This is a genomic window from Klebsiella sp. RHBSTW-00215 (assembly GCF_014103785.1).
GTDB lineage: Bacteria > Pseudomonadota > Gammaproteobacteria > Enterobacterales > Enterobacteriaceae > Klebsiella.
In genome coordinates, this window is the sequence record NZ_JABXQS010000001.1 from 4,929,123 (window position 1) to 5,159,808 (window position 230,686).

Genomic DNA, 230,686 nt, shown 5'->3' on the forward strand with positions numbered 1-230,686 from the left:
CAGCACTGATTGCGCGCGTACAGCAGGCATAATCTTTGGCCCGGTCTGGGCTGCCGGGCTTTTTTATCAAGACAGAGTTAGGGTCGCCCGATGTCTGGCCGACTCCAGACCCAGTTCGATCAACTCCATAATATGGATAGCCTGGCCCGCCGGGACCGGGTTGTCGCCGCTCCCGTTAAGAGCATCGCGAATCGCCGCATAGTAAGCCGGATAATTGCCCGGCAGCGTTAACCACGACTCTTCGCTCCGCTCTTCACCTTCCACTCGCGTCAGTAAACCATCGCGCATATCGTATCCCCAGTCTTCCTGTGGCAAACGATCGCCGCCCTTCAACCGCTCTTCCTGCGGATCGAGGCCGTATTTCACATAGCTCCCACGCGAACCGTGAATGATATAGCGCGCCGTTTCCGCCGCAGCCAGCAGCGTACCGTGCAGCACTACACGACGCTGCGGGTAGGCCAGAACAGCATGGAAATAGTCGGTGGACTGCGAGCCCGGGCGTAATTGCGCCAGATCGACATTCATACTAACGGGAAGGCCAAACAGGTTGACCACCTGATCAAGAAGATGTGGACCCAGATCGTACCAGATGCCGCTGCCCGGACCGCCTTGCTCGCGCCAGCGATTGCGTACCTGCGGCCGGTAGCGGTCAAAATGGGATTCGAAATAACCTACCTCGCCGAGCAGACCTTCGTTAATCAGCGCTTTAACGGTAAGAAAATCGCTGTCCCAGCGGCGATTGTGAAACACCGATAGCAAGCGTCCTTCTCTTTTCGCAACCGCATCCAGCTCGCGAGCTTGTGACAACGTCACGGTAAAGGGCTTATCAACGACCACATGCTTACCCGCCTCCAGCGCAGCCTTCGCCAGCGGGAAATGGGTATCGTTTGGCGTCGGGATCACAATCAGATCGAGGGTTGGGTCACTAAAGAGTTGTCCCGGTTCGGAAACCACCTTTACTACGGGCCAATCGGCAAGCACTTTGCTTTCGTCGCTGCTGGATACCGCCGCCAGCGTCATTCCCGGCGTGCCGCTAATTAATGGCGCATGAAAGGTTTTGCTCGCATAACCGTAACCGATTAATCCAACCCGGATAGCGTCACTCATCTTGCAACTCCTTTAATGAGAAATAACGTCGTTATACTCACTATAGGTCTCAGGCCATTATTTATGGGAATAATTGATCGTTTTTACGCCAGTTGCGCAACTGAAGCCAGGTAACGCTTGCGTTGCTTCAGTCATTTAGTAACATTTCAGCCTGGTTTGATTATTTGCTTTAGAGTTATGGAAAACGTTTTTAATCGTATTGTTGAACTTATTGGCTGGATTGTTTTGGGCGTTTCGGCCCTGCTTTTAGTTATCGCCCATCATATTGATAACTACCAGTCTCCACCGTCTATTGATGTTGTTCAGACGAAGCCGCTGTCTAAATAAACAGTGACCCGCTTCGCAACTGTGCAACCGGTTTCAGAAACCGGTTGCACAGTTGCACATGCTTTCATTACACTCACCTTATCATTCGATAAGGAGTTTCTTCATGGCCGGATTTCCGCAACACTTTTTATGGGGCGCCGCTACCGCAGCTTATCAGGTTGAAGGCGGACACGATGCCGATGGCAAAGGCCCTTCTATTTGGGATATTTATTCCCACCTCCCGGGCACCACTTTTCAGGGCACAACCGGTGATATCGCCGTCGATCATTACCATCGCTTTCGCGAAGACGTCGCTCTCATGGCGGAAATGGGCTTACAGAGCTATCGCTTCTCTATTTCATGGCCTCGCCTGCTGCCCAACGGCCGCGGTGAAGTTAACGAAGCGGGTATTCAATTTTATAGCGATCTGATTGATGAACTGCTGGCGCATAATATTGAACCGATGATAACCCTCTATCACTGGGATTTGCCGCAGGCATTGCAGGATGAAGGCGGCTGGGAAGCGCGCAGCACGGCAGAGGCTTTCGCTGAGTATGCCCGTCTCTGTTACGAACGTTTTGGCTCCCGCGTGAAACTGTGGGCCACCTTTAACGAAACCATCGTCTTTATCGGCCACGGCTACATTAACGGCCTCCACCCACCCGCCGTCCGTGATCCGGCGCGCGCCATTCAGGCCTGTCATCACGTCTTTATTGCCCATGCGCTGGCTATCAAAGCTTTTCGTGAAATGGGCGTTGAAGGCGAGATTGGCTTCGTTAACGTCCTGCAACCTCACACCTCGCTAACCGACAGCGAAGAAGATAAGCGTGCGACCGAGATGGCAGACGCTATCCACACCCACTGGCTTTACGATCCGGTCTTAAAAGGCTGCTACCCCGAAGCGCTGCTGCAACAAACCCAAGCGCTCTGGGGCGTCCCGGCGTTTGCGGCTGGCGACGATGCCCTGCTGCGAGAGAACCGTTGTGACTTTATCGGCCTTAACTACTATCGCCGTGAAACCGTATCGGCGCAGCCTCCTGAAGAGCCGACCGGCGGCGAGCCTGGGGTTGATGGGCTCTTTTACTTCGTGCGCAACCCGCAAAGCACCTATACCGAATGGGGCTGGGAGATTTGGCCGCAGGGGTTAACCGACGGTATCATGATGGTTAAAGAGCGCTATGGTGATATTCCGATTTATATTACTGAGAACGGACTGGGCGCAATAGACCCGATTATTGATGGCGAGGTCGTTGACGATCCGCGCATTGACTATCTCAGCAGCCATATTAATGCGCTGGAAAATGCGCTGGCGCTCGGTGCTGACGTGCGCGGCTACTACCCCTGGTCCTTTATCGACCTTTTAAGCTGGCTTAACGGCTATAAAAAGCAGTACGGGTTCGTCTATGTCGATCACCAGCAAAACCTGGCGCGTAAACGAAAAAAGAGTTTTTTCTGGTACCAAAACGTTATTGCCAGCCGAGGCGAACAGCGTTAATCTTCTCTCCCAGGCGCCTTCCGGCGCCTGATTCAGTTCTGGAATATTCTTAAATTTTCTTTGTATTACGCCGGGAACGCCGTCTGTTCTTGTCATAAGTATTTACAACCGAAATAATTCCTTACAGCCTGAGAAAGTAAAGGCTTGTTGGTTGAGAACAGGTTTACTGAAAGCTGGTAATATTCGACTTATTTATTCCGATTATAAAATGGATACGCAAATGACCGTTCAGGACTACTTATTAAAATTCCGTAAAATCAGTTCGCTGGAAAGTCTGGAAAAACTTTTTGACCACCTTAACTATTCCCTGACCGATAACGAAGAGATCGTCAACATGTATCGCGCTGCCGACCATCGCCGGGCGGAGCTGGTTTCCGGCGGTAAATTGTTCAACATCGGCGAAGTCCCTAAGTCCGTCTGGCGCTACGTGCAATAAAGACTGTAATCATTCACGCCAGTTGCTTATACTTCCAGCCCTGCTTTTATTTATATACCCTAAATAATTCGAGTTGCTTAAAGGCGGCAAGGGAGTAAGTCCCCAGGAGCATAGATAACTATGTGACTGGGGTGAGCGAGCGTAGCCAACACATAAGCAACTTGAAGTATAACGGGTATGACTGGCTTTGAATTCGGGAGTAATAATGTCCTCTGACTCTGTGGAACGTATTGGCGGATGGCTTCTGGCGCCGTTGGCATGGCTGCTGGTTGCTCTACTTAGCGCCTCATTGTCGCTACTTCTTTTTACTCATGCCCTGATGTCTTCCCAGACTTATACATTGCTGAGTAATATGAGTCCTGAGCACCTTGCCCTGTGGATTGCGTCCTTAGCGTTCTCGATTGCTATGTGGTACTACACGCTTTGGCTGACCATCGCCTTTTTCAAGCGGCGCAAAGGTGTACCAAAACATTACATTATCTGGCTATTGATAACGCTACTGTTGGCGATAAAAGCCTTTGCCTTTTCTCCGATTTCGGACGTCCTGGCACTGCGCCAGCTGCTGTTCCCTCTTCTCGCGGCTGCGCTGCTGGCGCCTTACTTCAGGCGTTCTGAGCGGGTTAAACGAACCTTTGTGAATCCGTAATAACCACACAGTTAACCTGTTGTCGCGTGTATCGATTTATTCGATAATAGACGGCTTTTTCTATTTCAGGTCGAATAATGGCTGATTATTTACTGCTCTTTGTGGGTACTGTCCTCGTTAACAACTTCGTGCTGGTGAAGTTCCTTGGATTGTGCCCGTTTATGGGGGTTTCCAAAAAACTGGAAGCCGCTATGGGGATGGGGCTCGCCACCACCTTTGTGATGACGCTGGCCTCCATTTGCGCCTGGCTAATTGATACCTGGATCCTCATCCCGCTGAACCTGGTCTACCTGCGCACGCTGGCCTTTATCCTGGTCATCGCTGTTGTCGTGCAATTCACCGAGATGGTGGTGCGTAAGACCAGTCCGGCGTTGTATCGCCTGTTAGGTATTTTCTTACCGCTGATCACCACCAACTGCGCGGTGCTCGGCGTGGCGCTGCTGAACATTAACCTTGGGCATAACTTCCTGCAGTCGGCACTGTACGGCTTTGCTGCCGCAGTTGGCTTTTCACTGGTTATGGTCCTTTTCGCCTCCATTCGCGAGCGTCTGGTGGTTGCGGATGTCCCCGCGCCGTTTCGCGGTAACGCCATTGCGTTAGTCACCGCAGGTTTAATGTCGCTGGCATTTATGGGCTTTAGTGGTTTGGTGAAGTTGTAATGAACGCTGTCTGGATAGCCGTTGTCGCCATCAGCCTGCTTGGGCTGATTTTCGGCTTAATTCTGGGCTACGCCTCCCGCCGCTTTGAGGTGGAAGATGACCCGGTAGTTGAAAAAATTGACGCCCTGCTCCCGCAGAGCCAGTGTGGCCAGTGTGGCTACCCCGGTTGTCGTCCCTATGCGGAAGCAGTGGGCACGCAAGGTGAGAAAATCAACTGCTGCGCCCCTGGCGGCGAAGCGGTGATGCTCAAAATTGCCGCGCTGTTGAACGTCGACCCGCAGCCCACTGACGGCGATGTGCAAGAGCTGGAGCCGGTACGGATGCTGGCGGTGATCGATGAAGCAAATTGCATCGGCTGCACGAAATGCATCCAGGCCTGCCCTGTCGATGCCATCGTCGGTGCCACCCGTGCCATGCATACGGTGATGAGCGACCTCTGTACCGGCTGTAATCTTTGCGTCGCGCCATGTCCGACACAATGTATTGAACTGCGTCCGGTCGCCGCGACGACTGAAACCTGGAAATGGGATCTTCAAACCATTCCGGTACGCATTATTCCTGTGGAACAACATGTTTAAGTTATTTTCCGCTTTTCGAAAAGACAAAGTCTGGGATTTCAACGGCGGTATTCATCCGCCGGAAATGAAAACCCAGTCCAACGGTACCCCGCTGCGACAGGTCCCACTGCCGCAGCGGTTGGTTATTCCGCTGAAGCAGCATATTGGCGCCGAAGGGGAGTTGTGCGTTCAGCCGGGCGATCGCGTCCTGCGCGGCCAGCCGTTGACGCGCGGCTGGGGCAGAATGCTGCCGGTTCACGCGCCGACCTCCGGCACCGTAACGGCCATCGCTCCGCACTCCACCGCTCATCCGTCCGCACTGGCGGAAATGAGCGTCATTATTGATGCCGACGGTGAAGACCGCTGGATTGAGCGCGACGGCTGGAACGACTACCAGAATAAATCGCGTGAAGACCTCATTGAGCGCATTCACCAGTTTGGCGTAGCCGGACTGGGCGGTGCCGGTTTCCCGACCGGGACGAAATTGCGCGGCGGCGGCGACAAAATCGACACCTTAATCATTAACGCTGCCGAGTGTGAACCCTATATTACCGCCGACGATCGCCTGATGCAGGATTGCGCAGCACAGATCGTTGACGGTATTCGTATCCTTGCCCATATCCTGCAACCGAGCCAGGTGCTGATCGGCATCGAAGATAATAAACCGCAGGCAATTTCAATGCTGCGCGCGGTATTAGCCGATACCCACGGTATTGCGCTGCGTGTGATCCCAACGAAATATCCGTCTGGCGGCGCTAAGCAACTGACGCAAATCCTGACCGGGAAACAGGTTCCCCACGGCGGACGTTCATCTGATATCGGCGTTTTGATGCAAAACGTGGGTACCGCCTATGCGGTAAAACGCGCGGTGATCGACGGCGAGCCGTTGACAGAGCGTGTGGTCACGCTAACCGGTGAAGCAGTTTCGCGTCCGGGTAACGTCTGGGCGCGACTGGGTACCCCGGTCAGCCATCTGCTTAAAGACGCCGGTTTCTGCCCGAGCGCTGAGCCAATGGTGATTATGGGCGGCCCGCTAATGGGCTTCACCCTGCCGTGGCTTGATGTGCCGGTGGTAAAAATCACCAACTGTCTGCTGGCCCCGTCGGCAACGGAAATGGGCGAGCCGGAAGAGGAAAAAGGCTGCATTCGCTGTAGCGCCTGCGCCGACGCCTGTCCTGCCGATCTGCTGCCACAACAGTTGTACTGGTTTAGTAAAGGTCAGCAGCACGACAAAGCAACCGGTCACAACCTCGCAGATTGTATCGAATGTGGTGCCTGCGCCTGGGTTTGCCCGAGTAACATCCCACTGGTGCAGTATTTCCGTCAGGAAAAAGCCGAGATCTACGCAATTGCCCAAGAAGAGAAGCGTGCCGTGGAAGCAAAAGCGCGCTTCGAAGCACGTCAGACTCGCCTGGAGCGGGATAAGGCCGCGCGTCAGGAGCGTCATAAACAAGCTGCGGTACAACCGGCGGTGCAAGATCAGGATGCCATTAACGCCGCCCTGGCACGCGTTCGTGAAAAACAACGTGATGCCGCACAGCCGATTATCGTGCTGGCTGGCGCCAAACCGGATAATAGCGAGGCTATCGCCGCTCGCGAAGCTCGCAAGGCCGAGGCGCGCGCCCGAAAAGCTGAACAGAATAGCGCTGCGGTTGAATCCGCCGTTGAGCAACCAGCCGCCGCCGATCCACGTAAAGCCGCCGTCGAAGCCGCTATCGCACGTGCTAAAGCCCGCAAAGCTGAACAGCAGGCAGTTCCGGATGAGCCTGTCGTCGCAGAGCAGCCAACAACCACAGCCGTTGACCCACGCAAAGCAGCGGTTGAAGCCGCTATCGCCCGTGCTAAGGCCCGCAAAGCTGAACAGCAGGCGGTTCCGGCTGAGCCTGTCGTCGCAGAGCAGCCAACAGCCGCAGCGGTTGACCCACGCAAAGCTGCGGTTGAGGCCGCTATCGCCCGCGCCAAAGCCCGCAAAGCTGAACAGCAGGCAGTTCCGGCTGAGCCTGTCGTCGCAGAGCAGCCAACAGCCGCAGCGGTTGACCCACGCAAAGCTGCGGTTGAGGCCGCTATCGCCCGCGCTAAGGCCCGCAAAGCCGAACAACAACAAGCAGTTCCCCCGTCGGCAGCCAATGACGATGCCCGTAAAGCGGCCGTCGCTGAAGCAATCGCCCGCGTTCAGGCCCGGAAAGCATCCCGGCAGGCAGTTAACGAGGATTAAATGGTTTTCAGAATCGCAAGTTCCCCTTATACCCACAACCAGCGCCAGACCTCGCGGATTATGCTGCTGGTGCTGCTCGCCGCCGTTCCCGGCATTGTGGTTCAAACCTGGTTTTTCGGCTGGGGCACCGTGCTGCAAATTATTCTTGCATCCTTGACGGCATGGGGAGCGGAAGCCGCCATCCTTAAGCTGCGTAAACAAAATATTCCCGCGATCCTCGCCGATAACTCGGCGCTACTGACCGGTCTGCTGCTGGCCGTCAGCATTCCGCCATTTGCCCCGTGGTGGATGGTCGTGCTGGGCACCGCTTTCGCGGTGATTATCGCCAAACAGCTGTACGGTGGTTTGGGGCATAACCCTTTTAACCCGGCGATGATTGGCTACGTGGTGCTGCTTATCTCCTTCCCGGTGCAGATGACCTCCTGGCTTCCACCGCATGAGATTGCGGCTAACGTCCCTGGATTTAGCGATGCGCTGCGGGTGATTTTTACCGGCCAAACCGCGGCTGGCGGCGATATGAACAGCCTGCGCATAGGGATCGACGGTATCAGCCAGGCAACGCCGCTGGACACGTTCAAAACGTCACTGCATGCCGGCCATGGAGTGAACGAGATCCTGCAATACCCTATCTACGGTGGCGCACTGGCTGGTCTCGGCTGGCAGTGGGTTAACATAGCTTATCTGGCGGGCGGTCTGTTCCTGTTGTGGCAAAAAGCCATTCGCTGGCATATCCCGGTCAGTTTCCTGCTGAGCCTGGCCGTTTGCGCCGCTTTGGGATGGATATTCTCACCAGAGAGCCTCGCCTCGCCGCAGATCCATCTGCTGTCCGGCGCGACGATGCTCGGCGCATTCTTTATTCTGACCGACCCGGTGACCGCCTCCACCACCAACCGCGGACGCCTGATCTTCGGCGCGCTGGCGGGCCTGCTGGTCTGGCTGATTCGCAGCTTCGGTGGCTATCCGGATGGCGTCGCCTTTGCCGTCCTGCTGGCAAATATTACCGTTCCACTGATCGACTATTACACGCGTCCGCGCGCGTATGGCCACCGCTGAGGACCCGAACATGTTACAAAGCATGCGCAAACACGGCATTACGCTGGCACTCTTTGCTGCGGGCTCCACCGGACTGACGGCGGCCATCAATGAGCTAACCAAAAGTACCATTGAGGACCAGGCCGCCCTGCAGCAAAAAGCCCTATTCGACCAGGTTATGCCGGCCAATCTTTATAACAATGATTTGCTGAAAAGCTGTTATCTGGTTACCGCGCCAGAGTTGGGCAAAGGTCAGCATAAAGTGTGGATTGCTGAAAACAACGAGCAGCCGATTGCCGCAGTGATGGAAGCTACCGCGCCGGACGGTTATTCCGGGGTCATTCAGCTACTAGTCGCCGCCGATTTTAAAGGTACCGTGCTGGGTACCCGCGTCACAGAGCACCACGAGACGCCAGGCCTGGGCGATAAAATTGAGCTCAGAATTTCTGACTGGATCACCCTCTTTGCCGGTAAAGTTATTCACGGGCAAAGCGATAGTCACTGGGCCGTGAAAAAAGACGGTGGTGATTTCGATCAGTTTACCGGGGCCACGATTACCCCGCGAGCTGTGGTTAACGCCGTTAAGCGTGCGGGTTTATACGCACAAACGCTGCCTGCGCAGATTCCCACATTCACCGCCTGTGGAGACTAGACCATGAGCGAAGTAAAAGACGTTATTGTTCAGGGGTTGTGGAAAAACAACTCCGCACTGGTTCAACTGCTGGGGATGTGTCCCCTGCTGGCCGTGACCTCTACCGCCACCAACGCCCTGGGACTTGGGCTGGCGACGACCCTGGTGCTCACGCTGACCAACCTGACGATTTCCAGCCTGCGCCGCTGGACGCCTGCGGAGATCCGTATTCCGATTTACGTGATGATCATTGCCTCGGTAGTGAGCGTCGTGCAGATGCTGATCAACGCCTACGCCTTTGGCCTGTATCAGTCGCTGGGGATCTTTATCCCGCTTATCGTGACCAACTGTATCGTCGTTGGACGTGCGGAAGCCTTTGCCGCCCGAAAAGGCCCGGCGCTGTCGGCGTTGGATGGGTTTTCCATCGGCATGGGCGCAACATGCGCCATGTTTGTCCTCGGCTCGATGCGCGAAATTATCGGTAACGGTACCTTATTTGACGGTGCAGATAGCCTGCTGGGTAGCTGGGCTAAAGTGCTGCGCATCGAAGTATTTCATACTGATACACCGTTTCTGCTGGCGATGCTGCCGCCGGGCGCATTTATTGGCCTTGGGATGATGCTGGCGCTAAAATACCTCATCGATGAACGTAGCAAACAGCGCAAAGCAAAAGCGGCAGAAGCCGAAATTATTGTGCCGTCTGATGTGACGGGAAAGGCTTAGGATGAATAAAAGTAAACGCCTGGAGATCCTCACCAGGCTCAGGGATAACGACCCGCACCCTACCACGGAGCTGAACTTCAATTCTCCGTTCGAATTATTAATCGCCGTGTTGCTCTCAGCACAGGCTACCGACGTCAGCGTCAACAAAGCGACGGCAAAGCTTTATCCAGTAGCCAACACGCCAGCCGCGATGCTGGAGCTGGGCGTTGACGGCGTTAAGTCGTATATCAAAACAATCGGTTTGTTTAACAGCAAAGCGGAAAACGTCATTAAAACCTGTCGGCTACTGCTTGAACTGCATAACGGCGAAGTACCGGAAGACCGAGCAGCGCTGGAAGCTCTGCCCGGCGTTGGGCGTAAAACCGCCAACGTCGTGCTTAATACCGCCTTTGGCTGGCCGACAATCGCCGTTGATACGCATATCTTCCGCGTTTGCAATCGGACACAATTTGCCCCCGGTAAAAACGTTGAACAAGTCGAAGAAAAGTTGTTGAAGGTGGTTCCTGCCGAATTCAAAGTAGACTGTCACCACTGGTTTATTCTGCACGGTCGCTACACCTGCATCGCTCGCAAACCGCGCTGCGGTTCTTGCCTGATCGAAGACCTTTGCGAGTTCAAAGAGAAGGTCTATCCTTAACGAAATTCAGGGCCATAACCCAACCTGTGGTTATAGCCCTGTTTAATCACTCATTTCCCCGTCATTAACGCCATAGTTTCGCCTATGTACTGGCTGATTATTCGGCGATATAACCATCAGCCAGGTTATTCATTTTTTTCAGAGTCAAAATTTCTATACATTTGTGATCCAGATCACTTACCAATGCTTTTGTTAATTTACTGTTAATGTATTAATGCGTAAATCTGCTTATTCAAATACCCTTCCCTTAAATGCCAACACAATACCCCATCAATTTTTAGGATTATGGGCTATATGACTGGATGCAAGCGTTAACAGCAGAACATATTGCCATTATGCGATAAATTTCGGTTCCCAGCAGATAAAAACGCTTTCATTGGTCAAACGATGAAATTTAACTCTGCATAACATTTGAATAGGCGGTGTATTATAACGCACAGGATATGTGTAACAGATTATTGCAAAGCTATTGCCTGAAGGGGCAGGATAGTGAACATTACCTGCCGTTTTCCCTCCAGAATAACTATAAAGGCGGCGGTCTTCTAAGATTGCGCCCCGAACACCCCCCGTTAATATGGGATGTAAAAAAAGAGGTATTTGTGTCTACTGCAAACAATAAACCAACAGAAAGCGTCAGTTTGAACGCTTTCAAACAACCACGCGCGTTCTATCTCATCTTCTCTATTGAGTTATGGGAGCGTTTTGGTTTCTACGGCCTACAAGGGATCATGGCCGTTTACCTGGTAAAACAGCTGGGTATGTCAGAAGCGGACTCTATCACTCTGTTCTCCTCCTTTAGCGCCCTGGTATACGGTCTGGTGGCTATCGGCGGCTGGTTGGGCGACAAAGTACTGGGCACTAAACGCGTCATTATGCTCGGTGCCATCGTTCTGGCTATCGGTTACGCTCTCGTCGCCTGGTCCGGGCACGATGCTTCTATCGTTTATATGGGTATGGCGACTATCGCCGTCGGTAACGGCCTGTTTAAAGCCAACCCGTCCTCCCTGCTCTCTACCTGCTATGACAAGAACGACCCACGTCTGGACGGTGCATTTACCATGTACTATATGTCCGTCAATATCGGTTCCTTCTTCTCTATGCTGGCCACGCCATGGCTGGCGGCAAAATTTGGCTGGAGCGTGGCGTTCGCGCTGAGTTTCGTAGGCCTGGTGATCACCATCATCAACTTTGCTTTCTGCCAGCGTTGGGTGAAACAGTACGGCTCTAAACCTGACTTCGAACCGGTAAATGTTGGCAAACTGCTGGCGACTATCGTCGGTGTAGTGGTTCTGGTAGCGATCGCCACTTGGCTGCTGCACAACCAGGGTATTGCACGTATGGCGCTGGGCGTCGTCGCTCTGGGTATCATCTTTATCTTCGCTAAAGAAGCCTTTGCAATGCAGGGTGCCGCGCGGCGTAAAATGGTGGTGGCATTCATTCTGATGCTGCAGGCAATTATCTTCTTCGTCCTGTATAGCCAGATGCCAACTTCTCTGAACTTCTTTGCGATTCGTAACGTTGAACACTCGCTGCTGGGCATCGCGTTCGAGCCTGAACAGTATCAGGCGCTGAACCCATTCTGGATCATTATCGGTAGTCCGATTCTGGCCGCTATTTATAACAAAATGGGCGATACCTTACCGATGCCGATGAAGTTCGCTATTGGTATGGTTCTGTGCTCTGGCGCGTTCCTCGTGCTGCCGCTGGGCGCTAAGTTCGCCAGCGATGCTGGTATCGTTAACGTCAGCTGGCTGGTTATCAGCTACGGCCTGCAGAGTATTGGTGAACTGATGATTTCCGGTCTCGGCCTGGCCATGGTTGCACAGCTGGTTCCACAGCGTCTGATGGGCTTCATCATGGGTAGTTGGTTCCTGACAACCGCTGGCGCTAACCTCATCGGCGGCTATGTCGCGAATATGATGGCAGTACCAGAAAACGTGACTGACCCGCTGATGTCTCTGGAAGTGTACGGTCGCGTGTTCCTGCATATTGGTGTAGCAACCGGCGTTATCGCTATCCTGATGCTGCTGACGGCACCGAAGCTGAACCGCATGACCCTGGATGACGACAAAACAGCGAAAGCCAGCGATACCGCTACTGCTTAAGCTATCCGGGAAAACCCAAAAATTTAAACCGCTAACGCTCTGTTAGCGGTTTTTTTTTACCCCTGAGCGGACTAACATACAGAAAACCGTAGCCACGAGGAGATATCGATGAAACTGTTCTACAAATCCGGCGCTTGTTCTCTTGCTTCGCATATCGCGCTGCGCGAAAGCGGGCTGGATTTCACCTTGCAGGGCGTTGACGTCATGAAAAAACGCCTCGAAAACGGGGATGATTATCTGCAGATCAACCCGAAGGGGCAGGTTCCGGCGCTGCTGCTGGATGATGATGTGCTGCTGACTGAAGGCGTGGCTATCATGCAATATATCGCGGATCGCGTGCCTGACCGCCAGCTACTGGCCCCGGTGGGTTCCATTGCCCGTTATCAGACGCTGGAATGGTTAAACTATGTGGCGACAGAGCTGCATAAGGGCTTTACCCCGCTATTCCGCCCGGATACGCCGGAGGATTTCAAACCCATCGCTCGCGCGCAGCTAGATAAAAAAATGCAGTATGTTGATGAGTGCCTGCAGGATAAAGAGTGGCTTAACGGGCACCGCTTCAGCATCGCCGACGGCTATCTGTTCACCGTGCTTCGCTGGGCGTATGCCGTGAAGCTGGATATGGAAGGTTATAGCAACATTTCGGCCTGGATGAAGCATGTTGCCGCGCGCCCTGCCGTCGCCGCGGCGTTGGAAGCCGAAGGCCTGAAGTAAGGCAAATACTTGCCCGACGCTCGTCGGGCAAGCTCTTCAGGCTTAAAGCTGCGTGGCGCTAAAGTAATGCTCCGGCTGAGCGATACGATCCTGCGCCGCCACCACCTGAAGTTCATACTCCTGCATATTTTTTGTCGCCAGCATGATTTCATAGACTGCCGCGGTAACATGCTCCAGCGCATCGCGCAGATTAGCCACTTGCAGCAGTTTAACCAGCAGCAGACCGCTGGTGACATCGCCTACGCCCACCGGCTGGCGCATGCCAAAATCCACCAACGGACGGCTGATGTGCCATGCTTCATCTGCAGTGACCAGCAGCATTTCAAAACGATCCATGCTCAAACCAGCACGCGAGAGGTGCTTGACCAGCACCACTTCCGGCCCCTGAACAATCAGCTCGCGCGCGGCAGCAACCGCTTCGCTGACGTTAGCCACTGGATGCCCGCAAAGGATCTCCAGTTCAACCAGGTTTGGCGCAATAATATCGCTCGCCGGTAGCGCATAACGCACGTGAAACTCCGCTACGCCAGGTGCTACGATACACCCCTTTTCAGGATGTCCCATGACCGGGTCGCAAAAATACTTTGCTGCCGGATTGGCAGCTTTGACCTGACGCACAATACCGAGAATGTGCTCGCCCTGTTCGGCAGACCCCAGATAACCGCTCAGCACAGCGTCACAGCGCTGCAGTTGGTTAATATCGGCGATACCCTGAACAATTTCCGTTAGGTGCGCTGGCGGCATCACGCATCCGGTCCATTTTCCGTACTGAGTATGGTTGGAGAATTGGACGGTATTAAGCGGCCAGACGTTAACGCCAAGACGACGCATCGGAAATTCAGCGGCGCTATTGCCGGCATGGCCAAACACAACGTGAGACTGGATGGCGAGGATATTCTTCATCTTGATTACCTGACAGCAAAAAATAAGGGGCGTGGTTTCCCACGCCCCTGCCTTTACGCAATTACTTCCAGCAGACCAGACAGTAATTTTTCTTACCGCGGCGCAGCAAGGTGTAGCGACCAAACAAAATATCACTGTCCTGGAAGAAATATTCCGGGTCAGACTGTTTTTCACCGTTGATAGTTACCGCATTTGAGGCGATGGTTTTACGCGCCTGACCACGAGACGGCTGCAGGTCAGAATCCACCAGCGCCTGCATCAGGTCAGCACCTTTTTCCATTTCGATCATCGGCACGCCATCCTGCGCCAGCTGTTCGAAATCAGCTTCGCTCAGGTCACTCAAATTACCGTTAAACAGGCTTTCAGTGATGCGTTTTGCCGCCACCAGACCTTCTTCACCGTGAACCAAACGCGTGACAAGCTCAGCCAGCACATACTGGGCACGAGGCGCTTTACCGCTATTTTTGTCTTCTTCTTCAAGGGCATTGATCTCGGCAATGTCCATAAAGGTGAAGAACTTCAGGAAGCGATAAACGTCTGCATCCGCAGTGTTGATCCAGAACTGGTAGAACTTGTACGGACTGGTTTTCTTCGGATCCAGCCATACTGCACCACCCTCGGTTTTACCGAATTTAGTGCCGTCAGCTTTGGTGATCAGCGGAACGGTCAGACCGAAAACCTGGTTCTGGTGCAGACGGCGGGTCAGGTCGATACCAGAGGTAATGTTACCCCACTGGTCGGAACCGCCGATCTGCAGCGCCACGCCGTGCAGTTCGTTCAGGCAGGCAAAATCATAACCCTGCAGCAGGTTGTAGGAGAACTCGGTAAAAGAGATACCCTGATCGTCACGGTTCAAACGCTGCTTGACCGCTTCTTTGTTGATCATCTGATTAACAGAGAAGTGCTTGCCGATATCACGCAGGAAAGTCAGCACGTTCATGCCGCCAAACCAGTCGTAGTTATTCGCGGCAATGGCGGAGTTATCGCCACAATCAAAATCGAGGAAAGGCGCGACCTGTTTGCGGATTTTATCGACCCACTCCTGCACGGTGTCTGCGGTGTTCAGTTTACGCTCGGCGGCTTTAAAGCTCGGGTCGCCAATCAGACCCGTTGCACCACCAACCAGCGCAACAGGCTTGTGGCCTGCCTGCTGAAAGCGTTTCAGGCATAACAATGGAACAAGATGCCCCAAGTGCAAGCTGTCGGCGGTTGGGTCGAAGCCGCAATAGAGCGCGATCGGGCCTTGCGCCAGTCGCTCTGCTAACGCTTCCTCGTCCGTCACCTGGGCTACCAGCCCCCGCTCTTGCAATTGTTTAATCAAGTTACTGCTTGCCATCAAATTCTCCATGTATAAAACGACTGCACCTTTGCCGGTACACGACTTTTCGCCAGACGCGAAAAGTACATAGAATAAAGCGCCGGGCCACGTAGCACCAGCGCTTAACACAACATTTTGCGTCCTTTATGGCGCCAGGCGGTCGATTTGCCAGCTGCTGTTTTGTCGTTGGTAGAGAAAACGGTCGTGCAGGCGATGTTCACCACCCTGCCAGAACTCCATCTGCTCAATGCTGACGCGGAATCCACCCCAGAAGCTCGGCAACGGCACTTCGCCCTGCTGGAACTTTTGCTTCAGTTCAAGGAATTTGCTCTCGAGGATACCGCGAGCCGAAATGCGGCTAGATTGCTGTGACACCCAGGCACCAATCTGGCTATCGCGTGGCCGGCTGTGGAAATACTTCACCACTTCCAGCGTCGAGAGACGCTCAGCTTTGCCAATAACCATCACCTGGCGCTCCAGCATGTGCCATGGAAAAAGCAGGCTGATACGGGGATTTTTTTCAATCTGGTGCGCTTTGCGGCTGCCAAGGTTGGTGTAGAACACCAGACCTCGTTCATCGTAATGCTTCAGCAAAACGATGCGCTGGTAAGGCTGCAAGTTTTCATCAACGGTCGCGACAACCATTGCCGTAGGATCGGCAAGTTTCGCGTCACAAGCCTGACGCAACCAACGTTCAAATAGCGCCAAAGGTTCGGCGGGAAGGTCGTGGCGACGCAGGCCACCACGGATATACTCACGGCGCAGATGCGCGATTTGCTGCAATTCGTCGTTATCAGACATGGCAATCGAGAAAGTAGTCAAAGGGTGGCGTCATTGTGCGCCCCCAGGACTGAAATCTCAACGTTTGGCGGCCTGTAGCTGGCAGTTTTCCAGCACAACGCTGTCGCGTTTATAGACGGTTGCGCTATCGCCTTTAGACCAGAAAACGTAAACGCCATCGGTATAGCGAGCGCCGGATGCTGATAACCCCTGCGGCAAATTCAACTGCTGGTTATCGTAAATAAAGCTGACCTGCTGGCGGGTGTTATTCAGATGGACGGTCAACGGCTTCTGGTCACATTGATACTCCAGCGTATCCGTATTCATCCGCTCGACAAACTGGTTGTAGTAGCTACAGCCCGCGAGCATAAAAGGTACAGCAAGGATAAGAATTTTTTTCATCAGTTTGCCTTCGACTTTCCCGGTCCAGGAGAGCATTACGCCCTCCTTCAACGATATCCAGTTTACAAATAAATACCGGCGGGTGATTTCAGTTAACTCCGATTCTGCGGTGGATTTGCCGGAAAAATAGCGCCCAGCACAGAGGCTTGCGAAGCACCGGTCACGGAAGGCAGGTTTCCCGGTAATCCGGCGAGGGTGCGCCATGCCAGCCACGCGAAAGCTAATGCCTCCATATCATCGCCGCTGATCCCCGCCTCATCGGTGGTCGACACTTCGGTTCCCGGCAGCAGCGCCGCCAGACGCGCCATCAACAGCGGGTTACGCGCTCCGCCACCGCATACCAACAGGCGCTCACAACCGCCGCTGAGCAGCACCTGTTCACTGATGCTCACGGCGGTCAGTTCCGTCAGCGTAGTCTGCACATCCTGAGCACGCAGTCCCGGATACCGCGCTAAATGCTGCGCCAGCCAGCCGTAGTTAAAGTATTCACGCCCGGTACTCTTCGGTGCGGGCAACGCAAACCACGGATCGCTTAACATGTCCTGCAGCAGCGGCAGCAAAACTCTACCCTCGCTGGCCCATTGCGCGTCTTTATCATAGGGCTTGCCGCACTGACGCCAAATCCAGGCATCCATGAGCATATTGCCAGGGCCTGTATCGTAGCCGCGTACCGGTTGTCCCGGCACCAGCAAAGAGAGGTTGGCGATGCCGCCAATGTTGAGAATCATGCGTCGCTCAACCGGGTGCGCCAGCAACGCATGGTGGAATGCAGGAACCAACGGCGCCCCCTGCCCGCCAAGCGCCATATCGCGGCGGCGAAAATCCCCTACCACCGTCACCCCGGTGTGCGCGGCAATCTGGTTATTATCACCAATTTGCATAGTATGCGGCGCATCACCGCCAGGCTCATGCCACACCGTCTGACCGTGACAGCCAATGGCGATGATTTCCGATGCCTGCAAATTCTCCTGACGCATCAGCGCCAGAACCGCATCGGCAAACAGCCGCCCGAGGCGCGTATCAAGCCGACCCAGTTGCGACAGCGTCAACTGCTGTCCCTGACAGATAGCCAGAATCTCTTCTTTAATAGCAATGGGGATGGGATACGTCAGGCTGGCCTGCTGAGCGACCAGGTTTTCATTAATTGCTGCGAGAACAACATCAACACCATCAAGACTGGTGCCGGACATTACGCCGATAAAGCGACCTGATTTCATACGCTTTCCTTCATTCCATGACTCTCGTATATCCACACTCCACCATAAACGGGGGGGCAATGCTATGCTGCTATAATATTTTTTAACAATACAAGCAGTGCGATTGTCCTTAACGTAAAGAACTTATGTTTAGTTTAGGTTGAGACGACTCTGATTATTATTTTTTGTATAGTCCACGCATCTGCTATGCCAGCAGACGCTTAAATGCCATATAATTGGCTACAAGGAAGTTCAATAGAACGCTTCTTGGTGAACAGGAGATTCATAAATGATTTTACGTGTTTTGGCTGTCTCGATGATTGGTTTTACACTTGCAGGTTGTGTCAGCAGCAGCGGCCTGTCCGGTGACGTTTACTCCGCATCTGAAGCCAAACAGGTCCAAAGCGTGACCTACGGCACCATTGTGCACACCCGCGCAGTTCAGATTCAGGGCGGTGATGAGAGCAATGCGATCGGTGCAATCGGCGGTGCGGTATTGGGCGGCTTCCTGGGTAACACCATCGGTGGCGGTACGGGTCGTTCGCTGGCAACGGCGGCAGGCGCGGTCGCAGGTGGCGTTGCAGGCCAGGGTGTGCAGGGTGCGATGAACAAAACCCAGGGCGTTGAGCTGGAAATTCGCAAAGATGACGGCAACACCATCATGGTGGTACAGAAACAGGGCAGCACCCCGTTCTCTGTCGGTCAGCGCGTAGCCATTGCCGGCAGCGGCAGCCAGGTTACTGTTTCCCCGCGCTAAAAGTGCTTATGCGGTCCTCCCGGACCGCATTTTTATATAAAAAAAGTATTACTTACCAAAATATATAAATCCAGAAAATACATTTAGATTTTATCCTTATATTCCTTCTACTGTTTGCGCCCGCTCAATAAATCAAACTCGCCAATCCGTTATTTTCCCCTAACCATTTGCGACAACCTGTCGTTTTACATTGCCCTTTATTGAGGGATGCAGCCTATGCCTTTTCATCTGAAGCGTTTATCTCATCGTATATTTCTTTATGTCCTTGCTTGCATTATTTCTATTGCTGCGATTAATTTCCTGGCTGGCTCATTAATTCATCGTATCTCTACAACATCGCCAACGCTGTTTCCTGTCCTGACTATTTCATTGATGAGTTTCCATATTACCATTGCCTGTTTTATGGCAATGAAATATCTCTGCGATAAAAAAAGATTGTACCTGGCTCCCATCGCCTTCGCTTTCTGCTGCTCGGCCCTGTTGATGTTGGGAACGCTGAGCAGCTACCCAGACTGGCTGCTTTGCGGTCAGGGGCGTGCCGTTAATCAAAATGATGCGCTGATTTTTTATTTTTTTCGTAACGTCATGATGGCAGTATTATTTACCACCTCAACCATCTTATATTATTTCCGTCATAGAACAATCAACTCATGGAAAGCTCATGTTATAGTGCTCATCGGTTGCATTTTTTTCATCAGCGTAATACTGACGCTATCCTGGGTTCACTCCAGCCATTCACCGTGGTTGAATATAGACTTTATTGATAATTTAGCCTTTACCTTTACACCGCTGTGGCATAGCCGAATTGGTTTGGTGTTAATTATCACCTGGTCATTAACGCTGATCTTACTTATTTACGTGACGCAACTGCGTAATATATTCTGGTACAGCGGTGCATTCTTCTGTAGCGCCTATATCTTTACGTTAATGATGCTACTTTCCTCAGCGAGTAGTAGTGACCACTCCTGGAACCAGGCTCGTTTCTTTGAAACCCTGAGCACCCTGTTTCTGATTCTGGTTCTACTTTGTGACGTTTTTATGCTCTACCGCGAATCAAACAATAAATACATTCACTCTTACCAAAACTCCATCCGCGACCCTCTGACCAGGTTGTATAACCGCAGCTACTTTTACGACACGCTGAACGGACTGCTGCCGAAGGTTTCTGCCTCACAGCCATTATCAGTTATCGTCAGCGATCTTGACCACTTCAAGCGTATTAACGACAACTACGGGCACGTACAAGGAGATAAAGTGATCCAGTTTGCCGCCAGCGTCCTACAAAACAGCGTGCGGCAGCACGACGCAGCTGCACGAATCGGCGGCGAGGAGTTTGCTCTACTTCTGGTGAATACAGGTGTCAAAGAGGCGCTGGCCATTGCTGAACGCATCCGCCTGACCGTCAGTGAAGAACGAGCTGAGCTACCGGAAAGAATGACCATCAGTATGGGGGTCTTCACCACGCAGAACACTGACATTTCAGCAGAGGAGTGCGTTCGACGCGCAGATGAAGCGATGTATGAAGCCAAAAATAACGGCCGCAATCGCGTTGTCGTTTGGCATGAATAATGTGAATAAAAAGGAGGCCTTGAAACTACTCAAGGCCTCACAAGGTCAATCTTTTGCCTGGAGATCGAGGATATTGTGTTCAAGTTTACGAATCAAATTGAGCAACGTTTCCACTTCTTGTGCGGAAACACCTGCCAGAATTTCATCACGCGTTTTGCCGATCACCTCTTCCATTTCGTTGATCAGCGGCTCGGCTTTTTCCGTAAGCTTGATACGTTTTGCCCGCCGATCGTTTGCGCAAGTCTGGCGAGAAATAAGGCCTTTCTCCTCCAGTTGGTCAAGCGTGCGTACCAGCGATGGCTGTTCGATACCAATGGCTTTCGCCAGCTGAATCTGCGACTGTTCAGGCGGCAGCTGATGAATGTTATGCAGAGTGACCCAGTGTGTCTGCGTTAACTCCAGAGGTTTCAGGCGATGGTCGATTAGCGCGCGCCAAACGCGTACCAAACGTGCCAGATCAGAACCAAGTGGCGATTCCAATTTCATCTCCTTATAATTAGCTTGCTAAGTTATTATACTGATTTTAGAATAGTGTGCAGCATTTAAATTATCAAAACAAATGAATTACCTGATTCACTAAAATCAAGACAATGATTTACAATGTGAATAATCGCATAACCTGAACATTTCTCCTGCAACGGCAAGGATTTTTGCTTGTGAAACTGAGTCTCAACACTGCCGGATTGTCGCTCCAGGACCTGATATTTGGCGCTTCCGTCTACTTCCCCCCTATCTTTAAAGCTGTCCTGTTGGGCTTCTTTATCTGGTTGATGATTCACCGTCAGCTTCGCGACTGGATGTACGCAGGTGAGATTTGGCATCCCCTGCTAATGGACCTGTCCCTGTTTGCGCTCTCTGTCTGTCTGGCGCTGGTTTTACTGACTGCCTGGTAATATTCATTCCATGAAGAAACTAAAATACCTATCCACTTTACTGGTCGTCGCGCTGGCCATCATTGCCGCCTGGCTGGTCTGGAATTACTACACCCAATCCCCCTGGACCCGCGACGGAAAGGTTCGCGCCGAACAGGTGGGGGTCACCCCACAGGTTTCCGGTAGTATCCTGCAGTTAAACGTTCGCGACAACCAGCTGGTTAAAGCCGGGGATGTCCTGTTCAGAATTGACGATACGCCCTATAAAATTGCCGTTCTCAACGCCCAGGCACAGTTAGCCAAAGCAAAAGCTGAAGTGGCGAAAGCCAAAGCTGAACAGAAGAAAGCGGCGAGCGATGCCAACCGTCGGCGTAATTTGTCGCAGAATTTTATCTCGGCGGAAGATCTGGAAAATGCCAATACCGCCCTTAATACCGCAAATACCAATCTTGAGGCTATAAAAGCCGTGGTTGACGTCGCGCAGGCCAGCCTTGATCACGCTCAGTGGCAACTCACACAAACTGAAATTAAAGCCCCGGTGGATGGCTGGGTGACCAACCTGTCAACTCGCGTTGGCGACTACGCCTCCGTGGGTCATCCGGTTTTCGCTCTCGTTGATAGTCACTCTTTCTACGTGGTGGGCTATTTTGAAGAAACCAAGCTGCGCAATATCCGTCCGGGCGATAGTGCACAAATCATTCTCTATAGCAGCAAACAAAAGTTACAGGGTCACGTCGGCAGTATCGGTCGTGCGATTGTCGATCAAAGCGTTGCAAGCGGAGGCGGTCTGGTAGCGGACATTAAACCAAATATTCCATGGGTCCGCCTGGCCCAGCGCGTCCCGGTGCGCATTGAGTTTGACAGCTTACCATCGGATACCACGCTGGTTTCCGGTACCACCTGTACCGTCGCCATTGGCCCACAGTAATGAAGCTGCAGGCCCTGACGTGGCGCTCGCTCCCGTGGATTAAGGCCAGCCGTCCTCAGTGGCGCTATGCTCTGCGTAACGGGATCGCGATGTGCCTGGCGCTCAGCATCGCCTATTGGTTGAATCTCGATGAGCCCTACTGGGCAATGACTTCTGCCGCCGTTGTGAGCTTTCCTACCGTCGGCGGCGTGATCAGTAAAAGCTTCGGGCGCATTGCGGGCAGTCTGCTCGGCGCCTGCGCGGCGTTGCTGCTGGCCGGACATACCCTAAACGATCCCTGGCTGTTTCTGTTTAGCATTTCGGCGTGGATAGCGCTCTGTACCTGGGCCTGCGCAATGTATACCAACAACGTTGCCTACGCCTTCCAGCTCGCCGGTTATACCTGCGCCATCATCGCCTTTCCGGTTATCAATATCACTGATGCTAACGAACTGTGGACCATCGCCCAGTCGCGGGTCTGTGAAGTGATCGTCGGTATTCTTTGCGGCGGTTTGATGATGATGATTTTACCCAGTACCTCGGATGGTACGACGCTACTGACCGCCCTGAAGAACATGCATGCCCGGCTGTTAGAGCACGCCAGCATGTTGTGGGTTCCGGAAACCACTGATGCGATCCGCACCGCGCATGAAAGTGTGATTGGGCAAATTCTGACCATGAATCTGCTGCGTATTCAGGCGTTCTGGAGCCACTATCGCTTTCGTCGGCAAAATCCACTGCTCAACTACCTGCTGCATCAGCAATTGCGAATGACCAGCGTGATTTCAAGCCTGCGGCGAATGCTGCTCAACTGGCCTGCGGCACCCGCTAACACCCGGGAGGTTCTGGAGGCGTTGCTGAACGAGTTGACCCATTCAGGGACCGACAGCTATAGCATCGCGAAGCTCATCGCCCCCCTGGCGCCCCCAGCGGAAGCGGACTATCGACATATCGCCTTCTGGAAACGTCTGCGCTATTTTTGCCGCCTCTATCTGGAGAGTAGCAGATGGATTAAGCGCATCGAAAACGCCTCTGTGGTGACCGAATTTAACGTACCCTCAGCACCTGCGCTGACTCGCCATACCGATCAAGCTGAAGCGCTGTGGAACGGTGTACGTACGTTTTTCGCGCTGGTGATGGTGGGTGCCTGGGGAATTAGCACCCAATGGCAGGCCTGTGCCGCCGCCCTGACCCTGGCGGCCATCTGCTGCGTGCTCTACTCAGTGTCACCTTCGCCGTTTAAGTCATTAACGCTTTTAATGCGCACGCTGGTCCTGCTCTCGCTGTTCAGCTTCGTGGTTAAATTCGGTTTGATGGTGCAGATAACCGATTTATGGCAATTTCTGCTGTTTCTTTTCCCGCTCCTGACGACCATGCAACTGCTTAAATTACAGATGCCCAAATTCGCCGGACTCTGGGGACAACTGATTGTCTTTATGGGGTCATTTATCGCGGTGACCAATCCACCGGTCTATGATTACGCTTCATTTCTCAACGATAATTTGGGCAAAATCATCGGAGTAGGTCTTGCCTGGCTGGCCTTCGCAATCATCAGTCCGGGTTCAGACGCGCGTAAAAGCCGCCGGCACATTCGGGCGTTACGGCGTCACTTCGTCGACCAATTAAGCCGCCGCCCGCAGCACAGCGAACACGAATTTGAATCGCTGGTTTATCATCACATCAGCCAGCTCAGCAACAGCCAGGATGCGCTGGCACGCCGCTGGCTGCTGCGTTGGGGCGTAGTGTTGCTCAACTGCTCCCATGTGGTCTGGCAGCTTCGCGAATGGGAAACACGCTCCGACCCGCTCTCGCAGGTACGCGATTTGTGTATTAGCCTGCTGCGCGACGTGATGAGCGAACGCGGTGTGCAGCAGCGACCACTCGCTTCAACGCTTCAGGAATTGCAGCGAATTTGCGACGCGCTCAATCACCACCACCAGCCCGCGGCAAGAGAGCTGGCGGCAGTTATCTGGCGACTGTGGTGCGCGCTATCGCAACTGGAACAGGCGCCGATTGCCGGAACGATTACCGAAAGAGCTACTTGATTACGCCGCAGGCAAAACGCTCGCCACCTCCGCCGAGGGGCTGCGGGCTGTCAGACATGTTATCGCCGCCCACGTGAATCATCAGCGCCTTTCCTTTCACCTCATCAAGCGTTTTTAACCGCGGAGCCACGACGGATTGTGTTGCTTTGCCATCGCTATTGACTACCAGGAAAGGCAGGTCGCCAAGATGACCTGCGCCATCCGGGCCCTCATGTTTCCCAGTATTATGTGGATCAAAATGTCCCCCGGCAGCACCGGCGGCGACAGCTTTGCCATCTTTGATTGCGGGCTGACAACTGGCGTTGGCATGAAGATGAAAGCCATGCTCACCGGGAGGCAGCGCTTTAAGATCGGGCGTAAACTCCAGCCCTTTATCCGTTTCGCTGATTTTGATGTTGCCAATAGCCTGTCCCACGCTCTGGCTGGTCACAAGATTGATATCGACATTTTCACTTGCCGCCTGCACGCCCATACTGGCGGCAAGGGTAAAGAGTGCGAGAATACATCGTTGCATAACACCTCCGAAATGGCTGTATCACTGACAAGTGTAGGCCATTACGGAGGCGAGCGAGGTTTAAGGAACGTCGTAGCCTAACGCCGCTTTACGGATGCGGAACCACTGCTGGCGAGTCATATTGAGCTTCTCAGCCACCAGCGCAGAGCGCACGCGCTCAATCTTTCCAGACCCAATAATCGGCAGCGGCTGCGAAGGCAAGCGCAGGATCCAGGCATATACCACCTGCTCAATGCTTTCGGCATTCAGTTCCTGGGCCACACGGGCCAGTTCATCCCGCAGCGGTTGGAAGCTTTCTTCGTTAAACAAGCGACCGCCGCCGAGGCAGGACCAGGCCATCGGTCGGATGCGCAGTTGCTGCAGCTGATCCAGCGTACCATCAAGCAACAGCGGCTGATGCACCGGAGAAATTTCCACCTGATTGGTCGCCAGGGTAAACGGCAGGCGCGACTGTAGCAGAGTAAACTGAGCTGGCGTGAAGTTAGAGACGCCAAAGTGGCGTACTTTACCGCTGTGATGCAGCGCCAGGAAGGCTTCCGCAACCTCGTCAGCATTCATCAACGGGTCCGGGCGATGAATCAGCAGCAGGTCGAGATGATCGGTGGCCAGATTACGCAGCGATTGTTCCGCGCTCTGCACAATATGGTCGCGGTCGGTAATATAGTGGCCGATGGTGTTTTCTGCCCGCGCCCGGGTGGCGATCCCGCATTTAGTGACGATTTCCATCCGGTTACGCAGATGCGGGGCCAGCTTCAACGCCTCGCCAAACGCCGCCTCACACCGGTAATCACCATAAATATCGGCGTGATCAATGGTCGTGATACCCAGATCCAGGTGTTGCTCAACAAAGCCAACCAGCTCTTTAGCGGACATATTCCAGTCCATCAGACGCCAGTAGCCCATCACAAAACGAGAGAATTCCGGCCCCTGCGGAGCCATAGCAATACGCTGAACCATAACAGCTTCCTCAACAAAAAAGTGTTCTGAGTATACGCAGTTTCGTGCTTAAAACAGTGAGGGTTGCTGCGGTTCTTCCGCACTATCCTGTTTGGTTGCGCGTAATTTGCGCAGCCAGCGTTGCCGACATAGACGCAATACGTCCTGCTTTTGCACATCGCTCATTTTTTGCCAGTTAAAACGCTCATCACGGCTGCGCAGGCAACCCCGACAGTAGCCGCGTTCATCTGACTGACAAATCCCCCGGCACGGACTTTGTACCGGAAAGAACTCCAGTTGTTCAGCCACTTCGCCTCTCCTGCCATCTTTCTCTTTCTTTATTGAAGACGTTTCACTCATCATTCGCAAATTTTGTTCACCAGCCTCTGCGCCAGGCGGCATTTTTAATAATCGCTTGCATTAGACCAATCGGTCTATTACAGTGAGCCCCATGAACAAGCACAGTGAATGCACTACCCGCGAACATATCCTGGTCACCGGCGAGCAGCTCTGCATGCAGCGGGGCTTTACCGGTATGGGCCTGAGCGAATTATTGAAAACAGCAGAAGTGCCGAAAGGTTCTTTCTACCACTACTTCCGCTCAAAAGAAGCGTATGGCGTGGCCCTGCTTGAATATCATTACGCCGGATATCTTCAGCGCCTGGTCGAGCATTTCGACCACGGCGAGGGCAACTATCGCGACCGTCTGCTGGCCTACTACCAGCATACGCTGACCCAGTTTTGCCAACAGGGTATTATCAGCGGTTGTCTGACGGTGAAGCTGTCGGCAGAAGTGTGCGATCTGTCGGAAGACATGCGTACTGCGATGGATAAAGGCGCCAGCCAGATTATCGTTCTGCTGGGTGATGCCCTGGAGAAAGGCCGTCAGGAAGGCAGTCTGATGTTCGCTGGCGATGCGTTGACTCTGTCCCAGGTGCTTTACTCTCTGTGGCTGGGGGCCAATTTGCAGGCCAAGATTACCCGTAGCGCAACGCCGCTGGAAAGCGCCCTTGCCCACGCTAAAAATATTATTGCTGCGCCTGCCGTTTAACAGGCGTTTTTATTTAACCAGTTTCAAGACGACCGGTCTACTCAGGAGTCATTATGTCAGAATCTAAGTTGTTTACCCCATTGAAAGTCGGTGCGGTCACCGTACCTAACCGCGTATTCATGGCTCCGCTGACGCGTCTGCGTAGCATTGAACCAGGCGATATTCCGACCCCTCTGATGGGCGAATACTACCGTCAACGCGCCAGCTCCGGCTTGATTATTTCCGAAGCTACGCAGATCTCCGCTCAGGCGAAAGGCTATGCTGGCGCCCCTGGCCTGCACAGTCCGGAACAGATTGCGGCGTGGACGAAAATCACCGCTGGTGTACATGCCGAAAACGGTCACATTGCCGTTCAGTTGTGGCACACCGGACGCATTTCTCATAACAGCATCCAGCCTGGCGGCCAGGCACCGGTTGCGCCATCAGCGATTAGCGCCGGTACCCGTACTTCGCTGCGCGATGAGCACGGCCACGCGATTCGCGTTGATACCTCTATGCCACGCGCACTTGAAATCGATGAGATCCCCGGGATCGTTGATGATTTCCGTCAGGCGGTCGGTAACGCTCGCGATGCCGGTTTTGACCTTGTCGAACTGCACTCCGCGCACGGTTACCTGCTGCACCAGTTCCTTTCCCCGACCTCTAACCATCGTACCGACCAGTACGGCGGCAGCGTTGAAAATCGCGCGCGTCTGGTTCTGGAAGTTGTTGATGCGGTGAGCAAAGAGTGGAGCGCCGACCGTATCGGTATTCGCGTCTCGCCAATCGGTAGCTTCCAGAACGTCGACAACGGGCCGGATGAAGAAGCCGATGCGCTGTATCTGATTGAAGAGCTGGCTAAACGCGGTATTGCCTACCTGCATATGTCCGAACCGGACTGGGCAGGCGGCCAACCGTATAGCGATGAATTCCGCCAGAAAGTGCGCGACCGTTTCCCTGGCGCAATTATCGGTGCAGGCGCGTATACGGTAGAAAAAGCCAATGACCTGATCGGCAAAGGCCTGATTGATGCCGTCGCTTTTGGTCGGGACTATATCGCCAACCCGGATCTGGTTACGCGTTTACAGAAAAAAGTCGCACTGAATGAACAGCGCCCGGAAAGCTTCTACGGCGGCGGCGCGGAAGGCTATACCGATTATCCTACTCTGTAATCCCTCCATTGCATTGATAGCGGCGGGTTATCGCCGCTATACTTAACGCTCTGATGTATCAAAATAAACTGCATAGGGGACATTATGCGCTTACTTCACACCATGCTGCGCGTTGGCGATCTGCAACGTTCGATTGAGTTTTACACCAACGTGCTGGGCATGAAGTTGCTGCGTACCAGCGAAAACACTGAGTACAAATACTCACTGGCATTCGTGGGTTACGGCGAAGAAAGCGATACCGCCGTTATCGAGCTGACCTACAACTGGGGCGTTGATAAATACGATCTCGGCAGCGCCTACGGCCACATCGCGCTAAGCGTTGATAACGCGGCGCAAGCCTGTGAACGTATTCGCCAGAACGGCGGCAACGTGACGCGTGAAGCGGGTCCGGTCAAAGGCGGCACCACGGTTATCGCTTTTGTCGAAGATCCGGATGGTTACAAAATTGAACTGATTGAAGAGAAAGATGCCGGCAAAGGCCTCGGCAACTAATCTGCTTCGGGCGTCCATCGGCGGCGCCCGCTGTTTTATCCCCCTTCCTGCTGCAAGCGGTGGCAAAATTTGCCATAATGCGCGCTACTTTTTTCCAGCTAAGAGAATCTGATGTCCGAGAACGCTCAACTTAATGGTCTGTGCGACCGTTTTCGCGGTTTCTATCCTGTGGTAATTGATGTTGAAACTGCGGGATTTAATGCCAAAACCGACGCCCTGCTGGAGATCGCCGCTATTACGTTGAAAATGGATGAGCAAGGCTGGCTGATGCCGGACGAAACGCTGCATTTTCATGTTGAACCTTTCGAGGGTGCCAACCTGCAGCCTGAAGCTCTGGCCTTTAACGGGATTAACCCGAACGATCCTGAGCGCGGCGCGGTGAGCGAATATGACGCCCTGCACGCGATTTTCAAAATGATCCGCAAAGGGATGAAAGAGAGCGATTGTAGCCGTGCCATTATGGTCGCCCATAACGCCACATTCGATCATGGTTTTACCATGGCGGCTGCCGAGCGGGCGGGCCTGAAGCGTAACCCTTTCCACCCGTTCGTGACATTCGATACGGCGGCACTAAGCGGGCTTGCGCTCGGTCAGACGGTGTTGTCGAAGGCCTGCATCGCCGCGGGTATGGCATTTGATGGCACCCAGGCGCACTCGGCGCTTTACGATACCGAACAAACCGCGCAGCTGTTTTGCGAAATCGTCAATCGTTGGAAACGACTTGGCGGCTGGCCGTTACCAGTAGCCGAAGAATAGTAGAGACAAAAAAAGCGACTCCACCAGAAGTCGCTTTTTTATTGGCAGCAAAAATTACTCTGCTTTCGGCTCGTCAGTCTTGTACTTAGCGGCCGTTTCTTTGATCAACGTTTGCAGTTCGCCGCGCTGATACATCTCAATAATGATGTCGCAACCGCCAACCAGTTCGCCATCAACCCACAGTTGCGGGAAAGTCGGCCAGTTTGCGTATTTCGGCAGCTCTGCGCGGATGTCCGGGTTCTGCAGAATGTCGACGTAAGCAAAACGTTCGCCACAGGCAGACAGCGCCTGCACGGCCTGGGCGGAGAAGCCGCAGCTTGGCAGTTTCGGGGATCCTTTCATGTACAGCAGGATTGGGTTTTCAGCGATTTGATGTTGGATTTTTTCTAAAGTCGTGCTCATTGTCTTGCTTCCTTAAACTTCTCTACGGCAGTAATTTGTCATTGTAGCGTCCTGAACGCAGGACCGATAATAACATTTTTGTCACTCTTCACATTTTATCTTCTGTGCCCAGAAGTTGCCTCAAAAATATCATTTTATCGTCTGACGCAAGAGTGCGTTGCTCATTTTTCATGCGACATGGTTATTGTCTGACGTATTTTTTTGCAATCGTTAACCAAACGACACTTTAGATACAAAAGAATATTAACTCTCAGGGTTTTTATGCTTTAGAATCGATGCGGTTTGTCATTCATCGTCAGGCATCTGTATATGTCTGTAATTTAATCAGGGGATTGCTCAGTGGCGCGTCTTAACAAAATCGCGATTTCGCTCTGTGCATTACTTATTACGTCGATCTCATTTACGCCGCTGGCGCATGCTTCCGGGCATACGCACGCTTCGGCTACGCCAAAAGCGCACCCGGCCAAAGGCACTACCGCAGAGCGTAAGAAAAAAGCAGCCAGTTCCAAAAGTAAGACCACCGCTAAAACCTCCAGCAAGAAAACATCGACCGCCAGCCGCGCAAAAGCCCCTACCCGCACAACCGCCTCAAGCCAAACCGCGCTTAACCGTCAGGTTGGCGGTGCAAGCAAAAAATGCGTATTGCGCAAAGGCTACAAAAAGCAGTGCGCTAGCTCGACAAAATCGGTAGCAGAAAGCAAAGTCGCCAGAGCAAGCGTGCAGAAAAAGTGCGTCGTGCGCAAAGGCTATAAAACCCGCTGTAAACCTGTTGCTGATGAGCCTCAGTTGACCATCGCCGATGCGCATAAAGCTCGAGTACAAAAGGCGCAAAGCACCGCCATGTCGAAGTTAATGGATCAGATTGGCAAACCTTATCGCTGGGGCGGTACTTCGCCGCGAACCGGGTTTGATTGCAGCGGTCTGGTCTATTATGCCTATAAAGATCTGGTAAAAATTCACATCCCGCGTACCGCTAATGAAATGTATCATCTGCGCGATGCCCGCCCGGTCGATCGCGGTGAGCTGCAAAGCGGTGATTTAGTCTTCTTCCGCACCCGTGGGCGCGGTACCGCCGATCACGTTGGTGTCTATGTCGGCAACGGTAAATTTATCCAGTCTCCGCGCACCGGTCGCGATATTCAGATAACCTCGCTGAGTGAAGATTACTGGGAACGCCATTACGTTGGCGCACGCCGCGTCATGACGCCAAAAACCATTCGCTAATTCTGCCTCGTCGCTTCTGCGGCGGGGTAACACTCTCTTTTGCCACATCTTTTAATTTGCTACTATTACCTTGCGTAATACATGGTTATTGCGCGTACTAACTATAAAAAGGAGAGTAGCAATGTCGTTCGAATTACCTGCATTACCATATGCAAAAGACGCCCTCGCGCCGCACATTTCCGCAGAAACCCTGGAATACCATTACGGTAAACACCACCAGGCCTATGTCACCAATCTCAACAACCTGATCAAAGGCACCGCGTTTGAAGGCAAGACCTTAGAAGAGATCGTTCGCTCTTCCGATGGCGGCGTTTTTAACAACGCAGCTCAGGTCTGGAACCACACCTTCTACTGGAACTGCCTGGCACCAAACGCTGGCGGCGAACCTGAAGGTGAACTGGCGGCCGCTATCGCTAAATCCTTCGGCAGCTTTGCTGATTTCAAAGCAAAATTCACCGACGCGGCAGCGAAAAACTTTGGTGCTGGCTGGACCTGGCTTGTGAAAAATGCTGATGGTAGCCTGGCGATTGTTTCCACCAGCAACGCCGGTACGCCGCTGACCAGCGACGCAACCCCGCTGCTGACCGTGGATGTCTGGGAACACGCTTACTACATCGACTACCGTAATGCGCGTCCGAACTATCTGGAACACTTCTGGGCGCTGGTGAACTGGAAATTTGTGGCGGCCAATCTGGCGGCATAAAAGCAAACCGCAGAAGGATTGCGCCTTCTGCGGTTATTTTTCACTTCACTCACAATTCACATACTATTCATAAACGATTAGTGGTTAGCAAAAGCCTCTTCCGGCTGCGACCGACCGCTGAAAAACACCAGCAGTAGCGCAACACCCGCAATGATCGCCCCCATCACTGGGACGAATGCATAGCCCAGCCCACCAGATATCACCGCACCACCGGCGGCTGCGCCTAACGCGTTACCGAGGTTGAAAGCGCCGATATTAACCGATGATGACAGCCCGGGAGCTTCGTGAGCCACGCGCATCACGCGCATCTGCAATGGCGGAACTACCGCAAAAGTCGCGGCACCCCAGACAACCATACTTATAGCCGCACCAATTTGTGACTGGGCCAGCAGTGGGATCGCCAGCATGATCACCATCAACAGCAGCAGAAAGCCCTTCAACGTCCCGGAAACCGAGCGGTCGGCAAACTTACCGCCAAGGTAGTTACCCAGCGAGAAGCCTACGCCAATCAGTACCAGCATCGCGGTCACAAACAGTGGCGATGCGTTAGTGATGCTGTGCAGGACCGGTGATATATAGGTATAAAGCGTAAACATCGCCCCTGCCCCCAGAACGGTGGTCAGCAGCGCTGACAGCACCTGCGGGCGCATCAGTACTGAAAGTTCCTGCTTAACATCAGGCCGCTCACCCGCGCTTCCTTTTGGCAGGGAAAACCACAGGCTGACCATCGCCACCACGCCGAGACCCGCCGTTGCAAGGAACGACATTCGCCAGCCGATAGTTTCCCCCAACCAGGTCGCCGCCGGAACGCCGCCAATGTTGGCAATTGTCAGCCCCATAAACATGGTCGCCACGGCGCTGGCCTGCTTATGCTTCGGCACTACGCTCGCCGCCACCACCGAGCCGAGCCCAAAAAAAGCGCCGTGATTGAGGCTGGTGATAATGCGCGACAGCAGTAGCGTGGTGTAATCCGGTGCAATTGAAGAGAGCACGTTACCAAGAGTAAAAATCGCCATCAGGAAAATCAGCGCATTTCTGCGCGCGCGGTGCGAAAGCAACAGAGTCATCAGCGGCGCGCCAACCATCACCCCAATGGCATAGGCACTAATAAGCATTCCCGCAGCCGGAATAGAGACATCCACGCCTTTGGCGATAACCGGTAATAGCCCCATCGGGGAGAACTCGGTAGTACCGATACCGAAGGCACCGATCGCCAGAGCGAGCAGGGGAAAGTTGATTTTCATTCAATGACTCCATCGGGCCGTCTTCAGCGACGGCATCTCATCAGAAGCCAAAAGCATGACATCAATCACAGAAAAACAAAAGTAAACGAAATGGCAAAAGATTTTTGCGAAATTGATAATAATGGCGGAAAAAGAAAAGGGAGAACGATGTCTCCCTCATATTGGAATTAGTGCAGTATGGCGGTCAGCCCTGCGGCGACAATCAAACCCAGAACAATAATCGTCGTTGTCAGCGAAAACTTTAAATCTGTATCCATCAATTTTTCCCCTTGATTATCCCCACATGAAAAGTGAGCTTGCTCATTTTTACATAGATTAGCGCAAATATCTTCCGAGATTTAGAGGGATGCACATTTTTGTTCTTCCCCTTTGCCCCAAGATCGGACAAAATCCCACGCTAATTTGAAAGCGTATCGGCCATTGACCCCTTCCTGTCGTTCTGTGTCGTTTTCCCGACGTGATGCAATGTTCAATTTTGGCATCAGGGTGTGTACAGGCAAACGTTTACGTACCGATTAACGGGCGATCAGGTCAAGGTCTGGAGTGAGAAGTAATGGCAACTATTAAAGATGTAGCGAAGCGCGCAAACGTTTCCACTACAACAGTATCACATGTAATTAACAAAACGCGTTTCGTTGCGGAAGAGACGCGCAACGCTGTGTGGGCTGCGATTAAAGAACTGCACTACTCCCCCAGCGCCGTTGCTCGCAGCCTGAAGGTTAATCACACCAAGTCTATCGGATTGCTGGCGACCAGCAGCGAAGCGGCCTATTTTGCCGAAATTATCGAATCCGTTGAGAAAAGTTGCTTCCAGAAGGGCTATACCCTGATTCTCGGCAACGCATGGAACGATCCGGAGAAACAGCGCGCCTACCTGTCAATGATGGCGCAGAAGCGCGTGGACGGCCTGCTGGTGATGTGTTCTGAGTATCCTGAGTCGGTACTGAGCATGCTGGAAGAATATCGCCATATTCCGATGGTCGTGATGGACTGGGGTGAAGCAAAAGCCGACTTCACCGACTCGGTTATCGATAACGCCTTCGAAGGGGGTTATATCGCCGGGCGCTATCTGGTGGAACGCGGTCATCGCGAAATTGGCGTGATCCCCGGCCCGCTTGAGCGGAACACCGGTGCCGGCCGCCTGGCCGGCTTTATGAAAGCGATGGAAGAAGCGCAGATCAACGTTCCTGAAAACTGGGTCGTGCAAGGTGATTTCGAGCCGGAATCCGGCTACCGCGCGATGCAGCAAATCCTCAGCCAACACCATCGCCCGACGGCGATTTTCTGCGGCGGGGATATCATGGCGATGGGCGCTATTTGTGCAGCAGATGAAATGGGTCTGCGCGTGCCGCAGGATATTTCGCTGATCGGTTATGACAATGTGCGCAACGCCCGCTACTTCAGCCCAGCGCTGACCACCATCCATCAGCCAAAAGATTCTCTGGGCGAAGCGGCCTTCAACATGCTGCTGGACCGCATCGTCAACAAGCGCGAAATATCCCAGTCTATTGAAGTACATCCGCGTCTGGTCGAACGTCGATCCGTGGCTGACGGCCCGTTTGTCGATTATCGCCGTTAATTCTCCTCGCGGCGCCGGCTATTCCGGCGCCCGCAGCCACTCCCTGTTCAGCGTTTCACTGTCGCCAAGGTAATCCAGCAGCCACATCAGCGCCGGTGAAGCATCGCTTTGTTGCCACGTCAGGCAGCAGGCCGCATCAGGGAATGGGTTTTTCAGTGCCAGCGCCGTCCATTCTCCGCTATCAATTCGCGGCTGTGCAAAATGCTTTGGCACCATGCCAACACACAACCCTGCGCTGAGGCAGGTCGCGGAAGCGTCCCAGTCCGGCACCACCACCCTCTTCTGATTATCCAGCAGCCACGTCGTGCGTTTCGGTAGCGAGCGCGAAGTATCTTCCCGTACCAGCGACGGCCAGTTGCGCAACACATCGTCGCTTAACGGGCCGTCTATTTTCGCCAAAGGATGATCGCTGGCCACCACGCAATCCCAACTCAGCATCCCCATATCGCGAAACGCATAGCGCCCACCGACGGGAATAGAGCGCGTCGCGCCGATAGCTAATTCCACGCGGCCATCAGCTAACGCATCCCAGACGCCGTTGAATACCTCCTGAAAGACAATCAGTTCAACGTCATCAAAATGCCGATAAAAATCAACGATCATTTGCCGCATGCGCGCCGGTTTGACAATGTCATCAACGGCAATGGATAGCTGACCGCGCCAACCGTTGGCTATCTGCTGGCACTGCTGACGAGTGATCTGCATTTTTTTGATAACAGAGCGCCCTTCCTGCAAAAACCAGACCCCAGCCGGGGTTAATTCGACATCGCGGTGACGACGTTCAAAGAGCGGAACCGCCAGCCACTCTTCCAACTGACGCACGGTATAACTCACCGCTGAAGGTACGCGGTGTAGCTCCTGCGCCGCTGCGCTAAAACTGCCGTTACGCGCCACAGCATCAACCACCTCAAGTGAGTATTCTGACCACATATTCTGCCTACAAAATTTTTGAATCCACCTGACAAATATTAGCGTTTCACAAGCCCGAATGCACTCCCTACACTCTGCCGCACCGTACCTGCATTAATAACAAGAGAATTTTATGCAACAATTGCAACAACCTGGGAAAGGATTTTTAGTCTGGCTGGCCGGGCTCAGCGTGCTCGGCTTTCTGGCCACCGATATGTATCTGCCGGCTTTCGCCGCGATCCAACAAGATCTCAACACTTCAGCGGCTTCAGTCAGCGCCAGCCTGAGCTTGTTCCTGGCAGGCTTTGCCATTGGACAGCTTTTTTGGGGGCCGCTCTCCGACCGTTACGGACGCAAGCCGGTACTGCTAAGCGGCCTGGCCATTTTCGCTATCGGCTGTCTGGGGATGCTTTGGGTGCAAGATGCCACGCTGATGCTGGCGCTGCGCTTCATTCAGGCGATTGGCGTTTGCGCCGCCGCCGTGACCTGGCAAGCGATGGTGACCGATTACTACCCAGCCCATCGCACAAACCGTATTTTTGCCGCCATTATGCCGCTGGTGGGCTTGTCTCCAGCATTGGCGCCGCTGCTCGGCAGCTGGCTGCTGGTTCATTTCGAATGGCAGGCTATTTTCGCCGTTCTGTTCGCGATAACCCTGTTGCTCATGCTGCCGGCCTTGCGCCTGAAAGCGGCGAAAAAGACGGTTGTCGGCACCCAGCAGAAGCTGACTTTCCTTGCCCTGCTACGCTCGCGCGAATACAGCGGCAACGTGCTGATTTATGCCGCCTGCTCCGCCAGCTTTTTCGCATGGTTGACCGGCTCGCCATTTATTCTTCACGAGATGGGGTACAGCCCGACCGTTATCGGCCTGAGCTACGTTCCGCAAACTATCGCGTTTCTGGTTGGCGGTTACGGCTGCCGTGCGGCTTTACAAAAATGGTCAGGGCAGCAGATCCTGCCGTGGCTGCTGGTGATTTTCTCCATCAGCGTTGCCGCTACCTGGCTGGTAGGTTTGCAGGCTAACGCCACGCTTGTCGGATTAATGATTCCGTTCTGTGCAATGGCGGTGGTAAATGGCGGTATTTATCCTATCGTCGTTGCTCAGGCGCTGAAGCCGTTCCCGCAGGCGACCGGTCGCGCCGCAGCTTTGCAAAATACCTTACAGTTGGGTCTTTGCTTTATCGCCAGCTTGCTGGTTTCTACGCTGATAGCGACACCGCTGCAAACCACCACCAGCGTGATGCTTATCTCCATTGTGCTGGCCGGTATCGGTTACCGTATGCAGTACAAGGCCACCGCGCTGGCAACAGAATCGTCACATGCTTAAGGTAATCTTCAGATAGTGTTAAGGTCCAGTAATTAGCTTGCTAACATATTTTTATTGAAAGCCTGTTTTTAGCGGCCTATACTGGATCCGGCATCACATAAATAGAAAGATTAATTGATTTAACGGGAGCAGGATGCGTCCCGTTTCTCCATGGAAGGCCTTTCGGCAAGGGTTATCTCCCTTCCTCTGTTCTACGTCGGATAGCAGCCTCACGGATTGTCCGTGAGATTTCTCACAAAGCCAGAAAAGCGTCTACGCTGTTTTAAGGTTCTGATCACTTGGGCGTGATGGAGAAGCTATGAGTTCATCGTGTATAGAAGAAGTAAGCGTACCAAATGATGATTGGTACCGGATTGTCGCTGAATTATTAGGCCGTGCGGGCATCGAAATTAACGGTCCTGCACCCTCCGATCTGCGGATTAAAAACCCCCTCTTTTTTAAGCGCGTTTTACAAGAAGGGTCGCTGGGATTGGGAGAGAGCTATATGGACGGCTGGTGGGATTGCGAGCGGCTGGATTTATTTTTCCACAAGGTCTTACGCGCCGGACTGGAAAATCAACTTCCCCACCATTTTAAAGATACCCTCCGCATCGCGGGCGCTCGCTTATTCAATCTGCAAAGTAAAAAAAGGTCCTGGATAGTCGGCAAAGAACATTACGACTTAGGTAACGATCTTTTTAGCCGCATGCTCGACCCTTTTATGCAATATTCCTGCGGATACTGGAAAGATGCGCAGAATCTGGAAGATGCACAGCAGGCAAAATTAGATCTGATCTGTCAAAAGCTGCAGCTTGAACCCGGAATGCGGGTACTGGATATTGGCTGCGGCTGGGGTGGTCTGGCTTACTATATGGCTAAAAACTACCAGGTCAGCGTTGTTGGCGTCACTATTTCAGCCGAACAGCAAAAGATGGCCCAGCAGCGTTGTGAAGGGCTGGACGTAACAATTCTGCTTCAGGACTATCGAGATTTGCATGATAGTTTTGACCGCATTGTTTCCGTTGGTATGTTTGAACACGTCGGGCCTAAAAATTACGACACCTATTTTGACGTGGTGGATCGTAATTTAAAAGCTGACGGTCGTTTCCTGCTGCACACAATCGGCTCGAAAAAAACCGACCATAGCGTCGACCCGTGGATTAATAAATATATCTTCCCCAACGGTTGTCTGCCGTCGGTACGCCACATCGCACAGGCCAGTGAAACGCATTTCGTGATGGAAGATTGGCATAATTTCGGTGCCGATTATGACACCACGCTAATGGCATGGTATGAGCGTTTCCTCAATAGCTGGCCGGAAATCGCTGACAACTATTCGGAAAGATTCAAACGTATGTTTAGCTATTACCTGAATGCCTGTGCAGGTGCTTTTCGCGCCCGCGATATTCAGCTTTGGCAAGTGGTTTTTTCTCGCGGTGTCGAACACGGCCTGCGCGTGGCTCGCTAATCGCTGTCCCTCCTGCGCCGCTGGCGCAGGGATTTCTTTTTTACTCACCGCGACGGCAGTAAAAATTTGATTTCAATGATCTAAAACGACAGCCGGCCACGTCAACCGGGCTGTCGAATAAATTACTCCGCCGCCGCTTTCAGCGCGGCGTCTTTTGCTGCCAACACGCGCTCAACGGTATCAATGACCGCCTGAGTCTGCGGATCAATCTCAATATTGACCCGGTCGCCCAGTTTTTTCGCGCCAAGCGTTGTACGTTGTAGCGTCTCGGGAATCAAATGCACGCAAAAACGTGTTGGCGTCACTTCACCCACGGTGAGGCTAATCCCATCAACACCGATATATCCTTTATAGAGGATATATTTCATCAGCGTTGGGTCCTGGACCTTAAACCAAATCTGGCGATTATTTTCCGATGTTAGAATTTTCACCACTTCCGCAGTAGTCATAATATGACCGGACATCAGGTGACCGCCAATTTCATCGCTGAATTTTGCCGCCCGCTCAACGTTCACACAATCGCCTTCACGGATCGCGCCCAGGTTAGTTATACGCAGCGTCTCTTTCATCAGGTCAAAACTCACCCGCGGGCCGTTAATTTCGGTGACGGTCAAACAACAGCCATTGTGCGCCACTGACGCCCCGGTTTCGAGCCCCGCAAGCATATGCTCAGGCAACTCCACCACATGGGTACGAAAATTGGGTTTTTCGTCTATGGACACCACCTTCGCGGTCCCCTGCACAATACCGGTAAACATATTTTGCTCCTGTATAAATTCGTGACGGTATCATTACCGTTTTAGGCTATGCGGAACAATAACAGGTGGCAAAACAGGTTGCCAGCGCACAACGTGCACTGGGATTTTTTCACTGGCTAAATGGCTAATCCTCGTTACAATAGTCTGGCAAATCCCTCTGCTTTTTTCTTCTTGCTGCCATATTGGGCGGCTTTTTTAGTCTTAAAATAACAACAAGATAAAGGTGTTCACGTGCAGAAGTACTTTATTGAAGCGCGTCAGTTATTAGCACTGGCTATACCCGTTATTCTGGCTCAGGTTGCCCAGACCTCTATGGGCTTCGTCGATACCGTTATGGCAGGCGGCTATAGCGCCACAGATATGGCGGCGGTCGCCATTGGTACCTCGATTTGGTTACCGGCGATCCTCTTCGGCCACGGTCTGCTGCTGGCCCTGACTCCGGTCATTGCCCAATTGAATGGTTCTGGTCGTCGCGACCGCATTGCCCATCAGGTACGCCAGGGATTCTGGCTGGCGGGCTTCGTCTCTGTTCTGGTGATGGTTGTGCTGTGGAACGCCGGTTACATCATCAGTTCGATGCATAACATCGACCCGGCGCTGGCAGATAAAGCCGTTGGCTATCTGCGCGCGCTGCTGTGGGGCACTCCGGGCTATCTCTTCTTCCAGGTCGCACGTAACCAGTGCGAAGGCCTGGCAAAAACCAAACCTGGAATGGTCATGGGGTTTATCGGCCTGCTGGTCAACATTCCGGTTAACTACATCTTTATCTACGGTCACTTCGGGATGCCGGAGCTTGGCGGCGTTGGCTGCGGCGTCGCAACAGCTTCGGTTTACTGGGTGATGTTTTTCAGCATGATCTCCTGGGTTCGCCGGGCACGCTCAATGCGTGATATTCGCAGCCCAGAGCCGTTCAGCAAACCAGATTTCGAAGTCATCAAGCGACTGGTACAACTGGGTCTGCCGATTGCGCTGGCGCTGTTTTTTGAAGTGACCCTGTTCGCCGTCGTCGCGCTGCTGGTATCCCCTCTGGGCATTGTCGACGTGGCCGGACACCAGATAGCCCTTAACTTCAGCTCGCTGATGTTCGTTCTGCCTCTGTCTCTCGCGGCGGCAGTGACCATTCGCGTAGGCTTCCGCCTTGGTCAGGGCTCAACCCTGGAAGCGCAAACGTCAGCCAGAACCGGCGTTGGCGTCGGGGTGTGCATGGCGGTCATCACGGCAGTTTTTACTGTCCTGATGCGTAAGCAAATCGCGCTGTTGTATAACGACAACCCTGAGGTCATCACGCTGGCTTCCCAGTTGATGCTATTAGCCGCGATCTACCAGATTTCCGACTCGATTCAGGTCATTGGCAGCGGGATCCTGCGTGGCTATAAAGACACGCGTTCCATCTTCTTTATCACCTTTACCGCATACTGGGTGCTGGGGCTGCCAAGCGGCTATCTGCTGGCATTAACCGATATTGTGGTTCCGCGCATGGGCCCTGCAGGCTTCTGGTGCGGATTTATTATCGGTTTAACCTCTGCGGCCATCATGATGATGCTGCGTATGCGCTTTTTGCAACGTCAGCCTTCCAGCGTGATTTTGCAGCGCGCAGCGCGCTAATCCGATCTATACCCAAAATAATTCAAGTTGCTTAAAGGCGGCAAGAGAGTGAGTCCCCAGGAGCATAGATAACTATGCGACTGGGGCGAGCGACAAATCTGCCGGGAGCAGATTTGAACGTCGCGTGCGACGGCCAGTCAGGGCGAGGCCCATGGATGGGCCGAGTAATCCGTAGCCAACACATAAGCAGCTTGAAGTATGACGGGTATATGACAACGGCGCTGATTGAGCGCCATTGTCCGTAATCGACGAAGAAATCTTCTTTTGCATCAGTAAAATATAAGCAACATGGATAAAACTTCTGCGATCGCGTGAAATCTGGAAGAAAAGTGACGTTTGCCTCTTGCCACAACCCCTCCCTGTCGCTAATATGCGTCCCCGTTGCCACTGCAACATTGCGTTCATAGCTCAGTTGGTTAGAGCACCACCTTGACATGGTGGGGGTCGTTGGTTCGAGTCCAATTGAACGCACCATAATGCGTTTATAGCTCAGTTGGTTAGAGCACCACCTTGACATGGTGGGGGTCGTTGGTTCGAGTCCAATTAAACGCACCATAATGCGTCTGTAGCTCAGTTGGTTAGAGCACCACCTTGACATGGTGGGGGTCGATGGTTCGAGTCCATTCAGACGCACCATTTTATTTTCCGGTTGTTCCCTCTCTTCTTCATCCCGATTTTACTTCAGTATTCTCATCATCGTGCCTGACAAAACCGATTGATTCGTCAGTTTGCCTCTACATTCGGCAAAAGCCTATCAAGCCAAACGGCTATTGCCGTCCGGCGATAAGCAATAAGTCAGAGGCCGAATACAGTCTCAATTTCTATCTTAAGATCGGGTGAAAAAAGGCGGCTAACTTCAACCAGAGAACTGGCAGGCAAGTTGGCGCCGTAATGTCGGTACAGCACTTCACGCAACTCGTCGATCTCTTCAAAAGAAGTAATGAATATGGTCACCTTAATCAGGGCTGAAAAATCCGTGCCTTCGGCGCTGGCGATTTTTCCGATCTGGCTGAAGATCTCTTCAGCCTGTCCGGCAATGCCTGAACGCTGCGCAACCGTGCCAAACGCGGTCAGCCCTGAAATATAGAGCGTGTTACCATGCCTTACTGAGTGGACATAGGGAGCCTTAACCTCACCCAATTGCGGATAATTCTTCCGTTCTATCATACCCATACTGACTTCCTTATTGAGGGGAACCAGCCCCCCTGTTGCGGCTTAACGTCTGCGTAGTTTCTTTTACAGCTCCATCATCATCTCATGCCAGGCCATGCCGCCATGATCGGACTCAGAAGGTTTGATATAGCGGTAGCCAAAATGCGCGTAAAGATCGACATGCCGGTCTTTGCACATTAAATGGATAGTTTGCTTGTTCATGGCTTTCATGCGAGAGACAAATTCGCGCATCATGAGCGATGAATAGCCTTGCCCCTGAAAATCTGGATCTAACACCACCGACATAATGACCACATTTGGTGCCGCGGGGTCGTGCCCAATAAGCTCTTTGAACTCTTCATCCGACATCACCACGTCCCAGGCGCAGCCCGCATTGATAAATCCAATCACTTCGCCGTCCAGTTCCATGCACATAAAACCTTCCGGGTAACGATTAATACGGGTGGCGATTTTTTCCCGGGTCGCGGCCTCATCGCCTTCATAGGCGGTGATTTCTATCGTATAGCAGCGATCAACATCGGCGGGCGTCGCCTGGCGAAAGATGGGTGTAGACATCGTTTTTCCTTTTCATCATCCATTTTGTGACCCACATAATACACCTTTTAAGTCGCCCTCACGCACGCGGATAAGCTTCTTGCACCCTGCAATTTTATTGTGAATCAGATCATATTTTCTAAAAATACGGTTGACTTAGATGACGTCCAAAAATATTTTACACCCATGTGATATCGATTTCATAAAAACCATGGCAACCATAAAAGACGTAGCGGAAAAAGCAGGCTTATCAGTAACGACGGTTTCTCGTTTCCTGAACAATCATCCTTATATCTCTGAAGATAAAAAGGAAAAAATCCTCGCGGCGATGAAGGCGTTGGATTATGAGCCGAGCACCGTCGCACAGCAGATGCGCGGCGTGAAAACCCACCGGATTGGCATACTGATCTCACGGATAACCAACCCCTATTTTGCCAGCCTGGTCGATGCCCTTGAGGTGACCGCACGCAAGCATGGCTATTCAGTACTGATCGTGCAAAACCATGACAGCGCAGGGGAAGAGGAAAGCTGTCTCGATCTGCTGAAGAAAAAGATTATTGATGGTCTTATTTTATGTGCCGTTGAGAACGATAAAAACGTCATCGAGCAATATCAGAAATATGGCCCTATTCTGCTGTGCAACACCAGCATTGATGACACCAGCCTGCCGGTTGTTAAGGTGGATGATGAACTGGCAACCTACAATGCGGTCAGCTGGCTGCTCAACAAAGGTTATCAAAAAATCGCCTACTCTACGGGCGGGAGCTTTGAGCAAAAAGGGCACGGTAGCAGACGCAACCGTGGCTTTATTACCGCTATGCAAAGCGCACATCAGCCAATTCACGATCATCTTATTTTCCGCCATCTTCATACTTACCGCGACGGGCGGCATCTGGCTGAGCAAATCCTGAAAATGGATAAATGCGAGCGCCCTGATGCTATTTTTACTGGTAGCGATGAAGTTGCCTGCGGATTGATTTCCGCGCTTTCAGCCAAAGGGGTCAGCATTCCCGGTGAACTGGCGGTTATGGGCTTTGATAATTTACCCATTGCCGAGATGATCCCTATTCCGCTAACCACCATCAGCCAGCCCATTGAACAGCTAGGCCGAATTTCCGTAGAGCGCCTGCTGGCAATGATTAACCACGCTCAATATCGCTATGACGAAGAAGATTTGCAGTCTGAATTAATCATCAGGACATCCGCTTAATTTTTTTATCGCAATATGGTATCGATATCATACCAAGGAGAAGCTATGAACCAGCCGCAACAGACCGAATGGTGGAAAGAATCCGTTATTTATCAGGTTTACCCAAAAAGCTTTTATGACAGTAATAACGACGGTATCGGCGATATCAAAGGTATTATTGCCAAACTGCCTTATCTCAAGAAATTAGGTATTACCATGATTTGGGTCTCGCCCTTTTATCAGTCACCGATGGCGGACAATGGTTATGATATTGCCGACTACTATGCGGTGAACCCTGATTTGGGCCAAATGCAGGATGTTGACGACCTGATCAAGCAGGCGTCAGAAATGGGAATACAGGTAATGATCGACCTGGTGGTCAACCACACCAGCGACGAACATCCCTGGTTCCAGGCGGCCCTTGCTGACCCTCAATCAAAATATCGTGATTACTACATTTTCAAACCCGCCGTTGCGGGGGGCGCGCCGAATAACTGGCGCTCCATCTTCGGCGGCAGCGCATGGGAAAAAGTTGCGGGCGAAGAGATCTGGTATCTTCACGTTTTCCATAAAAAACAGCCGGACCTGAACTGGGAAAATCCTCAACTGCGTGAGGAAATCTACTCCATGGTCAACTGGTGGCTGGATAAAGGCATTGCCGGGTTTCGTATTGACGCAATTACGTTTATTAAAAAAGATCAGGACTACGGTTCTTTGCCTGCCGATGGCGTTGATGGCCTGGCGTCCATCAAAAGTAAATCACGTAATCGACCCGGGATTGAGCAATTTCTCAATGAGCTGAAAGAAAAAACGTTCAACCGCCACCGCTGCGTAACCGTGGGCGAAGCGCCGGGCGTCCCTCTGGATGAGTACGACAGCTATATTGGCCCCAATGGCTACTTCAATATGATCTTTGATTTCCACGCTGCGGATATCGATGTCGAAAACGGTTCAGAGTGGTTTAAACAGCGCGACTGGCGTATTGGCGAATTCAGAGAAGCGCTGTTTGCCAGCCAGCGGGCATTTTGCCAGACCGGCTGGGGAACGACGTTTATTGAAAACCATGACCAGCCGCGCGCGTTGTCAAAACTCATCCGCGACGTTGAGTATCAAAACTCGATCGGCGCCAAGGCGCTGGCCGGTATGTACTTTTTCATGCAGGGAACGCCGTTTATTTACCAGGGCCAGGAGCTGGGGATGAAAAACTTCCAGCGCACGAGCATTGATGAATTTGATGATATTTCAAGCCTGGATAACTACCATCGTTCTCTGGCGGAAGGTTTTACCTGCGAACAGGCTTTAGGCTTTATCAACCAGCGCTCAAGGGATAACTCACGAACCCCCTTCCCGTGGTCCGATGGCGTTAATGCTGGCTTTAACCTGGGCGCGAAGCCCTGGCTGCCTTTCTCCGCACCTGACTTTAGCGTCAATGCGCAAAGCCAGGCTGCTGATGAACATTCCGTTTTCTCTTTTTATCAAACGATGATCGACTTAAGAAATAAGCGCTACCCGCAAGCGCTTATCTACGGTTCATTCGCGGCGATTGAAAACGTAGACGACAGCATCGTGGCCTATGAACGGAAAACGGACACCCAACGCTTTGTCTCTATCACTAATTTAAGTGCCCAACACCTGCCTTTTACGCTTCCGGCGGGCGAAGTGATCCTCAATAATTACGCCAATATTGGCGCAACCCTGCAACCCTATCAGACCATTCTCGTGAAGGAATGAGTTAAAGATGAACAAATATAAAAATATTGCCATCGAAATTGTTAATACCATTGGCAAGGAAAACATTGCCTCCGCGACGCACTGCGCCACTCGCTTACGTTTGCAGGTGAAAGATCGGCAAAAAATTGATGATGAAAAAATCCGCAACATCAGCGAAGTGAAAGGCGTTTTTTATAATTCGGGTCAGTATCAGATAATCCTTGGTACCGGCATTGTGAATAAAGTCTACCAGGAGTTCGTTAACGAATATCAGGTCGCCGAAGTCAGCAAAGATGAGATGACGAAGCAAAGCACGGGGCGCTTACAGCGAGGGATACGCAATTTATCCGACGTCTTTGTGCCGATAGTACCGGTGCTCGGGGCAACCGGTCTGTTCCTTGGCCTGAAGGGCGTTATCTTTAATGACACGGTGCAGGCCTGGTTTGGCGGCAGCGTCGCGGATATTCCCGTGGCCCTGCAAACGCTGACCACGGTGCTTTGCGATACCGCCTTTGCCTTTCTTGCGGCATTTATCTGCTGGTCGGCGTTTAAGAAGTTTGGCGGAACGCCGATTATCGGCTTTTTGATCGGCCTGATGCTGGTCTCCCCCGCACTACCGAACGCCTACGACGTAGCGTATGGCAACAGCAGCCCTATTTATGTTTTTGGCTTTATTCCGCTGGTGGGTTATCAGGGGTCGATTCTGACCGCGCTCATCACCGGTATTATTGGCGCGAAACTGGAAATATTTTTCCGCCGGGTGATGCCTAATTCTATGGATCTTATTTTTACACCCTTTATTGTCATTCTGATCGCGGTCGCCATCGCCTTATTAATTCTAGGGCCGCTGGTACATGGTTTTGAACATTATGCGATAATGGCCATCCAGCAATTTTTGACATTACCGGCGGGTATTGGCGGATTGTTAATTGGTTTTATCTATCCGATTGCGGTGATGACCGGGATGCATCATATGTTCATTATGATTGAAACTTCGCTGATTGCGGGTACTGGCTTCAATCCATTAATTACCGTTTGCGCGATGTACGGTTTTGCCAACGCCGCCGTGTGTCTGGCTATTTCGTTAAAATCCAAAAATGTCGCGTTTAAAACCGCGGGTATTTCTGCCACTATTACCCAGCTACTCGGCGTTTCTGAACCCGCGTTGTTCGGGATTGTAATGCAGTCCGGACTCCGCGCAATTATCGTAATGTTAACCAGCTCTGCGCTGGGTGGAATGGTCCTCTCTTTACTGTCGATAAAAGCCAACTCTTACGGCCTGGCGGTTCTGCTGTCGCCATTAATGTATTTGTATGACCGTTATCAGTTTATTTCCTATATTAGCGTCGGAGTCGCCGTATTTATCTTCGCCTTCATAATGACGTCCGTTTTTGTCAATGCGAATAAAACCACGAAAAAGTCTTAGGGGATAACAAAGCCCAATTATTAATTTAACAAGCAGTTAAATAATCCATTTTCAATGGCACAGTAATATGTGCTCTGCACCCCTGTGTTCAGAGCACCGCTTCCTCCTGTACAGGTATTAATAATGAAAGCCTATATGCTTACGCTCTGTGCACTGGCTTTGCCAGCGCCTGCCCTTGCGACGGATACAACCTTAAGTGAAATTAACGCCCGACTGGAAAAGCTTGAGGCGGAATTAAAGCAGTCGCGAATACAATTACAAGATGCCAGCAGAAAAATTGATAATGCGGAAAAAAGAGCCGCCAGAGCCGAGCAAAATGCCGCTCGCGCAGAAGGGCGATTGCAAGCCGTTGAACAAAAAACCGATGCAGACCTTACGTTAATCAAAAGTCAGTCAGCCGCTAGCACAGAAAAAAAAGACGATCGCTCGGAAATAATATTTGGCGGCTATGCGAGAACGGGGATATTGACCAGCAAAGGTACCACCAGCACCGTCGGCCCTTCTCTGACGCCAGCGGGAAGCACCGGGGGAAGCGTTGGTCGCCTTGGCAACGAATCCGACACCTACGTCACTGCTGACATCAACTATCGGCGTCAATATGACAATAATAGCCAGCTGCGTTATTACATGAAAATTGCCGAATGGGATAAAACCTATAATACCGACAGTTCATTTAATGGTCAGATGAACGTGCGTCAGGCGTTTGTGGAAATGAGCGATATGCCCTCGTTCAGCGGCGCATTCAAAAATGCCACGCTATGGGCCGGGAAACGTGAAGACCGGGATAATTTCGATATTCACTGGCTCGACTCCGACATGATGAATTTAATCGGTACCGGGGCCGGCATTTATGATGTGAACTTCTGGGGCGATATTAAGACCAACCTGGCGGTTTACGGACGTAACTTCAATGATATTGATACGATGGAGAACGTTGAATATAACAACATGACCGGGGCTGATAACACCTATATTCAGAATTATACCTTCTCGCTCAATAACCGCCTGGATAACTGGCAGTGGATGGTCAACGGTCTTTACTCGCGGGATAACGATAAGCGGATTAACGACGGACTGGCCACAGATAAAGCCGCCTCGCGTGGCTTTAACACCATGCTGGCTTATCATGGCGACAGTTTCTATGGCCTGCGCCCCGGCCTGACTAAAACGGTGCTGCTTTATGGCCGCGCGCTAGGTGCGGAAGTGCGCGGGCCGGGTTCCGACGGTTACCTGATTGATCCGGCCTGGACGGTGAAATTTGCCTCTTACGGCATTACTTCGCTCACCGATAGCCTGAGCCTCGCGCCCCTGGTCGTCGCTCAGAGCAGTAATAATCGCTATATCGATTCCGACCATTACGACTGGGTGACGCTTAATGCCAGAGTGATCCAGCAAATTAACCAAAACTTCGCGCTGCAATATGAGACCAGCTATCAATATATGGATATCGATCCGAAAGGCTTTAACGGCAATAAAGCCGCCAGCGGCAGTTATTACAAGCTCACCTTTGCCCCGACCTTTAAAATGCAGAACGTGACGGACTTTTTTGAACGCCCGGAAATTCGCTTCTTTGCGACATGGATGGCCTGGGATAAATCGCTGGATAATTACTCTTCCACCGATACCTTCGGCAGCGCCGGTTACCATGGCGCCGGGACGCTCTTCTTCGGCGCTCAGCTCGAAACGTGGTTCTAAAATCGGCTCCTCTTCTGACTAAACTTCGGAAGAGGAGTCTCTGAATTGGCCTCTATCACCATTTTCGACCACACTAAATCTGCGTAAGGACAGCGAATCTATGTAACATCAACACAACAGCGGGTCATTCCAGATGAAAAAAATTGCCATCATCGGCGCGGGGCCTACCGGAATTTATACCCTGTTTGCACTCCTTAAACACCACGAACCGCTGGACGTATCGATTTATGAGCAAGCCCATGAAGCGGGCGTGGGCATGCCCTACAGTGATGAAGAAAATTCACGCATGATGCTGGCGAATATCGCCAGCATTGAGATCCCGCCTATTCTGTGCACCTACATCGAGTGGCTAAAAGCCCAGGACAAGGCGCACCTTGCGCGCTATGGTGTAGATTATGACGCTTTGCATGATCGTCAATTTTTGCCGCGTATCCTGCTAGGCGAATACTTTCGCGACCAGTTTATTGGGCTGGTTGCGCAAGCTAAAGAACGAGGCTTTCGGGTGCAGGTTCATGAATCCTGCGCTGTCACCGACCTGCAGGCCACCGCGCAAGGTGTCAGGCTGTGGGCCGAAGGCGAGCAAACAGCAGACGTTTTCAGTCTCGCAGTAATCGCCACCGGCCACGTGTGGCCTGCGCAAGAGGAGTCGACCCGAACTTATTTTCCCAGCCCGTGGTCTGGCCTGATGGAAGCCAACATTCCGCCCTGTCGGGTGGGGATTATGGGCACCTCGCTCAGCGGGATTGATGCAGCAATGGCCGTCGTCGTTCAGCATGGCAGATTTACTGATTCGGACGATGGAGCGCTGACCTTCAGGCTGGATGATGACAGCAAGGCGCTCAATATTGTGTTGATGTCCCGCTCCGGCATTCTGCCCGAAGCCGATTTTTACTGCCCTATTCCCTGGGAGCCACTGCATATCGTCAGCGAAAGTGCGATCGAAAAAGAGATCGCAGCGGGTGCCGACGGCTTACTCGACCGGGTATTTCAGTTGATGGCGCAGGAAATCAAACTGGCCGACCCGTGCTGGAGCGAGAACATCGCCCTTAACGCGCTGGACGCCGACAGCTTCAGCGAGGCGTGGTTTCAAAAACGCCAGCAGCGCAATCCATTTCACTGGGCACGGGCGAATCTCGACGAAGTTGAACGTCATAAGCGAGAGCGTTACACCGTGCCCTGGCGCTACGTTATTTTGCGGCTACACGAAGCCGTTCAGGAGATGGTTCCGCATCTCAACGATCGGGACCGCGAGCGCTTCAGCCGGGGCCTCGCCCGGGTGTTTATTGACTGTTACGCCGCCATTCCCTCCGAGTCTATTCGCCGGCTACTGGCGCTGCGCGAAGCCGGCATCATCAGCATTCTCGCTCTGGGGGCGGATTATGAGTTATCAGTTGAGCAAGATAAAACGCAGATTATTAGCCACGATAACCGCTATATCTATGATGTGTTTATCGATGCGCGGGGGCAGAAACCGCTCAAAACTACCGATCTCCCCTTTCCACATTTAAGAAAGCAATTACTGGCGACCGGCGATGATATTCCCGACGTCGGGGACGACTACACCTTGCAGGAACCGGCTGAGGTGCGTGGGCGCATTGCGTTTGGCGCAATCCCCTGGTTGATGCATGACCAGCCGTTTGTCCAGGGCATCACCGCCTGTGCAGAAATCGGCACGGCGATAGCAAAAGCAATATCGCAACCGGCGAGCCGCTCACGCAGGCGTTTGCCGTTGATTGACCTTTAATTTATCCGCCGTCGGAGGACGGCGGCTTTTGGTTAGGGTAATAGAGGTAGCAACCCGGAAACAACTGGCACCAGGCTTGTAAAACACAAATCAAACCTGCTGATATTTGTGCTTTACAGGCCGGGCAAGGGGCAGCCACCTGACAACAATAGGCACACTATCTCAAACAAGTGAGTTCATCAGCCTCGGCGGATTAGCGCTTTTCAGGCCGGGGATGATAAGGATCTTTTTTATGATCTTCGCTGTCGTCTCTTTTGCGTGGGATTTCCCCCTGCTCGCGCGGGTCTTCTTTCGCCGGATGCCGCCCCTGCTTATCGGGATCGGCTGGATTGTGAACAGACATAGGTTTCTCCTGTATGCGCTATCGCCTCGGGACCACTTTTATTTCCCGCAGTCCCCCGATTAATATTCAGTTTGTCTCATAAAGTCTGATCGCTAATATCTATTTTCACAACTGCAATAATTCGCGAATCGTCCGAGAATAATATTATTCATTTCACTCTTAGCGGCTTAAATATATCCAACCCCTGATAAAACCCGACCTGACTATTCCATGCAGCTTCGATAGAATAGTCCTAAAATTCACAACACCTCTGCGCCGTCACAATTCAAAAAAATTTCCCGGCAATCAGTGAATTACCGTCAATCATTCAGTGAATTAACAAAATGAAAGCGTTCATTTATTCACCACTTGAGTTTTATGCGCTGCCTGAGGGCCTATCCTTAACCCTTTACCACGAGGAGGTCAGTATGAGCGACGACGCTAAAAATACCGCGAAGTATCCCCGTCCCCCCTTTATTGAGCAGCCACAATCGCCGCCGGGTTTAGCCGAAGAGATGAAACCAGCGCCGGACCACGGCGAATTGAGCTATGTCGGATCCGAACGCCTGGCGGGTAAACGAGCGCTAATTACCGGCGGTGATTCCGGGATTGGCCGGGCGGTGGCTATCGCCTTTGCCCGAGAAGGCGCGGATGTCGCGATAAACTACCTGCCGGAGGAAGAATCTGACGCTGAAACCGTCATCGCCCTGATTCAGGCTGAAGGACGCAAAGCCGTGCCCATTCCTGGTGATATTCGCAGCGAATCTTTCTGTGAAGCCCTAGTGGAGCAAGCCGCCAGCGAACTCGGTGGGCTGGATATTCTGGTCAATAACGCCGGACGCCAGCAGTATTGTGAATCGCTGGAAGATCTCTCAACTGAGGATTTTGACGCCACCTTTAAAACCAACGTCTATGCGGCCTTCTGGATAACCAAAGCAGCCCTGCGTCACCTTAAAAAACACAGCGCCATTATTAATACCTCATCAGTGCAGGCCTTTAAGCCAAGCCCCATTCTGCTGGATTATGCGCAAACTAAAGCCAGCCTGGTGGCATTTACCAAATCTCTCGCTAAGCAACTGGGTCCGAAAGGGATTCGGGTCAATGCCGTTGCACCCGGTCCTTACTGGACGGTGCTGCAATCCAGCGGCGGGCAGCCTGATGAGAAGGTGCGCCAGTTTGGTGCCGATACCCCTCTGGGTCGCCCTGGCCAGCCGGTGGAGATTGCCCCGTTGTACGTCACCCTCGCCTCTGACGCCTGTTCCTTCACTTCCGGCCAGGTCTGGTGCTCGGACGGCGGCGACGGCGTGCTATAAGCCGGATGCAATGGAGCGCTCACGAAGCAGCGCTCCATTATGGATACGCAGAAAAAATGAAGTTTGATAGGCAAGGGATACCGAACAGGAAGGCGTGACTCACAGGGCCTCCGTGCCCTGAAAAGAGAGATTTACTCGAAGAAAACGTCCGGATTTTCCGACAGCGAAACGAAGTTTTTGCTGTTTTTATCCAGCGCACGAATATCACCGCTTTCAATATCGTAGAACCAGCCGTGCAGACGCAGGGTATTGTCGCGCAGGCCAACGGCGACCGACGGATGGGTTTTGATATTATTCAACTGGGCGATGACGTTTTCCTGCACCATCCCATTCACCTTATCGGTCTCATTCGCCCAGGTCTTTTTATCAACCACCGCTTTGGCCGCATCGGAATAATGCAACCAATGGGAAACTGCGGGCATCGTATCCAGACACTGACAGGTCGCGATCGCTTTCATCGCTCCGCAGTTGGAGTGGCCGCAAATTACAATATCGGTCACGCCCAGGGCGACGACAGCGTACTCGATAGTGGCGGAAACCCCACCCGGCTCCGGTCCGAAAGAGGGAACGATATTACCGGCATTACGAATAACAAACAGCTGACCCGGATCCTGCTGAGTCACCAGCTCCGGCACCAGGCGGCTATCCGAACAGGAGATGAACAGCGCTTTGGGATTCTGGCTGGACGCCAGGCTACGGAAGAGCTCTTTACGTTGTGGGAAGATCTCTTTTTGGAAGTTGAGGAAGCCCTCAATGATATGTTGCATAGCAGTGTCTCTTTTCTCTGTTTTAATGACGATATGACAAAGATCACATTTAGCCAGTGTATCACTGAAGAGCAGAATGGGAATCGTTATTCGAAAATGGCCTTAAGAACGCACTCAAATTGCCGATACAAAGCGTGGTGACATTGCGGCAAAGATTGTTTATTTTTTCACTAGAAAACAATTATGAGCGAAGGTCATTGATGACTTCAGCACTAAACATTAATCGGGAGCGTTTATGTTTTTATCCAGCCTGATGGCCATTGCCGCGGTCCTTATCGTGGGCGTGATAAGCCCGGGACCGAGCTTTATTTACGTCGCCCGCAATGCGGTGGCCCGTTCACGCCTTCATGGCCTGGTCACCGCGCTGGGGACCGGTACCGGCGCAGCTATCTTTTCGATTATGGCAATGATGGGTCTACAGAAGTTTTTGACGGCGGTACCAGAGATGTTTATCGGCCTGAAGGTTGCCGGAGGCCTGTATCTGTTGTGGTTAGGCTATAAAATCTATCGCGGTGCAGCGCAGCCGATGGATTTCGCCGCCGGGGGCATGGCAGCAGAACATTCGCTGTTGAAAACCTTCCGCGACGGTCTTTATACCCAGCTTAGCAACCCGAAAACGGCGCTGGTCTTCGCCTCTATTTTTACCGCCCTGCTGCCAGAGCGAATCCCGGTAGCCTTTTACTATATCGTACCGCTAATGAGCTTTCTGATTGATGTCAGCTGGTATTCACTGGTGGCCCTGGTACTCTCTTCCGCCCGGCCGCGCAGCGTCTATCTGCGTCTGAAGCACAAAATCGATATCGTCACCGCCACGGTACTGGGTGCGCTGGGATTGCGCCTGATAGCGACCTCGCTGTCGAAATAACCTCATGGCCCGAGCGCACTCGCCGCTCGGGCTAGCGCTTCCCGCTTAAACGGTATAAATACGAATATCGTGCTCGCGGAACGCATCGCTATATTCACGACTGACATTCTCTTCCACCACCAGCACATCAATGTCGCCGCTTTCGACCACCACAAAGCGCGCCACCGCGGGGATCTTATCCGAAGTCAGGCCCACGATGATTTCGCTGCACTGTTTAATAACCGCTTTTTTAAACTCACAGTCGGGAAAATCAAATCCCGTAAGACCAGACTCCGGAGCCATAGCGCAGCCGCCGATAAAGCCCTGATCAAACAACATCCCCTGGATCTGCGCCACGGCGGATGCCCCCACGCAGCCGCCGGTAGCCCGTTGGATCTGGCCGCCCAGCATTACCACGTCATACAACGGTTTCTTGAGCAGCACCGCGGCGATCTCCGGAGAATTGGTCACTACCGTTAGCGCCAGCTCAACAGGCAGCGCCTCCGCCATCGCCAGATTAGTGGTGCCGGTGTCGATAAAAATGCAGCCGCCGGGCTTAACCAGCCTTGCGCACTTCTGCGCGATCCTGCTTTTTATCGCCGTATTCTTATCCTTGCGCTCGCTGTAGTCTCCCGACTCAGGCAGAGTCATAACCGCCCCACCGTAAACCTTCTTGCAAAAACCCTCTTTGCTAAGTTCATGTAAATCACGGCGAATTGTGTGTTCTGATACGCTCAGGCGGCTGGCCAGCTCAGCGCAAACCACCCTACCGTTTTCTTGCAGGATCTGGCAAATCAACGCTTGTCGTTGTTTAGGGAAAGCAGCATAATCGAGCACAATAACTCCTGGTAAATCTTTATCGAGCAACAAAGTGCATGATCGTGCATTCTGTCCCTGACTGTCAACACACCGTATGAAGAGGTTTGAAATGAAAATTGCCCATATCGCCCTATGGACCCGCCAGCTTGAGCAACAGGCCCGCTTTTGGGTGTCGTTTTTTGAAGGCGAAATAAATGAAAAGTATTGCAGCCAGACTAACCTCGGGTTTGAATCTTACTTTGTCAAAATCGGTGATGATATTGCCATTGAACTGATGACCAAACCGGGTCTGAGCGAGCTGAAACCGGATAATAACCACACCGGTTGGGTTCATCTGGCGATAAGCGTTGACGGTGCGCAGAGAGTCGATGCGCTGGCTAAACGCGCCGAGGCGCAAGGTATCCTGGCCTCTGCTCCGCGTACTACCGGCGACGGTTATTACGAAGCGGTTATCAAAGACCCTGATGGCAACCTGATTGAAATCGTCGCATAGTGTCGGACAAATGCTAAAAAGGAGATGCCCGTGGCCAACTATCGCGTGATCGATAAACAAAGCTGGCCGCGAAAAGATCATTTTGATTTTTATCGCGGTTTTGCCAATCCCAGTTTTAACCTCTGCGTACCCTTGGAAGCACAGCGGTTATATGAGTGCGCAAAAGACCGCGACGTCTCTTTCTTCCAACTGGCACTCTATGCGCTGGTTCGCGCGGCAAACGGGGTACCACAGCTTAAACAGCGCCTGCTGGGCGACGATATTATCGAATATGATGAACTGGCGGTGATGACGCCGGTGATGACCGCTCAGGAAGGGTTCCGCCAGGTATGGTGTGACAACGCCGCCGATTTTAGCACCTTCAGCCGGGCAGCGACGCCGAGCATTAATGCCGCCAAACACACCGCTCCGGCTCCGCTCATTGTCAAAGGCGAGAACTTTTTCTGCGCCAGCTGCCTGCCGTGGCTGCATTTCAGCGCGATTACCCACGCTGAATACTATGTTGGCGCGGCGGTTCCCGCCCTCACCTGGGGTAAGCTAAAAAACGGCATCATCCCGGTAGCAGGCAAGTTTAATCATGCTTTTGTCGACGGCCTGCACGCCAGCCGCTTCTTCGCACGAGTAGAAGAAGGCTTTGCTGACCCCGACACGCTGTGGCAGCCACAATAGAGGGATATGATGAGCAAAACGCTAACCGGCGGCTGCCTGTGCGGCTATATTCGCTTCAGCGCCGTTAACCCAGTCAGCCCGCACAGCTGTTCTTGCGATATGTGTCAGAAACATACCGGTGCTCAGACGGCAGTGTGGCTGGAGTTCACAGCCAAAGACGTCAACTGGACCGGCGATGGCGGCGCGCCAGCAACATGGCGCTCGTCACAGAACACCTGCCGCGCCTTTTGCCCGCGTTGCGGCAGTTCACTGGGGGCCATTGATGACGGCCCGGTTATCGCCCTGCTGACCGGCGCGTTCGACCAGCCTGATAATAAAACCTTTGCCCCTGAGTTCCACTCATTTGAGGACATGAAGCCGTCATGGTGGCGGCAGATATGCCCTGATGCCGAATAATGATTAACCGGCTACCAGGCCAATCGGCTGGTAGCCCTGCCATTCTGGTTTCGGAGCCACACCTTTGGCGTTGGGCGTGAGATGGAGATACCAGTCGCCAACCTTTTCCAACAGTAGGCAATCATCCACTTCTTTAAGATTGTCTTTATGCTGCTGATCGACACCACAAAGCAGCTTTTGCAACGCTTTGTGCTTCGCGTCTTTCACATCATGTGCGACAAAAAGATCGAATTCATGTAACTCCGCCAGCGTGTCCGGGCGATAGCCACCAGCATTCACAAAAAATAACTTCACATCACTGGATGACGGTTCTTTTGCCAGCGTCACGTCATAACCATCAGCCCAGCTAATACGGCTGTAGCCATCAACATGAATTTTATCCGCATCACCAAACCACGCCTGACGTAACGCAGGCCAAGCCGCCTCCGGCGTCTCTGCCACCACAAACTGAATATCATGCACTTCAATATTCGATTTCCCTGCATTGCCGCCAACATAAAACATAAACAAGTTCACATTACGCTCCCTGGGCCATTCACCTTCGTTATGTACAATACTATATAGCGTTTTCTACGCGTATCCTACTTGTATCACTGGTTTCAGGGGAGAAGTAAAAAGTAACTTAGTGCCTTATAAGGGACAACATGATGAATAAAACGCTAACAGAAGGTCTGTGCTGTGCGGTTCAGCCCGCTCCCCGGCTCAGCATTGCCTGAGCCGGGATTTATAATTTAAACCTGCGCCTCTTCACACTGGCTCTCTTCGTGAAGGTATTGTTTATCCAGCACCTTGATGAACGGTAAATAGATAGCAGTGGCGATAACCAGATTAACCGCTTGTAACACTACGCCTGAAATACCGGTGGTCAGAAAGCCGGAAATAAATATTGGCGTAGTCCAGGGAATAGAAATACCGGAAGTCGGCGGCACCCAACCTATCGCGATAACAATATACGTCAGCGTACAAAGTACAATCGGCGTGACCAGGAACGGAATCAGCATCAGCGGATTCAGTACTATCGGCAAACCGAAAATAATCGGTTCATTGATGTTAAATATCGCTGCCGGAGCCGCAAGTTTCGACAGCTGCTCTAATCGCGTACTTTTGGCAACCAGCCAAATAGCGATCAGCAATGCGCCGGTAAACCCCGTCCCCCCAGCAATTAAATATACATCCCTGAACTGCTGAGTGATGATATTGGTGGCCGCTAATCCTCCCTGCGTCTGCGCCAGATTTTGTGCGCTGAGCGTTTGCCAAATCGGCCCCATCACCGAGGTCACAATCGAATCACCATGAATCCCGAAGAACCAAAACAGGCTAATCAACATCTCGGCAATCAATTGAGAAAAAATCGAGTTGCCCAGATATAACAGCGGTTCTTGCAGCATCACGCTGATAAATTTGCCCGGTGTGCCAAAATGCGTAGCCTCAAACAGTACCTTGACGATTATCCAGAACAGCAGAACAATCAGAATAGGCACCAGCGATTTAAACGACTTAGCAATTTCAGACGGTACGCTCGCGGGCATCTTAATAGTAAAAGTTCTGTTTTCAAGAAACTCGATCATCTTGATGGTGACCACCGTGACGATAATCCCTAAAAACATCGACTCAGAGCTAAAATCGACCAGCGCATACGCAGCTGAAACAATTTCACCTGAATCGGTGGTAATACTCCCTGGCGACATTAAGAAAAAGATAGCGATTGGCAAAATAGCGGTGCTTTGGCTCAGCTTGAGCTTTTCAACCAGTTCTTTTGAAAACGTCACAATCACTAATAGCGTCATCAATCCATAGCTGGCATTAATACCGTAATTGAGTTTATCTAACGTCCCCTTCCCTAATAGCGAAGTCATAAATTCGCTATAACCCGGGACAGGGAAATTGGTCAGTAAAAGAAAAAAGGAACCGACAATCAAAAAAGGTATCAGAGCAATGAATGCACTTTTTAGTGCCGACAAATAGATGTTTGACGATATTTTCTCAGCTAATGGCAACATCCTTTTTTCGAGTAAAGAGGTTATGCTCATAGGCAGTTATCCTTGCAGATCTTTTGTAATATAGTAATGAACCTGAGGGAATTTTTTAATATAAACGGCGGGTATATTGGTATTGAGTGCATCACCATTGACAATATCCTGATAGACGCCTTTTTTGTTTTCGTTGTTAATAATCACAATCACTTTTTTAGCTTTAACGATCTTATTCAGGCCCACGGTGATGCCTTCGGTCAGGGACACATCGCCAGAAAAATATTTGCTACTGGCGACCTTAATGGTGATGTCATCCAGTTCGGTCTGCAGATAGTCTGCATCAAACGTCACGCCGGGTTCGTTCAAGCCAATGTGCCCGTTCATTCCCACACCCAGAATGACATAATCAAATTCCTGCTCCTCCAGAGCCGCGTTATACATGGCGATATTCTGTTCCATCGCGGCAAAAGGATCGAAATGCACCAACTTCACCGGATGCTGGCACTTATGTACAAAATCCGCGTTAATCATGCTCAGACAACTACCGTCCAGATCGCTTGGGACGTTGACCCACTCGTCGAGAGCAAAAAAAGTATGGTCTTTGGCAATAGTGGTTGCTGCCAGGGCATCATATATCCAACGCGGCGTACTTCCTGACGGAATCAAGATACGTGAATTCGGCTTAAGCTCGGCTAACTCGCTAACCACCTGCGCGGCAAGCGCAGGGTTATTGCTAAAGGTTGTCGTTTTCATCAGAAAGCTCCCGCGATTAAAGTGATTCAATTTTTTTGGCGAACAGCGGTAAATACTTTTTATTGGCCAGCAGCATCTCTTTGACTAATTCAATGCCGCGGTTATCGCTTGAGCATAAGGGGTTAAATACAAACGCAGATATGAGTGTGGAGTAATCGCCAGTCGCCGCGGCCTTAACCACCTGAGCCTCATAATCTTTCATCATTGAAACAATCCCTTTGGCTGGCGAAGGAATTTCGCCGGTACAAATCGGTATTGGTCCGTTGCGGGTCAGCACGCAATTCACTTCAACCACCGCATCGAACGGTAAATTGGTGATGGCGCCATTATTACGCACGTTGACCGCCTGGATGCTTTTATCATCCAGATAAATAGCCCGAATGACATTTAATGCGGCAGTGGAATAGAGCGCCCCACCTCTGGCCTCCAGCTCTTTAGGTTTCTCCTGCAAGGATTCGTCACTGTATTTTTTAAACAGTTCAGCTTCAATATTTTTAACCACTTCTCCACGCGACAGTTCAGCCGCATTCTGCTCAGCAAGCAGCTCTTCCGTTTTGATGTAATACTTCAAATATGAAGAGGGAATAAGATTAGTGGCGGATAACAACTCGTGATTAAACTGCTCGTTATTCACGTTTTTGAAGCCAAGTTCGTCAACATCAGAAGCGTTCATAATATCAATCACTTTATCAATGCACTCTTCGCCTTTATGAAGAATTTTGGTGATAAAGTTCATGTGATTGGAACCTTTAAACTCAACGTATAGATCATCCACATTGACGTTCAGCAGCTCGGCGACTTTATGCGTCATATTGATAGGGCCATTACACAGCCCGATAACCCGATGATTGTTACTGTATTTCAGGACGGCTTCCGTGACCATTGAGGCAGGATTGGTGAAGTTAATCAGCCAGGCGTCAGGGCAGATTTCCTTCATCTCGTTAGCAATCTCGATGATCACCGGGATGGTGCGTAAGGCTTTAAACATACCGCCCGCGCCGTTCGTTTCCTGACCGATGAAACCGTATGACTTTGGTAGCGCTTCATCAATGATTCTGGCGTCGATGCCCCCTACGCGTAGCTGCGTAATGACGAAATCAGCGCCCTGCAGCGCCGCTTTACGATCGAATGTCTGGGTGATTTCAATCGCTAAACCGACTTTCGCCAGCATCCGTTGGGTCAGTTGGAAAATAATATTCATTTTCTCTTGCCCCATATCCACATCAACGAAATCAATGTGCGAAATAGGCAGTTGAGCATGATTTTTTATCACCCCTTCAATTAATTCCGGTGTATAGCTACTCCCTGCCCCGATCACCACCAGCTTAACTTTTTTCATGAGTCTTCTACCTTAGAATTGAATTTTAGCGACACTTTCCTGACGTTTGATAAATGGAAAAGCATGATATCGACGATCGCTACCTGAATCGGGTAGCTAATATTTTCAAATACGCTGTCTTTTATAATCGCGTTTTTATAGATCAATACGGCATCGGCCTGACGAGCCAGCGTCGAATTTTGCCGACTGGTGATCGCTGCTACCTTGACCCCATGTTTTCTGGCGTTAGACATTATCTCGTCTAACATCTCCGACTCACCGCTATTTGACACAATTAACACGCAGTCGTCAGGGGTAAGAAAGCGGCTACGCACGTTGCAATTGGTATAATCCGTTTCGTTAAGAATATTAAAACCGAGCACCATCAGGTTATAGCTGACGTAGCGGGCAACGCTGTCCGACGTCCCGTACCCCCAGGTAATAATCGTATTGCAGCCGCATAAAAAATCACAAAATGCTTGTACTTTTTTCTCTGAGACCCGGGTTAAGGCATCCTGTACTTCCTGCATATACTGACTAACAAATGCATGATGCTGCTGGGAGCTATTGGACATCGAGAAAGCATCACGAATATCAACCTTAAACTCCTGATAGTTGTTGAAGCCTAATTTTTTCACCAGTTTTGAAATTGACGGCGCGGTGGTATATACGCGCTCCGCCAGCTCATGAATTCGCATTTCATAAACGTCTGCGGGGTTCTCCTGACAGAATTTGTAAATTCTAAGCTCATTGCTGGTTAAATCTTTGCGCATGAGGTGTACCTCTACGTAAATGCTGAGCGTGCACAGCATTGGCTTTCGAAAAAAATCTTAACAAGTTAATGTCGGAAATAGATTTTATGTTTTAGAAATTAATTTCCGTGATCTAGGTTATAAATTTCCTTAAGAAGACTTTTCCTGTCACCGTTTTACAGGCAGGGAGATCGCTGAAATTGCGTTCAGTAGCCAGTGCAACAAGCACAAAAAATCCGCAAACGGGTTAACGTTTGCGGATTCTGACTTCACCATGAGGTGGTTCAGTGATTTATAACCGGTAAGCGCTACTCTTCCAGCGCGTAAGCGATGATATCATCACCAACGTCCGGCGAGTGGCTGGCGCCGCCTGCGGAGATCACCACATACTCTTTCCCGGTCTTCGGTGACTTATAGATAAGCGGAGCCGCCACGGCACCTACCGGCAGACGAGCGCGCCACAGCTCTTTACCGGTCGAGGAATCCAGCGCGCGCAGGTAGTTATCCTGAGTCCCGGCAAAGAACACCAGCCCGGAAGCGGTTGAAGTCGGGCCACCCAGCGTTGGCATACCCAATGGGATATGCAGATGCGTTTTCAGGCCCAGAGGACCAGTATCCTCAACCGACCCCATCGGCACCTGCCACATCAACTGACGGGTGTTGAGGTCAATCGCGCTCATGGTGCCAAACGGCGGCGTATTGCACGGCACGCCCAGCGCCGATTGCAGAATGTCAATCCGCACGCCGCCGTAAGGCCCGGCAACCTGCGGACGCACGGTGCCCATAAACCCCGGAACTTCGTCGGTGGAGACTTTATATTTCGCCATATCCTCCTGACGCACCAGCGACATTCTCAGAGGCATCCGCATGTCGTTGACGAACAGCGTACCGGTGCGCTCATCGATGGTGATACCACCCCAGTTCATACCGCCCAGCAGACTGGGCCATTCAATATAGGGCTTCTCTGACGGCGGAGTATACATCCCCAGATACGTCGATTCTTTGAAGTCGATACGGCACATCAACTGATCAAACGGCGTGACGCCCCACATTGATTTCTCGGTCAGCGGCTCAACGCCCAACTGCGGCATTTCGGTGGAGAACGGCTGAGTCGCCGAGAGATGCTCACCTTCTGCGCCATCGTGAGCAACAGGCAGCTCTTCCACGCGGGTCACCGGCTTGCCAGTCCGACGATCAAGGACGTAAATCTGCCCGGTTTTGGTCGTCTGGATCAAAACCGGAATCTCTTCGCCCTTGTCATTTTTCATATGGAACAGCACCGGCTGCGATGGCAGGTCATAGTCCCAGATATCGTGATGCACGGTCTGGAAGACCCACTTTGTCTCCCCGGTGCTGGCATCCACCGCCACGACGGATGAGCCGTATTTCTCTTTAGCCTCGTTGCGATCGCCGCCCCAGTAATCCGGCGGACCGTTACCGGTTGGTAGATAAATCAGGTTCAGCTCTTTATCAAAACCCGGTACCGTCCAGACGTTCGGCGTTTCGAGGGTGTAGACACGACCTTTTTCCGGGTCGGTAATGTTTTCCGGCTGGCCCACGTCCCAGGCCCAGACCACTTTACCGGTACGCACGTCAAATGCGCGCACCACGCCAGACGGCTCGCCGTGAACAATATCGCGCACCCAGCCGCCAAGCACCGCAATGTGCCCCATGATCACCGGCGTTGAGGTCGGGTGATAGCGCTTGCTGTTTTCGGTATTGTCCATGCCCTGTTTCAGATCAACGCTGCCGTGGTCGCCAAAGTCATCGCACAGTTCGCCGGTTTTGGCGTTCAGCGCGATCAAGCGTGCATCAACGGTAGAGATCAGAATACGTTGCGGGCACTGTTGCAACGCCGGACTGGACTTCTCTTCCACACTCAGCGAATCGTCGCTCTGCACATCGTAATAACCCACGCCGCGGCAGGTCACGTGTTCAGCGGTCTGCGCCTGCGGGTCAAAACGCCAGCGCGGTTTGCCGGTATCCGCATCCAGCGCGGTGACAACGTTTAGCGGCGTGCAAGAGTACAGCGTGTCGCCAATTTGCAGCGGAGTATTTTCATCGACGCCAATCCCGGCACCGGTAAGACGCCGTCCGGTATGCGCGGTCCAGGCCACCTTCAGGTTTTTGACGTTCTCCGGGGTGATGTCATCATACGGCGCGAAGCGGGTACCGGACGCATCGCGACCAAAGAATTCCCAGTTATCGCTTTTCGACGCCAGCGTTGGCGTTTTGTCATTGCTCGCTTTTACCACCCCGTTATGAATGCCACCGTGCGGGTAAAACGCCGACACCAGCGTCGCCAGCAGTACGAGGAAAATCGCCGACGCGCTCCAGTTGGCGTAGCGCACCCGAGCGCGTTTCACCGGCAGCGTGGTCGCTAGCCACAGCGCCAACATCAGCATCAGCGCCGGAACCACCAGGCGTGGGATCAGGCCCCAGTAGCTGAACTGCACTTCATACAGTGCCCAGCACAGGGTTAACAGGAAAGTCAGAATAGCGAAAGGGAGAACATATTTACTGCGGGTGATAAAGCCGACGGCGATAAGCAGATAAGCCACACCGGCTAGCAGATACCAGGCGCTACCGCCAAGAGAGAGGAGTTTGCCGCCCCAGATAGTGAAAAAAAGCCCTATGCCAAAGCTTAGGAGTACAAAGAGTAACCGGTAGACGGTGAAGAAAATCCCTCTCCCGCTACCTTGTCGTTCGTCCATATTTCATCCCATACGACGTCAGTCGAAAAAACCAAAACATTTATTTTAAACAGTGCCTTATCGAGATGATAAAAGCACAGACCGCATATCATGTTGGTTGGACGCTCCAGACCAGAGCGAAGAACGTAAGAAATCATATGCATTTGTAAATGTTATGTAAAATTATACAGCATTAAATGTTTAAAATTTTTTAATTTATAAAAGTAAGTTGATAGTCAAAACCGTTTTAAGCGCTATGAGGGAGTATCGAAATGAAGAGGAGACGGCGATGATGAAAGACTTGCCGACCAGCAGCCCCCTGCTGGCCGGCAATTGAGCCTCGACGTTTAACTCGCGTGCTGACTCACGCCAATCTCGCGTAGTGAAGTGGCAAGATCCATCTGCGCCAGCTCTTTCAAGCCTTCTCGCTTGATAAACTGACTACGATGCTTGCTCTTGACCTCTTCCAGGCTTTTCTTTATCTCAGTCGGCGGTAATTTATACCAGCCGCGATGATGCTTCACGCCGCCTATTTCCAGCCACAGCTCAGAATAGCTGGTTTTTACTCTGTCACACTTAACATGGTAATGGCTGTCGATAGCATAAATGTCGTTGATATTATAATGTGCTAAAAAACCGTACAGCAGAGTGATAATTAAATTTTTCGGTCGAGTACCATAAAGTTCTTTGGTCAGTACTTTGACCTCTTCATTATCAATATCTTTCCCTCCCTGGATACCGCCGATATAGGCGCGGCCATCTTCGGTACAGGAAAAACAGATGCTGTAAACGCGTTTATCGTCCAGGAACATTAATAGCATCAGTTCCCCTTCTTCCTGAAAAGGCGACGCCAGCAGCTTCACTTCAATACTGGCTCCGTTTTTCAGGGGAATGGCGATCATCGAACGACCAAACGCCGCCACATCATACAGCTGCGGCAATACCTCAGGGCGGAAGGTTTTCTCTATAAAATTCAAAGCGCCATAAGCGATGTCGAGCTTCGCCCTTTTTGACATTTTCTTGTTTAGATAAGCTTTAAAAGGTTTATCCTCAAAGCTAACCAGCCCCTGCGTTGCACCGGTTAATTTAGAACAAGCGTATTTTTCACATAGAGCCTGATATTCCTTGTATTTACCTCCGGTTAAAGGTATCTCTCTGCATTTACGTAATACCTTTTTATATTTGAGTTTAACATGACAAATGACTTTATTATTTTTCCGCCATTCTTTGATGGCGGCTACTGCTGTTGTCGATACCATTGACTAAGATCCATAGATACATCCATAACCGCAGCGATATTAACATAATCCCTGCAAGTCAATGTTTAAACCAACATTCGTTGTCGTTTCGTTTAATAAAAATACCCGTCATACTTCAAGCTGCATGTGCGTTGGCTGCGCTCACTCACCCCAGTCACTTACTTTAGTAAGCTCCTGGGGATTCGTTCTCTTGCCGCCTTCCTGCAACTCGAATTATTTAGGGTACAGTGTTCTAATAATTGATATCTGGTTATCAATTATCATTGGCGATCGTCCTGCTATTTTTATCCGTTTAAACCGCATCAAATAGCGCCAGCGCTTACCGGTATGTGCTGTCCACGCTCATGCCGGGTGCATCCGCTGACCGATTTACCTATACTTGCTTACGGTCAAAACTGAACTTAAATGGGTAACTCATGGAAATTGATCTCGACAACCTGGTTTTTAGCGGCCTGGAAGAAGCGCAAGAACGTAACGCTGAACGCCTTGAAGATGCTGACAAAAAAGCCCAGGCAATCGTTGCCGACGACGACTGCGGCGACGCCTGCAAAATCTAATTGCAAAACCGGCAGCTCTGCCGGTTTTTTTATCTCCCCTATCGCCGATCGGACACGGTAAAAAAACTTCTATTGTTCGCCAATAAGAAGAAAAATTTCCTCCGAATCCTCTGTTTTACAGACTTAACTAGCAACTTTTTTCTCTGCCGAGTGCGCTAATATTCCCACTATCGTTCCTGCCGGTCGCATTGACAAACGCGGCCCACAGGCGCACATCAACGTCGAGAAATCACGCCATCGCTCGACTCACACTTTTCTGTACCGACCCAGAGGCTCAGTCATGTCACACCGGGAAAGCCGCGTTAAATGGAATATCTTCATTAATGCTCTGAAACAGGAAGTTAAACCCGCTTTAGGCTGCACCGAACCGGTCTCGGTCGCCCTCGCATGCGCCGTCGCGGCGCAGCACCTGTCCGGCGCGATTGTGCGTATCGAAGCTGCGGTATCACCGAATTTAATGAAAAATGGTATGGGCGTGACTATCCCAGGTACCGGAATGACCGGTCTGCCCATTGCGGCCGCCCTGGGCGCTATCGCCGGCGATCCTCAGGCGAAGCTCGAAGTGCTGAAAAGAGCCACCCAACGGGAAATTGATGCCGCCAGAGCGTTATTAGAAGTCGGAGCCGTGCGCGTGGTATTGCAGGATCCCTGTGATGAAATACTCTACGTTCGCGCCAGGGTCTACGCCGGGGATCAGCACGCCACGGTCACCATTGTTGGCGACCATACCAACGTAGTTTCGATTGAAAAAATGGGTCAGCCTTTGTTTATCAAAGACGAAAGCCAGGTCAGTGACGACATCATCAATCCGCTGGAACAGCTCGCCCACAGTTCACTGCGCGACATTTATGACTTCATTAGCGTCGTTCCTTGCGAAGAGCTCGACTTTATTCTCGACGCCGGCTCAATGAACAACGCCCTGTCGAAGAAAGGTCTGTCTAAAGACTGGGGCTTGCACATCGGCCCAACGCTCAAACGCCAGGTCGATAAGGGCCTCGTTTCCGACGACATTTTTACCGAGATCCTCTACCGAACCAGCGCCGCTTCAGATGCAAGAATGGGCGGCGCGACGCTACCAGCAATGACAAATTCCGGCTCCGGCAACCAGGGGATCACCGCCACCATGCCGGTGGTGGTGGCAGCAGAGCGTCTCAATGCCAGCCCGCAGCAGTTGGCCCGCGCGCTGGCGCTTTCACATCTGGTGGCTATCTATATCCATTGCAAACTCCCGAGGCTGTCGGCGCTGTGCGCGACCACCACCGCCGGGATGGGTGCTGCGGCGGGGATTATCTGGTTAATGGACGGTAACTTTGACAACATCGCCATGGCAGTGAATAACATGATTGGCGACGTCAGCGGCATGATTTGCGATGGCGCTTCCAGCAGTTGTTCAATGAAAGTATCGACCAGTATCTCTTCTGCCTGGAAAGCCATTTTGCTGGCGCTGGATAACTCGGTGGTCTCGGGGAATGACGGAATTGTTGAGCGCGACGTGGAAAATTCCATCCGCAATCTTTGTGATATCGCCGGACGCGCCATGCAGCATACCGACCGGCAAATCATCGAAATCATGGCGCATAAGCGTTATTAGTCCCCCCACACAGACCAACGGTAACGTATAAGATTTTGTAGGCCGGGCAAGGCGTCAGCCGCCGCCCGGCAAAAAAGCCCCCTCTGCCGTTATATCTCCCCAGGCTCTAACGTAAAAAAACCACCCTGGCCCGTAGGCATCAGGGTGGTTCGAACTCATGTTTAAAATGCTGGCTAAACGTGAGGATGATAGGCAAACAGCGCCGGGGCACCGCCGGTATGAATAAACATCACCGGCCCGTTACCGGCGAACCGCGACCTTTTCACGCCATCAATCAAACCAGCCATTGCCTTGCCGGTATAAACAGGATCTAACATGATCCCTTCCAGCCGCGCCAGCAACTCCACCGCGTGCATCCCCTCAGTATTTGGCATCCCGTAACGCGGTGCGAAATACTCATCCCATAGCGTCAACGGCGACAGTGACTCGATCTTCAACATAGCGGATAACTCGCGCTGCAGCTTCTCAACCTTAGGCTGCTGATCGCCAACCAGGCGAGAAACCGTGACCCCTACGACCTCCATATCAGGCTGGCTGTGAGCAAAACCCACCGCCAGCCCGGCATGCGTCCCCGCACTCCCTGATGGCACCACGACGGATTGAACATTGAGGCTCAGCTGGTCGCACTGTTCAACGATTTCTAAAGCGCAATCAACGTAGCCCAATGAACCCAGCGCATTCGAGCCGCCAACGGGAACGATATAGGGTTTCGCACCTTTTGCTGAAAGCTGGTCGCTAAGCGCCTGCAATTGCGCATCCGGGTCATTAAGCTCATCAACCATTTCAACCTGGCAGCCCATCAGACTAAACAACAGATGGTTACCGTTGTAGAGATAGTTGGATTCTGTGGTTTGAATCGGGTTTTCGAGCAGCGCCACGCATTTTAGCCCCAGATGCGCCGCCACTGCTGCGGTCTGGCGTACATGATTGGATTGAATCGCCCCGGCAGTCACCAACATGTCGCAACCTTTGCTAATGGCATCTGCCGCCAGAAACTCCAGTTTTCTGAGCTTGTTGCCGCCCATGCCAAGGTGCGAAACATCATCGCGTTTAATATAGATATCGCGCTGCAAATATTCCGACAGGCGCTTCAGATGCTGAACAGGCGTAACGCCACCGACCAACTCTACGCGCGGTAACGTATTCAAAAACTCTTTTACGGACATAGACGCTTTCCTTTCTCAAAAAAACGGCGGCCATCAGCCGCCGTAGAGTCTTATTGATGCTCGATTAGCTCTGAGAGGCCACGGCCTCAATTTCTACTTTGACGTCTTTTGGCAACCGGGCGACTTCCACGCAAGAACGCGCCGGGAAAGAGGCATTGCGCTGAGTGAAAAATTCAGCATAGGCATTATTAATCGCGGCAAACTCGTTCAGGTCTTTGACAAAAATAGTGACCTTGCAAATATCACCAACCGTAAGCCCACCGGCCTCGATAATCGCCTGAACATTCTCTAGGCTCTGGCGGGTTTGACCTTCAGCGCACTCAGGAATATTTCCGGTTTGCGGATTAATCGGCAACTGACCCGAAGTAAAAATGAAATTACCGGTTCGCGCCCCCTGAATATAAGGGCCAATCGCTTCCGGAGCCTGTTCAGTCGTAATAATCTTAGTCATCGTCAATCCTTAAATCATGTTTAGTGTTAGAGGGTAAACCCAACAATTAAATAGACAATTAGCGCCAGACCTCCCGTCACCAGCGCATAAGGCATCTGGGTACGGATATGTTCAATGTGGTCGCAGTTGGTCGCCATCGATGCGACGATAGCGTCACTGGAGATAGGTGAAGTCATGTCGCCGAAAATTGAACCGGAAATAGCCGCGCCGATCATAAAGTGCGGATCAATACCTAATGACACGCCCAGTTGAACGCCAATCGGGATCATAATCGCGAAGGTTCCCCAGGAGGTGCCCGTCGCCAGCGACATTACCGCTGCAATCAGGAAGATAAAGCCAATCGAGAAACCGGATGGAATAACGCCGGAGGTAATCGAGGCAATATACTGCCCGGTGTTCAGCTCCGCCGAAATATGCCCCATCAGGAAGGCCAGAATCATAATTGAGCTAATTTTGACCATGCTGGCATAGCCGATATACAGCTCTTTGAAAAAGTTCTCAACGTTGAGAATGCCGCGCACTCTGAACCAGACAAAAGAGACCACGGTACCGAACATCACGCCGGAATAGACCGACATGGAACCACTGCCTTTGGAAAATTGTCCATCACCGGTGATATACAGCACCACTGGCACCATTAATACGGTGGATAGAATCGGAATAAAGAAGTTAAGCATTGAATTACATGCCGGGTGATCAATAACCGGGTCCGCTTCATCTTCACCCTGATCCTGCTCTATTTCCGTCAGGGTGGTTTCAAACTTCACTTCCGCCTTTTTCATGGGTCCCCAGCTACAGCCGGAGAGGATGTAAAAGAGTACCGAGGCTAATGAAAACCAGGCCATCGTATTCCAGACCATTGAGCTGGCCAGCACTTCAAAAGGCTCACCGGTCAGATAGCCCTGCGCAATCTGTACGCCGATAACCCCCATCATTGCCGCCCCCCAGCCATTGATCATCACCGATGAACAGACCGAGACGCAGGACGTCTGGATAATATAGGACATCTTTTCCGGCGAGACTTTATAGCGCCGGGCCAGGTTTTTAGTCGAGGCACCGGCAATAAGCTGGTTAATCGAACTTTCGATAAAAATTAACGATGTGACCACCATCGCCAGCAGCTGAACCGACTTCTTATTGGTGACAAAATCGTTTTTCTCCGAGAGAAATTGCACCAGTTTGCGCACGCCGCCGGTGACGACGATCAGCCGCATAATGCCGCCGATCATCACCATAAAAATAATCGTTCGCGCATTACCTGCGGACGCAAAGGTTTCGATAATCCCGTTCAGGGTACCGCCAACGCCTTGAATAATACTGTGGTTAATCACCGCATAGCCGACAAAAATACCGGTCAGCAGCGAGAGGATCACCTGGCGGGTCAGGATTGCCAGAATAATGGTGACCAGCGGAGTAATGATCGTCCAGATGCCATAGTCATGCATGATGGTTATCCTGTTTGATGTCCATACCGGCGAAGGCGATGTCCAGGTCCTGAATTAAGTCATCAACATGTTCAATGCCGACGGAAAAACGCAGCGTGGTGTCATAAACGCCAATAGCCTCGCGCTCTTCTTTTGACATCGCCCCATGCGACATGGAGGCCGAATGATTAATCATGCTCTCCACGCCGCCCAGCGACTCCGCCAGCACAAAATAATGCAGACCACTGATAAATTGCTTCAGGCTCTGAATGTCGCCTTTTAAGGTCGCCGTCACTACCGCGCCGCCTGAACGCATTTGCTTCTTACATAGCGGGTATTGCGGGTGTGACGGCAGGCCTGGGTAATAAACACTGGCAATCGCCGGGTGGTTTTCGAGATATTCTGCAATTCGCAACGCGTTACTGCACTGACGTTCCATGCGTAGATCCAGCGTTTTCATACCACGCAGTGCGAGATAGGCATCAAAAGGCGAAGCAATTGAGCCGATAGTGGTTTTGATAAAGTCGAGCCGTCCTGCTAATGCTTCATTATTGGTGATCACCGCACCGCCAATTAAATCTGAGTGTCCCCCGATATATTTACTGGTGGAGAGCATTACCATATCCGCCCCCATCTCGAGCGGTTTATGATTCCAGGCGCTGGCAAAAGTATTGTCGACACAGGTGAGGATTGCGTGTTCTTTGGCAATGCGACAAACCTTATCAATATCAACCAACTCAAGTAGTGGATTGGTCGGCGTTTCGATCCAGATTAAAGCCGTATTCTCTTGAATACTATTAACCAGGCTCACCTCATCATTAAGGTCGACATAGGAAATAGTCGCCCCAGTAGTTAATGTTTTCAGTTTTTCAAACAGTCGCCAGGTGCCGCCATATACGCCTTTCATCGCGATAATATGCGCATCCTTCGGCAGTAACTCCATAACAATGTTCGTTGCCGCCATTCCAGACGCGGTGGCGGTAGCATAAATGCCTGCTTCCAGTTCCGCGAGCGCTGACTCATAAGCTGTGCGTGTTGGGTTAGAAACGCGGGAATAGCAAAAATCGCCGCCTTCATAAAGATTAGGTTGAATAAAAGAGCTGGCGGTCACAATCGGGGTAAATATAGCGTTGTTTACCGGATCGGATTGATTTCCAGCATGAACAGCCAGGGTTGCAATATCTATAGTTCTATTTTTCATAGGGTACACTCAAACTATTATTAGTCATAAAATATCGTGAGCTTATATTTTTTTGGTTAGCAAAGTCGGCGTATAAAACAGCAGCCAAAACTTCGTTTAATGGCCAGATAATAGATGGCCATTTCATCATCAACATAGTGATTTGCATCCTTCAACCACAGTTAAAATGTATATTAGGCGGGGAAGAAAATCTTACCTATTTTCCCTCTAATCAGACGAATATGGAGAAAATTGTTCTCTGATCGCAAACACATGATATCACTAACACCCTGATAAATAACACGTCTATTTTAAATGGTGATATAAATCACAAAAAATTGGGGGAAATTTTACTCTTTCGCAACGTCCTGTACGTAAAAACTATTTCTGTCATCAATTGATCACAGCGCAAGCCGCACAATCGAATGAAATCACCTTTGCGTCAGAGAATCAGTTAGAGCTATCTATGTGCAAATGAGGTATGGTCTTAACCCCATAGATCAGGAAATATCATATGTCAGAACGCAAAGACTCTAAAACTCGCCGTAATTATCTCGTAAAATGCAACTGCCCTAACTGCTCCCAGGATTCAGAACACAGCTTCAGCCGAGTACAAAAAGGTGCTCAACTCATTTGCCCCTACTGCCATAAACTTTTCCAGTCTTCAGCAAGAACCGCCGCTTAATTTATCCCTTGCCAACTACCGTTCAAGACGCGTGATTGAGCAATAGTCAGACAACACAGATGACGCTTTTTACGCTATTTTGGCAAAGAGAAAACCCGCAAGCACGCGGGTTTTATTTCGGTTTGATAAGGGTTAGCAGGAAACATCTCTGTCCCTCCTGAGATCAGCATTTAAGCCTCTCAGCCCTTAGGGAAAATCCATAAATCATTTACGGGCAGCGAGAGATGACAATGATCGGCATCGCGCAGGGCGCTGCCGTAGGCGCGAATGGCAAAATCATCGCCTTTAGTGCGGAACAGATACTCCCAACGATCGCCGAGATACATGCTGGTCAGCAGCGGCAGCGCCAGCATATTGTCATCGGGCGATGACGCCAGGCGTAAGCGTTCAACACGGATCACCGCCGTCGCCTCCTCACCCACCCTGACGCCCTCTCCCGCCATCCCCCACAGCGCCCAGCTGGCCCCTTCAATTCGTGCCCGACCGTTCTCAAGATCGGTAATTTTGCCATGCAGACGGTTGTTGCTGCCCATAAACTCAGCGGCGAATAACGTTGTCGGGTTACCGTACATCTCCTGCGGAGTCCCCTGCTGCTCAATCACCCCGTTATTAAGCAGCAAAATGCGATCGGAAATCGCCATCGCCTCATTCTGATCGTGAGTGACCATCAGCGCCGACAGCCCCAGCTTCACAATCAGTTCGCGCAGGAAAACCCGCGCCTCTTCACGCAGCTTGGCGTCGAGATTCGACAGAGGTTCATCCAGCAGGATCACCGGCGGGTTGTACACCAGCGCCCGGCCTATCGCCACGCGCTGCTGCTGACCACCGGAGAGCTGATGCGGATGGCGATTGCCGAGATGGCCGAGCCCCAACTGATCAAGCACCGCCTGCACCCGCTGTTTTATCTCTTCATTCGCCACCTTGCGCAGCTTCAGCGGATAGGCAACATTTTCAAACACCGTCTTATGCGGCCACAGCGCGTAGGACTGAAACACCAGCCCCAGATTGCGCTCCTCCGCCGGGATTTCGCTGCGTGGATTGCCGTCATACACCCGGGTTTTGCCAATGGTAATCATCCCACTGGTCGGCTTCTCCAGGCCGGCGACCGCCCGCAGCAGCGTGGTTTTACCACTACCCGATGGCCCGAGCAACGAGACCACCTCTCCCCGCTTAAGCTCCATTGACACACCTTTCAGCACCGGATTATCGCCGTAGGTCAAGTGCAGATTTTCTACCGATAATTCAATCATGTAATTTCACTCCAAAGCGCAGGGCGATACCCAGACCGACGACCACCAGCAGGATATTAATAAAAGAGAGTGCGGCAACGATATCGATAGCCCCCGCCGCCCACAGCGACACCAGCATTGAGCCGATGGTTTCAGTTCCCGGCGAGAGCAGATAGACCCCGGTAGAATATTCTCGCTCGAAGATCAGAAACATCAGCAGCCAGGAGCCGATCAGGCCGTAACGCGAGAGCGGTACCGTAACATGACGGGTAATCTGCCCGCGCGATGCACCAGTACTGCGCGCGGCCTCCTCCAGCTCCGGAGCCACCTGCAGCAACGTCGAGGAGATCAGGCGCAGCCCGTAGGCCATCCACACCACGGTATAGGCCAGCCAGACGCTGAAAATGGTATTACGCAACGCGCGCAATTGGACAATCAGATGTTCGCGCAGCCAGTCGGCGACCGGCAGCACGGAGAGCCAACCGTTTTTCAGCGACTGATCCAACCACATCGGCAGAAACAAAAATACCCACAGAAACGCCAGTCCGGCCAGCAGGCCCGGCACCGCGCGTGGCACCAGCACGCTGTAGTCGAGAAAGCGCGTCACGTTGTCCGGCTTACGGTGCATCGCAATACCAACGAACAGGTAGCAGACCACCGCCAGCGCCCCGCCAATCACGCCAATCGCCATTGAGTTAACGATGGCGCGCAGCAGGTTCGGCTGCTGCCAGATATTACGGAACGTCGCCAGCGACAGCTCGTCCCACAGCGAAACGCCCAGACCCCAGTTCGAAATAAACGCCCGTAGCGCAACGCCAATCAGCGGCACGCCGATGGTCACCGTCAACCACGCCACCACCACAATCCCGGCGACCCAACGCCATTTTCCCAGCGGAAGCGCGCGGGCCTGCGAGGCTTTCCCCTTCATGGTGACGAAGCGGTTAGCGGTTCGCATCAGGCGGCGCTGCAGCATCACCAGCGGAATGGTGATGCAAATGAGCACCACCGCCACCGCTGCCATCAGGTGGTAAGAAGGCGTTCCCAGCTTGTTGGTGAGCTTATAAAGATAGGTCGCCAGCACCATGTTGCCTTCCGGATCGCCCAACACCAGCATCAGGCCGAACACTTCCAGACCGAGGAAAAATAGCAGTACGCAGGCGTAGAGAATTGACGGACGCACCATCGGCAGGCTCACCGAGGTCATCACCTGTAACGGCGATGCGCCAACCGTCCGCGCGGCCTCCTCCACATCCGACCCAACGCTGCGCAGCGCCGAAGAGATATAGAGATAAGCATGGGGAACGTGAGTCAGCCCGGCGATCACGACGATGCTGAACATGGAGTAGATATTCCACGGCACGAAGCCTATCAGTCGTTCGGCCCACTGTGAGAAGAAGCCCACCGGCCCGGCCGCCACCACGTAACCAAAGCCCAGCACCATCGGTGAAACGAAAATAGGCACCAGAATCAGCGGTTCAATAAGCCGTCGTCCGGGCAAATCGGTGCGCACCATTAAAAAAGCCAGGATCCCGCCAAGCGGGATCGCGATGATCACCAGGCCAAAGGCGAGAATAAAACCGGACTTCAGCGCCAGATAAAAATCCGGGTCGGTGAAGATAAATTCAAAAGCTTCGAGGCTGAATTCTTTCGAGCGTGCAAAAAATGGGGCTGAAAGAAAACTCTGTACCACGATAAATAACAGCGGGACATAAATCGCCAGTGCCGTAATCAATACGACGATGCCGCGCGGCAGCCCCTGCCATTTTCGGCGCAATATATTCATGTGCGATCCCTTAGACCTGCCGGGCATTAAACGGGCTGCACAAAAAAGAAATACAGCCCTGGAGGGTTATTTCGCCGCGGCGGTACGCCATTGTTTGATAAATTCCAGACGTTGTTTCGGCTCAAGGTATTCCAGTAACGTTTCATCTACCGGAATCGGCTTCAGCGCGCTGCCGAGCATTTTGGTCATGCCATCAATATCATTTTTACCTTCGATATCATTGCGCAGAGACGGAATATCCGCCTGATTTGCCAGGATACTTTGTCCTTTTTCCGACAGCACATAATCGAACCACAATTTCGCCGCATTAGGATGGCCGGCTTCAGCGGTAATAAACGATACCCGGGAGAGCACCAGCACATAATCTTTCGGGTATGAGATACCGAGTGAAGGGTCGGTTTTCGCGCGCGCCTCTGCGTACGAGCCAAGTATGTTGTAGCCAATCAGGTTCTCACCAGAGGAGACGCGCTCCATCATCGTACCGGTGGATGACTGTACGGTCAGCCCACCCTTAGCGATCCCGGCCAAGTCGTTAAAGTAGTTAGCGTCAGCCTTGCTGTCCTGGACCGCCAGCATAAAACCCAGTCCCGATTTTTCGATATCGTAAGTGGTGACTTTGCCTTTGAATTTATCGGCCTGACCGGCGATAAGCTTCGCCAGCGCGGTATGCGAGTCCGGCGCATCAGCTTCTGGGATCAGGCGTTTGTTATAGATAAACACCACCGGTTCGTAAGTAGTCCCGTAAGCTTTCTGTTGCCACACCGCCCATTTCGGCAGCTTAGCCTGCTCGGGCGAGGCGTACTCTTCGGCGTAATCGGTGGCGAGTTTCAACGCCGTATCCATTGAGGAGCTCCAGACCACGTCGCCGCTGCCGCCGCCCGCTGCCTGTTCGCTGATATAACGGTTGTATAGTTCGGTACTGTTCATATCGTTATATTCAACTTTAATACCGGGATATTGCGCTTCAAATCCTTTAATAAGCGGGCCTGCAGCCTTAGTATCCGTCGTTGAATAGATGACAACTTTGCCTTCTTTGATCCCTGCATCCACCACTTTTTGATAATCTGTCGGGTAGCCCTGCGGGAGTTCCGCCAGCGCCGGGCAGGACAATATTGTCGTCAGTGAAATCACTAATCCACCAATTTTCATATACATAAATTTAACCTTTAGCGAATATTATTAAACACAAATTTAACATATAGCGGGACACCAGGAGCCTGCAACGCCGGGGGTTGTTTTTTTATGACTTTTGTGACGCTGGCGTAATTTAAATAAAGATTCGTGAGATATCGCAGATTAGATAAAGGCTACCGCGCGGGAATATTAAGAAAAGATTAAGTTTGTTGAGTTTCAATCACAATATTTAGGCTGACCAAAGGGGTAATACGTAATATTTTATTTTTCTGCCGTGATGAAATAGCCGGCCATCGAGGACAAACAAAACCCCGCCCCCTCTTACTACCGGGTGCGCAAGCTCATCCCTGAACTGCAAATTTGTGACTCATCTCGCAAACTCATCGTAAAAAAGAGAAACAAAAAAACAACATAAATCAATGAAATAAAAGAACCGATCGCCGAGCATAAATATGACAAAAGTCACAAAATCACAATCAGGTCACTATTTTTAAGTAAAGGTGACTTTTTTACTATGTCATCACCAGTACGAACAGGGAAAGATAGCGGGATCCAGCAGTTCATTGTCGTGCACGAAAGCGCTCAGGAGTCGAAATGGCGGTGGTCCTAACTTATATATGCGAGCTAAGTGAAGGTATACACGCCAGGCCTGCTGGATACATCGCGCGATTATGTCATTTATTCCAGGCCACTATCGACTGGGAGAACACCCGCACCGGCCTCCAGGCCAACGCAAAAAGCGCCCTTTCGCTGATAGCTACCGACACGCTGTTAAATGACGAATGTCGTATCTCACTGAGCGGCAATGATGAACAGAACGCCGCCGCACAGCTTCACGCTCTGCTTTGCGACCTGCCGACATTTAGCCTTGCACCTGAACCGGTGACCAGCCTGGGCTATCTGCCCCGCTGCCTGCGGGAGCTGAACCCGCAGGTTATTCAGGGAACCCGCATAAATAAAGGCGCGGCGATCGCCAAACCAAGGGTAGTGCAAAGCCTCACTTTCGCCGACATCATCGCGCGAAATCCGGGCCACGTTGATCGCCTTGAAGATGAAACGACTCGACTTATCGCTGGGTTAGACGCTTTGCGCGCAGAGAAAGAGGCGGCTCTTGGACAAACCCACGGCGTTGAACGCGAGCTTATCGAAGCCCATCTCTCGCTAATTACCGACATGACCTTTCGGGATAAGGCGATCGGTTATCTTAATAACAATATCAATGCCTGGTCCGCCATCGCCCAGGCGGCTCTCGATTTTTGCCACATGCTTGAGCGCTCATCCAGCCATTATATTCAGGAGCGAACGCTGGATATCCTCGACATCGCTACGCAGCTTATTTGCACGTTGTATGGCGAACAGGCGCTGGCACACTCGCCCCTCACGCTCAACGAACCGGTGGTTGTGTTCGCCAACCACCTGACTCCCAGCCAGTTTCTGGCTCTCGACAGAAACCGGATCGTCGGTCTGGTGTTATCGTCCACGGGAAAAACATCGCACACGGCAATCCTGGCGCGCGCATTAAGTATTCCAACCCTGACCGATATCGATATGTCGTCGCTCAAGCTTGAGCCTGAGCGGCAGATAATTATTGATGGCGAGCCCGGAATTCTGATTACCCATCCGGATGAGAAGACGCTGCGCTATTACCGCCAGGAAATTGCCGTACAGCAGGCCATGCAGCAGTTATTACGGGCAAACGCTTCAACACCGGCACAGACTGGCGACGGGCAGCACATTGAGATCGCGGCAAACATTGCCAGCCTCGCCGAAGCGCAGGCCGCCTTTGATAATGGCGCACAAAGCATCGGGCTGTTTCGCACTGAGATAACCTTTATGGGCCGCGATACGCCCCCCACCGGCAAGGAGCTGGCCGACCTTTACACACAGGTGGTGATTCTGGCTGCGGGTAAAACGGTTATCTTTCGCACTTTTGACATCGGCGGTGATAAGCCCGTCGACTACCTTAGCAGCGACAAAGAAAAGAACCCGTTTCTCGGCTTCCGGGCAGTGCGTACCTATCCGCACTATCGCGACCTTTTCGCCGCCCAATTGAAGGCGATTCTTATCGCATCGGCGGCAGGTCAGGCCAAAATCATGTTGCCGATGATTACGCGAGTTGAAGAACTTCTCTGGTGCCGGGAGGTACTGGAGTCGGTCAAGCAGGAGATGCGCGGTGAAGGGCTGGCATTCGATGAAGCGATTGCGCTCGGTATCATGCTGGAAGTTCCCTCGGTGCTGTTCGCCATGGCGGAAATGGCCGAACACGCCGATTTTTTCAGCGTTGGCAGTAACGACCTGACGCAGTACTTTTTCGCCGCCGACCGGGGAAATGCTCAGGTAAAGAGCCTCTACGACAGCTACGCGCCGCCTTTTTTACGCGCCCTGCAGTTTGCGGTCAGTGAAGCTCATCGCGCCGGTAAACCGATTGGGCTTTGCGGCGAACTGGCCGCCGACGCCCCCATTCTCCCCCTGCTCATCGGCATCGGTTTTGATGAATTGAGTATGAACTGCGCCGCAATCCCAGGGGTTAAAAATGCGCTCAGAAAGCTTAACGTTGCCGATTGTCAGACGCTAACGCAAACCCTGCTCGCGAGCCAACGCGCAGACCAGGTCAAAGCCATACTGCAACGCCCGGGCGGTGGAGCGGCGAAAAAACCGCTTCTGTCACCGGAGATGATCCTGTGGAATATTGACGCCGCCGATAAAAACGAAGCGATCAAAATGATGGTCGATAACCTGTGGCTGCGTGAGCGTACCGATGAGCGGGACAGACTATGTGACGACATCTGGGCCCGGGAAGTGCCTTTTCCTACCGTTGTCGGCTCGGGGTTTGCCATTCCCCACGCCCAAACGGACTACATCCACGACTCTGCTATTAGCGTCGCAACGCTTAAGCAGCCGATAGCCTGGGGCGGCGTGATGGTAGACACCCTGTTTATGCTGACGATCAGCAATTCCGCGCAGGATAATGAGCATATGAAATATTTCTCCACCCTGGCGCGCATGCTGATGAATGATGAATTTGTCAGTCTGGTCAAAGAAATGAAAAACCCAAAAGCACTCTACAACCTGATATCCAGAACTCTGGCCTTCTGATCACCAAACGTTATGAGGCTGACATGTTAAAACTATTAAAAAATACCAAACGGCATTTCATGACCGGCGTGTCGTACATGATCCCATTCGTGGTGGCCGGAGGCGTGCTGCTGGCGCTGGCGGTAATGTTTAACGGTGAAGCCGCCGTGCCGGATCGCGGATTTTTGAAAGCGATGTCGCAAATTGGGATGGCGGGATTAACTCTGTTCATCCCCATTCTGTCGGGTTTTATCGCTTATTCAATGGTCGATAAACCGGGCATCGCGCCGGGCGCCATCGGCGGGCTAATGGCGTATCAAATGGGTGCTGGATTTTTAGGCGGCATGCTTTCCGGGATTATTGCCGGACTGGTGGTCTACCTCCTGCTTAATCTGATTGCCCGGCTCAATATTCCCCATTTCCTGCGCATGATATTGCCGATTTTTATTATTCCACTGATCGGCACGTTCGTGACCGGAATGGCGGTTTATTACATTATCGGCGACCCGATTGCCGGGGTCATGAAGTGGCTTAGCGTCTGGCTTGGCAATATGCAGGGGGCCTCGTTCATTATTCTCGGTACCATTCTGGGCTGTATGATTGCCGTCGATATGGGCAGGCCAATGAACAAAACCGCCTTTTTCTTTGCCGTCGCCCTGATCTCGACCAATCCGCAGCTGATGGCCGCGGTGGCCGCCGCCGACTGCACGCCGCCGCTGGGGCTGGCGCTGGCGACCTTTCTGTTTAAAGACATTTTTAATGATGTAGAGCGGGAAGCCGGGAAGCCCGCAGTGATTATGGGTTTTGTCGGCATCACCGAAGGTGCGATCCCGTTTGCGGCAGCGGATCCGGTACGGGTGATCCCGGCGATTATGCTCGGCAGCGCGGTCGCCGCCGTCCTTTCTTTATGGTTTGGGGCAACCAACGCCGCCCCGTGGGGCGGGCTGATTGTATTACCGGTGGTCAGTAACCATTTTGGCTATATCGTTTCGGTGATCGCCGGGACCATCACGACCGCAGTTGCGGTCAAGGTCTTAAAGACCGTTATTAAACCACGGGTATAATATGGCTACGTTTATTCAATCGATCCTCAGTGAATTCAGTAACCTGTGCGCCACTAACGAGAGCGTGCTGGTGGCCAACGGCAACGCGCAGGCCCCGGCGATGGCCTATCATCTGCACGTGCCGCGTATCGAACTGACGGTAAAAGGGGCGCTCAGCATGCTGCTGCCGAAAGGGGCGGACAGAATCGTTAAATATGAACGCCCGGTTGGTACGATTACCTATATTCCCGCCAACAGCTGGAACTCACCGCAGTGGGAAAGCCCGGTTATTTGCATGTCGATTGTTTTCTGGAAGCAGGATGTCGGTTTTAGCATCAGCAACTGGGACGGTACGCAGTTTAAAGAAGTGGAGAAATATAACCTGCAAAACTCCAGCAGTTCGGTTCGCGACCGCCTGCTTGAGCTGGCCGAATCCCTGGCGTGGGCACAGGACAATACCGGCGAGACCTTTTCCCATATCGTCTATGCGCTGCTTAACGACCTGCTATACCAAATTACCGATGGCCTGAATAATCCGCGAGGACCCTTTTCGCTACTGGATGAAATTAAAGGCCATATTGATATCCACTACCATACGGACATTAGTCGGGAGAGCGTCGCCGAGACCTTTAATATCTCCCCCGGCTATCTGTCGCGTCTGTTTTCGAAGGAGTCAGACGTGAAATTTAATGAATATCTCAAGTTAGCCCGCATCTCGCGTTCAAAAGCACTGCTAACCAATACCAATCTGAAAATAAACGAGGTTTCAGAGAAGTGCGGTTTTACTGACACCAACTATTTCTGCAAGGTATTTCGCGATATTAACGACTGTACGCCGCTTGAGTACCGGCGCAAAAATAAGGGAGCAAGCATATGACCACTCGTGCAGGAAGAGATGAGATTCAGCCCTTCTCCAGCGAACGGAATCTGCATATTGTGGCGGTGACCGCATGCGCGACCGGCGTGGCGCACACCTATATGGCCGCGGAGCAACTGGAGAAACTCGCGAAGCAGTATCGCTTTGCAATCAAAATAGAGACTCAGGGCGTGCTGGGGCTCAAGAATCCAATTACCGATAAAGATATTTTCGAATCAGAACTCGCAATTATTGCCTCCGACATTACGATCGATAACCCCTCACGTTTTGACGGCTGTCGTATTCTGAACGTCTGCATTAACTCATTGCTGCTCAAACCGGCGGAGGTTATCGCCGCCATTCGCAAGTCTTTAAATCTGCCGCGAGGCAACGTTATTGACCTGTAGAAGGTGTTCCCGGAGGCGGTGCCGCGGACCTGTTCAGGCTACAACCGCCCAGCTTCAAAGCCGCACAGCACGCCGTACTCCCTCTCCCTTTTTAAGGGTGAGGGTTTAACCCACAAGGCTTTTCAGCCCGGCAGCGCATAAAGTGCATCAATCCGCTCCCCACCGCGCTGTTCAAGAAACGCCAGCACCTGACGCACGGAGGTGTTCAGCACTCTTGATAGCGGAAAATCCACCTCCGCCAGCAGATGCTGACAGGCGCTGAAGTCCCCCAGCGAAAATGCGCTGTGTGAATCGCTACCCAACGAGAGAAGTCCACCGCTGTCGCGCACGGCGGCGACAATTTTGCGACAGTTCCCCTCACTGCCCTGACGCGACAGGACAAAAGAGGCGTTATTCACCTCCAGAGCCACATCGCAGGCTTTGGCGGCAGCCACCACTGCCGGGATATCAATCGGATACTCCGGGTTACCAGGATGGCTGATGATGTGCACCTTCCCGCTCGCTATCACGGCAATCAGCGCATCGGTATTGGTGCTGATATCCGCAGGCGCAAACACCTGCTTGTGGAATCCGGCAATAACTAAATCCAGCGACGCGCGCATTTTGTCGCTGCAATCGGTCTCGCCGCCGGATTTAATATTGGCCTCGATACCGCGCAGGATCCCGACCCCATCAACCACCCGCGGCAGTACGCGCAAATTATTGAAGTGGAACGGATGCGGCGCATCAACCATTTCCGGGCCATGGTCGGTGATGGCGATCAGGCGAATATGGTTACGCACCGCGGCGGCGATATAGTCATGCACCGTGCTGTAGGCGTGAGTGCTGGCCAGGGTATGCATATGAAGATCGACGGGATACATTTTATCTCTCCCTTAATGAAAAGCGGCCCCTTAGCGTATATCCCCGTCATACTTCAAGTTGCTTGTGCGTTGGCTTTCCTCGCTCACCCCAGTCACTTACTAGAGTAAGCTCCTGGGGATTCACTGCGTCGCCGCCTTCCTGCAACTCGAATTATTTAGGGTATAAGGGGCCGTTAAAGGTTAAGCCAGAAGCGCTTTTGCCTGCTGCAACACCACCTCAACGGTAATACCGAACGCCTGATAAAGCTGTTCCGCCGGGGCGGACTCGCCATAGCTCTGCATACCGATAATCGCGCCGTTCAGCCCGACATATTTAAACCAGTAGTCAGCGATACCGGCTTCCACTGCCACGCGAGCGGTAACCGCTTTCGGCAACACCGCTTCACGATACGCCGCATCCTGTGTATCGAAGACATCGGTGGACGGCATCGAGACCACCCGCGCCTTCACGCCTTCTGCCGTCAGTTGTTGATATGCAGCCATTGCCAGCTCAACTTCGGAACCGGTCGCGATAAGAATCAGCTGTGGTTGCCCGTCACAATCCTTCAGTATATAGCCACCGCGCGCGATATCCTGCACCTGCTGCCAGGTCCGTTCCTGCTGGGTCAGGTTTTGCCGGGAGAAAATCAGCGCGGTCGGGCCATCCTGCCGCTCAACGCCATATTTCCACGCCACCGCCGATTCTACCTGGTCGCAGGGACGCCAGGTGCTGAGGTTCGGCGTCAGGCGCAATGAAGCAATCTGTTCGACTGGCTGATGAGTCGGGCCATCTTCACCCAGACCAATAGAGTCGTGGGTATAAACCATCACCTGGCGCTGCTTCATCAGCGCCGCCATGCGCACCGCGTTGCGTGCGTATTCGACAAACATCAGGAACGTCGAGGTGTACGGCAGGAAGCCGCCGTGCAGCGCAATACCGTTGGCGATGGCGGTCATACCGAACTCGCGCACGCCGTAGTGGATGTAGTTCCCGGCGCTGTCTTCGTTAATCGCTTTAGAGCCGGACCACAAGGTCAGGTTCGACGGTGCCAGATCCGCAGATCCGCCGAGAAACTCAGGCAGCCAGGGACCGAAGGCTTCAATTGCATTCTGCGAGGCTTTGCGGCTGGCGATTTTCGCCGGTTTGGCCTGTAATTTTTCAATAAACGCCTGCGCCTTGCTGGCAAAGTCTGCTGGCAGTTGCCCCTTTATTCTGCGGGTATAGTCGCCAGCCAGCTCGGGGAAGGCTTGAGCGTAGGCGGCAAACTTCTCGTTCCATGCAGCCTCCTTCGCCTGCCCTAATTTGCGAGCATCCCACTGAGCGGCTATCTCAGAAGGAATAACAAACGGCGGATGCGGCCAGCCCAGCGCCTCACGCGTCGCCGCCACCTCGGCCTCGCCCAGCGGCGCGCCGTGAACCTCATGGGTACCCGCTTTCTGCGGCGAGCCAAAACCAATCACCGTCTTGCAGATAATTAACGTTGGCATGGAGGTAATCGACTTTGCGACATCAATCGCGGCGCGGATGGATTCAGGGTCGTGCCCATCGACTCCGCGCACCACGTGCCAACCGTAGGCCTCGAAGCGTTTAGCGGTATCATCGGTGAACCATCCCTCAACATGGCCATCGATAGAGATGCCGTTATCGTCGTAGAACGCCACCAGCTTACCGAGCTTCAGCGTCCCCGCCAGAGAGCACACTTCATGTGAAATGCCCTCCATCATGCAGCCGTCACCCATAAAGGCATATGTGAAGTGATCGACGATTTCATGGCCCGGACGGTTAAATTGCGCCGCGAGGGTTTTCTCGGCAATCGCCATGCCGACCGCGTTGGCGATCCCCTGGCCCAGCGGCCCGGTGGTGGTTTCCACGCCGGGGGTATGGCCCACTTCCGGGTGGCCCGGCGTTTTCGAATGCAGCTGACGGAAGTTTTTTAGCTCATCCATTGGCAGGTCGTAGCCGGTCAGGTGTAGCAGGCTGTAGATCAGCATCGAACCGTGGCCGTTGGAGAGCACAAAACGGTCGCGGTTGGCCCATGCGGGGTTATTCGGGTTATGGTTGAGAAAATCTTGCCACAGCACTTCGGCAATATCCGCCATTCCCATCGGAGCGCCCGGATGGCCGGAGTTCGCCCGCTGCACGGCATCAACGCTCAGCATACGGATGGCATTGGCCAGGGTTTTTCGTGATGACATTTAAAACTCCCTCTAAATCTTAAGGAAAAAATCCGCCTCACCCTTGTGCATTACGCGCAGGTCAAGGTAGTTATCAATGGTTTGCCAGGTATCGATATCGTGAACCACCGACTGACGGGTCAACACTTCAACCACTACGCATCCCGCCTGGGTAGCAGAAAGCAGACCGGCAGTGGAATCTTCAAAAGCGAGGCAGTTAGCGGGAGAAAGACCGAGTCGGGCTGCACCCGTCAGGAACGGCTCGGGATGCGGCTTGCCGTGATGAATATCTTCGCTGGTCACCAGAACCGGCGGAAACGGAAACCCGGCCTGGCGGATCCGTGCCGAGGCCACCTTCATCGACCCGGAAGTCACAATGGCCCAGGGAGCCTGCAACTGCTCCAGCTGGCGGAGAAAATCAACCGCACCGTTCACTGCGGTAATGCCTTCAGTATTGCGCGCTTCAAACTCTTCCAACGCGAGAAATTCATCAATGATGGTTTGTTCGCTGGCATCGGGCATAAAGTGGTGCAGCGTGCTCAGGGCGGGTTTACCGTGGAGATAATGGCATACCGCCCTCGGCTCCAGGCCTTTTTTAGTCGCCCATAAACTCCAGGAAGCCTCAACGAAATCCAGCGAGTTCACCAGCGTTCCGTCTAAATCCAGTAATACTCCACGAAAATGCATCGTATCTACCACGGCAAAATAAATGAGTGTGTTTTATTTTTACTCCATTACCCCACAACCATTAAATAGAAAGAAAAGCACTTTAATAGCAAATACGTTACCGACCTTCGATCGTTAATAAGAGTGTGATAACTATCACAAGAGATTTTACACGCTAAATTTATGACTGCGATCACAAAATAACAACCGAGCTTTTTTATTCGAGCAAAGGTCACTTTTTTTCTATTCAAAGCAGAGCGAGAACGATAAAGGATATAAAACATGAAACGCAGGCATTAATACCTGCTCAAAAAATTAATTAGCTTTCGCTTAAAGATTCTCGGGAGTGACAATGTCAGAGATAATAACGTATCAATGTAATCTGAAGGATGGTATTCACGCCCGACCGGCGGGGCATATCGAACGACTGTGTAATACTTTTCAATCTGCGGTGTGCTGGAATAATATTCGCAGCGGAATGTCAGGCAATGGCAAAAGCGCGCTTTCTATTGTCGCCACCGATACCTTACTCAGCGACGCCTGTGAAATTACCATCAGCGGAAAAGATGCTGCAAACGCTGCCCAACAGCTGAGTACGCTGCTCAAAAAACTCCCATCTTTCGAAGTCAGCCAGGTGGAAGAAACAACAGCGCCAGCAGGCTATCTCCCACGCTCTCTACGGGAAACCCAGCTCAGTTTTATTCAGGGTTCACGCATCAGCGGCGGTGTGGCCATTGCCAGACCCGTTCGTATTCAGAGCCTGTCACTGGATGAAATGCTGGCGCGTAACCCCGGCGGTGAATATTCCACTGAGCACCAGCAGCGTATTTTTATGGCAGGTTTAGAAACGCTCAAACATGATAAACAGACCGCGCTGGAAACCCAAAAAGGCGTTGAGCATGATATCCTGCAAGCGCATTTATCAATAATTACCGATGCAACCTTCCAGCACCATATTTCCACCGCGATTGTGGGCGGAGAAAATGCCTGGAATGCGATCATTAAGGCTGCCATAGCGTTCTGTGAAATTCTTAATCGTTCATCAAGCAAATATATTAAAGAGCGCACTCTGGACGTTCTCGATATTACCGGGCAATTACTTACTTCGGTTTATGGCGCTGGCGTATTACCACAAAACAGCCTTAAATTAACACAGCCATCGATTATTCTGGCCAATAGCCTGACGCCGAGTCAGTTCCTCGGCATCAATAAAGAGTATCTTGCCGGAATGGTGTTATCCGCCACCGGTAAAACATCTCACACCGCTATTCTGGCCCGTTCACTTGGTATCCCAACCCTGACGGATATCGATTTTTCAGCTCTGGCGTTGAATGCAGAGAATGACATCATCATCGATGGTAACCCGGCCATTTTGATTACCGCACCGGATGAAAAAGTCCTGCGCTATTACCGCAACGAAATCACCGTGCAGCAGACCATGCAACAGCAGATGCTGGCTAACGTCCGTCAACCCGCGATGACCCGCGATAACCATAGCATCGAAATCGCCGCCAACATTGCCAGCCTGGCGGAAGCCGAAGCCGCGTTCAACAACGGCGCTGAAGGTATTGGGCTGTTCCGTACCGAAATGTCCTTTATGGATCGTGAAACCGCACCGGACTACTGCGAGCTGGCTGAGCTCTACGGCCAGGTGATGCAGCTCGCCGAAGGGAAGCCGGTGATATTTCGCACCTTCGATATCGGCGGCGACAAACCCGTCGACTATATGAACCTCGGTGAAGAGGAAAATCCGTTTCTCGGCTTCCGGGCGGTACGCACCTATCCGCACTATCGCAACCTTTTTGCCATGCAGCTCAAGGCCATCCTCAGCGCCTCGGCATTTGGCAATGCCAAAATCATGATCCCAATGATCGCTAACGTTGATGAAGTTATCTGGTGCCGTGAAGTGCTGGAGGAGGTGAAAAGCGCGATGCGCAGCGAGGGATTGGCGTTCAACGATGAGATTTCGCTCGGCGTGATGCTGGAAGTGCCCTCAGTCATCTTCGCAATTCGTGAGATAGCCGAATACGCGGACTTCTTCAGCGTCGGCAGTAACGACCTGACGCAGTACTTTTTTGCCGCCGACCGCGGAAATACGCAGGTTGAGGCGGTGTACGACAACTATGCCCCGGCATTTCTTCGCGCTATGCAGTTTGCCGCCGATGAGGTCCATCGTGCTGGCAAGTGGATTGGCATCTGCGGGGAGCTGGGCGCCAGCAAAGATTTTCTGCCGCTATTCGTGGGCATGGGCTTTGACGAGCTCAGCATGAGCGGCACCTCGATTCCAGGCGTTAAACATGCGCTGCGGGAGCTGAGTTTCGCTAAATGCCAGCGGCTAGCGCAGGATATCGTGGCGTTAAAACGCTCTGCTGAGGTCAAAACCGCGCTGCGTTCACCGGACGTAAAAGCGGTTAGCAAAATGCCGATCCTCGCCCCGGATTTCATTCTCTGTGATCTGGAAGCCAGTGATAAAAACGAAGTTATCAAAAAGATGACCGACAATCTGTGGCTGCACCATCGCACCGATAATCGGGATCAACTCAGCGACGACATCTGGGCGCGCGAGGACTCATTCTCCACCGCCGTAGGCTATGGCTTCGCCATTCCGCACACCAAGTCGGACCATATTCACTACTCCACTATCAGTATGGCGACCCTGGCGACGCCCATTATGTGGGGCGATCAGGAGGTCGAAACCGTGTTTATGCTGACGGTGAGTAAATCCGCCGACCCGAACGAACATATGAAATATTTCTCTACGCTTGCCAGAAAGCTAATGAAAGAGGATTTCCGCAATGAAATAAAACAGGCCGAAAACGTCACCGTACTCTACAACCTGATGGCCAATACTCTGGCCGTATGAAATCAGGAAATTATTAAGCCATCTTTAAAATTACAGCCAAATAAAAATCAGGAGTCACTCATGAAAATTGTCGGAGTCGCAGCATGTATTACCGGAGTCGCCCACACCTATATGGCCCAGGAAGCGATTGAGCAGGAGTGTAAAAAAAGAGGTTATGACGTCAAAGTCGAAACCCAGGGCGGAATGGGAATTGAAAACGAATTAAGCGAAGACGAAATCGCCGAAGCCGACGTGGTTATTCTGGCAATTGCCATCGGTATTGAAGGCGTCGAACGCTTTGAAGAAAAAGAAGACGCTGGCCTGATTATTTCGCTCAATCCGGCGGAAGTAGTTCGCGATCCGGCGGCGATTATTGACAGAGCCGAGAAGCTGGTTAAATAAATCAAACCACCGATGCGAATTTATTTCGGCATTCGCCATCGGTGAATAAAAACGTTAATTAAATTTCTGCGAACGCTGTATTTCAATTATGACGCAAAAGCGCCCGGGGATGACTACGCCCGTAAATCGTATGTCATCCCATAAAAATACAGGGTATCGGGAGGATAAAAAATGTCGGAAAAAGCAAAAGCCATTAAGGATGATTTAGTTAAAGCGTTTAGCACCGGCGTGTCATATATGATGCCGGTGGTGGTGGTCGGCGGCATCTGTCTGGCGCTGTCGCTGATTGGCGGCGAGCCGGTTGCGGGCAAAGGCATGGTCGTCACCAATCCATTCTTATTAAACCTTGGCGCTATCGGCAGCGCCGGGCTGGGAATGATGATCCCGGTGCTGGCGGCCTATATTTCCTACTCTATCGCCGGTAAGCCGGGGCTGACGCCGGGCTTAATCACTGGTTTTATGGCCAGCACGCCGCTAGGCGCGGACCACGTGGTAACCGGTTTTCTCGGCGCAATGCTGCTCGGTATTCTCAGCGGCTACGTCGCTAAATGGGTAAAAACCTGGAAGGTCGGCAAAGTGCTGATGCCGGTCATGCCGATCATGATTATTCCCATCGTCTCAAGCGTTATTGTCGGCATGCTCTATCTGTACGTACTGATTGGGCCCATCGGTTTTGCCATGAAATGGCTGGTTTCCATGCTCTCTAATATGCAGGGAAGCAGCGGCGTCGTATTAGGTTTAATTCTCGGCGCCATGGCGGCCTTTGATATGGGTGGACCGGTCAATAAAACCGCCACGGCATTTACCCTCGCATTAATGGCAGAAGGTATTTATGGCCCGAACGGCGCTTACCGTATTGCCTGCGCTATCCCACCGCTCGGCATTGCCCTCTCGACTTTTATTTCCCAGCGTAAATGGGCTGAAGATGAAAGAAGAATGGGGACCTCTGCTGCCTTTATGGGATTAATTGGCATTACCGAAGGAGCGATTCCTTTCGCCGTTAAAAATCTGAAGACCGTGCTGCCGTCAATTATTATCGGTAGCGCCGTCGGTGCCGGTCTGGCTATGGTTCACGGCGTCGAATCTATGGTTCCCCACGGTGGATTAATTGCCATTGCTGGCGTCAATAAAGCGCCAATGTGGTACGTCATCGATATGCTTATCGGCGTTATTGTCACCGCCATCTGTCTGCATATTCTGCGCCCCAATATTAGCGAGCCGGTAAAAAAAGAGTCGGCTAAAAAAACAATCACTTCTGATATGAATAAAGTCTGAGGAGTTATCATGAAAAACACAATGAAACAGTACGTCGATTATATTGTTAACGGTGGCAAGTCTACGATGCTGGGAATTGGCCCAATGTCTCCGGCGTTAATTCAGGCCTGCTTTGAACTGGGTAAAGAAAAAGATCTGCCGTTGATGTTTATTGCCAGCCGCAACCAGGTTGATGCCGATGAGTTTGGCGCGGGTTACGTTAATAACTGGGATCAGTTCCGCTTTGCTGCCGACCTGAAAGCGATGGCGGAAAAAGTCGGCTTCGATGGCGATTACTTCCTCTGCCGCGACCACGGCGGCCCATGGCAGCGTGATAAAGAGCGTAAAGATCATATTCCGGAAGCCGAAGCGATGAAGCTGGCCCGCCGCTCTTATCAGATTGATATGGATGCCGGTTTCGACCTGTTGCATATTGACCCGACGAAAGACCCGTACGTTGTTGGTAAAGTCATTGATATCGAACTGGTTCTGAGCCGTACCGTTGAGCTGATTCGCTTCTGCGAAGAGTACCGCAAGGCCAATAACCTGAAAGAGTTCTTCTATGAAGTCGGTACCGAAGAGACCAACGGTGGCCTGACCGACGTCAGCGCCTATGAAGGGTTTATTATCGAGCTGAATAAGCGTCTGGCCGCTGAATCGCTGCCGCAGCCGCTGTTTATCGTCGGTCAAACCGGCACTCTGACCCGCCTGACCAAGAACGTTGGCCACTTTAATGATAAGCAGTCCGCAGAGCTTTCGGCTATCAGCACCCGCCACGGCGTGGGCCTGAAAGAGCATAACGGCGACTACCTGCCGGATGAAATTCTACTGAAGCATCCGGGTCTGGGCATCACCGCGATGAACGTCGCCCCGGCCTACGGCACCATTGAAACCCGCGCTTATCTGAAGCTGGCGGAAGTCGAGAAAGATCTGGCGGCGAAAGGCTTTATCAAGTCAGCGTCTGATTTAAAAACCGTCCTGACCCGCGAGTGCGTGCTGAGCCACAAATGGGAAAAATGGATGACCGATGAGCACAAAAACAAGTCCGAAGAGCAAATCTTTAACGAGCCAGAATTGTTGAAAGAGATTCTTGAACTCAGCGGCCACTACAACTACGAAAAACCGGATGTTGTCAAAGAGATGCAAACCATGTTTGCCAATCTGAAGTCGTTTGGCGTCGAGCCTGAGCGTTACGTGGTCAATAAAATTAAAGATATGATCCAGAACGAAGCCGAATGCTTCAATATGCCAGGCCTGACCTCCCGCGTCGCGCAGGCAAAATAATCCCCCACCCAGTCAACAATAAGGAGCGGGCCTTGCCTTCTCCTTGTTGTTTCCAGCCCTATTATTGAAAAACAGGTCATAGCGATGAATCAGCTTGAACAACTAAAGCAGCGGACAACCATTGTTGCCGACAGCGGGGACATTGACAGCATTATGGCTTATCAGCCTGAAGATGCGACCACCAACCCTTCGCTTATTTATAAAGCGGCGCAGCTTCCGCAGTACCAAAAACTGGTGAAAGATGCCGTCGCAGCGGTGAAGTCCCGCCAGAGTGGAAAAACGGTAAAGCCTGCGGATATTGCCGATTATCTGGCGGTAAGTATCGGAGCGTTGATCCTGAAAAGCGTTCCCGGGCGTATTTCAACCGAAGTGGATGCCCGCCTCTCATTTGATACTCAGGCCAGCATAGCTAAAGCGCGGAAAATCATTGCGCTGTATGAAGAGAAAGGAATTGGTAAAGAGCGGGTTTTAATTAAGCTCGCTGCCACCTGGCAAGGGATCCGCGCGGCAGAAACGCTGGAAAAAGAGGGTATCCAGTGCAACCTGACGCTACTGTTCTCCTTTGCCCAGGCCAGAGCCTGCGCCGATGCCGGGGTTTTTCTGATTTCTCCATTTGTCGGTCGCATCTACGACTGGTACAAGAAAAACAACCCTGATACCACCTTCACCGTCGATAACGATCCGGGCGTCGAATCGGTACAGAAGATCTATCGCTTTTATAAAATGCACGGTTACCGGACGGTGGTGATGGGGGCCAGCTTCCGCACGCCGGAACAGGTACTGGCGCTTAACGGCTGCGACCGTCTGACCGTTTCTCCGGCACTGCTGGCGCAATTGCAGCAAACTCAGGGGCCGGTACCCGCACCGTTGACATATGAAGGTGAGGTTCAGGCGAAGCCCGCCGCAATGAGTGAAGCGGAGTTTTATTGGGCGCATCATCAGGATGCGATGGCGGTGGAGAAGCTCGCCGAAGGTATTCGCCTGTTTGCCGTGGACCAGAACAGCCTTGAGGCGCTACTGAGCCAGTATCTGTAAGTGAGACATCCCGGGTGGCGGCTGACGCCTTACCCGGGCTACCACTATTTTCCCGGAGGCGGCGCTAACGCGCCTGTCCGGGCTACAAGACTGCTCGCGCGGGGGAAACTATTTTTGCGCCAGCTGGCTAAACACCATCTGTAACTCCTCGGGCTTGCGCAGGCCCTGATGCAAATCCAGCACCGTGCCATGGCTATCAATCAATATTGACGTTGGGGTGCCGATAACCTGATAGCGCTCCTGGGTCATTTTGAGCTGGTCGCGCAGCACCGGATAGCTGATGCCATGTTTAGCTAACAGCGGCGCGATATCGACTGATTCCGGGTCGGTATTGACGCCCACCACCACCAGTTTATCCGGCCAGCGCTGGCTGAGCGCCTGTAAGGAATCCATCTCCGCCAGACAGCCGCCGCAGCTTGATGACCAGAAATTGAGATACACCGCCTTGCCCTGCCAGCGCTCAAGGCTGGCCGATTCCCCCTGCAAATCAAACGCCGCCAGCGCGGGTGCCGCCTCGCCGCGCGCCAGCTTTTCCTCTTTGCAGCCGCCGAGCAGCACCAGCAGCAGGACAAGCATCACTTTAGGCATGCGCATGATGATTCACCTCCTCTCCCAGATACTTTCCGTGCTGCAAACGCACGATGCGATCGGCGAACTGCCCCAGCGCCGGGTTGTGGGTCACCATCACAATGGTGCGCCCCTGGCGGTGCAAATCGGTCAGCAGATCCAGCACCCGCTGTTCGTTCTCTTCATCGAGGTTACCGGTTGGCTCATCGGCAAAAATAACCGGTGGCTCGTTAACCAGCGCCCGGGCAATGCAGACGCGCTGCTGCTCACCGCCGGAAAGCTGGCTCGGTAGATGGGTAACACGATGCTCAAGGCCGACCTGAGCCAGCACCGCTCTGGCGGCAGCTTCATCCACCACGCTGTGGTAATGCTGCGCCAGCATGATATTTTCCAGCGCCGTCAGAAACGGGATCAGGTGGAACTGCTGGAACACAAGGCCAATTTTCTGCGCGCGAAAGCGCCTGCGCCCCTCTTCATCCAGCGCCGCCGCGTCGGTTCCGTCGAGGATCACCTGCCCTTCGCTGGCGGTATCCAGACAGGTGAGAATATTCATCAGCGTCGTTTTACCGGAACCAGACGCCCCCATAATAGCGACAAACTCGCCGCGGGCGATGCGCAGGTTGATATCTTCCAGCGCGGTTACTTCCCCGAACCGCTTATATAAATGACGCGTTTCAATCGCCATCTGACGCAAAGACGTGACGGTCATGGCGTTACTCTCCTTTCAGCACTTTCGCAGGTTCGACGCTCACCGCGCGCCGCACCGGAACAATGGCCGCCAGCAGGGCGACCAGTAAAGACAGAATCAGGGTAATCGGCAGCACCGGCAGGCGCAGCGAGATACTGGCGTTAAACACCGTTAATCCCAGCAGCTGCGCCAGCAGATAGCCCAGCACCCAACCGCAAACCACCGCCGCAAGGGTGATGATGCTGGTTTCCAGCAGCATTTGACGGGTGATATCGCCGTTGCTGGCGCCCAGGGCTTTTTGCAGGGCAAACTCGCGGGAGCGTTCACCGACAATCGCCATTAGGGTGGTGTTAACGCACAGGGACGAGAGCGCAAGGATAACTATCGATACCAGTCCCATCAGCCCCTTAATTTTCTCCAACACCTGCCCTTCAGATGCCGATACTTTACGCACCGGACGAATCTCAAGGTCAGGGTATTGCCGCTGTAACTGGCTGGCGTAGCTCTCCACCTGACCGAGGTCATTGCTGACGCTAAGCAGCCCGTGGCTGATAACACCGGGCTTTTGCAGCCATGACTGCGCCACGTCGAGGCTGACGATCAGCATATTGTCGGTCGCGTCCCCTGCTTCAACGATGCCCTTAATCAGCAGTTTCTTGCGCCGACTATGGTCCACCAGCGTCACGCTATCGCCAATATTCAGCGCCAGACGCTGCGCCAGCTTCACGCCAATCATCGCGTTGCGATCGTCAAAGCTAACGCCGATCCAGCTGCCGTTGACCTGCCAATAGGGCACCAGTTTTTGCAGCGACTCAAACCACACGCCGACCATCACCACTTTTTCCAGCTCGGTGCGCGCGGTACCGTAGAGCCAAGGGCTGGCGCCGTGAATCAGTCCACCCGGTGCGCCGTCAAGAATCGCCTGCAGTTCCGGCTGCGGCATGCTGGTACCATGGCCCGGACCAATGTAGAAGTTCGCGCCAAAGGTGCGCAGTTCCTCGCTCATTTTGCTATTAATGTCGAACCACACGGCGGAAAGCGCCGTGACGATGGTCGCACCGACCGCCAGCGCGGCAAATACCACGCTGACCCGCTGCATACGCAGCCGCAGCGCCCGCCACACTAATAACCACAGCATGTCGCGCTTAACGGCCATACAGCACCTCCACAGGATAAAGACGGGCAATACGCCGCGCCGGGAACCAGGTGCCGATTAACGCAACCAGCACCGCAATCACCAGCACGCAGGGCACCACCACCCAGGCAAAATTAAGCGGCGTATCAAACAGCATCAGGCCGATAGCCTTCGCCAGCCCCCATCCGGCGATGCAGCCAAATGCTCCACCGGCCAGGCCGCCCAGCGCCGCCTCAAGATAGAACAGCAGCAGAATTTGCCACTGCCGCGCGCCCAGCGCTTTCATCAGGCCAATCTCCTTGGCGCGTTCCATAATGGTGCTGGTCATCAATGAGGCGATGCCCATCGCGGCGGCGGCCAGCGCGGCTAACGTTACCACGCCCATTAACAGCTGAATTTTATCGATAACCACGCCTTCCGAAGCGGCAACCTGCCAGACCGGACGCACTTCCGCCCCGGAAATCGCCTCCTCAAGCTGGTGGGCGATAGACGACACATAGGCGGTGCAGTACCACAGATCGTACTCTTCGGCATTCAGCGCTTCGAGATCCTCACGCGCCCGACGCGACAGTTCGTTTTCCGGCACCGTCAGCGCCGACACGCGGATCGCCTGTACTTTCCCCGGTAGCCCCAGCAGTTGCTGCACCACGCTAAGCGGCATGACCAGCTGGTTATCTTCATCGCCGCCGCTGGATAAAATACCGCTCACCTGCACGTTTACCACGTTATCCGCGACCTTTAACGCCAGGCGATCGCCGGGCTTCCAGCCGTAGTTTCGCGCCAACGCGTGGCCGACCAGGGTTTGCGGTGTCTCACCGACCGGCTCCTGCGGCCATTCGCCACTCACCTGCCAGAACGGGCTGACCGTTCGCTGCCCGGTTTCGTATCCCTCTTCATCCGGGATAGCGACCGGCTGGCTGAAAAAGGTCCCCAGCACGCGGATATCATGGCCATCCACGCTCACTTCGCCGCCGAGCATCGGGGCGAAGCCAACAATGTTGTTGCGCCAGAAGATATCTTTGATATTCGGCAGCTCGGATTCATCCAGAAAATCGTCGCTGGCCAGCGGGTTACTTTGCTCGCTAAACAGCGCGGGCAGCGCCGCCTGCCCTGCAGGCTCAATCAGAATATTGGCACCGTAGGATTTCAGCTCGCGGGACATCTTGTCGCCGATGTCGATAGAGACCGCCAGCAGCGCCGAGATTAGGCTGGTCGCCAGAAACACGGTCAATACCGCCAGCGCTTTGCGCCGCAGATTGCGCCCCCATGACTGGTAGATCATTCGCCACAGCATCGCTACTCCTCCTTCACTGCGTCAGGAACAAACTGCTCTGGCGCATTGCGGAAACGGTCATAGTTCGCTTCTGATGAGAAGAACCAGGTTTTACCACCATAGCTATATTTGAAGTCGGCGCTGGTGTTGGTCAGCGTTGAACCATCCACCGGGTCGGTCACTTTAATTGTCAGGACGGTAGAGAAATAGTTTCCCCCCACGGCCAGGGCCGCGCCGGGTATCGTCAGCTCTTTGTCATCGTTGCGCCAGTCGTCGATCGGCACCGGGTTGCATCCACCGGGTTTGCCAATGGAAGGAATAAAGATGTGCACGCCGCAGGCAACACAAATCACCTGATTGCCTTCCATCACATACCCCTGATCGCCGCACAGCAGGCAGGCGTCGAACACCACGCCGAAACGCAGTTTGTCGGGATAGCGGTTGATGATAAAAAAGCGGATCGCTTTGCCGTCATCCGCCACCCAGACAAAGCGATGCAGTTTGCCATCGCGCACCTGTTCGACCGGAATATGCACTTGACCGTCAGCGGCCAGCGTGACCGGCTGCGCCTCGGATAAGCGCGGCGGCTGCGAAGCCACCAGATCCCACCACAGCTGTCCGCCGATAATCGCCAGCGCGCAGCAAATAGTCGTGAGCCACAGCCGGGTTGCTCCACGGCGTTCGGCCAGCGCCAGACGGCGGGAGATTGGCTCTTCCGTCGCTTTTACCTTGCGGCAATAGCGGCGCAGCGCCGGGATCCAGAACAGGCACATTAACAGCAGTACCGCGGCGGCGGCCCAGTTATACATCGCCGCATTGTTAGTCACTTTGGCGACGAAGCTCAGCAGCGGTTTCAGCAGCGGCACCACCTGTAGCTTCATCAACAGCAGCAGCAAATTCCCGCTCAGCGGCAGCCACAACAGGACCATCAGCAGCAGGGTCAGCGGCCAGTAGAACCCGCGCATCCGGCGCAGCAGCATGGCGCAGAGCGCACACGCCAGGCACAAAAGCGCGAACGCCAGCACCAGCGCGGTCAGATTCAGCAGTAGATCGGTATTCAGCACGTGCGTGGAGGTCAGGCCGCCGAGGTTCGGGTCCAGCGCCCAATGGCGGGCCGCGCCGAAGGTCAGAACCCATTGCCACAGATAGCGAACCCGCGGCGTTGACCACCAGAAGCTCAGCAAAAATAGTAAAGAAACGAGGATCTCCGCGCCAACCAGCAGAAGCTCCAGCGACTGGCTCGGGCGAATAAACAGCCCGGCGAACAGTCCGCCAGCCAGCGCGGTGAGCAGCGTCCAGACCAGCGGACGCAGTGCAGGAGGGTTGCCGCGGCCCCAGAGTACGGCGGAGAGCAGCGCAATGCAGAAAAAGACCTGTAGCGTCGTGACGAAAAAATAGCTCATGACTTCAACTCAGTACGGCGGATGAAAAATACGCCGCAGGATGACCCGTCGACCATCCTGCGTAATAGCGCTCGCGTCTGATGATGCTGAGACTGATGACAAACCTGCTTTAACTATGGTGTTCGCATTTCTGCCGGGTGGCTGCTGACGCCTTACCCGGCCTACAAAACCCATAACATCATCAGGTTATGAGCTTTCCGTAGGCCCGCGCAAGCAAAGCGCCGCCGGGCAATTCCTGAAGAGCGCACGTTGTCAACTATCTGAGCGTCTGGAGACAATTAGTTCAGGCCGACATACTTAAACTCATAGCTCACATCAAACGGCTTCCACCAGCGGCCGACGCCGGTTTCGCTATCGGTATGACGGTGCATCCCGGCTTTTGACGGCGGGTCAATGTGGTAGGTCACTTTGTAGTTACCAACGCCCATCATCTTGATATTCGCACCGTAGTGCGGGCCATCGCTCGCCACCATCGGCATAAAGGTGCCTTCTTGTTTTTCGCCGGTGTCGCTATTGACCAGGGTATAGGCGATGGTCAGATAAGGGATCCATTCACCTGCGCCAAAACCATTTTTACCGCCTTCAACAGCATGGATATCGGCTTCCAGATGGATATCCGATTTCGCTGCCGGCAAACCCATACCGCGCGGTTCCATATCGATCGGCTGCAGGTAAACCGCAGCGATCTCCATCTCATTCATGGTGACGGGCTCACCAGCCGGATACTCTTTAAAAGCCAGCGCCGCAGGTGCGGTGAAAATGCTGGCTACGGTTGCGCTGATAATCAGGGTCTTCTTAATGGTCATCTGACTCATCCTCTCGTCTTAAAATAGTTAGAAACTTGTTTTAATGGTCTCATCGGGTGCCCGGCGGCGGCGCATGATCCATAACGCCACCAGCGCCGCGAGCAGCAATACAATCTGTGGTAACAGCGTTTCCACGTAGGGGTAAATCCCCAGCCAGCTGATTTCGGGCATCCCGTTAATCAACGTTGGCTGGAATAGTTTGCCCTCCACCAGTTCCAGTACCCCTTTACCGGCGAAAACAAACGCCATCAGGTACATAAAACCGCCGGTGAACATGAAGAAGGGTTTAAGCGGTAGTCGAACCACCGAGTAGCGCATGATGAGCCAGGCAATGAGCAGTACCACGCAGCCGATAACAAACCCGGCACCGATGGCAAGATGACCCGGCAGCCCCTGGGCATCGCCAATCAGGGCGTAGTAGAACAGTACCGTTTCGGCACCTTCGCGGTAGACCGCGAGGAAGCTGGTTAGCCACAGCCCTACCAGCGATCCGCGCGACAGCGAATGGGAGAGTTTGCCCTCAAGCCAGGCTTTCCAGTGGCGGGCTTCGACCTTCGACAGCAGCCAGTAGCTCATAAAGAACAGCATCACCACGGCAATCAGCATGGTGATCCCCTCCAGCAGCTCCCGGCTGGCGCCGGAGTTGGTAAACAGCAGTTGGAAGATAAACGCCGTCGCCACGCTGGCCACCAGCGCGACAATCACCGACTGGCGAATCAGCGGCAGCTTGTCGTGATGGTTGTTTTTAACCAGATAGGCCACGATAGCCGCCACAATCAGCAACGCTTCCAGCCCTTCGCGCACGATGATCATCAGGCTGTAGAGCAGCAGGCTCCATTGGGTCTCTTCGCCCTCGCCCAGCATAGCCACCGCTTTTTGCAGGTCCTGCTCCAGCGCAGCGGCTTCGGCAACCAGCTTTTCCTGCGGCTGGTTGGCCTTCATCAGGCTAACCATGCGGGTAAAGTGCGCTTCAAGGGAGGTTTTAAACGCCGAGTCGCGGGAGCCGATTTTGTTCTCCATTCCGGTGGCTTCGAAACGGTCAAAATAGGTGTCCTGGACATCGAGAATCGCATCCTGCCCTTCCCCGTTCTGATAGCGCACCAGAGCAGCATTGATGCTTTGGTTAATCCCGGCAGCGACGCTCACCCAATCCGCCCGGGCTCCCGTATCCTCGATCTGTGTGGCGTTGTCTGCGCTAGCCGGAGCGCTTACCGGCTGATCGTCACGGGTGGTTGGCAGGCCTGGCAGAATATCTTCCAGATCCTGCAATAACGTGGTGACCTGATACGAAACATCGTTCAGGCGGTCCGGCTGGGAGGCCAGGGTAATCAGCGCGGTAAACTGCTGGTTGATGGCGGCGGCCTCTTTCGCCGAGCGATTCTGACGTACCGAGGTTTCCATTTCGGAGTTTTTGAAGCCTTGATAGTGCGCCTGCTGCACCTGCTGGCTGGCCTGCGCATAGTTACCTGCCTGATACTCCGTTACCGCCTGCGCCAGCATATCGTCAATGGTGCGAAAACTATCTTGCCAGTGCAGCGCAATGTCATCGCGCGACAGCGCGGTATGCTGCTCTTCCGCCACCAGTCGATGCCCGCCGTCCAGTATCGGCTCCACCTCACGCAGCGCCTGCTTCAGCCCGTCGATCCGCGCCTGAACTTCGCTCTGCGGTTTGCCCTCGCCAATCATGCGCCGGATCTCACCGAAGGTACTCTCCATTTCGTAGCTTTTCCGCGCCGAAATGTTAATGCGGATTGGCCCTTCGAGGTTTTCAAACACTTCAAAGTAGGCCATTTGCACCTCGCGGCGCGCTTCGGTATTTTTTTGCTGCTGATAGAATTCGGCTGTTTTATCAAGACGTTGCTCGATATCCTCGATATACGGCGCATAGTGGGTCTGCGCCATCGCGCACGCGCTGCCGAACACGAGGCTAAACAACATCAGCAGCAGGAAAGAACGAGGAACAGCCATGACGCATCCCATTAGAGTTAATGATAATGATTATCGTTGTCATTTTTACTCGTAATGTACATGACCTGGATCATGAAAATGTCAAACTGTGACAATTTGTGTAAAATGTTGCAAAGAAATAAATATTTATAACTCTGGGTTATTAGGCGTGCGTTGAGGTTTTCCTATCGCGGAATAATGGGATCAGATGCATAAAAAACCGGTGCTGTATTCACACCGGTTGTTTGAGGGATATTTTGCGGAATTTATTTTTAACGATTTAATATTTCAGGATTTTGCTGTAGCCGCTGAAGGAACTTACCGTACCCCTGCTCACCCACCCAGTAATTAATACTCTTCTCGACGCCGGTTGAAGTCAGGGTCGCGCCGCTAATTCCATCCACCGTATAGTCATCATGCTGGCCGGGATTATTCTGAATAACCTTTAGCGCCGGCTGGCCGTTATTATCGCGTATTTTTTTGCCTGGCCATTGGCTACGCCAGTCCGGGTCTTCGACTCTTGCCCCCAGCAGCGGTGTTTCATTCTGCTGGTAATACATCAGGTCTTTTACCGTTCGGCCATCGGTCTCAAGGGCGATTAAGGCATACATCATCGACTTCGCGCCTTTGCCGTAAACCGGAAGTATAACCTGCTGAATTTCACCATTATTATCTCGAACAACATAAACCTCACCCAGTGAACAGCGCTGGCGGATTTGCGCCGGATCACGTGACGCTGCCAGTTCGACACAGCGTTTTTTCACGTTGCTCTCTGCTCCCATAGCCAACAACTGACCGTTATCAAGATTTACCTGACGCACCGCCACGCGTTGTTGATAGAGTGATATCAGCGCCTGCGGATCGCGTTGCCCATTACGCGTTAAACCAGCAACCTGGAGAACCGCGGCTTCTGTTTCCGCGTTTTCCGGTACGGCAAAATTGTCTTTGGACAGTAAAAACCAGGCGGCAACAATTGCAAAAATAAGAATACAAAAAACCATCAAAACTAAAACAATAATTTTACCTTTACGCATGCGCTCATCTTTCCCATCAGTTGGCATCTGTAATATAGAGTGCAACCATTCCCATTCTTTTGTCTAGCCCTCCAGACAATACGCATTTGCTTGATTTGATATTTCGTGACAATCAAAATTATGCTTAAAAATATTAACCCTATTTTTTACATATATAAAAACAATCTTTCTTGCAGGCAATTTATTAGAAAAAATAATAGTCATAAAACTCGTTGCATACCGGGCACCTGAGAAATGTAAAAAAACGCCTGACCTCTGGTTTTTTTTAAGATTAATCTTATAATCGACAGGTAAAAACAACCCACCTGCAACCGTCACCTTGGGATAAGAGACAACTATGTCCAGACCTACGGCGCTGTACGTTCCACATGTTTTAAGCGCAGCGGATATCGCCCCCGAAGAGCGCTATAAGAGATTGTCGCAGAACATTAACTGCTACGGTATTGAAGTAGTTAATAACCGGCGGCCGGAAGAGATTATTGCCACTCATAAAACTATCTCCGGCGTTAACGGAGATTATTGTAGTGCGATGGGTTCAAAAAACGAAACGATATTCGACCCGCACCAGACAACGGAATCTTCGATTTATATTTCACTGATCGTTCAGGGCAACCAAATTATTCGCGGTCGTAAAGAGTCCGCCAGCTCACAGGTGAATCAAGGAACGTTAATTGTTCACCAACGCAACGACTATTATCATTATCAATGTAATGATGTAAAACAGCTCTACGTTATTCCGCGCAGCGATAAAATAAACGAAGTATTCAGTGGAAAATTAAACAGCCCAATGATCTCTTTAGAAAATCATCATCTGGCAGGATTTTTGAAATCACATATGCAGTTACTGGATGCGCAGTCTGCCATTCTGTCAACAAAAGAGACGGCGACCGTCGTTGATGGATTGCATAATATGGCTTTAATCATGCTTGCCGACGTCGCTAAAGAGAGAGGCTTATTTTCCCCAGGCAAGCTAAGCCATCTATTCAATGGTGCTAAGTATTTCATTATGCAGAACTATCATCAACATAGCTTATCGCCAGATATGCTGACGCAAACGCTACGCTGCTCGCGCGCCAGTCTCGACAGAGCCTTTAATGAACAGAAAACATCGGTGATGGCATTAATAAGAGACATACGTTTAGAGGCTGCGCGAGAGATGCTGGAAAATAACCTGCAGCTTCGAATTGAGCAGATTTCCTGGGTTTGCGGTTTTGTCAGCCATCCATTATTTGGCAAGCAGTTCCGCGAAAAATATCACGTATCACCGAAGGTCTGGCGAGACAATTATAACAAGGCGAGTTAACTCGCCTCTCGATATCAAACTTATCGCTGGCGGAAAGGCCGAAAGCGTTTGGCCCGGCGCTCTTTAATATAGCTTAGCAAGCTATATACCGATATTCCCAGCAGTAAAATAGCGATGGTCATCAGAAATAATGCACTGATATTCATTGTTGCGCTCTCTTTTATATCCCCATCATGTTCGACAGGTAAGATTTATTATGAGATTTTTATAATAATGATTCTTAACAGCACAACCAGACTTCCGGGCCTCAACTCTGTTCTCTGCCCCTCAGCAACTCTCTTTACATACCAGGTTCAAACCTTGATCTTCTCCGACGTACAGAGCAGCATGGAAGCGCAAACATCATAAAACAACAATACCGCAACCCAAAAACAGGAGAAAATCAGTGCAGACAGGACATCGCTTCCAGGCTACGGACCTGCATCAATTTGTTAAAACGCTGTTCACTCATATGGGCAGTACTCCCACCGAAGCCTCCCTCGTTGCCGACCATCTGATTGCTGCTAACCTTGCCGGTCATGATTCCCACGGCGTAGGCATGATCCCGAGCTATGTACGTTCCCACGCGCTGGGTTGTCTACAGCTCAACCGCCATGCCAGCGTGATGAAGGATGCAGGCGCGGTCGTCACCCTTGATGGTAATGGCGGGTTCGGTCAGGTAGTGGCTCACGAAGCCATGCAGATGGGCATCGAAAAAGCGAAACAGCACGGCATGGCCGCCGTCGCACTACGTAACGCGCACCACATAGGCCGCATCGGCTACTGGGCAGAACAGTGCGCCGCCGCCGGAATGATCTCTATTCACTTCGTGAACGTTGTCGGCAATATTATGGTCGCGCCGTTCCGTGGCAAAGACAGCCGCTTCGGTACCAACCCGCTGTGCGTGGTGTTCCCGCGCGAAGGCCATCCCCCGCTGTTGCTGGATTACGCCACCAGCGCTATCGCCTTTGGTAAGACCCGCGTCGCATGGCACAAAGGCGTTCCGGTACCGCCAGGTTCATTGATTGACGCTCAGGGCGTACCCACCACCGACCCGGCGGTTATGCAGACCTCTCCGCTCGGCGCGCTGTTGACCTTTGCCGAGCATAAAGGCTACGCGCTGGCGACGTTGTGTGAAGTGATCGGCGGCGCGGTATCCGGTGGCAAAACCTCGCATAAGGAGAATCTACAAGCCAGCGTAGACGCTATTTTCAACTGTATGACCACCATCATTCTCAGCCCGGAAGCATTCGACGCGCCAGATATGCAGCGTGAGACCGAGGCGTTTATCGACTGGTGCAAACAGTCACCGCATGATGAAAATACACCGATTCTGGCACCGGGCGAGTGGGAAGAAGCCAACCGTCAGGAGCGTCTGGCGCAGGGTATTCCAGTGGATGCCGGGAGCTGGCAGGCGATTTGCGCCGCCGCCGAGGAAGTCGGGTTACCCGCAGAGACTCTCGCGCAGCTACGGCTTAAGCTGGCCTGACCCAGCCCTTCATGACGCCCAACGGGCGTCATGTCATCGTCATTAGTGTCGACATCATGATCACCCTCGCCTGCCCAGCCCCCTATTCCCTATAAAATCATAACGTTAAATTTTGGCACAGCGTATGCATAACGCTCCCGTCCTCTGCCGATGCGCTGGCAGAGGACGCCCTGACAAAGGCGGGCCGGGCCCGGTCTGTCCGTTGTTGTTTATTCTCTGTTAACAGGTCTGTTACTGATGAAAAAAATCACGAGCGTTTGCCCTTACTGCGGGGCCGGTTGCAAACTTAAGCTGGTCGTCGATAACAATAAAATTATCCGCGCCGAAGCGGCCGATGGTGTGACTAACCAAAATCAGCTATGCCTCAAAGGCTACTACGGCTGGGATTTCCTCAACGATACGCAACTGCTGACGCCACGCCTGCAGCAACCGATGATTCGCTACCAGAAAGGCGGTAAATTCACCCCGGTCAGCTGGGATGAAGCTATCCGCTACACGGCGAAAAAACTGCGTGAAATAAAAGAAAAACATGGCCCGCGCGCCATTATGACCACCGGCTCATCCCGTGGTACCGGCAATGAAACCAACTATGTGATGCAAAAATTCGCCCGTGGGGTGCTTAACACCAATAACGTCGACTGCTGCGCCCGCGTCTGCCACGGCCCGTCGGTAGCCGGTCTTCAGTTGGCGCTCGGCAACGGCGCGATGAGCAACTCAATTAGCGATATTGAAAACTCAAAATGCCTGCTGGTATTTGGCTATAACTGCGCCGATTCCCACCCTATCGTTGCCCGTCGGGTGATTAAAGCGCGCGAAAACGGCGCGAAAATCATCGTCTGCGACCCGCGCCGTATCGAAACCGCCCGCATCGCCGACCGCCACCTCCAGCTCAACAATGGCAGTAATATGGCGCTGGTTAACGCCTTCGCCCACGTGCTGTTGGAAGAGAATCTGTATAACCATGATTATGTCGAGCGTTATACCGAAGGGCTGGATGCCTATCGTGAAATGGTCAAAGACTACTCCCCCGAGGCTGTCGAAGAGATAGTCGGCGTTTCGGCGCTTGAGATTCGTCAGGCAATGCGCATGTTTGCCGCCGCACCTTCCGCCACCATTATGTGGGGCATGGGCGTGACCCAGTTTGGTCAGGCGGTGGATGTGGTCAGAGGGCTGGCGAGCCTCGCGCTGTTAACCGGCAACCTCGGACGCGCTAACGTCGGCGTGGGACCAGTGCGCGGGCAAAACAACGTCCAGGGCGCCTGTGATATGGGCGTGTTGCCGAATATGTTCCCTGGCTATCAGGATGTCACCGATGCCGATGCCCGCGCTAAATTCGCCAAAGCCTGGGGTATTGATCCCGCGCTGATGGACGACAAAGTTGGGACCCGCATCACCGAGGTGCCGCATAAAGCGCTGACCGGCGAGATCAAAGCCTACTACATCATGGGCGAAGACCCGCTACAGACCGAGGCCGATCTGGGCCTGGTGCGCAAAGGTATCGAAGCGCTCGATTTTGTGGTGGTGCAGGATATCTTTATGACCAAAACCGCAGAAATCGCCGATGTGCTGCTGCCCGCCACCTCCTGGGGCGAACATGGCGGCGTCTTTACCTGCGCCGACCGCGGTTTTCAGCGCTTCGAACAGGCGATTATTGCCACCGGTAACGTTAAGCGCGACTGGGAAATAATTAGTCTGTTGGCCAGCGAAATGGGCTACCCGATGCATTACGACAATAACCAGCAGATCTGGGACGAAATGCGCGAGCTGTGCCCGCTGTTCTATGGCGTCACTTATGAAAAAATGGGCGATATGAACCACGTACAGTGGCCATGCCCAACGCTGGATCACCCCGGCACGCCGTGGCTGTATAAGGGCAATCAGTTCGATACGCCAACCGGAAAGGGTCAGCTGTTTGCCGCACCGTGGCGAGCGCCCGCGGAGATACCGGATGCAGAGTATCCGCTGGTGCTGTGCACCGTACGCGAAGTCGGGCATTACTCCTGTCGTTCGATGACCGGTAACTGTGCGGCGTTGCAGTCGCTCGCTGATGAACCGGGCCGGGTGCAAATCAACCGCGCCGACGCACAGCGTCTGGGGATTGCCGATCAACAGCTGGTGTGGGTCAGTTCCCGACGCGGCAAGGTAATTACCCGCGCCGACATCAGCGATCGCATAAATCTCGGGGCCGTGTATATGACCTATCAGTGGTGGGTGGGCGCCTGTAATGAATTAACTCAGGATAATCTCGACCCAATCTCGAAGACGCCGGAAACCAAATATTGTGCGGTGAAGGTGGAAGCGATTGAGGATCAGCGCTGGGCCGAGCAGTACGCCTGGACCAGCTACAGCGAGATGAAAGCCCGCCTGAAAGCGGCAGTTAACGTGTAAAACGGTGCAGGGAGGAGGACGCTTCTCCCTGCGTATTTCGCCCTGGTGCCGGGCGGCGGCTAACGCCTTGCCCGGCCTACTGGATCGCAGACGGCTAAGGACGTGTAGCCCGGACAGGTGCGCAGCACCGCCTCCGGGATCGGCATCTTACGCCAGCAGCTTTTCCACCAGCGCCGTCCACAGCGCTACGCCGTGCGGAATCAGTTCATCATTAAAATCATACCCGGCATTGTGCAGCGGCTTCGAGGCCGTCTCGCCGTCGGTCCCTATCCAAAAATAGGCTCCTGGACAGGCTTCCAGCATGCAGGCAAAATCCTCCGACGCCATGGATGGGTTTCCGTTCCAGCTCACCGCCGATTCCCCCAGCAGCGCGGTCGCCACATCGCGAACTTTTTGCGCTTGGGCAGGATCGTTAGTCGTCACCGGATAACCCGGATACCAGGAGATCTCCCCTTCAACGTCAGAGACCTGCGGCTGAGCGGCGACATAGCTCTCAATCAGCCCCCTCACCCGCTCGCGCACCTGGTTGTTCAGGCAGCGAAAGGTCCCGCGCAGCACAACTTTATCCGGCAGAACGTTAATCGCCTCACCGCCGGCAATCTGGGTGATGCTTACCACCGTAGATTCCTGCGGTGAAAGGCGGCGCGAAGGAATCGTTTGCAGCGCCATAATCAACTGCGCTGCGGCGACAATCGGGTCCGCCCCACGCTCCGGCATCGCCGCATGACAGCTTTTACCCGTCAGGGTGATTTCAAACGCATCGAGCGAGGCCATCATCGCCCCGCTGTTAATCGCCACCTGACCCAACGCAATACCCGGCCAGTTATGCAGCGCGTAGATGCCGTCCATCGGGAACAGGTCGAACAACCCTTCTTCCACCATTTTACGCGCGCCACCCAGATTCTCCTCGGCGGGCTGAAACACAAAGTGGACGGTGCCGCGAAAGCGGCGGGTTTGCGCCAGATGCGCGGCTGCCGCCAGCAGCATTGCGCTATGTCCATCGTGCCCACAGGCGTGCATCACGCCTGGATTGCGCGATTTATAGCTAACGTCGCCCAGTTCGGTTATCGGTAGCGCGTCCATATCCGCCCGCAGTCCAATTACCGGACCAGGGCCATTCTCCAGCGTCGCCACCACGCCGGTACCCGCCAGCCCGGTATGAACCTGAAGTCCAAATGAAGTGAGTAATTCAGCAATACGCCGCGAGGTTTCCTGCTCCTGGTATCCCAGTTCAGGGCAAGCATGAAAATCACGTCGCCAGCGGATGGCCTCGGCGATCAGTGAAGGGGATACTGCCATGTCTTACTCCTTTCCTGCACAGCATCAGCGCTGAACCAGTGTTTTATTCAATAATTTGCGGTTATATACCCTAAATAATTCGAGTTGCAGGACAAGGCACTCGTGCCTTGAACAGCGCTTGCGCTGGCCCCGAAGGGGCGAGGCCGCAGGCCGAGTAACGCGGCAAGAGAACGAATCCCCAGGAGCTTACTAAAGTAAGTGACTGGGGTGAGTGAGTGCAGCCAACGCACATGCAGCGTGAAGTATGACGGGTATAGGTTACCGACGATCCTATTGGTTATATCCTTTCGCCCGCGCGCTGACAACATTCAGCAGACCCTGAGCCCATGCGCATTAGCGAGGCATCCCGTCAGAGCCGCCTTTTTTGGCAGTCATATCAACGGTGACAGAAGGCGTGCGATTAATTATTATGCAGCTATACTGGCCTTTCGCCGAATAATTCACTCTTCAGACTTCCGTTATCGGGAATAAAATGTTCAACCCAGACCAGAGTCGCCTTGCCCCCACGCTGGCGATGATCATGGCCGCTTCACTAGTGGGATTTATCACCGGCTATACGGTGCCTTTAATCAGCCTTGAGCTGGCGCAGCAGCAGATTGATACCGTCTACGTTGGCCTGCTGGCCGCGCTACCGCCAGCGGGGATGATGATATCCTCCTTCCTCTCACCTGCGCTGTGCCGACGCTTTGAGATGGGGATGCTGCTGGCCGCAAGCTTGGTGGTGCTCGCAGTCTCCACAGTAGCCTCCTGCCTGAGCTTTGATATTGCACATCTTCTGCTGCCGCGACTGCTGACCGGTATGGCTTCTGGGGTGATTATCGTCCTCGGGGAGAGCTGGATAACCGGCGGCGCGGCGGGCAAAAATCGGGCAACCTTAACCGGGATTTACGCCTCTGCCTTCACCGGCTGTCAGCTGGCTGGGCCATTATTGATTTCCGCCGGGCCAGACTATCAGCCGTGGGCGCTGTTGGTCATTGGCGGCATCACCGTGGCCTGCCTGCTGATGCTGCGTCACTTGCCAACAGGTAGCCGCGAACGACTCGCCGAACACGCCAGCTGGCGCAGCCTTGGCGCTTTTTTACCGGTACTGGCTTCCGGCGTGTTCTGCTTTGCGTTCTTTGATGCCAGCATTCTGGCGCTGCTGCCGCTGTACGGTATGGATAAAGGGCTAAATGAAGTGATGGCGGTGCTGCTGGTCACGGTAGTCCTGACCGGCGACGCCCTGTTCCAGGCACCATTAGGCTGGATTGCCGACCGCTTCGGCATCCGCCGCGTACATCTAACCTGCGCGGTAGTCTTCTGCCTCGCACTGCTGGCCTTACCGTTCCTGCTGGCATCAAATATTCAGCTTATTGTTGGCTGTATGATTCTGGGAGCCGCGGCGGGCGCACTCTACACGCTATCGCTGGTTCGCGCCGGGAAAACCTTCTCCGGACAGAAGCTGATAATGATCAACGCTCTGCTGGGGTTTTTCTGGTCTGCGGGCAGCGTCGCGGGTCCGGTGGTCAGCAGCCTGCTGATTAGCGTCGCGGGCTATGATGGCCTGGTGATAACACTGTTTGCCAGCGGCGCGCTGTTCCTGCTGATTCAGTGCTTCGGCAAAAGCGAAAAAACGCTGCTGGCAGATGCGCGTGAACGCGAAGAAGAGATGGATGATATTAGCGAAGTCGCACGGTAGTTTTTATCTCCGGGCTTCGAAAATCAGCGACTTTCGGAGCTGGTAATCCTACAACCAGCGCCGCACTTTACGCGCATACTCCGGCCACTGGCGAGGAAAGAGACGAGCCATTTCCGCTTCTTCCGGGTGGATATGCAGCACGGTCAGCAAATAGATCAACAACGGTAGCGTCAGCAGCAGTAGCGGTTTGCCGCTGAGAATAATCAGGGCCAGCTGTACGCCAGTCATCGCCAGATAGATTGGATTGCGCGAATAGCGAAACCAGCCGTCGGTCATCAGGGTCGTGGTCTCTTGCGCTCGAAGCGGATTCAGGGTGGTACGGTGGGTGCGAAACTGGCGCAGCGTCCCGAGAACGATAACTGCGCTAATGATAAGAGGGATTAGCGCAAGGCCGAAATAGAGTGGCCGCCACGCCCAGAACTCGCGCCCGGCAATCAACAGATCGAAAAGCACAAACAGCAGCAGTAAAACCGGCGGGACGAACACCTTCCTTAACATCAGCGCACTCCATGGAATGAGCAACAAAATCATTCGGATTGTTCCCCGGCGGCATAGCGCACGCCGGGGCTGAAAACCATTACAGCACTTTACTCAAAAACTCAGCGGTGCGCGGGTTTACTGGCGCACTAAAGATCTGCGCCGGTTTGCCCTCTTCCTGAATAATACCCTGGTCGATAAAGATAACCCGGTCGGCCACTTCGCGGGCAAAGCCCATTTCGTGAGTCACAATAACCATGGTCATCCCTTCGCTGGCGAGATTTTTCATCACCTCCAGCACGTCGCCCACCAGCTCCGGATCCAGCGCCGAGGTCGGTTCATCGAACAGCATGATCGACGGCTTCATCGCCAGCGCGCGGGCAATCGCCACGCGCTGCTGCTGACCACCGGAAAGGCTGGAAGGCCAGGCGTCGCGCTTGTCGCTCAGCCCTACCTTCGCCAGCAGCTCTTCCGCCAGATGTACCGCCTCGGCCCGCGCCATACCGCGCAGGTTCATCGGCGCCATAATCAGGTTTTCCAGCACCGTTTTATGCGGGAACAGATTGAAACGCTGAAACACCATACCGACGCTTTCGCGCATCTTATTAATGTCAGTGGCGCGATCGTGGGCGGCAAAACCGTTCACCTCAACCTCACCTTCGCTGACGGTTTCCAGCGCGTTCATGCAGCGCAGAAAGGTACTTTTTCCCGAACCCGACGGACCAATAATGCAGACCACTTCCTGCGGTTTGATATCACAGCTGATGCCGCGCAGAACGTGGCTGTCGCCGAAGCGCTTGTGTAAATTATGAATGCGAATCACTTTTGCCAAACCTCTTTTCCAGACGGTTAACCAGCTGCGCCAGCAGGAAAGTAATAACCCAGTAGACCAGTGAGATGGTCAGGTAGGGTTCCCAGTAGGTGGCGTAAGCGCCGGAAACGGTACGCGCGGCGTAGGCCAGGTCCGCCAGGCCGATGGCTGAAGCCAGCGAGGAGTCTTTAACAATGGCGATGGCGTTGTTACCGAGCGGCGGCAGAATGCGGCGAAACGCCTGCGGCAGAATGACCTGACGCATGGTTTTCCACCACGGCATTCCCAGCGCGCGGGAGGCTTCCATCTGTCCTTTATCGATAGACTGGATACCGGCGCGGAAGATTTCGGAGACATAGGCCCCGGCGTTGAGCGTTATCGCCACGACGCAGGAGAGAAACGCGCCGTAGTTGGAGCGCAGCTCGCGGGCAAAATCGGCGCTCATCATGCCGCTGGTGACCAGCAGCCCATCGCGCGGATTGATAAACAGCGGCACCAGTGCGAAGTGAACCACCATGATTTGCACAAACAGCGGCGTGCCGCGAAACGCGCTGACGTAAAAGCGTACCGGAAACTGCACCAGGTAACGCAGAACGTATTTCCATACCCCGTGCTCGGCTTTCGCCATTCGCCCCAGCCCGAGGGTCAGCCCCCACAGGGTGCCGAGGATCACGCAGATAATGGTACATTTAATGGTCATCAAGGCACCGTCCATAAACAGCGGACCGTACTCCTCAATGATCTCCCAACGGAATCCCGTCATAACCCTTCCCTAAAAAATACGGCTATCGTTAATGTCGATAGCCGTGATGAAAACAAAAATACAGATTATTGTGCTGGCAGCGTCGGTACGTTCTCGTCGAACCAGGTTTTATAGATTTTGGCGTAGGTGCCATCAGCAACGATTTTCTGTAAACCGGCGTTGATTTTCGCCTGCAGTTCGCTGTTGCCTTTCGCTACCGCAATGCCGAAATACTGACGTTCAAATTTGGCGTCCGGCACCAGTTTGAACTGCTTCTCCGGGTGCTGCTTAATGTAGTATTTCACCACGCCGACATCGCCTACCGCCGCGCTCACGCCGTCTTCAAACAGCTCCTGCAGCATCAGCGGGGTGTTATCAAAGCGCTTGATCGAAGTGCTGTTTTTACCCAGTACGTCGGAAACGACAATATCGCCGGTACTGGAGTTCACCACCCCGACTTTCTCGCTTTTCAGCGCTTCCAGTGAAGTGACTTTAGAGTCTGCAGGAACCACGATGGACTGTTCAGCCGGGAAATACGGGGCGGAGAAATCGACCATCTGCTTGCGCTTATCGGTGATGGTGATCCCGGAGATAATAATGTCGCGGTCGCCGGTGCCCAGGGTGGCGAAGATCCCTTCCCACGGGGTGTTAATCAGTTTGATATCAAAACCTTCCGCTTTCGCAATCGCTTTGATGATGTCGATATCAAAACCTTCCAGCTGTTTCTGGCTGTTTTCAAACTCAAACGGACGATAGGTCCCGCCGGAGCCGACCACGTAAGTTTGCTGGGCCGCCTGAGCGGTACCGATCAGCGCTGCCATCAGGCAGCACGCTTTCATCCAATTCTTAACCATAACAACTCCGTTTTATGCATTTATTTTGCATAAAAATACACAGAGTCAGCAGGGCATGCAACCGGAAACCTTCCCGGCGGTGAATTATCTTTTGATTAGCCTCGTTTACCGCCGGATTTACCAATAGCCCGATGCAATTCATTGATCCGCTTCATCGATTTTACCGTCTTTTGCGGCGCGGTAGAGGCCACCGACAGCACGATCATCTCCAGGCACACCAGCACCGTACCATGTAGCGGCACTCGGCCATTGTCGTCGCCGCGCGGCACGTCGATCACCACCTGCGCCTCCTGGCTAAAGCGGGAGTCCACCGCCTGGGTGAGCAGAATCGTCGGGATCCCCAGCCGCCGCGCTTCACGCAGGGTGGTCATTCCCTCCCGATGCGGCGATTTTTGCCCCATCATAATCAGCACATCGCCGCGTTGCAGGCTAATGAGTTGCTCGGCGAGGCTAAATCCGGTACGGTTCATCACATACGAAGGCAGGCCAATGCGGCTCAGCAGCCTGGCGGTATATTCGGCGAGAATGCCCGACGCACCGATACCGAAGATGCCCACCTGACGCGCATCACTCAGCAGCGCCACCGCCTGAGCCACCGCTGCGCGGTTATCAGGACGCGACAGCACCGCACAGGCCCGCTGGTGCCCTTCGAGCACGAAATCGATACTCGAATTCACATCGCTGGACAGCGCGCCCACCGTCGAGATCATTTTTTCTGACGAGGTCGCCGACGGACCAAACCAGCGCTCCATGGTCTGTTTAAGCTCACGCAGCCCGGCAAAACCCAGCGCCTGAATCGCCCGCACCACCGTGGCATCCGAGGTATTCGTCGCGGTAGCGATCTCCATGGCCGTGCGCTCCAGCACCACTTCACGGTTGTCATTGATATAGCTGACCACCGCCAGCAGGCGTGGCGACAGCTGATGCGCGCGGGCGCGAAAACGCTCGCCAAACAGATCAACCCGCCCTTTCTCTCTCTTCACCGGCGTTTTCATTTCAGTCCTTCGGGCAAAGGGCGTCCGGCAATATGCGACTGAACCTGGGCGACCATCAGCGTCAGTGCGGCAAACGAGTTCGAAATAACATCTTCACGCGGCAGCAGAATATAGCGCCCGGTACGACAAGCGCGCATAAAATCACACCAGCCCGGCATCACGCCTTCCATCGCCTGTAGCTCATCCTGCGGCTTTCCGCCGGTATCCGAGCGCCAGGTGGCGAATACGAAATCGGCATCCAGCTCCGGTAGCTGTTCGGCACTCACGTCAATGCGCTGGCTATCGGGGATCTTGTCAATCAGCGGCGGGAAGCGGAACCCGGCATCGCGCAGCACGCGTCCCAGGGCATGATAAGAGTGATGCACGGTAACCTTGCCGTTATTGGCCTGAATCACCGACACGACAATCTTTTGCGTATCCACCGTCGCCTTCAACTGCGTAATCTGCTCCTGATAGCGACGTTCGAGGATCAATAACCGCGGCTGGGTGCCGGTCAACTGTGCCAGCTTGCTGTAAATGCGCGGCGCGCTGCCCTGCAGATGGTCAATGCTCACCGTCGGAGCAATCTTCTCCAGTTGTTCAACCGAAACGTGGCGGCTGTTCTCGGTGATAATCAAATCCGGCTTTGCGGCGGCGACGGCTTCAAGGTCGATATCCGCCGTGCCGATAAACTGAATCGCGCTGTTATCGAAATCAATCCCGGTTAACTGCGCGCTGGAGCGGAGAAAATGGCTGCCGTCAGGACGAGTCCGTCCGTGGCTGGCGACCGGCGGCACCCCAAGCTCGATCAGCGGAATGGTGATATCCAGATCGTGCATCGACACAATGCGCTGCGGGTGCAGCGGGACGGTCACCGTCCGGCCTAAGTCATCAGTAAATGTTTGCGTATCGGCCGCCGTGGCGACCCCCGCCATTAAGACCAGCAGAGAAATGAACCAGCGCATAGCAATCCTTTTGATTTACAAGGCGTCACGACGACGCCAAAGCAGCACAATAAAAAACGGGCAGCCGACCAGGGCAATAACAATTCCCGCCGGAATTTGTAGCGGAGCAAAAGCCAGGCGCCCCAGGGTATCGGTCACTAACACCAGCAGTGCGCCAATCAACGCGCTGCCGCTGAGCAGCGCTACCTGGCCGCCGCGCAGTAAAAAACGCGCCATATGCGGTGCCATCAGGCCCACAAAACCCAGGCTGCCGACGCAGGAGACGCTGGCGGAAGTCAGCAGTACCGGCGCGAAAAAGCGCAGCAGCGTCAGTTGTTGCAAACGCACGCCGAGGCCGATGGCGGTCCGGTCGCCCAGCAGCGCCGCATCAGCGGCCCGGGTGGTAAGAAACAGAATCAGCGCCCCCGGCAGCGCCCAGCAAAAAGCCACAACCAGCAGCGGCCAGGTCGCCGCGTGCAGGCTGCCCGCCAGCCAGATCATCGCCGTCTGCACGTCACGCACATCGGCGGTGGTCATGAAAATGCCAACCGCCGCCGCCAGCGTCCACGACACGCCGATACCGATCAGAATAAATCGCGGCCGCGAGCAGTCGCGGGCCAGCAGCAGAACCAGCAGCGCCACCAGCACACCGCCGAGCATCCCCGCCAGCGGCCGCCAGACGAGTCCCACCGCCGGGAAGAACAGCACCAGCGCCAGCACCACGATGCTGGCCCCCTCTTTCACCCCAATAAGCCCGGGATCCGCCAGGCCGTTGCGGGTAATACTCTGCATCGCCGCCCCGGCCAGGCCGAGCATCGCCCCGCACAACAACGCCATAAATACCCTCGGCAGGCGGATATCAAACAAAATAAAGCGTTGCTGCTCCGCCACGTTTTCCGGAGCCAGCAGCGCCTGGAGCAACGTCCCGGAGGGCATAGGGAAGCTGCCGCGCGTCAGACCGAATAGTGCCAACAGCAGGATCGCCAGCAACAACCCGCCAGCGATTCTCAGCGCCACCGGGCGCAGCAGCAACCGATAAGAACCCGCAGCAAATGGACGAAACCCGGCGCGATGGGCGGCGTTTTTCATTTAAAAAACCTCGCGGCGATAAAAATAAACACCGGCGCGCCGACCAGCGCGGTCATCGCACCGGTGGCCAACTCCTGAGGAGCCACCAGCGTGCGGGCGGCGATGTCCGCCAGCACCAGCACCAACGCACCGACCGGAGCGGCCAGCGGCAGCGCCAGGCGAATATCTTCAGTCACCAGACGACGCACCACGTGCGGCACCACCAGGCCAACAAAACCAATCGGCCCAGCTACCGCCACCGCCGAGCCGCAAAGCAACGCGATGGCAGCAAGCCCCAGCAGACGGGTTTGCACTATCTTCACCCCCAGCCCCAGCGCAACCTTATCGCCCAGCGCCAACACGTTCAGCCGCGGCGCCAGCACCAGCGCAATGCTCAGCCCCGCCAGCGCCGGAACAAAAGCGGACCGCAACGTTTGCCAGCTAAGACCGGCAAGATCGCCCGCCAGCCAGGTGCGCATCGCCAGCAGCGTTTGTTCATCGAGGATCAGAATCGCCGCCGTCACCGCCGAGGCAAACGCCGACAGCGCCACCCCGCACAGGGTAATGCGTAGCGGCGTCGCCCCACCTCGCCCTGACGACGACAGCAGCATCACGCCGCCAAACAGCAGCGCTGCCCCGCAGGCGGCGGTCAGCGGCCTGGCTAACGCCACGCCGCCGAGGCTAATTCCCAGCGCCGAAGTTACCACTACCGCCAGCGAGGCCCCGGCGTTCAGGCCGAGAATATGCGGCTCGCCAAGCGGGTTGCGGATCACGGTTTGCAGCAGCAGCCCCGCCACGCCAAGCGCCGCGCCGGTCAGCAGCGCTGCCGCCAGGCGCACCAGGCGTAAATCAACAATAATGCGGTGATCGAAGTTGCGCGGATCGTAATGAAAAAGCGCCTGAATCACCGTTTGCGGTGCAATCCAGCGCGCGCCCAGCCCGAGATGCACCAGCGAACTGCCAAGCAGCAACAGACTCAGCAGTACCAGCGCCAGCCGGGGCCGGGATTGTCGGCGATGCAGGGACAGCGCGGAGGCGCTCATAAATCCCTCTCCTCGCGAACGCGAAACGGCATAAAAAAAGGCTTACCGGTCTGCGGATTGACTGACATCTGCACGTCAACGTCAAAGACGGTTTTAATCAGCCCCGGCGTACAGGTTTCTCCTTCGTCGATAACCCCAGCGATCTGCCCTTTTTTGAGAAACACCAGCATGTCGGCGTAGTTCACCGCAAAGTTCAGATCGTGCAGGACGGTCACTACGGTGCGACCATGTTCGCGGGTTAAGGTTTGCAGCAGTTCGAGGATATCGACCTGATAGCGCAGGTCGAGCCAGGTGGTGGGTTCATCCAGCAGGATGGTCGACGTTTGCTGCGCCAGCGCCATCGCAATCCAGCAGCGCTGACGCTGGCCGCCGGAGAGGCTGTCGACCGGTAAATGGGCAAATTCGGTGGTGCCGGTAAGTCGGAGCGCCTCTTCAACCGCCCGTTCATCGGCATCGGACCACTGACGCATCAGCCCCTGCCAGGGATAGCGTCCGCGCGAAACCAACTCAAAGACCGTTAGCCCTTCGGGCGTCAGCGGCGATTGCGGCAAAATACCCAACCGGCGGGAAACCTCCCGGGTCGGCATCTGGTGAATCACCTCACCGTCCAGGCGCACGCAGCCGCCCAGCGGCTTGAGCATCCGGGCGATAGTCGACAGCAGCGTCGATTTACCGGAGCCGTTGGCCCCGGCCAGTACCGTCATTTTCCCGTGGGGGATGGTCAGATGAATATTATCGACAATTAACGTCTGGCCATATCCGGCCGACAGGGAATCGAGAACGATCCCCTGCTCTGCAGGTAACACCCGCTGTGGCATAACTCACTCCTGCGCCGCAACGGCGTGGCGCTAACCCGCACGTTCCGCACTCAAACAAAAATAAATCTCATTCTCTTTTGATCATGCGGGGGATGAATGTAGTAGTCAATACCCCATCGTTACGGAAGAAACGCCAGGTTACTACCAAAAACCACACGCGAACAAAGAGATTTAATAATCAATAAAAACAAACAATTAATTCAAAATCACTTTCTTAACTCAGCGCTAAAATATTGATTGTTGCTGCTGGCGATTTTTTATCTTACATAACATTTACTACTACATTTCTTCGTGATTGAATGATTCTCAATTACATGTCTGGACGCAGAATAGCGTGAAAAACAGATAGATTTATTTTTCAGGGCAATGATTTTATTGACTTTACCTCTCCGCAAAGGCGAGGTTCGTTCACGAGAAACAGAAAATGATTCCATTAAATGTCCCTTTTTCGGCATTAAAAGGGCGTGCGCTTTTTTCACTGATTTTTTTGACCTCACCGGGATTATTGGCGGCAGAAAATAGCGCCGATAAAACAAAGAAAACCGCCGACGAGACGATTACGGTGGTAGCTGACGGCGCGCAGCAGAACGCCACTAGCGGCTATCAGCCGGTCAGTACCTCAACCGCCACGCTGACCTCGATGCCGATGCTGGATATTCCGCAGGTGGTCAATACCGTGAGCGATAAAGTGCTGGAAGATCAGCACGTCACCAATCTTGATGAGGCGTTGTATAACGTCGCTAACGTCGTACAAACCAATACGTTAGGCGGCACCCAGGACGCCTTTAGCCGCCGCGGTTTCGGTTCTAACCGCGATGGTTCAATCATGACTAACGGACTGCGCACCGTGCTGCCGCGCAGCTTTACCGCCGCCACCGAGCGAGTTGAAGTGCTGAAAGGCCCGGCCTCAACGCTGTACGGTATTCTCGACCCCGGCGGCTTGATAAACGTCGTCACCAAACGCCCGGAGCGCACCTTCGGCGGCTCCGTTTCCGCCACTTCCACCAGCTTTGGCGGCGGCACCGGTCAGTTTGACGTTACCGGCCCCATTGAAGGGACGCAGCTGGCGTACCGGGTGATTGGCGAATATCAGAATGAAGATTACTGGCGCAATTTCGGTAAAGAGAAGAGCAGCTTTATTAACCCTTCCCTGACCTGGTTCGGCGAGCGGGCGACGGTAAACGTTTCCTATTCACACCGTAACTACAGCACCCCGTTCGATCGCGGCACCATCTTCGATCTGAACACCGGTCATGCGGTTAACGTCGATCGAAAAACGCGTTTTGATGAACCGTTTAACATCACCGACGGTTATTCCGATCTCGCGCAGCTGAATGCGGAATATCGTCTTAATGACGCCTGGACCGCGCGCTTTGACTACAGCTACAGCCAGGATCACTACAACGATAACCAGGCCCGCGTGATGGCTTATGATTCAGCGACCGGAGACCTGACCCGCCGCGTCGACGCCACCCATGGTTCAACCCAGAAAATGCACTCCACGCGGGCGGATTTGCAGGGTAACGTGGTGATAGGCGGTTTCTACAACGAGATCCTCACCGGCCTGGCGTACGAGAATTACGATCTGCTGCGTACCGATATGATCCGCTGTAAGAACGTGAAAGGGTTCAATATCTATAACCCGGTCTACGGCACGGTCGACAAGTGCTCCAGCGTTTCGGCATCCGATAGCGACCAGCGTATTCAGCAGGAGAGCTATGCGGGCTACGTTCAGGATGCGCTCTATCTGACCGATAAGTGGATAGCCGTCGCCGGGGTGCGCTATCAGTATTACACCCAGTACGCGGGTAAAGGCCGTCCGTTTAACGTCAACACCGACAGCAGCGACCAGAAATGGACGCCGAAAGTTGGCCTGGTGTATAAGCTGACGCCGACAATCTCGCTGTTCGGTAACGTGGCGCAGTCGTTTATGCCGCAGTCCTCTATCGCCAGCTATATCGGTAACCTGCCGCCGGAAGAGTCCACTTCCTACGAATTAGGCGCGAAGTTTGAACTGTTCAGCGGCGTTACTGCCAATATCGCGCTGTTCGATATTGATAAGCGTAACGTCCTCTATACCGAAGCGGTGGGCGATGAAACCATTGCGAAAACCGCCGGTAAAGTCCGCTCACGCGGCGTGGAAGTGGATGTGGCCGGGTCGTTGACCGATAACCTTAGCGTCATCGCCAGCTACGGTTATACCGACGCGAAAGTTACCGATGACCCGGATTACCAGGGCAAACCGCTGCCGAACGTGCCCAAGCACACCGGTTCGCTGTTCCTGAGCTATGACATTCATAACGTCTACGACAGCAATACCCTGACGGTCGGCGGCGGCGGTCGGGCGGTCAGCAAGCGTTCCGGCACCAACGGCGCGGATTATTATCTGCAGGGCTATGCGGTAGCGGATGTGTTCGCGGCCTATAAGATGAAGCTGCAATACCCGGTCACTCTGCAGGTTAACGTGAAGAACCTGTTCGATAAGACCTATTACACGTCATCTATCGGCACCAATAACCTCGGTAACCAGATTGGCGACCCGCGCGAAGTGCAGTTTACGGTGAAAATGGATTTTTAAGTTGATAGCGTTCCCCGGTAGTCCAATTAGGCTACCGGGGAAAATCAAGGTTACAGATTGTTGACACCGAGTGAACTTCTGGAATCGCCCGGTGGCGGCTAACGCCTTACCGGGCCTACAAAAGCCGGGCTATATAAGCCCGGCATTAGGGACTTACCAATCCTCTTCCTGTCCGAGAATACGCAAAATATCCTGGCGATACTGCAACAGCTGCGAATTATCGCGATGGCGCGGAAACTCAAGCGGGAGCGAGAACTCAGCGATAATTCTGCCCGGACGCGGCGACATCACCAGTACCCGCTCACACAGCAGCAGCGCCTCTTCGATATCGTGGGTCACCAGCAGGCTGGTATAGCCCCGCTGCTGCCATAGGGCGATCAGCTCCCGCTGCATGCTGATACGGGTGAGCGAATCGAGTTTGCCCAGCGGCTCGTCTAATAACAGAAGGCGCGGTTCATTTAACAACGCGCGCGCCAGCGCCGCACGCTGCGCCATCCCGCCGGAAAGCTGGCGCGGCCAGGCCTCGCTAAACGCCTCAAGCCCCATCCGTGAAATCAGCGCGTCGGCCTTCGGCTCAAGCCCCTTCTTGCCCTGCGCCTGCGGCCCCAGCAGCACGTTTTGCCGTACCGTCAGCCAAGGGTAGAGCGTCGGGTCCTGAAACACCAGAATTCGCTCGGGCCCTGGTCCGTCCATTGCCGCCTCATCAATCTGAATGTGCCCACTCTGCTGCGCCTCCAGACCCGCCAGCAGCCGCAGCAGGGTCGATTTACCGCAGCCTGACGGCCCAAGCAGCGCGACGCTCTCTCCGGGCCGCAGCTGCAGGCTGATATTCTCCAGCACCGGAACCGCCTGTTTGCCAAGCGTAAAAGCATGATGTAGATGGCTAATCGATACCGTTGCGCCGGTAGATATCGCCTGAGAATTTAGCGTCGCGGTTACCATTTCATCCCTCCCCGCTGCCAGCTCAGCAGCCTGTCGCGGACCATAAACAGCCCGCTAATCAGACCCGAGCATAAAAACGCCATCACCAGCAGCGCCGCGTACATATTGGGATACGCCGCCCAGCCCTGCGCCCATTGCAAATAAAAGCCAATCCCGGATTTAACCCCTACCATTTCAGCAACGATCAGCACCGAAAACGACGCGCCGAGGCCCATAAACAGGCCGACAAACACGTTTGGCAACGCAGCGGGGATCGCCACCCGCAGGATCAGAAAGCGCTGGCTGGCCCCCAGGGTCCGCGCCACGTCATACCATGCCCTATCGATACCGATCACCCCGGACCAGGTCAGCACGGTCACCGGAAACCAGGTGCTGAGCGCAATCAGAAACACGCTGGCGCCGAAGCTCGAAGGGAAAATAAACAGGCACAGCGGCAGCAGCGCGGTGGACGGTACCGGCCCCAGCAGGCGCAAAACCGGATGCATCCAGTAGCCGATACGCTGAGACCAGCCGATCGCCAGACCGCTGATAAAACCGCAGCTGGTGCCGAGCAGCACGCCAAGCCCAAGCAGCCCCAGCGAATGCAGAAGGCTGTCAAGCAGGCGCGGCCAGTCATCGTGCAGTACTTCAATCAGCGCCTGCGGCGGCGCGAAAAACGGTACCGGCAGAAACGCCGTCTTCGCTGTCAGCCCTTCCCATATAGCAAACAGCACCGGCAGCAGCGCCAGCCATTTCCCGGCATATTGCAACCGCGCGCCCCGCTGCCGCCAGTAGCGGTAGCTCAGCGCCAGCAGCAGTAATCCCCCGCCGACGGTGAGCTGAGCCAGCGCCCAACCTTCGCTAAACGGCCAGCGCCGCCCGACATCCGGCCAGGCGAGAGTAAAAAAACCACCCAGCAGCCACAATACGCCAGCCAGCAGGCCTTCATTCCACAGCGGCCTGCCGCGGGTCGGGCGCAACCGCACCCGTTCAGGCGAAAACGTTGACATAAATACTCTCCGCAAACTGATGAGGATCGGTCCCCGGCTTGATCACCTGCACGCGCTGAAGATCCACCGCATACTGCGTCAGCTCTTTGACAAACGCCTCGCCCACCGCATGATGACCGTGCCCCTGCCCGTGAAGGATCCCGCTAACCTCCGCTTCATTGGTATTGAGCGCATGGGCCAGGAAGGATTGCGCCACGCTTTCCGGGTGTTCAGCGGCGTAGCTGTGCGCTTCAAGAATCGCCTGAGTGAGCGCGGCGGCGGCAGGTTTGTGATCTCGCGCCAGAGTACCGCTGACGCCCAGCACGCAGCAGCTCAGGTTGGCGTAATCGCCGGTCATATTGCTGGCGATAAGCTGATATTTACCGGTTTCCAGCAGGCGATAGCTAAATGGTTCGCTACCGCTAATGGCGGCGATTTCGCGTTTATCCAGCGCGACGCTGAGCAGATCGGCGGGATAGACTTTCCACTGCACGTCGCTTATTGGGTCGATGCCGTGGCGCTTGAGTAAAATGGCGAAGAAGTTTTTGTCCGGCCCGGCCATATCGGTAACGCCGATAGTTTGCCCTTTCAGGCTCTCCAGGCCGCCAAACGGCGAGTTTTTCGCCGTCAGCAGGTTCAGACAGCCGCCGTGAGTTCCGGCGGTCAACTTGACGTCGAAGCCCTGTTCCAGCGCCTTCAGCCAGCGCAGCGCCATGCCAACCCCGGCATCGGCCTTGCCGGTGGCAATCGCCTCCAGCAGCACGTCCGTTGAGTTACCGAAGTTAACGAACTCAACGTCGAGATTATATTTACTGAAAATCTTCTGCTGCTCCGCGACGGCAACCGGGGCAAGGCACACCGCGCTTTTGTTTATCGCCAGCTTGATTTTGTACGGCTGTGCCAGACGCAGTGCCGGATGCTCGTCGCTGCTCGCCATCGCCGCCATATCGTGAGCCCATAACGGCAGGGATGCCCCCGCCAGCGCCACGCCACCGCTTAATTGTAAGAAGCGACGGCGGGAAAAACCGGAATGCATCATGGCGCGACCTCCGCATGAGCCTGCGCGGCAGGCACGCTAAAACCGTTATCAAATGTCGGCGTGACGTCGAGCTTTGCGCGGATCAGGCCGTTAGCGAGGTAGAAATCCGCCGTTGATTGCTGCTGGGCGACCGTTTGCGAATCCAGGCGCAGCCACTGCGACTGACGATTGGCAAACTGCGCGCGGGCGATATCCGCCGGGAAGCGGATAATTTCCCCCAGCGTTTTACCGTAGCTATCAAGGTTGGCGTAGGCCCAGCGCTCAGCACCGGCCAGGCGATTGAGATAATCTTGTAGTGCCGCGCGTTTTTGCGGATCGTTCAGCGCATCATCGGTGGCGGCGAGGAAAGTGTTGCCCGGCAGCAGCCCTTTGCCGCTCACCAGAATCTGCCCCTCGGCGGTCTTGACCAGTTGAGTGGTATACGGCTCCCAGGTCGCCCAGGCATCTACCGAGCCGTTAAGCAGCGCCACTTTGGCGTCCACCGGCCCGAGAAACACCCACTGCACCTCTTTGGGCGAAATACCCGCCTGCTCCAGCGCTTTCAGCGCCACGAAATGACCAATCGACCCTTTACCGGTGGCAATACGCTTGCCTTTTAAATCCGCCGCGCTTTTCAGCGGGCTGCCGGGAGAGACCAGCACCGCGGTCCCCGCTGGGTTACTTTTATCGACGGCGATGGCTTTGACCGGCGCGCCGTTAGCCAGCGCAAACAGCAGCGGTGCATCGCCGATAATCCCCACGTCCACCGCACCGGCGTTCAACGCTTCCGCCAGCGGCGCAGCGGCCGGAAACTCGGCCCACTTAATGTCGTACGAGAGATTTTGCAGCGCGTTGGCGGCTTCCAGCTGCGAACGCATGCCGCCTTTTTGGTCGGCGATGCGTAGAGTGATTCGCTCCTGAGCCGCCGCATAGCCGCTCAGGGCCAACAGCATCGCCGCCCCGGCTAAACGGGTGAATTTGGGTATGCGCATATGAATTATCCTTATTTTTGAAAAGCGTATTTGCCTGCCGCCAGCCACGCGCTGTCGCTCTGCGGGGTATGTACCCGCCCGCACAGCACGTTGCGATAGTGGCGTTCCAGAGGGTTTTGCCGACTCAGACCATGATTGCCGGTCAGCTCCAGCGCCAGATTCACCGCCTGAATGGCGTTGTCGGTAATGGTGACTTTTGCCAGATTCGCCTCGATGGCGGAAAAGCCCAGCTCCGCGGCCTTCTCCAGCAGGTTGCGATTCACCAGCAATAAGCCGTCAATCTGCCCGACCTTTTCCTGCACTCGCGGCAGGCTGGAAAGCGGCTGCCCGAGGTTTCCGGGGATTCGTGTGTGGAGCCACGCCACCAGCCAGTCGCGAGCGGCGCGGGCGACGCTGTCGTAAATCGCCGTCAGCAGCGCCGTGTGGCGGTTGGCAAACAGGCGAAACTGCTCGGCATCCGGCGCGGGCGGCGCATCGACAGACCATACGTCCACCGCATTCTCTGCGGACACCAGCACATTTTTCAGAATGACTTCATGACTGCCGGTAGCCCGCATTCCGGCGTGATCCCAGCTTTTCACCACGGTGATGCCGTCACTATCGCGAGGTACCAGCCAGGTACCAACCAGCGGCGTACTGTCGTCACTGCGACCCCAGAGTGCCAGCCAGCTCAGGCCTTCGATGCCGGTGGTATAGATTTTGTGGCCGCTAATTCGCCAGCCCTCCGCGCTGCGGCTCGCCACGGTTTTCGGCAGGCCGCCGCGTGCCGGAGATCCCAGCTCCGGCTCCACGCGCAGGCTATTAATCAATCCGCCCCGCTCAACGGCATCCTGAAAAACCTGCTGGCGCAGCGGCTCGGCCCAGTTTTCATTTTCCGCCAGCCGCAGGTGATGCAGGTATTGCATACAGACGATCAGCGCCGTCGCCGGTTCACCCCAGGCAATCGCGGCGATAGCCTGCTGAAGACGCGCTAAATCGGCTCCCACCCCGCCATATTGTCGCGGCACGGCAAGGCTTAAAAAGCCGCGCTGGCGCAAACGTTCGATATTGTGATGAGGAAATTCACCGCTGGCGTCGAGGCTGGCCGCCTGCTCTGCCATTAGCTGGCGGATCTCCGTCAGCCGCCGCGACCAATCATCGAATGCGGAATCGGTCACGATGCGCGCTCCGCCACGGAGCGCAAGGCGGCTTTTTCACGGGTTATCGGCAGCAGCGCTTTCCCGTACTCCTGCGCATCGTTGAGCGGATCGAATCCGCGGATCAGGAAATTGCGCACGCCAAGGTCGTAGTAGTCGAGCAGCGCGTCGGCAACCTGTTCTGGCGTGCCCACCAGCGCGGTGGAGTTGTGACCGCCGCCGACCAGTTGGGCGATCCCGGTCCACAGGCGCTTATCCACCACCTTGCCCTGCGCCGCTGTCGCCCGCAGGCGCTGCGCGCCGACGCTATCGGGCTTGGCTTTGAAACCGCCTTCAGTCTGCGCCGCGCGTTCAGTGGCGACGTGCAGAATATGCTCGGCCTTTTCCCAGGCTTCGGCTTCGGTGTCGGCGATAATCGGGCGGAAAGAGACGCTGAAGTCGATCTCACGCTGATGTTTCGCCGCCTCGGCCCGCACGCGCCGGATGGTTTCATCGGTTTGCGCCAGCGACTCTCCCCACAGGGCGAAAACGTTGGCGTGCTTTCCGGCCACGGCAATAGCCGCTTCCGACGAGCCGCCGAAATACAAGGGAATATGCGGCTTTTGCAGCGGGCGGATCGCCGACCAGGCCTGTTCCGCCTGATAAAAATCGTTGGCGATATCCACCGGTTGTTCGGCGGTCCAGACCTTGCGGAGGGTGTCGAGGAAGGCATCGGTACGGGCATAGCGCTGGTCATGATCGAGATAGTCACCGTCGCGGCGCTGCTCGGCATCATTACCGCCGCTGATGATATGCACCGCCAGGCGTCCACCCAGCAGGTGTTCAAGGGTAGCGAATTTACGCGCCGCAAGAGTTGGCGAGACAAAACCAGGGCGATGCGCCAGCAGGAAGCTGATGTTTTGCGTCGACAGCCCGGCCAGCGCGGTCACCAGAAATCCATCAGGTTGATCGGACCAGTGGCCCACCAGCAGGCGGTCGAACCCGGCAGCCTCGTGGGTTTGCGCAAAGCGCACGATGTAATCGCGGTCAAAAATCGGGCCAACCGGGGCGATGGTTTCCGACGACAGGCGATGACCGATCATGCCGAGAAACTGAATGCTCATACAGAACTCCTTGTATCAGGATAACGAATGGGCCGCAGCGGCGGCGCGTTTTCATTACCCTATACACAGGCTCTTAATGAACAAAATGCATTTTTATCATATCTTAATATGCGATATAAGCATTTAAAAAATTATATATATCTTTCATGCAGATACATTAAGTTGCTGAACGACCTTAGCGGCAAAAAAAGTCAGCGGCTGGCTCAGGTTAGCCAGATTTTGCGCATTAACCAACCACAGATGTACCTCGGGCTGAAAATCCTCAAGCGTCAGCACCGTCACTTCATCGCGCCACGGGCTGGCGGCCAGCGCGGCGCGTGGCACCAGGCCCAGTCCCAACCCCTGAGCCACCAGGCTTATTTGTAACTGGGCACCGGCGGTTTCCACATTCAGCGCTAAACGTAGCCCTTGCGATTGCAGCTCACGGATCAGCCCCGCCCGCAGGCCGCAGCCGTCGGGATTCAGCACCCAGCCTTTCTCCGCGCAGTCCCGCAGCGCTCCGGCGTGCAAACGCCAGCTTTTCGCCGCAATCACCACGATATCCAGCGGGCAAAGCAGCCGCCCGCTGTAGCCCTCAGCAAAGCTCAGTTGCTCAGGCCCCATCGCCAGCACCCCATCCAGTTCGACGCTCTCCAGCCGCCTTTGCAACAGCCCGCTCCAGCCGCAGGTGACCTGTGGTTGCAGGGCGGGAAACTGCTGGCGCAGCGCGGCCAGCGCCGGTTGCAGCGCAATTTCCGCCACGCTTTGCGGCACCCCGAGACGCAGGATGCCGTGCGGCTCAGCCTCAGGGTCGAGCAGGCCATACAGTTTTTTAGTTTCCCGCTTGATGCTCAGACATTGCTCGTAAACCCGGTGCCCGGCGGCGGTCAGGGTAAGCGGTCGGGTCTGGCGCTCCAGCAGCGTCACGTTCAGGGTTTGCTCCAGACGCTGGAGGCGGCGGGTAATCGCCGATTGGGTAATACCAAGATATTCTGCGGCCTGATTCAGGGAGGAAAACTGCACGGTGGCCAGCAGAGCGTCAATGTCGTCGATGCGCATAGCGTCCTTAATGTTAATTTTGCATATTAATATATGCGGAAATTGCATTTTAATTATATTAACGCCTTTGCTAGCGTAAAGACCAGTCCCGACAACAGGAAGCGACCATGACCGCACCGCGAGTGGAAAAATTACGCCAGTTTATTCAAGACGTTGATGCCCTGCATCGCGATTTTACCGATGAACCCGCCCTGCTGGATGCCGTAGCCCGTCGTCTGGCGAAGCTGGTGAAAAAAGATGACTGGCTGCCGGAAGAGTACACGCTGCCGCATCCCCACCACTATCAGCAGTATCTGCTGCACGCCGACTCCGGGCAGCGTTTTTCCATTGTGAGTTTCGTCTGGGGGCCGGGGCAATCGACGCCGATTCACGATCACCGGGTGTGGGGAGCCATCGGTATGCTGCGCGGCGCGGAGGAGAATCAGCGCTACCGCCTGGACCTGCACGGTCAGCCGGTGGCCAGCGGCCTTGCCGAGCGCCTCTCACCCGGCGAGGTGGAAAAGGTCTCTTCCCGCGACGGCGACATTCACCGGGTAAGCAATGCGCTGACGGACAGTGTCTCTATCAGCATTCACGTCTACGGCGGCAATATCGGCGGCGTCAGGCGCGCAGTTTATACCGAGGAAGGCCTCGTTAAACCGTTTGTTTCCGGCTACTCCAATCGCCACTTACCCAATATCTGGGATCTCTCTAAGGATAATTAATATGCCTGATTACTCTTATCGCCCGGCGGCACAGTTGCGCCAGGCGCTGCTTGACGGCGCGGAGCTGGCGCTGATCGACCTTCGCGAAGAGGCGGAGTTCGCCCGCAATCATCCGCTGTTTGCCGCTAACCTGCCGCTGAGCAAGCTGGAGCTGGACATTTTCCGTCGCGTACCGCGCCTGACGACGCCGATTATCGTGTATGACAACGGCGAAGGCCTGGCGGAACTGGCCGTTGAGCGTCTGCATAGCTGGGGATATCAGGATGTTAGCCTGCTGGAGGGCGGTCTACAGGGCTGGCAGCGCAGCGGCGGAGAGCTGTTTCAGGATGTCAATTCACCGAGCAAAGCCTTCGGCGAACTGGTGGAAAGCAAGCGGCATACGCCCTCGCTGAGCGCCGAAGAAGTGAAAGACCTAATCAACGGTCAGCAGGAGGTGGTTATCGTCGACGCGCGCCGCTTCGATGAGTATCAAACTATGAATATTCCCGGCAGCATCAGCGTGCCCGGCGCAGAGCTGGCGCGGCGTATTGAGGGGCTGCTCCCTTCGCCGCAGACCACGGTTATCGTCAACTGCGCGGGACGCACCCGGAGCATTATCGGTACGCAGTCGTTACGTAACGCCGGTTTGCCCAATCCGGTCTACGCGCTGCGTAACGGCACCATCGGCTGGACCTTAGCCGGGCTTGAACTCGAACACGGTCAGCAGCGGCGCTACGATACAGATTTTCACGCCTCAGCCGAACGCGTGGCGCAGGTGAAACAGCTAGCCGAGCGCGCGGGTGTGATTTTTATCGATAGTGACACCGTTAAGCGCTGGCAGCGGCAGCCCGAACGTACCACGTATCTATTCGATGTACGCAGCCCGGAAGAGTACGCGGCGGGCCATCTGCCGCAGAGCGTGAGTGCTCCCGGCGGGCAACTGGTGCAGGAAACCGATCATTTCGCCAGCGTGCGCGGGGCGCGGATTGTACTCATTGCCGATGATGAGATTCGCGCACCGATAACCGCCTCCTGGCTGGCGCAGATGGGCTGGGAGGTTGCAGTATTAAACGATGTGCGGCGGGATGATTTTAACGAGCGCGGAACCCCAGCCATCAGCGTCCCTCCGGGACCGCAGGTGGAGGAGATTTCGCCGCAGCAGCTGGCGGAACAGCTACGGGAGCCAGGTACCGTGGTGCTGGATTTTACCACCAGCGCCAACTATGTCGCCCGACATATTCCCAGCGCGTACTGGCTGGTGCGTTCACAGCTGCGCCAGGCGCTGGAGACAATCCCCTCAGCTGAACGTTACGTTGTCACCTGCGGCAGCAGCCTGCTGGCAAGATACGCGGTGCCGGAAGTGGCGGCATTAACCGGTAAACCGGTACAGCTATTGAGCGGCGGAACGCTGGCATGGATTAGCGCCGGGCTCGAGCTGGAGCATGGTGAGACGCATCTGGCGACGCCGCGTAGCGATCGCTATCGCCGCCCGTATGAAGGAACCGATAACTCCCCTGCGGCAATGCAGTCCTACCTCGACTGGGAGTTCGGCCTGGTTGAACAGCTGGCACGCGATGGCACGCACGGGTTTAAGGTATTGTAAGTCGCGAATAAACACTTCCCCGGAGGCGGTGCTGCGCACCTGTCCGGGCTACAAAACCGCACGAGTCCGTAGCCCGGGCAAGGCGCTTCTTTTCCGCGCCGCCCCCGGGAATGCCTCGGTGCTCGCTCGTTATCAGATCTCCGGCGTGGTTTTAAAACCGGTCAGCATCAGCATTGGCTCCTGCTGCGCGAAAGCCGGGTCGAAATGGTAGCTGTTGCCCTGACGGTCGCCGCCAATATACCAGGAGATCTCGGTTTTTCCTTCCGCCAGCGCCTTACGCACCGCTTTATCAACGTTCACCATCCGGTATTCTCGCGATGAATTGAGATATAACGAGGCATCAGAGCTGTAGTTGCAGGACGGACGATGGTTCCAGGTCACGCTATCTGCGCTCCAGTCGTTGCTCGCCGGATAGAAGAAGATCTGATCCGCACCGTTGGTTTCCACTTTACCGCCGTAAATCCGCACCTGATATTTAAACAGTGAGGCGTCCTGACCCTGCGGCAGCGGCGGGATCTGGAATTTCACCAGCGTCATGGTTTCCGGATTATGCGTGCGACCACCGTTCTTCCAGTTATCGCTCACCACCAGATTTTCTGGCGCAGCATGCGTAGCGGTCGGTTCAGTGCTGTCTACCAGCGCGTTCTCTTCCACCGTCGTGAAACCATAAGGTACCGCGCTCCCGCAATCGATCCCCTTATTCATGCAGCGCTCGGTCATATAGTGCGCCCCTTCCACCGTCCAGCCGTTCATAAAATCAGCATGGGCGGAGTAAATGCTGCCCCAATGTTCTTCACGTACATCACCGTTCATTACCGGGTCCATCGACAGTTCAACTTTCGCCGTGTCGAGGGATTTGATCTGCGGCAAGACGTAGGCAATGTTCATATTCACCGTCGGCATTTTGACCGGATAAGCGGTCGGACAGGCGCCATTTACATCGTACGCCGCATTGCTGTGCCCATGGGTTGGTTTCAGGTTGACGCCATCCCAGCAGTTAGGGAACTGAATACCGATATTAAACTGTACCGCATCGCCGCCCTTACGCAGCCCGCAAACCTCTCCGGCTTTGTTGCTGTAGCCTTTGCCGTTAGCGCACAGAAAAGTGATGCGCGAACTGGGTGCCGAACCATGATGATCGCCCGCCAGCAGTTCGAGGCCCGCCGGGAACGGATGCAGCGGATGTTGTTCCACTTTGGTGGTCTGGTAATAGGTTTTCTGGTAGGCCGGGGTGACGATTTGGCCATCCGGTAGCTTCATCGACGGTGCCCAGTAGGCAGAGCTGTCGGCTTTGTTATCGCAGGTGGTTTCCGGCTGGTCGCGCAGCGTCTGGTAAGTAGACACCGCATCGGTATGGGTGTTGCCGAAAAAGTCATGCCACATGGCCTGGTTCGGCTTACCGAACATCATAATGGCGTCATCGCCGAGCGTATGGTGATACGCACAGACCACGTGAGCCTGTGGGCCGGCATGAGCGGAAAAAGCGCTGGCGGCCAGCAGCGGGGCGAGACTTAAAGCGAACGAGTTCAATTTCATTTTGCAATCCTCCTTGTTTGAAGGAGTGCAGAGATAGCAAACGCCCGCCGATGTTACACATCATCAATCATCATTTCGTCTCATCAACTCATCATCGCCCGGCTCGCGCATGATCCAGGAATACTGGAACGACTTCTCTGCCGGCGTATGGGTGCGGCGGCGAAACGACCCCAACGACTGCGGCGTACAGTAAGTGCAGCTTCCCAGCCACTCCATATTTTCATCAGGCACGCCCGCATTGCTCAGCAGCAGTTCGGCAAAAGCCCGTAGGTCAAACCATAAATTATCGCTGCTGGTCGCTTTCGCCCGAGCCCCCTCAGACGAGGCCTGATGAGGCTGAAAAATACGTTCATGATGGCGTTTTGCCAGTTCGCCCGCAGGCATTGCCAGCAGCGCCTGATAAAAATCTGACGAAACTTCGTAGCAGCAGGGATGAATATGCGGCCCGCTCACCACCACCAGCTCTTCGGGAGAAACCTGATAACGCCGAAACAACGCGAGGCTATTTTCGATGATCCCGCTGGCCGCGCCGCGCCAACCTGCGTGGACGCTACAGATATAGCGCCCGTCTCGCGAAGCCATCAGCAGCGGCAGGCAATCGGCGGTCACCACCCCCATCTTCTGCCCTTTGACGGCGGTAAACATCGCGTCGGCATGGGGTCGCTCCGCCTGCGGCGCCTGATAGTGATGTACAACGTTGCCGTGAACCAGCTTGACCGGTGCCATTTCGCCGTAGGGAAAGGCGGCAGTTTCATGAACATCGAGAAAGGCGTAGCGGATGCCGGGGATATCGCTCAATAAGCGGGATGTAAAAGACATGATGCCCGAAAGAATCAATGGATGATGATTTAACGTATGCCAAAGTGGGTGGATGCGCAAGGGACCGGCGAGCTATGATGAACAGGTTCGCCCGGAATAATGACCAGTCCCTCCGGCATACCGGGATCGGCTAGAATTCGCTGTCCGGCTCTTCCCGGCAATGCAGCATATCCAAAACTTGCTGATATCCATAAATATCGAATACCGACTCTCCCTCACGAATTCGTTGCATAACAAGAGCCTCTTTTTCTCGTCTTTCTTTCGATGCAGCTAATACCTCTGTAGCCTCATCACTAGGAATAACCACCACGCCATCGTCATCACCAACAATGACATCTCCGGGGTTAATAATCACACCGCCAACGGTAATTGGATAGTTAATAAACCCGAGAGTGGCTTTAGAGGTGCCCTCTACGCAAATACCCGCGGAAAAAACCGGCAGCGCGAGTTTTTTTATAGCCGCGCTATCTCTTATCGTACAGGAAAAAACCAGGCCCGCGATATTCTTAACGACACATTCAACCGCCAGAACTTCGCCAAAAGGACCTGAATTGAGCAAATCCCCCATATCGATAACAATAACATCATTCTCTGTTGCCATACTGATAGCTTTAATTAGCATCAAGTTGTCAGCGGGATGGCATTTAACCGTAATAGCTCGCCCACACAGTTTAAGTCCTTCTTTAATCGGGCGAATTGTACCAGACATTGCCCCCCGCTGCCCCATTGCCTCATGAACTGTTGCAACATCTTCTTTTTCCAACTGGTCAATAATAGACTGCGCCACAATAGGTCTACGATACACAATATTAACTTTCATATTATTTATACCCTATGCAACGCCCATGATTCGTCATGGGCGTTCTGGTGAAATTATTTATTAAACTTCGACTACATCATCAAAACCAACAATATATGTCACTACAAACGAGACGATTATTGCCGTACATATACCAGAAACAATGGCGAAAATAGTCTGCTGGAAAATAGGTATCGATAATAAGTTTGAGTATCCCATGACAAATGCTTTAGCACCCAATAGACCAGCAACCAACCCTCCGCAAAAACCACCGGCCATGACTCCGTAGAGCGGTCGTTTAAGACGTAAATTTATACCATAGATTGCGGGTTCAGTAACGCCAGCCAAAATACAGCCAACTCCGGAGCTGAATGCCTGCGAGCGTAAAGTCTTATTTTTAGTGCGTACAGCAACGCCAAGGCAGGCTCCACCCTCAGCCATATTATGTACAATCAATGCAGGTTTAAAGAGGCTGTCGCTTCCTGTCGACGCAAGACTTTGAATAATAATCGGGCTAAATAAATGATGAATCCCAGCCATAATAATAAATGGCATAAAACCTGCCAAAAGAGCTATTGACAACCCACCAAGCGTACCTTGTAAAAACATCAAAAATTCAATGATATATTTACCTATATAGGTACCAATAGGCCCTAAGATAATAAACCCCAACCCTCCCGCAATGATGACTGTAAACATCCCGACAAACACTGCTTTAAAAATCCCAGGGACTATTTTATTTAATACAAATTCAAGTTTAGCGGCAGTGAATGCAATCATCAGCGCCGGCAAAAAAGAACTCGCATAGCTATCAAGTAATACTGGCACCCCCCAAAGTGTAACTGGACTCCCCAGTGCCACAACCTTAATAAAACCGGGGTGAATTAATGATACTGAGGCAATCATCGAATAAATAGGCGTACTGCCTAACTTCATTGCCGCGCCATAAGCAATATAGACGGGCATAAAATAAAAAGCACTCTGTGAAATAAACACTAACAGTGTATAGCTCGACGAGTCTTTAAATTGTGGAAAAATCAATGTCACAATTAACAGAAGAACCAACGTCATCCCACCAGCAATAAACCCGGGTACTGCCGGAGTCACTGAACTTGCGACAAAACCAATCAGGTTATTAACCACTGAAAATAATCGATTATTTTTTGTTTTCTCATTATGTGTTTTTTCTTGTTTCTGCGCAGAATCATCACTATGAAATGATTTCTCCACTTCAGTATAAACCGGGATAAGATTTTTCCCCAGAATAATCTGTAATTGCCCCGACGCATCCACTGCGCCCAGGACACCTGAAACTTTTCTTATACCTTCCAGATCAACGAGACCTTTATCATTTATAACAAAACGAAGCCTGGTCATGCAATGGGTAACGGATGTTATATTAACTCTTCCGCCAGCCAGTGTTAGTATCTCATGGGCAGTTAATGTAGGGTTCATCGGTTAAATCCTCAGAGCTCAGCGCCGTTCGTCATAATTATATTTTGATGCCAAGCGAAAGAATCTTTCTTAATTCGCTGTAATGTGCCATGTCCTTCATTATCCTTATCTACATAAATAAAACCATAGCGCTTCTTCATTTCACCAGTGCCTGCGCTGACGATGTCGATGGGCCCCCACCAGGTATACCCCATCACATTAACCCCATCGCGAATCGCTTCTTTAAGCGCCATCAGATGCTGGCGCAGATAATCGACGCGATAGGCGTCATGAATTTTTCCATCCTCAACCACATCAACCGCGCCAAGGCCGTTTTCTACCGGGAAGAGCGGTTTCTGATAACGGTCCCACAACTCATTAAGCGTATAACGGAAACCCACCGAGTCTATCTGCCATCCCCAGGCAGTCGTCTCCAGATAAGGATTTGGTGTACCGATATCGCCACCCGTATCGCCAAAAAATGGCTGGCCCGCCTCATGGGTTGTTGTCTTATAGTAACTGAACGCCAAAAAATCATTGGTATAGTTTTTAATCAATGCTAAATCTTCATCCGTTATTATAAGTTTGCAGTTATGCTCATTCCACAGACGATAGATGTAGGCTGGATAATATCCACGAAGCATAACATCTGAATAAAATAGCGAACGACGGCGTAGCTCCTGAGTCTCCAGTACGGCGATTGGATCACAGTTATTCGGATATACATTGCTGGAACCAAGCATACAACCTATCTGGGCATCAGGTATGATTTCACGGCACAGTTTAATAGCTTTAGCGTTTGCCACAAACATATGGTGATTCGCCTGAAAAACGACCTCTTGTTTATTCAACTCTTCATGATTAAAAATAATTCCTGCGACATAATCAGGATTGCGTCGCATATTGTTTATTTCATTAAATGTAATCCAATACTTAACTTTATGCTTATAGCGTGTAAATACAACCTCGCAATAACGCGCATAAAAATCAATAAGTTTTCTGTTACGCCAACTACCATATTTTTCCACTAATCCCATTGGGGTTTCATAGTGCGATAAGGTAATGAGTGGCTTAATACCATTTTTTAACAACTCATCAAATAAATCATCATAAAACTTCAGACCAGCCTCATTCGGCGTTGCTTCATCGCCTTGTGGAAAGATACGCGTCCAGTTTATTGATGTTCTGAATATTTTCAACCCAAGTTCTTTGAATAGTTGTATATCTTCTTTATATCGGTTATAAAAATCAATGCCATCGCGAAGGGCATAATATTTATCTGATTGTGGATGACCAACAAAATGATGATGAATACCATTTGGAAAACAACTGGCCAAATCTAAACCTTTCCCATCAGACAGCCATGCACCTTCGCACTGATTTGCCGCTACCGCTCCGCCCCAAAGAAAGTCTTCAGGAAATGAATTGTTATAGCCTATTGGTGTAGAACCTACAATCTTGGTCAACGTAATTACCTTCAAATATTAGTTAAAAAACCACAGCAACCTACAAGCAACTAGAAAGCGTATGTAAATCCCAAAGCCAAAATATCGGCAGTGTTAATTCCTGTTTTACGCGTAAAATCATTTTCATCAAGTAGGTTGAGCCTGTAATCAACGATGGCAGAAACGTTTTTTGTAAAATAATAGAAAGCGCCTAAACTAACGTATTCATTTATATTTTCACTACCGTACCCGCTGATATCATTGGCCTTAGATCTTAAATATGCAATGGAAGGTCTGAATCCATTATCAAACTGATACTGAAGCACAGCTTCCATATTTTGTGTTTCGTTTGAAATATACTTGCCGAAAGTCGTCATATTGTATGTTTGAGAGTAAACCATAGCAGCATAAACATGACCGTTATCATATTTAATCCCAGTCCCCCATGCTTCAGCCCTATCGCCTTTAGCATTAAGCGGTTCGCTGCTCTCTTTTTGCGCCGTCGTCCGCGCGGATGTCGCATAGGTAAAACCGGTAGAAATATCACCATAGCTATAAGTTAGTGCAGCCCCAACACCATCGCCGTTTTGTTTTCTAATTTCATCACGATTGGCTTCATTTTTCCCCTGGTATTGCAGCGTTAGGTTCAGCCCATCGATATAATTAAAGAAATCGGTATTTCGCCATGTTAATAGCCCTGTCGTTCTTTTTGCCATAAATACATCATTCTGAGTCCAGGTATCGGAACCAAACTCAGGTAACATATCAGTCCAGGCGCCAATATCATACAGTACACCCAGATTTCGCCCATAGTCCAACGAACCAAAACGTTGACTCCTTAATCCGGCAAAAGCATATCGAGTTTTATCGCCTTGATTACTGCCCTCTGGGTTATTACCTTTTAATTCCCGTTCCCACCACGAATACCCGACAAGCTCATCAGATATCGTGGTTTCGGCTTTTACTCCGATTCGGACATAGGTTTTATCACCATTCTGACCTTCATTATCGCTGGAGTACCAGCGTGGTGATATTTTTCCATACAGATCCAGTTTATTTCCATCTTTGTTATAAATAACCGCAGCATCTGCGACAGAGAAAACCAAAAGCAGAGGGACAGCAAGATATGATGCTTTATTCATTGAAGCATTCCTTGTTATAAAAAATATTTTCTTTTTATCTACATACTTTTAACTGTAAGTATTAGCCTGCATTTGCATTCTATTTAATCAATAATATTGTATAAAATGATATTTATAGATATCATATATCAAAATTATTGATATTTAAGAATGCCAAATGAAACTTGAGCTGGTTGAAACCTTCCTTACGGTGGCAGAATGCCGCAGTATTTCACTCGCCGCGCAGAAGTTGTACCTCGGCCAAAGCACCATCAGTCACCGGCTGCAGCTACTCGAAACGGAGCTCGGGGGGCGTTTATTCCACCGCCAAAGAGGGATAAAAAACCTTTATCTGACCGCCTTTGGCGAATCATTCCTACCTGTTGCTCATCGTTGGCTTTCACTTTGGCGAGACACGCAACTCCTGAAGAGCAGCAGGAGTTACACTGCGCTCACGATCGGTGGGGCTGACATTATTAACAACTACACATTTGTTCCTTTGTACCAACAATATATCGAAAAAAATCCCGATATCCGGTTAGATATCAGAACCCATCACTCCAGTGAGTTGTATAGCTTACTTGAAAGTAGAACCATTGATATCGGCTATGCATTTGGCATCAAACGCTTTCCGGATGTCGTCGCAACGCCCATGTACAGTGAGGAGATGTTTTTACTTTGCCATACAGATAGCAACTATCATGATGAAATGACGTCAGAGGAGCTATCCCCGGCAAAAGAAATATTCATCAGATGGGGGAGTGATTTTGAAATGTGGCACCATCGGTTTTGGGCCAATCAGAGACCATTGTTGCGGGTTAACACCGGGTCGATGCTTCAGCACTATCTCGATAAGCCCGGGTACTGGAGTATTGTACCAATGAGCTGTATTCGTTTATTGCAGAACAACCAGAACCTTGCCTGGTATTCTCTCAAGAATCCGCCGCCACCGTTTATCTGCTATCAGTTAACGCACCGTTACCCTAAGGAAGGTGCGAATAAGCGGGGAAATTCTTCTCGGCTGACTCAGTCATTTCATTTCTTCATGTTTGAGCCGATTTTTTCTCCCGTAAATGCCTTGAATCAGCCTATTTAGACCGTTTCTTCGCCATTTAAGGCGTTATCCCCAGTTTTTAGTGAGATCTCTCCCACTGACGTATCATTTGGTCCGCCCGAAACAGGTTGGCCAGCGTGAATAACATCGCCAGTTGGTTATCGTTTTTCAGCAACCCCTTGTATCTGGCTTTCACGAAGCCGAACTGTCGCTTGATGATGCGAAATGGGTGCTCCACCTTGGCCCGGATGCTGGCTTTCATGTATTCGATGTTGATGGCCGTTTTGTTCTTGCGTGGATGCTGTTTCAAGGTTCTTACCTTGCCGGGGCGCTCGGCGATCAGCCAGTCCACATCCACCTCGGCCAGCTCCTCGCGCTGTGGCGCCCCTTGGTAGCCGGCATCGGCTGAGACAAATTGCTCCTCTCCATGCAGCAGATTACCCAGCTGATTGAGGTCATGCTCGTTGGCCGCGGTGGTGACTAGGCTGTGGGTCAGGCCACTCTTGGCATCGACACCAATGTGGGCCTTCATGCCAAAGTGCCACTGATTGCCTTTCTTGGTCTGATGCATCTCCGGATCGCGTTGCTGCTCTTTGTTCTTGGTCGAGCTGGGTGCCTCAATGATGGTGGCATCGACCAAGGTGCCTTGAGTCATCATGACGCCTGCTTCGGCCAGCCAGCGATTGATGGTCTTGAACAATTGGCGGGCCAGTTGATGCTGCTCCAGCAGGTGGCGGAAATTCATGATGGTGGTGCGGTCAGGCAAGGCGCTATCCAGGGATAACCGGGCAAACCGACGCATGGAGGCGATTTCGTACAGAGCATCTTCCATCGCGCCATCGCTCAGGTTGTACCAATGCTGCATGCAGTGAATGCGTAGCATGGTTTCCAGCGGATAAGGTCGCCGGCCATTACCAGCCTTGGGGTAAAACGGCTCGATGACTTCCACCATGTTTTGCCATGGCAGAATCTGCTCCATACGGGACAAGAAAATCTCTTTTCTGGTCTGACGGCGCTTACTGCTGAATTCACTGTCGGCGAAGGTAAGTTGATGACTCATGATGAACCCTGTTCCATGGCTCCAGATGACAAACATGATCTCATATCAGGGACTTGTTCGCACCTTCCCTAAGCCCGACTCGCTGGAAACGATTAACACATTTGCCAACAACGCAATAGCGTTTATTCAGAAGACGTTAACCGATTCTGTTAAACCATTATTTCAGCCCGTTTGATGCCACACTCAATTTCACGGTGTTGGATGTCATAACACATTCAATGACACCATGAATAAAAAGATCCCAGGTCAGGTACGATTTCCCTCCCTGGGAATTCCTCAGGCCAGCGCCGCGCGCTTTTGTCGGCTCATCAGCCAGAACACCGCCGCACCCGCCAGCAGAATACCGGGAGCAGAGGCCGCCATCACGCCGAGGGTACCGGTGCCCAGCGCGAGCATTTTTCCCGCCAGCAGCGGGCCGCTCATTGCCCCTAAACGCCCTATCGCCACCGCAGTCCCTACGCCGGTCGCGCGGATTTCGGTGCGATAAAACAGCGGCGCCAGGGCATACAGCACACTCTGCCCGCCTGTGGCGAACAGTCCGGCAACAAATCCCGAGAATAGCATCGCGCCAAGAGACGATGCGGTGCCCAGCGCCAGCAGCGACGCCAGCATGCCGGTGTAAATCAGCAGCGACATCCACAGCGGGCTGAGCTTATCCATCAGCGCCCCCAGCAGCAGCGTGCCGCTGGCGGCACCGAACTGGAGAACAAACATCACGCCCGCCGCCTCGCTGGCGCTGAAACCCTGACCGACTAACAGCATCGGCAGCCAGTTAATCAGCATATACACCACCAGCAGCGTGAAGAAATAACACAGCCACAGCAGCAACGTGGCGGCGGCGTTACCCGGCGCGAGCAGCGTACGCAACGGCACGCCTTCCACGCTGCGCCGAAAGACCGGCGATTCCGGCAGCCAGCGCATCAGTAATGGCACCAGCAGCAGCGGAACGACACCGCCCACCCAGAATACCGTTTGCCAGGCCGAAGCGAGGCCGAAAAAACCCAGCGCCGCCGCCAGCGCTGCGCCAATCGGCACGCCGCAGTACATCAGGCTCACCGCCCTGCCGCGAAAGCGCGGACCGGCGGCCTCGGAAGTTAAAGCAATCAGATTGGGTAGGGCCGCGCCCAGCCCAACACCGGTCAACAGCCGGGCCAGCAGCAGCGTCGGGTAATTCCACGCCAGAGCGGTGGCGATGGAGAACAGGCCAAAGAGCAGAACCGAGCCCAGCAGAATACGCTTGCGCCCATAACGATCCGCCAGAATGCCGCCCACCAGCGCGCCGGGCAGCAGGCCGAGGATCCCGGCGCTAAAAATCCAGCCCATCTGCATTTTATCCAGCGCGAACGCTTGCGCCATGCCGCCGGCGGCAATGCCCGCCGCCTGCAGATCCAGCCCTTCCATCAGGGCCACCATAAAACAGAGCCCGACGGTTAACATCAGGCGTGAATTGCTTGCAGTCGTGGTTTGGGTCATAGGGTACCTTTGCGATATCCGGATAATCGGAGCAGGTGAATGGCGGCTGATACGTTGCCAGCCACGCATTTCTTCTATTTGTTACGATTAAGCAGGTCCAGCGCGACGTCGACGATCATATCTTCCTGACCGCCTACCATCCGCCGCTTGCCGAGTTCGACGAGAATATCCACCGCGCTCAGGCCGTAGCGCGCCGCCGCCACTTCGCTATGGCGCAGGAAGCTCGAGTACACCCCGGCATAGCCCAGCGCCAGCGTTTCGCGGTCAACGCGCACCGGACGGTCCTGTAGCGGGCGCACCAGCTCATCGGCGGCGTTCATTAAGGCGTAGAGATCGGTACCGTGGTTCCAGCCGAGTTTGTCGGCCGCGGCGATAAACACCTCCAGCGGCGCGTTGCCCGCTCCGGCCCCCATTCCCGCGAGGCTGGCATCGATGCGGTCGCAACCTTCTTCCACCGCGGCGATGGAGTTGGCAACGCCGAGGCTCAGGTTATGGTGCGCGTGCATCCCGGTAGCAGTTTCCGGTTTCAGCACCGCCTTCAGGGCGCGAAAACGATCGCGAATGTCGTTCATATTCATCGCCCCGCCGGAATCGACCACGTAGATACAGGTCGCGCCGTAGGATTCCATCTTCAGCGCCTGCTGTGCCAACTGCTCCGGAGTGGTCATATGGCTCATCATCAGGAAACCAACGGTGTCCATGCCCAGCTCGCGAGCGAAGGCGATATGCTGTGCCGAGACATCCGCTTCGGTGCAGTGAGTGGCTACGCGCACCACCCGCGCCCCGGCCTGATACGCGTTTTTCAGGTCGTGCAGGGTGCCGATACCGGGTAGCAGCAAAGTGGCAATTTTCGCCTGGCTGACCGACTCCGCCGCCGCTTCAATCCACTCGAGGTCGCTGTACGCGCCGAATCCGTAGTTAAAGCTGGAGCCTTGCAGGCCGTCGCCGTGCGCCACTTCTATTGAATCGACCCCCGCGCTATCCAGCGCCCGGGCAATCTGGCGGACATTATCCAGTGAATACTGATGGCGAATAGCATGCATCCCGTCGCGCAGGGTCACGTCTGAGATATAGAGTTTTTTACCGTTCATACGACTTCTCCCGCTGCGCCGTTCATTGCCTGGGCCATTTTCTCCGCCGTTGCCAGCGCCGCCGAGGTCATAATATCGAGGTTACCCGCGTAGGCTGGCAGGTAGTGCGCTGCCCCTTCGACTTCGAGATAAACCGATGTTTTCAGGCCGGAGAAGCGGCCAACGCCCGGCAGGTTCACCGGCTTATCTTCCGGGATCACTTCAAACTGCACCTGCTGTTTCAGGCGGTAGCCCGGCACATAGGCCTGCACCGCCGCCGCCATCGCCTCGATTGAGGCGGCGATCTCCTGCTGCGACGCCATTTCGCTTAACACATAAACGGTGTCGCGCATCATCAGCGGCGGCTCCGCCGGGTTCAGCACGATAATCGCTTTGCCCTTCGCCGCGCCGCCGACTTTTTCAATGGCCTGTGAGGTGGTTTCGGTAAATTCATCAATATTGGCTCGCGTCCCCGGACCGGCGGATTTGCTGGCAATAGAGGCAATGATTTCCGCGTAGTGCACTTTCGCTACCCGTGAAACCGCCGCCACCATCGGGATGGTCGCCTGGCCGCCGCAGGTCACCATATTGACGTTGCCCTGTTGCAGATTGGCATCAAGGTTGACCACCGGTACGCAGTACGGACCGATAGCCGCCGGGGTCAGGTCGATAACGCGAATTCCCGGTTTGGCTTCGCGCAGCGCGGCGTCGTTTTTCACGTGCGCCCCGGCGCTGGTGGCGTCGAAAACAAAATCAATGTCGGCAAATTCCGCCATCTGCATCAGACCGCCGACACCTTTATGGGTGGTGGCGACGCCCATGCGCCGGGCGCGGGCCAGGCCGTCGGATTCCGGGTCGATGCCAACCATCACCGCCATCTCCAGATGCTGCCCGTGGCGCAGAATTTTAATCATCAAATCGGTACCGATATTGCCGGAGCCGATAATCGCGACTTTACGTTTACGCATGACTGCCTTCCTCTCCGGCGACAAAACTAGCCGCCACTGAACCTAAACCCTCAATATGGGCTTCAAAACGATCGCCGGCGTTAATCGCCACCATCGGCCCCAGCGCACCCGTCAGCACGATATCGCCCGCCCGCAGCGGCTCGCCAAGGCTGGCCATTTTGCGCGCCAGCCATACCGCCGCGTTCAGTGGATGACCGAGGCACTCGCTACCGCGTCCGCTGGAGACTTCCTCCTGATTGCGGGTCATGCGCATGGTGCAGTTTTTCAGATCCAGCCCCTCCGGTTGGCGCGCCGGGCTGCCGATCACGTAGACGCCGCAGGAAGCGTTGTCAGCTACCGTATCAACGAAACCAATCGACCAGTCGCGAATGCGGCTGCCGACCACTTCCAGCGCGGGCAGCACCCAGTCGATAGCGGCGTACAGCTCATCAAAGGTGGTGTCGGCATGCGGCAGATCGTGTTTAAGTACGAGAGCGATTTCGGCCTCCACTTTCGGCTGCAAAACACGGGAGAACGGCACATTGGCGTTATCGCCGTAGCACATGTCGGCAAACAGGGTGCCGAAGTCCGGCTGGTCAACGCCCAGTTGTTGTTGCACTTTGGGATGGGTCAGTCCGACCTTACGCCCCACTACCCGGCGCCCCATGACGACGTGGTGCTGGACGTTGAGCCGCTGAATGGCGTAGGCGGCTTCGGCGTTGTCGACGCCGAGAATATCGCGCAGCGGTTCAATGGCCTGCCCTTGGGTTTCGGCCTCTCGCAGCCGCTGCGCCAGTTGTTCAAGAGATAACGTGGTCATGATGATTCCTTAGGTCCGCGCCAGAAAATCGAGCACCAGTTGGTTGAAGCTCTCCGCGTGTTCCCACTGCGCCCAGTGGCCGCAGTCACGATAGATGTGCAGTTCAGAGTCGTTAATGCCTGCCAGCAGACGCAGCCCGGCGTCCATCGGTACAAAGCGGTCGTTACGCCCCCAAACGATCAAGGTCCGGGCGCTGATTTCGCCAAGGCGCGGGCTGAAGTCCGGGAACTGCTTCGGATTGGCCTCCAGGCTTTTGACAAAGTTGTCCAGATGATCCTGCCGCGACAGCATATTGTTGAGGCGCGCTTCAAACAGCGCTTCGGTCAGATCGCGGGTATCGAAAACAAAGATATTCATCATCTTTTTCAGGTTTTCGATGGTCGGTTCGCGGTACAGGCCGTTAAGCAGCTTGATCCCTTCCGTCGGCATCGGCGTAAACAGGCTCATGCCGCCGGTTCCGCCGCCCATCAGCACCAGTTTGCCAACGCGTTCCGGCCAGCTCAGGGTAAAGGCCACCGCGCTGTGACCGCCCATGGAGTTGCCCAGCAGATGCACTTTGCTGATATCCAGTTGGTCAACGACGCTTTTCAGCACCCGAGCGTTGAGATCAGAACGGGAACCACCGTTGATGATAGAGTCGCTTTTCCCCCAGCCGGGGCAGTCCAGCAGAATCACCCGGTAGCCCGCCTCGACCAGCGGATCGATATTGCGGCTGAAGTTAGCCCAGCCGGTAGCGCCGGGGCCGGAGCCGTGCAGCAGGACCACGGTTTCATCGCCCTGACCGCAGTCGTTAAAGTGAATGCGTAAGGTTTTTCCGTCCTCTTCAACGTTGAGGAAACGACTGGTAGCGGCTTCGGTTTGTGGTTGATAGCTCATATGTTCTCCCTTTTATTCAGTTCTGCGTGGCGGCACTCAGCGAGCCAAATCCGGCAATCCACTCGGGGATGGGTCGGTAATAGCGGCCTTCGCTGCGCCAGTTGCCAAAAGCGGATAGCGCAGCAAAGGCGGCTACCCAAGTTTTAATTTCGTGCGTCGATTTACCCGCCATCGCCGACAGCTCTTCGTTACTCACGGCGTCCAGCTCCGCCAGCCGCCCCTGCTCCAGCAGGCTCATAAAGCGGTTGTCCCAAATAGGATTGAGCGGATAAAGCGAATTCTGGTCATCAATAAACTGCTTCGCTGCGCTGATCACCCGCTGCTGGCGCAGTTCACGCTCGTCCGGCGGCAGCTGTTTGCCGCTGCCCAGCAGCCGGTCACGCATATGCGCATCAGCCTTCGCCAGCTCCGGGACCGGCGGCTGGTGCGAAAGCCCGCCGGAACCGAGGATAAGTACGCGTTTATTGAGAGTGGTGAGAAAGCGGCCGATGGCTTCGCCCAGCATCCGGGTGCGCTGAAACCCCGGTAGCGGCGTCGCCACGCCGTTGATAAACACCGGCAGAACCGGCAGCTTATCCAGCCCGCCGAGCAGAAACTCCAGCGGTTGCGCAAAGCCATGATCCACCTGCATACAGTAAGAGACCGCCAGGTCGATACCGTCTTTCATCACCGCGTGAGCGCAGGCCTCTGCCAGCGCCGTCGGCACAGGTAGCTCGCCGCTGGCGCTAGCGAAATCGCCAATAGAGGTTGCGCCAATGCCTAAGCAGAACGGCGGCATCACGTCGTAGAAAAAGCCGTTGTAGTGATCGGGGGCAAACAGCACCACCAGTTCCGGGTCGAAGGCGGCAATTCGCGCCCTGGCGTCAGCAATCACGCCGTTGACCTCGTCCAGCACCGCCTGCTCCGGGTCAACATAGCCCACCAGCGGGGTATGCGAGAGACAGTGAAGATAAGCATTCATATCAGGCCACCTGTTCAATCGTTGTTGCGGGTTGCGCGGATGCCAGCTGCATTTTGCTCGCCAGCGCATCAAGCTTATTGCCCAGGGTTTGCGGTATCGCCACGGTGGCGACGAAGCGGTCCGGACGCACAACGGCGATGGCGGTATCGTGCTGCGCAAACCAGCTTTTCAGCCGGTTTTGCGTGTCGCCGAGGCGAATGACGCCGGGCACGTTGTCCTGGTCGCAATGAATCTGTACCTCCGGCACCACCTGGATAAAACGCACTCCGGCGGCGCGCCAGCGGGAAATCTGCTTATCGCTCAGCCCCCATTGCGGGTTACAGCCCCAGCCGATGATGGCGAAGTTCGCGCCAATCACCTCATCCAGCAGCGTGACGTCACCGTTTTCAAGCGTGACCTTCGGCTGGATAAACATCTTGCCGACCGGGGAATTTTTGCCTTCGCCTTCCGCCAGCAGCGCGCCATCTTGATACTGCGGCATCGGCTTGAAGCGCATTTCGAGGAAGTAGCGTTTGACCGGCGGCAGGTAGTTGAGCAGCCAGGTAACGCCATCGCGTACCGCACCATGCCAGCGTTTCGGCGGCGCCAGGACGTTACCGGCGGTGACCGACAGGTCGATCATCGCTTTCGCGTGGTCCCGGCGCTCCTGCTGGTAACTATCGAGCAGCGACTCTCCGGCCTGGCCGTTCACCACCAGCGCCAGCTTCCACGCCAGATTGAAGGCATCGCGCATTCCGCTGTTGTAACCCTGTCCCTGCCAGACCGGCATGATGTGCGCGGCGTCGCCCGCCAGCAGTATGCGATCCACGCGAAAGCGTTCGGCGATGCGCGCGTTATGGGTATAGACGCGCTGGCGGATCAACTCGACGTTATCGGGGTCCGGCAGCACCTTGCTCAGCAGCTTGCGCATATTGTCCGGCTCGCTCAACTGGGCCTCGGTTTCACCTGGCATCACCATAAATTCAAAACGGCGTACCCCGTGCGGCAGCGCGGCGGAGACGTACGGGCGCACCGGGTCGCAGCACAGATAGACATGCGGAGTGGCAAGCGGGTCGTTAGCGATATCGATAACAATCCACTGATTCGGCGCGGTTTTCCCTTCAAAGGGAATATTCAGCGCGCGGCGAATAATGCTGGCACCGCCGTCGCAGGCTACCAGCCAGTCGGCGCGTACGGTTTCGTGCTCACCATTGCTGCCGTGTAGGTTTAACGTGACACCGTCACTATCCTGACTGAAGGCTTCAACTTCGCGGGAAAACAAGCAGCGCACGTGGGGGAAGCGGCTCAGGCCGTCATACATCACCCCATCCACCTGCGGCTGAATAAAAGCGTTACGCCGCGACCAGCCAAACTCGTCGGTCATCGGCTGAATATCGGCGAAGCAGCGCCCTTTCGGAGTCAGAAAGCGCATGGCGTGCCACGGCGTGGTGTGCGGCAGTACGTTGTCCACCAGTCCGACGGCCTGCATCGCCCGCAGCGCCTCATCGTCGATACCAATGGCGCGGGGGTAATCGATCAGTGAATCCAGCTTCTCAATCAGCAGCACGCTGACGCCCATTTGCCCCAGGTAGTTGGCGATCATCAGACCAACAGGGCCAGCACCGGCAATCGCCACCTGGGCGGTATGCTGCACGACCGGTTGGATATCAGGATTAGATGTTGTCATTTCAAAACCTCACGCTTCGGTCAAATTGCCGCTATCGGGAAAACATCAACAACGCGGTAATTTGTTAATTAAATGTGAATATATTTTTATAGTGAGGTCAGTATAGAGTTGCTAAATTGCGCTACAATCAAAACATCATTAGATGTGCACCAGGTGCACATGATTGTTTAAAATGATTTTTATCGAGGCGATATGAGCGAAAATTCGTCAGCGGATTACAAGACGGTACGCGGATTAAGCCGCGGGTTATTGTTATTAAATTTGTTAAATAAATTCGACGGAGGCGCGACGGTCGGCACCCTGGCTGAGTTTAGCGGCCTGCATCGCACCACCGTCAGACGACTACTGGAAACGTTACAAGATGAGGGATATGTTCGCCGCAGCCGCTCGGATGACAGCTTTCGATTGACGATCAAAGTTCGGCAATTAAGTGAGGGATTTCGTGACGAGCATTGGATTTCTGCCCTCGCCACGCCGCTGCTTGGTGAGCTTTTGCGGGAGGTTTTATGGCCCACCGACATCACGACTCTTGATGTGGATGCCATGGTGGTACGCGAAACCACCCACCGCTTCAGCCGCCTCTCCTTCCATCGGGCGATGGTAGGCCGCCGCCTGCCGCTGCTGCTGACCGCCTCCGGATTAACCTGGCTGGCCTTCGCGCCGGAACACGAACGAAGCCCAATCATCGAGATGCTGGCCGCACGCCCGGAAGCGGAGTACCAGCTGGCGCGGGAGCCGGAAAAGCTGGCCGCCATTCTCGAACGCACCCGGCACAACGGTTATGGCGAAAACTTTCGCGGCTGGCAGCAGGAGGAGAAAATTGCCTCGATTGCGCTGCCCGTCCGCCGCCAGCAGCGGGTTGTCGGCTGCCTGAACCTGGTATATATGGCCCAGGCAATGACCATTGAACAGGCAGCACAAAAGTATCTCGCCTCGTTGCAAAAAGTGGTTAGCCAGCTCGAAGAACGCATGGCCGATGAAGAAGTTTTTTACGAATAACCCTGTCCTGAAGGGGTAAATGGCCTGCTAGCAATTGCGATCGGCGTCGCTATGTACTCTAATACATAGCGATTCCCTTTACGCAACTGAGCCATTCCATGTCAAAACAACCGCGTTTTTTATTGGCGCTGACGCTGCTAAGCGCCAGTCTGTTCGCCGGTCAGGCCTTTGCTGACCGCATCGTCACCGACCAGTTGGGCCGCGAGGTCACCCTCCCCGACCACGTCACCCGCGCCGTGGTGCTTCAGCACCAGACCTTAAACCTGCTGGTGCAGCTTAACGCTGCTGACGATATCGTCGGCGTGATGAGCAGTTGGAAAAAGCAGCTCGGCCCGCAGTTTGCCCGCTTCATGCCGGGCATTGAGAAACTGCCGATGCCGGGCGATCTGACTCAGGTCAATATCGAAAGCCTGCTGGCTCTGCATCCGCAGGTAGTGTTTGTCGCCAACTATGCGCCGCAGGCGATGATCCAGCAGATTCAAAACGCCGGGATCCCGGTGGTGGCCGTCTCGCTGCGCCAGGATGCCGCTGGTGAGAAAAACAAAATGAACCCGACGATGGCCGATGAAGAGCAGGCCTACAACGAGGGCCTGAAACAGGGCATCCGCCTGATTGGCGATGTGGTTGATCGCAAAACTCAGGCTGAAGACCTGATTAACTACACCTTTAGCGCACGGGAAAAAGCCAACGCGCCGGTTGCCGATATCCCGGAAAATCAGCGGGTACGGGTATATATGGCCAATCCGGATCTTAATACCTACGGTTCGGGTAAATATACCGGCCTGATGATGACGCACGCCGGGGCGCTGAACGTGGCTGCCGCCAGCGTGAAAGGCGCACGTCAGGTGTCGCTGGAGCAGGTGCTGCAGTGGAACCCGGAGGTGATTTTTGTCCAGGACCGCTACCCGGAGGTGGTCAAACAGATCCAGAACGACCCGCAGTGGCAAAGCATTGACGCGGTGAAGAACCACCGCGTGTGGCTGATGCCGGAATACGCCAAAGCCTGGGGCTACCCGATGCCGGAAGCGCTGGCTATTGGCGAACTGTGGATAGCGAAAAAGCTCTACCCGTCCCGCTATAACAACGTCGATGTTGATGCGAAAGCGCAGGATTACTATCAGCGTTTCTATCGCGTGAAGTGGACACCGGATGCTCAGTAATCGCCACCCGGCCCTGGTACAATGCACCCTCGCGCTGGTTACGCTGTTAATTGCCGTCGCTTCAATCTGTTTTGGTCAATACCCGTTAAGCCTGGCGGAAGTTTTCCGCCAGCTGGCGCATCTTTCGCCCGTTGACGGCGTGGCCGGACAGGTGGTCTGGTCGGTGAGGCTGCCAAGGATCGTGATGGCGCTGCTGGCCGGCGGCGCGCTGGGGCTGTGCGGAGCCACGTTGCAAGGCGTGTTCCAGAATCCGCTGGTGGATCCGCATATTATCGGCGTCACCTCCGGGTCGGCTTTTGGCGGTACGCTGGCGATTCTGCTGGGGCTCAATACCCTGCTGATGATGACCTCAACCTTTTTCTTCGGTCTTGCCGCGCTGATTCTGGTGTACCTGATTGCCGCGCTTCAGGGGCGGGAAAGCACGCTGGTGCTGATCCTCTCAGGGATTATTCTCAGCGGCTTTTTTGCCGCGCTGGTGAGCCTGATGCAGTACCTGGCCGATACCGAAGAAACGCTGCCAAACATTGTTTTCTGGCTGCTGGGTAGTTTTGCCACTGCCAACTGGCACAAAGTGCTGATGATGGCAATTCCTGTGGGCTGCGCGGCGGCGGTGCTCTTTAAGCTGCGCTGGCGGATTAATCTGCTGGCGCTGGAGGACAAAGACGCTCGCGGGCTGGGGGTTTCCGTTACCGCTCTGCGCCGTGGCGTGCTGGTGTGCTGCGCGGTGCTGGTGGCTTCCCAGGTGGCGGTGAGCGGCAGCATTGCGTGGGTCGGACTGGTTATTCCGCATCTGGCGCGGCTGCTGGTGGGGGCCGATCATCGGCGTTTACTGCCGACCGCCTTCTGGCTTGGCGGCGGTTTTATGATTGTCGTCGATGACCTTGCCCGCACGTTAACCCAGGCCGAGATCCCCATTGGTATTATTACCGCTCTGCTTGGCGCGCCGCTGTTCACTTATCTGCTAGTACATTCGCGGCGCAGAGGGGCATTCTGATGACGCTTTCCTTGCGTTTAACCGACCTGTTATATGGTCATAGCCAGCCGCTGTTTGCTCCATTGAGTTTACAGTGCCGTTCCGGCGATATCTGGGCGGTGCTCGGCGCAAACGGGCGCGGTAAAAGCACCCTGCTTGATACTCTGACCGGAGTACTGACGCCGCTCGGCGGTCAGTTTACCTGTGAGGGCGGTATCGGCATTGTGCCACAATCTTTTCGCCCGGCCTTTAGCTGGCAGGTGCGCGATGTAGTGCTGATGGGGCGAGCCCGCCACGTCAATCTGTTCGCTCAGCCGTCAGCGGAAGATGAGCGCCAGGTGCAGGAGGCGCTGATGCAGCTCGGCATCGCGTCGCTGGCCGGTAAGGTGTTTCGTTCGCTGTCCGGCGGCCAGCAGCAGCTGGTGCTGATCGCCAGGGCGCTGGTGGGAGCCAGCCAGAATATCCTGCTGGATGAGCCCTGCTCGGCGTTGGATCTGGCCAACCAGCAGGTGGTACTGCAATTAATCAGCGACCTCGCCCATCGCCAGCGGCGCACCGTGGTGTTTACCACTCACGACCCGACCCATGCTCTGCAGGTGGCAAGCCATACCTTGCTTCTGTTGCCGGATGGGCAATGGCTGGCAGGCGAATCCACCAACGTGCTGACGGAAGAGAACCTTCAGCGCGCCTATGGTTTGCCGGTGCGCAAAATCAATCATCCCGGATCGGCGGTTCCGCTGCTGGCCCCGCAGTTTACCATTCATCGTTGATAGCTAAAAAACCAGCGTTTTTCAGGAAGCGCTGGCCCTCCACGCCGAGGATAAAGCGGCACAGTTGCTGCGCTCCGGGGCTCTGTTCAATCTGCGCCAGCTGATAGTCGCAGCGAATATTCCACGACGGCGGTATGGCCAGGGTACGCAGGTCATCGCACGCCGTCATCTGCGTAGCGTAATGCGCATAGCCAATAAATAGATCGGTTAAATTTTCGCGAATCAGCCACGCTCCGGCGGTTTCACCGGCAGGTATGGTCAGAGAGTCTCGTCCCCCTACCAGTTGCTGCGCGCGAGCCATAATGGCGCCACCTACGCCGGGGCAACGTTGTTCAATCAGGGAAAAAAGCTGCCAAGTATAGTCACCCGACGGATCGCAGCCCGGTGTTGACGTCGCCAGGTGCAAGACCGGGTCGCTGAGAAGCGCCAGCCAGTCCCGCTCGTCGGTTTCCACGCTGCGCCTGGCGGTCAGCATAAGCTGATTACGGGCAAATAAGTGGCACTCTCCGGCCAGCCCGGCCTGACGCAGCGCCTGCGGATGTTGAGTGTTGGCGGAAGCGAAAACGGAGCAGGGTTCCCCGGCCTCAATGCGCTCGCGCAGCAGGCCTGCAGGTCCAAAATGAACATCGACCGGGATGCCGGTTTGCTGCTGAAAGCTTGCCAGCAGCGGGATAAAAGCCCTTTTCAGGCTTCCCGCCGCCAGCAGCGTTAAAGAGGTGGTAATCATAACAATCGCTATATATTAATAAATATAGCGACATATTAACTGGATCCATCCCGTTTCAGTAACGAATTTCCGCCAGCTCTCGCAGCTGTTCCGGAGTTGCCACCGGCAGGTTGAAGAAGCGCAAATAGGCCGGGATCATCTCGAACAGCATATCGGTACCGCGCTGGATTGGGCATCCCGCCGCCTGTGCCGCCAGCAATAATGGCGTGAACTCCTGGGCCATCACCACTTCGCCGACAAAGGTTCCCGGCGTCAGACGTTGTGGATCCAGCGGCAGCGGATCGCCCTCTTTCATTCCCAGCGGCGTCGCGTTAACCACCAGATCGTGCCCCTGCGGGTCGCGCTGCATCAGGGTAATATCCAACTGAGGATAGTGCGCAAGCAGACGCTCAGCCAGCGCTTCAGCGGTCTGCGAACGAGCGTCGTACAGCGTCAGCGCGCTAACGCCCGCCGCCGCCAGCGAAGCGGCAATGGCCGAGCCTACGCCGCCGCTGCCAACCACCAGCGCTCGCGCTCCTTGTGTCACGAAACCTTTACGCTGAATGCCAAGAACAAACCCCTCACCATCAAACATATCACCGCTCAGGCTGCCGTCGGCTTCAAGGCGAATCGCGTTACAGGCTCCGGCAATCGCCGCCGTCGGGCTAATATGCTGGACCAGCTCGCAGGTGGCGATTTTGTGCGGCATAGTGACCAGCGCGCCGATAATATTGGTCATCTTAAATAGCATCGGCACAAAGGCGGCATAATCCTCTGGCTTCACGCCCATCGGCACCACTTTGGCGTCAACCTGCTGATGGGCAAACCACGGGTTATAAATCATCGGCGCTTTAAATTTGGCGGTTGGGTAGCCAAGATGCGCTATCAGTCGCGTATTACCACTAATCACCATCCCCTGCTCCTTTAGTTACTGCAAAATGTTACTGCGAAAGTTCGATACGTTTAACGTCGCCCAAAATAAACAGATAGGCCGCTACGCCCAGCAGCGCCGCGCCGCCAACGTAGATAAGCGCGTAAAAGAAGTTACCCGAGGCGGCCACAATGAAACCGATGACCAGCGGCGTCAGGATCCCGGCAAGGTTGGCGCAGAAGTTAAATAAGCCGCCGGTCAGGCCACCGAGCCCTTTTGGCGCGATATCAGAAATTAACGTCCAGCCCAGACCGACCATTCCCTGACCAAAGAAGGCGAACGACATCACCAGGATGACCGCCAGATCGCTGGTCAGCCAGTTGGCGGAAATAATGGTACTCGCCATCAGCAGACCGGCAACGATAGGCAGCTTGCGTCCAAGGTTTGCCGAGCCGGTAGCTTTCAGCAATTTGTCCGAAACCCAACCGCCGAACATCACGCCGCCCGCCGCCGCGAGAAACGGCATAATGGCGAAGAAGCCAACTTTGATCCACGGCATATGGCGTTCGGTCGCCAGATAGGTCGGGAACCAGGTGAGGAAGAACACCAGCACCGTATTACCGGCGAACTGCCCGATGCTGGCGCCAAGAATCTGCCGTTTAGCCAGCAGCTGGCGAATCAGCGGCCAGCTAAACGCGGTGTGTTGTTCCGCTCCGGTCGTCATTCCGCCGCCGTTGACGATATGCTCGCGCTCCTGCTGATTAAGATGCTTATCCTCATGCGGCTCGCGGTAATTACGCCACCACACCAGGGCAAACAGCACACCAACCGCGCCGACGCTAATAAACAGCGCCCGCCAGCCGAAGCTGCCCATAATCCAGAACAGCAGCGGTGAAAAGCAGGCCAGCCCGAGATATTCGCCGACGGTATAAACCGCCGTCGCTTTTGCACGCTCCTGCTGCGGGAACCAGGCGCTCACCACCCGACTGTTCACCGGGAAACAGGGCGCTTCGCTGACGCCAAGACCAAAGCGGCACAGCAGCAGCGTTTTCAGGCCCACCGCCATACCGTGGAACATGGTAAATAGCGACCACAGGGTCAACGCCAGAAAATAGGTAATTTTGTTGCCAAAGCGGTCCAGAAAGATCCCGCCGGGGATCTGCGCCAGCGCGTAGGTCCAGGCAAAAGCGGAGAAGACGATCCCCATCACCGCGGCATCGATACCCAGTTCGGCGGTCAGCTGCGGTGCGGCAATCCCCAACACCGTACGGTCGAGATAATTGATCATTGTGCCGACGGCCAGCAGCACAAGAATGCCGATACGCCGCCGGGAAGGTCGCACGCCGTTGGCTGCGCCCGCCGTCGCCTGATTTTGGCTATAAGAGTTCATAGTCGTTTCCTGTCATAGAGTACAGATACGTGTTGTTATTGTGTTTGTGCTGTTGCGTTGTGAACCATCTGCTACATTACTCGGTGTACTGCATTGCTGACAAGCGTACCGCTGCGTTTACAGCACCATAAAGTGCGTAACCCTCGCGTCGCTCAGTCAATTCGAAGAAAAAACGTCCTGCGGAGAAGGGACGGGTATAGAGATGCAGAAATTCGCCGCCGCTGCCATCGCGGTCATAGAGAATTTGCAGGCGCTTTAGCATGTTAACGCGGTCGCTCTCACCAAAACGGGCCAGCAGATCCTCGTAGTAGTTCGCTGGGATAGGTAGCGCGTTGACGGAGACCTGCGGCAGGCTTTCAAGCGTGGAGGGTAAATCACGACAGGCAAAGGCCGCGTGCTGAAGGCCAGCGCCCTGATAGCAGGCTACCGAGCGGGCAATCTGCGTGGCGCGACTTTGCGAGATATTTAATGCGAGACGAATATCGCCCTGCGGACTGCGCACCGCCAGGCTGCGCACCAGCCCGTACGGGTCCGGCAGAGTTTGTTCGTGCTCAAGGCTGAAGCCAAATACGGTGCGGAAAAAGATAATCCAGTTATCTCGGCTGTCCGCCTCCATACCCAGCGCCAGATGATCGATTCCGAGGTAATCGTCGCGCAGAGGCAGGTCGGCGCACAGATGGAAATCGCGGGTGTAAATATCATCACCCATCTCAATCAGATAAATCAGGCTGCCGTCCGGGGCACAAATCGCCGGGATCGGGCTTTCATTCGGCCCTGCGTCTCCCTGCCAGGTGGCATACCCGTATGCGCGGGCGCGCTCGACAATCGCCTCACTCTGGCTGACGCGCAGCGCCATCGCGCACAATGACACCCCATGGCGCTGGTGAAAATGATCGGCCCAGCTGTGCGGTTGCGCGTTGACGACCACCCGAGCCCCACCGTTGCGCCAGAGGGAGACGCGTTTTGAGCGATGCGTTCCCTCTTCGGCAAAGCCAAGCTGCGCCAACCGCTGTCCCAGCCCTTTAGCCTCCGCCGGATTCGCGGCGAACTCGATAAACTCCAGCCCGGCGTACTCAGGAAGTTCAGGAGGCACGAACAACGGCACGCTGCTCTGCGGTAACCGCTGGCGGGTCTGCTCTTCCAGCCACAGCAAAGAACGATAGCCATCTTTCGCCGTCACATTGTTGGGTGAGGCGCGGAAGCTATCATTGAAAATCTCCAGCGACCACGGGCCGCGATAGCCACAGCGGGTTAGCGCGCAGGCGAAATCCACCAGCGGCAACTGCCCCTGACCGGGGAAGCAGCGGAAATGGCGGCTCCATTCCAGAATATCCATCTTCATCAGCGGCGCGTCGGCCATCTGCACAAAGGTGATTTTCTCTGCCGGGACTTCCGGCAGACGCTGGAGCGTATCGCCGCGCGCCAGAACATGGAAGCTGTCGAGCACAATGCCCAGCGCCGGGCTGTCAACGCTTTTGACCCGCTCCCAGGCCTGATGCCAGCGGTTGACGTGCGTACCCCAGGCCAGCGCCTCATAGCCAATAGCTATGCCCTCTTGCTCCGCCAGTTCAGCCAGCGCACGCAGGTCCGCGACCTGTAGCTCAACGTCGGCGGAACAATCCGGCTGGACGTTGCTGCACAGCAACATAGTGTCGCAGCCCAGTTCATGCATTAGCGCGAATTTGCGCTTTGCACGTTCCAGATTCGCTTCGAACTGACTGCGGCTGGCGCCTTCAAAATCACGAAAGGGTTGAAAAAGCGTGATTTTTAGCCCTAAATCAGCTGCCAGATGACGGATATCGCTCGGCGTACCCGTATAATAGAGCAGATCGTTTTCGAAGATTTCGACGCCCTGATAACCCGCCGCGGCAATCGCGTGCAGCTTTTCGGGTAAGGTGCCGGAGATGGAGACGGTAGCGATTGAGCGCAGCATAGAGTCCTCGTGTCATTAGCTGACCTAAGACCTGAATATGTATCATTTGGTTCAATCGCGCCATGATAGGTTGCTAAATTGTGATCGATATGTGTATTTTTTGCATCTTATTAAAAAGGAGCCGTTATGTCCGCCGTTGCTCACGATGAAGCACAATCCCTCAAAGAGCGGATCTTTGCCGCTGCCATTACCGTTTTCGCCGAACATGGATTGTCAGGTGCGCGAATGGAACAGATCGCCACCGAAGCGCAGACCACGAAAAGGATGGTGGTTTATTACTTCAAGACCAAAGAGCAGCTCTATCAGGCGGTGCTCCAGCACATCTATGCACGTATTCGCGAAACCGAGCAGCAGCTTGGGCTGGAAAACGTGCCGCCGGTCGAGGCGCTGGTGCAACTGGTGAAGTGGAGCGTACGCTATCACGCTACGCACGCCGACTATATGCGGGTGATCTGTATGGAAAATATGCAGCGCGGGAAATGGCTAAAAAATTCCGGTCAGTTAAAACCGCTAAACCGCACCGCCCTGTCGATTCTTGAAGACATTCTTCAGCGTGGCCAGCAGCAAGGGGTGTTTCAGGCAGGACTGGAAGCGCGCGATGTGCATCGGCTGATCAGCAGCTTTAGCTTTTATCAGGTATCAAACTTTTATACCTTCAGCAGCCTGTATCTCGACGATCCGTTGCCGGAAATTGATGATGAAGCGATGGTCACACATCACTGCGATATTGCCGTCAAAGCGGTGGTTCGCTTCGTGATTTCCTGAAGCGAAAAGGCAGCGCGCAGGAACGGCTAGTTTCCTGAAAGAGCATGGACAACTTTCGCCATCGCTTCCTGCGTCAGTTCGGAACGCTGAACATGAGAGTTAGCCAGAGCGGTGCGCAGGACGCCGGCGATAACGATATGTTTCGGCTCCTGGCCCAAATCGCGCATTTCAAGCACGACTTTGCCGACTACACGACACATTTCCTGGTACAGTTCGTCGTCTTTCGCTTTATTTCCCATTGTATTTGGCTCACAAATTTTCATTATCAATCAAATCATTATTGATATATTTTCTGGATAAATCAAACCAGTGCCGCTTTTGCTGACCAGCAGATGATTTTCTCTGCAAAACTTGTGAATAAATCCGCGTTTTCGCGCTATTTATCTTGTCACCAGGTGAAAAAATGTGTTGCGCAAAATCATAGGATTAGTTTGCTTTTTGTTAAGTACATGACTATAGAAATGAAACATGGTTTTCATTTTCTTTTTTGGATTTGGCAACGTATAATGCCCAACAAATTCGTATTGAATGGTTTCAGCGCATTGGATTGCATGACTAAACGCATAACACATTGCCTCTTTTCATGGGCTGAACCGCCAGCACACTTTCTTCTGCACGCTCTATTGTTGTCACCTATCCTTAGAGCGTGGCATAGCAACTTTCGTAATACAGGTTTAACTCCATGGCAGTGCGCCCACGGAGTGAGAATCCCCTATCCTTATCCTTCACAACTTAAAGACTAAAACTGTCATGAAAAAGACCAAAATTGTTTGCACCATCGGTCCGAAAACCGAATCTGAAGAGATGTTAACCAAAATGCTGGACGCGGGCATGAACGTCATGCGTCTGAACTTCTCTCACGGTGACTATGCGGAACACGGTCAGCGCATCCAGAACCTGCGCAATGTGATGAGTAAAACCGGTAAGAAAGCGGCTATCCTGCTGGATACCAAAGGTCCGGAAATTCGTACCATTAAGCTGGAAGGCGGTAACGACGTTTCCCTGAAAGCCGGTCAGACTTTCACCTTCACCACCGATAAATCCGTTGTCGGTAATAACGATATCGTTGCTGTGACCTATGAAGGTTTCACCAGCGACCTGAGCGTTGGCAACACCGTGCTGGTAGACGATGGTCTGATTGGTATGGAAGTCACCGCAATCGAAGGTAACAAAGTTGTCTGTAAAGTACTGAACAACGGCGACCTCGGCGAGAACAAAGGCGTTAACCTGCCGGGCGTTTCCATCGCCCTGCCGGCCCTGGCTGAAAAAGACAAACAAGATCTGATCTTCGGTTGCGAGCAAGGCGTTGACTTTGTTGCTGCTTCCTTTATCCGTAAACGTTCTGACGTCGTTGAAATCCGTGAGCACCTGAAAGCCCACGGCGGCGAGAAGATCCAGATCATCTCCAAGATCGAAAACCAGGAAGGCCTGAACAACTTCGACGAAATCCTTGAAGCGTCTGATGGCATCATGGTTGCACGTGGCGACCTGGGCGTAGAGATCCCGGTAGAAGAAGTTATCTTCGCTCAGAAGATGATGATCGAGAAATGTATCCGCGCGCGTAAAGTGGTTATCACCGCGACTCAGATGCTGGATTCCATGATCAAAAACCCGCGTCCGACCCGTGCAGAAGCAGGCGACGTGGCTAACGCCATCCTGGACGGTACCGATGCAGTGATGCTGTCCGGTGAATCCGCAAAAGGTAAATACCCGCTGGAAGCAGTCACCATCATGGCGACCATCTGCGAACGTACCGACCGCGTGATGACCAGCCGTCTGGAGTTCAACAACGACAACCGTAAGCTGCGCATCACCGAAGCGGTTTGCCGCGGTGCGGTTGAAACAGCTGAAAAACTGGAAGCGCCGCTGATTGTTGTCGCAACCCAGGGCGGTAAATCTGCACGTGCCGTACGTAAATACTTCCCGGATGCGACCATCCTGGCGCTGACCACCAACGAAACGACTGCGCGTCAGCTGGTGCTGACCAAAGGTGTTGTGGCGCAGCTGGTAGAAGATATTTCTTCTACTGATGCTTTCTATATCCAGGGTAAAGAGCTGGCGCTGCAAAGCGGCCTGGCACGCAAAGGTGACGTAGTTGTTATGGTTTCCGGCGCGTTAGTCCCAAGCGGAACCACCAATACCGCTTCTGTGCACGTGCTGTAATAATTTACAGGTTAATTAGTATTTCCTTTAAAAGCGCCTCTTCGGGGCGCTTTTTTTTATTTTAGTACTAGCTACTATTAATAAAAATGCAAATCGGAATTTACTATTTAACCAGAGATTATCTAAGATGAATCCGATGGAAGCGTGCTGTTTTCACACACGTTTTTAAACTAAAGCGACGATTTCGATGCTTCTTTGAGCGAACGATCAAAAATAAGTGCATTCAAGTAAAAAAATATTCTCATCACAAAAAAGTTTGTGTAATACTTGTAACGCTACATGGAGATTAACTCAATCTAGAGGGTATTAATAATGAATCGTACTAAACTGGTACTGGGCGCGGTAATCCTGGGTTCTACTCTGCTGGCTGGTTGCTCCAGCAATGCTAAAATCGATCAGCTGTCTTCTGACGTTCAGACTCTGAACGCTAAAGTTGACCAGCTGAGCAACGACGTGAACGCAATGCGTTCCGACGTTCAGGCTGCTAAAGATGACGCAGCACGCGCTAACCAGCGTCTGGACAACGCAGCTACTAAATACCGTAAGTAATAGTATCTGTGTAATAAAAATGGCGCACATTGTGCGCCATTTTTTTTGCTTTGCTTTTCGCCCCGCCTACTGCGTTCTTTTCGCTTCATCCACCGGCGCATTTTGTACCGACAACGTTGAGGTCGCGTTCTCACTACCTGATACCGCCACCGGATACCCTGCTCGTCTGGTCAGCGCGCGCTTAAGTAACGCCTCATCTACCGCTTTATCGCCAGCAAACTGATGAAATTCCGCAGGGTGCGTATAGGCCATCGTCTGCGTATTGCTACCTTCATCAGATGTTAACGGACGATGAACTTCAACATAGCGTTTGCCGTCAGGCTCTACGGCGAACTTCACTGGCTGATTGATAATGCGTACCGGCGTGCCGCTTTTCACCTGACTGAATAAAGACTGAATATCCGCGGCATTCATTCGCATACATCCTGAGCTGACGCGTAACCCCACGCTGTCCGGCGCATTAGTGCCATGAATAAGATACTCGCCGTTACCGTACGCCAGACGCAGCGCATAGCGTCCTAACGGGTTATACGGCCCTGCAGGCACTACCGGCGGCAATTTAATTCCTTTCTCCAGCGAGCGTGCTCGTATGCCCGCCGTCGGCGTCCAGGTCGGATTAGGGATTTTCTGTCCAATACGGGTAGTCATCTCCGGCGTTTCCAGCCCCTGTTGGCCAATTCCCAGCGGATAAACCTGCACCTGATTCACGCCCGGCGGGAAGTAGTAAAGGCGCAGTTCAGCCAGGTTGACGACAATCCCCTCTCGCGGTACGTCAGGCAGCAGCATTTGCGAGGGGATCAGCACCTGAGTGCCCGGCTTAGGCTGCACCGGCGCGATAGTATCGTTCGCTTCAAGGATCAGCATCGCCGCCGTGTCAAAACGACGGGCTATCGCCTGTAGATTGCGGTCGTCCTCCTGCACTGTCCAGGACTGGTTTTCACCAATCAGGCGGCTATTGGCTGGGGGAAGTGGGTAATCAACGGCCCAGGCAGCGTGTGACGCGCTGAGGGCGCTCAGAAGGGCTATGGTAATGAGGGACGCGCGTTTCATACTGAGATTCCTTCTTTCGCTGATAAAACGCCAGGCCTGTATGCCGACGGGAAGCAAACTCCCGTCGCGCATAACAGAATGAAATCTACCTGTTTTATTCTAGCTAAGAATTGCCGCTTTCGCGCGAATTGCGCGGATCATGGCTTCCAGTCCTTGCGACCGGGATGGAGTGAGGTGCTGCGTCAGGGCCATTTTTTCGAACCACGGACGCACGTCAAAAGCGGTGATATCTTTGGCGGTCATCTGATCATAAAGAATAAACACCACTGCGATAAGCCCTTTCACGATCGCCGCGTCGCTGTCGCCACGCAGGGTAATCGCGCCGGTCTCATCCTGCGCCATCACGATCCACACCTGGCTTTGACAGCCCTGAATGATGTTCTGCGCGATGTGCTCTTCCGGGCTCATTGGTGCCAGGCGCTGGCCCAGTTCAATAATGTAGAGATACTTCTCTTCCCAGTTTGCGCAACGGTTAAAGTTGCGCAGCAGTTTGTCTTTGTCCGGTAAAGCCGCCATGGTTGCTTCCTTTAGCTCAATAATTTGTGGACTCGCTGCAGCCCAGCCACCAGCCTGTCCACTTCTTCCGTAGTATTGTACATCGCCAGCGACGCACGACACATGGCCGGAACACCGTAGAACGCCATTAACGGCATCGCGCAGTGATGACCGGTCCGCACCGCAATCCCATAGTTATCGAGGAAACTGCCGACGTCGTAGGCGTGATGCTTACCGAGATTAAAGGCAATCACCCCCAGACGGCTTTCCGGGCCGTAAAGTGTTAAATCCGGCACGCTCTTCAGCGCCTGTAGCGCATAGCGCATCAGGGTTTGTTCATATTCAGCGATATGCTCCAACCCGAGCGCGCTAACATAATCCAGCGCCGCGCCAAGGCCGATAATACCGCCAGTATTCGGCGTTCCCGCCTCGAAGCGCCATGGCGCTTTTGCCCAGGTGGTGCCTTCCGTCAGGCTCACGGTGGCAATCATCGACCCGCCGCCTTCCCACGGCGGCATCTCCTGCAATATTTCCTGCTTAACATAGAGCACGCCTATTCCGGTTGGACCGTACAGCTTGTGCGCGGAAAAGGCGTAAAAATCACAATCCAAGGCCTGCATATCTACCGGATGATGCATCACCGCCTGTGCGCCATCGACCAGCACTTTAGCCCCATGCTGATGCGCCAAAGCAATCAGAGCCGAAATGGGGTTTTCGGTGCCCAGCACATTCGAAACCTGGGTGATAGCCAGCAGGCGGGTCCGTTCGTCAAACAGACCTGGGATAGCGTCCAGTTGCAGAGTACCGTCCTGATTGAGCGGGATCACCCGCAGCTGCGCCCCAACTCTGGCGCACAGCATCTGCCACGGCACAATGTTGGCGTGATGCTCCATTGCGCTGACGATAATATTGTCGCCTGCGCCGACGTTGGCACTCCCCCAGCTGTTCGCCACCAGATTAATCGCCTCGGTGGTACCGCGAACAAACACCAGTTCTTCCGCTGAGCGGGCGTTCAGGAAAGTTGCCGCCTGCTGGCGAACCTGTTCCATTCGCGCCGTCGCTTCCGCGCTGAGCGTATGAATACCGCGATGCACCGCCGCGTAGCCGTGGCGGTAAAACTCTGCTTCGGCATTAATCACCGCTTCCGGCTTCTGCGCGCTGGCGGCGCTATCGAGATAGGCCAGCGGTTGGCCGTTAACCTCACGATTGAGCAGCGGGAAATCCGCACGCACCCGTTCCACTGAAAATGTCATGCCATACCTCCCGGCAAACGCTGGCCAATACGCGCCAGGATCTGTTGCCTGAGCGCCTCATCGCCGATAGCTTCCGTTAGCTCTGCGGCAAAGGCGTAAAGAATCATCTGCTGCGCCGCCTGCTGGGTGATACCGCGCGAGCGCAGGTAAAACAGCTGCTCATCGTCTATGCGGCCGATGGTCGCGCCGTGGCTACATTTAACGTCATCGGCGTAAATCTCCAGCTGCGGTTTAGTGTCCACTTCGGACAAACGCCCCAGCAGCAGGTTATTGTTGGTCATCTGACCATCGGTTTTAACTGCATGCTGGGCGACGTTGATAAGGCCATTAAACACCGCCCGACCTTTGTCGTTGACGATAGTTTTATGCAACTGGCGGCTGTTGCAATATCCCACCTTGTGGTCAAGCCAGGTACGGCTGTCACACACTTCGTTGTTGACCGGCATCACCAGTGAGTTAATGCGCAGGTTGCTGTTTTCACCATTGAGCTGCGAACTGGTGTGGTGGCGCAGCACCGAAGCGCCTAGCAGAAAGCTGCTGCTGAAAGCCGAGGCATCGCGCCCGAGCGCCATGTCGTTATGCGCAAAGTGGTAGCTCTGTGCGTTCTCAAAGGCCAGCTTGATGTGCTGGAGATGAGCGTTATCTGCCACCGACATAGTCAGCCTCGCGCCGGTAAAGTGGCGTTCGTCGTTCAGGCTCAGGTAGTGTTCGATGATCGTCGCTTGCGCGCCGCTCTCCAGCTCCAGATGATGCCGATAGTGAGCGGTGTTCATCTCATCGTTCGCCAGTCCGTGGGTCAGATGCATGATTATCAGCGGCTTTTGCGGACGCTGGTTACGCTTGACGCGGATGTGAGTGACGGTTGACGCCAGGCTTTCGGTGAGGTGCAGAAACACCTCTGGCTGCACGGCATCGGGTAGCGCCTGGCGCTGGTTATCCACGCTGACATCGTAGCCGCTGGCGGCCAGATCATCGCTTAAGCTTGCGCTAAACTGGCCGTCGACAAACACCAGACGCCAGACATCGATGGGCAGTGCCAGAGTATCCCGTTGCGCAGGAGTCAGCGCCTCCGGCTGAGCCGTCACAAAGGTCTGGTTGAGCAATGCGTCCAGCGGCGTATATTTCCAGTTTTCATGCTTACGCGTCGGCAAGCCCAGACGCAGCAGTTGCTGCAGGTGCTGGTGCGCCTGCGGGCTGCGCTGCTCGCTCTGCGCTTCAAACAGATGATGCCACTGTTGCAGCGCGTTACTGCTGTTCGGTAAGCCAGCCATAGCCCTGCTCCTCCAGTTGTTTGACCAGAGTAAAATCGCCGGATTTCACAATCCGTCCCTGGTACAGCACGTGGACGTAATCAGGCTTGATGTAGTCGAGAATACGCTGATAGTGGGTGACGATAATAAATGAACGTTTGCCGTCGCGCAGAGAGTTGACGCCGTCAGAGACTATCTTCAGGGCGTCGATGTCCAACCCGGAATCCGACTCATCCAGAATGCACAGTTCAGGTTCCAGCACCGCCATCTGCAGGATATCGTTGCGCTTTTTCTCGCCGCCGGAGAAGCCGACGTTGACCGAGCGGGTCAGCAGATCTTCCGGCATCTTCAGCAGCTTAATTTTCTCTTCCATCAGATCCTGGAAGTCAAAACGGTCGAGCTGCTCCTGGCCGCGGTAGCTGCGCACAGCGTTAAGCGCGGTTTGCAGGAAAAACTGATTGCTGACGCCAGGGATCTCTACCGGGTACTGGAAGGCCATAAAGATGCCTTCACCCGCGCGATCTTCAGGGGCCAGTTCCAGCAGATCTTTGCCTTTAAACTCCACGCTGCCGCCGGTGACTTCATAGTCTTCACGCCCGGCGAGCGTTGCCGAGAGCGTACTTTTGCCGGAACCATTTGGCCCCATAATCGCATGCACTTCGCCAGGGCGAACGTCCAGATTCAGTCCGCGCAGGATCTCTTTATCTTCAACGGCGACCTGCAAATTTTTAATACTTAACATCTTATTTCCTTTGTTATCAGCCGACGCTGTGTTCAAGACTAATCGCCAGCAATTTCTGCGCTTCAACGGCAAATTCCAGCGGTAGCTCTGAGAAGACGTCCTTACAGAAACCATTGACGATCATTGAAATCGCATCGTCTTCGCTGATCCCGCGCTGTAGACAGTAGAACAGCTGGTCTTCACCAATACGCGACGTGGTGGCTTCATGCTCTAACTGAGCGCTGTTGTTGCGACATTCCACATACGGGAAGGTATGCGCCCCGCTATCCGGGCCAATCAGCATGGAGTCGCATTGGGTAAAGTTGCGCGCGTTGGTCGCCGTCGGCATGATTTTCACCAGGCCGCGATAACTATTCTGACTATGACCGGCGGAAATCCCCTTCGAGATAATCGTCGAACGCGTGTTTTTGCCGATATGGATCATTTTGGTGCCGGTATCCGCTTGCTGGTGACCGCTGGTCAGCGCCACCGAGAAGAATTCACCGATGGAGTTGTCACCGCGCAGAATGCAGCTTGGGTACTTCCAGGTGATCGCCGAGCCGGTTTCCGACTGGGTCCAGGACATTTTGCTGTTTTCGCCTTCGCACAGGGCACGCTTGGTGACGAAGTTAAGGATCCCGCCAGTGTTGTTGTCGCCGGGGAACCAGTTTTGCACCGTGGAGTACTTCACCTCGGCGTCTTTATGAATGATGACTTCGACCACCGCCGCGTGCAGTTGGTAGCTATCGCGTACCGGCGCCGAGCAGCCTTCAATATAGCTGACGTAGCTACCTTCATCGGCCACCAGAATCGTGCGTTCGAACTGGCCGGTTTTCTCGGCATTAATGCGGAAGTAGGTCGAGAGCTCCATCGGGCAGCGCACGGCTTTCGGCACGTAGATAAAGGTGCCATCGGATGCGACCGCCGCGTTCAGGGCGGCAAAGAAGTTGTCATTGCCGGGTACCACGGTGCCGAGATATTTTTTCACCAGCTCCGGGTGATCGTGGATAGCCTCGCCGAAGGAACAGAAAATAATCCCCTGCTCCGCCAGCTTTTCGCGGTAGGTGGTCGCCACCGAGACTGAGTCAAAAATGGCATCGACGGCCACTTCTCGCCCTTCGCGTACCGGTACGCCGAGCAGGTTAAACGCCTCTTCCACTTCACTGGTCAGAAACGCGCTGGAGCCTGTTTGCTGTGTGGCTCCAGGCTCGGAGGCGCAGGTATCATCGCAGTTGCCGCAGGAGGGCGCTGAGTAATAGCTGTAATCCTGATAGTTCAGCTTGTCGTAGTGCGCTTTCAGCCAATGCGGTTCTTCCATCTCCTGCCAGGCTTTAAACGCATTAAGACGAAACTCCAGCATCCATTCTGGCTCATTGCGGCGTGCAGAAATCGCCCGAACCACCTCTTCATTTATGCCTTTTGCCAGCTCATCAGTTTGTAGCTGGGTGAAAAAGCCTTCTTTATAGTTGAGTGGCCCGCCGCTCCAGGTTTTGACATCGTCAGTTGCTTCAGTATTACGAGACATAGTTACTCCGCCTGAACGCCAAAACTTTCACCACAGCCACATTCGTGCTGGGCTTTTGGATTATGAAATTTAAAGATCTGATTTAAGCCTTCGCGAACGTAATCGAGCTCGGTACCATCGATAAACGGCATGGCCTGCAGCGGCGCCCACAGCTTTGCACCGTCAAGCTCAAACAGCAGATCGTCTTTCGCCGGTTCGGCGATAAGTTCGAGAACGTAACCAAAACCAGCGCAACCGCTGGTTTTTACGCCTAAACGCAGCCCCTGCATTTCGGGCTGCTTACGGACCAGATCGCGAATATGAGCAGCGGCGGCTGGGGTCATCACCAGCCCGCGCCAGCTAAAATCGTCGGGATTAAATGTTCCTGCATGTGATTCCATCGCTCTACCTCATAGGTTGACGCCATCAGGGCATATCGCTATGTTAGTGATAATGATTATCACTTCAACCCATCTGGAGAAGGGGTATTCCTTCATCAGGCTCTTTTTTTGTACTTTTTATAAGCATAGACCCTGTTCCCCGCGTTTTCAGCCCATCATTTTTTGTTTTAATAGATTGAAAAATAATAAGTTATTTTATTAGCAGGCGGAGTGCTGAGGCGCAATGGAAAAGATGTATCGAAAATACCGATTTTTGAAATAGAAAAAGAGTCGTTCTGCTGATTACCCCGATGAGTCAAATCAGCTGCTTAGCCCCCAGTGCTCGACTCGCAGTGAGTGAGCGAAAAACGAACAATTCTCATACTAGTTCAAAGCAAATACATTCATGCAATAGATTCTATTCATTTTCATTATAAGTACTCCTGTTTCACAGAAATAAAGATTTATTTGCCAAAAGCTAGCTCGTGTAAAATGAGCTGCTAAATTTTCTTCATCTTTAAACGCAATGTCACAATGCTGACTTATCAGGAACGTATGTAGTACTGGATTATGGATATAGAAACAGATGTAATGTCGATGTGTATGGTCGTATTGTTAATTATAAGCGTTTTGCTCGATTAACCTCTTCCCCCTATAAATCCGTGAGCCTCGCCGTCATCGGCAAGGCCTTCACATTCGTTAAGAAATAAGGAGATTCATAGGATTCGCCCGCCGTGGGATTGTTTGCCAAAAGCGTAGCCTCTATGCTTTTATCCACAAACTCACGAGGTGATAAAAATGAAAAAAGCAATCATTGCACTTTTCGCAATTGTTTCGATTACAGCCGCCAGCGCTTTTGCAGCAGATAAAGCAGAGGCTCCCGTACCGCCAGCCAATAATGCAGGCCATCCGCCGTTTGAACTCACTCAGGGCCACGGTCCGATGCCGTTTCCCCCTTTACCACCGCAAAAGCCGGTATTATTCTCCGCAACAGTAGCAACCGATAACCCGGTTGAAACCATTAATAAACTCACACCGCTTATTCCTGCCAGCAAAGCTAAACATTATGAAGTTCGCGTGGAAGTCGTGCCAGTGCCTGATATGCAGGGCCTGTAAGCCCATACCTTCACCATGTATTTATCAGCCAGGCAGGTGATTTAAAACGATTAAAAAAGGCTGCCGACAATGGCGGCAGCCTCTTCATTTTATGACTCAGTTCGTGCGACGGAAAAATTAGCTCTTAATCTTCCTGTAGATAAACAGTACAACCAGCGCACCGATTACCGCCACGATAAAGCTACCAAAATTAAACCCGTCCACCTTGCCAAAACCGAAGAAGGTGCTGATCCAGCCACCGACTACAGCACCGATGACACCGAGAATTACGGTAACGATAAAACCGCCGCCGTCTTTCCCCGGCATAATCCACTTGGCTAAAATACCGGCAATAAGCCCAAAAATAATCCAGGAAATGATACCCATAGCTAACTCCGTCCTCTTTGTTACCTTGTAAATCTTTGGTATCTAAAATATTAGCATATATATTACGAAGTTTTTATGATTTTATATTTATCATGTGAATGCTTGTCATATGAGAGATGATGGTCTACAGATTATGGCGTGGGTAACTCATATAAGGAGTGAAGAATGGGCTATTACGTCATTAAAAAATCGGAAAAGAACGTCTCTCAACCCTGGTATTTTGTGCTAAAAGCGGACAATCACGAAACGATCGCCTCCAGTGAAATGTACTCATCTAAGGAGGCTGCGAAAAAGGGGATTGCTTCAGTACAGAAGAATGGCGCAAGTGAAATCATTAAAGACGAGACGCAGTAAAGTTCAGGGGGGAAATGCTCCCCCCTGATTACCTTATATCACTGCCGTGGTGAGCCGCGATGAGCAGCAAAGACGCCCCTGCTCATCAGAGATTTCAATTTGCCAGACCTGGTGGCGAGAGCCAACGTGCAGCGCCCGGCACACGCCGCGAACTCTGCCGCTGCGCACCGAACGAATATGGTTGGCATTGACCTCCAGCCCCACCACTTTCTGCTCTCCTTCGCTACACAAATAGCCGGCCACCGAGCCTAACGTTTCGGCTAATACCACCGACGCGCCGCCGTGCAGTAGCCCAAATGGCTGATGGGTGCGACCGTCTACCGGCATCGTCGCCTCGAGCGAGTCATCGGTAATTGCTTCAAACTGAATATCCAGCAGGCCGACCATATTGCCGTCACCCATCGCGTTCAGCTGTTCCAGCGTGCTTTGACGTTTCCAAATCATCCAATAATCTCCAGTAACGCCTGCAGCGGGTGACGGACACCGCTACCTTCAATACGCTTCACCTGGCTACGGCACGAATAGCCGGTAACCAGGCAGCGGTTACGCGGTAGACGCTGCATTGCCTGCTGCCAGGAAAGCGCGTAGATAGCCAACGAGTTGGCGTGATTCTTCACTTCATGGCCGTAAGTCCCGGCCATGCCGCAGCAGCCGACATTAACGTTTTCCAGCTTCGCACCGAAGCGCGCGAAAATATCCGCCCACTGTTTGGTCGACGCGGGAAGCGCCGTCACCTCGGTACAGTGGCCAAACAGATACCACGACTCGCCGCCCTGATCCTGCACGGCAGTCGCCGACAGCGCCTGCGGCAGCCACTCATGCACCAGCATCACGCGAAAATCACCGCGTTTATCGCCCAGCACCTGGTTGTATTCATCGCGATAGCAGAGCACCAGCGCCGGATCGACACCGACCATTGGCATGCCTAGCTGAGCCACGCGGTTGAGGAAATCGGCAGTTTTCTGCGCGGTACGCGCGAAGCGCGTCAGGAAACCTTTAATATGCTGCGCCTTGCCGTTTGGCGAGAACGGCAACAGTACCGGCTGATAACCGACCTTTTCGACCAGACGGACAAAATCGGCCACCACCTGCGCATCGTAATAACTGGTAAACGGATCCTGGACCACCAGCACCATCTTCGCTTTCTGCTCGGCGCTCAGTCCTTCCAGCTGTTCCAGCGTCGTATTTACCGAGCGATGGCCGACCATCTGCTGTTTCAGCGAGGGCGTCGAGAGCAGCGGTAAATCCACCATGCCGATATGCTTTTCCGACAGCTTGCGTATCCACGGCTGGTTAATAAAGAAGTTGAAGGTCTTCGGCGCATGCGCCATCAGCGGCGCATAGGATTCAACGGTTGCCACCAGATGATCGCGAACCGGGCGCAGGTAACGGCTGTGATAGAGCTGCAGGAAGCGCGAACGGAACTCCGGGACGTCAATTTTTATCGGACACTGGGTTGAGCAGGCTTTACAGGCCAGACAGCCGGACATTGCCTCTTTTACCTCATGCGAGAAATCGTACTCTCCTTTGCGCGCATGCCAGCTATTACGGGTGCGTTCGACCAGGGTCCGCAGGCTGGCACGTTTTTCCGGCAGATCGTTTTCCAGTTGGTTAGGATCGATACCGCGATCCGCCAGCAGACGTAGCCACTCGCGCACCAGCGTCGCCCGACCTTTCGGCGAATGGATACGATGGTTGCTGACCTTCATCGAAGGACACATCGGACTTTTGGCATCGAAGTTGAAGCACAGGCCGTTGCCGTTGCACTCCATCGCACCGCGCCACGAGCTGCGCACCGCGATAGGGATCTGCCTGTCGAAAGTACCGCGCTTAACCGCATCCACTTTCATCATCGGCGCATCAACGCCCTCCGGTGGGCAGATTTTCCCGGGATTAAGGCGGTTGTCCGGGTCAAACGCGGCTTTAATCTTGCGCAATTCGTTAAACAGCTCTTCACCAAAGAATGCCGGACTGTACTCGGCGCGGAACCCCTTGCCGTGTTCCCCCCACAGCAGGCCGCCGTACCTGGCGGTTAACGCCACCACCTCGTCAGAGATGCGCTTCATCAGCATCTCTTGCTGCGGGTCGCACATATCCAGCGCCGGGCGCACGTGCAGCACGCCAGCATCGACATGACCAAACATGCCGTAGCTCAGGCCATGACCGTCAAGCAGCGCGCGGAATTCAACAATATAGTCCGCCAGATGTTCCGGTGGCACGCAGGTATCTTCGGCGAAAGGTATCGGTTTAGCTGCCCCTTTGGCGTTCCCCAGCAGCCCGACCGCTTTTTTACGCATCGCATAGATGCGCTCCACGCCGTCGAGTTCATTACAAACCTGCCAGCCGATGACGCCCGCTTCGTTACGCGACATCAGCTTATCCAGACGCTGACACAACGTCGTCACCTGGCGGTCAATCATCTCGGCGTCATCACCGGCAAATTCGACGATATTCAATCCCAGCATCTCTTTATCCGGGACATCGGTGATCAGTTCGCTAACCGAGTGCCAGACAATATCTTCCCGCGCCAGATTGAGCACTTTCGAATCGACGGTTTCGACCGATAGCGCCTTCGCCTCAACCATAAACGGCGCGTTGCGCAGCGCTGAGTTAAACGAATCGTATTTAATATTAACCAGACGGCGCACTTTCGGCAGACGGGTGATATCCAGCCGCGCCTCGGTGATAAACGCCAGCGTCCCTTCTGAACCCGTCAGAATGCGGGTTAGATCGAATTCGCTCATCTCGTCATTAAAGACGTGGCGCAAATCGTAGCCCGTCAGGAATCGGTTAAGTTTGGGGAATTTATCGATAACCAGCTGCCGCTGCGCTTTACAGCGCTGATAAACCGTACGGTAAATATGCCCGATTGCCGACTGTTCAGCGCTCAGGGTTTCCGCCAGCGCCACGGGAATCTGCTGGGTATCAAGAATATCACCGCCGATCAGCACCGATCGCACGCCGAGAACGTGATCGGAGGTTTTGCCATAGACCAGCGAGCCCTGCCCGGAGGCATCGGTATTGATCATCCCGCCAAGCGTCGCGCGGTTGCTGGTCGACAGCTCCGGCGCAAAAAAGTAGCCGTAGGGTTTAAGATATTGATTAAGTTGGTCTTTAATGACCCCGGCTTCCACCCGCACCCAGCCCTCTTCAGGATTGATTTCGATAATGCGGTTCATGTAGCGGGACATATCGACGATGATGCCCGCGTTTAGCGCCTGGCCGTTAGTGCCGGTGCCGCCGCCGCGTGGCGTAAAGATCAGTGTTTTAAAACGCTCTTCCGCCGCCACTCTTGCCAGCAGAGCAACGTCTGCCGTGGAGCGGGGGAATAAAATCGCATCCGGCAACAGTTGATATACACTGTTATCAGTCGCCATTGTTAGCCTGTCGGCATAACTTGTGGCGGTATCACCGGTAAAACCTTGTTGCTCCAGTACCTGCAAAAAATTCAGCACCAGTTGAACGACACCTGGCGCTTGAGAAATTTGTGGGATCATGACGCTCGACCCTGCCTGACTATGTTGTGTTGTAAGTGATTAAACGTTTGCGTTGTGCACTCAACTTTTTATCACATTTTTTTCATATGCGCCCGCCAGAATTAAGCGCAAAATCAGGCGCGCGAACTTATTGATATTATTATCAGTATATGGAATTACGCTGCGTCAGCCTTTTGACGCGACTGCAAAGGTAAAATTTCACTATGATTAACCCCAACCAGCCCCGGGACATACCGCAAGTTCTGCTGTCGGTGCTGTTTTTGTCCCTGATAATTATTTCCTGCCTGTGGGTTGTGCAGCCATTTATCCTGTCATTTGCCTGGGCCGGCACTGTGGTTATCGCCACCTGGCCAGTACTTTTGCGCCTGCAGCGCCTGCTTTTTGGCAAACGCTCTCTGGCCGTGCTGGTCATGACGCTGCTGCTCTTTTTACTGTTCGTTATCCCTATCGCACTGCTGGTCAACAGCCTGGTGGATAACAGCACGCCGCTTATTAAGGTGGTCACCAGCGGCAACTTTACCCCGCCCGATCTGGCGTGGCTGAACAGTATTCCCCTGATTGGCGATAAGCTGTACACCGGCTGGCATAATTTGCTGGAGATGGGGGGGACGGCAATTATGACCAAAATTCGCCCCTACCTTGGCACCACCACCACCTGGTTTGTCGGCCAGGCGGCGCATATCGGCAAGCTGTTGGTTTATTGCGGCCTGATGCTGCTGTTTAGCGCCCTGTTGTACTGGCGCGGCGAACAGGTGGCCTATGGATTCCGCCACTTTGCTACTCGTCTGGCGGCAAAACGCGGCGATGCGGCAGTGATCCTCGCAGGTCAGGCGATTCGCGCCGTGGCGCTGGGAGTGGTGGTGACCGCGCTGGTTCAGGCGGTACTGGGCGGTATCGGTCTTGCCATCAGCGGCGTGCCCTACGCCGCGCTGCTCACCGTAGTGATGATTTTTACTTGTCTGGTACAACTGGGGCCGTTGCTGGTTCTGGTGCCGTCAATTATCTGGCTGTACTGGACCGGGGATACCACCTGGGGCACCGTGCTGCTGGTGTGGAGCTGCGTGGTGGGCACGATGGATAACTTTATCCGCCCAATGCTGATTCGGATGGGCGCAGACCTGCCGATGATTCTCATCCTGTCCGGCGTTATCGGTGGTCTGGTGGCGTTTGGTATGATTGGCCTGTTTATTGGCCCGGTGCTGCTGGCCGTCTCCTGGCGTCTGTACGATGCATGGGTCAACGAAGCGCCACCGCCGCCGAAAGATCCTGACCTGGTGCTGGAAGAACTCAGCGAGCTGAATACGCGAGCCCCTCTGGATAAATAGAGTGAAAAGGCGGGGAAACTCGCCTTTAAGACTGATGACAAACCTGGTTTAGATATTGTGCTCGTATTCTTGCCGGACGGCGGCTGACGCCTTGTCCGGCCTACAAAACCCATAATATCAACAAAATTACGCATTTTTCGTAGGCCCGGTAAGGCGCTAGCCGCCACCGGGCAATGCCGCTTAAACTTAAATAAAACTGATACATCGCACACAGCAATCCCCTTCCCTCAAGCCAATTGACACATTTACTTCGCAGATTCTTTACCTCAATTTAACTATTGAGAGGAATCTGATCGACGCAAAAAATCTCTGTGCCTACTATTAGCTCACGGTTATGAATCAACACATTGATTTATAAGCATGGAAATCCCCTGAGTGAAACAACGAATTGCTGTGTGTAGTCTTTGCCCATCTCCCACGATGGGCATTTTTTTGTCAGCTCACTTCGCAACGGCTCATCATGCGCCAGTCCCGTGGTAGCTCGCGAACCTCACCATTCACCGTTACGGTTGCCGTTCCGCGAATGTCTGCGGAGGATGCGCCAATCTGCAGTTCAAACTCTCCCGGTTCGACAATTCGCTGACCGTCACGACGGGTGAAGTTGAGCATATCTACCGGCAAATAGAAGCTCAGCGTTGCCGTTTCGCCAGGATCGAGCGTCACACGCTGGAAGGCTTTTAGCTCCTGGAGCGGGCGCACCATCGAGGCGACTTTATCGCGAACGTAGAGCTGAACCACCTCGCTACCGCGGCGTTCTCCGCTGTTGAGCACGGCAACCTGCACGGCGATTTCACCGTCCACGTTAACCTCCTGCGCCAGCAAATGTGGTTCGGCGTAATCGAACGTCGTCCAGCTTTGCCCGTAGCCGAACGGGTAACGTGAGCCAAAGTGAAACGCAAACGGCGTACCGCCGCTTTTCAGCTTATGGTTGTAGTAATAGGGCATCGCACCGGCGCTTTTCGGTACGCTGACCACTAAGCGTCCCTGCGGTTCGGCGCGACCGGTTAACACATCGGCAATCGCCCAGCCACCTTCCTGACCAGGCGCCCATGCCATAAGCAAGCCAGCGATGCTGTCCTCCAGCCCCTGTAGGTTATAAGGTCGCCCGCCGGTCATCACCACAATAACCGGTTTACCGGTGGCAACCAGCGCTTCCAGAAGCTGCTGCTGAACGCCCGGCAGATTCAGACTGTCGGTATCGGAACCTTCACCCACTGTGCCGCTCTGGAACAGACCCGCCAGGTCACCCACGCAGGCCACGACGACATCACTTTCCCGGGCGACGCTTACCGCATCTGGGATCAGGCTGACGTCCAGCGAGACCGGTGATTGCTGCATCGGTTTGCCGCCGCTATCGCCAGGGAATACCGGCGCACCGGCCATCCGCTGTTCAATAATATGACAGCCCTTAGCGTAGCTGACCTGCTCCTCGCCAAGATACTGCCGCAAAGCAGCTAGCGGCGTAGTCACCTGCGAGACCTCATCCACCATATCGCTGATGATCAGGTGTACCGGGAAGCTGTAACCGCTCAGCAGCGCCAGCGGATCGTCGGCGGTGGGACCCACCACCGCCACCTTCGGCTTACCCGACAATGGTATCGCGCCCCGGTTTTCCAGTAGCGTCAGCGAGCGTGTCGCAACATCGCGAGCCGCCTGACGGGCGCTTGCCGATTGCAGCACAATACCCGTCACGTCGGTATAGGGGTGTTCAAAGAGCCCAAGACGGAATTTCTCGGTCAGAGTGCGGGCAACAATCTCATCAATTTTCGCCAGAGTGATTAATCCACGATCCAGCGCCTCGCGCAGGTGACGTGCGCAATCATCTTTCGGCAATTCCACATCAAGACCGGCATTGAATGCCAGCGCTGCGGACTCTGCTGCATCGTGTGAGATACCGTGATGCTGGTGCAGCAGACTGACACCGCCGTAGTCGGCAACGATAATGCCGTCAAAGCCCCACTGCTCGCGCAGAACGGTGGTCAGCAGGAAGCTATCGCTGTGGCCCGGCTGGTTATCGATATCGTGATAGGCTGGCATCACCGAACCGGCATTGGCCAGCTTTACCGCCATCTCGAACGGCAGCAGGAAGGTATCATTCAGTTCGCAAAAACCAAGGTGTACCGGAGCATGGTTGCGCGCGCCCTCGCTAAACGAGTGCCCGACGTAATGTTTGAGCGTCGCCAGCAGATCGCGTTTTTCACTTTGTAAGCCATTGACGTAGGCGCAGGCCATGACCCCAACCAGCCACGGATCTTCGCCAAAGGTCTCTTCGGTCCGTCCCCAGCGCACATCTCGAGAGACGTCCAGCACCGGAGCCAGCCCCTGTTTACAGCCGGTCGAACGGGCTTCAGCGCCAATTTCCCGCGCCGCGCGCTCGACTAACTCAGGGTCCCAGGTTGAACCGTAGTTTAGCGATGAGGGAAACAGCGTCGCATCTTTGCACAGCAGCCCAACCAGACACTCTTCATGAAACAGCGCCGGAATACCCAGCCGGGTCTCTTCAATCAGCATTTTTTGCAGGCGATTCGCCGCCCGCACGCCGCTCTGCGCATCCACAATATGTGTCCCCAAGGGACGAGTGATTTGCCCGACGCCAAGTTTCAGCCTTTCCGCCAATGAAGTCTGCTCACTGACGCCAGCGAATTCATCGCTCATATCGCTGCGCTCACGGTGATCGCCATTTTCCGCCAACACCAGCCAGTACGCGTGCATCTGGGCAAATTTTTCTTCGGTCGTCATTCGCGACAATAAATCCGCAACGCGTTCCGCGATAGGGCGATGAGCATCCTTATAAATCACAGTCATGTTATTACTCCTGTAGGGCTGAATTCAGCGTCGGCTGCGCTGTTTCTTGCGCGCGCGCTTCACGTTTATGGGCCAGTTCACGAGCGATGCTGTCTGCCGTACGGCTGTTGAGTTTGTAGAGCATCAGCAGAAGCGCCATGGCGATAAACAGTACCGATGGCACCAGAGTGAAAAGCGCATTGATGGTGTTTAACACCGTGGTGGATTGATTCAGCGCATTGGGGGCATAGTTCACCATTCCCAGCACCCAGCCGACGACGGCGCCGCCAAGCGCGAGGCCGAATTTAATGGCGAATAGCGCGGTAGAAAACACCAGACCATCGAGACGTCGTCCACTGCGATGTTCTTCGTAATCCACCACATCAGAGAACATAGTCCATTGCAGCGGCGTGGTGAGATTTTGAATAAAGCCAAAGATGACGTTGAGGCTTAATATTAACCACAATTGATTGGCGGGAATAAAAAAAATAGCCGCTGCAAAAACAACGTAAGTAATAATTGTCCACTGATAGGAACGTACGCGGTCAAATTTCCCGAGCAGGCGCGCAGATAATAATGCGCCGAGCAGCGCCGCAATCATCCCGGTAACGATAAATGTGAAGACCATATCCGGGCGCTGCATCACATATTTGACGTAATACATGGTTGCCGAGCCGCGCGTCACCACCGCGGTAAGTAATAAAATATTGAAGATAAAAACGATGCGCCACTGACTATTTCCCGCTAACAGCTTAAGGTCTTTTAATAACGAACCTGAGCTGTCGCCCTGCGGGGTATATCGCTCCCGGGTCAGGAAAAAACAGCTAAAGAAAAGCACAATGCCGAGGATACCCATCAGGCTCATGGCATAAAAATAGCCTTTTTGCGCATCACCCTGTCCCAGATGGGCGACCAGCGGCAGCGCAATCACGGTGACAATCAGCCCGCCAATAAACGACAGCGCAAAGCGCCACGACTGGAGCGAGTGACGCTCGTGCGGGTCCATCGTTAACGCGCCGGGCATAGCGCAATAAGGCACGTTAATCGCCGAATAGATAAAGCTTAAAATAGCGTAAGTGACACAGGCGTAAACGATTTTTGCTGTTGGTCCAACATCAGGAACGTAGAAAGTAATAATACAACTTACGCCAAACGGAATGGCGAACCACAATAGCCAGGGGCGAAACCGCCCGTGCCGGGTACGGGTTCTGTCGACCAGGGCGCCAATACAAGGATCGACCACCGCATCAATAACCCTGACGACCAAAAACATCGTCCCCATGATTGCGGCAGGTAAACCAAAAACATCAGTGTAGAAATAAGCCAGAAAAAGCGTGGCCGTTTGCCACACCAGCGCGCTGGCCATATCGCCAAGACCATAACCTATTTTATCTTTTGTAGTGAGTACCGAGGAAAGTGTCATTATTATTATCCTGTACACAATAGAAGAGGTATTTCAGGAAGTGGTTATCATGATTTTTGATAACGTTGTGTCAGTATTAGTAATAAACAGAGAAGGGACAATTGTAGAAATTAACTGTCGGATTACGGTATTTTGTTTTTTTCGTTTTATGTGACTGAGCGCAAATAAGCGGTGCGGGTGAGCGAAAACAAAAAAAATCCCCGCCATTACTGACGGGGATGACATATTTTAGCGAAAATTTACTTATTCAGTTCAGCCAGGCCAAGCCAGGTTTGCACCACGGTATCCGGGTTCAGAGACAGGCTATCAATCCCCTCTTCCATCAGCCACGCGGCAAAGTCTTCGTGGTCAGACGGGCCCTGCCCGCAGATACCCACGTATTTACCCTGTTTCTTCGCCGCGCGAATCGCCATCGACAGCAGCGCTTTCACCGCTTCGTTACGCTCATCGAACAGCTCAGAGACCACACCGGAGTCACGGTCCAGACCCAGCGCCAGCTGCGTCATATCGTTGGAACCGATAGAAAAACCGTCGAAGTATTCGAGGAACTGGTCAGCCAGCAGCGCATTTGATGGGATTTCACACATCATAATCAGCTTCAGGCCATTTTCGCCGCGCTTGAGGCCCTGGCGTTCCAGCTCTTCAACCACTGCTTTCGCCTGCGCCACGGTGCGGACAAACGGCACCATGATTTCGACGTTAGTCAGGCCCATATCGTTACGAACGCGTTTTACCGCGTCACACTCCAGCGCAAAGCAGTCGCGGAAACTTTCGGAAACGTAACGACCGGCTCCACGGAAGCCCAGCATCGGGTTCTCTTCTTCCGGCTCATAACGCTCACCGCCGACCAGGTTGGCGTATTCGTTAGATTTAAAGTCGGAGAGACGCACAATCACTCGTTTCGGGTAGAATGCCGCGCCAAGCGTCGAGATCCCCTCAGTCAGACGACCAACGTAGAACTCTTTCGGCGAGTCGTAGCCTTTCATTAGCTCGCGGATTTCGTTCTGCAAAGCTGGTTCCTGATCGTCAAACTCCAGCAACGCACGCGGGTGCACACCAATCATACGGTTGATGATGAATTCCAGACGCGCCAAGCCCACGCCTTCATTCGGCAAGCAAGCGAAGTCGAAGGCCCTGTCCGGGTTGCCGACGTTCATCATGATCTTCAGCGGCAGATCCGGCATTTCGCCAACGCTGGAGCTCTTAATGCTGAAGTCGAGGATTTCGGCATAGACGTAGCCAGTATCGCCTTCCGCACAGGAAACAGTGACGTTCTGGTTTTCCTCAATGCGATCGGTCGCATCGCCGCAGCCCACTACCGCCGGGATCCCCAGCTCACGGGCGATAATCGCCGCGTGACAAGTACGCCCGCCACGGTTGGTGACGATCGCCGCCGCTTTCTTCATGATCGGCTCCCAATCCGGGTCGGTCATGTCGGTGACCAGCACGTCACCAGGCTCAATGCGGTTCATTTCACTGATATCGTGAATAACTTTTACTGGACCCGCACCAATACGGTGGCCGATGGCACGCCCTTCGGAAACAATCTGCCCCTGTGCATGGAGGGTATAACGCTCCATCACCTGGCCGCGTGAACGCACGGTTTCCGGTCGGGCCTGCACGATAAACAGCTTACCGGTGTGGCCATCTTTCGCCCATTCGATATCCATCGGACGGTTGTAGTGTTTCTCGATCTGCACCGCTTGTTTCGCCAGCTCCTGCACTTCCTCGTCGGTTAACGAGAAAACGTCGCGCTGCGCCTGCGGAACATCTTCAATACGCACCTGTTTCCCGTGTTCCTGGGTCGGGGCGTAAATCATGCGGATCTTTTTCGACCCCATGGTGCGACGCACAATGGCCGGGCGACCCGCTTCCAGCGTCGGCTTATGCACATAGAATTCATCCGGGTTCACCGCGCCCTGCACGACCATTTCGCCGAGGCCCCAGGCGGAGGTGATAAACACCACCTGATCAAAGCCGGACTCGGTATCAATGGAGAACATCACGCCGGATGAGGCGAGATCGGAGCGCACCATTCTCTGCACCCCGGCGGAGAGCGCCACGCCGCGGTGATCGTAACCCTGATGTACGCGGTAGGAGATTGCGCGATCGTTAAACAGCGAAGCAAAGACGTGCTTCACCGCGACGAGCACGGCGTCAAAGCCCTGCACGTTGAGGAATGTCTCTTGCTGCCCGGCGAAGGAGGCATCCGGCATATCTTCAGCGGTCGCGGAGGAGCGAACGGCAAAAGAAGCCTCAGCGTCATCAGCGGACAGCTGGGTATAGGCATCGCGAATCGCATTTTCCAGTTCACTCTGGAACGGCGTATCAATGATCCATTGACGGATCTGTGCGCCCGCTTTCGCTAATGCGGAAACGTCGTCAATGTCGGTTTCATCCAGCAGTGCGTAAATGCGCTGGTTAACACCGCTTTGGTCCAGGAACTGATCAAAAGCATCAGCGGTGGTGGCAAACCCGTTCGGTACGGAAACACCCATACCAGAAAGATTCGTAATCATTTCACCCAGGGAGGCATTTTTGCCTCCAACCCTGTCTACATCATTCATGCCGAGTTGGTTATACCAAAGCACCAGCGGTGACGAGCCATTGTTGGACATCGAGACAATCCTTTTGTGATTTAATACCAGTGATAAATAATTCACGATCGACTACGGGATTTATCCTGACATATTTATGCGGCTTAAAAAAACGGTGAATCGTTCAAGCAAATTATTTTTTCGTTTTTAGGATTCTTTTCCGGATATAGCTAACCTAATGATTCTTCAATAATCTGGTGGATTTTGATACAAAAGATACGCAGTTGCGAAAAATGAACAGGGCTTTTCATTAAAAATAAAAATAGTGTTTCACTTTTTAAATATGAGACAAAGCCTGGAGCGATATGCTTAAATTTAATATCAGCTTTCAGGTAATTAAACTCTTTATACCGGATGGTCAAAATGGAAAGTGCTGTAGATCGCCACGTGTTTTATATTTCCGACGGTACCGCCATTACGGCAGAAGTGCTGGGTCATGCGGTCATGTCACAATTCCCGGTCGCCATTAGCAGCGTGACCCTGCCGTTTGTCGAAAATATCAGCCGCGCGCGCGCCGTGAAGGAGCAAATTGACGCGATTTTTCAACAAACCGGTATTCGTCCGCTGGTGTTCTACTCCATCGTTATTCCGGAAATTCGCGACATCATCATGCAAAGTGAAGGATTCTGTCAGGACATCGTTCAGGCACTGGTGGCCCCGCTGCAGCAGGAATTACGTCTCGACCCGTCGCCGATCGCTCATCGCACCCATGGTTTAACGCCGGGTAATCTGAATAAGTACGATGCGCGTATCGCCGCTATCGATTACACCCTCGCGCACGATGACGGGATTTCACTGCGCAACCTCGACCAGGCTCAGGTGATCCTTCTTGGCGTTTCGCGCTGTGGGAAAACGCCCACCAGCTTATATCTGGCGATGCAATACGGTATTCGCGCCGCCAACTACCCGTTTATCGCCGATGATATGGACAATCTGATTCTTCCCGCATCGTTAAAACCGCTACAGCACAAACTATTCGGGCTAACTATCAATCCAGAACGTCTGGCGGCTATCCGTGAAGAGCGACGGGAAAATAGCCGCTATGCTTCCATGCGCCAGTGTCGGATGGAAGTAACCGAAGTTGAAGCGCTGTATCGCAAAAACAAGATACCTTGCCTGAACAGTACCAATTACTCCGTGGAAGAAATCGCCACTAAAATCATGGATATTATGGGGCTAAGCCGCAGAATGTACTAGCGAGCTAGTACGATATCAAAAATTTGTTTATGCTATCACCCGTGGCTCATACAGGATCATGCCCTGCTCTTGCAATAAGCAGGGATTGGTTTATCGTGATGCGCATCACTTCCCGGCATTTTCGCCGCGGAAGAAACAGATTTTTGAGACCCCAATGAATAAAACAGACGAATTGCGTACCGCGCGCATTGAAAGCCTGGTAACGCCCGCGGAACTGGCGCAACGGCACCCTGTGTCTGCCGATCTTGCAGCACACGTCTCCGCTTCACGCCGCCGAATCGAGAGGATCCTCAACGGTGAAGATCGCCGCCTGCTGGTGGTGATTGGCCCATGTTCCATTCACGATACTGATGCGGCGATGGAGTATGCGCACCGCCTGCAAGGAATGCGCGAACGTTACCAGCCACAGCTGGAAATCGTGATGCGCACCTACTTTGAAAAACCGCGCACAGTGGTTGGCTGGAAGGGATTGATTTCCGATCCTGACCTGAACGGCAGCTATCGGGTCAATCATGGCCTTGAGCTGGCCCGCAGCCTGCTGTTGCAGGTGAACGAGCTGGGCGTGCCGACCGCCACCGAATTTCTCGATATGGTGACCGGGCAGTTTATTGCCGACCTGATTAGCTGGGGCGCTATCGGCGCGCGCACCACCGAGAGCCAAATTCACCGCGAAATGGCCTCGGCGCTCTCCTGCCCGGTAGGATTTAAGAACGGTACCGATGGCAATACGCGTATTGCCGTTGACGCCATTCGCGCTTCCCGCGCCAGTCATATGTTCCTGTCGCCAGATAAACAGGGGCAGATGACCATCTACCAGACCAGCGGCAATCCTTATGGTCATATCATTATGCGTGGCGGGAAACAGCCTAACTACCACGCCGCCGATATCGCCGCTGCCGGGGATGTGCTGGCGGAATTCAACCTGCCGCAGCAGTTGGTGGTTGATTTTAGCCACGGGAATTGCCAGAAACAGCATCGCCGTCAGCTGGACGTCTGCGCCGACATCTGCCAGCAGATCCGTGCAGGATCAACCGCCATCGCCGGGATCATGGCCGAAAGCTTCCTTCAGGAAGGCACGCAGAAGGTTATCCCCGGGCAGCCTCTGACCAGGGGACAATCGATTACCGACCCTTGCCTGAGCTGGGAAGATAGCGAACGTCTGCTTGCGGAACTAGCCGCAGCAACCGCAACCCGCCTTTAGCCCTTCTCCCTACCACATTCGTGGTGGGGATATTTTCTCAGTCCCCGACAACAAACCTGCCAAATATGGTATTCCTGTAAAAAATACTTGCCGTGAAAATCAACATTATTGATAATGATAATCATTGTTGCTTTGATTTTTATTTTTGAGTGCTATGACGCGTATGGATAACACTGCCACAGCAGAAAAAACAAAAGACAATGCCCCTTACCCCGTTTCCACGGACAGGCAGATAAACAGCCGCACGTTATTAGGTAGCGAAGGACGGGTAGTTATCGAACACGACGGTCAGCGTTATTTACTGCGCCAGACCAATGCGGGCAAGCTGATCCTGACCAAATAATTATCCCCGCCGATAATGGCAGGGATAACGATTTACTAGCTGGAACAGCTCACTTCAAGACGCCTCCCCCAGTCTGGCGGACGGTTAATATAATCATCCGTTCGATCAGCAAAGGGCTGAGATAATGCGTTATGCAGACGTTCCAGCTCGCTCATATCACCTTGCTCCGCTTGTTCTATCGCGCGCTGTGCCAGCCAGTTACGCAGTACAATTGCCGGGTTTACGCTGTGCATATGCGCCTGCCGCTGTGCATCCTCAATCTGCTCATCGCGCAGACGCGCGCGATAGTCGGCAAACCAGCTATCAAAAGCGATACGGTCGATAAACTCATCGCGTAGCGGCGAGGCAGCGCTAGCCTGTTCGCTCACACTCAGCATACGGAAAGTTCGGGTATAGTCGCTACCCTCACGATCCATTAGCGCAAACAGTCCATCAAGCAGCTCGTTATCGCCTTTTTGCTGGGTAAACAGCCCCAGCTTATCGCGCATACGGCGACCGTACGCCGTCAGCAGTGCGTGCTGGTAACCATCCAGCACGGTATTTAATGCCTCAGCGCTGATAAAAGGTGACAGCGTTTGCGCCAGCCGTTGCAGATTCCATAGCCCCACCGCTGGCTGATTATCAAAGCTATAACGCCCCTGATAATCAGAATGATTGCAGATGAAGCCCGGCTGGAAGTCATCAAGAAAACCGTATGGCCCGTAGTCCATCGTCAGCCCCAGAATCGACATATTATCGGTATTCATCACCCCGTGGGCGAAGCCGATAGTTTGCCAGTTAGCGATCATTTCCGCTGTTCGTGTGACAACGTCACTAACCCATAAAACATACTTATCGGCTTCGTCTTGCAGGTGCGGCCAATAATGGCGAATCGCAAAGTCTGCAAGTAGCTGAACTTTTTGCGGCTCACGGCGATAGTAAAAGTGCTCAAAATGGCCAAAACGCAGATGGCTTTCCGCGATGCGCATCAGCATCGCACCCTGTTCAACGGTTTCCCGATACACCGGCGTGTCGCTGGTCACTATCGCCAGCGCACGTGTGGTGGGAATGCCCAGCGCATGCATCGCTTCCGAGGCCAGGCCTTCGCGAATCGTCGAGCGCAATACCGCTCGCCCGTCGCCCATTCGCGAATAGGGAGTGAGTCCGGCACCTTTCAAATGCCAGTCAAAGCGTCGACCATCGGGTAGCTGCTGTTCGCCAAGCAAAATCCCGCGCCCATCACCAAGCTGTCCGGCCCAGGAACCGAACTGATGACCGCTGTAAACCTGCGCCAGCGGCGACATCCCCGGCAGCAGGGTTTCGCCACCCCATACGCCAGCGCCCCGATCTGGTTTGAATAACGAATCAGGAATGCCCAGCGTTCGCGCCAGTGACGCGTTGTGCCAGACAAGCCGCGCATTCTCCAGCGGAGTTGGTGTTAATGCAGTATAAAAATCCGGCAGTTCATCACGCCAGTGGGTAGTAAAAGACAGGGCCATAGTACCTCCTGTCTCCAGTGTAGTGCTTTCAACAAATTATTAACACGGAGGGATTTCAGGGGTATTGCGATGAATAAGGGAAACTGGCGCTTCCCTTTGGCTAATTGACCAACGCTAAATTCTTCGCGCCTGCCAGAATTTCTTATGCCAGTACACGTTATCCAGTGATGAACGCGTCACGCCCTGGCTGGTTGAAGCGTGGATAAACTGATTATCCGTGTCATAAATACCGACGTGCAAGCCGCTCTCTCCGGAGCCCGTCTTGAAAAAGACCAGATCGCCGGGTAGCAATTCGCTCTTATCAATCTTAGTGCCTATTTCCGCCTGTTCGCGGGTTTCGCGCGGCAACTGCAACGCGAATTTATCGCGAAAAGTCATCAGCACAAAACCGGAGCAATCAACACCGCGCGGCGACATTCCGCCATAACGATACGGCGCTCCCCGCCAGTTTCTTAACTGCTCATTGAGGTTGGCGACAACGGTAATAGAATCTGCAAGCTGCGGATTTGGCGGCGGCGCCCGATGGCTACTACAACCCGCCAGAAATAGCGCTACAAACAACACGAACCAGAAACGCATCTCAGACGATTCCTCTGTTCCCTATCTTATTGTCAGAATAATTTAGCTTGTTTAGCAATTCGCTGGCAAGGCTACTGCGTGCTACTGTGACGCAACGAGCATAAGATGACCCGCCACCTCCACTCTTTGAAACGCCATCGCATAAGCGGCGGTTAAATTCTCTTCGCTCAGCACCTCGGATGTACTGCCGCAGGCGATAGTTTCCCCCTGACGGATAAGCCAGGAGCTCTGGGCATGGCGGAGGGTGTGATTGAGATCGTGACTGCTCATGACGATCGCAATACCTGAGGCACAAAGTTCACTTAATACCCGATCGAGCGCGGCCTGCTGCGCCACGTCGAGGCTATTCATCGGTTCATCCAACAGTAACAGCTGTCCTGCCGGATTAGCCTGGCGATGGATTTGCAATATTACCGCCGCCAGACGCACACGCTGCCACTCTCCACCCGAAATATGATTCACCTGGCGTCCGAGCTTATCGCTCAGACCCAGTTTTTCTGCGATGGTCTTCAGGAGCGCGTTTTGCGTCTCGTTTTGCAGATGCAGCGACAGATAGTGCCAGACCGGCATCGCGAAGGGCGGCATCTGGTGCTGGCTGAGATAGGCACGATGACGCGCCAGTTCCTGCGCTGGCCAGTCGTTCAGCGGGCGCTCATTGAGCGTCACCTGCCCGGGGCCAGTGGTGAGACCCGCCATTCGCGCCAGCAGCGTGCTTTTCCCCGCGCCGTTTGGCCCCACCAGGTGAATAATCTCTCCGGGTCGGACATCCGCGGTAAATGGCGCCAGACGTCCCGCCTCTTCTACATCCTGTAGCTGCATCAAAAACGGCATTATTTGGCTAAAGCTCCTTTAATCGCGGCCACCAGCTGCGGGGAGTCCGGCGTCATATCTGGTGAGAAACGACCGATAACCTGACCGTCGCGACCAATCAGGAATTTTTCAAAGTTCCACAGGATGTCGTCTACATACAGCGGCGCCCGGCCTTTACTGGCCATTCGCTCATAGAAACCACTACCTTCCGGCGCGATGGCTTGTGGAGCGGCATCGACCAGCTTCTGATACAAAGGCGCACGATGTTCGCCGTTGACGTCAATCTTGCTGAACATCGGGAAAGTGACGCCGTAAGTGGTGCTGCAGAACGTTTTAATCTCTTCTTCGCTGCCCGGCTCTTGCCCCAGGAATTGGTTACATGGAAAGCCCAGCACGCTAAAACCTTCGCTTTCGAGATCTTTTTGCAAAGTTTCCAGCTGCTCATATTGCGGCGTCAGGCCACATTTTGACGCAACGTTGACGATCAGCAGCACTTTGCCTGCATAAGGCGCAAGCGTTGTTTTCTCACCATCAATGGTGGTGACTTCAGTATTGAGAATATCGTGTTGCATAGCCTTCCCTCAGTGAATTAAACCGGTTTCTGCGTGGTGATCCCTATCTACTGTAGCGGATTCAGACCGCGTCATTCTACTTTGAATCGCCCTGGAGTGTCTCTTGATGTAACAGCCCTGACAACATGAATTCATCCCAACAAGGAGACAGAGCAATTCAGTGTACAGTGATAAATGGATGTAATAGTATTTCGTTAATTGTTAATTTGAGAGAGTTTTATTGATGAAAAAGATGTTTAGCACGGCGTTAATTGCCGCCTCCGTGGCGCTACTCTCGGCCTGTTCGCCAGATGAAGATAATAAAGTTAAAGTGGCGATTAACACCGGTCCGGATGAGGCTATCTGGAAAGTGGTTGAACAAGTCGCAAAAGACAAATACAACCTTGATGTTGAGGTTATCTCGTTTAATGATTACGTCCTGCCTAACGAAGCCTTAAACAATAAAGATGTCGATGCTAACGCTTTCCAGACGCTGCCTTATCTGGAGGCGCAGTCAAAAGAGCGCGGCTACAAGTTTGCGATTGTCGGTAAAACTTTTGTCTTCCCAATTGCCGCTTACTCAAAGAAAATCAAGAACATCAACGAACTGCCTAACGGCGCAACGGTGTCTATTTCTAACGAAACCACCACTCTGGGCCGCAGCCTGCTGCTGCTCCAGGCGCAAGGCTTAATCAAGCTGAAAGACGGTGTCGGTTACCTGCCAACGGCTCTGGATATTATCGACAATCCAAAACAGCTGAAAATTGTCGAGGTTGATACGCCGCAACTAACCCGTACGTTGGATGACCCGAACGTTGCGCTGTCGATTATTAATACCAACTTCTCTGCGCAGGCTGGTTTATCCGCCGCCCGCGATGGTTTATTTATGGAAGGTCCGGACTCTCCGTACGTCAACGCCATTGTTTCGCGCGAAGATAATAAAGACAGCAAAAAGGTTCAGGAGCTGAAAGAAGCCTTCCAGACCAAAGAAGTCGCAGATAAGGCAGCCGAAGTCTACAAGGGCGATGCCATTAAAGGCTGGTAATATTCCCGACTTATTGCAGGCGCTGTGGTAATACAGCGCCTGTATTGCCCTACTGCGGACGGCCTGATTTTAACAATAACCAGATAAACACCGGCGCACCCAGCGTCGCGGTGACCACGCCGATGGGCAGTTCCGCCGCCGACAGCGCCAGACGTGCGACAATATCCGCCCCCAGTAATGCGCTGGCTCCGGCTAACATACAGGCCGGAAGTAAAACACGATGATCGCTTAAACCGCATAAACGCAGAATGTGCGGAATGACCAGGCCAATAAAACCAATCGCCCCGGCCAGCGCCACGCTAACCCCCACCAGCCAACCGGTAGCCACCACCAACACTTTGCGCCATAGCCACAGCGGTAAGCCCAACTGTCGCGCGGACACTTCGCCCAGCGCCAGCAGATTGAGTGGCTGCGATTGCAAACACACCCAGCCCAACACCGGCAACAGCGCCAGCATTAGCCACAACTGCTGCCAGTCAACGCCGCCAAATCCCCCCATCATCCAGTACATCAACTGACGAAGATCGAAAGAGGTAGAAAAATAGACAGCCCAGGTCATCAGTGCACTACAGATGATACCTAGCGCGACACCCGCCAACAGCAACCGGCTGGTGGACAAGTGCCGTCTGGCGAAACGCAGCAAAATAAAGGTGATGACCAGCGCGCCAAGAATCGCGCATAGCCCTAACGCCCAACCAGGAAGCAACCCTTTTCCCAGCAGCACGGCGGCAATCAGGCCAACACCAGCCCCATTGGATACGCCCAGCAGCCCCGGCTCCGCTAGCGGGTTTTCAAACAGCGCCTGCATTATCGCCCCCGAAAGCGCCAGCGCAGCCCCTACCAGCAGGACGGCAAGGGTTCGCGGCAGGCGAATTTGCCAGATAAACAACTCACCTTTGGCGCTGAACCATTCGGCAGGACCGATCCATTGATCGCCAGCACATAGACTAACGGACGACGTCACCAGCAGCAGCAAGGTTAATGCGATAAGCCAACGCCGACTGCGGCGCTGTTGAATTTGAGCAAAGGTCAGCATAGGTTCCGTAACACAGGAGAGAGATGTGGTTGATTTTACGGTATTCAGAGAAGAAAAGAAAAAAGGCCGCATAGCGGCCTTTTTAGTTAGTTCAGATTATTTGTCTCTGGGTGACGCATTTTCGACACGGCTTTTAAGTTTCTGACCGGGTCTGAAAGTCACCACTCGCCGGGCTGTAATAGGAATATCTTCACCCGTTTTCGGGTTACGGCCCGGGCGTTGGTTCTTATCACGCAAATCGAAGTTGCCAAACCCGGAGAGTTTTACCTGCTCTCCGTTTTCCAGAGCACGGCGAACCTCTTCGAAAAACAACTCTACCAGCTCTTTGGCATCCCGCTTGCTAAGCCCAAGCTTATCAAACAGATATTCTGACATTTCAGCTTTTGTAAGCGCCATAGGTTCAATCCCTCAATGATGCCTGGAATCGCTCTTTCAATGCCTCTACACATTTGGCGACGGTAGCGGCAATCTCCTCTTCTTCGAGTGTACGGCTGGTATCCTGAAGGATTAGACTAATCGCAAGGCTCTTAAAGCCTTCCGACACGCCTTTACCGCGGTACACGTCAAATAAGTTTACGCCAACTACCTGATTTACGCCAACTTTCTTACATTCGGCTAAAACATCGGCTGCTGGTACGTTTTCCGCAACAACAACAGCGATATCACGACGGTTAGCCGGGAAGCGAGAAATTTCGCGCGCCTGAGGCACCACGCGGTCTGCGAGCTTGTTCCACTCCAGTTCGAAGACCAAAGTGCGACCGTTCAGATCCAGTTTACGTTCCAGCTCCGGGTGAACAACCCCAATGAAACCAATACGTTCACCTTTCAGATAAATCGCTGCGGACTGTCCCGGATGAAGCGCTGTATTGGCTTCGATACGGAATTCGATGTCAGATAATTTACCAGTCAGGTCAAGAACTGACTCAAGGTCGCCTTTTAAATCATAGAAGTCGACGCTTTCTTTTGCCTGGTTCCAGTGCTCTTCATAACGGTTGCCGCAAATAACACCTGCCAGCATTACGTCTTGACGAATCCCCAACGGAGCCTGAGTATCAGGTACAAAACGTAAACCGCTTTCAAAGATACGTACACGGCTCTGTTGGCGGTTTTGGTTGTACACCACCGTACCCAGAAGGCCAGTCCACAATGACAGACGCATCGCCGACATTTCACTGGAGATCGGGCTCGGCAGAATCAGCGCCTCTTCACCAGCGTGAATCAATTGCTGCACTTTTGGGTCGACGAAGCTATAGGTAATGACTTCCTGGTAGCCCTTATCATTGAGCAACATTTTCACGCGCTTAAGCGACAGATCCGCCTCGCGGTGGGTGCCCATGATCAGGCCTGCCTGGACCGGCTCATCAGGAATATTGTTATAGCCATAAACGCGAGCGACCTCTTCGACCAGGTCCTCTTCGATCTCCATGTCGAAACGCCAGCTCGGTGCAACGGCTTTCCACTCGTCCTGACCTTCTGTCACTTCGCAGCCCAGACGACGCAGAATATCGCTCACCTGCGCATCATCAACGTGATGGCCAATCAGACGATCCAGTTTGCTGCGACGAAGCGTAATAGTGGCAGGTTTCGGCAGCGTCGCTTCATTGGTAACATCAATAATCGGACCCGCTTCACCACCGCAGATATCCATCAGCAGACGGGTCGCACGTTCTATTGCCTTATACTGCAGCGCTGAATCCACACCACGCTCATAGCGGTGAGATGCATCGGTATGCAGGCCATGGCGACGTGCGCGACCGGTAATAGAGAGCGGGCTGAAGAAGGCACACTCCAGCAAAACGTTTTGCGTTTCGTCATTCACGCCAGAGTGTTCACCACCGAAAATGCCGCCCATTGCCAGCGCTTTCTGATGGTCAGCGATAACCAGAGTATCGGTATCAAGCTTCGCTTCAGAGCCATCCAGAAGAACCAGCGTCTCCCCTTCATGCGCCATACGTACGACAATCCCGCCTTCAATGCGGTCTTTGTCGAATGCATGCATCGGCTGACCCAGTTCAAGCAGCACGTAGTTGGTAACGTCAACCACAGCGTCGATAGAGCGGATACCGCAGCGGCGCAGCTTTTCCTTCATCCACAGCGGAGTCGGTGCTTTAACATTGATGCCTTTCACTACGCGGCCCAGATAGCGCGGGCATGCATCCGGCGCATCAACCTGAATGGGCAAAACATCATCAACAGTCGCCGCAACCGGAGTGATTTCCGGAGCATTCAGCGGAGCTTTGTTGAGCACGGCCACATCGCGAGCAACACCAATAATACCCAGGCAGTCGGCACGGTTCGGCGTGACGCTGATTTCAATGGTGTTATCGTCCAGCTTCAGGTATTCACGGATGTCGGTACCCAGCGGCGCATCAGCAGGCAATTCGATAATGCCGCTATGATCGTCGGAAATACCCAGCTCGGAGAAAGAACACAGCATACCTTCAGAAGGCTCGCCACGCAGTTTCGCCGCTTTAATTTTAAAATCACCCGGCAGTACGGCGCCGATGGTTGCAACCGCAACCTTCAGACCCTGACGACAGTTCGGCGCACCGCAGACGATGTCCAGCAGACGTTCGCCGCCAACGTTGATTTTCGTTACGCGCAGTTTGTCAGCATTAGGGTGCTGAGCGCATTCAACCACTTCACCCACGACAACGCCGTTGAAGCTTCCCGCGACCGGCTCAACACCGTCAACTTCGAGGCCTGCCATGGTTATCTGGTCCGACAGCGCTTCGCTGTCGATGGCCGGGTTAACCCACTCGCGTAACCACAGTTCACTGAATTTCATTGTTCTGTCCTGCCCTTATTTAAACTGTTTGAGGAAACGCAGATCGTTTTCGAAGAATGCGCGTAAGTCGGTTACGCCGTAGCGCAGCATAGTCAGACGCTCCATACCCATACCGAAGGCAAAGCCGGAATAGATTTCCGGATCAATGCCAACGTTGCGCAGTACGTTCGGATGCACCATGCCGCAGCCGAGCACTTCCAGCCATTTACCATTTTTCCCCATGACGTCAACTTCAGCAGAAGGCTCTGTGAACGGGAAGTAGGACGGACGAAAACGAATCTGCAAATCTTCTTCAAAGAAGTTACGCAGGAAATCGTGGAGTGTTCCCTTCAGGTTGGTGAAGCTGATGTTAGTGTCAACAATCAGGCCTTCCATCTGGTGGAACATTGGGGTGTGAGTCTGATCGTAGTCGTTACGATATACGCGCCCCGGCGCAATGATGCGGATTGGCGGTTGCTGATTCGCCATGGTGCGGATCTGCACGCCTGAAGTTTGAGTACGCAGGAGGCGCGTGGCATCAAACCAGAAAGTGTCGTGGTCAGCACGCGCCGGATGGTGACCAGGAATATTCAGCGCATCGAAGTTATGGTAGTCATCTTCGATTTCCGGACCGGTCGCGACGGTAAAGCCGAGCTCACCGAAGAAACTTTCAATACGGTCGATAGTACGGGTAACCGGGTGCAGGCCACCGTTCTCAATACGACGCCCCGGCAGAGAGACATCAATGGTCTCCGCAGCCAGACGCGCGTTAAGCGCAGCGCCTTCGAGGTCAGCTTTACGCGCGTTAAGCGCCTGCTGGACCTGCTCTTTAGCTTCGTTGATAACCGCACCGGCTGCCGGGCGCTCTTCAGCAGGCAGCTCACGCAGGGTCGTCATCTGAAGGGTCAATTGCCCTTTCTTACCCAAATATTCCACGCGGACGTTGTCCAGCGCAGCAACATCTGATGCCTCGTTAATGGCTGCCTTCGCACTGGCAACCAGCTCTGCGAGATGTGACATGGTTTTCCTCATTATGTCGGTGCAGACACCGGTTATGGTTATTATTTTGCTCTCACTATTTCGAGTGACAGGTAGTGGGTAAATCCGTATCTACCGCAGATTGCTCCGGGCTTGATCGCACGAGTTAATTAACCTACCTGCAGCTTGAAATAGAATGAGCCAGTTCATATACGAAAAAAGCCTCCACAGTGGGAGGCTTTCTGGCGCTGTTTTCCGTTTCTTCTTTCACGCGCTAGCCTCCTGAGTTCAGGTGCTAAAGTAAAAAAAGAAGCGGAAAATAGCAGCATTCATGCTTGCATTACCTTGTCTGGTACGAAATGGAAGACCTGTATTGAAAAGCTTACGACAATAAAAGTCAATGTATTGATAGTGTTGAAACGAAAAGAGGGAGACAAGCTCCCTCTTTCAACTGGCTTATGCCAGAGCTGCTTTCGCTTTTTCGACCAGAGCGGTGAACGCTAATTTGTCGAATACTGCGATGTCAGCCAGGATCTTACGGTCGATTTCAACAGAGGCTTTTTTCAAGCCGTTGATGAATTTGCTGTAAGAAATACCGTTCTGACGTGCTGCTGCGTTGATACGCGCAATCCACAGTTGACGGAACTGACGCTTTTTCTGACGACGGTCACGATAAGCGTACTGACCAGCTTTGATAACAGCCTGGAAGGCAACGCGGTATACGCGAGAACGCGCACCGTAGTAGCCTTTAGCTTGTTTCAAAATTTTCTTGTGACGTGCACGGGCAACTACACCACGTTTTACGCGAGCCATATGTGCTCTCCTGTATCTATTCTAATTAAAAAGTTAAAAGGGTTAACGACTTATGCGTACGGCAGGCACGCGATTACCAGGCCCAGATCGCCTTTGGAAACCATGGCTTTCGGACGCAGGTGACGTTTACGCTTGGTAGCTTTTTTGGTCAGAATGTGACGCAGGTTAGCGTGCTTGTGCTTAAAACCACCTTTACCGGTTTTTTTGAAGCGCTTAGCAGCACCGCGTACGGTCTTAATTTTTGGCATTTTAATAACTTCCACTTCGCATTGTTAATAAACGAAACGTAGGCGAACAATACCTGCGGAACCCGTGGGCTCCACTGGCATTGCTACTTGAAGGCCTTACTGTTTCTTCTTAGGAGCGAGCACCATGATCATCTGGCGGCCTTCGATCTTCGTTGGGAAGGATTCGACTACTGCCAGTTCACTCAGATCGTCACGGACGCGCGTAAGCACTTCCATACCGATCTGCTGGTGAGCCATCTCACGGCCGCGGAAACGCAGCGTGATCTTAGCTTTATCACCCTCTTCCAGAAAGCGAACCAGGCTGCGGAGTTTTACCTGGTAGTCGCCATCATCGGTACCAGGTCGGAATTTAATTTCCTTAACCTGGATAACTTTTTGTTTTTTCTTCTGTTCCTTAGAAGACTTACTCTTTTCATAAAGGAACTTGCCGTAGTCCATAATACGACAAACTGGCGGTTCGGCGTTAGGGCTGATTTCAACTAAATCTACTCCAGCTTCTTCAGCTTTTTCGATAGCTTCTCTCAGACTCACAATACCCAAAGCTTCGCCTTCCAGACCTGTCAAGCGAACTTCCAGGGCGCGAATCTCGCCATTGATACGATTCGGACGTGCCGTTTGAACTCGTTTTCCGCCTTTAATACCTTATTCCTCCAGTTGTTTTAGACTGCGGCTGCGAATCTCTTGTTGCAGCTTCTCGATAACTTCATTTACGTCCAGGCTGCCCAAGTCTTTGCCACGACGGGTACGCACGGCAACTTTGCCTGCTTCTACCTCTTTGTCGCCACAGACCAACATGTAAGGGACACGACGTAAAGTGTGCTCGCGGATTTTAAAGCCAATCTTCTCATTTCTCAAGTCTGCTTTTACGCGAATGCCCGCATTTTGTAGTTTACGAGTCAATTCGTTGACATATTCAGCCTGAGAATCGGTGATATTCATCACCACAACCTGCACAGGTGCAATCCAGGTTGGGAAGAAACCAGCGAACTCTTCGGTCAGGATGCCAATAAAGCGCTCCAGCGACCCCAGAATTGCGCGGTGAATCATCACAGGTACCTGACGTTCGTTGCTTTCGCCTACATAGGAGGCGCTCAGACGAGCCGGCAGGGAGAAGTCTAACTGTATAGTACCGCACTGCCATGCACGATCGAGGCAGTCATAAAGGGTAAATTCAATTTTCGGGCCGTAGAATGCCCCTTCACCCAGTTGATACTCAAACGGGATGTTATTCTCTTCCAGCGCAACGGCCAGATCCGCTTCCGCACGATCCCACGTTTCATCACTGCCGATACGTTTTTCCGGACGCGTTGAAAGTTTGACGACAATTTTGTCGAAGCCGAAAGTGCTGTACATATCATAGACTAAACGAATGCAAGCATTGACTTCATCACGCACCTGATCTTCGGTACAGAAGATATGGGCATCATCTTGAGTAAAGCCGCGTACGCGCATTAAGCCATGCAGCGCGCCTGACGGTTCGTTACGGTGACAGCTACCGAATTCTGCCATACGCAGCGGCAGATCGCGGTAAGACTTCAACCCCTGGTTGAAGATCTGCACGTGACCTGGGCAGTTCATCGGCTTAATGCAGTATTCACGGTTCTCAGAAGAAGTTGTGAACATCGCATCTTTGTAGTTGTCCCAGTGGCCGGTTTTTTCCCACAGCACACGGTCCATCATGAACGGACCTTTAACTTCCTGATACTGGTACTCTTTCAGTTTGGAGCGCACGAAAGTTTCCAGTTCACGGAAGATAGTCCAGCCGTCGTTGTGCCAGAACACCATACCCGGTGCTTCTTCCTGCATATGATACAGGTCGAGCTGCTTACCAATTTTACGGTGATCACGCTTGGCGGCTTCTTCCAGACGTTGCAGATAAGCATTCAGCGCCTTTTTATCTGCCCATGCGGTTCCGTAGATACGTTGCAACATCTTATTGTTGCTATCACCACGCCAGTAGGCACCAGCAGTCTTCATCAGCTTGAAGTGATGGCAGAAACGCATGTTCGGCACGTGCGGGCCACGACACATGTCGACATATTCTTCGTGATGGTATAAGCCAGGCTTATCATCATGAGCAATGTTTTCATCAAGAATCGAAACTTTGTAGTTTTCGCCACGCTTCACGAAGGTTTCACGCGCTTCATGCCAGCTGACTTTTTTCTTGATGACGTCGTAGTTTTTCTCGGCGAGCTCGTGCATACGTTTTTCGAGCGCGTCGATATCTTCCTGGGTCAGGGTATGGTCCAGATCGACATCATAGTAGAAACCATTGTCGACAACCGGGCCGATCGCCATCTTGGTATTTGGCCACAGCTGTTTAATTGCGTGCCCTAAAAGGTGCGCACAGGAGTGACGAATAATCTCAATACCATCTTCATCTTTCGCGGTGATAATAGACAGGGTTGCATCGTTTTCGATTGGGTCACAAGCATCAACCAGCTCGCCGTTTACACGACCAGCTATAGTGGCTTTCGCCAGACCCGGACCGATATCCAGAGCAACATCCATCGGACTCACAGCATGATCAAAATGGCGTTGGCTGCCATCAGGAAGCGTAATTACAGGCATTTCATGTCCTTATTTGCAGTGGTGCCCCGCACGAAAGAGCACATACAAAACAATATAATCATAATTATCAACAAGTTCAGACCCGGTTCCCGCTTCACTCTGCGAAATATGCGCACGACCGTTTACCGAATCGTACCCACCCGCAGTCGCCTGTTGATAACACCGACTGTTAGTTTACACATCATTACTGTGTGATTAAAGTCGCATGAGACTAAATGGTTATTGTTGATGGAAAAACAAGAGGTGGCAGCCCAAAAAAACGCACCCTATTTGATTTGATGATATGCGAAAAAAGAAACGGTATTGGTATGATAAAAACCAAGTGTGATAATGAGAATTTAACACAACAAATGGATGTTTAACAAAAAATGCGGAAAGCAAAACCGGTACATCATTACCCGGCTTGCTGCTTTACGAAATAATGAAATATAAATGATGTGTTAGATGAAATATCAGGACCACTCACCGGCAACAAGCTTGTGCACATCAAAAGCATCATTCATTGATTGACCCGTTGATTGGGAACCTGGAGCAATATTGGAGCCTGCTTCAACATCAGTCGCTTTAGCAATGCCAACTTGAGTATGGTCGTTGTTGGCTGGCTGTGGAGCCGTGTTAGCAGCAAATGTGCCAAAGGATAGCGTGCACAGCATCACAGCCGCGATTGCGATTTTGTTATTTTTCATGATAGTGATTCTCTTATTTGTTTCAGCTAATTGAACGGAGGCATTATCTCCGTCAGTGCTAAACAGTATAGATCCAGATCACATTCTTGTCCGACTAAATATTTATCTTTTCGTGTCAAATTAACTGCATATTTGTCAACAAAAAGACAATTATGAGGAAATTATGAAGGCAATTTCTTTTTATAAAAAATAAAACGAAAGGCCAAAAATAATAATGTCACTTATTGCTAAATTTAAAACAATCAGGCCGGAATACCCGGCCTGAAATATTACATTTTATAACCAAGCGACAGAGTAGTACGTCTATCGGTGTGCGCTGGCGCTGAGGACGGCGGTTCAGAGTTCCAGGTCAGGTTATAGGCTACTTTAAGAGCAAAATGTGCATTGATAGCAACATTTAACGCGCTTTCCGTGTTGAGTGTCGTATCTTCAGAGCCGAAAACTGAAACACCCTGTGTAAATTTGGTGGTATCGGTCATCTGCCACGCATAGGTACCAGAAGCATAGCCCAGCGGCTGAGTGTCGTTGTCACCATCGGTATACTCGTCATAACGTACGCCAGGACCAAATTCAAAACGCAGGCTGTGTACCGGGCCATTGAGGATTTGCCGACCATAACCCGCAGTGAGCACATCACGCTGCTGATAACCGTTATAACGATCCGTCAACCAGCTCGCCTGGCCAAAAATATAATTCTGATCGGTCAGGTTATAACGACTACGCCCGCCTACCGCGTACTTTTCCGAAGAGCGTTGATCGTTTGACGATGTGTTGCTGGCATTCCCCCAAAGTGACCACGCTGTAGTATTACCATACCAGGTCAAAGTAGAGTCCGCAGTCATCGAGGAACTTTTCGTATTGCCGGACTGCGCCAGATAACCAGCGTTAACAGTACCTTCGAAAGGTTTTTTGGCAGTGGAAGGGTCATCCATGACAGTAAAAACGGAATCATCGGCCATTGCGCATGTAGATGCAAAGAGCCCCCCCGCCAGCATTGCCGCTGCGGGTACTGTCTTCAAAAGCTTCATTTAATTTAAAGTCCGTACAACATAAAAGGAGACCTGGATGGTCCCGGGAGCTTTCGCGAGGATCGCTGATTGCCGCTCCTGGAAAGGGGCTAAATTATAAAAAAGCACGATTAACTTAGCAATCAATTACTATTTCATTTTTTGTATAAGAGGCTTCTCAAAACAATTTTTATTTCATAAAGATAAAAAGAGATGCTGGTGCAAATGTCACTCGTTACTTTCCCTGCCCTCCTTTAAGTGCCATGCTTAAAAACAGAGCAGCTAAATTCGTATTATGGAGGAAATTGGATGACCAAAATCTATACGCTCACATTAGCCCCTTCGCTCGACAGCGCAACGCAGACCCCGCAAATCTACCCGGAAGGCAAACTACGCTGTAGTGCTCCCGTTTTCGAACCTGGCGGCGGCGGGATAAATGTTGCGCGAGCCATTACTTTTCTTGGCGGCAGCGCTAGCGCAATATTCCCCGTCGGCGGCGCGACGGGAGAACATCTCACCGCCCTGCTGACCGCTGAACATGTTCCGGTAGAGACAGTTGAAACGTATGACTGGACGCGACAAAATCTTCATGTGCATGTGAATACCAGCGGTGAACAGTATCGTTTCGTCATGCCAGGAGCCGCGTTAACCCAGGAAGAGTTCCATCGTCTGGAAGAAAAAGTTCTCGCCATCTCACCCGGGTCCCTGCTGGTTATCAGCGGCAGTCTGCCACCAGGCATCAGCGTCGAAAGCCTGACAAAGCTGGTCAAAAACGCTCAAAAACATGGGCTGCGCTGTATTATCGATAGCTCCGGCGAAGCCCTCACCGCCGCACTCGATGTTGGCAACATTGAATTGGTTAAGCCGAACCAGAAAGAATTGAGCGCCCTCGTCCAACGAGATCTCAACCAACCAGATGATGTACGTAAGGCGGCCCAGGAGTTAATTCGCACCGGCAAGGCTCTTCGCGTTGTGGTCTCTTTGGGGCCGCAGGGTGCGTTAGGTGTAGATTCCAGCGGCAGCGTGCAGGTCGTACCGCCGCCGATGAAAAGCCAGAGCACCGTCGGCGCCGGAGACAGTATGGTCGGCGCAATGACCCTGCGACTGGCGGAAAATGCCACTCTTGAAGATATGGTGCGTTTTGGCGTTGCTGCCGGTAGCGCCGCAACGATTAACCAGGGAACTCGTCTTTGCTCGCTGGAGAATACGCAAAAAATCTACGACTATTTGCGCGGTCAGTAAATGCCTGCACTCCCTCTGAGTCTCCAGAGGGAGTCGCCAAATTATCATGATGGTCTATGCTAAAAATTTCATGAATAACAATAGGGTGAAAAATGAGTAGCGAAATTATTGCCTGGGTCATCACAGCACGCTTTCACGAACAGACGTTAACTGAAATTAACGAACTGAGTAATCACCTCACCCGAGCCGGATTTAGCCTTGTTCTGAACGATGATGAAGGCGCTCCACATGAACTTGGGACCAATACTTTTGGCCTTCTTTCACCGCAGAACGCAGAAGAGGTCAAAGCTTTAAGCGCCGGTTTAGCCGAAACCGCCCTGGGAAGACCTATCGAAATAACCGTCACCACATTTGATCAGTGGTTGAAAGCTCAATAAGTGCGATTAGCGCAGTAGAAACCGTCAGTTGTGCGTCAGTTCGAATTTTACACCGGGGTTATGCGCTAACCTTATGAAATGGTGGAAAACATAGGGGAGAGACAGCATGTGGCAAGCTATCAGCAATTTGTTAAGCGATTGGCACACTGAAGCAGCTGAAATCGAACTGCGAAACGAACTACCTGGTGGAGAAATCCATGCAGCCTGGCATTTACGCTTTGGTGGGCGAGATTACTTCGTAAAATGTGATGAACGAGAGCTTTTGCCCATCTTCACCGCCGAAGCAGATCAGCTTGAGCTGCTGTCACGAAGTAAAACCGTTAACGTACCGCAGGTTTTTGCTGTCGGCAGCGACCGGGATTACAGTTTCCTGGTGATGGAATATCTCCCTCCCCGGCCACTGGATGCGCATAATGCTTTCCTGTTAGGTCAACAAATCGCGCATTTACATCAATGGAGCGATCAGCCGCAGTTTGGTCTCGATTTTGATAACGATCTTTCTACCACCCCACAGCCAAACGCGTGGCAGCGCCGCTGGTCTACTTTCTTTGCTGAGCAGCGCATTGGCTGGCAGTTGGAGTTAGCCGCCGAAAAAGGTCTGCATTTTGGCGATATTGATACTCTCGTCGACACTGTACAACAGCGGCTGAGCAATCATCAGCCACAGCCATCATTACTTCACGGTGATTTATGGTCTGGTAATTGTGCGCTAGGGCCGAATGGACCTTATATTTTCGACCCGGCCTGCTATTGGGGCGACAGAGAGTGCGATCTGGCTATGCTGCCGTTACATGTTGAACAACCACCGCAAATTTACGACGGCTATCAATCCGTTTCACCGCTGCCGTCCGGCTTTCTCGAACGTCAACCCATCTACCAGCTATATACATTGCTGAACCGGGCGATTCTGTTTGGTGGACAACATTTGGTCACGGCGCAGAAAGCGCTTGATGATGTATTAATGGAAAAGGCCCCTTAAGGGGCCTCACTCTTAGCTAATCTTCACGCCTTTCAGACGGAACTGAATGGTCATGGTGATGCCAGTACCCGGTTTACCTGCTTCATAGCGCCATTTACGTAAAGCGCTCTTCACTTCACGCTCAAACATATTAGCTGGCTGAGCGGAGAGGATCTGCACGTTATCCACACGACCGTCCGGCGTAACATCAAATTTAACGCGAACATCACCCTCAATGCGCAGCGCCTGGGCACGAGCTGGATAGGTCGGTTCTCCGCGGCTTAACGCTCGTGGACCGGTCGGGGCCGTAACGGTTGGTTTAGCGGTTGCGGTCGATGTACTTGGTGCCGTGCGCGCTGGTGCCGTATTTGAGTTTTCAAACGGCGATGCAGGGCGCGTTTCCGCTGGTTTCACATCACGCTTTGGCTGCTCAACCTTTTTTTCCGGCTTCGGTTTTGGTTTTGGCTTCGGCTTGGGTTTATGGATCACAACCGGTGCCTCTTTTGGCGGTTCAGGCACCACTTCCGGTTCAGGCTCCGGCTCAACTACGGGTTCAACCACCGGCTGCGCCGCCTGAGGCGGTTCCAGATCGGCCGGGGCCACCATTGTAATTTCGATAGGCTGCGAAGGCGAAGGTCGTTCAATAACCTGATGTACCGAAGTATACAGCAACGCCGCTACAACACCTCCGTGGATAACCACGGACAGTAGCGTAGGCCACGGAAAGCGGCGAGGTAAATCAAGGGTCATTGCGCTCATAGTCGTTTCTGTTGAAAAATGATGCCCCGATTTTAAATGCAAATAGCAATCATATTCAACTAGGGTTGTTATCTTGCATCAAAATTTGCCCCCTTTTCTGACAAAAAGGCGCCAGAGCATGGCAATCTAAGGGTCGTGCGCATCTTTGCATTGCAGTCAACGACGGTTTCACTTAACGTGATTCGCCAATTTATTAATAAGGAGCCATGCCGTGCTTTACGTTATCTACGCTGAAGATATCGCCGACTCTCTGGAAAAACGATCGTCGGTACGTCCCGCGCACCTGGCGCGTTTACAACTATTACATGATGAAGGTCGTTTGCTGACCGCTGGCCCAATGCCTGCTGTAGACAGTAATGAACCTGGCGTGGCTGGCTTTACCGGTTCAACGGTTATTGCAGAATTTGAATCACTGGAAGCGGCGCAATCATGGGCCAATGATGACCCATATATCGCTGCCGGGGTTTATCAGAAAGTGTCCGTTAAGCCTTTCAAAAAGGTATTCTGAAACAAGACCCTGACCAAAAACAGAGGCACCGCAAGCGGTGCCTTTTGTTTCGACTCTCAAAACTCAGAGAAAGTGAACAGCAGGGAATGACGTTGCCGTTTCACCAGCTCTTTTCTGATGGAGAGGATGCGCATATTGCGACGCGATTGGCCTTCCAGCCAGCGTGTTTTACGGCGACTCACCTGTCTTAGCATGCGCCAGCGCCCTACTTCCGTTCTACTACGCTTCATTGCTACTACTCTACGAGTGAAAACAGCCAGCATTATAGACCGATGAATCTGGGTGACCAACGCTTTCGCTGCGTTTTTATTTGCCAGATTGATGTTGATGCGTAAACTCATGACATAAAGTCATTCAAAAGGATTTTTCATCTATGACAACCTTTTACACAGTGGTTAACTGGCTGGTCATACTCGGTTACTGGCTGCTGATCGCTGGTGTAACATTACGCATACTAATGAAAAGACGTGCAGTTCCGTCAGCAATGGCGTGGTTGCTGATCATCTACATCCTTCCGCTTGTGGGAATCATTGCCTATCTCTCGTTTGGCGAGCTGCATCTGGGTAAACGCCGCGCTGAGCGCGCTCGCGCAATGTGGCCTTCGACGGCCAAATGGTTAAAAGATCTCAAAGCCTGCAAACATATCTTTGCCGATGATAATAGCCCGGTCGCCGAATCGTTATTCCAACTCTGCGAGCGCCGCCAGGGCATCGCTGGCGTTAAAGGCAACCAGCTTCAGCTACTCACCGAATCAGATGACGTTATGCAGGCGCTTATCCGCGACATTCAGCTTGCTCGTCACAATATTGAGATGGTGTTCTATATCTGGCAGCCCGGTGGTATGGCCGATAAAGTCGCGGAATCGTTAATGGCAGCGGCTCGACGCGGCGTACACTGCCGTTTAATGCTCGACTCCGCGGGTAGCGTGGCTTTTTTCCGCAGCCCGTGGGCCGCCATGATGCGCAATGCGGGGATTGAGGTTGTCGAAGCGCTGAAGGTAAACCTGATGCGCGTCTTTCTACGTCGTATGGACCTGCGTCAACATCGCAAAATGGTCATGATCGATAACTATATTGCTTATACCGGCAGTATGAATCTGGTTGACCCTCGTTTCTTTAAACAAGACTCCGGCGTGGGTCAATGGATTGACCTGATGGCGAGAATGGAAGGCCCGGTGGCAACAGCCATGGGCATCGTCTATTCCTGCGACTGGGAAATTGAGACCGGAAAACGGATTTTACCACCGCCGCCAGACGTGAATATCATGCCGTTCGAAGAGGCCAGTGGGCATACAATTCATACCATCGCTTCCGGCCCGGGTTTCCCGGAGGACTTGATTCATCAGGCTCTGTTGACCGCCGCCTATGCGGCCAAAGAGCATTTGATCATGACCACTCCCTACTTTGTGCCCAGTGACGATCTGCTGCATGCTATCTGTACTGCCGCCCAACGCGGTGTCGATGTCAGCATCATTTTGCCACGCAAGAACGATTCGCTGCTGGTCGGCTGGGCCAGCCGCGCTTTCTTTAGTGAACTGCTGGCGGCAGGGGTGAAGATTTACCAATTTGAAGGCGGACTGCTGCATACCAAAAGCGTATTAGTTGACGGCGAACTCAGTCTGGTCGGTACCGTGAATCTCGACATGCGCAGCCTGTGGCTTAACTTCGAAATTACGCTGGTGATCGACGATGCCGGATTTGGTAGCGATCTGGCGGCAGTTCAGGACGACTATATCTCCCGCTCGCGCCTGCTGGACGCCCGGTTGTGGTTAAAACGTCCGCTGTGGCAACGAATCGCCGAGCGACTGTTTTACTTCTTCAGTCCGTTGCTGTAAAACGTGCCAATCAGATGTTTAATGGGTAGCAATCATGGATATGGATTTAAACAATCGCCTGACCGAAGACGAAACGCTTGAACAAGCTTACGATATCTTCCTGGAACTGGCTGTCGACAACCTCGACCCGGCAGATGTCATTCTGTTCAACCTACAATTTGAAGAACGCGGCGGTGCCGAGCTGTTTGACCCGGCTCCTGATTGGGAAGAACACGTCGATTTTGACCTCAACCCGGATTTTTTTGCCGAAGTGGTGATTGGCCTGGCCGATACCGATGGCGGTGATATTAACGATATCTTTGCCCGCGTGCTGCTGTGTCGCGAAAAAGACCACAAGATTTGCCATATTCTGTGGCGTGAATAAGCATCATCTCAAACACGTAGCAATATATACCCGTCATACTTCAAGTTGCATGTGTGTTGGCTGCGTCAGCTCACCCCAGTCACTTACCACAGTAAGCTCCTGGGGATTCTCTTCCTTGCCGCCTTCCTGCAACTCGAATTATTTAGGGTATAGAAGAAACCTGCCCGTTTCACCGCGGCAGGTTTTTTTATTTAATCAGGTAACTCACTTCCGCAGGCATTGCAATAACGGGCATTTTTATCATGCGTATTGTGCCGACATTTCGGACACACGCGCTGAGTGCGGCGGTTCTGAAATGCGGTAGTCATATGGGTGGTAATCAAACCAGTTGGAATCGCAATAATAGAGTAGCCGATTAAGATAAGTATCGATGCCAGAATGCGCCCCACCGGCGTATGCGGGGTGATATCGCCATACCCCACCGTCGTTATCGTCACAATCGCCCAGTAGACCGACGCATTCAGCGTGGTAAAGCCATATTTTGGCCCTTCAATCAGATACATCAGCGAGCCAAAAATAACCATCACGATGGCGATAAACGAATAAAAAAGAATCAATTGATGGCGAGCGCTAACGATAGCGGCCCAGAAAATATTCAGCGACGGCATAAATCGCAGCAGTTTAAGAATACGCAACGCGCGGATAGCGCGCATCGCCCGCCAGGCAAACACATATTCAATGCTGATTTCAGGCCACAGCCACATAACGTAGAGCGGCAAGATCGTCGCCAGATCGATAATTCCCCAAAAGCTGAAAATATACTTTATTGGGTTGGGCCAACTGACGATACGCAGAAAATATTCGAGGGTAAAAACAGCCGTCACAAAAAACTCGAGCCAGACGAAAATATGCCATTCGTCTAAAGTCAGGTGATATTGCGTACCCAATCCGGACTCAATAAAAATCACCAGCACGCTGAGCAGCGCAAAAACGCCGCAAAGGCCTTCAAAATGGCGACCAGTGCGTCGGTTTTGATCGAAAAGTAAATGGTACAGCCGCAAACGTGCGGCATGAATATTGACAGCCACGTTAACCTCACAAAAAAAGGCTGACCTGCGTCAGCCCCAGAGATTATAACGGGTCTACCTTCAGGCAGGAAACTGCATGTCGAAAACTGCCTTCCAGCACCGGTCGCGTTTTCGCGCATTCCGGCCCGGCAAGCGGACAGCGCGTACGAAATACGCAGCCCGAGGGCGGGTTAATCGGCGACGGTAATTCCCCTTCCAGCAGTTGGATAGTCTTGTTTCTTTCCAAATCAGGATCAGGAACCGGCACCGCCGACATCAGCGCTTTGGTATAAGGATGCAGCGGATTATGGTACACCTCATCGTAAGTGCCCAACTCCACGGCATGCCCCAGATACATCACCAGCACGCGGTCAGAAATATGCTTGACTACCGCCAGATCGTGAGCGATAAAAATCAGCGAAAGACCCATTTCACGCTGCAACTGCTGAAGAAGATTCACCACCTGCGCCTGAATTGACACGTCCAGTGCCGAAACCGGCTCATCACAGATAATTAACTTAGGCTCAAGGATCAGCGCGCGCGCAATGCCGATACGTTGGCACTGGCCACCGGAGAATTCGTGCGGATAGCGGTTAATCAGGTTTGGCAGCAGCCCCACTTTCATCATCATCGCTTTAACCCGGTCGCGAACTTCCTGACGCGGCATTTTAGGATGATAAGTACGCAACGGCTCGGCAATGATTTCCCCGATAGTCATTCGCGGGTTCAGCGACGCCAGCGGATCCTGGAAGATCATCTGAATATCGCTACGCACATCGCGCCACTCATCAGATTTCATTCCCAGCAGATCTTTGCCCAGCCAGGCAACCTTACCGTCAGTCGCTTTCACCAGGCCAATAATGGCTCGCGCAAAGGTTGATTTTCCACAACCTGACTCTCCGACCACGCCCAGCGTTTCACCTTCGTACAGGCGCAAAGTTACGCCATCTACCGCCTTGAGCGTTTTTGACGGCTGCCAGAACCACTGTTTACCGTCTTTAATATCAAAGTGCACTTTCAGGTCGGCAATTTCGAGCAGGACTTTTCTTTGTTCCGTTACGGCGTTCATAGCAAATCCCCCACCGGTTGAAAGCAGGCACGCAGGCGGCCTGGCGCGAACTCCTCAAGAGGCGGAGCGCTATTACAAATCTCCATTGCATGCGGGCAACGCGGCTGGAACGGACAGCCCTTTGGCAAACGCAGCAGGTTCGGCGGGTTGCCCGGAATGGTCAACAAGGCGTCACCTTCGGCATCCAGACGCGGAACCGCATTCAACAGACCAATTGAATAAGGGTGCGACGGATGATAAAAGACGTCGCGCGCCTGACCATATTCCATGGTGCGGCCAGCATACATCACCAGCACCTTATCGCAGATCCCCGCCACTACGCCGAGATCGTGGGTAATCATAATGATCGCGGTATTGAACTCGCGCTTGAGTTCATTCAGCAACGTCATAATTTGTGCCTGCACGGTCACATCCAGCGCCGTTGTCGGCTCATCGGCAATCAACAGCTTAGGCCGACACAGCAGCGCCATCGCTATCATGACGCGCTGGCGCATCCCGCCGGAAAACTCGTGTGGATACATTTTCATCCGTTTACGCGCTTCCGGCATTTTGACCGCATCCAGCATTTTAACCGACTCTTCAAACGCTTCGGCTTTACTCAACGCTTTATGCAGCATCAGGACTTCCATCAGCTGTTCGCCTACCCGCATATACGGATTGAGCGACGTCATCGGGTCCTGAAAAATCATTGAGATCTGCTCGGCGCGTAGCTTATTCAACTCACGTTCCGGAAGGTTCAGGATTTGCTTGCCGTTAAAGGTCGCTGAACCGCCAATGCGACCATTTGCCGCCAGCAGGCCCATCAGCGCAAAAGCGGTTTGCGACTTACCAGAACCGGACTCACCCACGATGCCTAAGGTTTCCCCTGCCCGTAGATTAAAGTTGAGATCGTTGACCGCAGTAACATCGCCATCGGGAGTGCCAAAGGTGACGCGAAGGTCTTTAACATCCAGAAGCAGGCTGGATTGTTGTGCTACCTGCGGCGCTTTTGCCGTTTCAATCGTACTCATGACGGCGCTCCTTAGCGGTCTTTCGGGTCGAGGGCATCACGCAAGCCATCGCCGATAAAGTTAAAACAAAATAGCGTTACCACCAGGAAACCGGCAGGGAACAGCAGCAGCCATGGCGATACTTCCATCGAGTTCGCGCCATCGCTGAGCAACGCGCCCCAGCTGCTTAGCGGCTCCTGGGTACCAAGACCAAGGAAGCTCAGGAAGGATTCGAACAGGATCATGCTCGGGACCAGCAACGAGGCATACACCACCACTACACCAAGCACGTTCGGCACAATATGGCGGATAACAATGTTACCTGTTGAGACTCCACCGACCTGCGCTGCTTCAATAAACTCTTTGCGCTTCAGGCTCAGGGTCTGGCCGCGAACGATACGCGCCATATCCAGCCAGGAGACCATCCCAATAGCGACGAAAATGAGCAAAATATTCTGGCCAAAGAAGGTCACCAGCAGAATGACGAAGAACATAAACGGGAAAGAGTTGAGGATTTCCAGCAGACGCATCATCACCGAGTCCACTTTGCCGCCCAAATAACCGGAAAGCGAGCCGTAAAGCGTGCCAAGAATCACCGCCACCAGCGCCGCAGCGACGCCGACCATTAATGAAATACGCCCGCCGATCGCCACACGCACCAACAGGTCGCGGCCAGACGAGTCGGTACCGAAGTAGTGAGCAGACTCCATATCAGGTGCGCTGGACATCATGCCCCAATCGGTATCGTAGTAGGAGAACTGCGACACCATCGGGGCGATGGTGACAAACAGCGCGATAATTACCAACACGATCAAGCTGGCAACAGCAGCACGGTTATGCATAAAGCGGCGGCGGGCGTCCTGCCAGAGGCTGCGCCCTTCGACTTCCAGCTTTTCACTGAAGTTTTCCAGCGCCTCGTTGTTTTTCTTACTTAACATCATGGCGAACCCCAGCGTTAATAACGAATCTTCGGATCGATAACGGCATAAAGCACGTCAACAACCGCGTTAAACAGAATGGTCAATGCGCCAACCAGAATGGTCAGGCTGAGCACTAGCGAATAATCGCGGTTCAGCGCGCCGTTGACGAACAGTTGGCCAATACCCGGCAGACCATAAATGGTTTCGATAACCATCGAGCCAGTAATAATGCCGACGAAGGCAGGTCCCATATAGGAAAGTACTGGTAACAGTGCGGGTTTTAAGGCGTGACGTAGAATGATGCGGCGCATCGGTAAGCCTTTTGCCCGCGCGGTACGGATGAAATTAGAGTGCAGGACTTCAATCATCGAGCCGCGAGTGATACGCGCAATACTGGCGATATAGGCCAGCGACAGTGCGACCATAGGCAAAATCATGTATTGCAGCGCCCCGCCGTTCCAACCACCACCCGGCAGCCAATGCAGAGTAATAGCAAATATCATCACCAGTAAGGGCGCGACTACGAAACTGGGTATCACGACCCCGGTCATTGCCACCCCCATCACGGCGAAGTCCCATTTCGTATTCTGTTTTAGCGCCGCAATAACTCCGGCAGTGACGCCAAGAATTACCGCCAGGAAAAACGCGGCAAAACCTAATTTGGCAGACACCGGGAAGCTGGAAGCCACCAGATCGTTTACCGAATAATCTTTATATTTAAAGGAAGGACCGAAATCACCATGCGCCAGTTGCTTCAGGTAATTGAAATACTGGGTCATGATGGGGTCGTTTAAATGGTATTTTGCTTCAATATTCGCCATGACTTCCGGCGGCAGCGTACGTTCACCGGTAAAAGGACTACCCGGCGCAAGACGCATCATAAAGAAGGAGATTGTAATTAGAATAAATAGCGTCGGAATCGCTTCCAGACAGCGACGAAAGATAAATTTTAACATTGCCCGTACCTTCTGGCCTGTGCCTATCGAGTGCGATGAATTCAGACACGGTGGGGCAAGCGCTGCCTGCCCCACGATTTGCCATTAATGTTTGATAATATAAAGGTTCTTAACGTAGATATTATCTAACGGGTCTTTACCTGTGTAGCCGCCGACCCAAGGTTTAACCAGGCGGGCGTTGACATAATAGAAGACCGGGACGATGACGGAGTCTTTGTCCAGCTGCTGCTCAGATTGTGCATAGAGGTCTGCACGCTTCGCTTCATCACTGGTTTTCAGCGTTTCAGCAATAATCTTGTCAAAAGCCGGGCTCTTATAATGCGAGGTGTTGTTTGAGCTGTCGCTCAGCATGGTGTTCAGGAAGGATGTCGGTTCGTTATAGTCCGCACACCATCCGGCGCGCGCAATATCAAAGGTGCCCTGATGGCGATTATCGAGGAATGTTTTCCACTCCTGATTCTCCAGCTTCACGTTCGCGCCCAGATTTTTCTTCCAGATAGACGCGACGGCGATAGCCAGCTTTTTATGCAGATCGGAAGTGTTATAGAGCAGGTTAAAGGTCAGCGGTTTATCAGCGGTATAACCTGCTTCGGCGAGTAATTTTTTCGCTTCTTCGTTACGTTTTTCCTGCGACCACTTGAACCACTCAGGTTCAACCAGTTTCATACCATCGGTATATGGCGGGGTGTAGCTATAGGCTGGCAGATCGCCCTGATTTTTTACTTTATTGACAATAATGTCGCGATCCAAAGCCATTTTCAGTGCGGTTCGTACACGAACATCGGTAAACGGTGCTTTCTGGTTATTGATTTCGTAGTAATAGGTGCACAGATACGGATCGACGTGAACTTCTTGCGGGATCTCTTTTTTCAGCTTCTGGAACAGTTCGATCGGCATGTTGTTATAGGTCATGTCGATTTCACCGCTACGGTAGCGGTTTACGTCTGTAACTTCAGAAGAGATCGGCAGATAGGTGACCTGATTAATCACGGTTTTGGCGTTATCCCAATAATTGGTATTACGCTCCAGCACAATACGCTCGTTGACGACCCAATCTTTTAATTTATATGCGCCGTTGCTAACGATATTGGCAGGTTGGGTCCATTTCTCACCAAACTTCTCAATCGCGGCTTTAGGTACTGGGGAGACGGATGGGTGAACGAGAAGTTTATAAAAGTATGGTACGGGTTCGCTGAGTGTAACTTCGAAAGTATGATCATCCAGCGCTTTTACGCCCAGATCGGTCGCTGGTTTTTTGCCGCCGATAATTTCGTCAACGTTGGCCACATGACCATATTGTAGGTAGCTTGCATAAGGAGATGCTGTTTTCGGGTCAGCCAGGCGCTGCCAGCTATAAACGAAATCTTGTGCCGTAACCGGCGTGCCGTCAGACCACTTTGCATCTTTTCGCAGATGGAAGGTCCAGACTTTAAAATCTTTGTTGTCCCATTTTTCCGCAGCGCCAGCAACCGGATGACCGTCAAGGTCGCTTACCAGCAGTCCCTCAAATAAATCCCGGCTGATATTAGATTCCGGCACACCTTCAATTTTGTGCGGATCAAGAGACTGGACTTCGGATCCATTGTTACGCACTAGCGTTTGTTTATCCGCCAACTGTACTCCTGCGGGTACATCTGCCGCTATGGCAGCGTTAACGGTAATTAGCGCAGATAATACGCCTGCGGCTACCAGGCTTTTTTTCGTGATGATGGTCATGTGTTTGTTACTCCACTCATTATAATTACTGGCTATATAACCAGCCTGCTTTTCTCTTTTAGGATTCTGTACAGTGCAGGAGTTTATGCTGCTGTCAGATTGTACTGCTTGCTATCACCGACTTATTTTATTACGACCGCTCAAACGGCAGTCTTGACGTCGATTCTTCCCCTCCCTGTCCGGAGGCGGTTTTAAATCGCAATGAGTTAGTTAATAAAAATTCTCATTTAAGTTTATATTCTGCTAAAGATCACGCCGGAAAGTACCAAAAGGCCTTCTCGTCCGCCAATGCAATTTGCAAATATGTTACCGGATTCTCTTTTATGATCTCCCGGAAGGCAGAGCATAAAATTCCCCCTGTAAAGAAAAAGTTATAAAACCATTATCTATCATGTGCATACAAAAAAATTACTGTTTTACATACCGAGCAATACTGAGAAGGTGCTTTTTTGTACGAAAAATTAACAATTGTTTATTATTTAGCACATTCATCTGCCTCATCGGTGAATTTACTAATATCATTTCAATTATCTGACGGCAAGCACCAGAGAATGATGTGACGAAAATAACAGTAACTAATGTGAGTGGATAGCGAGGGGAATGGCAGGATAAGTTCGTAACAGACTGATAAAAAACAAAAATGCGATTATATTAAAAAAAGTTATTTTACGTGTTCATATAACGTTTTTTGATATGCTTTGCTAATAATTAAGCAACCGCGGGGTTTTGCCCCGCGTGCAGAAGCGCAGATTAATTCACTAGTCCAGGGAAGAGTGCTTTTATCCCGGTGACAATAAACTCGATCCCGAGGGCCATAAGTAGCAGCCCCATAATACGGGTAATCACGTTAATTCCCGTTTGCCCCAACAGGCGAACCAGCCAGGGAGCCATACGGAAAATCCCCCAGCAGCATAAAGCGAAAAGCGCAATTGCGACCGAAAAGCCCAAAAAATGCGCAACGCTATGATAACGCGTACCCCAGACGATCGTTGAACTAATAGCCCCCGGTCCGGCCATCAGAGGCAATGCCAGCGGTACCACACCGATACTCTCGCGGATCGCCGTTTCTGACTTCTCTTGTTTGTTCTGCTTATCCTCACCGAGCTTGCCGCTAATCATCGACATCGCAATAGTGACAACCAGAATCCCACCAGCAATACGGAAAGAATCGATGGAAATACCAAAGACCTGCAGAATACCATCCCCCAGAAACAATGAGGTCAACAGGATAATGGCGACAGAGAGGTTAGCCGTCAGATTGGTCTTGTTACGTATCGCCGCCGTCTGATAACTGGTCATGCTAATAAAGACAGGGATGATGCCCACCGGGTTTACCAGCGCGAATAGCCCGATGAAAAATTTGAAATAAGCTGAAAAATCAAACAACGGTTGAATCACAGTGCGCTCCGCAGCATCATTAAAAATGGCTGTTGACAGTTGCCAGCATAAAATATCCGCGAAAAGATACGCTGTTTAATAGCATAATTCATCTCAATTATGCATAAGGTCACAATAAAGCTCGGATGTTATTTATTTGTTTTCATAATGCTATTTATTCATTCAATTAGCATACCGAATCATTACACATGCCCTGAAAGGTCAAAAAACGAGCAGCTGAAAGGTATCAGCTTCGTCGATTATTGATTTAGATCACATAATTTGTACTCAGAAGTGAGTAATCTTGTTTACACACAACAGGGAGGGAAAACAGCGGTACCTGAAAGAAAAAACCAGAGCTTTTTTAGTTAATCAATGAAGTCAGAAGCGAAAAATTCTTTACATTAACATTTAGATGCAAGCTGTTAACAGCCTGTCTATACTGTCGAATCGAGCTACTGATTTACTAAAAAAGTTTAACATTATCAGGAGAGCATTATGGCTGTTACTAATATCGCAGAGCTTAACGCACTTGTAGAGCGCGTAAAAAAGGCCCAGCGTGAATATGCCAGTTTCACTCAAGAACAAGTCGATAAAATCTTCCGCGCCGCCGCACTGGCCGCCGCAGACGCTCGAATCCCTCTCGCTAAGATGGCCGTCGCCGAATCCGGCATGGGTATCGTCGAAGACAAAGTGATTAAAAACCACTTCGCTTCTGAATACATCTATAACGCATACAAAGATGAAAAAACCTGCGGTGTGCTGTCTGAAGACGACACTTTCGGTACTATCACTATCGCTGAACCTATCGGCATTATCTGCGGCATCGTCCCGACAACTAACCCGACTTCAACCGCTATCTTTAAATCGCTGATTAGCCTGAAGACCCGTAACGCCATCATTTTCTCTCCGCATCCGCGTGCTAAAGAAGCCACTAACAAAGCGGCTGATATCGTTCTGCAGGCCGCAATCGCTGCCGGTGCGCCGAAAGACCTGATTGGTTGGATTGATCAACCTTCCGTTGAACTGTCCAACGCACTGATGCATCACCCTGACATTAACCTGATTCTCGCGACCGGCGGTCCGGGCATGGTTAAAGCGGCATACAGCTCCGGCAAACCGGCAATCGGCGTTGGCGCAGGTAACACCCCTGTTGTTATCGACGAAACCGCTGATGTTAAGCGTGCTGTCGCTTCTGTACTGATGTCTAAAACCTTCGACAACGGCGTAATTTGTGCTTCCGAGCAGTCCGTTGTTGTTGTTGATTCCGCATACGATGCAGTTCGTGAACGTTTCGCCAGCCACGGCGGCTACCTGCTGCAGGGCAAAGAGCTGAAAGCTGTTCAGGACATTATCCTGAAAAATGGCGCGCTGAACGCCGCTATCGTTGGTCAGCCGGCGTATAAAATCGCTGAACTGGCTGGTTTCACCGTACCGGTTGCCACCAAGATTCTGATTGGTGAAGTTACCGACGTTGATGAAAGCGAGCCGTTTGCACACGAAAAATTGTCTCCGACCCTGGCAATGTACCGTGCGAAGAATTTCGAAGACGCTGTTGTTAAAGCTGAAAAACTGGTGGCGATGGGCGGTATCGGTCATACCTCTTGCCTGTACACCGACCAGGACAACCAGCCAGAACGTGTTGCTTTCTTCGGCCAGATGATGAAAACCGCGCGTATCCTGATCAACACTCCGGCTTCTCAGGGTGGTATCGGCGACCTGTACAACTTTAAACTCGCACCTTCCCTGACTCTGGGTTGTGGTTCATGGGGTGGTAACTCCATCTCTGAAAACGTTGGTCCTAAGCACCTGATCAACAAGAAAACCGTTGCTAAGCGAGCTGAAAACATGTTGTGGCACAAACTTCCGAAATCTATCTACTTCCGTCGTGGCTCATTGCCAATCGCGCTGGATGAAGTGATTACTGATGGTCACAAACGCGCGCTGATCGTGACCGACCGCTTCCTGTTCAACAACGGCTATGCAGACCAGATCACTTCTGTACTGAAAGCGGCTGGCGTTGAAACTGACGTGTTCTTCGAAGTTGAAGCTGACCCGACTCTGACCATCGTTCGTAAAGGTGCAGAGCTGGCGAACTCGTTCAAGCCAGACGTGATCATTGCGCTGGGCGGCGGTTCCCCGATGGACGCAGCGAAAATCATGTGGGTCATGTACGAACATCCAGAAACCCACTTCGAAGAACTGGCGCTGCGCTTTATGGACATCCGTAAACGTATCTACAAGTTCCCGAAAATGGGCGTCAAAGCTAAAATGGTGGCGATCACCACCACTTCCGGTACTGGTTCTGAAGTCACTCCGTTTGCGGTTGTTACCGACGATGCCACAGGTCAGAAATATCCGCTGGCAGACTACGCGCTGACTCCTGACATGGCGATTGTTGATGCCAACCTGGTTATGGATATGCCGAAATCACTGTGTGCTTTCGGTGGTCTGGATGCGGTAACTCACGCCCTGGAAGCTTATGTTTCCGTACTGGCTTCTGAGTTCTCCGACGGTCAGGCTCTGCAGGCTCTGAAACTGCTGAAAGAAAACCTGCCAGCGTCCTACCATGAAGGTTCTAAGAACCCGGTAGCGCGTGAACGCGTTCACAGTGCAGCAACCATCGCGGGTATTGCGTTTGCTAACGCCTTCCTGGGCGTATGTCACTCCATGGCGCATAAACTGGGTTCACAGTTCCACATTCCTCACGGTCTGGCGAACGCCCTGCTGATCAGCAACGTTATTCGTTATAACGCGAACGACAATCCGACTAAACAGACTGCATTTAGCCAGTACGACCGCCCGCAGGCTCGTCGTCGCTACGCTGAAATCGCGGATCATCTGGGCCTGACAGCTCCGGGCGATCGCACCGCAGCGAAAATCGAAAAACTGCTTGGCTGGTTGGATGAAATTAAAGCTGACCTGGGTATTCCTAAGTCTATCCGTGAAGCTGGTGTGCAGGAAGCTGACTTCCTGGCCCACGTAGATAAGCTGTCTGAAGATGCATTCGATGACCAGTGCACCGGCGCTAACCCGCGTTACCCGCTGATCGCTGAGCTGAAACAGATTCTGCTGGATACTTTCTACGGTCGTAATTACGTCGAAGGCGAAACTGCAGAGAAGAAAGAAGCCGCACCAGCTAAAGCTGAGAAAAAAGCGAAGAAATCTTCTTAATCTGACAGCAGTTTAGAAAGCAATCATCAGCCCCATCCCTGGATGGGGCTTTTTTGTATCTGTCACTCAGCAGCGCACAAATCGCCTCAGGCAACAGGAGTGATTAGTCGAAGGTATGAGTAGCGCTGACATAAAAAAGGCGCCGAGAGAGCGCCTGAGAAGGATTAGCGGTGGGGTTTAGTAAGGGTGCTGTTTGTTCTGCACAAAGGTTAAAGAACCTTCACTTAACGCCTCTTTGTAATGCTTGCGGCAAACGGAAACATAGCGCTCATTACCGCCGATCACCACCTGTTCACCTTCATTGTATGGCCGCCCTTCTTGATCCAATCGCAGAACCATACTTGCCTTGCGGCCACAAAAGCAGATGGTTTTTAATTCAACCAATTTATCGGACCATGCCAGCAAATATTGACTGCCAATAAACAATTCGCCACGAAAATCCGTACGCAAGCCATAGCACAACACGGGAATATCAAGTTCGTCGACGACTTCTGACAACTCATGTACCTGCTCACGGGTCAAGAACTGGCTTTCATCTACTAATACGCAGTGAATAGGCTGACGCGCATGTTCACCTGCAATGTCAGAAAATAATGAAGTTTGAGTATTATACAATCGTGCTGGCGATGAGAGACCAATTCTTGAACTCACCTTCCCGGAACCAAAGCGATCGTCTATCTCCGCCGTATAAACCACGGTACGCATCCCTCGCTCCTGGTAATTGTAGGAAGACTGTAACAGAGCGGTAGACTTACCTGCATTCATTGCAGAATAGTAGAAATAAAGTTGTGCCATCGGCTGCGTGACCCCAATCAATGTGTTTTATCGCAGCCAAATTGTATCATATATTCTCCTTCTATCTGCCCTTTCAGGGCGGGTATTGCGATCAATGTTAAGCCTGCGGATACCTAAAAGATTAAGCATTTTAATAGAAGGACGTGTCTGCTATTCGTACGATCAGGGACACGACGACTTACGGTGCCATTGTCCTTTTGTGCTTATCCGTGTTCCTGCAGGGAGGCTATAACGGACCTGGACAAGTGTTTTATATTAAACATCACCGCAACCACTGAGCTAATACCAAAGATGATATTTATCCATGCGAAGTATAACTTTACTCGCTGAGAATCAGAAAAAGCATACTATCTCAGGGTTTTAGCTTATGGATGCAGCTTTGCTATAAGCAGTAAAGATGTGAACTCACCCGGAAAAATTAACTTAAATTAATTAATTCTCGAGACAAATAACAACTTATTTTGACTTCCTTACATTCTCCCCTATTGCACATCTGATTTTATCGCTCTATTATTAGTCCAACAAACCACCCCACAATATAAGTTTGAGATTACTACAATGAGCGAAGCACTTAAAATTTTGAACAACATCCGTACTCTTCGTGCGCAGGCAAGAGAATGCACACTTGAAACGCTCGAAGAAATGCTGGAAAAATTAGAAGTCGTCGTTAACGAACGTCGCGAAGAAGAAAGCGCTGCTGCTGCGGAAATTGAAGAACGCACCCGTAAACTGCAGCAATACCGTGAAATGCTGATTGCTGATGGTATTGATCCGAATGAACTGCTGAGCACCATGGCAGCTGTTAAAGCGGGTACTAAAGCCAAACGCGCAGCACGTCCGGCTAAATATAGCTACGTTGACGAAAACGGCGAAACTAAAACCTGGACTGGTCAGGGTCGTACTCCGGCAGTGATCAAGAAAGCGATGGATGAGCAGGGTAAATCTCTGGACGATTTCCTGCTGTAATAAGCTATCGTATCCGTTTAAAAATCCCGCTCCGGCGGGATTTTTTTTATCTCTTAATCCAACATACGCCGTACGGGCATAAAAAAACCGGGAAACGAAATCGCTCCCCGGCTTCTTGTAGTACTACAGATAACGATTACTTCGCGACTGCTTTTTCCAGCCAGGTTTTAAATTCTGCGCCCAGTGACTTATGGCGAACGCCATATTCAACAAAAGCTTGCATATAACCCAGTTTATTACCGCAGTCATGACTCACGCCTTTCATATGATAGGCTTCGACCGTTTCTTTTTCGATCAGCATATCAATGGCATCAGTCAGCTGAATTTCATCACCGGCTCCCGGAGGCGTTTTTGCCAGCAGCGGCCAAATATCCGCGCTCAGCACGTAACGACCAACAACGGCCAGATTGGACGGCGCAACGTCCGCTTTTGGCTTTTCGACTACGCCAACCATCGGAACGCTCTCGCCCGGCTGCAGAGGCTGGCCTTTGCAGTCAACAACGCCGTATGCAGTCACGTCCGCAACGGGTTCAACCATGATTTGACTGGCTCCAGTCTCATCAAAACGAGCAATCATTTCCGCCAGGTTATCGCAGGACAGATCGGATTCAAATTCGTCCAGAATAACGTCTGGCAAAATAACCGCGACTGGCTCATCGCCAACAACAGGATGGGCACACAGCACAGCATGACCCAAACCTTTAGCCAGCCCCTGACGAACCTGCATAATGGTAACGTGCGGCGGACAAATAGATTGAACTTCTTCCAACAGCTGGCGTTTTACACGTTTTTCCAGCATCGCTTCCAGTTCAAAACTGGTATCAAAATGGTTTTCGATAGAGTTTTTGGAGGAGTGCGTGACCAGAACAATTTCAGTAATCCCGGCAGCGATACATTCGTTAACAACATATTGAATTAAAGGCTTGTCTACCAACGGCAGCATTTCTTTAGGAATAGCCTTAGTTGCAGGCAACATCCGGGTACCTAATCCCGCAACCGGGATTACAGCTTTTCTTACTTTTGAATTAAGCGCAGCCATTGAAATCTCCTGGACTGTTCGTTTTTTAAACTTTTCGTTAATAAATATCGTCGAGTATATCAGCCTGCTCAGCTAAACCTGGTCTGAAAAGGATTGGATATCCCCGAATTAGGATTTTTACGCATTAAACCCGGCGATAGTACCACCGCAAAAGATCGTGCGGTAACCCTGGCAGAGTTAAAATAAACACAATTGCTCATTCCGCAGACAACATAAGGCGTAAACGTCCACCTGCCCCCCAAATTTGGCACTGCCATGATGTACAGCGTTGACTTATTTGGTTGAGATATGCATTACCTAACGTTCCTAACGGAACCCCGTTACTAATCTGAATTTGGTGCTCGCCTGTATTCAGTGTGCCATTCAAACCAGCAGAAACTAAAATCAAATTTTTCAATCCGCTGTGGTAATACCCTACTAATAATGGGAATTGTCCTGGCAAATTTGCCTGACGGAGCAATTGATTAACCTGTTTTAGCAGACTTCCCATCTCCGGTAAGCGCTGCCCCTGATGAGCTAACTGCTCTTGCAGCAGTCCATTAAACAGTGCTCGCAGCAATAAGGCTGCAAGAACCCCATTATCCCCCGCACGTGTGACATCCAGGCAATAAAACGCCAGATCGTTTTCTGATAACGGTGCAATATCGAGAACCAGTCCAGGCTTATCAGCCGACATAAGCTGGCGATAGTGAATACGGCAATGAGACATCTCCTGTTGAACAGGAGGCTGAAGCTCCTGCAGCAGCCTCGATGCCGCTTTCGGGTCACTGACTAACGCATCCCAGTCCTCAAATAACCGCTCTTCCTCTTCCACTCGTGAATTGAACATGTTGGGATAGAGGCAGGCATAGACCGTTTCCTTAAGACGCTCAAAATCTCTTACTGGCTTTAGCAGGATATCCTGTACGCCAAGGCGCAGCGCTTTAGCAATATCCGCCATATTTTCGGTGGCTGATATCATCAGAATTGGCAGCTGTTCACCCTGATTGCGCAGATGTTCAACTAGCTGCAGACCATTCATACGCGGCATCGAAATATCACAAATCATCAGATCAGGTTTTGAATCGGCCATTTTTTGAAGCGCATCCACCCCATCCTCCGCCTGTACGATAGTCGCACCAAGCGAAGTTAACCAGGTGTGCAAAAGAGAGCGGAAAACGGGTTCGTCTTCAACTATCAGAATCTGTTTACCCGCCAATGGCTGCGTCATGATCTCTCCTCTGGCTGACGATAATGTAATAGTGGCATGCTATTCACGCTATCGCCTGTCAGAATTTACTTAAGTCGGTGTTAAATGCGCTACGCGGGGGTACGCACCAAAGGTAATAGTTCATCCATTTTCTTTTCAACCGCCAGATGACCAGCTGCTATAGCTTCACCGGCTCGATGAAAATCAAGAGTGGAGATTTGCGGGCAAAAGGGTTGTATCAGAATATCCGGCGGATCGCCCGCCATGCGATTTCGCTTAAGGCGATTTTCCAGCACCTGAATAGAAGTGGACATGATCTCCATAGCCGTTGGCGTCACCGTCGCCCGGCGCGAAGTCATGCGCGTCAACCGAGAGCGTATACGAGAATGCCAGGAGAAGTCTTCCTCCTCTTCCGGGCGTCGCGCCTCCATGGATAACAAATCTTGCTGCATCAGATGCGCATCGTGCTGCAAATCAACAGCAATCACAATATCTGCGCCCATTGCGCGAGCCAGTGACACCGGCACGGGATTGACAACCGCGCCATCCACCAGCCAGTAACCATTATGCATCACTGGCGACATCAGGCCGGGCATACTGCAAGAGGCGCGTACCGCAAGATGCAGATCCCCCTCAGTAAACCACAATTCACGACCAGTGCTTAAATTGGTGGTGACGGCCGCAAATCGACGTTCGCAGCATTCAATGTCAGTGGTGGGCATTAGCTGCCGATATTGACTGAACACACGCTCGCCGCGCAGCAATCCGCCGCGTTGCCAGGAGAGATCCATTAACTTCAGAACGTCCCAATTACTAAAGGAGCATACCCATTTCTCCAGTGCAGGAAGTCGGTTGCAAGCGTAGGCTGCGCCTACCAGCGACCCAATAGAACATCCCGCGATGACATCAACGTCTATACCTGCACGCTGTAACGCGTTGATCACACCGATGTGCGACCACCCTCGTGCGGCTCCTGCCCCTAATGCCAGACCAACTTTAAGCTTTCTCATTATTACCGAAACATATCCTTCCACTCCGGGCATGGCATCATCGCCACCGCTCAGTTAACATAAGCACTTTAGCGTAACAACGCTGTTTTTCTCTTTTCCATGGAGGCCGTTTTGTCGCAATTATGCCCCTGTGGCAGCGCTCTGGAGTATAGCTCATGTTGTCAGCGTTATCTGGCTGGCACACAGCTTGCGCCGGATCCGTCACAGCTGATGCGATCCCGCTACAGCGCATTTGTCATGAAAGATGCCGACTATCTGATCAAAACATGGCACCCCTCCTGTCAGGCGCAACAGTTTCGCGCAGACCTGGAGAACGGATTTACCCGAACCCAATGGCAAGGTTTAACCCTCTTTGCCACCGATACTGGCCGCAGTCCTGATGAAGGCTTCGTCAGCTTTATCGCTCGTTTTACTGACGATAACCGCTCCGGGGCTATTATTGAACGATCCAGATTCTTAAAAGAAAACGGACAGTGGTATTATATTGACGGCACACGACCGCTCATTGGTCGAAATGACCCCTGCCCTTGCGGTTCAGGTAAAAAATTTAAAAAATGTTGCGGCCAATAAGCCAGCAGCAGAAATAGCAAACACTACAGGATTTTCCCCGCGATGCATTCACTACAACGTAAAGTACTACGCACTATTTGCCCTGATCAGAAAGGCCTCATCGCGCGTATCACTAATATCTGCTACAAGCACGAACTGAACATCGTGCAAAACAACGAATTCGTTGATCATCGGACCGGTCGTTTCTTTATGCGTACCGAGCTTGAAGGTATTTTCAATGATTCCATTCTGCTGGCAGACCTCGACAGCGCCCTGCCAGAAGGCTCGATTCGTGAGTTAAACCCAGCAGGCCGTCGCCGTGTCGTGATTTTGGTGACCAAAGAGGCGCATTGCCTTGGCGATCTGCTGATGAAAGCCAACTATGGCGGGCTGGACGTAGAAATTGCCGCCGTTATCGGCAACCATGAAACGCTGCGCACTTTGGTTGAACGATTTGATATCCCCTTCCAGTTGGTAAGCCATGAAGGTTTAACCCGCGAAGAGCACGATAAGCAAATGGGCGATGCCATTGCCGCTCTTGAGCCAGATTACGTCGTACTGGCAAAATATATGCGCGTGCTGACCCCGGAATTCGTCTCTCGCTTTCCAAATAAAATCATTAATATCCACCACTCGTTCCTTCCAGCCTTTATTGGCGCACGCCCTTACCATCAGGCATACGATCGCGGCGTGAAGATTATTGGCGCGACCGCGCACTACGTGAACGATAATCTCGATGAAGGTCCAATCATTATGCAGGACGTGATTCACGTGGATCACACCTACACCGCGGAAGATATGATGCGTGCAGGTCGTGACGTCGAGAAAAATGTGCTGAGCCGTGCTTTATATCAGGTTCTGGCGCAGCGGGTATTCGTTTACGGCAATCGGACGATTATTCTTTAATCGATAATGAAATTAGCTGGTTAGCTTTGCGGCTTTACGTGTAAAAATCAGGCAACCAGTTTGTTTTTATCAAAGGAATACTTTACAGCGGCGCGTCATTTGATATGATGCGCCCCGCTTCCCGCGAAGGAAGCAGGCCAGTATTATGCATTACCCCGTGGTGGGGTTCCCGAGCGGCCAAAGGGAGCAGACTGTAAATCTGCCGTCATCGACTTCGAAGGTTCGAATCCTTCCCCCACCACCATTATTCACTACAGCGATGTAGTTACCCCAATGAGTCATGCTGAAGTTTGCACTCACTGGGAAGGGTGAGAACCTTCGACCAAGGTTCGAGTCGAGCGAAAGCGAGACAACGTTGCCGCAGGCAACGGCCCGAAGGGTGAGGAGCGAAGCGACGAATAATCCTTCCCCCACCACCATCTCAAAGCTTTACCTCTACAATATGAATTACCCCTGGTGGGGTTCCCGAGCGGCCAAAGGGAGCAGACTGTAAATCTGCCGTCATCGACTTCGAAGGTTCGAATCCTTCCCCCACCACCATCTTCTCTCGGTAGTATCTCCTTCGATTAAAAATTCAAATCTCTATCAGCTATTTCTGTTATTCCTCTAGCGCTATCTTGCCTCTCTGCCGGGCCCCCCCAATGCGCAGGCATAAAAAAACCCCGCCGAAGCAGGGTTTAGTACGTTAAAGCGCTGTATCAGTGACGCGCACGAACAATCTGATACTTGCGGGTCAGATACTCAACCGGCACGCTCCAGATGTGAACCAAACGCGAGAACGGGAACAACAGGAACAGCGTCATCCCCAGCACCAGGTGCATACGGAAAATAAACGCCACGCCGTCCAGGTATTGAGAAGCGCCACCGTGGAAAGTCACTACGGACTGCGCCCAGTTCACCAGTTTCATCATCTCGCTACCGTCCATATGCTGGGCGGAGAACGGAATGGTCAACAGACCCAAAGCACACTGGATAACCAGAATCGACAGCACCAGAATATCTGCACCGGTGGTTGTCGCACGCACGCGCGGACTAAACAGACGGCGCTTCAGCAGCAGCACGCCGCCTACCAGGCACATGACGCCAGAAGCACCGCCGGCAAACATCGCCATCTTCTGTTTCACGTCCAGCGGCAGCCACGCTTCATACATCCAGTGTGGTGTCAGCATACCTAAGAAGTGGCCGGCAAAAATACCCAGAATCCCGATGTGGAACAGGTTAGACGCCAGGTTCATCCCCTTACGATCCAGCATCTGGCTGGATGCCGCGCGCCAGGTGTACTGACCGTAGTCGTAACGTAACCAGCTGCCAATCAGGAAGACAGCACCCGCGATATACGGATAGATGTCGAAGAAGAACATATTCAGGAAGTGCATTATTGCTGTCCTCCGTTAGAGATATTCAAATATTGCGGGGCTACGGCTCCGGCAAAACGACGCTGGTGATTCGAAATTTCCGACTCACCGCAGCCCTGGTCAGCAAAGAATTTGACCTGTTCTTCTTCCCAGACCGCATCCAGCGCCTGCGGCGTGTCATCACGGGCTTCGTCCGCAATTTTCTCCGCCACTTTTGCTTCGTCTACTGCGCTATTGGCCAGCTTCAACAACTGTTCGAACAGCACCGCATAACGACTTTCACGCTGTTGAAGACGGGCGCAGAGCAGCGCCAGAATCGGCGCGATATCCTGCAAGCCGCCAATCGCTTCGCTCTCTGGCAACTGCGCCAGATATTCCAGATACAGCGGCAGATGATCCGGCAGCTCGCGGCTGTCGAGCACCAAGCCGTGCTGTTCGTACTGGTTCAGCAGATCGACCATCGCCTGACCACGGTCACGCGACTCGCCGTGTACGTGTTCAAATAGCAGCAGCGACGTTGCGCGACCACGGTCGAACAGTTCGCTGTAGGCGGCCTGCGCATCCAGCGGATCCTGCGCGGTTAACTCACGCAGGAACATGCCCAGCATCTGGGCATCCCCTTTATCCAGTTTCTCTGAAGAGGCCAGAACGTCGAAGAGTTCGTCCTGATGCTGCCATAAGGCAGCATCCGGGTACTCAAGCAGACGAGACACAATCACGAGTTCAATCATGCGTGCGGCTCCGTTTTGCTGCTCACATCCACAGAATCAATACGGCGGCTGTTGAACAGATTAAACTTGGTGTCAGAACCGTGGCAGCCATCACCGAAGCTAAAGCCACAACCGTTTTTCTCCGGGAACGCATCACGAGCCTGTTCGCGGTGGCTGCTCGGCACTACGAAACGATCTTCGTAGTTGGCAATCGCCAGATAGCGATACATTTCCTGTGCCTGCGCTTCGGTCAGACCCACCTCTTCCAGCGCACGAGTATCGATAACGCCATCGACGGTTTCCGTACGTTTAAAGTGACGCATTGCCAGCATACGTTTCAGCGCCAGCAGTACCGGCTGAGTGTCACCCGCGGTCAGCAGGTTCGCCAGGTACTGAACCGGGATACGCAGGCTTTCAACGTCAGGCAGGATACCGTTGCTGCCCAGTTCACCCGCATCGGCTGCGGACTGAATTGGAGACAGCGGTGGCACGTACCAGACCATTGGCAACGTACGATATTCCGGGTGCAGCGGCAGTGCCAGCTTCCAGTCCATCGCCATTTTGTAGACCGGCGATTTCTGGGCGGCGTCAATCACGCTCAGCGGGATACCGTCTTTCTGCGCCTGCTCAATCACTTTCGGATCGTTTGGATCGAGGAACACGTCCAGCTGACGCTGATACAGATCTTTCTCGTTCTCGGTGCTTGCTGCGGTTTCAATCGCATCCGCGTCATACAGCAGCACGCCGAGGTAACGAATACGACCGACGCAGGTCTCGGAACACACAGTCGGCTGACCCGCTTCAATACGCGGATAGCAGAAGATGCATTTTTCAGACTTGCCGCTCTTCCAGTTGAAGTAGATTTTTTTGTACGGGCAACCGGTAATGCACATACGCCAGCCACGACATTTGTCCTGGTCGATCAGCACAATACCGTCTTCTTCGCGCTTGTAGATGGCACCGCTTGGGCACGTTGCAACACATGCCGGATTCAGACAGTGCTCGCAAAGGCGCGGCAGGTACATCATGAAGGTGTTCTCGAACTGGCCGTACATCGCCTTCTGCATGTTCTCGAAGTTTTTGTCTTTCGACAGCTTCTCGAACTCGCCGCCCAGGTCATCTTCCCAGTTCGGGCCCTTGGTGATTTTGTCCATGCGCTTGCCGGTAATCAGCGAACGGGGACGAGCAATCGGCTGCGCTTTGCTATCAGCCGGTGCGTTGTGCAGCGTCTGGTAGTCGAAATCAAAAGGCTCGTAATAATCATCCAGACCCGGCAGATGCGGGTTAGCGAAGATTTTACCTAGCAGCAGCGCTTTGTTACCCATGCGCGGCACCAGCTTGCCGTTGATTTTACGGATCCAACCGCCTTTGTATTTTTCCTGGTCTTCCCAGTCGGTCGGGAAACCGGTACCCGGCTTGGTTTCAACGTTGTTGAACCAGGCGTACTCGGTTCCTTCACGGCTGGTCCAGACGTTTTTACAGGTGACCGAGCAGGTGTGGCAACCGATGCATTTATCGAGATTCAGCACCATGCCGACTTGTGAACGAATTTTCATTTTACGCTCTCCTGTACCTGGTCATTGCCTTCGCCGTCCAACCAGTCAATGTTCTTCATCTTACGTACCACGACAAACTCATCACGGTTCGAGCCTACGGTACCGTAGTAGTTAAAGCTGTAGGCCAACTGCGCGTAGCCGCCGATCATATGGGTCGGTTTTGGCGTGATGCGGGTCACCGAGTTATGGATACCGCCGCGTTGACCGGTAATTTCTGAACCCGGCAGGTTAACAATACGTTCCTGCGCGTGGTACATCATGGTCATCCCGGCTGGTACACGCTGGCTCACAACCGCACGGGCGGTCAGCGCACCGTTGTTGTTGAAGACTTCAATCCAGTCGTTATCTTCAATACCAATGTCTTTAGCGTCTTCTTCACTCATCCACACCACCGGACCACCGCGACCTAAGGTCAGCATCAGCAGGTTGTCGCTGTAGGTTGAGTGAATGCCCCATTTCTGGTGCGGCGTCAGGAAGTTCAGCGCCTTCTCCGGGTTGCCGTTTGATTTCTTACCCATCACTTCTTTCACCGAACGGGTATCGATCGGCGGACGGTAGACCAGCAGGCTTTCACCAAAATCACGCATCCACTGGTGGTCCTGATACAAGGACTGACGACCAGACAGGGTACGCCATGGGATCAGCTCATGAACGTTGGTGTAACCGGCGTTGTAGGAGACGTGTTCATCTTCCAGACCTGACCAGGTTGGGCTGGAGATAATCTTGCGCGGCTGCGCCTGAATATCACGGAAGCGAATTTTCTCGTCTTCTTTATTGAGCGCCAGATGCGTGTGGTCGCGACCGGTAAACTCGCTGAGCGCCGCCCAGGCTTTCACCGCCACCTGACCGTTGGTTTCCGGCGCCAGAGTGAGGATCATTTCGGCTGCGTCAATCGCGGTATCCAGCATCGGCTGGCCTTTCGCCGGGCCTTCTGCTTTGGTGTAGTTGAGCTTACGCAGCAGATCCATTTCGCTCTGGGTGTTCCAGGCAATCCCTTTACCGCCGTTACCGATTTTTTCCATCAATGGCCCGATGGAGGTAAAGCGCTCGTAGGTTGCCGGATAATCACGTTGAACCGGGATAATGTGCGGTGCGGTTTTACCTGGGATCAGGTCACATTCGCCTTTTTTCCAATCCTTCACGTCTAACGGCTGTGCGAGTTCGGCCGCAGAGTCGTGCTGGATTGGCAGCGTAACAATATCCGTTTCCTGACCGAGGTGTCCCACGCAGACTTCAGAGAATTTCTTCGCGATGCCTTTGTAGATTTCCCAGTCGCTTTTCGATTCCCAGGCTGGATCAACAGCGGCAGACAGCGGGTGAATAAACGGATGCATATCCGAGGTATTCATGTCGTCTTTTTCATACCAGGTTGCCGTTGGCAGCACGATATCGGAATACAGACAGGTGCTCGACAGACGGAAGTCCAGCGTCACCACCAGATCCAATTTACCGTCGAGACCGTTATCCTGCCATTCCACTTCTTCTGGCTTCAGACCGCCCTGCTTGCCGAGATCCATCCCCTGAATACCGTGTTCGGTACCCAGCAGATATTTCAGCATGTATTCATGGCCTTTACCGGAAGAGCCCAGCAGGTTAGAACGCCAGATGAACAGGTTACGCGGGTGGTTTTTGCCGTTTTCCGGCTGTTCAGCCGCGAAACGAATGGAGCCTTCTTTCAGCGCCTTAACGGTGTAATCAACCGGATCCATCCCGGCTTTCTTCGCGTCATCAGCAATACGCAGTGGGTTGGTGCCTAACTGCGGTGCAGACGGCAGCCAGCCCATACGTTCTGCGCGAACGTTAAAGTCCAGCAAGTGACCGCTGTAGCGGGATTTATCCGCCAGCGGAGACAGCAACTCCTGCGCGGTAACCGACTCGTAACGCCATTGGCTGGAGTGGTTATAGAAGTAAGACGTACTATTCATGTGGCGCGCCGGACGCTGCCAGTCAAGGGCAAACGCCAGCGGCTGCCAGCCGGTCTGGGGACGCAGTTTTTCCTGGCCAACATAGTGGGCCCAACCGCCGCCGCTCTGACCGATACAACCGCAGAACACCAGCATATTGATCAGACCACGATAGTTCATATCGAGGTGATACCAGTGGTTCAGACCAGCGCCAACGATAATCATCGAACGACCGTGCGTCTTATCTGCGTTGTCGGCAAATTCACGCGCGGTGCGGATGATCTGCGCGCGCGGCACGCCGGTGATTTTCTCAGCCCAGGCCGGAGTGTAGGCTTTAATATCTTCGTAGCTGGTTGCACAGTTTTCATCGTTCAGACCGCGTTCCAGACCGTAGTTGGCCATGGTCAGGTCATAAACGGTGGTCACCAGCGCGGTGGTGCCGTCGGCAAGCTGCAGGCGTTTCACCGGCAGTTTGTGCAGCAGGATATTTTCCAGCTCGACGCTTGTGAAGTGCTCGGTGCCTTCGCCGCCAAAGTACGGGAAGCCCACCTGAGCTATCTCATCCTGGCTACCTAGCAGGCTCAACTGCAGTTCGGTTTCATCACCGGATTTACCGTCGCGTTGCTCAAGGTTCCATTTACCTTTTTCGCCCCAACGGAAACCGATAGAACCGTTCGGTGCCACCATATCGCCGTCGGTATTAACCGCGACGGTTTTCCATTCCGGATTATTTTCCTGACCCAGAGAGTCAACCAGGTCAGCAGCACGCAGCATACGGCCCGCAGCGTAATAACCTTCGCGCTCTTCAAGCATGACCAGCATCGGGAAGTCGGTGTAGCGACGCACGTAGTCGGTGAAGTACTGGCTTGGTTTGTCGAGGTGGAATTCACGCAGCATTACGTGACCCATTGCCAGCGCCATTGCTGCATCGGTACCCTGTTTCGGTGCCAACCACAGGTCGCACAGTTTGGCGATTTCGGCGTAGTCCGGGGTAATAGCAACGGTTTTGGTGCCTTTATAACGAACTTCAGTAAAGAAGTGCGCATCTGGCGTACGGGTTTGTGGAACGTTAGAGCCCCAGGCGATGATGTAGCTGGAGTTGTACCAGTCAGCGGATTCCGGAACATCGGTCTGCTCACCCCAAGTCTGCGGCGACGCAGGAGGTAAGTCACAATACCAGTCGTAGAAGCTCAGACAGGTGCCGCCTATCAGCGACAGATAACGTGCGCCGGAGGCGTAAGAAACCATCGACATGGCCGGAATTGGCGAGAAGCCAGCGACACGGTCAGGGCCGTAGGTTTTGACGGTATAGACGTTAGAGGCAGCAATCAGCTCATTCACTTCCTGCCAGGAGGAACGTACGAAACCACCGCGACCGCGCGCTTGTTTGAAGCTTTTGGCTTTATCGGCATCTTCAATAATAGAGGCCCAGGCATCAACCGGATCGCTGTGCAGTTTTTTCGCTTCGCGCCACATTTTCATCAGGCGTTTGCGCATCAGCGGATATTTCAGACGATTGGCGCTATAGAGATACCAGGAATAGCTCGCCCCGCGCGGGCAGCCGCGTGGTTCGTGGTTTGGCAGGTCCGGGCGTGTACGCGGATAGTCGGTCTGCTGGGTTTCCCAAGTGACGAGGCCGTTTTTGACATAAATCTTCCAGCTGCATGAGCCGGTGCAGTTTACACCGTGAGTGGAGCGCACAACTTTATCGTGCTGCCAACGTTGGCGGTATCCATCCTCCCAATCCCGGTTGGTGTTAAGAAGCTGGCCGTGCCCATCGGCAAAGGTCTCGCCCTTCTGTTTGAAGTAGCGAAACCGGTCCAGGAATTTACTCATCGGGTCTCTCCTGTGTGGAGCCTGACGGCTCTCTGATAAATCGACATTGCTGGATTTGCAGCGAAGGTAACGCTATGAAAGAGGGAGAGAATTGATAACGATCAACCACGGTATCCGTACGTTTTATATAGAAAATAAAAAATACCACTAAGGTGGTATATTTATCTATTTTTTATCTATCTGTTTTTATTGATTTTTATAATAAATTTTCTTTATTTACCTCTTCATGAACTCTTAACCAGTTATTAGGTGGTATCCGCTTTTACCCAAGCGTTAAAATATATCCTCACCATTGATTCCCGGCTGGCTACACTAAGGAAGGTGCGAATAAGCGGGGAAATTCTTCTCGGCTGACTCAGTCATTTCATTTCTTCATGTTTGAGCCGATTTTTTCTCCCGTAAATGCCTTGAATCAGCCTATTTAGACCGTTTCTTCGCCATTTAAGGCGTTATCCCCAGTTTTTAGTGAGATCTCTCCCACTGACGTATCATTTGGTCCGCCCGAAACAGGTTGGCCAGCGTGAATAACATCGCCAGTTGGTTATCGTTTTTCAGCAACCCCTTGTATCTGGCTTTCACGAAGCCGAACTGTCGCTTGATGATGCGAAATGGGTGCTCCACCTTGGCCCGGATGCTGGCTTTCATGTATTCGATGTTGATGGCCGTTTTGTTCTTGCGTGGATGCTGTTTCAAGGTTCTTACCTTGCCGGGGCGCTCGGCGATCAGCCAGTCCACATCCACCTCGGCCAGCTCCTCGCGCTGTGGCGCCCCTTGGTAGCCGGCATCGGCTGAGACAAATTGCTCCTCTCCATGCAGCAGATTACCCAGCTGATTGAGGTCATGCTCGTTGGCCGCGGTGGTGACTAGGCTGTGGGTCAGGCCACTCTTGGCATCGACACCAATGTGGGCCTTCATGCCAAAGTGCCACTGATTGCCTTTCTTGGTCTGATGCATCTCCGGATCGCGTTGCTGCTCTTTGTTCTTGGTCGAGCTGGGTGCCTCAATGATGGTGGCATCGACCAAGGTGCCTTGAGTCATCATGACGCCTGCTTCGGCCAGCCAGCGATTGATGGTCTTGAACAATTGGCGGGCCAGTTGATGCTGCTCCAGCAGGTGGCGGAAATTCATGATGGTGGTGCGGTCAGGCAAGGCGCTATCCAGGGATAACCGGGCAAACCGACGCATGGAGGCGATTTCGTACAGAGCATCTTCCATCGCGCCATCGCTCAGGTTGTACCAATGCTGCATGCAGTGAATGCGTAGCATGGTTTCCAGCGGATAAGGTCGCCGGCCATTACCAGCCTTGGGGTAAAACGGCTCGATGACTTCCACCATGTTTTGCCATGGCAGAATCTGCTCCATACGGGACAAGAAAATCTCTTTTCTGGTCTGACGGCGCTTACTGCTGAATTCACTGTCGGCGAAGGTAAGTTGATGACTCATGATGAACCCTGTTCCATGGCTCCAGATGACAAACATGATCTCATATCAGGGACTTGTTCGCACCTTCCCTAAAAATACCGTCTCGCTACCCCCCTCGATGGTATCCCCATGTGCAACGAAAATACTCGATTGAAATTCAATGCATTACCCGCTAATGAGCAAAAGGCGATTAATCTCCGCCGCAAATTACTCCGGCCAGAGAAGCAATCGGACACCGCCGCACCTCATGGTGACGAGCCAGAATTAAAACCGTGCGCCGGGATTTATGGTCTGGCGCTTTCCGGTGGCGGAATCCGCAGTGCGACGTTCAGCCTCGGGTTGCTAAGGGCACTGGCGAAAAACAAACTACTGCACAAGTTTGACTATCTCTCAACGGTCTCCGGCGGAGGATATACGGGGGGAATGCTGGGACGTTGCTATCAGAAAGGGATCTCTCCACTTGCTGTCGAAGCAGGTTTAGGAAAAGACAATTCACTGCTGTTGGGATGGCTACGCAATAACGGCCGCTATCTCACTCCTGCGGGAACACGAGATATTGCGCTTTCTTTCGGCCAGATTCTCCGCTCATTTTTCGCCTCGCTATTTTTTGTCACCTTACTCTGCATTATCTGCGCAGGCCTGGCCTTGCAATTACAGCTTCTGCTTCCTCCAGATCTTAAACATTTTCCCCTCCTGGTGGCGATCCCCGCAGCCCTTGCGGCCTGGTTGGCAATTTCCTATTGGTACTTTCGTCAACACCAGGACTGGCTTCTCCTTGGGCTGGGCATCAGCATTCTGCTGTGCCTGGTCTTTCTCTTTTGGAGCCCAGTCCCCTGGGGACTTTCACTGCTGATCTGGCTTATTTGTATGACTCCCTGGGTGCATATCTTTTGGCAGATAAAAGACTTAGCGGCATTTCGCCTGGCCTTAACTCAGGCTCTCACCTGGGATCTACTGATTATCACCCTCCTCGCCGCCTTATGGGGACTTAACCGAGCGGGATTTTTACTGTGGTTTTCGCTCTTTCATGGCCCAAATGCCAGCATAATGTTGATTTCCAGTCCGTTAAGCATAGCGGCAGTTCGCCTGCTAAAAGAAACCCAGCTTATCAACTGGCTCCTCTCGCGAATTTCAGCCGGTAGTAAGCGAATCTCGTTTAATCTTATGCTTGCCGGAAACATCGCAGGCTATCTACTGATGCTTTTTTGTCTGACAACGGTCTGCGCTGCGCTGATCGAGATTTCAACTGTTTTGAACGTTTCTCTGGCCGGGTTTAAATATTTACCTTTGATGACTGCACTGACGGCATTACTTATTCTGTGGCTGTTAGGTAAACAGCCTCGCTTTATTGAGTTTCTTAATCTCAGCTCACTACATAATCTGTATCGGGCGCGTATCGAACGCGCCTGGGTCTCAACAGGAAACTATCCCCATAAACAAAATAAAGCGACCAAACCGCGTTTCCCACAAAACCCATTGGATGACAAGTTACCTGGCGCGATGGATGCAATTGAAAAAATCACCACCACGGTGGCGGGCGATGATGTGGCAATGGAGAATTACGCGCCGCACAACTACGGCGGTCCGATTCATTTAATCACCAGCTGTATTAACCAGACCATCGACGATCGCAGCGACAACTATAATGCTGACCGAAAAGGCATTGCCCTGACGGTCAGTTCGTTTGGCGTTGAAACCGGTACCCAGTTTCCTGAGTCCCCGGAGAACCTCAATGACACCACGCTATCACAGTGGCTTGCTATTTCCGGCGCAGCGGTCTCAACGGGCATGGGTTCAAAGACATCGCCAGGCCTGGCATTTATGATCTATTTAGTGGGTGGTCGGCTGGGTTTTTGGTCAAAAAACCTCTCTCCCAGTCGACAGGCGAAGCGCACAAAAAGTGCACCTGGATTGCAATGGCCGCACACGCATTTAACCTATCTTTTTGCCGAAATGTTCGCCCGCTTCCCCGGGTTGAGCAATGAAAAATGGTATTTGACGGATGGCGGTCATTTTGAAAATACGGCCGTTTACCCATTGCTGAAACGCAGGTTAGATTCAATTGTCGTCGCGGATTGTGGTGCCGACCCTCATTTTTTATTCGACGATCTTGAGAACCTGGTACGTAAAGCCAAAATCGATATGGCAATTGATATTGTGTTTAAAAACCCTATTAACAGCGACTATACCTCGCAATCGGTATTAAAAGTAAAACAACCTTCTCCAGCCTTACTCCAGGCGATCGTTCATTATCCAGAGATCAATGGCTTTGCGAAAAAAACCGGACAATTACTCATTATTAAACCGCATTTATTGCCGGGGATGGATCTTGCCACTGCCAGCTACGCCGGACGAAATGACACGTTTCCACAGCAAACAACGGGCGATCAATTTTTCGATGAGGCCCAGTGGGAGGCCTACCACCAGTTGGGATTCCTCGCCGGAAGCGTTATTTCCGAGCAGCATTTATTCGTTATAAAAAAGGCGCAACTCTGTTGCGCCCTCTCCAGAAAGAAAAATTATTTTTGCTTGCGCCCGTAAACCGCCCAGGTAATTACCACGCAGGCGATATAGAACACCAGGAAGATTTTCATCGCTCCAGCCGGGGAACCGGTCAGATCCAGCGAGATACCGAACGCTTTCGGAATAAAGAACCCGCCGATAGCGCCAATCGCGGAGATAAAGCCCAGCGCCGCCGCCGTATCGGTGGCCGCTTCGCGCATTGCCTGCGCTTCGCTACCGCCCTGCGCCTTCACGCGTTCCATGGTCATTTTACGGAAGATCAGCGAGATCATCTGGAAGGTTGAAGCACTACCCAGACCGGCGGTCAGGAACAGCACCATAAACACCGCAAAGAAGGCGATAAAGTTACCCCCCACACCGTTCGTTGGCAGCGTCAGGAACAGCAGGCCGCAGAAGATAGCCATCACCACGAAGTTCACCAGAGTCACGCGAGTCCCGCCCAGACGGTCAGAGATCGCCCCGCCGGTAGAACGCGCCAGCGCACCAATAAACGGCCCAAAGAACGCGTAGTGCAGGATCTGTACATCTGGGAACTGGGTCTTCGACAGCATGGCGAAGCCCGCCGAGAAGCCGATGAACGAGCCGAAGGTGGCAAGATACAGCAGCGCCATAATCCACAGATGCGCGCGCTTAAGTACCGGCAGCTGCTCGCTCAGGGAAGCTTTCGATGCCGACAGGTCGTTCATAAAGAACCACGCGGCTAGGGTGAAGATGATCAGGAACGGTACCCAAACCCACGCCGCATTTTCCAGATACAGCATCGAACCGTCCGGCTGTTCGCTACCGGTTCCGCCAAAGACAGCGAAAATAGACAGAGATACCACCAGAGGAGCAACCAACTGCATCACGCTGACGCCCATATTGCCGAGGCCGCCGTTGATGCCCAGCGCGCCGCCCTGTTTCTGTTTCGGGAAGAAGAAGCTGATGTTCGCCATACTGGAAGCAAAGTTAGCCCCGGCGAAGCCGCACAGCAGCGAAATAATCACGAAAATGCTGAACGGAGTAGAGGTGTCCTGCACCGCGAAACCTAACCATACGCAGGGTACGATCATGATCCCGGTACTGAATGCAGTCCAG

The 230,686-nt window shown here is 53.1% G+C and carries 213 protein-coding genes, 5 tRNA genes, 2 other RNA genes, 1 pseudogene and 1 other annotated feature (2 of these 222 only partly in view); of the genes and pseudogenes, 92 read left to right on the top strand and 129 right to left on the bottom strand.

Going from position 1 to position 230,686, the window contains the following annotated elements:
• On the top strand, positions 1 to 32 hold the final stretch of the coding sequence (gene add / locus HV127_RS23510) for an adenosine deaminase (protein ID WP_182239164.1). The gene continues 970 nt to the left of window position 1, outside the view; the window shows 32 of its 1,002 coding nt (coding positions 971-1,002); its start codon lies beyond the left edge, outside the window; the stop codon is at positions 30 to 32.
• 34 nt (positions 33 to 66) lie between these two features.
• On the opposite strand, the gene HV127_RS23515 is transcribed toward add, so the two are convergent.
• On the bottom strand, positions 67 to 1,107 hold the full coding sequence (locus HV127_RS23515) for an oxidoreductase (protein ID WP_182239166.1): 1,041 nt from the start codon (positions 1,105 to 1,107) through the stop codon (positions 67 to 69).
• A gap of 177 nt (positions 1,108 to 1,284) precedes the next feature.
• Here HV127_RS23515 and blr point away from each other — a divergent pair, with 177 nt between their 5' ends.
• The 13 genes from blr (at position 1,285) to gstA (ending at position 13,263) form a co-directional block, all read left to right on the top strand.
• The gene (gene blr / locus HV127_RS23520; protein WP_112214386.1) at positions 1,285 to 1,434 is read left to right on the top strand and encodes a division septum protein Blr; all 150 of its coding nucleotides are present in this window, start codon (positions 1,285 to 1,287) and stop codon (positions 1,432 to 1,434) included.
• A 103-nt stretch (positions 1,435 to 1,537) separates the two neighbouring features.
• Complete coding sequence (locus tag HV127_RS23525) at positions 1,538 to 2,908, top strand: GH1 family beta-glucosidase (protein WP_182239169.1); 1,371 nt, start codon at positions 1,538 to 1,540, stop codon at positions 2,906 to 2,908.
• Positions 2,909 to 3,128: 220 nt separating this feature from the next.
• Positions 3,129 to 3,344: a transcription modulator YdgT gene (gene ydgT, locus HV127_RS23530; protein ID WP_004134363.1), complete on the top strand. Its 216-nt coding sequence runs from the start codon at positions 3,129 to 3,131 to the stop codon at positions 3,342 to 3,344.
• Between the two features lie 205 nt (positions 3,345 to 3,549).
• Positions 3,550 to 3,990 (top strand): DUF2569 domain-containing protein, encoded by a 441-nt coding sequence (locus HV127_RS23535; RefSeq protein WP_112214389.1) that lies wholly within the window; start codon positions 3,550 to 3,552, stop codon positions 3,988 to 3,990.
• Between the two features lie 77 nt (positions 3,991 to 4,067).
• Positions 4,068 to 4,649 carry an electron transport complex subunit RsxA gene (rsxA, locus tag HV127_RS23540; RefSeq protein ID WP_110273996.1) on the top strand — a complete coding sequence of 194 codons (582 nt, stop codon included), beginning with the start codon at positions 4,068 to 4,070 and terminating at the stop codon, positions 4,647 to 4,649.
• On the top strand, positions 4,649 to 5,227 hold the full coding sequence (gene rsxB, locus HV127_RS23545; RefSeq protein WP_182239171.1) for an electron transport complex subunit RsxB: 579 nt from the start codon (positions 4,649 to 4,651) through the stop codon (positions 5,225 to 5,227). The genes rsxA and rsxB overlap by 1 nt, the downstream gene beginning before the upstream one ends.
• The gene (rsxC, locus tag HV127_RS23550; RefSeq protein ID WP_182239173.1) at positions 5,220 to 7,421 is read left to right on the top strand and encodes an electron transport complex subunit RsxC; all 2,202 of its coding nucleotides are present in this window, start codon (positions 5,220 to 5,222) and stop codon (positions 7,419 to 7,421) included. The genes rsxB and rsxC overlap by 8 nt, the downstream gene beginning before the upstream one ends.
• The gene (gene rsxD, locus HV127_RS23555) at positions 7,422 to 8,474 is read left to right on the top strand and encodes an electron transport complex subunit RsxD (protein ID WP_182239175.1); all 1,053 of its coding nucleotides are present in this window, start codon (positions 7,422 to 7,424) and stop codon (positions 8,472 to 8,474) included.
• Positions 8,475 to 8,484: 10 nt separating this feature from the next.
• Positions 8,485 to 9,105, top strand: coding sequence for an electron transport complex subunit RsxG (rsxG, locus tag HV127_RS23560; RefSeq protein WP_182239177.1), 621 nt, complete (start codon positions 8,485 to 8,487; stop codon positions 9,103 to 9,105).
• Between the two features lie 3 nt (positions 9,106 to 9,108).
• Positions 9,109 to 9,807 carry an electron transport complex subunit E gene (locus HV127_RS23565; RefSeq protein WP_182239179.1) on the top strand — a complete coding sequence of 233 codons (699 nt, stop codon included), beginning with the start codon at positions 9,109 to 9,111 and terminating at the stop codon, positions 9,805 to 9,807.
• A 1-nt stretch (position 9,808) separates the two neighbouring features.
• Positions 9,809 to 10,444, top strand: a complete 636-nt coding sequence (nth, locus tag HV127_RS23570; protein ID WP_112214393.1) for an endonuclease III — start codon at positions 9,809 to 9,811, stop codon at positions 10,442 to 10,444.
• A gap of 599 nt (positions 10,445 to 11,043) precedes the next feature.
• Positions 11,044 to 12,549 (top strand): dipeptide/tripeptide permease DtpA, encoded by a 1,506-nt coding sequence (gene dtpA / locus HV127_RS23575; protein ID WP_182239181.1) that lies wholly within the window; start codon positions 11,044 to 11,046, stop codon positions 12,547 to 12,549.
• A gap of 108 nt (positions 12,550 to 12,657) precedes the next feature.
• On the top strand, positions 12,658 to 13,263 hold the full coding sequence (gstA, locus tag HV127_RS23580) for a glutathione transferase GstA (RefSeq protein WP_112214395.1): 606 nt from the start codon (positions 12,658 to 12,660) through the stop codon (positions 13,261 to 13,263).
• Between the two features lie 42 nt (positions 13,264 to 13,305).
• Here the strand turns inward: gstA and pdxY are convergent, their stop codons facing one another.
• From pdxY to anmK, 5 genes are all read right to left on the bottom strand, one after another.
• Positions 13,306 to 14,166, bottom strand: coding sequence for a pyridoxal kinase PdxY (pdxY, locus tag HV127_RS23585; RefSeq protein ID WP_182239183.1), 861 nt, complete (start codon positions 14,164 to 14,166; stop codon positions 13,306 to 13,308).
• A 61-nt stretch (positions 14,167 to 14,227) separates the two neighbouring features.
• Positions 14,228 to 15,502, bottom strand: a complete 1,275-nt coding sequence (gene tyrS, locus HV127_RS23590; RefSeq protein ID WP_112214397.1) for a tyrosine--tRNA ligase — start codon at positions 15,500 to 15,502, stop codon at positions 14,228 to 14,230.
• Positions 15,503 to 15,628: 126 nt separating this feature from the next.
• Positions 15,629 to 16,285: a pyridoxamine 5'-phosphate oxidase gene (gene pdxH, locus HV127_RS23595; protein WP_181486408.1), complete on the bottom strand. Its 657-nt coding sequence runs from the start codon at positions 16,283 to 16,285 to the stop codon at positions 15,629 to 15,631.
• A gap of 57 nt (positions 16,286 to 16,342) precedes the next feature.
• The gene (gene mliC, locus HV127_RS23600) at positions 16,343 to 16,666 is read right to left on the bottom strand and encodes a C-type lysozyme inhibitor (protein ID WP_112214429.1); all 324 of its coding nucleotides are present in this window, start codon (positions 16,664 to 16,666) and stop codon (positions 16,343 to 16,345) included.
• A gap of 92 nt (positions 16,667 to 16,758) precedes the next feature.
• On the bottom strand, positions 16,759 to 17,883 hold the full coding sequence (gene anmK / locus HV127_RS23605) for an anhydro-N-acetylmuramic acid kinase (RefSeq protein WP_181486010.1): 1,125 nt from the start codon (positions 17,881 to 17,883) through the stop codon (positions 16,759 to 16,761).
• A gap of 268 nt (positions 17,884 to 18,151) precedes the next feature.
• On the opposite strand from anmK, the gene slyB reads away from it, so the two are divergent.
• Positions 18,152 to 18,619 (top strand): outer membrane lipoprotein SlyB, encoded by a 468-nt coding sequence (gene slyB / locus HV127_RS23610; RefSeq protein WP_110273983.1) that lies wholly within the window; start codon positions 18,152 to 18,154, stop codon positions 18,617 to 18,619.
• Between the two features lie 216 nt (positions 18,620 to 18,835).
• Positions 18,836 to 20,188: a GGDEF domain-containing protein gene (locus HV127_RS23615; protein WP_182239185.1), complete on the top strand. Its 1,353-nt coding sequence runs from the start codon at positions 18,836 to 18,838 to the stop codon at positions 20,186 to 20,188.
• A gap of 45 nt (positions 20,189 to 20,233) precedes the next feature.
• On the opposite strand, the gene slyA is transcribed toward HV127_RS23615, so the two are convergent.
• A complete protein-coding gene (gene slyA, locus HV127_RS23620) occupies positions 20,234 to 20,674 on the bottom strand; it encodes a transcriptional regulator SlyA (RefSeq protein WP_110273982.1) in 441 nt (146 codons plus the stop codon).
• A gap of 170 nt (positions 20,675 to 20,844) precedes the next feature.
• On the opposite strand from slyA, the gene HV127_RS23625 reads away from it, so the two are divergent.
• From HV127_RS23625 to HV127_RS23635, 3 genes are read left to right on the top strand one after another with little or no spacing between them, the layout of a single operon-like run.
• The gene (locus HV127_RS23625; RefSeq protein WP_110273981.1) at positions 20,845 to 21,081 is read left to right on the top strand and encodes a DUF1656 domain-containing protein; all 237 of its coding nucleotides are present in this window, start codon (positions 20,845 to 20,847) and stop codon (positions 21,079 to 21,081) included.
• Positions 21,082 to 21,091: 10 nt separating this feature from the next.
• On the top strand, positions 21,092 to 21,988 hold the full coding sequence (locus HV127_RS23630; RefSeq protein ID WP_182239187.1) for an HlyD family secretion protein: 897 nt from the start codon (positions 21,092 to 21,094) through the stop codon (positions 21,986 to 21,988).
• On the top strand, positions 21,988 to 24,012 hold the full coding sequence (locus HV127_RS23635; RefSeq protein ID WP_182239189.1) for an FUSC family protein: 2,025 nt from the start codon (positions 21,988 to 21,990) through the stop codon (positions 24,010 to 24,012). The genes HV127_RS23630 and HV127_RS23635 overlap by 1 nt, the downstream gene beginning before the upstream one ends.
• Here HV127_RS23635 and sodC read toward each other — a convergent pair.
• Genes sodC through HV127_RS23650 form a run of 3 tightly spaced genes read right to left on the bottom strand, consistent with a single transcriptional unit; the run spans position 24,005 to position 25,822 of the window.
• Entirely contained in the window at positions 24,005 to 24,526 is a 522-nt protein-coding gene (sodC, locus tag HV127_RS23640) for a superoxide dismutase [Cu-Zn] SodC (protein WP_181486005.1), read from the bottom strand. The genes HV127_RS23635 and sodC overlap by 8 nt on opposite strands.
• A gap of 60 nt (positions 24,527 to 24,586) precedes the next feature.
• Positions 24,587 to 25,483 carry an aldo/keto reductase family oxidoreductase gene (locus HV127_RS23645; RefSeq protein WP_182239191.1) on the bottom strand — a complete coding sequence of 299 codons (897 nt, stop codon included), beginning with the start codon at positions 25,481 to 25,483 and terminating at the stop codon, positions 24,587 to 24,589.
• Between the two features lie 48 nt (positions 25,484 to 25,531).
• Positions 25,532 to 25,822 carry a DUF1289 domain-containing protein gene (locus HV127_RS23650; protein ID WP_182240796.1) on the bottom strand — a complete coding sequence of 97 codons (291 nt, stop codon included), beginning with the start codon at positions 25,820 to 25,822 and terminating at the stop codon, positions 25,532 to 25,534.
• Between the two features lie 91 nt (positions 25,823 to 25,913).
• On the opposite strand from HV127_RS23650, the gene HV127_RS23655 reads away from it, so the two are divergent.
• The 4 genes from HV127_RS23655 to rnt all read left to right on the top strand — a co-directional run bounded on the left by HV127_RS23655 (position 25,914) and on the right by rnt (position 28,912).
• Complete coding sequence (locus HV127_RS23655; protein ID WP_112214407.1) at positions 25,914 to 26,513, top strand: TetR/AcrR family transcriptional regulator; 600 nt, start codon at positions 25,914 to 25,916, stop codon at positions 26,511 to 26,513.
• A gap of 53 nt (positions 26,514 to 26,566) precedes the next feature.
• Positions 26,567 to 27,664, top strand: a complete 1,098-nt coding sequence (locus HV127_RS23660; protein ID WP_182239193.1) for an alkene reductase — start codon at positions 26,567 to 26,569, stop codon at positions 27,662 to 27,664.
• An 84-nt stretch (positions 27,665 to 27,748) separates the two neighbouring features.
• Entirely contained in the window at positions 27,749 to 28,156 is a 408-nt protein-coding gene (gene gloA / locus HV127_RS23665; protein ID WP_112214409.1) for a lactoylglutathione lyase, read from the top strand.
• A gap of 111 nt (positions 28,157 to 28,267) precedes the next feature.
• A complete protein-coding gene (gene rnt / locus HV127_RS23670) occupies positions 28,268 to 28,912 on the top strand; it encodes a ribonuclease T (protein ID WP_182239195.1) in 645 nt (214 codons plus the stop codon).
• 54 nt (positions 28,913 to 28,966) lie between these two features.
• Here rnt and HV127_RS23675 read toward each other — a convergent pair whose 3' ends face one another.
• Complete coding sequence (locus tag HV127_RS23675) at positions 28,967 to 29,314, bottom strand: Grx4 family monothiol glutaredoxin (protein WP_110273973.1); 348 nt, start codon at positions 29,312 to 29,314, stop codon at positions 28,967 to 28,969.
• A gap of 339 nt (positions 29,315 to 29,653) precedes the next feature.
• Between HV127_RS23675 and HV127_RS23680 the strand changes: the two genes are divergently transcribed.
• Both HV127_RS23680 and sodB read left to right on the top strand, forming a co-directional pair.
• Positions 29,654 to 30,538, top strand: coding sequence for a C40 family peptidase (locus HV127_RS23680; protein WP_182239197.1), 885 nt, complete (start codon positions 29,654 to 29,656; stop codon positions 30,536 to 30,538).
• A 121-nt stretch (positions 30,539 to 30,659) separates the two neighbouring features.
• Complete coding sequence (gene sodB, locus HV127_RS23685; RefSeq protein WP_004102696.1) at positions 30,660 to 31,241, top strand: superoxide dismutase [Fe]; 582 nt, start codon at positions 30,660 to 30,662, stop codon at positions 31,239 to 31,241.
• Positions 31,242 to 31,318: 77 nt separating this feature from the next.
• Here sodB and HV127_RS23690 read toward each other — a convergent pair whose 3' ends face one another.
• Together HV127_RS23690 and HV127_RS23695 are read right to left on the bottom strand one after the other, a co-directional pair.
• Positions 31,319 to 32,485 (bottom strand): MFS transporter, encoded by a 1,167-nt coding sequence (locus tag HV127_RS23690; protein ID WP_182239199.1) that lies wholly within the window; start codon positions 32,483 to 32,485, stop codon positions 31,319 to 31,321.
• Between the two features lie 167 nt (positions 32,486 to 32,652).
• The gene (locus HV127_RS23695) at positions 32,653 to 32,742 is read right to left on the bottom strand and encodes a YnhF family membrane protein (protein WP_110273969.1); all 90 of its coding nucleotides are present in this window, start codon (positions 32,740 to 32,742) and stop codon (positions 32,653 to 32,655) included.
• A 296-nt stretch (positions 32,743 to 33,038) separates the two neighbouring features.
• Here HV127_RS23695 and purR point away from each other — a divergent pair, with 296 nt between their 5' ends.
• Complete coding sequence (purR, locus tag HV127_RS23700) at positions 33,039 to 34,064, top strand: HTH-type transcriptional repressor PurR (protein ID WP_110273968.1); 1,026 nt, start codon at positions 33,039 to 33,041, stop codon at positions 34,062 to 34,064.
• Between the two features lie 18 nt (positions 34,065 to 34,082).
• Here the strand turns inward: purR and punR are convergent, their stop codons facing one another.
• Positions 34,083 to 34,994, bottom strand: a complete 912-nt coding sequence (gene punR, locus HV127_RS23705; RefSeq protein ID WP_182239201.1) for a DNA-binding transcriptional activator PunR — start codon at positions 34,992 to 34,994, stop codon at positions 34,083 to 34,085.
• Between the two features lie 121 nt (positions 34,995 to 35,115).
• On the opposite strand from punR, the gene punC reads away from it, so the two are divergent.
• Both punC and cfa read left to right on the top strand, forming a co-directional pair.
• A complete protein-coding gene (gene punC / locus HV127_RS23710; RefSeq protein WP_181486406.1) occupies positions 35,116 to 36,300 on the top strand; it encodes a purine nucleoside transporter PunC in 1,185 nt (394 codons plus the stop codon).
• Positions 36,301 to 36,598: 298 nt separating this feature from the next.
• Positions 36,599 to 37,747, top strand: a complete 1,149-nt coding sequence (gene cfa / locus HV127_RS23715; RefSeq protein ID WP_182239203.1) for a cyclopropane fatty acyl phospholipid synthase — start codon at positions 36,599 to 36,601, stop codon at positions 37,745 to 37,747.
• Between the two features lie 122 nt (positions 37,748 to 37,869).
• On the opposite strand, the gene HV127_RS23720 is transcribed toward cfa, so the two are convergent.
• Positions 37,870 to 38,505 (bottom strand): riboflavin synthase subunit alpha, encoded by a 636-nt coding sequence (locus HV127_RS23720; protein WP_142513954.1) that lies wholly within the window; start codon positions 38,503 to 38,505, stop codon positions 37,870 to 37,872.
• Positions 38,506 to 38,736: 231 nt separating this feature from the next.
• On the opposite strand from HV127_RS23720, the gene mdtK reads away from it, so the two are divergent.
• From mdtK to HV127_RS23740, 4 genes are all read left to right on the top strand, one after another.
• The gene (gene mdtK, locus HV127_RS23725) at positions 38,737 to 40,110 is read left to right on the top strand and encodes an MdtK family multidrug efflux MATE transporter (RefSeq protein ID WP_182239205.1); all 1,374 of its coding nucleotides are present in this window, start codon (positions 38,737 to 38,739) and stop codon (positions 40,108 to 40,110) included.
• A gap of 397 nt (positions 40,111 to 40,507) precedes the next feature.
• A tRNA-Val gene (locus tag HV127_RS23730) sits at positions 40,508 to 40,584 on the top strand.
• 4 nt (positions 40,585 to 40,588) lie between these two features.
• Positions 40,589 to 40,665, top strand: a tRNA-Val gene (locus HV127_RS23735).
• Positions 40,666 to 40,669: 4 nt separating this feature from the next.
• A tRNA-Val gene (locus tag HV127_RS23740) sits at positions 40,670 to 40,746 on the top strand.
• 159 nt (positions 40,747 to 40,905) lie between these two features.
• Here the strand turns inward: HV127_RS23740 and HV127_RS23745 are convergent.
• Together HV127_RS23745 and HV127_RS23750 are read right to left on the bottom strand one after the other, a co-directional pair.
• Positions 40,906 to 41,283: a RidA family protein gene (locus HV127_RS23745; RefSeq protein ID WP_182239207.1), complete on the bottom strand. Its 378-nt coding sequence runs from the start codon at positions 41,281 to 41,283 to the stop codon at positions 40,906 to 40,908.
• A gap of 63 nt (positions 41,284 to 41,346) precedes the next feature.
• Positions 41,347 to 41,838, bottom strand: coding sequence for a GNAT family N-acetyltransferase (locus HV127_RS23750; RefSeq protein ID WP_181486137.1), 492 nt, complete (start codon positions 41,836 to 41,838; stop codon positions 41,347 to 41,349).
• Positions 41,839 to 42,028: 190 nt separating this feature from the next.
• Between HV127_RS23750 and HV127_RS23755 the strand changes: the two genes are divergently transcribed.
• The 5 genes from HV127_RS23755 (at position 42,029) to HV127_RS23775 (ending at position 49,581) form a co-directional block, all read left to right on the top strand.
• Positions 42,029 to 43,027, top strand: a complete 999-nt coding sequence (locus HV127_RS23755) for a LacI family DNA-binding transcriptional regulator (RefSeq protein ID WP_182239209.1) — start codon at positions 42,029 to 42,031, stop codon at positions 43,025 to 43,027.
• A gap of 45 nt (positions 43,028 to 43,072) precedes the next feature.
• Positions 43,073 to 44,737 carry an alpha-glucosidase gene (locus tag HV127_RS23760; protein WP_182239211.1) on the top strand — a complete coding sequence of 555 codons (1,665 nt, stop codon included), beginning with the start codon at positions 43,073 to 43,075 and terminating at the stop codon, positions 44,735 to 44,737.
• A 7-nt stretch (positions 44,738 to 44,744) separates the two neighbouring features.
• Positions 44,745 to 46,142 (top strand): PTS transporter subunit EIIC, encoded by a 1,398-nt coding sequence (locus tag HV127_RS23765; RefSeq protein ID WP_182239213.1) that lies wholly within the window; start codon positions 44,745 to 44,747, stop codon positions 46,140 to 46,142.
• A gap of 123 nt (positions 46,143 to 46,265) precedes the next feature.
• Positions 46,266 to 47,837, top strand: coding sequence for a carbohydrate porin (locus tag HV127_RS23770; protein WP_182239215.1), 1,572 nt, complete (start codon positions 46,266 to 46,268; stop codon positions 47,835 to 47,837).
• 133 nt (positions 47,838 to 47,970) lie between these two features.
• Positions 47,971 to 49,581: an FAD-NAD(P)-binding protein gene (locus HV127_RS23775; RefSeq protein WP_182239217.1), complete on the top strand. Its 1,611-nt coding sequence runs from the start codon at positions 47,971 to 47,973 to the stop codon at positions 49,579 to 49,581.
• A 193-nt stretch (positions 49,582 to 49,774) separates the two neighbouring features.
• Here HV127_RS23775 and HV127_RS23780 read toward each other — a convergent pair whose 3' ends face one another.
• Entirely contained in the window at positions 49,775 to 49,924 is a 150-nt protein-coding gene (locus HV127_RS23780; RefSeq protein WP_182239220.1) for a hypothetical protein, read from the bottom strand.
• 407 nt (positions 49,925 to 50,331) lie between these two features.
• On the opposite strand from HV127_RS23780, the gene HV127_RS23785 reads away from it, so the two are divergent.
• A complete protein-coding gene (locus HV127_RS23785) occupies positions 50,332 to 51,216 on the top strand; it encodes an SDR family oxidoreductase (RefSeq protein WP_182239222.1) in 885 nt (294 codons plus the stop codon).
• A 131-nt stretch (positions 51,217 to 51,347) separates the two neighbouring features.
• Here the strand turns inward: HV127_RS23785 and HV127_RS23790 are convergent, their stop codons facing one another.
• Positions 51,348 to 51,983, bottom strand: coding sequence for a carbonic anhydrase (locus HV127_RS23790; RefSeq protein WP_110273955.1), 636 nt, complete (start codon positions 51,981 to 51,983; stop codon positions 51,348 to 51,350).
• Positions 51,984 to 52,218: 235 nt separating this feature from the next.
• Here HV127_RS23790 and HV127_RS23795 point away from each other — a divergent pair, with 235 nt between their 5' ends.
• Positions 52,219 to 52,848 carry a LysE family transporter gene (locus HV127_RS23795; RefSeq protein ID WP_182239224.1) on the top strand — a complete coding sequence of 210 codons (630 nt, stop codon included), beginning with the start codon at positions 52,219 to 52,221 and terminating at the stop codon, positions 52,846 to 52,848.
• Positions 52,849 to 52,893: 45 nt separating this feature from the next.
• On the opposite strand, the gene HV127_RS23800 is transcribed toward HV127_RS23795, so the two are convergent.
• Positions 52,894 to 53,664: a DeoR/GlpR family DNA-binding transcription regulator gene (locus HV127_RS23800; RefSeq protein WP_112216996.1), complete on the bottom strand. Its 771-nt coding sequence runs from the start codon at positions 53,662 to 53,664 to the stop codon at positions 52,894 to 52,896.
• A gap of 91 nt (positions 53,665 to 53,755) precedes the next feature.
• On the opposite strand from HV127_RS23800, the gene HV127_RS23805 reads away from it, so the two are divergent.
• From HV127_RS23805 to HV127_RS23815, 3 genes are read left to right on the top strand one after another with little or no spacing between them, the layout of a single operon-like run.
• A complete protein-coding gene (locus HV127_RS23805) occupies positions 53,756 to 54,139 on the top strand; it encodes a VOC family protein (protein ID WP_182239226.1) in 384 nt (127 codons plus the stop codon).
• Positions 54,140 to 54,169: 30 nt separating this feature from the next.
• Entirely contained in the window at positions 54,170 to 54,808 is a 639-nt protein-coding gene (locus tag HV127_RS23810) for a CatA-like O-acetyltransferase, family 1 (RefSeq protein ID WP_182239228.1), read from the top strand.
• A 9-nt stretch (positions 54,809 to 54,817) separates the two neighbouring features.
• Complete coding sequence (locus HV127_RS23815; protein ID WP_182240798.1) at positions 54,818 to 55,204, top strand: GFA family protein; 387 nt, start codon at positions 54,818 to 54,820, stop codon at positions 55,202 to 55,204.
• A gap of 3 nt (positions 55,205 to 55,207) precedes the next feature.
• Here the strand turns inward: HV127_RS23815 and HV127_RS23820 are convergent, their stop codons facing one another.
• From HV127_RS23820 to HV127_RS23850, 7 genes are all read right to left on the bottom strand, one after another.
• The gene (locus HV127_RS23820) at positions 55,208 to 55,720 is read right to left on the bottom strand and encodes a DUF1543 domain-containing protein (RefSeq protein WP_182239230.1); all 513 of its coding nucleotides are present in this window, start codon (positions 55,718 to 55,720) and stop codon (positions 55,208 to 55,210) included.
• Positions 55,721 to 55,935: 215 nt separating this feature from the next.
• On the bottom strand, positions 55,936 to 57,234 hold the full coding sequence (locus HV127_RS23825) for a PTS transporter subunit EIIC (RefSeq protein WP_182239232.1): 1,299 nt from the start codon (positions 57,232 to 57,234) through the stop codon (positions 55,936 to 55,938).
• Between the two features lie 6 nt (positions 57,235 to 57,240).
• Positions 57,241 to 57,930, bottom strand: a complete 690-nt coding sequence (locus tag HV127_RS23830) for a 6-phosphogluconolactonase (RefSeq protein WP_182239235.1) — start codon at positions 57,928 to 57,930, stop codon at positions 57,241 to 57,243.
• Positions 57,931 to 57,946: 16 nt separating this feature from the next.
• A complete protein-coding gene (locus tag HV127_RS23835) occupies positions 57,947 to 59,269 on the bottom strand; it encodes a 6-phospho-beta-glucosidase (protein WP_182239237.1) in 1,323 nt (440 codons plus the stop codon).
• The gene (locus HV127_RS23840; RefSeq protein ID WP_182239239.1) at positions 59,266 to 60,021 is read right to left on the bottom strand and encodes a MurR/RpiR family transcriptional regulator; all 756 of its coding nucleotides are present in this window, start codon (positions 60,019 to 60,021) and stop codon (positions 59,266 to 59,268) included. The genes HV127_RS23835 and HV127_RS23840 overlap by 4 nt, the downstream gene beginning before the upstream one ends.
• Positions 60,022 to 60,308: 287 nt before the next feature.
• Complete coding sequence (locus tag HV127_RS23845) at positions 60,309 to 62,714, bottom strand: membrane-bound PQQ-dependent dehydrogenase, glucose/quinate/shikimate family (protein ID WP_182239241.1); 2,406 nt, start codon at positions 62,712 to 62,714, stop codon at positions 60,309 to 60,311.
• Positions 62,715 to 63,040: 326 nt separating this feature from the next.
• Positions 63,041 to 63,952: a DUF535 family protein gene (locus tag HV127_RS23850; RefSeq protein WP_182239243.1), complete on the bottom strand. Its 912-nt coding sequence runs from the start codon at positions 63,950 to 63,952 to the stop codon at positions 63,041 to 63,043.
• A gap of 416 nt (positions 63,953 to 64,368) precedes the next feature.
• Between HV127_RS23850 and HV127_RS23855 the strand changes: the two genes are divergently transcribed.
• Together HV127_RS23855 and HV127_RS23860 are read left to right on the top strand one after the other, a co-directional pair.
• Positions 64,369 to 64,509, top strand: a complete 141-nt coding sequence (locus HV127_RS23855) for a hypothetical protein (RefSeq protein WP_004102786.1) — start codon at positions 64,369 to 64,371, stop codon at positions 64,507 to 64,509.
• A 280-nt stretch (positions 64,510 to 64,789) separates the two neighbouring features.
• Complete coding sequence (locus HV127_RS23860; RefSeq protein ID WP_182239246.1) at positions 64,790 to 66,100, top strand: L-serine ammonia-lyase, iron-sulfur-dependent, subunit alpha; 1,311 nt, start codon at positions 64,790 to 64,792, stop codon at positions 66,098 to 66,100.
• A gap of 173 nt (positions 66,101 to 66,273) precedes the next feature.
• Here HV127_RS23860 and HV127_RS23865 read toward each other — a convergent pair whose 3' ends face one another.
• From HV127_RS23865 to HV127_RS23880, 4 genes are all read right to left on the bottom strand, one after another.
• The gene (locus tag HV127_RS23865; RefSeq protein ID WP_182239248.1) at positions 66,274 to 67,266 is read right to left on the bottom strand and encodes a D-cysteine desulfhydrase; all 993 of its coding nucleotides are present in this window, start codon (positions 67,264 to 67,266) and stop codon (positions 66,274 to 66,276) included.
• Between the two features lie 64 nt (positions 67,267 to 67,330).
• Positions 67,331 to 67,717 (bottom strand): RidA family protein, encoded by a 387-nt coding sequence (locus HV127_RS23870; protein ID WP_181485972.1) that lies wholly within the window; start codon positions 67,715 to 67,717, stop codon positions 67,331 to 67,333.
• 26 nt (positions 67,718 to 67,743) lie between these two features.
• The gene (locus HV127_RS23875; RefSeq protein WP_182239250.1) at positions 67,744 to 69,162 is read right to left on the bottom strand and encodes a Na+/H+ antiporter NhaC family protein; all 1,419 of its coding nucleotides are present in this window, start codon (positions 69,160 to 69,162) and stop codon (positions 67,744 to 67,746) included.
• Entirely contained in the window at positions 69,155 to 70,342 is a 1,188-nt protein-coding gene (locus HV127_RS23880) for a PLP-dependent aspartate aminotransferase family protein (RefSeq protein WP_182240800.1), read from the bottom strand. The genes HV127_RS23875 and HV127_RS23880 overlap by 8 nt, the downstream gene beginning before the upstream one ends.
• Positions 70,343 to 70,835: 493 nt before the next feature.
• On the opposite strand from HV127_RS23880, the gene HV127_RS31620 reads away from it, so the two are divergent.
• Complete coding sequence (locus HV127_RS31620) at positions 70,836 to 71,006, top strand: YnfU family zinc-binding protein (RefSeq protein WP_220022285.1); 171 nt, start codon at positions 70,836 to 70,838, stop codon at positions 71,004 to 71,006.
• A gap of 179 nt (positions 71,007 to 71,185) precedes the next feature.
• Here the strand turns inward: HV127_RS31620 and HV127_RS23885 are convergent, their stop codons facing one another.
• From HV127_RS23885 to HV127_RS23895, 3 genes are all read right to left on the bottom strand, one after another.
• The gene (locus tag HV127_RS23885; RefSeq protein ID WP_182239252.1) at positions 71,186 to 72,256 is read right to left on the bottom strand and encodes an ABC transporter ATP-binding protein; all 1,071 of its coding nucleotides are present in this window, start codon (positions 72,254 to 72,256) and stop codon (positions 71,186 to 71,188) included.
• Positions 72,249 to 74,018 (bottom strand): iron ABC transporter permease, encoded by a 1,770-nt coding sequence (locus tag HV127_RS23890; protein ID WP_182239254.1) that lies wholly within the window; start codon positions 74,016 to 74,018, stop codon positions 72,249 to 72,251. The genes HV127_RS23885 and HV127_RS23890 overlap by 8 nt, the downstream gene beginning before the upstream one ends.
• Positions 74,019 to 74,084: 66 nt before the next feature.
• Positions 74,085 to 75,173, bottom strand: coding sequence for an ABC transporter substrate-binding protein (locus HV127_RS23895; protein ID WP_182239256.1), 1,089 nt, complete (start codon positions 75,171 to 75,173; stop codon positions 74,085 to 74,087).
• 573 nt (positions 75,174 to 75,746) lie between these two features.
• On the opposite strand from HV127_RS23895, the gene ptsP (HV127_RS23900) reads away from it, so the two are divergent.
• Genes ptsP (HV127_RS23900) through HV127_RS23915 form a run of 4 tightly spaced genes read left to right on the top strand, consistent with a single transcriptional unit; the run spans position 75,747 to position 80,533 of the window.
• Entirely contained in the window at positions 75,747 to 78,248 is a 2,502-nt protein-coding gene (gene ptsP, locus HV127_RS23900) for a phosphoenolpyruvate--protein phosphotransferase (RefSeq protein ID WP_182239258.1), read from the top strand.
• 23 nt (positions 78,249 to 78,271) lie between these two features.
• On the top strand, positions 78,272 to 79,291 hold the full coding sequence (locus tag HV127_RS23905; RefSeq protein WP_182239261.1) for a fructose-specific PTS transporter subunit EIIC: 1,020 nt from the start codon (positions 78,272 to 78,274) through the stop codon (positions 79,289 to 79,291).
• A 1-nt stretch (position 79,292) separates the two neighbouring features.
• Positions 79,293 to 80,147, top strand: a complete 855-nt coding sequence (locus HV127_RS23910; protein ID WP_182239264.1) for an AraC family transcriptional regulator — start codon at positions 79,293 to 79,295, stop codon at positions 80,145 to 80,147.
• The gene (locus tag HV127_RS23915; RefSeq protein WP_110273933.1) at positions 80,144 to 80,533 is read left to right on the top strand and encodes a fructose PTS transporter subunit IIB; all 390 of its coding nucleotides are present in this window, start codon (positions 80,144 to 80,146) and stop codon (positions 80,531 to 80,533) included. Before HV127_RS23910 ends, HV127_RS23915 begins: the two co-directional genes overlap by 4 nt.
• A 122-nt stretch (positions 80,534 to 80,655) precedes the next feature.
• On the opposite strand, the gene HV127_RS23920 is transcribed toward HV127_RS23915, so the two are convergent.
• The 3 genes from HV127_RS23920 to HV127_RS23930 all read right to left on the bottom strand — a co-directional run bounded on the left by HV127_RS23920 (position 80,656) and on the right by HV127_RS23930 (position 84,237).
• Entirely contained in the window at positions 80,656 to 81,396 is a 741-nt protein-coding gene (locus tag HV127_RS23920) for a phosphatase (protein WP_182239266.1), read from the bottom strand.
• Between the two features lie 180 nt (positions 81,397 to 81,576).
• On the bottom strand, positions 81,577 to 83,571 hold the full coding sequence (gene tkt / locus HV127_RS23925) for a transketolase (RefSeq protein ID WP_182239268.1): 1,995 nt from the start codon (positions 83,569 to 83,571) through the stop codon (positions 81,577 to 81,579).
• 12 nt (positions 83,572 to 83,583) lie between these two features.
• Positions 83,584 to 84,237, bottom strand: coding sequence for an HAD-IA family hydrolase (locus HV127_RS23930; protein ID WP_182239270.1), 654 nt, complete (start codon positions 84,235 to 84,237; stop codon positions 83,584 to 83,586).
• A gap of 331 nt (positions 84,238 to 84,568) precedes the next feature.
• On the opposite strand from HV127_RS23930, the gene ptsP (HV127_RS23935) reads away from it, so the two are divergent.
• From ptsP (HV127_RS23935) to tal, 5 genes are all read left to right on the top strand, one after another.
• Positions 84,569 to 87,079, top strand: coding sequence for a phosphoenolpyruvate--protein phosphotransferase (gene ptsP, locus HV127_RS23935; protein WP_182239272.1), 2,511 nt, complete (start codon positions 84,569 to 84,571; stop codon positions 87,077 to 87,079).
• Positions 87,080 to 87,139: 60 nt separating this feature from the next.
• Positions 87,140 to 87,460 carry a fructose PTS transporter subunit IIB gene (locus HV127_RS23940; protein WP_009484320.1) on the top strand — a complete coding sequence of 107 codons (321 nt, stop codon included), beginning with the start codon at positions 87,140 to 87,142 and terminating at the stop codon, positions 87,458 to 87,460.
• Positions 87,461 to 87,631: 171 nt separating this feature from the next.
• Entirely contained in the window at positions 87,632 to 88,735 is a 1,104-nt protein-coding gene (locus HV127_RS23945) for a PTS fructose transporter subunit IIC (protein ID WP_139537462.1), read from the top strand.
• Positions 88,736 to 88,744: 9 nt separating this feature from the next.
• Complete coding sequence (locus HV127_RS23950; protein ID WP_139537463.1) at positions 88,745 to 89,998, top strand: class II D-tagatose-bisphosphate aldolase, non-catalytic subunit; 1,254 nt, start codon at positions 88,745 to 88,747, stop codon at positions 89,996 to 89,998.
• Positions 89,999 to 90,082: 84 nt separating this feature from the next.
• Entirely contained in the window at positions 90,083 to 91,033 is a 951-nt protein-coding gene (tal, locus tag HV127_RS23955; RefSeq protein WP_182239274.1) for a transaldolase, read from the top strand.
• 108 nt (positions 91,034 to 91,141) lie between these two features.
• Here the strand turns inward: tal and HV127_RS23960 are convergent, their stop codons facing one another.
• The 8 genes from HV127_RS23960 to nqrC all read right to left on the bottom strand — a co-directional run bounded on the left by HV127_RS23960 (position 91,142) and on the right by nqrC (position 99,886).
• On the bottom strand, positions 91,142 to 91,627 hold the full coding sequence (locus tag HV127_RS23960) for a TlpA disulfide reductase family protein (RefSeq protein ID WP_182239276.1): 486 nt from the start codon (positions 91,625 to 91,627) through the stop codon (positions 91,142 to 91,144).
• On the bottom strand, positions 91,614 to 92,309 hold the full coding sequence (locus HV127_RS23965; protein WP_064176584.1) for an ABC transporter ATP-binding protein: 696 nt from the start codon (positions 92,307 to 92,309) through the stop codon (positions 91,614 to 91,616). Before HV127_RS23965 ends, HV127_RS23960 begins: the two co-directional genes overlap by 14 nt.
• A 4-nt stretch (positions 92,310 to 92,313) precedes the next feature.
• Positions 92,314 to 93,444, bottom strand: a complete 1,131-nt coding sequence (locus HV127_RS23970) for an FtsX-like permease family protein (RefSeq protein ID WP_182239278.1) — start codon at positions 93,442 to 93,444, stop codon at positions 92,314 to 92,316.
• Entirely contained in the window at positions 93,434 to 94,717 is a 1,284-nt protein-coding gene (locus HV127_RS23975; protein ID WP_182239281.1) for an ABC transporter permease, read from the bottom strand. The genes HV127_RS23970 and HV127_RS23975 overlap by 11 nt, the downstream gene beginning before the upstream one ends.
• Positions 94,718 to 94,719: 2 nt before the next feature.
• Entirely contained in the window at positions 94,720 to 96,099 is a 1,380-nt protein-coding gene (locus HV127_RS23980) for a Fe-S-containing protein (RefSeq protein ID WP_182239283.1), read from the bottom strand.
• A gap of 278 nt (positions 96,100 to 96,377) precedes the next feature.
• A complete protein-coding gene (locus tag HV127_RS23985) occupies positions 96,378 to 96,905 on the bottom strand; it encodes an iron transporter (RefSeq protein WP_064176588.1) in 528 nt (175 codons plus the stop codon).
• A gap of 27 nt (positions 96,906 to 96,932) precedes the next feature.
• Positions 96,933 to 98,873, bottom strand: a complete 1,941-nt coding sequence (locus tag HV127_RS23990) for an FTR1 family protein (protein ID WP_182239285.1) — start codon at positions 98,871 to 98,873, stop codon at positions 96,933 to 96,935.
• 251 nt (positions 98,874 to 99,124) lie between these two features.
• Positions 99,125 to 99,886: an NADH:ubiquinone reductase (Na(+)-transporting) subunit C gene (gene nqrC, locus HV127_RS23995; RefSeq protein ID WP_182239287.1), complete on the bottom strand. Its 762-nt coding sequence runs from the start codon at positions 99,884 to 99,886 to the stop codon at positions 99,125 to 99,127.
• A gap of 415 nt (positions 99,887 to 100,301) precedes the next feature.
• On the opposite strand from nqrC, the gene HV127_RS24000 reads away from it, so the two are divergent.
• Complete coding sequence (locus tag HV127_RS24000) at positions 100,302 to 101,189, top strand: AraC family transcriptional regulator (protein WP_228727494.1); 888 nt, start codon at positions 100,302 to 100,304, stop codon at positions 101,187 to 101,189.
• A 20-nt stretch (positions 101,190 to 101,209) separates the two neighbouring features.
• On the opposite strand, the gene HV127_RS24005 is transcribed toward HV127_RS24000, so the two are convergent.
• Positions 101,210 to 101,329: a small membrane protein gene (locus HV127_RS24005; protein ID WP_228727535.1), complete on the bottom strand. Its 120-nt coding sequence runs from the start codon at positions 101,327 to 101,329 to the stop codon at positions 101,210 to 101,212.
• A gap of 245 nt (positions 101,330 to 101,574) precedes the next feature.
• Here HV127_RS24005 and HV127_RS24010 point away from each other — a divergent pair, with 245 nt between their 5' ends.
• Both HV127_RS24010 and fdhF read left to right on the top strand, forming a co-directional pair.
• A complete protein-coding gene (locus HV127_RS24010; protein ID WP_182239293.1) occupies positions 101,575 to 102,657 on the top strand; it encodes a malate/lactate/ureidoglycolate dehydrogenase in 1,083 nt (360 codons plus the stop codon).
• Positions 102,658 to 102,894: 237 nt separating this feature from the next.
• On the top strand, positions 102,895 to 105,045 hold the full coding sequence (fdhF, locus tag HV127_RS24015; protein ID WP_182239295.1) for a formate dehydrogenase subunit alpha: 2,151 nt from the start codon (positions 102,895 to 102,897) through the stop codon (positions 105,043 to 105,045).
• 147 nt (positions 105,046 to 105,192) lie between these two features.
• On the opposite strand, the gene HV127_RS24025 is transcribed toward fdhF, so the two are convergent.
• Entirely contained in the window at positions 105,193 to 106,344 is a 1,152-nt protein-coding gene (locus tag HV127_RS24025; protein WP_228727495.1) for a M20 aminoacylase family protein, read from the bottom strand.
• 472 nt (positions 106,345 to 106,816) lie between these two features.
• Between HV127_RS24025 and HV127_RS24030 the strand changes: the two genes are divergently transcribed.
• A complete protein-coding gene (locus HV127_RS24030; protein ID WP_182239298.1) occupies positions 106,817 to 108,022 on the top strand; it encodes an MFS transporter in 1,206 nt (401 codons plus the stop codon).
• A gap of 48 nt (positions 108,023 to 108,070) precedes the next feature.
• Here HV127_RS24030 and HV127_RS24035 read toward each other — a convergent pair whose 3' ends face one another.
• The 9 genes from HV127_RS24035 to HV127_RS24075 all read right to left on the bottom strand — a co-directional run bounded on the left by HV127_RS24035 (position 108,071) and on the right by HV127_RS24075 (position 115,753).
• Positions 108,071 to 108,520, bottom strand: a complete 450-nt coding sequence (locus HV127_RS24035) for a methyltransferase (RefSeq protein ID WP_182239300.1) — start codon at positions 108,518 to 108,520, stop codon at positions 108,071 to 108,073.
• A gap of 79 nt (positions 108,521 to 108,599) precedes the next feature.
• Positions 108,600 to 109,322 carry an amino acid ABC transporter ATP-binding protein gene (locus tag HV127_RS24040; protein WP_182240802.1) on the bottom strand — a complete coding sequence of 241 codons (723 nt, stop codon included), beginning with the start codon at positions 109,320 to 109,322 and terminating at the stop codon, positions 108,600 to 108,602.
• On the bottom strand, positions 109,306 to 110,073 hold the full coding sequence (locus HV127_RS24045) for an amino acid ABC transporter permease (protein WP_110277278.1): 768 nt from the start codon (positions 110,071 to 110,073) through the stop codon (positions 109,306 to 109,308). Before HV127_RS24045 ends, HV127_RS24040 begins: the two co-directional genes overlap by 17 nt.
• Before the next feature lie 65 nt (positions 110,074 to 110,138).
• Positions 110,139 to 110,906, bottom strand: a complete 768-nt coding sequence (locus HV127_RS24050; protein ID WP_182239302.1) for a basic amino acid ABC transporter substrate-binding protein — start codon at positions 110,904 to 110,906, stop codon at positions 110,139 to 110,141.
• Positions 110,907 to 111,001: 95 nt separating this feature from the next.
• Positions 111,002 to 111,901 carry a MurR/RpiR family transcriptional regulator gene (locus HV127_RS24055; RefSeq protein ID WP_182239304.1) on the bottom strand — a complete coding sequence of 300 codons (900 nt, stop codon included), beginning with the start codon at positions 111,899 to 111,901 and terminating at the stop codon, positions 111,002 to 111,004.
• Positions 111,898 to 112,845 carry an ABC transporter substrate-binding protein gene (locus tag HV127_RS24060; protein WP_182239306.1) on the bottom strand — a complete coding sequence of 316 codons (948 nt, stop codon included), beginning with the start codon at positions 112,843 to 112,845 and terminating at the stop codon, positions 111,898 to 111,900. The genes HV127_RS24055 and HV127_RS24060 overlap by 4 nt, the downstream gene beginning before the upstream one ends.
• A 15-nt stretch (positions 112,846 to 112,860) precedes the next feature.
• Positions 112,861 to 113,913, bottom strand: a complete 1,053-nt coding sequence (locus HV127_RS24065; RefSeq protein WP_182239308.1) for an iron ABC transporter permease — start codon at positions 113,911 to 113,913, stop codon at positions 112,861 to 112,863.
• The gene (locus tag HV127_RS24070; protein WP_182239310.1) at positions 113,910 to 114,935 is read right to left on the bottom strand and encodes an iron ABC transporter permease; all 1,026 of its coding nucleotides are present in this window, start codon (positions 114,933 to 114,935) and stop codon (positions 113,910 to 113,912) included. Before HV127_RS24070 ends, HV127_RS24065 begins: the two co-directional genes overlap by 4 nt.
• On the bottom strand, positions 114,932 to 115,753 hold the full coding sequence (locus HV127_RS24075) for an ABC transporter ATP-binding protein (RefSeq protein ID WP_182239312.1): 822 nt from the start codon (positions 115,751 to 115,753) through the stop codon (positions 114,932 to 114,934). Before HV127_RS24075 ends, HV127_RS24070 begins: the two co-directional genes overlap by 4 nt.
• Positions 115,754 to 116,258: 505 nt before the next feature.
• Here HV127_RS24075 and HV127_RS24080 point away from each other — a divergent pair.
• On the top strand, positions 116,259 to 118,331 hold the full coding sequence (locus HV127_RS24080; protein ID WP_182240804.1) for a TonB-dependent siderophore receptor: 2,073 nt from the start codon (positions 116,259 to 116,261) through the stop codon (positions 118,329 to 118,331).
• 153 nt (positions 118,332 to 118,484) lie between these two features.
• Here the strand turns inward: HV127_RS24080 and HV127_RS24085 are convergent, their stop codons facing one another.
• The 7 genes and pseudogenes from HV127_RS24085 to HV127_RS24115 form a co-directional block, all read right to left on the bottom strand.
• Positions 118,485 to 119,273: an ATP-binding cassette domain-containing protein gene (locus HV127_RS24085; RefSeq protein WP_182239314.1), complete on the bottom strand. Its 789-nt coding sequence runs from the start codon at positions 119,271 to 119,273 to the stop codon at positions 118,485 to 118,487.
• Entirely contained in the window at positions 119,267 to 120,262 is a 996-nt protein-coding gene (locus HV127_RS24090; RefSeq protein WP_182239316.1) for an ABC transporter permease subunit, read from the bottom strand. The genes HV127_RS24085 and HV127_RS24090 overlap by 7 nt, the downstream gene beginning before the upstream one ends.
• Entirely contained in the window at positions 120,243 to 121,280 is a 1,038-nt protein-coding gene (locus HV127_RS24095; protein WP_182239318.1) for an ABC transporter substrate-binding protein, read from the bottom strand. Before HV127_RS24095 ends, HV127_RS24090 begins: the two co-directional genes overlap by 20 nt.
• Complete coding sequence (locus HV127_RS24100; RefSeq protein ID WP_182239320.1) at positions 121,277 to 122,251, bottom strand: ABC transporter substrate-binding protein; 975 nt, start codon at positions 122,249 to 122,251, stop codon at positions 121,277 to 121,279. The genes HV127_RS24095 and HV127_RS24100 overlap by 4 nt, the downstream gene beginning before the upstream one ends.
• An 11-nt stretch (positions 122,252 to 122,262) precedes the next feature.
• Positions 122,263 to 123,351: an acyl-CoA dehydrogenase family protein gene (locus tag HV127_RS24105; RefSeq protein WP_182240806.1), complete on the bottom strand. Its 1,089-nt coding sequence runs from the start codon at positions 123,349 to 123,351 to the stop codon at positions 122,263 to 122,265.
• Positions 123,352 to 123,385: 34 nt separating this feature from the next.
• A pseudogene (locus HV127_RS24110) lies at positions 123,386 to 124,490 on the bottom strand (LLM class flavin-dependent oxidoreductase).
• Between the two features lie 144 nt (positions 124,491 to 124,634).
• A complete protein-coding gene (locus tag HV127_RS24115; RefSeq protein ID WP_182239324.1) occupies positions 124,635 to 125,528 on the bottom strand; it encodes a LysR family transcriptional regulator in 894 nt (297 codons plus the stop codon).
• Positions 125,529 to 125,635: 107 nt separating this feature from the next.
• Between HV127_RS24115 and HV127_RS24120 the strand changes: the two genes are divergently transcribed.
• Both HV127_RS24120 and HV127_RS24125 read left to right on the top strand, forming a co-directional pair.
• The gene (locus tag HV127_RS24120) at positions 125,636 to 126,232 is read left to right on the top strand and encodes a cysteine dioxygenase (RefSeq protein WP_182239326.1); all 597 of its coding nucleotides are present in this window, start codon (positions 125,636 to 125,638) and stop codon (positions 126,230 to 126,232) included.
• Between the two features lies 1 nt (position 126,233).
• Positions 126,234 to 127,814 carry a rhodanese homology domain-containing protein gene (locus HV127_RS24125; RefSeq protein ID WP_182239328.1) on the top strand — a complete coding sequence of 527 codons (1,581 nt, stop codon included), beginning with the start codon at positions 126,234 to 126,236 and terminating at the stop codon, positions 127,812 to 127,814.
• A 132-nt stretch (positions 127,815 to 127,946) separates the two neighbouring features.
• Here HV127_RS24125 and HV127_RS24130 read toward each other — a convergent pair whose 3' ends face one another.
• The 6 genes from HV127_RS24130 to HV127_RS24155 form a co-directional block, all read right to left on the bottom strand.
• Positions 127,947 to 129,350, bottom strand: a complete 1,404-nt coding sequence (locus HV127_RS24130) for a DUF1996 domain-containing protein (protein ID WP_182239330.1) — start codon at positions 129,348 to 129,350, stop codon at positions 127,947 to 127,949.
• Positions 129,351 to 129,413: 63 nt separating this feature from the next.
• Positions 129,414 to 130,169, bottom strand: coding sequence for a polyphenol oxidase family protein (locus tag HV127_RS24135; RefSeq protein WP_182239332.1), 756 nt, complete (start codon positions 130,167 to 130,169; stop codon positions 129,414 to 129,416).
• A gap of 130 nt (positions 130,170 to 130,299) precedes the next feature.
• Positions 130,300 to 130,989, bottom strand: coding sequence for a 4-carboxy-4-hydroxy-2-oxoadipate aldolase/oxaloacetate decarboxylase (locus HV127_RS24140; RefSeq protein ID WP_182239334.1), 690 nt, complete (start codon positions 130,987 to 130,989; stop codon positions 130,300 to 130,302).
• Positions 130,990 to 131,049: 60 nt separating this feature from the next.
• Positions 131,050 to 132,423 carry a PTS transporter subunit EIIC gene (locus tag HV127_RS24145; protein WP_182239336.1) on the bottom strand — a complete coding sequence of 458 codons (1,374 nt, stop codon included), beginning with the start codon at positions 132,421 to 132,423 and terminating at the stop codon, positions 131,050 to 131,052.
• An 11-nt stretch (positions 132,424 to 132,434) separates the two neighbouring features.
• Positions 132,435 to 133,868 (bottom strand): glycoside hydrolase family 1 protein, encoded by a 1,434-nt coding sequence (locus HV127_RS24150; RefSeq protein ID WP_275944525.1) that lies wholly within the window; start codon positions 133,866 to 133,868, stop codon positions 132,435 to 132,437.
• Positions 133,869 to 133,918: 50 nt separating this feature from the next.
• On the bottom strand, positions 133,919 to 134,989 hold the full coding sequence (locus HV127_RS24155) for a porin (RefSeq protein ID WP_182239338.1): 1,071 nt from the start codon (positions 134,987 to 134,989) through the stop codon (positions 133,919 to 133,921).
• Between the two features lie 157 nt (positions 134,990 to 135,146).
• Between HV127_RS24155 and HV127_RS24160 the strand changes: the two genes are divergently transcribed.
• A complete protein-coding gene (locus HV127_RS24160) occupies positions 135,147 to 136,064 on the top strand; it encodes a LysR family transcriptional regulator (RefSeq protein WP_182239340.1) in 918 nt (305 codons plus the stop codon).
• Positions 136,065 to 136,101: 37 nt separating this feature from the next.
• Here HV127_RS24160 and HV127_RS24165 read toward each other — a convergent pair whose 3' ends face one another.
• From HV127_RS24165 to HV127_RS24200, 8 genes are all read right to left on the bottom strand, one after another.
• Positions 136,102 to 137,082: an IS5-like element IS5 family transposase gene (locus tag HV127_RS24165; protein WP_042934497.1), complete on the bottom strand. Its 981-nt coding sequence runs from the start codon at positions 137,080 to 137,082 to the stop codon at positions 136,102 to 136,104.
• Positions 137,083 to 137,358: 276 nt separating this feature from the next.
• The gene (gene mhpT, locus HV127_RS24170) at positions 137,359 to 138,555 is read right to left on the bottom strand and encodes a 3-(3-hydroxy-phenyl)propionate transporter MhpT (RefSeq protein WP_182239342.1); all 1,197 of its coding nucleotides are present in this window, start codon (positions 138,553 to 138,555) and stop codon (positions 137,359 to 137,361) included.
• Positions 138,556 to 138,629: 74 nt separating this feature from the next.
• Positions 138,630 to 139,646: a 4-hydroxy-2-oxovalerate aldolase gene (mhpE, locus tag HV127_RS24175; protein WP_182239344.1), complete on the bottom strand. Its 1,017-nt coding sequence runs from the start codon at positions 139,644 to 139,646 to the stop codon at positions 138,630 to 138,632.
• Positions 139,643 to 140,593: an acetaldehyde dehydrogenase gene (gene mhpF / locus HV127_RS24180; protein WP_182239346.1), complete on the bottom strand. Its 951-nt coding sequence runs from the start codon at positions 140,591 to 140,593 to the stop codon at positions 139,643 to 139,645. The genes mhpE and mhpF overlap by 4 nt, the downstream gene beginning before the upstream one ends.
• A complete protein-coding gene (gene mhpD / locus HV127_RS24185) occupies positions 140,586 to 141,392 on the bottom strand; it encodes a 2-keto-4-pentenoate hydratase (RefSeq protein WP_182239348.1) in 807 nt (268 codons plus the stop codon). Before mhpD ends, mhpF begins: the two co-directional genes overlap by 8 nt.
• 9 nt (positions 141,393 to 141,401) lie before the next feature.
• Positions 141,402 to 142,268, bottom strand: a complete 867-nt coding sequence (gene mhpC, locus HV127_RS24190) for a 2-hydroxy-6-oxonona-2,4-dienedioate hydrolase (RefSeq protein WP_182239350.1) — start codon at positions 142,266 to 142,268, stop codon at positions 141,402 to 141,404.
• Between the two features lie 16 nt (positions 142,269 to 142,284).
• Entirely contained in the window at positions 142,285 to 143,229 is a 945-nt protein-coding gene (mhpB, locus tag HV127_RS24195) for a 2,3-dihydroxyphenylpropionate/2,3-dihydroxicinnamic acid 1,2-dioxygenase (RefSeq protein ID WP_182239352.1), read from the bottom strand.
• 1 nt (position 143,230) lies between these two features.
• A complete protein-coding gene (locus HV127_RS24200) occupies positions 143,231 to 144,895 on the bottom strand; it encodes a bifunctional 3-(3-hydroxy-phenyl)propionate/3-hydroxycinnamic acid hydroxylase (RefSeq protein WP_182239354.1) in 1,665 nt (554 codons plus the stop codon).
• Positions 144,896 to 145,087: 192 nt separating this feature from the next.
• On the opposite strand from HV127_RS24200, the gene HV127_RS24205 reads away from it, so the two are divergent.
• From HV127_RS24205 to HV127_RS24220, 4 genes are all read left to right on the top strand, one after another.
• Positions 145,088 to 145,894 (top strand): DNA-binding transcriptional regulator, encoded by an 807-nt coding sequence (locus HV127_RS24205; RefSeq protein WP_182239356.1) that lies wholly within the window; start codon positions 145,088 to 145,090, stop codon positions 145,892 to 145,894.
• A gap of 98 nt (positions 145,895 to 145,992) precedes the next feature.
• A complete protein-coding gene (locus HV127_RS24210) occupies positions 145,993 to 147,054 on the top strand; it encodes an ABC transporter substrate-binding protein (RefSeq protein WP_182239358.1) in 1,062 nt (353 codons plus the stop codon).
• Positions 147,044 to 148,048 carry an iron ABC transporter permease gene (locus HV127_RS24215; RefSeq protein WP_182239360.1) on the top strand — a complete coding sequence of 335 codons (1,005 nt, stop codon included), beginning with the start codon at positions 147,044 to 147,046 and terminating at the stop codon, positions 148,046 to 148,048. Before HV127_RS24210 ends, HV127_RS24215 begins: the two co-directional genes overlap by 11 nt.
• The gene (locus HV127_RS24220; RefSeq protein WP_182239362.1) at positions 148,048 to 148,797 is read left to right on the top strand and encodes an ABC transporter ATP-binding protein; all 750 of its coding nucleotides are present in this window, start codon (positions 148,048 to 148,050) and stop codon (positions 148,795 to 148,797) included. The genes HV127_RS24215 and HV127_RS24220 overlap by 1 nt, the downstream gene beginning before the upstream one ends.
• Here HV127_RS24220 and HV127_RS24225 read toward each other — a convergent pair.
• The 4 genes from HV127_RS24225 to HV127_RS24240 form a co-directional block, all read right to left on the bottom strand.
• Positions 148,781 to 149,524 (bottom strand): substrate-binding domain-containing protein, encoded by a 744-nt coding sequence (locus HV127_RS24225; RefSeq protein WP_228727496.1) that lies wholly within the window; start codon positions 149,522 to 149,524, stop codon positions 148,781 to 148,783. The two genes, HV127_RS24220 and HV127_RS24225, sit on opposite strands and share 17 nt — an antisense overlap.
• A 55-nt stretch (positions 149,525 to 149,579) precedes the next feature.
• Complete coding sequence (locus tag HV127_RS24230) at positions 149,580 to 150,416, bottom strand: shikimate dehydrogenase (protein ID WP_182239364.1); 837 nt, start codon at positions 150,414 to 150,416, stop codon at positions 149,580 to 149,582.
• 28 nt (positions 150,417 to 150,444) lie between these two features.
• A complete protein-coding gene (locus HV127_RS24235; RefSeq protein WP_182239366.1) occupies positions 150,445 to 151,764 on the bottom strand; it encodes an MFS transporter in 1,320 nt (439 codons plus the stop codon).
• Positions 151,765 to 151,840: 76 nt separating this feature from the next.
• Positions 151,841 to 153,697 carry a sugar phosphate isomerase/epimerase and 4-hydroxyphenylpyruvate domain-containing protein gene (locus HV127_RS24240; RefSeq protein WP_182239368.1) on the bottom strand — a complete coding sequence of 619 codons (1,857 nt, stop codon included), beginning with the start codon at positions 153,695 to 153,697 and terminating at the stop codon, positions 151,841 to 151,843.
• A 126-nt stretch (positions 153,698 to 153,823) separates the two neighbouring features.
• On the opposite strand from HV127_RS24240, the gene HV127_RS24245 reads away from it, so the two are divergent.
• The gene (locus HV127_RS24245; RefSeq protein WP_110275752.1) at positions 153,824 to 154,462 is read left to right on the top strand and encodes a TetR/AcrR family transcriptional regulator; all 639 of its coding nucleotides are present in this window, start codon (positions 153,824 to 153,826) and stop codon (positions 154,460 to 154,462) included.
• A gap of 26 nt (positions 154,463 to 154,488) precedes the next feature.
• On the opposite strand, the gene fumD is transcribed toward HV127_RS24245, so the two are convergent.
• Positions 154,489 to 154,701, bottom strand: a complete 213-nt coding sequence (gene fumD, locus HV127_RS24250; RefSeq protein ID WP_110275751.1) for a fumarate hydratase FumD — start codon at positions 154,699 to 154,701, stop codon at positions 154,489 to 154,491.
• 511 nt (positions 154,702 to 155,212) lie between these two features.
• Here fumD and pykF point away from each other — a divergent pair.
• Entirely contained in the window at positions 155,213 to 156,625 is a 1,413-nt protein-coding gene (pykF, locus tag HV127_RS24255) for a pyruvate kinase PykF (RefSeq protein WP_112213429.1), read from the top strand.
• 312 nt (positions 156,626 to 156,937) lie between these two features.
• The gene (lpp, locus tag HV127_RS24260; RefSeq protein ID WP_003029373.1) at positions 156,938 to 157,174 is read left to right on the top strand and encodes a murein lipoprotein Lpp; all 237 of its coding nucleotides are present in this window, start codon (positions 156,938 to 156,940) and stop codon (positions 157,172 to 157,174) included.
• A 66-nt stretch (positions 157,175 to 157,240) separates the two neighbouring features.
• Here the strand turns inward: lpp and HV127_RS24265 are convergent, their stop codons facing one another.
• The 7 genes from HV127_RS24265 to sufA all read right to left on the bottom strand — a co-directional run bounded on the left by HV127_RS24265 (position 157,241) and on the right by sufA (position 163,848).
• Entirely contained in the window at positions 157,241 to 158,224 is a 984-nt protein-coding gene (locus HV127_RS24265) for a L,D-transpeptidase family protein (RefSeq protein WP_182239370.1), read from the bottom strand.
• Between the two features lie 99 nt (positions 158,225 to 158,323).
• Positions 158,324 to 158,740, bottom strand: coding sequence for a cysteine desulfuration protein SufE (gene sufE / locus HV127_RS24270; RefSeq protein WP_182239372.1), 417 nt, complete (start codon positions 158,738 to 158,740; stop codon positions 158,324 to 158,326).
• 11 nt (positions 158,741 to 158,751) lie between these two features.
• Positions 158,752 to 159,972: a cysteine desulfurase SufS gene (gene sufS, locus HV127_RS24275; RefSeq protein WP_182239374.1), complete on the bottom strand. Its 1,221-nt coding sequence runs from the start codon at positions 159,970 to 159,972 to the stop codon at positions 158,752 to 158,754.
• The gene (gene sufD, locus HV127_RS24280; protein WP_182239376.1) at positions 159,969 to 161,243 is read right to left on the bottom strand and encodes a Fe-S cluster assembly protein SufD; all 1,275 of its coding nucleotides are present in this window, start codon (positions 161,241 to 161,243) and stop codon (positions 159,969 to 159,971) included. Before sufD ends, sufS begins: the two co-directional genes overlap by 4 nt.
• On the bottom strand, positions 161,218 to 161,964 hold the full coding sequence (gene sufC / locus HV127_RS24285; RefSeq protein WP_142514038.1) for a Fe-S cluster assembly ATPase SufC: 747 nt from the start codon (positions 161,962 to 161,964) through the stop codon (positions 161,218 to 161,220). Before sufC ends, sufD begins: the two co-directional genes overlap by 26 nt.
• Before the next feature lie 16 nt (positions 161,965 to 161,980).
• Complete coding sequence (gene sufB / locus HV127_RS24290) at positions 161,981 to 163,468, bottom strand: Fe-S cluster assembly protein SufB (RefSeq protein WP_182239378.1); 1,488 nt, start codon at positions 163,466 to 163,468, stop codon at positions 161,981 to 161,983.
• A 2-nt stretch (positions 163,469 to 163,470) separates the two neighbouring features.
• Entirely contained in the window at positions 163,471 to 163,848 is a 378-nt protein-coding gene (gene sufA, locus HV127_RS24295; RefSeq protein WP_181485908.1) for a Fe-S cluster assembly scaffold SufA, read from the bottom strand.
• A gap of 777 nt (positions 163,849 to 164,625) precedes the next feature.
• Here sufA and HV127_RS24300 point away from each other — a divergent pair.
• Entirely contained in the window at positions 164,626 to 164,943 is a 318-nt protein-coding gene (locus HV127_RS24300; RefSeq protein ID WP_182239381.1) for a hypothetical protein, read from the top strand.
• A 117-nt stretch (positions 164,944 to 165,060) separates the two neighbouring features.
• Here the strand turns inward: HV127_RS24300 and HV127_RS24305 are convergent, their stop codons facing one another.
• The gene (locus HV127_RS24305; protein WP_110275741.1) at positions 165,061 to 165,309 is read right to left on the bottom strand and encodes a GlsB/YeaQ/YmgE family stress response membrane protein; all 249 of its coding nucleotides are present in this window, start codon (positions 165,307 to 165,309) and stop codon (positions 165,061 to 165,063) included.
• Positions 165,310 to 165,474: 165 nt separating this feature from the next.
• On the opposite strand from HV127_RS24305, the gene HV127_RS24310 reads away from it, so the two are divergent.
• Positions 165,475 to 165,663 carry a YegP family protein gene (locus HV127_RS24310; RefSeq protein ID WP_181485907.1) on the top strand — a complete coding sequence of 63 codons (189 nt, stop codon included), beginning with the start codon at positions 165,475 to 165,477 and terminating at the stop codon, positions 165,661 to 165,663.
• Between the two features lie 33 nt (positions 165,664 to 165,696).
• On the opposite strand, the gene menI is transcribed toward HV127_RS24310, so the two are convergent.
• On the bottom strand, positions 165,697 to 166,107 hold the full coding sequence (menI, locus tag HV127_RS24315; RefSeq protein ID WP_112213422.1) for a 1,4-dihydroxy-2-naphthoyl-CoA hydrolase: 411 nt from the start codon (positions 166,105 to 166,107) through the stop codon (positions 165,697 to 165,699).
• Positions 166,104 to 169,160: an FAD-binding and (Fe-S)-binding domain-containing protein gene (locus tag HV127_RS24320; RefSeq protein WP_182239383.1), complete on the bottom strand. Its 3,057-nt coding sequence runs from the start codon at positions 169,158 to 169,160 to the stop codon at positions 166,104 to 166,106. The genes menI and HV127_RS24320 overlap by 4 nt, the downstream gene beginning before the upstream one ends.
• A gap of 203 nt (positions 169,161 to 169,363) precedes the next feature.
• Between HV127_RS24320 and ydiK the strand changes: the two genes are divergently transcribed.
• The gene (ydiK, locus tag HV127_RS24325; RefSeq protein ID WP_182239385.1) at positions 169,364 to 170,485 is read left to right on the top strand and encodes an AI-2E family transporter YdiK; all 1,122 of its coding nucleotides are present in this window, start codon (positions 169,364 to 169,366) and stop codon (positions 170,483 to 170,485) included.
• 328 nt (positions 170,486 to 170,813) lie between these two features.
• An RNA gene (gene rprA, locus HV127_RS24330) (antisense sRNA RprA) lies at positions 170,814 to 170,921 on the top strand.
• Here rprA and HV127_RS24335 read toward each other — a convergent pair.
• The 3 genes from HV127_RS24335 to ppsA form a co-directional block, all read right to left on the bottom strand.
• Positions 170,921 to 173,290, bottom strand: a complete 2,370-nt coding sequence (locus HV127_RS24335) for a glycoside hydrolase family 3 N-terminal domain-containing protein (RefSeq protein ID WP_182239387.1) — start codon at positions 173,288 to 173,290, stop codon at positions 170,921 to 170,923. The two genes, rprA and HV127_RS24335, sit on opposite strands and share 1 nt — an antisense overlap.
• Positions 173,291 to 173,294: 4 nt before the next feature.
• Positions 173,295 to 174,692, bottom strand: a complete 1,398-nt coding sequence (locus HV127_RS24340) for an MFS transporter (RefSeq protein ID WP_112213418.1) — start codon at positions 174,690 to 174,692, stop codon at positions 173,295 to 173,297.
• Positions 174,693 to 174,931: 239 nt separating this feature from the next.
• Positions 174,932 to 177,310 (bottom strand): phosphoenolpyruvate synthase, encoded by a 2,379-nt coding sequence (gene ppsA, locus HV127_RS24345; RefSeq protein ID WP_182239389.1) that lies wholly within the window; start codon positions 177,308 to 177,310, stop codon positions 174,932 to 174,934.
• 342 nt (positions 177,311 to 177,652) lie between these two features.
• On the opposite strand from ppsA, the gene HV127_RS24350 reads away from it, so the two are divergent.
• The 3 genes from HV127_RS24350 (at position 177,653) to hemP (ending at position 180,030) form a co-directional block, all read left to right on the top strand.
• Positions 177,653 to 178,486, top strand: a complete 834-nt coding sequence (locus tag HV127_RS24350; RefSeq protein WP_110275732.1) for a pyruvate, water dikinase regulatory protein — start codon at positions 177,653 to 177,655, stop codon at positions 178,484 to 178,486.
• Between the two features lie 154 nt (positions 178,487 to 178,640).
• On the top strand, positions 178,641 to 179,687 hold the full coding sequence (gene aroH / locus HV127_RS24355; protein WP_182239391.1) for a 3-deoxy-7-phosphoheptulonate synthase AroH: 1,047 nt from the start codon (positions 178,641 to 178,643) through the stop codon (positions 179,685 to 179,687).
• Between the two features lie 163 nt (positions 179,688 to 179,850).
• Positions 179,851 to 180,030, top strand: a complete 180-nt coding sequence (hemP, locus tag HV127_RS24360) for a hemin uptake protein HemP (protein WP_112213502.1) — start codon at positions 179,851 to 179,853, stop codon at positions 180,028 to 180,030.
• A gap of 35 nt (positions 180,031 to 180,065) precedes the next feature.
• On the opposite strand, the gene selO is transcribed toward hemP, so the two are convergent.
• The 4 genes from selO to HV127_RS24380 form a co-directional block, all read right to left on the bottom strand.
• The gene (gene selO, locus HV127_RS24365) at positions 180,066 to 181,508 is read right to left on the bottom strand and encodes a protein adenylyltransferase SelO (RefSeq protein WP_182239393.1); all 1,443 of its coding nucleotides are present in this window, start codon (positions 181,506 to 181,508) and stop codon (positions 180,066 to 180,068) included.
• A gap of 114 nt (positions 181,509 to 181,622) precedes the next feature.
• Positions 181,623 to 182,087, bottom strand: coding sequence for an NlpC/P60 family protein (locus tag HV127_RS24370; RefSeq protein WP_182239395.1), 465 nt, complete (start codon positions 182,085 to 182,087; stop codon positions 181,623 to 181,625).
• Positions 182,088 to 182,168: 81 nt separating this feature from the next.
• The gene (gene btuD / locus HV127_RS24375) at positions 182,169 to 182,918 is read right to left on the bottom strand and encodes a vitamin B12 ABC transporter ATP-binding protein BtuD (protein WP_182239397.1); all 750 of its coding nucleotides are present in this window, start codon (positions 182,916 to 182,918) and stop codon (positions 182,169 to 182,171) included.
• Positions 182,918 to 183,469, bottom strand: a complete 552-nt coding sequence (locus tag HV127_RS24380) for a glutathione peroxidase (protein ID WP_182239399.1) — start codon at positions 183,467 to 183,469, stop codon at positions 182,918 to 182,920. The genes btuD and HV127_RS24380 overlap by 1 nt, the downstream gene beginning before the upstream one ends.
• A 223-nt stretch (positions 183,470 to 183,692) precedes the next feature.
• Between HV127_RS24380 and HV127_RS24385 the strand changes: the two genes are divergently transcribed.
• Positions 183,693 to 184,493 (top strand): MetQ/NlpA family lipoprotein, encoded by an 801-nt coding sequence (locus HV127_RS24385; protein WP_181485896.1) that lies wholly within the window; start codon positions 183,693 to 183,695, stop codon positions 184,491 to 184,493.
• 49 nt (positions 184,494 to 184,542) lie between these two features.
• Here HV127_RS24385 and btuC read toward each other — a convergent pair whose 3' ends face one another.
• From btuC to thrS, 9 genes are all read right to left on the bottom strand, one after another.
• On the bottom strand, positions 184,543 to 185,529 hold the full coding sequence (gene btuC, locus HV127_RS24390) for a vitamin B12 ABC transporter permease BtuC (protein ID WP_182239401.1): 987 nt from the start codon (positions 185,527 to 185,529) through the stop codon (positions 184,543 to 184,545).
• A 96-nt stretch (positions 185,530 to 185,625) separates the two neighbouring features.
• Positions 185,626 to 185,925, bottom strand: coding sequence for an integration host factor subunit alpha (ihfA, locus tag HV127_RS24395; RefSeq protein ID WP_004102960.1), 300 nt, complete (start codon positions 185,923 to 185,925; stop codon positions 185,626 to 185,628).
• A gap of 4 nt (positions 185,926 to 185,929) precedes the next feature.
• On the bottom strand, positions 185,930 to 188,317 hold the full coding sequence (gene pheT / locus HV127_RS24400) for a phenylalanine--tRNA ligase subunit beta (RefSeq protein WP_182239403.1): 2,388 nt from the start codon (positions 188,315 to 188,317) through the stop codon (positions 185,930 to 185,932).
• A 15-nt stretch (positions 188,318 to 188,332) separates the two neighbouring features.
• Positions 188,333 to 189,316 carry a phenylalanine--tRNA ligase subunit alpha gene (pheS, locus tag HV127_RS24405; RefSeq protein ID WP_181485890.1) on the bottom strand — a complete coding sequence of 328 codons (984 nt, stop codon included), beginning with the start codon at positions 189,314 to 189,316 and terminating at the stop codon, positions 188,333 to 188,335.
• 170 nt (positions 189,317 to 189,486) lie between these two features.
• Positions 189,487 to 189,612: a sequence feature (Phe leader region), on the bottom strand.
• Positions 189,563 to 189,607: a pheST operon leader peptide PheM gene (gene pheM / locus HV127_RS24410; RefSeq protein WP_001386830.1), complete on the bottom strand. Its 45-nt coding sequence runs from the start codon at positions 189,605 to 189,607 to the stop codon at positions 189,563 to 189,565. Its footprint overlaps the feature before it by 45 nt.
• Before the next feature lie 118 nt (positions 189,613 to 189,730).
• Positions 189,731 to 190,087: a 50S ribosomal protein L20 gene (gene rplT, locus HV127_RS24415; protein ID WP_004102963.1), complete on the bottom strand. Its 357-nt coding sequence runs from the start codon at positions 190,085 to 190,087 to the stop codon at positions 189,731 to 189,733.
• A 50-nt stretch (positions 190,088 to 190,137) separates the two neighbouring features.
• Entirely contained in the window at positions 190,138 to 190,335 is a 198-nt protein-coding gene (gene rpmI, locus HV127_RS24420; RefSeq protein ID WP_001124225.1) for a 50S ribosomal protein L35, read from the bottom strand.
• 96 nt (positions 190,336 to 190,431) lie between these two features.
• On the bottom strand, positions 190,432 to 190,974 hold the full coding sequence (gene infC, locus HV127_RS24425; protein ID WP_071830666.1) for a translation initiation factor IF-3: 543 nt from the start codon (positions 190,972 to 190,974) through the stop codon (positions 190,432 to 190,434).
• A gap of 3 nt (positions 190,975 to 190,977) precedes the next feature.
• Entirely contained in the window at positions 190,978 to 192,906 is a 1,929-nt protein-coding gene (thrS, locus tag HV127_RS24430) for a threonine--tRNA ligase (RefSeq protein WP_110275722.1), read from the bottom strand.
• A gap of 215 nt (positions 192,907 to 193,121) precedes the next feature.
• Between thrS and HV127_RS24435 the strand changes: the two genes are divergently transcribed.
• The gene (locus HV127_RS24435; RefSeq protein WP_182239405.1) at positions 193,122 to 193,268 is read left to right on the top strand and encodes a hypothetical protein; all 147 of its coding nucleotides are present in this window, start codon (positions 193,122 to 193,124) and stop codon (positions 193,266 to 193,268) included.
• Positions 193,269 to 193,358: 90 nt separating this feature from the next.
• Here the strand turns inward: HV127_RS24435 and HV127_RS24440 are convergent, their stop codons facing one another.
• The gene (locus HV127_RS24440) at positions 193,359 to 193,592 is read right to left on the bottom strand and encodes a hypothetical protein (protein ID WP_182239407.1); all 234 of its coding nucleotides are present in this window, start codon (positions 193,590 to 193,592) and stop codon (positions 193,359 to 193,361) included.
• Between the two features lie 269 nt (positions 193,593 to 193,861).
• Complete coding sequence (locus HV127_RS24445) at positions 193,862 to 194,620, bottom strand: YdiY family protein (protein WP_110275668.1); 759 nt, start codon at positions 194,618 to 194,620, stop codon at positions 193,862 to 193,864.
• A 288-nt stretch (positions 194,621 to 194,908) separates the two neighbouring features.
• Between HV127_RS24445 and pfkB the strand changes: the two genes are divergently transcribed.
• The 3 genes from pfkB to HV127_RS24460 all read left to right on the top strand — a co-directional run bounded on the left by pfkB (position 194,909) and on the right by HV127_RS24460 (position 197,197).
• Entirely contained in the window at positions 194,909 to 195,841 is a 933-nt protein-coding gene (pfkB, locus tag HV127_RS24450; RefSeq protein ID WP_182239409.1) for a 6-phosphofructokinase II, read from the top strand.
• A gap of 92 nt (positions 195,842 to 195,933) precedes the next feature.
• Positions 195,934 to 196,218, top strand: a complete 285-nt coding sequence (gene ghoS, locus HV127_RS24455; protein ID WP_182239411.1) for a type V toxin-antitoxin system endoribonuclease antitoxin GhoS — start codon at positions 195,934 to 195,936, stop codon at positions 196,216 to 196,218.
• A 106-nt stretch (positions 196,219 to 196,324) separates the two neighbouring features.
• Positions 196,325 to 197,197 carry a fructosamine kinase family protein gene (locus tag HV127_RS24460; protein ID WP_182239414.1) on the top strand — a complete coding sequence of 291 codons (873 nt, stop codon included), beginning with the start codon at positions 196,325 to 196,327 and terminating at the stop codon, positions 197,195 to 197,197.
• A gap of 12 nt (positions 197,198 to 197,209) precedes the next feature.
• On the opposite strand, the gene tonB is transcribed toward HV127_RS24460, so the two are convergent.
• Entirely contained in the window at positions 197,210 to 197,935 is a 726-nt protein-coding gene (tonB, locus tag HV127_RS24465) for a TonB system transport protein TonB (RefSeq protein WP_112213402.1), read from the bottom strand.
• Between the two features lie 211 nt (positions 197,936 to 198,146).
• Here tonB and HV127_RS24470 point away from each other — a divergent pair, with 211 nt between their 5' ends.
• Entirely contained in the window at positions 198,147 to 198,443 is a 297-nt protein-coding gene (locus HV127_RS24470; protein ID WP_110275659.1) for a YciI family protein, read from the top strand.
• A 56-nt stretch (positions 198,444 to 198,499) separates the two neighbouring features.
• Here HV127_RS24470 and HV127_RS24475 read toward each other — a convergent pair whose 3' ends face one another.
• Positions 198,500 to 198,673, bottom strand: a complete 174-nt coding sequence (locus HV127_RS24475) for a YciY family protein (protein WP_130624366.1) — start codon at positions 198,671 to 198,673, stop codon at positions 198,500 to 198,502.
• Positions 198,674 to 198,816: 143 nt separating this feature from the next.
• On the opposite strand from HV127_RS24475, the gene cls reads away from it, so the two are divergent.
• Together cls and HV127_RS24485 are read left to right on the top strand one after the other, a co-directional pair.
• Positions 198,817 to 200,277, top strand: coding sequence for a cardiolipin synthase (cls, locus tag HV127_RS24480; protein ID WP_181485884.1), 1,461 nt, complete (start codon positions 198,817 to 198,819; stop codon positions 200,275 to 200,277).
• A gap of 34 nt (positions 200,278 to 200,311) precedes the next feature.
• Complete coding sequence (locus tag HV127_RS24485; protein ID WP_110275588.1) at positions 200,312 to 200,641, top strand: HI1450 family dsDNA-mimic protein; 330 nt, start codon at positions 200,312 to 200,314, stop codon at positions 200,639 to 200,641.
• A gap of 191 nt (positions 200,642 to 200,832) precedes the next feature.
• On the opposite strand, the gene HV127_RS24490 is transcribed toward HV127_RS24485, so the two are convergent.
• The 7 genes from HV127_RS24490 to HV127_RS24520 all read right to left on the bottom strand — a co-directional run bounded on the left by HV127_RS24490 (position 200,833) and on the right by HV127_RS24520 (position 208,696).
• On the bottom strand, positions 200,833 to 201,669 hold the full coding sequence (locus HV127_RS24490) for an ion transporter (protein ID WP_182239416.1): 837 nt from the start codon (positions 201,667 to 201,669) through the stop codon (positions 200,833 to 200,835).
• A gap of 43 nt (positions 201,670 to 201,712) precedes the next feature.
• Positions 201,713 to 202,717: a murein tripeptide/oligopeptide ABC transporter ATP-binding protein OppF gene (gene oppF / locus HV127_RS24495; RefSeq protein ID WP_182239418.1), complete on the bottom strand. Its 1,005-nt coding sequence runs from the start codon at positions 202,715 to 202,717 to the stop codon at positions 201,713 to 201,715.
• The gene (locus tag HV127_RS24500) at positions 202,714 to 203,727 is read right to left on the bottom strand and encodes an ABC transporter ATP-binding protein (RefSeq protein WP_182239420.1); all 1,014 of its coding nucleotides are present in this window, start codon (positions 203,725 to 203,727) and stop codon (positions 202,714 to 202,716) included. The genes oppF and HV127_RS24500 overlap by 4 nt, the downstream gene beginning before the upstream one ends.
• Positions 203,728 to 203,738: 11 nt before the next feature.
• The gene (oppC, locus tag HV127_RS24505) at positions 203,739 to 204,647 is read right to left on the bottom strand and encodes an oligopeptide ABC transporter permease OppC (protein ID WP_110275584.1); all 909 of its coding nucleotides are present in this window, start codon (positions 204,645 to 204,647) and stop codon (positions 203,739 to 203,741) included.
• A gap of 14 nt (positions 204,648 to 204,661) precedes the next feature.
• A complete protein-coding gene (gene oppB, locus HV127_RS24510; RefSeq protein WP_110275583.1) occupies positions 204,662 to 205,582 on the bottom strand; it encodes an oligopeptide ABC transporter permease OppB in 921 nt (306 codons plus the stop codon).
• Between the two features lie 84 nt (positions 205,583 to 205,666).
• A complete protein-coding gene (oppA, locus tag HV127_RS24515; protein ID WP_182239422.1) occupies positions 205,667 to 207,298 on the bottom strand; it encodes an oligopeptide ABC transporter substrate-binding protein OppA in 1,632 nt (543 codons plus the stop codon).
• A gap of 750 nt (positions 207,299 to 208,048) precedes the next feature.
• Positions 208,049 to 208,696: a YchE family NAAT transporter gene (locus tag HV127_RS24520; RefSeq protein ID WP_110275581.1), complete on the bottom strand. Its 648-nt coding sequence runs from the start codon at positions 208,694 to 208,696 to the stop codon at positions 208,049 to 208,051.
• A 477-nt stretch (positions 208,697 to 209,173) separates the two neighbouring features.
• Here HV127_RS24520 and adhE point away from each other — a divergent pair, with 477 nt between their 5' ends.
• Positions 209,174 to 211,849, top strand: a complete 2,676-nt coding sequence (gene adhE / locus HV127_RS24525; RefSeq protein ID WP_182239424.1) for a bifunctional acetaldehyde-CoA/alcohol dehydrogenase — start codon at positions 209,174 to 209,176, stop codon at positions 211,847 to 211,849.
• Positions 211,850 to 212,026: 177 nt separating this feature from the next.
• Here the strand turns inward: adhE and tdk are convergent, their stop codons facing one another.
• On the bottom strand, positions 212,027 to 212,644 hold the full coding sequence (tdk, locus tag HV127_RS24530; RefSeq protein WP_110275756.1) for a thymidine kinase: 618 nt from the start codon (positions 212,642 to 212,644) through the stop codon (positions 212,027 to 212,029).
• Between the two features lie 558 nt (positions 212,645 to 213,202).
• Between tdk and hns the strand changes: the two genes are divergently transcribed.
• Positions 213,203 to 213,610, top strand: a complete 408-nt coding sequence (hns, locus tag HV127_RS24535) for a histone-like nucleoid-structuring protein H-NS (protein ID WP_041146073.1) — start codon at positions 213,203 to 213,205, stop codon at positions 213,608 to 213,610.
• A gap of 136 nt (positions 213,611 to 213,746) precedes the next feature.
• Here the strand turns inward: hns and galU are convergent, their stop codons facing one another.
• The 3 genes from galU to rssA form a co-directional block, all read right to left on the bottom strand.
• Complete coding sequence (galU, locus tag HV127_RS24540) at positions 213,747 to 214,649, bottom strand: UTP--glucose-1-phosphate uridylyltransferase GalU (protein WP_112213394.1); 903 nt, start codon at positions 214,647 to 214,649, stop codon at positions 213,747 to 213,749.
• A 196-nt stretch (positions 214,650 to 214,845) separates the two neighbouring features.
• Positions 214,846 to 215,859, bottom strand: coding sequence for a two-component system response regulator RssB (rssB, locus tag HV127_RS24545; RefSeq protein WP_182239426.1), 1,014 nt, complete (start codon positions 215,857 to 215,859; stop codon positions 214,846 to 214,848).
• An 89-nt stretch (positions 215,860 to 215,948) separates the two neighbouring features.
• On the bottom strand, positions 215,949 to 216,848 hold the full coding sequence (rssA, locus tag HV127_RS24550; protein ID WP_182239428.1) for a patatin-like phospholipase RssA: 900 nt from the start codon (positions 216,846 to 216,848) through the stop codon (positions 215,949 to 215,951).
• Between the two features lie 111 nt (positions 216,849 to 216,959).
• Here rssA and HV127_RS24555 point away from each other — a divergent pair, with 111 nt between their 5' ends.
• From HV127_RS24555 to HV127_RS24575, 5 genes are all read left to right on the top strand, one after another.
• Complete coding sequence (locus tag HV127_RS24555) at positions 216,960 to 217,418, top strand: YchJ family protein (RefSeq protein ID WP_112213391.1); 459 nt, start codon at positions 216,960 to 216,962, stop codon at positions 217,416 to 217,418.
• A gap of 42 nt (positions 217,419 to 217,460) precedes the next feature.
• Positions 217,461 to 218,303: a formyltetrahydrofolate deformylase gene (gene purU, locus HV127_RS24560; protein WP_110275575.1), complete on the top strand. Its 843-nt coding sequence runs from the start codon at positions 217,461 to 217,463 to the stop codon at positions 218,301 to 218,303.
• Between the two features lie 159 nt (positions 218,304 to 218,462).
• Positions 218,463 to 218,547: transfer RNA gene (locus HV127_RS24565), tRNA-Tyr, on the top strand.
• A 43-nt stretch (positions 218,548 to 218,590) separates the two neighbouring features.
• Positions 218,591 to 218,722, top strand: a non-coding RNA gene (locus HV127_RS24570) — RtT sRNA.
• Positions 218,723 to 218,758: 36 nt separating this feature from the next.
• Positions 218,759 to 218,843: transfer RNA gene (locus HV127_RS24575), tRNA-Tyr, on the top strand.
• 158 nt (positions 218,844 to 219,001) lie between these two features.
• Here HV127_RS24575 and narI read toward each other — a convergent pair.
• The 5 genes from narI to HV127_RS24600 all read right to left on the bottom strand — a co-directional run bounded on the left by narI (position 219,002) and on the right by HV127_RS24600 (position 227,107).
• The gene (gene narI, locus HV127_RS24580; RefSeq protein ID WP_182239430.1) at positions 219,002 to 219,679 is read right to left on the bottom strand and encodes a respiratory nitrate reductase subunit gamma; all 678 of its coding nucleotides are present in this window, start codon (positions 219,677 to 219,679) and stop codon (positions 219,002 to 219,004) included.
• A complete protein-coding gene (narJ, locus tag HV127_RS24585; RefSeq protein ID WP_062778773.1) occupies positions 219,679 to 220,389 on the bottom strand; it encodes a nitrate reductase molybdenum cofactor assembly chaperone in 711 nt (236 codons plus the stop codon). The genes narI and narJ overlap by 1 nt, the downstream gene beginning before the upstream one ends.
• Positions 220,386 to 221,924 (bottom strand): nitrate reductase subunit beta, encoded by a 1,539-nt coding sequence (narH, locus tag HV127_RS24590; protein ID WP_182239432.1) that lies wholly within the window; start codon positions 221,922 to 221,924, stop codon positions 220,386 to 220,388. Before narH ends, narJ begins: the two co-directional genes overlap by 4 nt.
• Positions 221,921 to 225,664: a nitrate reductase subunit alpha gene (locus HV127_RS24595; protein ID WP_182239434.1), complete on the bottom strand. Its 3,744-nt coding sequence runs from the start codon at positions 225,662 to 225,664 to the stop codon at positions 221,921 to 221,923. Before HV127_RS24595 ends, narH begins: the two co-directional genes overlap by 4 nt.
• Positions 225,665 to 226,126: 462 nt before the next feature.
• Positions 226,127 to 227,107, bottom strand: a complete 981-nt coding sequence (locus tag HV127_RS24600) for an IS5-like element IS5 family transposase (protein ID WP_042934497.1) — start codon at positions 227,105 to 227,107, stop codon at positions 226,127 to 226,129.
• Between the two features lie 108 nt (positions 227,108 to 227,215).
• Here HV127_RS24600 and HV127_RS24605 point away from each other — a divergent pair, with 108 nt between their 5' ends.
• Positions 227,216 to 229,627, top strand: coding sequence for a patatin-like phospholipase family protein (locus tag HV127_RS24605; RefSeq protein WP_182239436.1), 2,412 nt, complete (start codon positions 227,216 to 227,218; stop codon positions 229,625 to 229,627).
• On the opposite strand, the gene HV127_RS24610 is transcribed toward HV127_RS24605, so the two are convergent.
• Positions 229,606 to 230,686, bottom strand: the 3' portion of a protein-coding gene (locus HV127_RS24610) for a NarK family nitrate/nitrite MFS transporter (RefSeq protein ID WP_182239439.1). The gene runs 308 nt beyond the window's last position; 1,081 of the gene's 1,389 nt are visible here — the last part of the coding sequence; its start codon lies off the right edge, out of view; it ends in the stop codon at positions 229,606 to 229,608. The genes HV127_RS24605 and HV127_RS24610 overlap by 22 nt on opposite strands.

Bases quoted from the DNA above. Each gene is read 5' to 3' on its own strand.
- HV127_RS23515 (WP_182239166.1), bottom strand. From the start codon at position 1,107: ATGAGTGACGCTATCCGGGTTGGATTAATCGGTTACGGTTATGCGAGC.
- blr (WP_112214386.1), top strand. From the start codon at position 1,285: ATGGAAAACGTTTTTAATCGTATTGTTGAACTTATTGGCTGGATTGTT.
- HV127_RS23525 (WP_182239169.1), top strand. From the start codon at position 1,538: ATGGCCGGATTTCCGCAACACTTTTTATGGGGCGCCGCTACCGCAGCT.
- ydgT (WP_004134363.1), top strand. From the start codon at position 3,129: ATGACCGTTCAGGACTACTTATTAAAATTCCGTAAAATCAGTTCGCTG.
- HV127_RS23535 (WP_112214389.1), top strand. From the start codon at position 3,550: ATGTCCTCTGACTCTGTGGAACGTATTGGCGGATGGCTTCTGGCGCCG.
- rsxA (WP_110273996.1), top strand. From the start codon at position 4,068: ATGGCTGATTATTTACTGCTCTTTGTGGGTACTGTCCTCGTTAACAAC.
- rsxB (WP_182239171.1), top strand. From the start codon at position 4,649: ATGAACGCTGTCTGGATAGCCGTTGTCGCCATCAGCCTGCTTGGGCTG.
- rsxC (WP_182239173.1), top strand. From the start codon at position 5,220: ATGTTTAAGTTATTTTCCGCTTTTCGAAAAGACAAAGTCTGGGATTTC.
- rsxD (WP_182239175.1), top strand. From the start codon at position 7,422: ATGGTTTTCAGAATCGCAAGTTCCCCTTATACCCACAACCAGCGCCAG.
- rsxG (WP_182239177.1), top strand. From the start codon at position 8,485: ATGTTACAAAGCATGCGCAAACACGGCATTACGCTGGCACTCTTTGCT.
- HV127_RS23565 (WP_182239179.1), top strand. From the start codon at position 9,109: ATGAGCGAAGTAAAAGACGTTATTGTTCAGGGGTTGTGGAAAAACAAC.
- nth (WP_112214393.1), top strand. From the start codon at position 9,809: ATGAATAAAAGTAAACGCCTGGAGATCCTCACCAGGCTCAGGGATAAC.
- gstA (WP_112214395.1), top strand. From the start codon at position 12,658: ATGAAACTGTTCTACAAATCCGGCGCTTGTTCTCTTGCTTCGCATATC.
- pdxY (WP_182239183.1), bottom strand. From the start codon at position 14,166: ATGAAGAATATCCTCGCCATCCAGTCTCACGTTGTGTTTGGCCATGCC.
- tyrS (WP_112214397.1), bottom strand. From the start codon at position 15,502: ATGGCAAGCAGTAACTTGATTAAACAATTGCAAGAGCGGGGGCTGGTA.
- pdxH (WP_181486408.1), bottom strand. From the start codon at position 16,285: ATGTCTGATAACGACGAATTGCAGCAAATCGCGCATCTGCGCCGTGAG.
- mliC (WP_112214429.1), bottom strand. From the start codon at position 16,666: ATGAAAAAAATTCTTATCCTTGCTGTACCTTTTATGCTCGCGGGCTGT.
- anmK (WP_181486010.1), bottom strand. From the start codon at position 17,883: ATGAAATCAGGTCGCTTTATCGGCGTAATGTCCGGCACCAGTCTTGAT.
- slyB (WP_110273983.1), top strand. From the start codon at position 18,152: ATGATTTTACGTGTTTTGGCTGTCTCGATGATTGGTTTTACACTTGCA.
- HV127_RS23615 (WP_182239185.1), top strand. From the start codon at position 18,836: ATGCCTTTTCATCTGAAGCGTTTATCTCATCGTATATTTCTTTATGTC.
- slyA (WP_110273982.1), bottom strand. From the start codon at position 20,674: ATGAAATTGGAATCGCCACTTGGTTCTGATCTGGCACGTTTGGTACGC.
- HV127_RS23630 (WP_182239187.1), top strand. From the start codon at position 21,092: ATGAAGAAACTAAAATACCTATCCACTTTACTGGTCGTCGCGCTGGCC.
- HV127_RS23635 (WP_182239189.1), top strand. From the start codon at position 21,988: ATGAAGCTGCAGGCCCTGACGTGGCGCTCGCTCCCGTGGATTAAGGCC.
- sodC (WP_181486005.1), bottom strand. From the start codon at position 24,526: ATGCAACGATGTATTCTCGCACTCTTTACCCTTGCCGCCAGTATGGGC.
- HV127_RS23645 (WP_182239191.1), bottom strand. From the start codon at position 25,483: ATGGTTCAGCGTATTGCTATGGCTCCGCAGGGGCCGGAATTCTCTCGT.
- HV127_RS23650 (WP_182240796.1), bottom strand. From the start codon at position 25,822: ATGAGTGAAACGTCTTCAATAAAGAAAGAGAAAGATGGCAGGAGAGGC.
- HV127_RS23655 (WP_112214407.1), top strand. From the start codon at position 25,914: ATGAACAAGCACAGTGAATGCACTACCCGCGAACATATCCTGGTCACC.
- HV127_RS23660 (WP_182239193.1), top strand. From the start codon at position 26,567: ATGTCAGAATCTAAGTTGTTTACCCCATTGAAAGTCGGTGCGGTCACC.
- gloA (WP_112214409.1), top strand. From the start codon at position 27,749: ATGCGCTTACTTCACACCATGCTGCGCGTTGGCGATCTGCAACGTTCG.
- rnt (WP_182239195.1), top strand. From the start codon at position 28,268: ATGTCCGAGAACGCTCAACTTAATGGTCTGTGCGACCGTTTTCGCGGT.
- HV127_RS23675 (WP_110273973.1), bottom strand. From the start codon at position 29,314: ATGAGCACGACTTTAGAAAAAATCCAACATCAAATCGCTGAAAACCCA.
- sodB (WP_004102696.1), top strand. From the start codon at position 30,660: ATGTCGTTCGAATTACCTGCATTACCATATGCAAAAGACGCCCTCGCG.
- HV127_RS23690 (WP_182239199.1), bottom strand. From the start codon at position 32,485: ATGAAAATCAACTTTCCCCTGCTCGCTCTGGCGATCGGTGCCTTCGGT.
- HV127_RS23695 (WP_110273969.1), bottom strand. From the start codon at position 32,742: ATGGATACAGATTTAAAGTTTTCGCTGACAACGACGATTATTGTTCTG.
- purR (WP_110273968.1), top strand. From the start codon at position 33,039: ATGGCAACTATTAAAGATGTAGCGAAGCGCGCAAACGTTTCCACTACA.
- punR (WP_182239201.1), bottom strand. From the start codon at position 34,994: ATGTGGTCAGAATACTCACTTGAGGTGGTTGATGCTGTGGCGCGTAAC.
- cfa (WP_182239203.1), top strand. From the start codon at position 36,599: ATGAGTTCATCGTGTATAGAAGAAGTAAGCGTACCAAATGATGATTGG.
- HV127_RS23720 (WP_142513954.1), bottom strand. From the start codon at position 38,505: ATGTTTACCGGTATTGTGCAGGGGACCGCGAAGGTGGTGTCCATAGAC.
- HV127_RS23745 (WP_182239207.1), bottom strand. From the start codon at position 41,283: ATGGGTATGATAGAACGGAAGAATTATCCGCAATTGGGTGAGGTTAAG.
- HV127_RS23750 (WP_181486137.1), bottom strand. From the start codon at position 41,838: ATGTCTACACCCATCTTTCGCCAGGCGACGCCCGCCGATGTTGATCGC.
- HV127_RS23755 (WP_182239209.1), top strand. From the start codon at position 42,029: ATGGCAACCATAAAAGACGTAGCGGAAAAAGCAGGCTTATCAGTAACG.
- HV127_RS23760 (WP_182239211.1), top strand. From the start codon at position 43,073: ATGAACCAGCCGCAACAGACCGAATGGTGGAAAGAATCCGTTATTTAT.
- HV127_RS23765 (WP_182239213.1), top strand. From the start codon at position 44,745: ATGAACAAATATAAAAATATTGCCATCGAAATTGTTAATACCATTGGC.
- HV127_RS23770 (WP_182239215.1), top strand. From the start codon at position 46,266: ATGAAAGCCTATATGCTTACGCTCTGTGCACTGGCTTTGCCAGCGCCT.
- HV127_RS23775 (WP_182239217.1), top strand. From the start codon at position 47,971: ATGAAAAAAATTGCCATCATCGGCGCGGGGCCTACCGGAATTTATACC.
- HV127_RS23780 (WP_182239220.1), bottom strand. From the start codon at position 49,924: ATGTCTGTTCACAATCCAGCCGATCCCGATAAGCAGGGGCGGCATCCG.
- HV127_RS23785 (WP_182239222.1), top strand. From the start codon at position 50,332: ATGAGCGACGACGCTAAAAATACCGCGAAGTATCCCCGTCCCCCCTTT.
- HV127_RS23790 (WP_110273955.1), bottom strand. From the start codon at position 51,983: ATGCAACATATCATTGAGGGCTTCCTCAACTTCCAAAAAGAGATCTTC.
- HV127_RS23795 (WP_182239224.1), top strand. From the start codon at position 52,219: ATGTTTTTATCCAGCCTGATGGCCATTGCCGCGGTCCTTATCGTGGGC.
- HV127_RS23805 (WP_182239226.1), top strand. From the start codon at position 53,756: ATGAAAATTGCCCATATCGCCCTATGGACCCGCCAGCTTGAGCAACAG.
- HV127_RS23815 (WP_182240798.1), top strand. From the start codon at position 54,818: ATGAGCAAAACGCTAACCGGCGGCTGCCTGTGCGGCTATATTCGCTTC.
- HV127_RS23825 (WP_182239232.1), bottom strand. From the start codon at position 57,234: ATGAGCATAACCTCTTTACTCGAAAAAAGGATGTTGCCATTAGCTGAG.
- HV127_RS23830 (WP_182239235.1), bottom strand. From the start codon at position 57,930: ATGAAAACGACAACCTTTAGCAATAACCCTGCGCTTGCCGCGCAGGTG.
- HV127_RS23835 (WP_182239237.1), bottom strand. From the start codon at position 59,269: ATGAAAAAAGTTAAGCTGGTGGTGATCGGGGCAGGGAGTAGCTATACA.
- HV127_RS23840 (WP_182239239.1), bottom strand. From the start codon at position 60,021: ATGCGCAAAGATTTAACCAGCAATGAGCTTAGAATTTACAAATTCTGT.
- HV127_RS23845 (WP_182239241.1), bottom strand. From the start codon at position 62,714: ATGGACGAACGACAAGGTAGCGGGAGAGGGATTTTCTTCACCGTCTAC.
- HV127_RS23850 (WP_182239243.1), bottom strand. From the start codon at position 63,952: ATGGTATCGACAACAGCAGTAGCCGCCATCAAAGAATGGCGGAAAAAT.
- HV127_RS23855 (WP_004102786.1), top strand. From the start codon at position 64,369: ATGGAAATTGATCTCGACAACCTGGTTTTTAGCGGCCTGGAAGAAGCG.
- HV127_RS23860 (WP_182239246.1), top strand. From the start codon at position 64,790: ATGTCACACCGGGAAAGCCGCGTTAAATGGAATATCTTCATTAATGCT.
- HV127_RS23865 (WP_182239248.1), bottom strand. From the start codon at position 67,266: ATGTCCGTAAAAGAGTTTTTGAATACGTTACCGCGCGTAGAGTTGGTC.
- HV127_RS23870 (WP_181485972.1), bottom strand. From the start codon at position 67,717: ATGACTAAGATTATTACGACTGAACAGGCTCCGGAAGCGATTGGCCCT.
- HV127_RS23875 (WP_182239250.1), bottom strand. From the start codon at position 69,162: ATGCATGACTATGGCATCTGGACGATCATTACTCCGCTGGTCACCATT.
- HV127_RS23880 (WP_182240800.1), bottom strand. From the start codon at position 70,342: ATGAAAAATAGAACTATAGATATTGCAACCCTGGCTGTTCATGCTGGA.
- HV127_RS31620 (WP_220022285.1), top strand. From the start codon at position 70,836: ATGTCAGAACGCAAAGACTCTAAAACTCGCCGTAATTATCTCGTAAAA.
- HV127_RS23885 (WP_182239252.1), bottom strand. From the start codon at position 72,256: ATGATTGAATTATCGGTAGAAAATCTGCACTTGACCTACGGCGATAAT.
- HV127_RS23890 (WP_182239254.1), bottom strand. From the start codon at position 74,018: ATGAATATATTGCGCCGAAAATGGCAGGGGCTGCCGCGCGGCATCGTC.
- HV127_RS23895 (WP_182239256.1), bottom strand. From the start codon at position 75,173: ATGTATATGAAAATTGGTGGATTAGTGATTTCACTGACGACAATATTG.
- ptsP (WP_182239258.1), top strand. From the start codon at position 75,747: ATGGCGGTGGTCCTAACTTATATATGCGAGCTAAGTGAAGGTATACAC.
- HV127_RS23905 (WP_182239261.1), top strand. From the start codon at position 78,272: ATGTTAAAACTATTAAAAAATACCAAACGGCATTTCATGACCGGCGTG.
- HV127_RS23910 (WP_182239264.1), top strand. From the start codon at position 79,293: ATGGCTACGTTTATTCAATCGATCCTCAGTGAATTCAGTAACCTGTGC.
- HV127_RS23915 (WP_110273933.1), top strand. From the start codon at position 80,144: ATGACCACTCGTGCAGGAAGAGATGAGATTCAGCCCTTCTCCAGCGAA.
- HV127_RS23920 (WP_182239266.1), bottom strand. From the start codon at position 81,396: ATGTATCCCGTCGATCTTCATATGCATACCCTGGCCAGCACTCACGCC.
- tkt (WP_182239268.1), bottom strand. From the start codon at position 83,571: ATGTCATCACGAAAAACCCTGGCCAATGCCATCCGTATGCTGAGCGTT.
- HV127_RS23930 (WP_182239270.1), bottom strand. From the start codon at position 84,237: ATGCATTTTCGTGGAGTATTACTGGATTTAGACGGAACGCTGGTGAAC.
- ptsP (WP_182239272.1), top strand. From the start codon at position 84,569: ATGTCAGAGATAATAACGTATCAATGTAATCTGAAGGATGGTATTCAC.
- HV127_RS23940 (WP_009484320.1), top strand. From the start codon at position 87,140: ATGAAAATTGTCGGAGTCGCAGCATGTATTACCGGAGTCGCCCACACC.
- HV127_RS23945 (WP_139537462.1), top strand. From the start codon at position 87,632: ATGTCGGAAAAAGCAAAAGCCATTAAGGATGATTTAGTTAAAGCGTTT.
- HV127_RS23950 (WP_139537463.1), top strand. From the start codon at position 88,745: ATGAAAAACACAATGAAACAGTACGTCGATTATATTGTTAACGGTGGC.
- tal (WP_182239274.1), top strand. From the start codon at position 90,083: ATGAATCAGCTTGAACAACTAAAGCAGCGGACAACCATTGTTGCCGAC.
- HV127_RS23960 (WP_182239276.1), bottom strand. From the start codon at position 91,627: ATGCGCATGCCTAAAGTGATGCTTGTCCTGCTGCTGGTGCTGCTCGGC.
- HV127_RS23965 (WP_064176584.1), bottom strand. From the start codon at position 92,309: ATGACCGTCACGTCTTTGCGTCAGATGGCGATTGAAACGCGTCATTTA.
- HV127_RS23970 (WP_182239278.1), bottom strand. From the start codon at position 93,444: ATGGCCGTTAAGCGCGACATGCTGTGGTTATTAGTGTGGCGGGCGCTG.
- HV127_RS23975 (WP_182239281.1), bottom strand. From the start codon at position 94,717: ATGCTGTGGCGAATGATCTACCAGTCATGGGGGCGCAATCTGCGGCGC.
- HV127_RS23980 (WP_182239283.1), bottom strand. From the start codon at position 96,099: ATGAGCTATTTTTTCGTCACGACGCTACAGGTCTTTTTCTGCATTGCG.
- HV127_RS23985 (WP_064176588.1), bottom strand. From the start codon at position 96,905: ATGACCATTAAGAAGACCCTGATTATCAGCGCAACCGTAGCCAGCATT.
- HV127_RS23990 (WP_182239285.1), bottom strand. From the start codon at position 98,873: ATGGCTGTTCCTCGTTCTTTCCTGCTGCTGATGTTGTTTAGCCTCGTG.
- nqrC (WP_182239287.1), bottom strand. From the start codon at position 99,886: ATGCGTAAAGGTAAAATTATTGTTTTAGTTTTGATGGTTTTTTGTATT.
- fdhF (WP_182239295.1), top strand. From the start codon at position 102,895: ATGAAAAAAATCACGAGCGTTTGCCCTTACTGCGGGGCCGGTTGCAAA.
- HV127_RS24025 (WP_228727495.1), bottom strand. From the start codon at position 106,344: ATGGCAGTATCCCCTTCACTGATCGCCGAGGCCATCCGCTGGCGACGT.
- HV127_RS24030 (WP_182239298.1), top strand. From the start codon at position 106,817: ATGTTCAACCCAGACCAGAGTCGCCTTGCCCCCACGCTGGCGATGATC.
- HV127_RS24035 (WP_182239300.1), bottom strand. From the start codon at position 108,520: ATGTTAAGGAAGGTGTTCGTCCCGCCGGTTTTACTGCTGCTGTTTGTG.
- HV127_RS24045 (WP_110277278.1), bottom strand. From the start codon at position 110,073: ATGACGGGATTCCGTTGGGAGATCATTGAGGAGTACGGTCCGCTGTTT.
- HV127_RS24050 (WP_182239302.1), bottom strand. From the start codon at position 110,906: ATGGTTAAGAATTGGATGAAAGCGTGCTGCCTGATGGCAGCGCTGATC.
- HV127_RS24055 (WP_182239304.1), bottom strand. From the start codon at position 111,901: ATGAAAACGCCGGTGAAGAGAGAGAAAGGGCGGGTTGATCTGTTTGGC.
- HV127_RS24060 (WP_182239306.1), bottom strand. From the start codon at position 112,845: ATGCGCTGGTTCATTTCTCTGCTGGTCTTAATGGCGGGGGTCGCCACG.
- HV127_RS24065 (WP_182239308.1), bottom strand. From the start codon at position 113,913: ATGAAAAACGCCGCCCATCGCGCCGGGTTTCGTCCATTTGCTGCGGGT.
- HV127_RS24070 (WP_182239310.1), bottom strand. From the start codon at position 114,935: ATGAGCGCCTCCGCGCTGTCCCTGCATCGCCGACAATCCCGGCCCCGG.
- HV127_RS24075 (WP_182239312.1), bottom strand. From the start codon at position 115,753: ATGCCACAGCGGGTGTTACCTGCAGAGCAGGGGATCGTTCTCGATTCC.
- HV127_RS24085 (WP_182239314.1), bottom strand. From the start codon at position 119,273: ATGGTAACCGCGACGCTAAATTCTCAGGCGATATCTACCGGCGCAACG.
- HV127_RS24090 (WP_182239316.1), bottom strand. From the start codon at position 120,262: ATGTCAACGTTTTCGCCTGAACGGGTGCGGTTGCGCCCGACCCGCGGC.
- HV127_RS24095 (WP_182239318.1), bottom strand. From the start codon at position 121,280: ATGATGCATTCCGGTTTTTCCCGCCGTCGCTTCTTACAATTAAGCGGT.
- HV127_RS24100 (WP_182239320.1), bottom strand. From the start codon at position 122,251: ATGCGCATACCCAAATTCACCCGTTTAGCCGGGGCGGCGATGCTGTTG.
- HV127_RS24105 (WP_182240806.1), bottom strand. From the start codon at position 123,351: ATGGCAGAGCAGGCGGCCAGCCTCGACGCCAGCGGTGAATTTCCTCAT.
- HV127_RS24115 (WP_182239324.1), bottom strand. From the start codon at position 125,528: ATGCGCATCGACGACATTGACGCTCTGCTGGCCACCGTGCAGTTTTCC.
- HV127_RS24120 (WP_182239326.1), top strand. From the start codon at position 125,636: ATGACCGCACCGCGAGTGGAAAAATTACGCCAGTTTATTCAAGACGTT.
- HV127_RS24125 (WP_182239328.1), top strand. From the start codon at position 126,234: ATGCCTGATTACTCTTATCGCCCGGCGGCACAGTTGCGCCAGGCGCTG.
- HV127_RS24130 (WP_182239330.1), bottom strand. From the start codon at position 129,350: ATGAAATTGAACTCGTTCGCTTTAAGTCTCGCCCCGCTGCTGGCCGCC.
- HV127_RS24135 (WP_182239332.1), bottom strand. From the start codon at position 130,169: ATGTCTTTTACATCCCGCTTATTGAGCGATATCCCCGGCATCCGCTAC.
- HV127_RS24140 (WP_182239334.1), bottom strand. From the start codon at position 130,989: ATGAAAGTTAATATTGTGTATCGTAGACCTATTGTGGCGCAGTCTATT.
- HV127_RS24145 (WP_182239336.1), bottom strand. From the start codon at position 132,423: ATGAACCCTACATTAACTGCCCATGAGATACTAACACTGGCTGGCGGA.
- HV127_RS24155 (WP_182239338.1), bottom strand. From the start codon at position 134,989: ATGAATAAAGCATCATATCTTGCTGTCCCTCTGCTTTTGGTTTTCTCT.
- HV127_RS24160 (WP_182239340.1), top strand. From the start codon at position 135,147: ATGAAACTTGAGCTGGTTGAAACCTTCCTTACGGTGGCAGAATGCCGC.
- HV127_RS24165 (WP_042934497.1), bottom strand. From the start codon at position 137,082: ATGAGTCATCAACTTACCTTCGCCGACAGTGAATTCAGCAGTAAGCGC.
- mhpT (WP_182239342.1), bottom strand. From the start codon at position 138,555: ATGACCCAAACCACGACTGCAAGCAATTCACGCCTGATGTTAACCGTC.
- mhpE (WP_182239344.1), bottom strand. From the start codon at position 139,646: ATGAACGGTAAAAAACTCTATATCTCAGACGTGACCCTGCGCGACGGG.
- mhpF (WP_182239346.1), bottom strand. From the start codon at position 140,593: ATGCGTAAACGTAAAGTCGCGATTATCGGCTCCGGCAATATCGGTACC.
- mhpD (WP_182239348.1), bottom strand. From the start codon at position 141,392: ATGACCACGTTATCTCTTGAACAACTGGCGCAGCGGCTGCGAGAGGCC.
- mhpC (WP_182239350.1), bottom strand. From the start codon at position 142,268: ATGAGCTATCAACCACAAACCGAAGCCGCTACCAGTCGTTTCCTCAAC.
- mhpB (WP_182239352.1), bottom strand. From the start codon at position 143,229: ATGAATGCTTATCTTCACTGTCTCTCGCATACCCCGCTGGTGGGCTAT.
- HV127_RS24200 (WP_182239354.1), bottom strand. From the start codon at position 144,895: ATGACAACATCTAATCCTGATATCCAACCGGTCGTGCAGCATACCGCC.
- HV127_RS24205 (WP_182239356.1), top strand. From the start codon at position 145,088: ATGAGCGAAAATTCGTCAGCGGATTACAAGACGGTACGCGGATTAAGC.
- HV127_RS24210 (WP_182239358.1), top strand. From the start codon at position 145,993: ATGTCAAAACAACCGCGTTTTTTATTGGCGCTGACGCTGCTAAGCGCC.
- HV127_RS24215 (WP_182239360.1), top strand. From the start codon at position 147,044: ATGCTCAGTAATCGCCACCCGGCCCTGGTACAATGCACCCTCGCGCTG.
- HV127_RS24220 (WP_182239362.1), top strand. From the start codon at position 148,048: ATGACGCTTTCCTTGCGTTTAACCGACCTGTTATATGGTCATAGCCAG.
- HV127_RS24225 (WP_228727496.1), bottom strand. From the start codon at position 149,524: ATGATTACCACCTCTTTAACGCTGCTGGCGGCGGGAAGCCTGAAAAGG.
- HV127_RS24230 (WP_182239364.1), bottom strand. From the start codon at position 150,416: ATGGTGATTAGTGGTAATACGCGACTGATAGCGCATCTTGGCTACCCA.
- HV127_RS24235 (WP_182239366.1), bottom strand. From the start codon at position 151,764: ATGAACTCTTATAGCCAAAATCAGGCGACGGCGGGCGCAGCCAACGGC.
- HV127_RS24240 (WP_182239368.1), bottom strand. From the start codon at position 153,697: ATGCTGCGCTCAATCGCTACCGTCTCCATCTCCGGCACCTTACCCGAA.
- HV127_RS24245 (WP_110275752.1), top strand. From the start codon at position 153,824: ATGTCCGCCGTTGCTCACGATGAAGCACAATCCCTCAAAGAGCGGATC.
- fumD (WP_110275751.1), bottom strand. From the start codon at position 154,701: ATGGGAAATAAAGCGAAAGACGACGAACTGTACCAGGAAATGTGTCGT.
- pykF (WP_112213429.1), top strand. From the start codon at position 155,213: ATGAAAAAGACCAAAATTGTTTGCACCATCGGTCCGAAAACCGAATCT.
- lpp (WP_003029373.1), top strand. From the start codon at position 156,938: ATGAATCGTACTAAACTGGTACTGGGCGCGGTAATCCTGGGTTCTACT.
- HV127_RS24265 (WP_182239370.1), bottom strand. From the start codon at position 158,224: ATGAAACGCGCGTCCCTCATTACCATAGCCCTTCTGAGCGCCCTCAGC.
- sufE (WP_182239372.1), bottom strand. From the start codon at position 158,740: ATGGCGGCTTTACCGGACAAAGACAAACTGCTGCGCAACTTTAACCGT.
- sufS (WP_182239374.1), bottom strand. From the start codon at position 159,972: ATGACATTTTCAGTGGAACGGGTGCGTGCGGATTTCCCGCTGCTCAAT.
- sufD (WP_182239376.1), bottom strand. From the start codon at position 161,243: ATGGCTGGCTTACCGAACAGCAGTAACGCGCTGCAACAGTGGCATCAT.
- sufC (WP_142514038.1), bottom strand. From the start codon at position 161,964: ATGTTAAGTATTAAAAATTTGCAGGTCGCCGTTGAAGATAAAGAGATC.
- sufB (WP_182239378.1), bottom strand. From the start codon at position 163,468: ATGTCTCGTAATACTGAAGCAACTGACGATGTCAAAACCTGGAGCGGC.
- sufA (WP_181485908.1), bottom strand. From the start codon at position 163,848: ATGGAATCACATGCAGGAACATTTAATCCCGACGATTTTAGCTGGCGC.
- HV127_RS24300 (WP_182239381.1), top strand. From the start codon at position 164,626: ATGAAAAAAGCAATCATTGCACTTTTCGCAATTGTTTCGATTACAGCC.
- HV127_RS24305 (WP_110275741.1), bottom strand. From the start codon at position 165,309: ATGGGTATCATTTCCTGGATTATTTTTGGGCTTATTGCCGGTATTTTA.
- HV127_RS24310 (WP_181485907.1), top strand. From the start codon at position 165,475: ATGGGCTATTACGTCATTAAAAAATCGGAAAAGAACGTCTCTCAACCC.
- menI (WP_112213422.1), bottom strand. From the start codon at position 166,107: ATGATTTGGAAACGTCAAAGCACGCTGGAACAGCTGAACGCGATGGGT.
- HV127_RS24320 (WP_182239383.1), bottom strand. From the start codon at position 169,160: ATGATCCCACAAATTTCTCAAGCGCCAGGTGTCGTTCAACTGGTGCTG.
- ydiK (WP_182239385.1), top strand. From the start codon at position 169,364: ATGATTAACCCCAACCAGCCCCGGGACATACCGCAAGTTCTGCTGTCG.
- HV127_RS24335 (WP_182239387.1), bottom strand. From the start codon at position 173,290: ATGACTGTGATTTATAAGGATGCTCATCGCCCTATCGCGGAACGCGTT.
- HV127_RS24340 (WP_112213418.1), bottom strand. From the start codon at position 174,692: ATGACACTTTCCTCGGTACTCACTACAAAAGATAAAATAGGTTATGGT.
- ppsA (WP_182239389.1), bottom strand. From the start codon at position 177,310: ATGTCCAACAATGGCTCGTCACCGCTGGTGCTTTGGTATAACCAACTC.
- HV127_RS24350 (WP_110275732.1), top strand. From the start codon at position 177,653: ATGGAAAGTGCTGTAGATCGCCACGTGTTTTATATTTCCGACGGTACC.
- aroH (WP_182239391.1), top strand. From the start codon at position 178,641: ATGAATAAAACAGACGAATTGCGTACCGCGCGCATTGAAAGCCTGGTA.
- hemP (WP_112213502.1), top strand. From the start codon at position 179,851: ATGGATAACACTGCCACAGCAGAAAAAACAAAAGACAATGCCCCTTAC.
- selO (WP_182239393.1), bottom strand. From the start codon at position 181,508: ATGGCCCTGTCTTTTACTACCCACTGGCGTGATGAACTGCCGGATTTT.
- HV127_RS24370 (WP_182239395.1), bottom strand. From the start codon at position 182,087: ATGCGTTTCTGGTTCGTGTTGTTTGTAGCGCTATTTCTGGCGGGTTGT.
- btuD (WP_182239397.1), bottom strand. From the start codon at position 182,918: ATGCCGTTTTTGATGCAGCTACAGGATGTAGAAGAGGCGGGACGTCTG.
- HV127_RS24380 (WP_182239399.1), bottom strand. From the start codon at position 183,469: ATGCAACACGATATTCTCAATACTGAAGTCACCACCATTGATGGTGAG.
- HV127_RS24385 (WP_181485896.1), top strand. From the start codon at position 183,693: ATGAAAAAGATGTTTAGCACGGCGTTAATTGCCGCCTCCGTGGCGCTA.
- btuC (WP_182239401.1), bottom strand. From the start codon at position 185,529: ATGCTGACCTTTGCTCAAATTCAACAGCGCCGCAGTCGGCGTTGGCTT.
- ihfA (WP_004102960.1), bottom strand. From the start codon at position 185,925: ATGGCGCTTACAAAAGCTGAAATGTCAGAATATCTGTTTGATAAGCTT.
- pheT (WP_182239403.1), bottom strand. From the start codon at position 188,317: ATGAAATTCAGTGAACTGTGGTTACGCGAGTGGGTTAACCCGGCCATC.
- pheS (WP_181485890.1), bottom strand. From the start codon at position 189,316: ATGTCACATCTCGCAGAGCTGGTTGCCAGTGCGAAGGCAGCCATTAAC.
- rplT (WP_004102963.1), bottom strand. From the start codon at position 190,087: ATGGCTCGCGTAAAACGTGGTGTAGTTGCCCGTGCACGTCACAAGAAA.
- rpmI (WP_001124225.1), bottom strand. From the start codon at position 190,335: ATGCCAAAAATTAAGACCGTACGCGGTGCTGCTAAGCGCTTCAAAAAA.
- thrS (WP_110275722.1), bottom strand. From the start codon at position 192,906: ATGCCTGTAATTACGCTTCCTGATGGCAGCCAACGCCATTTTGATCAT.
- HV127_RS24435 (WP_182239405.1), top strand. From the start codon at position 193,122: ATGGTTATTGTTGATGGAAAAACAAGAGGTGGCAGCCCAAAAAAACGC.
- HV127_RS24440 (WP_182239407.1), bottom strand. From the start codon at position 193,592: ATGAAAAATAACAAAATCGCAATCGCGGCTGTGATGCTGTGCACGCTA.
- HV127_RS24445 (WP_110275668.1), bottom strand. From the start codon at position 194,620: ATGAAGCTTTTGAAGACAGTACCCGCAGCGGCAATGCTGGCGGGGGGG.
- pfkB (WP_182239409.1), top strand. From the start codon at position 194,909: ATGACCAAAATCTATACGCTCACATTAGCCCCTTCGCTCGACAGCGCA.
- ghoS (WP_182239411.1), top strand. From the start codon at position 195,934: ATGAGTAGCGAAATTATTGCCTGGGTCATCACAGCACGCTTTCACGAA.
- HV127_RS24460 (WP_182239414.1), top strand. From the start codon at position 196,325: ATGTGGCAAGCTATCAGCAATTTGTTAAGCGATTGGCACACTGAAGCA.
- tonB (WP_112213402.1), bottom strand. From the start codon at position 197,935: ATGAGCGCAATGACCCTTGATTTACCTCGCCGCTTTCCGTGGCCTACG.
- HV127_RS24475 (WP_130624366.1), bottom strand. From the start codon at position 198,673: ATGAAGCGTAGTAGAACGGAAGTAGGGCGCTGGCGCATGCTAAGACAG.
- cls (WP_181485884.1), top strand. From the start codon at position 198,817: ATGACAACCTTTTACACAGTGGTTAACTGGCTGGTCATACTCGGTTAC.
- HV127_RS24485 (WP_110275588.1), top strand. From the start codon at position 200,312: ATGGATATGGATTTAAACAATCGCCTGACCGAAGACGAAACGCTTGAA.
- oppF (WP_182239418.1), bottom strand. From the start codon at position 202,717: ATGAACGCCGTAACGGAACAAAGAAAAGTCCTGCTCGAAATTGCCGAC.
- HV127_RS24500 (WP_182239420.1), bottom strand. From the start codon at position 203,727: ATGAGTACGATTGAAACGGCAAAAGCGCCGCAGGTAGCACAACAATCC.
- oppC (WP_110275584.1), bottom strand. From the start codon at position 204,647: ATGATGTTAAGTAAGAAAAACAACGAGGCGCTGGAAAACTTCAGTGAA.
- oppB (WP_110275583.1), bottom strand. From the start codon at position 205,582: ATGTTAAAATTTATCTTTCGTCGCTGTCTGGAAGCGATTCCGACGCTA.
- oppA (WP_182239422.1), bottom strand. From the start codon at position 207,298: ATGACCATCATCACGAAAAAAAGCCTGGTAGCCGCAGGCGTATTATCT.
- adhE (WP_182239424.1), top strand. From the start codon at position 209,174: ATGGCTGTTACTAATATCGCAGAGCTTAACGCACTTGTAGAGCGCGTA.
- tdk (WP_110275756.1), bottom strand. From the start codon at position 212,644: ATGGCACAACTTTATTTCTACTATTCTGCAATGAATGCAGGTAAGTCT.
- hns (WP_041146073.1), top strand. From the start codon at position 213,203: ATGAGCGAAGCACTTAAAATTTTGAACAACATCCGTACTCTTCGTGCG.
- galU (WP_112213394.1), bottom strand. From the start codon at position 214,649: ATGGCTGCGCTTAATTCAAAAGTAAGAAAAGCTGTAATCCCGGTTGCG.
- rssB (WP_182239426.1), bottom strand. From the start codon at position 215,859: ATGACGCAGCCATTGGCGGGTAAACAGATTCTGATAGTTGAAGACGAA.
- rssA (WP_182239428.1), bottom strand. From the start codon at position 216,848: ATGAGAAAGCTTAAAGTTGGTCTGGCATTAGGGGCAGGAGCCGCACGA.
- purU (WP_110275575.1), top strand. From the start codon at position 217,461: ATGCATTCACTACAACGTAAAGTACTACGCACTATTTGCCCTGATCAG.
- narI (WP_182239430.1), bottom strand. From the start codon at position 219,679: ATGCACTTCCTGAATATGTTCTTCTTCGACATCTATCCGTATATCGCG.
- narJ (WP_062778773.1), bottom strand. From the start codon at position 220,389: ATGATTGAACTCGTGATTGTGTCTCGTCTGCTTGAGTACCCGGATGCT.
- narH (WP_182239432.1), bottom strand. From the start codon at position 221,924: ATGAAAATTCGTTCACAAGTCGGCATGGTGCTGAATCTCGATAAATGC.
- HV127_RS24595 (WP_182239434.1), bottom strand. From the start codon at position 225,664: ATGAGTAAATTCCTGGACCGGTTTCGCTACTTCAAACAGAAGGGCGAG.
- HV127_RS24600 (WP_042934497.1), bottom strand. From the start codon at position 227,107: ATGAGTCATCAACTTACCTTCGCCGACAGTGAATTCAGCAGTAAGCGC.
- HV127_RS24605 (WP_182239436.1), top strand. From the start codon at position 227,216: ATGTGCAACGAAAATACTCGATTGAAATTCAATGCATTACCCGCTAAT.